The organism is Micrococcus sp. 093350064-1, assembly GCF_053627955.1.
Genome location: NZ_JBSEYU010000001.1, coordinates 1 through 229333 on the forward strand (window position 1 = coordinate 1; position 229333 = coordinate 229333).

Below are 229333 nucleotides of genomic sequence, written 5' to 3' on the forward strand. Positions count from 1 at the left end.
GATCAACTCCCATTGGGTGTCAGAGAGCATCTGGAACCGGGACATGTCCCCAGGGTCTCAGCTGACTCGTGCATCTATTCTCAGACACGCCCTAGCCCCGGTGGGGGACTGACCGCACCACCCCTGCCCTGGGTTGCCCATTTCCGGCCCCCGTGGACCCTTCACTGGCTCAACTGGCCGTCAGCCGCACCTAAAGCCCCCGGCCGCGCCCCACCGGTGAGCGCAGGGTCCGCCAATACCTCCGGGTGACAGCGGCACGCAGCCCCGGTACGCCACCGGCCTCACCCAGCAACTGATCAGCCATGCCCGGCCCCGTCGCGCCCGCCTGCGACACGGGGCCGGATGACGGAAAGAAGAACCGATGACCTCCTCACTGACCACCCGCCGCACCTTCCTGGGCGCCTCCGTCGGGGCCCTGGCGCTGGCCGGGCTGGCCGCCTGCGCCGATCCCGTCATCAGCCCCCAACCGTCAGGGCGCATCCTGCCCACCGACCCGCTGGTCGCCGAGTACGAGAAACGACGCGCCGCCTCGGGCACCACCGTCACCCACCGGCTCTCCGCCGCACCCCTCGAGACCTCCCTCCAGGGTCGGGGCCTGACCACCTGGGGATACAACGACGGCCTCAACGGGCCGCTGCTGCGCGCCCAGACCGGGGACCTGCTCAAGGTCAGCGTCGCCAACGACCTGCCCGAGGACACGAGCGTGCACTGGCACGGGCTGGCCCTGCGCAACGACGCCGACGGAGTCCAGGGGGTGACCCAGGACCCCATCGCCGCCGGAGGACGCTATACGTACGGCTTCCGGCTGTCCCATCCGGGCACGTACTGGTACCACTCCCACTTCGACACCCAGCGCGAACGCGCCCTGTACGGGGCCCTGATCGTCGAGGACCCCAACGAGCCCCTCAGCTACGACCAGGAATGGGTCGTGATCCTGGACGACTGGCTCGACGGGATCACCGGAACACCGCAGGACGTCGTCGAGGAACTCTCCGCCGGGATGGACATGTCCGGCGACATGGAGGGCATGGCCGGCATGGCGGGCATGGACCACGGGTCCATGAGCCAGGACAGCTCCTCGGGCATGCCCATGAAGCACATGCTCATGGGCGCTGAGAGCGACTATCTGGGCGGGGACGCCGGCGACGTGAAGATCCCCGTGCACCTGTTCAACGGCCGCCCCCCATCCGACCCGGACACCTTCTCCAGCACCCCGGGCAACCGGATCCGCCTGCGCTTGATCAACGCGGCCGGAGACACCGCCTACCGGGTCGGGATCCCCGGCCAGGAACTGACCATCACCCACACCGACGGGTTCCCGGTCCAGCCCCGCCAGGCCGATGCCGTCGTCCTGGGGATGGGCGAACGCCTGGACGTGCTGATCACCCTCGGCGACCAGGCGGTGCCCGTACTGGCCCTGCCCGAGGGCAAGACCGGCCACGCCTACGGCATCATCGCAGCCGGTCCAAAGACTACGCTCTCCGGTCGGCTCCCACAGACCCTGGGCGGAACCGTGCTCGATGGCAGCCGACTGAAGGCACACGAATCCGTCCTGCTCCCACCCAAGGACCCGACCACGACCCACGGGGTACGCCTCACCGGATCGATGATGGAGTACGACTGGGGCATCAACGGGCGACGCTTCGACCCGGCCAACCCCTTCGAGGGCGCCTTCGAACTCCGGTTGGACGAACGCGTGCGGGTCACGATGACCAACGACACCGACATGTGGCACCCCATGCACCTGCACGGCCACACCTTCCAGCTGGCCGACCATGGCGCCCGCAAGGTCACGGTCATCATCAAACCCCGGCAAACCATCGTCTTCGACTTCGAGGCGGACAACCCGGGCCAGTGGCTAACCCACTGCCACAACGCCTACCACGCCGAGGCCGGGATGATGGGCGTCTTCTCCTACATCCACTGACCCTCCCGCCCGGCCCACACCCCTCCATCCACGGGGGCATCGCACGGTGGCCGCCCAGGAAAGAACATGCCTTTATCGCTCACCCCCACCCACCGTGCCCAGCCCGCCCGAGACCTCTGGCCCGGCACCCCCGTCCTGACCCGTAGGAGGAAAGGGTCTGCCGTGAGTTTGGTTGACATCTGATCTGTGGTCCCGGGAGGGACTGCTGGAAGGATGACCCCATGCCCGCTGCATACCCCCGAGAGTTCCGCCAGGACGTGGTCGCGATCGCCCGTAAGGGTCAGATGCCGATCGCGCAGGTCGCGAAGGACTTCGGCATCGCCGAGTCCTGCCTACGGCGCTGGCTGGCCCAGGATGATGTCGAGGCCGGGATCCGGCCCGGCATCACCAAGGCTGAGAACGAGGAGCTGAAGGCTCTCAAGCGCCGCAACCGCGAGTTGGAGATGGAGAACGAGGTCCTACGGCGTGCGGCCGCGTATCTGTCCCAGGCGAACCTGAAATTGGGTCAGTCCCCAAAATGACCTATCCCGTCGTGAAGGACCTGGCCCGCGACGGGATTGCCGTGAAACTCTCCTGCCGGGTCCTCGGGTTCTCCCGTCAGGCCTACTACCAGTGGCTGGCCGAACCTGTCAGCGAGCGGGAATGGTCCGACGCGCATGCCGCCAACGCCGTCCTCGATGCCCATGCCGATGACCCGGAGTTCGGATACCGGTTCCTGGCTGATGAGCTCCGCGGCCGTGGCCTGGCCGTGTCGGACCATCAGGTGTTGAAGGCCTGTCGGCTCGTGAAGGTCCGCTGCTGCCACTCGATCCGTCGCGGCTCGGGCAAGCGTCCTGGCCCTGCCGTTCATGATGATCTGGTTCGTCGTGAGTTCGCCGCTGAGAAGCCGAACCAGCTGTGGCTCACGGACATCTCAGAGCATTGGGCCGGGGATTCCAAGCTCTATCTCTGCGCGGTCAAGGACGTGTTCTCGAACCGGATCGTGGGCTACTCGATCAATCGGCGGATGAGCTCGCAGCTGGCCGTGGACGCCCTGCAGATGGCTCTGGGCCGGCGTGGAGGCAAGGCCGAGGTGCAGGGTTGCCGGGTGCATTCGGATCGAGGATCGCAATTTCGAGCCAGGCGGTTCGTGGAGACGCTCCGGGTCAACGGCCTGGTCGGGTCGATGGGCAGGGTCGGTGCTGCTGGGGACAACGCGGCAATGGAATCCTTCTTCGCGCTGTTGCAGAAGAACGTGCTGAACCGGCGTCGCTGGCAGTCCTTCGACCAGCTCCGGCTCGCGATCGTGAGCTGGATCGAGCGGACCTATCACCGCCGTCGTAGGCAGGCCCGTCTCGGGAAGCTCACCCCTGTCGAGTTCGAGATGGTTCAATCAGTCCAGGCGGCTGCCGCCGCCTGATAACTCGTGTCAAGCAAACTCATGGCAGACCCTTCTCACGCGCCTGAATCTCGCCGTCATGGATCGACAGCACCTCGGTCTGTGCGCCAGCCCGCTCCAGAAGCGCCGCGCAGGCTCTGACTGACCGACATCAGGAAGCACTTCACGGCTGAGGAGAAGCTCTGTCTCTGCGCGAACAAGGCCGTCGCAGGCCGCGGCGGTGCAGCCGTGGTGGCTGGGTGCCTGGTGCACGAGGACCGGGGCTCGCAGTTCCGATCTGGCCTATTTCAGGACGCGCGCACCCGTCATGGGCTGATCGGCTTCGTACTCGACGTCCTGACGCGCGGTTCTGCCGGCCGGTCGGCCTGATCCCGCGCTCCGGGTGATCACGGCGTCGGATCGAGCCTGACAGGTCAGCGTCGGCGCCGTGGTGGATGGCATGCACCACCCCCACGAGCGCCGTGTCGCGTTCAGCACTCTGGTGGGCCTACCTGCCCCCTCACTCCGCCAGGAATTCCAGCAGGATCCGGTTGAACTCCTCGGAGTGGCTGATGCTGAATCCGTGCGGGGCGTCCTTGACCAGTTCGACGCGGCTGCCGTCGATCGCCTTGTGCGTCCGCTTGCCGGAGCCCTTGAACGGCACGATCTGGTCGGCGTCGCCGTGCAGGACCAGGGCCGGCACGGTCACCGCCGGCAGGTCGCGGCGGAAGTCGGTGGCCCCGAACGCGTCCATGCAGGCCAGCGCCGCCGTCTGGTCGGACTGCAGCGCCATCCGGATGGCCTCCTGGCGCTGCTCCTCGGTGACCTTGAGGCTGCTGGTCAGACCGGCCAGCTTGGGGGTGGAGAAGAACGTCGTCGTGAAGTCGTCGAAGAACGACTCGCGGTCCTTCTCGAGGCCCGCGCGCATCTCGGCGGCCTGCTTCTCGGTCAGCGGGCCGTCGGGGTTGTCGTCGGTCTTCAGCAGGTACGGGGGCACCGCGCCGGCGAACACCACCGAGTGGATCCGGTCCGCGCCGAACCGGGACATGTAGCGCGCCACCTCGCCACCGCCCATCGAGAAGCCCACGAGCGTCACGTCACGCAGGTCGAGCTCGGTGAGCAGACCGTGCAGGTCGGCGGTCATCGTGTCGTAGTCGTACCCGCCGGTGGGCTTCTCCGAGACGCCGAAGCCCCGCCGGTCATAGGTGATCACGCGGTAGTGCGGGGACACGGCTGCGACCTGGTCCTTCCACGAGTCGAGGGTCAGCGGCCAGCCGTGGATGAGGACCACGGGACGCCCGTGGCCGGCCTCCTCCACGTTCAGTCCGATCGTGCCGTGGTCCGTGGGGATCTGCATGAGGGTCATGTGCGTCTGCCTTCCTGTGCTCTCGGGGGACGACGGCGGCGCTCGGCCGCCGCTTCCTCCTCACGCTAGGCACGCGCTCGGCACGTGTCAGGCTTCGGTCTCCGCCATCCTGCGCAGCGTCAGCGCGTTGAACGCGGCGTGGCCGTGGTTGTCGTTGTTGAAGTAGACGTAGGCGGGGCGCGCGCCCGCCGCGTCCCCGGCCGGGCCGCCGTCGTCCGCGCCCGTCAGCTCCCGCAGCCGCCCCACCCAGGGTGCGAGCTCGGCATCGGAGAACGATCCGCCGTAGCGCCAGTCCGGGTCCGCGTTGTGGAAGCGCACGTAGGCGAGACGCCCGGTCGCGCGCAGCACCGGCTCCCGCCCGGCGATCACCGAGACCACGAACCCCGCCCCGTGCCGGTCGAGGAGGTCGAACACGTCCTCATCCAGCCAGGACTCGTGCTGGACCTCCACCGCCACGCGCACCCGCTCGGGCAGCAGGCCGAGGAACCCGGCGAGCCGGCCGTCGTCGCGGTGCAGGTGGGCCGGCAGCTGCAGCAGCAGCGGCCCGGCGTGGTCGCCGAGCAGGTCCAGCGTGTGCACGATGCGCTCCACCCAGTCCTGCGGCTCGTTCAGCTTGCGGTAGTGGGTCAGGTAGCGGGAGGCCTTGACGGCCATCTCGAAGCCGGCGGGCAGGCGCTCGCGCCAGGCCTCGACGGTGCTGTCCGCCGGCCAGCGGTAGTGGGAGCCGTTGAGCTCGACCGTCCGGAAGCGCTCCGTGTAGTGGTCGAGCTGATCGGCGATCCGCAGCCCCTGCGGGTAGAAGGTCCCGCGCCAGTGCCTGTAGGTCCAGCCGGAGGTCCCGATCCGCACGTCCATCCCCCGACGATAGCCCCGGCCCGGGTCCCCGGGTCTTGCCTTGACTCGCCGCGGCAGGCGTAGCGTCCCGCTGATCATCGCGGTGGCTCAGAGGTACGACCGGAAGATGGGCATGGCTCCCTGATCGCCACGATGCTCCCGTCCTCGATCGCCTTCCTGCCCGCGTGGACCGGCATGGTCATCGGCTGGATGTGGCTGGACCTGCCGCTGGGCCCGAATGCCCCGGTCCAGTGAACGCCGTGACCGGCCCGGCACCCGCCCGCGACCCGGGCGCCCGCCCACTACTGTGACAGGAATGGACACGACGCGATTCGACGACGACCTGCGCGCGATGCTCGACGAGGTGGAGTCCGACCGCCGCGGCGAGCCCTCCGACTACCTCGAGGACGTCGCCGGCCAGCATGTGGACGGCCTCGCCGTGGCGGTGTGCACGGTGGACGGCCACCAGGCCGCCGCCGGGGAGACCGAGCACGCCTTCGCGCTGCAGTCGGTCTCCAAGGCCCTCACCTACGCGGTGGTGCTGCAGGAGATCGGCCTGGACCACGTGCTGGAGGACGTGGGCGTCGAGCCCTCCGGTGAGTCGTTCAACCACCTGTCCCTGCACGACGACGGCCGGCCGTGCAACCCGCTGATCAACGCCGGCGCCATCCTGGTCCACTCCCTCCTGCCCGCCGGGGACGAGGATGAGCGGACGGCCCTGCTGCTGCGCCGCTACAGCGCGCTGGCCGGCGTCGAGCTGGAGGTCTGCGAGGACGTCCTCGACGCCGAGCGCACCCGTGCCGACCGCAACCTGGGCCTGGCCCACCTGCTCGCCGACGCCGGCCGGCTGCCCATCTCGGCCCGCGAGGCCGTGGCCGGGTACCTCGCGCAGTGCTCGGTCCTGGTCACCGCACCCCAGCTGGCCGTCATGGGCGCCACCCTCGCCGCTGGCGGCACGAACCCCGTGACGGGGGAGCGGGTGCTGGACGAGTGGGTGGCGCAGCAGGCGATGTCCGTGATGCTCACCTGCGGCATGTACGACGCCAGCGGCCAGTGGGTGGCCGAGGTCGGCGTGCCCGCGAAGTCCGGCGTCTCGGGCGCGCTGCTCGGCGCCGTGCCCGGGGCCCTGGGCCTCGCCACGTGGTCGCCGCGCCTGGATGAGCAAGGTAACTCCCGGCGTGGCATCGGGTTGTTCGAGGGGCTCAGCGCGCGCTGGGACCTGCACGTGCTCCAGCACCGTGGCGCCCTGCGCGGCCTCAGCGGGCCCCGCTGACGCCTGGCCGCCGCCGCGCCGCCGTCGCGAGGGCCACGCCGACGACGCCGCGCCCCGTCCCTTGTCACCCTCTGACGCGCGCCGCGTAGCATCCGGCCCATGACCACTCCAGAGAAGAAGGACGACGCCCCCGCGATCCCCGTGCAGGACTCCCAGCTGGCCCACGACGACCCGCGCACCCGCCACCCGAAGCTCCGCATCGCCAAGCAGCGCCAGCCCGAGCCGGGCCTGGACGTGAAGACGGATCCCGTCCCGGACATCGGTCTGGACTCGTACCGGGGGATGGGTCGGCTGACCGGCCGCAAGGCCCTGATCACCGGCGGCGACTCCGGCATCGGTGCCGCGGTCGCCATCGCCTACGCCCGTGAGGGCGCGGACGTCGCCATCGCCTACCTGCCTCAGGAGCAGCCCGACGCCGACCGCGTCCTGGCGGCGATCGAGGCGGCCGGGCGCACCGCCGTCGCGTTGCCGGGCGACCTGATGGACGCCGACTACCGTGCCTCCCTCGTGGACGAGGCCGCGCAGCGCCTCGGCGGCCTGGACATCCTCGTGAACAACGCGGGCAAGCAGTTCATCTCCGATGACCTGGCCGATCTCACGGACGAGCAGGTCCACGAGACGTTCCAGATCAACATCATGTCCATGTTCACGCTCAGCCGCGCCGCGCTGAAGCACATGGGCCCGGGCAGCACGATCGTGAACACCACCTCGGTGCAGGCCTACAACCCCAACCCGAGGCTCCTCGACTACGCGGCCACCAAGGGCGCCATCAACAACTTCACCAAGGGCCTGGCCGAGCAGCTCGGCCCGAAGGGCATCCGTGTCAACGCGGTGGCGCCCGGGCCCATCTGGACGGTGCAGCACGTGTCCTACGGTGAGCCCGAGGAGAAGCTGCCCGAGTTCGGCCACAGCACCCCCATCGGCCGCGCCGGCCAGCCCGTGGAGATGGCGCCCGCCTACGTGTTCCTTGCCTCGGGCGAGTCCAGCTACGTCAACGGCGAGACCCTCAACGCCAACGGCGGCACGCCCACCCCGTGACCGCCCGCCTCCTCGCCGACGTCGACACCGGCATCGACGACGCCTGCGCCCTGCTCCACCTCGTGGGCGCCCACCGCCTGGGTGTCGGCCCCGAGCTCGCGGCCGTCACCACCACGGGCGGCAACGCGACCGCCCGGGACTGCGCCTTGAACACGGCCGCGGTGCTGGACCTGGCCGGTCGGGCCGACGTCGAGGTGGCCGTCGGCGCCGAGACCCCGCTGCGCCGGCCCGCGGCCACCACTCCGGAGACCCACGGCGACGGCGGTCTCGGCCATGCCCGGATCGATCGGCGCCCTGAGCGGCTCGCGCCCCGGCCCGCCGTGGAGGTGTGGCTGGACGAGCTGCGGGCCCACCCCGGGGAGACGACGATCCTCTGCACCGCGCCGCTGACGAACCTGGCCCTCGCTCTTCGCGCCGAGCCGCGCCTGCCGTTCCTCGCCCGCGGCGTCGTGATCATGGGCGGCTCCTTCTATCATCCGGGCAACACCACGCCCACCGCCGAGTGGAACACCTGGGTGGACCCGGACGCCGCGAAGGAGGTGTTCGCGGCCGTCGAGGGCCTGCCCGAGGATCGCCTGCCGGTGGTCTGCGCGCTCGAGACCACGGAGCGGATCGAGTACACGCCCGCCCTGCTGGACGGCCTCCTGGCCGACGCCGGGGCCCGCCCCGTCGGCTGGTCCGCGGACCGGCCGCGGGTCGCCGGGCCGGACGCTGCGACCGGCAGCCCCGTCCTGGACGTGCTCGCCGACGCGCTGCGCTTTTACTTCGAGTTCCACCACGACTACGACCAGGGCTACATCGCGCACCTGCACGACCTCTTCGCGGCCCAGGTGGCCGCGGGTCAGGCCCGCATCGCCACGCGGGCCACCGTCGTCGACGTCGAGGCGGACTCGGAGCTGCTGCGCGGCACGACCGTCCATGACACGCGGGACATCTGGGGCAGGCGCCCCAACGCCCGGCTCGTCACGGCCAACGACCCCGCGGAGGTGTTCGCGGCCTTCGCCCGCGCGGTGGGCGCCGTCGTCGCGGGGGAGCGGACGTCCGACGGCGGCGCCCCGGCCCGGTGACCGCCGTCGGGAATGCCGGCCGCCCGCGCGCGGTTGCACCCGACGCATCCGCCCGACCCCGACCTTGCAGGAGCTCCCTCATGACCAGTGTTCCCACCGTCCCCTTCCACGACGGCCAGCAGATCCCGCAGCTCGGGCTCGGCGTGTGGAAGGTCGAGGACGACGTCGCGGCCGACGTCGTCGAGCAGGCGATCCGCGCCGGCTACCGCCACATCGACACCGCCGCGATCTACGGGAACGAGGAGGGCGTGGGCCGCGGCATCGCCGCGTCCGGCGTCGCCCGCGAGGAGCTGTTCCTCACCACCAAGGTGTGGAACTCGGACCAGGGCTACGAGGAGGCGCTCGCCGCCCTCGACGTCTCGCTCGACAAGCTCGGCACCGACTACGTCGACCTCTACCTCATCCACTGGGCCAAGCCGGCGCAGGGGAAGTACCTGGACACCTGGAAGGCCCTGATCGAGGCGCAGAAGCGGGGCAAGGTGCGCTCGATCGGCGTCTCCAACTTCCCGGCCGCCCAGCTCGAGGAGATCATCGAGGCCACCGGCGTGGTGCCCGTGATCCACCAGGTCGAGACCCACCCGTACTGGCAGCAGCGCGAGCTGCGCGAGGTCGAGGGCCGCCACGGCATCGTCCACGAGTCCTGGTCCCCGCTCGGTCAGGGAGGCGACCTCCTCGCCGACCCCGTGGTCACGGAGATCGCCGAGGCCCGCGGCGCGACGCCGGCCCAGGTGGTCATCGCGTGGCATCTCGCGAAGGGCTTCGTGGTCATCCCCAAGTCCGTGACGCCCGAGCGCATCGTCTCGAACCTCGAGGCCGCGGGGGTGGAGCTGACCGCCGACGACGTCGCCCGGATCGACGCCCTCGACCGCGAGGACGGCCGCCTCGGCCCCGACCCGGCGGTCATCGACTTCTGATCCAGGCGCCACCGCGCGCACCCGGCCCGTCCCCCTGGGGGCGGGCCGGTGATAGTTTTGCTCGAGAATGCCCGGTGGCTGCCGCGCCGCCCGGGCGCATCTGTCCAGGCACTCCACGGAAGGCATGCACCATGTCCCACCAGGCTCCCCCCGCCGATGCGTCGAAGGCCCGCGCGCCGCGGACCGCCGTCCCGGTGACCCCGCAGACCCGCGCGAGCTCGCTGACCGATCTGCTCGGCGCCGTCGTGCGCCTGTTGCCCCTGCAGATGAAGGACGAGCTCGCGCTCGCCAAGGGACACGTGGCCGCGAAGGGCAAGAAGGCCGGCCTCGGCGCCGGCGTCGCGGTGGTGGGTCTGTTCTTCCTCGCGCTCATGGTGGTCGCCCTCGTGGTGACGCTGATCGGCGCCTTCGCCGACCCGACCTTCTGGTTCCCGGCGCTCATGGTGGCGCTCGCCTTCCTCGTGCTCGGCCTGATCTTCGCCGGCGTCGGCCTCGTGATGGTCAAGGGCGCCATGCCTCTCGTGCCGCAGGAGACCGTGCGCAACCTCGAGTACGACCTCGGCTACCTCAAGGAGGGCAACGCCTTCGACCCGGCCGAGTACGACCGCCTCAAGGCGGAGCGCGCCGAGGCCAAGCGCGTCGAGGCCGCCCGCGAGGCCGAGCGGAAGAAGGTGGAGAAGGAGGAGAACAAGAAGGCCCGCAAGAACGGCGAGGCCGCTCCCCACCCGGACCGCGACGACGCCACCGAGGCGGAGATCCGTCGCCGTGCCGATCTGCGCCGCCGCCACCTGGGAGACATCCGCTCCGGCCTGGACGAGAAGACCAGCGTGAAGGGCCAGCTCGCGGCCTTCGCCGCCCAGCGCAAGGGTCGCGGCGTCACCCCCGAGACCGCGCACGCCACCGAGCAGACCGCGCCGTTCACCGGTGCCGCCCGCGCGGGGGAGCGGACCGCCGAGGCCGAGGACTACGTGAAGGACAACTGGCAGCCGCTCGCGCTGCTCGGCGCCTCCTCCGCCGCGTTCGTGGCGCTCGCCGGCCGCCTGCGCCGCCGCTGATCCGAGGGCGCCCGCCCTCCCAGCCCCCGAGGCCCCGATCCCCACGGATCGGGGCCTCGTCGTCTGCGGGGAGGGGCGACGGCGTCGGTAGGCTGGGCGTGTGGGGCGCCCGGCGGGGGCGTCCGCCCGCGGACCCTGGAGGAGTGACCCATGCGTGTGATCGACGTCGGCCTGCGCGAGGGCCACGAGTACCGCGTCCGCGACACCTGGCTGACCGTGCCGAACCTCATCACCCTGGCCCGCTTCGCCCTGGTCCCGGTGTTCGTGTGGCTCACCGTCGACGGCCGACACCTGGACGCGTTCGTGATCCTCGCCGTGCTCTCCGGCACGGACTGGGTGGACGGCTACGTGGCGCGCCGGTTCGACATGATCTCCACGGTCGGGCGGTGGCTCGACCCGGTGGCGGACCGCCTCTCCCTGCTGGTGGTGGCCGTGACGTTCGCGGCCACCGGCATCGCCCCGCTCTGGCTCGCCCTGGCCATCGCGATCCCGGACGTCGTGCTCGCCGCCGTGTGCCTGTGGCTGTTCGGCGGCAGCCCGGACCTGCCGGTCACGGTCCTGGGCAAGGTGCGCACCGCGCTGCTGCTGGTGGGCACGCCCCTGCTGCTGCTCGCCCGTGTGCCGGGGGTCGACGGCGGCCCGTGGAGCGGCGTGACCCTGGCTCTGGTCGGGGCCGGTTGCCTGCTGCACATCCTCGCCGCGGGGGACTACCTCGTGCGCGCGGTGGGCAAGGCCCGCGGCCTGCGGGCGGACGGTCAGGACCCGCGCGAGGGCCCGTCCCGCCGGGGCTGACCCCGGCGCATGGTCGTGCCGGCGCCGACGGTTGCTACCGTGGGACGCGCGCCGTGCCCGCGGCCGATCCTCACGGCACGGGCCGGGCGCCGTCGTGCCATCGCCACCACAGAGAGGGACCGCCGTGTCCGACCGTCCCGGGATCGCCGCCGACCGCCCCCTGAAGGTGCTGATCGCTGCTGACACCTATCCGCCGCACGTCAACGGGGCCGCCACCTTCGGCCACCGCCTCGCCACGGCGCTGCACGCGCGCGGCCACGAGGTCCACGTCGTGATGCCGCGCGGCGAGGCCGGCCCGGACACCGTGGAGCACCGGCCGGAGGCCACCGTGCACCTGCTGCGCTCCCTGCCGGCGCCGACGCACGAGTACTACCGCGTGGTGCTCCCGCGGCACGCCAAGACCTCCTTCCGCCGCATCTACCGCGAGGTCCAGCCGGACGTCGTGCACGCCCAGTGCCACTACATGATCGGCGAGGCCGCCATCAACGAGGCCGAGCGGCGTCGCATACGGATCGTCTCCACGAACCACTTCATGCCGGAGAACCTCGAGCCGTTCCTGCCGTTCCCGCAGTGGTTCCTGGACATCGTCTCCCGGGTGTCCTGGAAGGACATGGGTCGGCTCATGGGCAAGGGCGCGGTGGTCACCACCCCCACGGCCCTCGCCGCGCAGGCCATGGCCGAGCACGCCGGCCTGGACAACGTCCTCCCGATCTCCAACGGCATCGACGCGAGCGCCTACGAGCTGCAGCCGGGGGAGAAGGTGGACCATCCCGGCCATCCCGTCGTGCTCTTCGTGGGGCGGCTGGCCGTGGAGAAGAACGTGGAGGTGCTGATCCGTGCGATCGCGCACCTGGCCCGCACCCGTCCCGACCTGGACGTGCACGCCGAGATCGTCGGCGACGGCGAGCAGCGCGACCGCATCCGTGCCACGGTGGACGAGGAGGGGGCGGCCGACCGCGTCCTGCTGCGCGGCCACGTCTCCGAGGAGGAGCTGCGGGCGGCCTACCTGCGCGCCGACGTGTTCTGCCAGCCGGGCACGGCGGAGCTGCAGTCCCTCGTGACCCTCGAGGCGCTCAGCGCGTCCACCCCGGTGGTCCTCGCGGACGCCCTCGCGTTGCCCCACCTCGTGGACGAGGGCGTCAACGGCCACCTCTTCCCGCCCGGGGACCACGTGGCCCTGGCCGAGCGGATCGCCCGGATCCTCGACCTCTCGGACGCGGAGCGCGCCGCCATGGGTGAGGCGTCTCACGCGAAGGCCCTGCACCATTCCGCCCAGAAGACGGTGGACATCTTCGAGCGCCTCTACCGCGGCGCGACGGCCGCCGAGGTCCGCGCGCTGCTCTGAGACCCGTCGGTAGGATGGGCGGGTCCCGCGCGATGCCGCGGGGGAGGGGCGTTAGCTCAGTCGGTCAGAGCAAGGGACTCATAATCCCTGGGTCGCGGGTTCAAGTCCCGCACGCCCTACAGAAAACGGCCCCCGGCCGCGCGGTATGGCGCGGGCCGGGGGCCGTCGTCGTGCCGGTGCTCAGTAGCGGGCGGCCACCGCGAGCATGTCGGACTTCATGATCGTCGTGGAGGTGAACACTAGGCCCGCGTCCTCGTTGAGGGCGTGGGCGAGCTGGCCGCCGCCCGTGTACATGGCCGTGTGGTAGATGCGGCCGGTGGACTGGTTCGCATAGAACACGAGGTCGCCGGGCTGGGCCTGGGAGATCGGCACGTAGGACTTCGCGGCGAGGTACTGGTCGCCGGCGCGGCGCGGGATGGAGATGCCGGCCCGGGCCATGGCCTGCTGGGTGAGGCCGGAGCAGTCGAAGCCGGAGGGGCCGTTGCCGCCCCACACGTAATAGGAGGACGGGTTCCGGACGGCGGAGCGCACGTAGTCGACGGCAGCCTGCTTGGACGCGGGCGCCGGCGCAGGGGCGACGGCGGGGGCGCTGGAGGTGGAGACCGAGGTGGTCTTCAGGACCATCCCCGGGTGGAGCATGGTCGAGGAGCTCATGCCGTTGATGGACTGCAGGATCGAGGCGGACACCCCCGTGCGGTAGGAGATGATCCACCAGCCGTCGCCGGCCAGCACGGTGTAGGTCGAGCCCGAGGTGGACGGCGCCGGGGCCGGGGTCGGGGTGGCAGTGCCGGAGGTCTTGAGGACCATGCCGGGATGCAGCACGGTCGCGGCGGTCATGCCGTTGAGCGACTGCAACCTGGACATGGAGACGCCGGTGCGCTGGGCGATGATCCACCAGCCGTCGCCGGAGCGGACGGTGTAGGTGGTCTCGGCGGCCTGGGCGGTCTCGGCGACGGACACGGTGCCGACGCCGGTCAGGGCGGCGGCGCCCAGGGCGAGCGCCACGGAGGCGGCGGCGGTGCGGGGGGCGCGACGCGCGGCGGCGTGCGGGGAGGTCACAGACATCAGATCTTCTTCCCGGACAGGACCTGCGGCCCGTGAGGGTGGTGCCTCGGGGCGGTGCCCGGAACGAGGCCGGACCGCGGGTGCGAGTTGACGAGCAGTGCGGATGACCGGGTACGCGCGGATGCGGAGGAAGCCCCGGTGTGGCGGACCGGTCGTAACCGATCCGTGATCAAGATACACGATCGTTATCGAAACGCAATCAGAAATTCGGATGTCGTCCAGGTGGCCGCTCGGTGCTCGACACCCCCCGCTCGACACCCTCCGCGCGCGGCTGTCCCCGCCCCGCTCCGGCGCGGCGCTAGCGTGGTCCGGGTGAGCCCCTCCCGCCCCCTGCGCCTGCTGATGGACGCCCGCTACACCCGCACCGACTTCCACGACGGCATCTCCCGCTACGGCGCGAGCCTCCTCGAGGCGGTCGCCCGCCGGGCCGCCGCACCGGGCCCGGCGGGGGCTGACGTCGAGGTCGCGATGCTGATCTCGGACGAACGACAGCTGGCCCTGCTCCCGGACGGCGTGCCGTGGCACCTCGTCTCCGGCCCCACCTCCCCACGCGAGCCGTTCGTGGCCCGTCAGGTCGCGCGTCTGCGACCGGACGTCGTCTTCTCGCCCATGCAGACCATGGGGTCGTGGGGGCGGGACTACGCCCTGATCCTCACGCTCCACGACCTCATCTACTACGAGCACCGCACCCCGCCGCGGAACCTGTCCGAGCCGATCCGCTGGCTCTGGCGGGCCTATCACCTGACCAAGATCCCGCAGCGGCTCCTGCTCGACCGCGCGGACGCGGTCGCCACGGTCTCCCGGACGACGGCGGAGCTCATCGCCCGGCACCGCCTCACCCGGCGTCCGGTCCACGTCGTCGCGAACGCGGCGCAGGCGGTCCCGGAGCCGCGGGACCCGGACGAGACCCCGGAGCGCACGCTGCTCTACATGGGCTCGTTCATGGACTACAAGGACGTCGAGTCCCTCGTGGCCGCCGCGCCGCTGCTGCCGGGCTACACGCTGCACCTGCTCTCCCGCATCAGCCCGGAGCGCCGCGGGCAGCTCGAGGACCGGTTGGCCGAGCGTCGCGCCGTCGCAGGGGCCGACGGCGCAGACGTGGTGTTCCACGACGGCACCGACGAGGCCGAGTACGTGCGCCTGCTCCGCCGGGCCACCGCGGCCGTCACCCTCTCCCGCGCCGAGGGCTTCGGCCTGCCCGTGGCCGAGGCGATGGCCCATGGCACGCCGGTGGTGTGCTCGGACCTGCCGATCTTCCGGGAGATCGCCGGCGCGGGCACCCCGTCCTTCCGGGGTGTCCCGCTCGAGGGGGACCGGGCGGCCGCGCTCGCCGCCCGCGTGCGGGAGCTCGAGGATCCCGCCGAGTTCGCCGTGGCCTCCCGGGCGAGCGTCGCCCAGGCGGCCCGGTTCAGCTGGGACGAGTCCGCCCGCCGGCTCCTGGACCTCACGGCCGCGCTGGGTGTGGCGCGGCGTGCGGCCAGAGCACGGACGGGCCGCTCCACCCGATGAGCACCAGCGGGTCGAGGTAGCGGTCGAAGGCCGCCTCCCCCACACGCCAGCCGTCGGGCTCCCGCACGCCCCAGTGCACGCACGCGCGCGTGCAGTGCGGTGGCGCCCCGGCCAGTCGCCCCACCGGGTCGCCCGCGGCGACGACGGCCCCCACGGCGACATCCGCCTCCACCGGCTCGAGCGAGCTGCGGGTCCCGTCCTCGTGCTCCAGGGTCAGCACGGGGCGGTCGACCACGACCCCGGCGAACACGACCCGGCCCGCCGCCGGCGCCTGGATCGGAGCCCCGGTCTGCACGGCGAGGTCCACGCCCCGGTGCCCCCGACTCCACGGTCGCTCGGGTGCGACGAACGCGCGGAGCACGTCATCCGGGGCGGCGCCGGCGACGGGCGGGTGCCACGCGACCGGCGCGGCCGTCGCGCCCGGACCTGCCGGGGACGCCGCGACGAGGAGCAGCGCGTCACGCGTGGACGGTGCGGGCGTGGCCCGGGACACGGGGCCGAGGTCGCCCATCCCCAGGGCGAGGACGAGCCAGGCGAGCAGGGCTGCCGCGACGCACCCCGCGATGCGCGGACGCGGGAGCGGACGGGGGAGGAGCGTGCGAGGGGTCATGGCGTCAGCCTGGCGTTCCGGGCGGCCGCGTGGCAGGCCCGCAGTCCCATCGTGGAGAGCGCCCGCCGCACCGGCCCCTGTGCAGGAGTCGGCGATGGGAGCGGGCGCCCACCTGGGGTAGGATTCACCTCAGCGGTGTCCTGTGGCCGGCCCTGTGCTGTGCCCCGGACGCCGACTCCGCGCATCGCGGTGGGTCGCTTCAGCGGCCCAGCCCCCACGCTCGGTCCCGTCCCCGCCGTCCTCCTGGAGAGGACGTCGGCGCGGGTGCTCGTGGGGCCCGGCAGCCCGCCGTCGTGGTGCCAGGGGCCGCCCGACCGGGCCGGCCGCCAACCGTCAAGAAATCGACCGGCAGACCGCCCGCGCGTGAAGCGCGGGGTGCCACGGCTGCCACAGAAGGGAACGTCATGCCCGTCGTGACCATGCGCCAGCTCCTCGACTCCGGTGTCCACTTCGGCCACCAGACCCGCCGCTGGAACCCCAAGATGAAGCGCTTCATCTTCACCGAGCGCAACGGCATCTACATCATCGACCTCCAGCAGTCGCTGTCCTACATCGACCGCGCCTACGAGTTCGTCAAGGAGACCGTCGCCCACGGCGGCACCATCCTGTTCGTCGGCACCAAGAAGCAGGCCCAGGAGGCCATCGCGGAGCAGGCCGGTCGCGTGGGCATGCCCTACGTGAACCACCGCTGGCTCGGCGGCATGCTGACCAACTTCTCCACCGTCTCCAAGCGCGTGCAGCGCATGAAGGAGCTCGAGGAGATCGACTTCGAGGACGTGGCCGGCTCGCAGTTCACCAAGAAGGAGCTGCTGCTGCTCAACCGTGAGCTCGAGAAGCTGCAGGCCAACCTCGGCGGCATCCGCAACATGGCCAAGACCCCCTCCGCCGTGTGGGTCGTGGACACCAAGAAGGAGCACCTGGCCGTCGACGAGGCCCAGAAGCTCGGCATCCCGGTCGTCGCCATCCTGGACACCAACTGCGATCCGGACGAGGTCGCCTACCCGATCCCGGGCAACGACGACGCCATCCGCTCCGTGAACCTGCTGACCCGCGTGGTCGCGGACGCCGTCGCCGAGGGCCTGATCGCCCGTCAGGGCGGCAAGTCCGGCCAGGCGGCCGCCGAGCCGATGGCCGAGTGGGAGCGCGAGCTGCTCGAGCAGCACAACGCCCAGCAGGCCGAGCAGGCTGAGCAGGCCGAGGCCCCCGCCGCCGAGGCGCCGGCCGAGCAGGCCGAGGCCCCCGCCGCCGAGGCGCCGGCCGAGCAGGCCGAGGCCCCCGCCGCCGAGGCCGCCCCGCAGGGCGAGTGATCCCGGCCGGCCCGTCGGCCCGGCCCCACCCGGCCGGGCCGACGGACCGGATCAGACCCCGAACATCCCGCACAACCCACACCACGGGAAGGACCGAACGAGCATGGCGAACTACACCGCTGCTGACATCAAGGCCCTGCGCGAGCGCACCGGCGCCGGCATGATGGACGTGAAGAAGGCTCTGGACGAGGCCGACGGCGACGCCGAGAAGGCCATCGAGATCATCCGCGTGAAGGGCCTCAAGGGCGCCACCAAGCGCGAGGGCCGCTCCGCCGCCGAGGGCCTCGTGGCCGCGACCGTCGAGAACGGCGTCGGCGTCATGATCGAGCTCAACTGCGAGACCGACTTCGTGGCCAAGGCCGACAAGTTCATCGCCCTGGGCGACGTGGTGCTGCGCGCCGCCGTCGCCTCCGGCGCCACCGACGTCGACGGCCTGCTGGCCTCCGACTACGAGGGCCGCACCCTGGGCGACTACGTGACCGAGGAGGGCGCCCTGCTGGGCGAGAAGGTGGCCGTGCGCCGCCTGGCCCGCGTGGAGGGCGCCTTCGTGGACGCCTACCTGCACAAGACCTCCAAGGACCTGCCGGCCCAGGTGGGCGTGCTCCTCGCCGTGGACGCCGACTCCGCCGACGCCAAGACCGCCGCGCACGACATCGCCGTGCACACCGCGGCCTATTCGCCCACGTACCTCACCCGTGAGGACGTGCCGGCCGAGACCGTCGAGAACGAGCGTCGCATCGCCGATGAGACCGCCCGTGCCGAGGGCAAGCCGGAGCAGGCCCTGCCGAAGATCGTGGAGGGCCGCCTGACCGGCTTCTTCAAGGAGATCGTGCTCGTGGACCAGCCGTTCGCGAAGGACCCGAAGCAGACCGTCGGCAAGGTCGCCTCCGACGCCGGCACCAACGTCACCGGGTTCGCCCGCTTCCGCGTCGGCAACTGACCGCCGCACCCGGACCGGCCGCTCCCGGTCCACGCCCCGCGGGGGCGTAGGATCGGGAGCGACCCGAGGTCCACTCCGGCGCCGGATGGCGCCGACGACCATCGCATGACGGGGTGGCCGCCCCGACCGGGCGGCCACCCCGTCCGCGTGTCCGCCCCCGGGACGGCCGTCCCCGGCCCGACCCCCCACCGACCAGGAGATGCTTCCCATGGAGACGAACCGCGCCCCCGAGGACCCGACCACCGCCCACGCCCCGCAGACCTCGGACGACACCGGCCGCCGTCGCGTGCTCCTCAAGCTCTCGGGCGAGGTGTTCGGCGGCGGCAAGATCGGCGTGGACCCGGAGACCGTCCGCGGCATCGCCGAGCAGATCGCCGCCGCGGCGGACCAGGTGGAGATCGCGATCGTCGTCGGCGGCGGCAACTTCTTCCGTGGCGCCGAGCTGTCCGAGAACGGGATGGACCGCCGTCGGGCCGACTACATGGGCATGCTCGGCACCGTGATGAACTGCCTGGCCCTGCAGGACTTCCTCATCCAGGCCGGGGTCACCACGCGCGTGCAGTCCGCCATCCACATGGAGCAGGTGGCGGAGTCCTACATCCCGCTGCGCGCCATCCGCCACATGCAGAAGGGCCGCGTCGTGATCTTCGGCGCAGGCACCGGCCTGCCCTACTTCTCCACGGACACCGTGGCGGCCCAGCGTGCCCTCGAGGTCGGGGCGGACGAGGTCCTGATGGCCAAGTCCGGCGTGGACGGCGTCTACACCGCGGACCCCAAGAAGGACCCCACCGCCGAGCGTCTCACGCACCTGACCTACGACGAGGCGCTGCTGCGGAACATCCGCGTGATGGACCTGACCGCCATGACCATGTGCAAGGACAACGACCTGGACATGCGCGTGTTCGGCATGGAGGGCCCGGGCAACGTGACCCGCGCCCTGCTCGGCGAGCCGATCGGCACCACCGTCACCGTCTGAGGCGCGCCGCGTAGGATGGCGGCAGACCTGTTCCACCACACCGAGGAGACACCGTGATCCAGGAGACCCTGCAGTCCGCCGAAGAGCAGATGGACCGCACCATCGAGGCCACGCGTGAGGACTTCGCCTCCGTGCGCACCGGCCGCGCCAACCCGGGCCTCTACTCCAAGGTGATGGTCGACTACTACGGCTCGTTCACCCCGCTGCAGCAGCTGGCGTCCTTCACCACCACGGACGCCCGCACGCTGCTCATCACCCCGTTCGACCAGTCGGCCCTGCGCAACATCGAGAAGGCGCTGTCCGAGTCCGAGGTCGGCGCGAACCCGTCCAACGACGGCAAGGTCATCCGCATCGTGATGCCGGAGCTGACCGAGGAGCGCCGCAAGGAGTACGTGAAGCTGGTCAAGTCCAAGGCGGAGGAGCACAAGATCTCCGTGCGCAATGCCCGCCGCAAGGCCAAGGAGGCCATGGACAAGGCCGTCAAGGACGGCGAGGTCGGCGAGGACGAGGGCGCCCGCGGCGAGAAGGAGCTGGACGCGCTCACCAAACGCCACGTCGAGCTCATCGACGAGATGGCCAAGAACAAGGAGCAGGAGCTGCTGGAGGTCTGAGCCTCCCGCCGTCCGCGCTCGCCCCATGACCTCCCCATGACCTCCGCCGTGTCCACCTCGCCCGCACCTCCGCGCGGCGGCCGCGACCTCAAGTCCGCCGTCCTCGTGGGGGTGGGGCTGCTGGCGACGGCCCTGGTCGGCCTCTTCTGGCTCGACTGGCTGCTGGTCCTCCTCGTGGTCGCCCTGCTGGTCGGCGCGGTGTCCGAGATCGCGACGGTGGTGCGCGGCATCGGCCTGGACGTGCCGCGGCCCCCGCTCTGGGTGGCCGCGGCGGTCCTGCCGCTCACCGCGTGGCGGTGGGGGGTGCCCGCGCTGTTCATCGCCCTGGTGGCATGCCTGGCGCTGGTAGCCGTGTGGACGGCGCTGACGCGCCGGCGCCCGGCGGGCCAGTTCATGCTCGCGGGCGTGTTCATCGTGCTGTGGGCGCCGTTCCTGCTCTCCTTCGCCGCGGCGCTCCTGGACGAGCCGCTGGGGCACCGCATGGTGGCGATCCTGCTGCTGATGGTGGTCTCCAACGACACGTTCGGCTACATCGTGGGCTACCGCCTCGGCCGCACCCCGATCGCCCCGCGCATCAGCCCCAAGAAGTCCTGGGAGGGCCTGGCCGGCTCCCTGGCGGGCTCGGTGCTGGTGGGCGTCGTCGCCGTCCCCCTGCTGGTCGGCCAGCCGTGGTGGATCGGCGCCGTCCTCGGCGTGACCACCGTCGCCGCCGCCACCGCGGGGGACTTCTCCGAGTCCATGGTCAAGCGTGAGCTCGGCATCAAGGACATGTCCTCCGCCCTGCCCGGCCACGGCGGCGTGATGGACCGCCTGGACTCCCTCGTGTTCGCCTCGCCGGTGGCCTACACCGTGCTGGCGCTGCCCCTGACCTGATCCACCCCTCGACCCGGCACGTCCGGGACCCGCACCGCAGGAGACGCCCATGACCCCCCGCACCACCCCGGACGCCGAGCCGGTCTTCGAGCTCGTCGAGCAGGACGAGATCGGCTACGAGACCACCCACGTGGACGCCTTCATGGCGCGTGCCCGTGAGGCACGCGACGGCGGTGCCCCGCTGACGGCGGAGGAGGTGCGCCAGGCCCGCTTCGCGACCGTCAACGGCGGCTACGCCACGGACGAGGTGGACGACGAGCTGGACCGCCTCGAAGAGGAGCTGGCCGCCGCCGAGCGTCAGGCCTTCGTCGCCGAGCGCGGGGACGAGGACTGGGCCGCGGACCTCGAGGAGCGCGTGGCCGAGCTCGTGGCCCGTGCCGACCGGGCCCCGGCGGAGCGCTTCCGCCGCCCCTCCCGCGCGGACGCCGTGAGCTACGACGTGGACCAGGTGGACGCGCTCGTGGACCGCCTGCGCGTCACCCTGGCCGGTGCGGAGGACTCGACGGATCCCGACGCCGAAGGCGGGCTGACCGCGGACGACGTGCGCCGCGCGGCGTTCGGCGAGGCCGAGGGTGCCGCCGGCTACGAGGAGGGCCAGGTCGACGCCTACCTCGACGCCGCCGTCGACGTGCTGCTGCGCCGCGCCTGACACCCGGCCCTCGCGCGGCGGCCCCGGGAGAGTGGCGCAGATCACACTGAAGTGATTACAATCACACCACCGAGACGCCGCGCGCTCCACCCCTGCTCGCGCATGCGTACAACTCCCTCGCCCCGCACCGTGGGCGTCGATCGGAAGGCAGTCCAGTGACCCTCGTGGACCACACCCGTCCCACCGGCGGACAGTCCGCCGGCTCTCCGCCCCCGGCGGGCCCGGCCGAGGCCGTGATGCTCCAGGTGCTCGACGCGGAGGGCCGCCGCCGTCCGCAGCCGGAGCTCGACCCGTGGATCGAGGACGTCGACGCCGACGCCCTCGCCGCGCTGTACCGCCAGATGGCCGTGGTCCGTCGCCTCGACGTCGAGGCCACGCACCTGCAGCGTCAGGGCGAGCTGGCCCTGTGGCCGCCGCTGCTGGGCCAGGAGGCCGCCCAGGTGGGCTCCGCCGTCGCGCTGCGCCCGGACGACTTCGTCTTCCCGTCCTACCGCGAGAACGGCGTGGCCCTGCTGCGCGGCGTCCCCGCGCTGGACCTGCTGCGGGTGTGGCGCGGCTCCACGTTCTCGAGCTGGGACCCGAACGAGACGCGGGTGGCCACCCAGCAGATCATCATCGGCGCGCAGGCCCTGCACGCCGTCGGCTATGCGATGGGCGTCCAGCGGGACCAGGCGGACCTCGCCACGATCGTCTACTTCGGCGACGGCGCCACGAGCCAGGGAGACGTCAACGAGGCCATGGTCTTCAGCGCCTCGTACCAGTCGCCCGTGGTGTTCTTCTGCCAGAACAACCACTGGGCCATCTCCGAGCCCGTGCGCCTGCAGACCCGCCGCAGCATCGCGGACCGCCCGTGGGGCTTCGGCATCCCGTCGATGCGCGTGGACGGCAACGACGTCCTGGCCGTGCTCGCCGCGACCCGCGCCGCCGTCGAGCGCGCGGCCGACGGGGGCGGTCCCACCTTCATCGAGGCCGTCACCTACCGCATGGGCCCGCACACCACCGCGGACGACCCCACCCGCTACCGGGACGACGCCGAGCTCGAGGCCTGGAAGGCCCGTGACCCGTTGACCCGCGTGGAGGCGCACCTGCGCACCCTCGATGTGGACGTGGACGCCGTGCTCGCACAGGCCCAGGCCGAGGCCGACGAGCTGGCGGCCGAGGTCCGCCGCGCCCTCGAGGCGCTCGAGGAGGACGGCGCGGACAGGCTCTTCGACGAGATCTACGCTGAGCCCCACCAGGAGCTCGAGCGGCAGCGCCGCGAGCACGCCCTCTACCTGCAGCAGTTCGACGACGAGGAGGCGGGCGCGTGAGCGAGCGCATGACCTTCGGCCGTGCGATCAACCGCGGCCTGCACCGTGCCCTGGCCGACGACCCCAAGGTCCTGCTCATGGGCGAGGACATCGGCGCCCTCGGCGGCGTGTTCCGCATCACCGACGGCCTGCAGGCCGAGTTCGGCGAGGACCGGGTGCTCGACACCCCGCTGGCCGAGTCCGGCATCGTGGGCACGGCCATCGGCCTGGCGATGCGCGGCTACCGGCCCGTCGTCGAGATCCAGTTCGACGGCTTCGTGTACCCGGCGTTCGACCAGATCGTGGCGAACCTGGCCAAGCTGCGTGCCCGCACCCGCGGCGCCGTGCCGATGCCGGTCACCATCCGCATCCCCTTCGGCGGCGGCATCGGCTCCCCGGAGCACCACTCCGAGTCGCCCGAGGCCTACTTCCTGCACACCGCGGGCCTGCGCGTGGTCTCCCCGTCCTCCCCACAGGAGGGGTACGACCTCATCCGCGCCGCGATCGCCTCGGAGGACCCGGTGGTCTACCTCGAGCCCAAGCGTCGCTACCACGACAAGGGCGACGTGGACCTGGACGTCGCGATCCCGCCGATGAGCCCGGCCCGCATCCTGCGCGAGGGCCGTGACGCCACGCTCGTGGCCTACGGCCCGCTCGTGAAGACCGCCCTGCAGGCCGCCGAGGTGGCGGCCGAGGAGGGCGTCGAGGTCGAGGTGGTCGACCTGCGCAGCCTGTCCCCGCTGGACACCGGCCTCGTCGAGTCCTCGGTGCGGCGCACCGGCCGGCTCGTCGTGGCGCACGAGGCCTCCCGCACCGGCGGCCTCGGCGCCGAGCTCGTGGCCACGGTGGCCGAGCGCGCGTTCCACTGGCTCGAGGCCCCGCCGGTGCGCGTCACCGGCATGGACGTGCCCTACCCGCCGTCCAAGCTCGAGCACCTGCACCTGCCGGACCTCGACCGCATCCTCGACGGCCTGGACCGTGCTCTGGGCCGACCGAATTCGCTGGACTCCGTGGACGCGTTCGCCGCCCCCGAGACCGCCGAGCAGTTCCTCGCGGCCCAGAACGCCGGGGAGGAGACCCGATGAGCCAGAAGACCTTCCGCCTGCCCGACCTCGGCGAGGGCCTGACCGAGTCCGAGATCGTGACGTGGCGCGTGGCCGAGGGCGACGCGGTGAGCGTGAACCAGGTGCTCGCCGACGTCGAGACGGCCAAGGCCGTGGTCGAGGTCTCGAGCCCGTTCGCGGGCGTCGTCGCGGCCCTGCACGGCGCCGAGGGTGAGACCCTCGAGGTCGGTGCGCCCCTGGTGACCTTCACCCTCGAGGGCGCCGAGTCCGACGTCGGCGGGCCCGCCGAGGGTGACGGCCGCGTGCCCACCCTCGTCGGCTACGGCGCCGCGCCGGACACCGGCAAGCCCGGCCGCCGTGCGCGGCGCGGCTCCGCGGCCCCGGCGACGTCGGCCGCCCCGGCGGGCGAGCCCGCCCGCGGACAGGCGCCGTCCACGTCGGAGGCGGCCCCCGCCGGCGCCGGGCGCCCGCAGCCCGAGGCCGCCGAGCCGGACCGCGCGGACGCGGCCCACGAGCCGGCCCCGGGCGAGCGACCCCGGTGCACTCCGCCCGTGCGCCTGTACGCGCGCCGCGCGGGCGTGGATCTGGAGCAGGTCACCGGCACGGGTGTGGGCGGGGTCATCACCCGCGCGGACGTCGAGGCGTTCCTGGCCGGGGGCGGGCAGCCCGCGGCCGCGGCGGCGCCGCCGCAGTCCGGCGCCGAGTCGGGCTCGACCGGGGGCGTCCGCACCCTGGGCGGCCGCCCGCGCACGGAGGCCGTGCCGGTCAAGGGCGTGCGCAAGGCGACCGCGGCGGCCATGGTGCAGTCCGCGTTCACCGCCCCGCACGTGACCGAGTTCCTGCAGGTGGACGTCACCGAGACCATGGAGCTGCTCGCCGAGCTCAAGGCCTCCCGCGAGTTCCGGGACGTCAAGCTCACGCCCATGACGCTCGCCGCCAAGGCGTGCCTCGTGGCGATGGAGCGCACCCCGGACGTCAACGCCCGGTGGGACGAGGCCGCCGGGACGATCGTCCAGCAGAACTTCGTGAACCTCGGTTTCGCCGCCGCCACCCCCCGCGGGCTGATGGTGCCGAACGTCAAGGACGCCCAGGCGATGAGCCTGAGGGAGCTGGCCGACGCCATCCGCGATCTCACGGGCCTCGCCCGCGAGGGGCGGCTGTCCCCGGCGGATCTGGCCGGCGGCACCTTCACGCTCACGAACGTCGGGGTGTTCGGCGTGGACGCGGGCACCCCGATCATCAACCCGGGTGAGGGGGCGATCATCGCGATCGGCCAGGTCCGGAGGATGCCGTGGGAGCACCGCGGCGAGATCGCCCTGCGGGACGTCATGACGCTGTCCCTCTCGTTCGACCACCGCTTCGTGGACGGCGAGCAGGGCTCGCGCTTCCTCGCGGACGTCGGCGCGATCCTGCGCCGCCCGGGTCTGACCCTGGCCATGGTCTGACGGCCCCGGACGCGCCGTGGCCCCGCCACCCGGGCACCGGGAGGCGGGGCCGTCGTCGTGGCAGGCCGGTGCGGCCGCCGGCACGGCGGGGGCCGCGGGGCGCGCTCAGTCGGCGGCGGGCAGCTCCATCACGAGCTCGGTGATGACCTCGGCACGGGCGTTGGAGAAGACCTTCTCCTCGCCGACGGTCTCGAAGCCGCGGCGGGAGAGCACCTTCACGGAGCCCACATTGTCCTCGGGGACGTGCGCCCGCAGCGGGCGGGCGGTGTGCTCCTCCAGGAACCGGTCCACGGCCGCGGTCGTCAGCCCCAGGCCCCAGTAGTCCTGCGCGGTCCAGAAGGACAGCTCGCCCACGCCGTCCTGCTGGATGCACACGAGCGCACCCACGGCGCGGCCCTCGTGCTCGATGGTCCGCACGACGGTGTCCTCGTCCCCGAGCAGGTGGGCCCAGTGGTAGTCGAAGACACCGCGGTCCCGGGGGTTGCGGGGGGCGAAGGCGGACATCAGGTTGGCCTGCTCGTCCTGCTGGTGGAGGAAGAACTCGTCCAGATCCTCGGGTCGGACGTCACGAAGAAGCACGGCGGTGGACCTCTCGGGGCGGGGTTCGACGGCGTCCGCCGTCGCGGGTACCGGCCACCGTACCACCGGGCACGACGTCGGCCCGCCGGGCCGGTGCCGTCCGCTCAGTCCTCGCCGGACAGCGGTCCGGGGGCCGTGGCCGCGGCCCAGGCCATGGCCACGAGGGTCGCACGGCGGGCCGCGCGGTCGGCCGCGGTGCGCCGCACCGAGCGGGGGGTGGAGTTGAGCAGGCCCAGCACGGCCTGGGCGCGGAACACGGCGGTGGCCTGGTCCTCGTGGGGGTGGACGACCTGCAGCTGGCGCGCCCACACGTCGATGTAGGCGCGCTGGGTGCGCGTGATGGCCGTGCGCGCGCCGTCGGGCAGGGCGGACATGTCGCGGTCCTGCACACGGATCACGTCGCGCTGGGCGAGGGCGAAGTCCGCCTGGAAGCCGATGAGGGCCCGCAGGGTCTCCGCCCCCGGCGCGTGCTGCGCCTCGGCGGCCAGCCCGCCGTCGAGCAGGTCCTGCGAGGCCGTGTCGAGGATCGCCGTGAGCACGGCGGCCTTGCCGGCGAAGTGGCGGTAGATGGCGGGGCCGCTGATCCCGACCGCGGCGCCGATGTCCTCGAGGCGGACCGCGTCGAAGCCCCGGGCCGCGAACAGTCGCGCCGCGGCCGCGAGCAGGTCCACCCGGCGTCGGGCCTTGGCGGCCTCCCGGGCGGTCGGCGGGGTCGCCGGGGCGGCGGGGGACGCGGGATCGGCGGCGGGCATGGGTTCCACTGTAGGACGAGACGAGGCGCGCCGGGCGCCCGGTCGACGTCAGTGACGATCGTCACTACACTGAGGCTCGGTTCAGTTAGTCGTCATTCACTGAAGGGGGTCTCATGACCGCCAGCACCCCGGCCCCGGCCGCGCAGTCCGCGCCCACCGTGGCCGAGCGCAACGCGGCCGGCCACGCTCGGCTCGAGCAGGAGCTCGCCGACCTCGTCGCCCGCACGTCGCTCGGCGGGCCCGAGCGCTCGCGCGAGCGCCACACCGGCCGCGGCAAGCTGCTGGTGCGGGACCGCATCGACGCGCTGCTCGACGAGGGCTCGCCCTTCCTCGAGGTCGGCGCGCTGGCCGCGCACGGCCTGTACGGCGGGGACAGCCCCGCCGCCGGCGTCGTGGCGGGCATCGGCCTGGTCCACGGCCGCCTCGTGATGGTGGTCGGCAACGACGCCACCGTGAAGGGCGGCACCTACTACCCCATGACGGTGAAGAAGCACCTGCGGGCCCAGGAGATCGCCCTGGAGAACCGCCTGCCGTGCATCTACCTCGTGGACTCCGGCGGCGCGTTCCTGCCCCGCCAGGACGAGGTCTTCCCGGACCGCGAGCACTTCGGCCGCATCTTCCGGAACCAGGCGCTGCTCTCCTCGCAGCGCATCCCGCAGCTGGCCGCGGTGTGCGGCTCCTCCACGGCGGGCGGCGCGTACGTGCCGGCCATGTCGGACGAGACCGTGATCGTGCGCGAGCAGGGCACCATCTTCCTCGGCGGCCCCCCGCTCGTGAAGGCCGCGATCGGGGAGGACGTCTCGCCCGAGGACCTCGGCGGCGGCCGGCTGCACGCCGAGCGCTCCGGCGTCGCGGACCACCTGGCGGACGACGACCTGCACGCCATGCAGATCCTCCGGGACATCGTGGCCACCCTGCCCCCGGCCGAGGCGCCGGCCTGGGAGGTCGCCCCCGCCGCGGAGCCCGCCAAGGACCCGGCCGAGCTGACCAGCGTCGTGCCCGTGGACGTGAACACCCCCTACGACGTGCGCGAGGTGATCGACCGCCTCGTGGACGGCGGCTCCGTCCACGAGTTCAAGCCCCTCTACGGCACCACCCTGGTCACCGCGTTCGCGCGGATCGACGGCCACCCCGTGGGCGTCCTCGCCAACAACGGCATCCTGTTCGGAGACTCCGCCCGCAAGGGCGCGCACTTCATCGAACTGTGCGACCAGCGCGGCATCCCGCTGCTGTTCCTGCAGAACATCTCCGGCTTCATGGTGGGTCGGGACGCGGAGGCCGGCGGCATCGCGCGCGACGGCGCCAAGATGGTCACCGCCGTCGCGACCGCCCGCGTGCCCAAGCTGACCGTGGTGATCGGCGGCTCGTTCGGCGCCGGCAACTACGCGATGTGCGGCCGCGCCTACTCACCCCGCTTCCTGTGGATGTGGCCGAACGCGCGCATCTCCGTGATGGGCGGCCCGCAGGCCTCCTCCGTGCTCACGCAGATCAAGCAGGACCAGCGGGCCGCCGCGGGGGAGGAGCCGATGTCCTCCGAGGAGGTCGAGGCCTTCCAGGCGCCGGTCCGTCGGCAGTACGAGGACCAGGGCAGCCCCCTGTACTCCACCGCCCGCCTCTGGGACGACGGGGTGATCACCCCCGGCCAGACCCGCCGGGTGCTCTCCCTGGCCCTCGACGTCATCTCCCGTTCCCCGCTGCCGGACTCCCGGTTCGGCCTGTTCCGCATGTGAGCCACCAGTGACCGAGAACCACGCCCAGGGGACGCCCCTGTTCGACACCGTGCTGGTGGCCAACCGCGGCGAGATCGCCGTGCGCGTCATCCGCACCCTGCGCCGCCTCGGCATCCGCTCGGTGGCCGTGCACTCCGACGCCGACGCCGACGCGCGGCACGTCCGCGAGGCGGACACGGCGGTCCGCCTCGGCCCGGCTCCGGCCCGCGAGTCGTACCTGGACATCGACGCCGTCGTCGACGCCGCGCGCCGCACCGGCGCCCAGGCCGTGCACCCCGGCTACGGCTTCCTGTCCGAGAACGCCGACTTCGCCCGCGCGCTGGAGGCGGCCGGCATCGTGTTCGTGGGCCCGCCCGTGGCCTCGCTCGACGCGATGGCGGACAAGATCCGCGCGAAGGAGACCGTGGCCGCGTACGACGTGCCGGTGGTCCCCGGCATCCAGGACCCCACGCTCACCGACGAGCAGATCACGGCCGAGGCCGAGCGCGTCGGCTTCCCGCTGCTGATCAAGCCCTCCGCGGGCGGCGGCGGCAAGGGCATGGTGGCCGTGCGCGCCGCCGAGGAGCTGCCCGGCGCCCTCGCCTCGGCCCGGCGCACGGCGCGCTCGGCGTTCGGCGACGACACGCTGCTGCTCGAGCGGCTCATCACCGCGCCCCGGCACGTCGAGGTGCAGGTGTTCGCGGACGCCCACGGCGCCACCGTGCACCTGGGTGAGCGCGAGTGCTCCCTGCAGCGCCGCCACCAGAAGGTGATCGAGGAGGCCCCCGCGCCCCTGCTGACCGGGCTGGCGCACGGGGCCGAGCTCCGCGAGCGCCTGGGCCGGGCCGCCGTGGACGCGGCCGTGTCCGTGGGCTACCGCGGTGCCGGCACCGTCGAGTTCCTCGTCTCGGACGAGAACCCGGACGAGTTCTTCTTCATGGAGATGAACACCCGCCTGCAGGTGGAGCACCCGGTCTCCGAGGAGGTCGTCCGGGTGCGCGGACAGCGCCTGGACTTCGTGGAGCTGCAGCTGCGCATCGCCGCGGGGGGGCCGCTCGGCTTCGCCCAGGAGGACGTGACCCTCGACGGCGCCGCCGTCGAGGCCCGCGTCTACGCGGAGGACCCCGCGAACGGCTTCCTGCCCTCCACCGGGCCGGTGCTGCGCTGGCGCGAGCCCGCCGGCGAGGGCGTCCGCGTCGACACCCTCCTGCTGCCCTCCCGGCCGGCCGAGGAGCGCGCGTTCGGCTCCGGACCGCAGACTGGCCCCGCCGCCGGCGCCGTGGACCCCGTGGACGTCGACGGCGCACAGCCCGAGATCACCGGCTTCTACGACCCGATGATCGCCAAGCTCATCGCCCGTGGCGCCGACCGCGCCGAGGCCCTGGACCGGCTCGACGCCGCGCTCGCGGACACCGTGCTGTTCGGCGTCCGCTCCAACCTGGGCTGGCTGCGCGAGCTCGCGGCCCGCGAGGACGTGCGGACCGGCCGGCTCACCACCGAGCTGATCGACGGCCTCGAGGCGTGGACCGCCCCCGCGCTGCCCGAGGACCTCGCCGCGCTCGCGGCCGAGGCCCTGGCCGACGTGTCCGAGGACGCGGCCGCCGCCGAGCACCGCGCGGCCGGCACCGCGTGGGCCCGGGCGGACGGCTGGCGCGGCGCGGGCGCCCCGCAGCCCGGGATGCGCGTCCGGGTCGGGGACGAGGACCGCATCCTCACCGCCCCCGCCGCCGACGCCGAGGTGGACGAGGACGCCGGAGGCCTGGCGGGCGTCAACCTCCTGGCCGGTGACCCGCGGGACCCGCGCTCAGCGTGGCTGCACCGCGACGGCGCCGCGTGGCAGGTCCGCCGCCTCACCCGGGCCGAGGTGGTCGAGGCCGCCCGCGCGGCCGCGGCCGCGCGTCGTGCCCCGGCCGGCGCAGCGTCCCCCGAGGCCCGCACGCCCATGCCGGGCACCGTCGTCGCCGTGTCCGTGGCCACCGGGGACACCGTGGCCGCGGGCCAGGAGCTGGCGGTGGTCGAGGCCATGAAGATGGAGCACCCCGTCACGGCCGCCGTCGCCGGCGTCGTGACCGTCCACGTCGCCGAGGGCGACGCCGTGGCCGCGCAGGCGTTGATCGCCGTCGTCGAGCCCACCGAGCACGCAGCACCCGCAGAGAACACCTGAGAACAGGAGAGGACCATGAGCACCAAGCACCGCACCCTGCCCGCCCTCGAGGAGGACTACCAGGTCCTCTCCGACACCGTCCGCGAGTTCGCCGACGAGGTCGTGGCCCCGGTCTCCGCCGAGCTGGACGCCCAGCACGAGTTCCCGTACGAGATCGTGGCCCAGATGGGCGAGATGGGCCTGTTCGGCCTCCCGTTCCCCGAGGAGTACGGCGGCATGGGCGGCGACTACTTCGCCCTGGCCCTGGCCCTCGAGCAGCTCGGCCGCGTCAACCAGTCCGTGGCCATCACCCTCGAGGCCGGCGTCTCCCTGGGCGCCATGCCGCTGCTGAAGTTCGGCACCGAGGAACAGAAGCAGCGCTGGCTGCCGGACCTCGTGGCCGGCACGCACCTGGCCGGCTTCGGCCTCACCGAGCCGGGCGCGGGCTCCGACGCCGGCGGCACCCAGACCACCGCCGCGCTCGAGGACGGCCAGTGGCGCATCAACGGCGCCAAGGAGTTCATCACCAACTCCGGCACGGACATCACCTCGCTCGTCACCGTCACCGCCGTGACCGGCACCGTGGAGGGCAGGACCGGCCACGACGGCCGCCCCGCCAAGGAGATCTCCACGATCCTCGTGCCCGCCGGCACCGAGGGCTTCTCCGTGGCCAAGGCCTACGACAAGGTCGGCTGGAACTCCTCGGACACCCACGCCCTGCACTTCTCGGACGTGCGCGTGCCGGAGGAGAACCTGCTGGGCGCCCGCGGCCGCGGCTTCGCCCACTTCCTCGAGATCCTCGACGAGGGCCGTATCGCCATCGCGGCCCTGGCCACCGGCGCGGCCCAGGGCTGCGTGGACGAGTCGGTCGCCTACGCCAAGCAGCGGACCTCGTTCGGCCAGAAGATCGGGCAGTTCCAGGCCGTGTCCTTCAAGATCGCCCGCATGCAGGCCCGCGCGCACGCCGCCCGCCTGGCCTACTACGAGGCCGCCCAGAAGATGCTGGCCGGCAAGCCGTTCAAGACCGAGGCCGCCATGGCCAAGCTGATCGCCGGCGAGGCCGCCATGGACAACGCCCGGGACGCCACCCAGGTGTTCGGCGGCTACGGCTTCATGAACGAGACCCTCGTTGCCCGTCACTACCGCGACTCCAAGATCCTCGAGGTCGGCGAGGGCACCACCGAGGTGCAGCTCATGCTGATCGCCCGCGAGCTGGGCCTCTGACGTGACGGAACGCGTCGAGATCGAGCAGCGGGGCCGCTACGCGGACGAGCTGGCGGTCGGTCAGGTCTACCTGCACCGGCCCGGCCGCACGCTCACCGAGGCGGACAACGTCCTGTTCACCACCCTCACCATGAACCCGCAGGCCCTGCACCTGGACCACGCGTACGCGGCGGACCAGCCGTTCGGCCGACCGCTGGTCAACTCGATGCTGACGCTGTCCACCCTGGTGGGCCTCGCCGTCGGGCAGACCACACAGGGCACGCTCGTGGCCCAGCTCGGCCTGGGGGAGATCGCGTTCCCGAAGCCGGTCTTCCACGGGGACACGCTCTACGGGCGCTCCGAGGTCACCGCGATCCGCGAGTCCTCCTCGCGGCCGGGGCAGCGGATCGTCACGTTCGCGATGACGGGGGAGAACCAGCACGGCGACGTCGTCGTCCGCGCCCAGCGCACCTGTCTGATGTGGACCGCGCAGGCGCACGCGGAGGCCAAGGCGAAGGCCGCCGACGCCGCAGGCACGGGGGAGCGGGCATGAGCGCGCTGACCCTCGGACCGGCCGTCATGTTCACCCCGGCGGACCGCCCCGAGCGGTACGCCACGGCGCTCGAGCGCGCGGACGCGGTGATCCTCGACCTCGAGGACGCCGTCACCCCGGACGCCCGGCCCACCGCGCGGGACGCCGTCGCGGCGGCCTGGGCGGGGCGGGCGACGGGCGGGGTCGACGGCGGCCCGCTGGACGAGGACCGCGTGGTGGTCCGCGTGAACCCCGCGGGCACCGCGGACCACGACGCCGACCTGGCCATGCTCGCCGGGACGGGCTGGCGCACGCTCATGCTCGCCAAGGCCGAGTCCGCCGCGCAGGTGGACGGGGTCGTCGCCGCCCTCGGACCGCAGACCCGCGTCGTCGCCCTATGCGAGACCGCGGCCGGGATCCTCGCCGCCGCCGACCTGGCCGCCCACCCGCACGTGGGTGCGCTGATGTGGGGCGCCGAGGACCTCGTGGCGTCGATGGGCGGCAGCTCCTCCCGCACCCCCGAGGGCGCCTACCGCTCCGTGGTCCAGCACGCCCGCGCGACGGTGCTGCTGGCGGCGGCCGCCCACGGCGCGGCCGCATGGGACGCCGTCCACCTGGACCTCGGCGACGAGGCCGGGCTGGCCGCCGAGGCCGAGGACGCCGTCGCCCTGGGCTGCACCGCGACCGTGTGCCTGCACCCGCGCCAGGTGCCCGTCGTGCGCTCCGCCTACACGCTCGCCCCGGAGGCCGTCGAGCGCGCCCGGCGCGTCCTCGCCGCGGCCGAGGGCCGACACGGGGCCTTCGAGCTGGACGGGGCGATGGTCGACGAGGTGGTCCTCGCCCAGGCCCGCGCGGTCCTGCGCCGCGCGGACGCGCCCCGGCCGGCGAGCGCCTGACCGGCTCCCCGGCGGCTCCGCGCCCCGGCGGCCCCGTGCCGTCGGGGCGCGTCCGCGTCCGCACGGCTGCGCCCCGGGGCTGTCACACGGGCGCACGGCCCCGGGGCGCGCTTGACGGCGCACCCCTCCGCCCGCCAGAGTGTGGTTGTCATCACAGTGATCTGTCTCACACTGATCCGTCCTACGCACCCCCGGAGGGCCCATGTCATCCAGCGAGCCCACGGCGCCGGTCCCCACGGCCGCGCAGTTCCGCGCCGCGCAGCAGTCCGAGGAGTTCATCGAGCTCCGGCGCACCCACCGATCCTTCGCCTTCCCCATGACCGTGGCGTTCTTCGTCTGGTACCTGGTGTTCGTGATCGTCGGCGCGTTCTTCCCCGAGTTCATGGCGATCCGCCTCGGCGGCAACATCACCCTCGGCCTGATCCTCGGCCTGCTCCAGTTCGTCACCACGTTCCTGATCACCTTCGCCTACGTCCGTTTCTCCAACCGGACCCTGGACCCCCGCGCCACCGCGCTGCGTGAGCGCCTCGAGCGCGAGGCCGCCGGCGCCCACGAGAACCCGGAGGCCACGCGATGAGCGCGCTCACCCCCCTGCTCCAGGCCGCCCCGCAGACGGTCGGCAACCCCGCCGTGAACATCGGCATCTTCGTCGCCTTCGTGGTGGTCACCCTCGTGATCGTGATCCGCGCGTCCAAGACGAACGCGTCCTCGGCCGACTACTACGCCGGCGGCCGCGGCTTCTCCGGCACCCAGAACGGCACGGCCATCGCGGGTGACTACCTCTCCGCGGCCTCGTTCCTGGGCATCGTGGGCGCGATCGCCCTCTACGGCTACGACGGCTTCCTCTACTCGATCGGCTTCCTCGTGGCGTGGCTCGTGGCCCTGCTGCTGGTGGCCGAGCTGCTGCGCAACACCGGCAAGTTCACCATGGCGGACGTGCTGTCCTTCCGCCTGCAGCAGCGTCCCGTGCGCATCGCCGCCGCCTTCGGCACCATGGCCGTCTGCCTCTTCTACCTCCTGGCCCAGATGGCCGGCGCCGGCGGCCTGGTGTCCCTGCTGCTGAACATCAACGACCGGGCCGGCCAGGCCCTCGTGATCGTGATCGTGGGCGTGCTGATGATCGTCTACGTGCTGATCGGCGGCATGAAGGGCACCACCTACGTGCAGATCATCAAGGCGATCCTGCTGATCGCCGGCGCGGGGATCATGACCGTGTGGTCACTGGCCCTGTTCGGCTTCGACTTCAACGCCATGCTGGGGGCCGCCGTCGAGATGAACCCGAAGGGCGAGGCGATCCTCGAGCCGGGCCTGCAGTACGGCGCCAGCGCGCTGACCCGCCTCGACTTCGTGTCCCTGGGCATCGCGCTCGTGCTCGGCACCGCCGGCCTGCCGCACGTGCTCATGCGGTTCTACACGGTGCCCACCGCCAAGGAGGCGCGCAAGTCCGTGGTGTGGGCCATCGTCCTCATCGGCGCGTTCTACCTGTTCACCCTCGTGCTGGGCTACGGCGCCGGCGCGCTGATCGGCCCCGAGCGCATCCTGGCCGCGCCCGGCGGGCAGAACTCCGCGGCCCCGCTCCTGGCGTTCGAGCTCGGCGGCTCCATCCTGCTGGGCCTGATCTCGGCGGTCGCGTTCGCCACCATCCTCGCGGTGGTCGCGGGCCTGGCCATCACGGCGGCGGCGTCCTTCGCCCACGACGTGTACGGCTCCGTGATCGCCAAGCACCCGCTCACCCCGCAGGAGGAGGTGCGGATCGGCAAGATCACCGTGGTGGTGATCGGCGTCCTGGCGATCGTCGGCGGCATCGCCGCCCAGGGCCAGAACGTGGCGTTCCTCGTGGCGCTCGCCTTCGCGGTGGCGGCCTCGGCGAACCTGCCGACCATCCTCTACTCCCTGTTCTGGCGGCGCTTCACCACCCGCGGCGCGGTGTGGTCGATGTACGGCGGACTGCTCTCCGCGATCATCCTGATCGTCCTGTCCCCGGTGATGTCCGGGACGCCGACCTCGATGATCCCGGGCGCGGACTTCGCGGTGTTCCCGCTGAAGAACCCGGGCATCGTCTCCATCCCGCTGGCCTTCTTCCTCGGCTGGCTCGGCTCGGTGACCTCGTCGCGCGCCGAGGACCCCGACAAGCAGGCCGAGATGGAGGTCCGCTCCCTCACCGGCATCGGCGCCGAGAAGCCGGTGCAGCACTGATCCGCGGCTGACCCGGTCCCACGGGGGCCGGCGGGGCGGGACGTCGGGGTGCGGCGTCCGTCCGGCCGGCCCCCCGTCCGTGTCCAGGCCCGACTGGCATCATGGCGGGGTGACGCACGGATCCCTCACCGACTACACGCTGCCCGCCCCCGCCCCGGCGGACGACGACGGCGCCCCGCGCGCCGTCGCCCTGATCGGCTCCACGGGCTCGATCGGCACCCAGGGCCTCGACGTGATCGCCCAGGACCCCACCCGGCTCCGGGCCGTCGCGCTCGCGGGCGGGGCGAACACGACCCTGCTGGCCGAGCAGGCCGTGCGCTTCGAGGTCGAGGCGGTGGGCTCCGCCGCGGCGGGGGAGGAGGAGCTGCGCGTCGCCCTCGCCGACGCCGCCGCCCGCCTCGGGCGCCCGTCCCCCCGACCCGTGCTGTTCACCGGCCCGTGCGCCGCCGAGCAGATCGCCGCGTGGCCCGGCGCCGACACCGTGCTCAACGGGATCACGGGCTCGATCGGCCTGCGGCCCACCCTCGCCGCCCTGCACGCCGGCCACCGCCTGGCCCTGGCCAACAAGGAGTCGCTCATCGTCGGCGGGGCCCTCGTGAAGGCGGCCGCGGCGCCGGGCCAGCTCGTGCCGGTGGACTCCGAGCACTCCGCGCTCGCGCAGGCGCTGCGCGGGGGCACGGCGGACGAGGTCCGCCGCCTCGTGCTCACGGCCTCGGGCGGGCCGTTCCGCGGCCTGGACCGCGCCGCCCTGCACGCCGTCACGCCCGCCCAGGCCCTCGCCCACCCCACGTGGGACATGGGCCGCGTCGTCACCACCAACTCCGCCTCCCTCGTGAACAAGGCCCTCGAGGTGATCGAGGCCCACCTGCTGTTCGACGTGCCCCTGGACCGGATCGACGTCGTGGTCCACCCGCAGTCCGTGGTCCACTCGATGGTCGAGTTCGTCGACGGGTCCACGCTCGCCCAGGCCTCCCCGCCGGACATGCGCCTGCCCATCGCCCTGGGGCTGTGCTGGCCGCGCCGTCTCTCGGGCGCGGCCCCGGCCTGCGACTGGACGCGGGCGGCCACCTGGACGTTCGAGCCCCTCGACGAGGAGGCCTTCCCCGCGGTACGGGCCGCGAAGGAGGCGGCGGCCGCCTCGCCCACCCACATGGCCGTGTTCAACGCCGCCAACGAGGAGTCCGTGGACGCCTTCCACGCCGGCGCCCTGCCCTTCGACGGGATCGTGGACACGGTCCGCGCCGTCGTCGCCGACTATGCCCCCGAGCACGTGCTCGCCGCGGCCGGCCACGACCCCGCGCCGACGGGGCTCACCGTGGATGCCGTGCTCGCCGCCGAGGCCTGGGCGCGCCGTGCGGCGCGGGCCCGCTGGTGACCGTCGTGGAGATCCTCTGGTACGTCGCGGGCGTCCTCGCGGTCGCGCTGGGCCTGGCGGTCTCGATCGCCCTGCACGAGATCGGCCACCTCGTCCCGGCCAAGCTCTTCGGCGTGCGCGTCACGCAGTACATGATCGGCTTCGGCCCGACGCTCGTCTCGTGGCGCCGCGGCGAGACGGAGTACGGGTTCAAGGCCGTGCCGCTGGGCGGCTACGTCGCGATGATCGGGATGCTGCCCCCGCCGCGGCCCGGGCAGACGCCCCGCGCGGCGTCCACGGGCTTCGTCCAGCAGCTGGGCCGCATGGCCGACGACGCGCGGGCCCAGGCCGCCGAGGAGGTCCGCCCCGGCGACGAGCACCGCCGCTTCCTCGCCCTGCCGGTGTGGAAGCGGGTGGTGATCATGCTCGGCGGGCCGTTCATGAACCTGCTCATCGCGCTGGGCGCCACCGCCCTGCTGGTCACCACGGTGGGCACCTCGCAGCCCAGCACCACCGTCGCCGAGGTCTACCGGTGCGTGGTCACGATGCAGGAGCAGCAGGCCCGCGCCGCCTCCGGCGGGACAGAGGACTGCCGCCCGGGCGATCCCGCCGCGCCCGCCCACGAGGCGGGACTGCGCCCCGGCGACACCGTGCTCGCCTTCGACGGGCGGCCGGTCTCCGACTGGGACGCCCTCTCCGCCGCGATCCGGGACCGCGCCGGACAGCCCACCCGGATCGAGTGGGAGCGCGACGGCGAGCGGATGAGCGCCACCCTGACCCCGCGCCTGACGGAACGGCCCGTGACGGACGCGCTGGGCCGGCCCGAGCGGGCCCCGGACGGGACCGTGGCGACCCACGAGGTCGGGTTCATCGGCATGGGCGCGCAGCTCGAGACGGTCCGCGGCACCCCGCTCGACGCCGGCCCGCTCGTGGCCCAGCAGGTGCGGGGCGTCGTCGACGTCGTCCTCGTGCTGCCGCAGCGGCTGTGGGACACCGCCGTCGCCGTGGTGACCCCGGCCGAGCGCGACCCGGACGGCCCGATGTCCGTGGTGGGAGTCGGCCGGATCGCCGGGGAGGCGGCGGCGCTCGAGGAGGCCACGCTGACGGACAAGGCCGCCCTGCTGCTGTCCCTGCTGGCGGGCGTGAACGTGGCGCTCATGGTGTTCAACCTCATCCCGCTGCTCCCGCTCGACGGCGGCCACGTGGCCGGCGCCCTGTGGGAGGCGGTGCGCCGCGGTTGGGCCCGGATCACGGGCCGCCCGGACCCGGGGCCGTTCGACCTGGCCCGCATGCTGCCGCTGACCTACGCGGTGGGCGCGGCGATGCTGCTCATGGGCGTCATCCTGATCGTGGCGGACATCGTGGAGCCGGTCCGGCTGTTCTGAGCCCGGCCCGTTCGCCGTGGGCGGTCGCCCCGCGCCCCGGGGCGCCCGCGCGCCTAGGATGGACCGGAGAACCCGGCGGCCCCGCGCCGTCGACCCCGAGAACCCATGAGGAGCGCCCCCGTGCCCGTCAGCCTTGGAATGCCGTCCGCCCCGCCGCCCGTGCTGGCCCCGCGCCGCACCACCCGGCAGATCCAGGTGGGCTCGGTGGGCGTCGGCTCGCAGCACCCCGTCTCGGTGCAGTCGATGACCACCACCAAGACGCACGACATCGGCGCGACCCTGCAGCAGATCGCCGAGCTCACGGCCGCCGGCTGCGACATCGTCCGCGTGGCCTGCCCCACGGACAAGGACGCCGAGGCCCTCAAGGTCATCGCCCAGCAGTCCACCATCCCCGTGATCGCGGACATCCACTTCCAGCCGAAGTACGTGTTCGCGGCGATCGAGGCCGGCTGCGGCGCCGTGCGCGTGAACCCGGGCAACATCAAGAAGTTCGACGACAAGGTCAAGGAGATCGCGCAGGCCGCCTCGGACCACGGCACCTCCCTCCGCATCGGCGTCAACGCCGGCTCCCTGGACCCGCGCCTGCTGCAGAAGTACGGCAAGGCCACCCCGGAGGCCCTCGTCGAGTCCGCCGTCTGGGAGGCCTCCCTCTTCGAGGAGCACGGCTTCAAGGACTTCAAGATCTCCGTCAAGCACAACGACCCGGTGATCATGGCCCGCGCCTACGAGCTGCTCGCCGAGCAGGGTGACTGGCCGCTGCACCTCGGGGTCACCGAGGCCGGCCCGGCCTTCCAGGGCACCATCAAGTCCGCCACCGCCTTCGGCTACCTGCTCGGCCAGGGCATCGGTGACACCATCCGCGTCTCCCTCTCCGCGCCGCCGGTCGAGGAGGTCAAGGTGGGCCTGCAGATCCTGCAGTCCCTGAACCTGCGTGAGCGCAAGCTCGAGATCGTCTCCTGCCCCTCGTGCGGCCGCGCCCAGGTGGACGTGTACACGCTGGCCGAGCAGGTCACCGAGGGCCTCCAGGACCTCGAGGTCCCGCTGCGGGTGGCCGTCATGGGCTGCGTCGTCAACGGGCCGGGCGAGGCCCGCGAGGCCGACCTCGGCGTCGCCTCCGGCAACGGCAAGGGCCAGATCTTCGTCAAGGGCGAGGTCATCCGCACCGTGCCCGAGGACCAGATCGTGGAGACCCTCATCGAGGAGGCCAACCGGATCGCCGGCGAGATGGACCTGGGGGAGGACGGCGGTGACCAGGCTGCCGCCGGTGCCCCGGTGGTCTCCGTCCACTGACCGGGAGGTCCGGGCCGCCACGGGTGACCGCGTCCGCCTGCTGACCGACGCGGACACCGCCGCGCTCGCGGCCCTGTCCGCCCGCGCCCCCGTGTCCAACGTGTTCGTGGACTCCCTGCTCGAGGCGGGCCGCCTGGCCGGCCCGCGCGGGGGAGCGGCGGGCACCCTGTTCCTCGGGATCGACGACGACGCCCCGGGCGCCGGCGCGCTGCGCGCGGCCGTCTGGATCGGCTCGAACGTGGTGCCGGTCGCCGCGTCCGAGGCCCCGGACGCCGGCTGGGCGCCGGGCGACGCGGAGGCGCTCGGCGCGGCGGCCGCCGCGCTGCGCCGCCGGTACGGGTCGATCTACGGCCCGGCCGGTCCCGTGCTGGCCGCCGGCGAGGCCCTCGCCGCCGCGGGCCACCGGTCCCGGTCCGTGCGCCCCGACCAGCCGCTGCTCGTGCTGGGCACGGCCGGGGGGATCGACCCGAACCCGCACGTGGTGCAGGCGCAGCCACACGACTTCGCGCGCGTCCTGCCGGCCAGCGCGGCGATGTTCGAGGAGGAGCTCGGCTTCTCCCCATTCGCCGGGGGCGCGGCCCAGTACCGGGACCGCGTCGAGCGGCTGATCCACACCGGACGCGTCTTCATCGACCCGGGACCGCGCGACGCGGGCGGCCCGCTGCGCTTCAAGGCGGACATCGGGCTGCTCTCCTCCCGGTGCGCCCAGATCCAGGGCGTGTGGATGGCCCCCGCCGCGCGCGGCCGAGGACTGGCGGCGTCGGCGATGGCCGCCGTCGTGGACTACGTGCGACTCCAGGCGCCCGTGGTCAGCCTCTATGTCAACGCGTACAACACCCCCGCGCTGCGCACGTACGAGCGCGTGGGGTTCGAGCGGCGCGGCACGTTCGCGACCGTCCTGTACTGACCCGGCGGGCCCTGCGCGGGCGATAGGATCGGCGGTCAGGACGCCGGGCACCCCGTGCCGGCGTCGTCCCGTCCCGCGCGCCGCCCCGACCGCGCGAGCCCGTCCGAGGAGGCCCCGTCATGCCCCTGCGCATGTCCACCCTGTTCCTGCGCACCCTGCGCGACGACCCGGCGGAGGCCGAGGTGGCGAGCCACAGGCTCCTCGTCCGTGCCGGCTACATCCGTCGCGCGGCCCCGGGCATCTACTCGTGGCTGCCGCTGGGCCTCAAGGTGCTGGCCAAGGTGGAGCGGATCGTGCGCGAGGAGATGGACGCGATCGGCGCCCAGGAGGTGCACTTCCCGGCGCTGCTGCCGCGGGAGCCCTACGAGGCCACGGGGCGCTGGGATGAGTACGGCGACGGGCTGTTCCGCCTGCAGGACCGCAGGGGCAACGACTACCTCCTGGCCCCCACACACGAGGAGATGTTCACGCTCCTGGTGAAGGACCTGTACTCCTCGTACAAGGACCTGCCCGCGTACCTGTACCAGATCCAGACCAAGTACCGGGACGAGGCCCGCCCGCGCGCCGGCCTGCTGCGCGGGCGCGAGTTCATCATGAAGGACTCCTACTCCTTCACGGTGGACGACGCCGGCCTGGACGCCGCGTACGAGGCCCACCGGGCCGCCTACCTGCGGATCTTCGACCGCCTCGGCCTCGAGGTCGTGCCGGTGCGGGCCACCTCCGGTGCGATGGGCGGCTCCCGCTCCGAGGAGTTCCTGCACCCCACCGAGGTGGGCGAGGACACCTTCGTCGAGTCCGACGGCGGCTACCGCGCCAACGTCGAGGCCGTCACCACGGTGGCCCCCGCCCCGCTGGACGAGGCAGCCATGGCGGTCCTGCCCGCCGCCGAGGTCAAGGACACCCCGGTCTCCACCACCATCGCCGCGCTCGTGGACGTCGCCAACCAGCTGGCCCCGCGCGACGGCGAGCCGTGGACCGCCGCGGACACGCTCAAGTGCGTCGTGGTCACCGCGGTGGTGGACGGCGGCGAGCGCCGCCCGTTCGTCGTGGGCGTGCCCGGCGACCGTGAGGTGGACCTCAAGCGTCTCGAGGCCTCCGTGGGCCCGGCGCTCGGCGTGGTCGGCGAGCCCACGCTCGAGGCCGCGACCGCCGCGGACCTGGCCGCGCACCCCGCCCTGGTCAAGGGCTACATCGGCCCCGCGGCGGCCGACGCGGTCGAGGGCACCCCGGTCCTCGGCGCGGAGGGCTCCGTCTCGGGCCTGCCCTTCTTCGTGGACCCGCGCATCGCCCCCGGCACCGCGTGGATCACCGGCGCGAACGCGGACCAGCGCCACGTGTTCGGCCTCGTGGCCGGCCGCGACTTCACGTGGGACGGCGTGCTCGAGGCCACCGCGGTGCGCGAGGGCGACCAGGCCCCGGACGGCTCCGGCCCGCTGCACACCCGCCGCGGCATGGAGATGGGCCACATCTTCCAGCTCGGCCGCAAGTACGCCGAGGCCCTCGACCTGAAGGTCCTCGACGTCCACGGCAAGCAGGTCGTGGTGACCATGGGCTCCTACGGCATCGGCATCACGCGCGCCGTCGCCGCGATCGCCGAGCGCTACCACGACGACAAGGGCCTGGCGTGGCCGCGCGCGGTGGCCCCGGCGGACGTGCACGTCGTCGTCGCCACGAAGGGCGAGGACGGCCTCGCCGCCGCCGAGACCCTCGCCGCGGGCCTCGAGGCCGAGGGCCTGACCGTGCTCGTGGACGACCGTCCGAAGGTCAGCCCCGGCGTGAAGTTCAAGGACGCCGAGCTCATCGGCGTGCCCACCACCGTGGTGATCGGCCGCGGCCTGGCGGACGGCGAGCTCGAGCTCAAGGACCGTGCCACCGGCGAGGCGCGCCCCGTGCCCGTGGACGGGGCCGTCGCGGCGGTGCTCGCGGAAGTGCGCGACGGGCGCTGAGTGGTTCGGCGCCGTCGAGCTGACCGCCGGGCTGCTCGTCCTCGTGCTCGCCGCGGGCTTCGCGGCGGGCTGGATCGACGCCGTCGTGGGCGGGGGCGGGCTCCTGCAGCTGCCGGCCCTGCTGCTCGTGCCCGGGCTGAGCCCGATCCAGGCCCTGGCCACCAACAAGCTCGGCTCGGTGTTCGGCACGGCGACGTCGGCGCTCACCTACCGGCGGCGCCTGCGGCAGGATCTGTCCACCGCACTGCCGATGGCCGCCGTCGCCTTCGCGGCGGCCCTGGGCGGGGCCGTGGTCGCCGCGCATCTGCCGGCCGGCGTGATCCGGCCCGTGATCCTGGCGGCGTTGATCGCCGTCGCCGTGTTCACGGCCGTGCGCCCGGGCCTCGGACAGGTCGCCGGCGTGGGGCCGCGGCGGAGCACCGCGCTGGCCCGGGCCGTGGCGCTCGGCGCGGCGGTGGGCTTCTACGACGGCGTCCTCGGCCCCGGCACGGGCACGTTCCTCATCCTGGGGCTGGTCCTGCTGCTCAAGTTCGACTTCCTGCACGCCTCGGCACAGGCGAAGGTGGTCAACCTCGCGACCAACCTCGGCGCGCTCGCGTACTTCGTGCCCTCGGGGCACGCGGTGCTGGGCCTGGGGCTGCTGCTCGGCGCGGCCAACCTCATGGGCGGCTACGTGGGGGCCCGCATGGCGATCGCCCGCGGCACCGGCTTCATCCGCGTGGTGTACCTCATGGTGGTGACCGCGCTCATCGTTAAGGTCGGCGCGGACACCCTCGCCCCGCTGCTGCGCTGAGCTCGCCCCGTCCAACCCGGTCGGGAGCACTCGGCCCCGCCGTGGGCCGCCGGTAGGCTCGGCCCCGGATCCCGACCCCGGCCCCCGCCCGCGTGGCGCGGCGGCCCCGACCCGACGAGTGAGGCACCCCATGGACAGCACCGACCGCCGCGACGACCTCGCCGAGCTGCGCACCCGCGTCGAGGAGGCCCTGGCGGCCGACGACGTGGTGGTGGAGCAGGTGCGCGCCACGGGCACCGCCGAGCACCGCACCGTCGAGGTGGTCCTCGACCGCGCCTCGGGCACCCAGGGCCTGAGCCTGGACGACGTCGCCCGCCTCTCCGGCCGGGTCTCCGCCGCCCTCGACGCCCTGGGCGACCACGTGCCCGGCGTCGGCGCGGGGGAGTACCTGCTGGAGGTCACCACCGCGGGCGTGGACCGCCCGCTCACCGAGCCCCGCCACTTCGCCCGCAACGTCGGCCGTCTCGTCGAGGTCTCGGTCGACGGCGCCGCGCCCGTGACCGCCCGCCTGAAGGACGTGACGGACGACGACGTCGAGCTGGCCGTGGTGCGCCCGCCCGCGAAGAAGGGCATGAAGGCCAAGGAGCTGCCCGCCGAGCGGGTCGCCCTCGACCGCCTCGGTCCGGCGATCGTGCAGGTAGAGTGGAGCCCCGCTCAGCAGGCCGGCGACGCCGACGCCGCCGCGGGCGAGGACACGGCCGAGCACACGGAGGCATGAGTTGGACATCGACATGAGCGCGCTGCGCATGCTGGAGGCGGAGCGGGAGATCCCGATGGACCGCCTCATCCCCACCATCGAGCAGGCCCTGCTCATGGCGTACCACCGCACCCCGGGGGCCCTGAAGCGCGCCCGCGTGGAGATCGACCGCGCGACCGGCCACGTCACCGTGTGGGCCACGGAGCTGGACGAGGACGACACGCCCATCGGCGAGTTCGACGACACCCCGAACGGCTTCGGCCGGGTGGCCGCCTCCACGGCGCGCCAGGTGATGATCCAGCGCATGCGCGAGGAGGACGACGACAAGGTCCTCGGCGAGTTCAAGGACAAGGAGGGCGAGCTCGTCTCCGGCGTCATCCAGCAGGGCCTGAACCGCCACATGGTCCAGGTGAACCTCGGCACCCTCGAGGCCGTCCTCCCGCCGCCCGAGCAGGTGCCCGGCGAGGACTACGCCCACGGCCGCCGGATCCGCGCCTACGTGGTCTCCGCGACGCGCGGCGCCAAGGGCCCGTCCGTCACGGTGTCCCGCTCGCACCCCGGCCTCGTGCGCAAGCTCTTCGAGCTCGAGGTCCCGGAGATCGCGGACGGCTCGGTCGAGATCACGGCGCTGGCCCGCGAGGCCGGCCACCGCACCAAGATGGCCGTGCGCGCCACCCGCCCCGGGGTGAACGCCAAGGGCGCCTCCATCGGGGAGATGGGCAGCCGCGTGCGCGCCGTCATGACGGAGCTCAACGACGAGAAGATCGACATCGTCGACCACGTGGACGACCCCGCCGCGATGATCGCCAACGCCCTCTCGCCCGCCACGACCGTCTCGGTGGAGATCCTCGACGCGGACCAGCACTCGGCCCGCGCCGTGGTGCCGGAGTACCAGCTGTCCCTGGCCATCGGCAAGGAGGGCCAGAACGCCCGCCTCGCGGCCAAGCTCACGGGCTGGCGGATCGACATCGTCGGCGACGGGGTCACCACCTCCGCCCCGGGCCGCTGACCGTCCCCGGGAACAGATCCGGGCCCGGACGCGCTAGGATGGATGAGGTCCTTTCTCGATCCGACGCCCGTGAGGGGTGAACGCATGACGTCTCGGACGGTCGTGCGCACCTGCATCGGATGCCGATCGAGGGCGGACCAGCAAGAGCTGGTGCGCGTCGCCCTGGACTCCTCGACGGAACCCCCATCCGTCGTCTGGGACCCGGAACGACGCCGTCCCGGCCGGGGTGCGTGGCTGCATCCCGGCGAGGACTGCCTCCTCCTCGCCCTGCGCCGCCGCGCGTTCGGGCGGGCCTTCCGGTCCGCCGTCGACGCCGACGCGCTGGGCCGCACCGCGGAGGCACCGGCTGACAGACCGACAGATGAAGGCGGGTCAGAGATCTGATGCGTACCCGATGAGCACTGAAGCATGAGTGCCCAGCGATGAACTTCACCCCCTGCTATCAGGCAGGCCGTGGTGCGCGTGCCCTGGTGGCGCGCGCGACGGCCTGGAGCAACGTCAACGGTCCCAGGACGCGCTGAGACGGACAGCCCGAGCGGCTCCGTTCCGGCCCGTGGGGCCAGAACAGGAGAACCGTGGCCAAGGTCCGCGTCCATGAGCTCGCCAAGGAGCTCGGCATCACCTCGAAGGAGGCCTTGAGCACGCTCAAGGACCTCGGCGAGTTCGTCAGCTCGGCTTCGTCCACCATCGAGCCCCCGGTGGTCAAGAAGCTGCGCAACGCCTACCCGGGTGCCGGCAAGTCCGCCGCCAAGCCCGGTTCCACGCCCGCCGCCCCGGGCCGTTCCGCCGCGCCGAAGCCGGCGGCCGCCCCGTCGCCGCGCGCCGCGGCCCCCACGTCGAATGCCGGCGCCCCGGCGCCCGGTCCCGCCGCGGGCCGCACCGCCGCGCCCAAGCCGGGCGCCGCCCCGACCCCCGGCCCCGCCGCACCGACGCCGGCCGCCCCGGCCGAGCCGAAGGCCCCGCAGCCGCCGGCCACGCCGGGGTCGGCCGTGCCGAAGCCGGGCGCCGCCGCGCCCAAGCCGGGTGCCTCCGCGCCCAAGCCGGGCGCCCCGCGTCCCGGCAACAACCCGTTCAGCCCCAAGGGCGGCTCCGCCGGGCCTCGCCCGGGCGCCCGCCCGGGCGGCCGTGGCGGTGCTCCGCGTCCGGGCAACAACCCGTTCGCCCCCTCGCAGGGCATGCGCTCCGGTCGTGAGGACCGCGCGCCTCGTCCGGGCGGCCCCCGTCCGCCGGCCGGTGCCGGCGGTCCCCGTCCGGGCGGTCCGCGCCCGGCCGCGGGCGCCGGCGGTCCCCGCCCCGGTGGGCCGCGTCCGAACCCGGGCATGATGCCCAAGCAGATCACCCCGGCCCCGCAGCCGGCCCGCGGCCGTGGCCGTCCGGGCGGCGGCCCCGGTGGCGGTCCGGGTCGTCCCGGCGGCCCGGGCGGCCGTGGCGGTCGCGGCAACGCCCAGGGCGCCTTCGGGCGCGGCGGCGGCCCGCGCAGGGGACGCAAGTCGAAGCGCGCGAAGCGCCAGGAGTTCGAGCAGCAGCACACGCGTGAGATCGGCGGCGTCAAGGTCCCCAAGGGTGACGGCACCACCGTTCTGCGCCTGCGCCGCGGCGCGTCCCTGGCCGACTTCGCCGAGAAGATCCGCGCCGACGTCGCCGACCTGGTGAAGGTGCTCTTCACCCTCGGCGAGATGGCCTCGGCCAACCAGTCCCTCGACGAGGAGACCTTCCAGCTGCTCGGCGACGAGCTGGGCTACAAGGTCCAGATCGTGTCCCCGGAGGACGAGGACAAGGAGCTGCTGGAGGCCTTCGACATCGACCTCGAGGCCGAGGCGGCCAACGAGGACGAGGCCGACCTCGAGCCGCGCCCCGCGGTCGTCACCGTCATGGGCCACGTGGACCACGGCAAGACGCGTCTGCTGGACGCCATCCGCTCCTCGAACGTCATCGAGGGCGAGGCCGGCGGCATCACGCAGCACATCGGCGCCTACCAGGTGCCCGTGGAGCACGAGGGCGAGCAGCGTCGCCTCACCTTCATCGACACCCCGGGTCACGAGGCGTTCACCGCCATGCGTGCCCGCGGTGCGAAGGTCACCGACATCGCCGTGCTGGTGGTGGCGGCCGACGACGGCGTCATGCCGCAGACCGTCGAGGCGCTCAACCACGCCCAGTCGGCCGGCGTGCCGATCGTGGTGGCGGTCAACAAGATCGACAAGGACACCGCCGCCCCGGACAAGATCCGCGGTCAGCTCACCGAGTACGGCCTCGTGCCCGAGGAGTACGGCGGCGACACGATGTTCGTGGACGTCTCCGCGCGCAACAACATCAACATCGACCAGCTGCTCGAGGCGATCCTGCTCACCGCGGACGCCGCCCTCGAGCTCACGGCGAACCCGCACAAGGCCGCCCGAGGCGTGGCCATCGAGGCCAACCTCGACAAGGGCCGCGGCGCCGTCGTCACCGTGCTGGTGCAGACCGGCACGCTGCGCGTGGGCGACACCATGGTGGTGGGCTCCGCCCACGGCCGTGTGCGCGCCATGTTCGACGAGAACGGCAACGCCGTGGAGGCGGCCGATCCGTCGCGTCCCGTCCAGGTGCTCGGCCTGTCCGCGGTGCCGCGTGCCGGCGACTCGTTCCTCGTCACCGACGACGAGCGCACCGCCCGCCAGATCGCGGAGAAGCGCGAGGCCGCGGACCGCAACGCCCAGCTGGCCAAGCGCCGCAAGCGCATCACCCTGGAGGACTTCGACCAGGCCGTGGCCGAGGGCAAGCTGGACACGCTCAACCTCATCATCAAGGGCGACGCGTCCGGTGCCGTCGAGGCGCTCGAGGACTCGCTGCTCAAGATCGAGGTCGGCGAGGACGAGGTGCAGCTGCGCGTCATCCACCGCGGCGTCGGCGCCATCACGCAGAATGACGTGAACCTGGCGACCGTGGACAACGCCATCATCATCGGGTTCAACGTGCGCCCCGCCGAGCGGGTCGCCGACCTGGCCGACCGTGAGGGCGTGGACATGCGCTTCTACAGCGTGATCTACGACGCGATCGACGACATCGAGAACGCGCTCAAGGGCATGCTGAAGCCGGAGTACGAGGAGGTCGAGCTCGGCTCGGCCGAGGTCCGCGAGGTGTTCCGCTCCTCCAAGTGGGGCAACATCGCCGGTTCGCTCGTGCGCTCGGGCCTCATCCGCCGCAACGCCCAGGCCCGCCTGGTGCGCGACGGCGTGGTGGTCTCCGATCACCTCAAGATCGAGTCGCTGCGCCGCTTCAAGGACGACGCCACGGAGGTCCGCGAGGGCTACGAGTGCGGCATCGGCCTGGGCAGCTTCAACGACATCAAGGAGGGCGACGTGATCGAGACCTTCGAGATGCAGGAGAAGCCGCGCGTCTGACGGCCGGGGCGGGGGCCCGCACGGGCCCCCGCCCTCCGCGTCCCACCCTCTGAACCATCACCACCGGAAGGAACCGCACCATGGCCGATCCGGCACGCGCCGGCCGTCTGGCCCAGCGCATCAAGGTCCTCGTGGCCGAGGCGCTGCGCCGCGGCGTCAAGGACGATCGCGTGGAGCCCGTCACCGTGACGGAGGTCCGCGTGACCAACGACCTGCAGCACGCCACCGTCTACTACACCGTCCTGGGCGACGAGGCCACGGTGGCCGCCGCCCACGAGGGCATCCAGGACAACCGCGGCATCCTGCGCCGCGAGGTGGGCCGCGGGCTCACCATCCGCCTGGTGCCCACCCTCGAGTTCGTGGCGGACACCGTCCCCGAGGCGGCCGCACACCTGGAGGACGTCCTCCGTGCGGCCAAGGAGCGGGACGCCGAGCTGGCGAAGGCGCGCGAGGGCGCGTCGTACGCCGGTGACGCGGACCCGTACCGCACCGCGGAGCCGGACGCCGACGCCGACGACGCCCCGCGCGCCTGAGGCCCGCGGCACGGTGAGCGCACGCAGCACCGGGGGACAGGCCCCCGACGCGCCGGGAACGGAGGCGTCGGGGGTCGTCCTCGTGGACAAGCCGCAGGGGTGGACCTCGCACGACGTCGTCGGGCGGGTCCGCCGGCTGGCGGGCACCCGCAAGGTGGGCCACGCCGGCACCCTGGACCCCATGGCCACGGGCCTGCTCGTGGTCGGCGTCAACAAGGCCACGCGCCTGCTGACCGCCATCACGGGCACGGACAAGACGTACACGGCCACGATCCGGCTCGGGCAGTCGACCGTCACGGACGACGCGGAGGGCGAGGTCGTGCAGACCCGGCTGGCCAACGCCGTCACGCCCGAGCGCGTGGCCGAGCAGGTCGCCGCCCTCACGGGCGAGATCCTGCAGGCGCCCTCGGCCGTCTCCGCCGTCAAGGTGGCGGGCCGGCGCGCCTACGATCGCGTCCGCGCGGGAGAGGACGTCACCCTCGACGCCCGCCCCGTCACCGTGCACGAGTTCACGGTGCACGAGCTGCGCCGGCTCGACGGCGGCCGGCTGGTCGACCTCGACGTCACCGTGCGCTGCTCCTCCGGGACCTACATCCGGGCGCTCGCCCGCGACCTGGGCGAGGCCCTCGAGACCGGCGGTCACCTGACGGCGCTGCGCCGCACCGCCGTCGGCCCGTTCGACGTGGCCGACGCGCTCTCGCTCGAGGCCCTCGCGGAGCGGTTCGCGATGACCGAGCTCTCCGAGGCCGCCGCCGGGCTCTTCCCGGTGCGCGAGCTGACGGAGCACGAGGCCCACGAGCTCGCCTTCGGGCGGGTCGTGGCGCCCACCGGCACGGGTGAGACGCTCGTCGCCGGGCGCGCGCCGGACGGCCGCGTCATCGCCCTCGTCTCCGACGTGCGCCGCCGCGGCGCCGACGTCGCCAAGCCCCAGCTCGTGTTCGCCCCGGCCGAGGGGCCGGGACAGGGAAGGACCGCATGATCCTCGACGCCTGGTTCTGGACGGGACTGGTGATCGGTGCCGTCTCGTTCGTCGTCTGCGTGGTGATGACGGCGATCCGCCGCCACCCCGCGGACGCCTCGATCCTCTCGGTGGCCGCCGTCGAGCTGTTCACGCTCGTCTATGCGGCGGCCGCCGCCGTCCGCCAGCTCGGCGGGGACACCCTGAACGGCCCCGGCTGGGAGTTCTGGGGCTACATCCTCACCGCCCTGATCGTGCCGGTGATCGCCGTGGGCTGGGCCGTCACGGACAAGACCCGGTGGTCCAACCTCGTGCTGGCCGTGGTCGGGCCCACGATCGCCGTGATGCTGCATCGCATGCAGGTCATCTGGTTCGGGCAGTGGTGAGGAGGATGGACATGGCACCCAGCGACGGCGCCCCCGCGCGCAACCAGGGTCTCGGCCGGATCATCGTCATGGTCTACGCGGTGTTCGCCCTCTCCGCGAGCGCGCGCAGCCTCTTCCAGATCCTCACGCAGTTCGACGCCGCCCCCGTGGCGTACACGCTCTCCGCGGTCGCGGCGGTCGTGTACATCGTGGCGACGTTCGCGCTCGCCCGCTCCGGCGCGCGCGCCTGGGCCGTGGCGCTGGGCGCCGTGCTCGTGGAGCTGGCCGGCGTGGTGGGCGTGGGCCTGTGGACCGTCCTGGATCCGGGGATGTTCGCCCACGACACCGTGTGGTCCCGGTTCGGCGCGGGCTACGGCTATGTGCCGCTCGTGCTGCCGGTGGTCGGCCTGATCTGGCTGCTGACGCACCGCCCCGCCCGCCCGGCCGAGGCGGGGGCGCTCTGATGCGGGTCTGGAACAGCCTGGACGAGGTCCCCACGGACCTGCCGCGCACCGTGGTCACCCTGGGCAACTTCGACGGCGTGCACCGCGGCCACCGGGAGGTGCTGCGCCGGGTCGTCGAGCTGGCGCGGGCCCGCGACGCCCTGGCCGTGGCCGTGACCTTCACCCCGCACCCGCGCGCCGTGCACCAGCCCGAGGTGCCCCACGTGGACATCATCAGCCCCGAGCAGCGGGTCGTCCTCCTGGAGGAGGCGGGTCTGGACGCGGTGCTCCTGCAGCGGTACACCCTCGAGTTCGCGGACCAGTCCCCGGAGGAGTTCGTCCGCGGCATGCTCGTGCACGGGCTGCATGCCGCCGTCGTGGTCGTGGGGCACGACGTGCGCTTCGGCCGGGGCAACACCGGCGACGTCGCGGAGATGGTGCGCCTGGGGGCCCGCTACGGCTTCGAGGTCGAGGCCGTCGAGGAGTTCCCCGCCGAGCACGGGGCCGAGCCGGAGCGCCGTTGCTCCTCGACGTGGGTGCGCGAGGCCCTGGCCGCGGGCGACGTCGCTCAGGCCGCGGCCGTGCTCGGCCGGCACCACGTGCTCGCCGGCGAGGTGGTGCACGGGTTCGCGCGCGGCCGCGAGCTCGGCTTCCCCACGGCGAACCTCGAGACGGATGTGCAGGGCATGATCCCGGCCGACGGCGTCTACGCCGGTTGGGTGCACGACGCGCACGGCGGCGTGTGGCCGGCCGCGATCTCCATCGGCTCGAACCCCACGTTCGAGGACGTCTCCCGCGTGGTGGAGGCGCACGTGATCGACCGCCATGACGAGCGGGTGGAGGACTTCGACCTGTACGGCCAGCACATCGAGGTCGAGTTCGTGGCCCGGCTGCGCGGGATGGTCGCCTACGAGGGCGTCGAGAAGCTCGTGGCGCAGATCACGCAGGACGTGGACGAGGCCCGGGCGATCCTGGCCACGACCCCCTCCGACCGGTGAGCGCCCCGGAGCCGGGCGCTCCCCCCGCTGTGCCGAACCTGCCGGGGCGCCCGGCCCGGGCCCGTCGGGCCGGGCCCAACCCCTTCGAGACCGGCGGGGAGCACTACGACGCCGTCCGCCCCTCCTACCCGGCCGCCGTGGTGGACCGCGTCCTGGCGGGCATCGCCGACGGCGCGGAGGTGGTGGAGCTCGGGGCCGGGACGGGACTGTTCACCCGGCTGCTCGCGGCCCGCCCGGCGGACCGGGTGCGGACGGTGACGGCCCTCGAGCCGTCGGCGTCGATGCGCGCCGTCCTGGAACGCGAGGTCGCGGCCGGCACGGGCGGGCGGGTGCGCGCCGTGCCGGGCACGGGCGAGGCCACGGGCCTGCCGGCGGCGAGCGCCGACGCCGTGGTGGCGGCCCAGGCATGGCACTGGATGGACCCGGCCGCGGCGAGCGCGGAGGCCGCACGGGTGCTGCGCCCGGGTGGGCGCCTGGCCGCGGTGTGGAACCAGCTCGACACGGCGGTGCCGTGGGTGCACCGTCTCACCCGGATCATGCACGCCGGGGACGTGCACGCCGCCCGGCCGGAGCAGCGCCGGTTCGCCGCCCCGTTCGGGGCGGAGGAGCACGCGCGCTGGGCGTGGACGCAGCCCATGACCGCGGCGGGGCTGCACGGACTCATGGCCTCGCGCTCGTACTGGCTGCGCGCGGACGAGCGGATCCGGTCCCGGATGACGGCCAACCTCGACTGGTACCTGCACGAGCACCTGGGCCATGCGGCGGACGCGGTCCTGCAGGTGCCCTACGTGACGGTGGCCTGGTGGGCGGCGCCGGTCAGGGGCGGGCGCCCACGGTGACCGGGACCGTCCGGGCGATCCCGGCCCGCCGCGCCTGCCAGAGCAGCAGCGCCGTGGCCACCGCGACCACCGCCACCGAGAGCAGCGTGGCCGCCGGGGAGCCGGCGGTCTCCGCGCCCACGTAGCTGTCCTCGACGGTGCCCACGAGCGTGCCGACGGCGATGATCACCACGTTGTTGACCACGTGGAGGGCGACGGCGGCCTCGAGCCCGCCCGTGCGCCACGTGAGCAGGACGGCGGCGACGGCGAACGCGGCGAGGTCCAGCAGGATCCACGGGTCGAGCGAGCCGTGGGCGAGCGAGAAGGTCGCCGCCGAGAGCACCGCGGTGACCGCGGCGGCCACGACCGGCCGGCGGATCCACGTGCCGACGGCCAGCAGCAGCCACCCGCGGAACAGGTACTCCTCGCCCGCGGCCTGGAACGGGGTGAGCACGAACGCCATGACGAGCAGCCAGACCCAGTCCTGCGCGCGCGGGGCCGTGGGGGCGCCGTCGAGGGCCCACGCGCCCAGCACGTAGGCGAGGAACAGCGGCGTCAGCACGACGACGCAGCGCGCCAGCCAGCGCCAGCGCACGCGGCCCTCGACCGAGTGGACGAAGCGGGCGGCGACGGGGTGGCCCAGCGCCACGGCCAGCAGCGCGACCCCGATCAGCGCGGCGAGCAGGAGGTTGTTCAGCAGCACCATGGGCGCGGAGTACAGGTCGAGGTCGGTCACGTCCGTCGGGTCGGCCGCGCCGAGCAGCGCGGGCCCGGACGTGGCGATCAGGGCGAGAGCGCCCAGCACGCCCCCGAGCACGAGGAGGCCCACCAGGCCGGCCAGCACGAGGCCGAAGGACGCGAGCGGGTTCCACCATCGGGCCCGCGGCGTGCGCAGCAGCGCGGGGTAGCCGTGGCCGATCAGCGGCAGATCCAGGGGCGGCGCGGGCGGCCGGAGGGGGAACGACGACGGGGCCGGGGAGTGGGGGACCGGTGGGGTGCTCACCGGGCCAGGGTAGGCGATGCGGTAGACTCGACCCTCGGCCTCCCTGCAGTCCGCGGTGGGGTGGGCCCCGCGTCGTCCGCCCCGGCGGGGCGCGGCCCGTGTTCGCGGTACCGAAGTGAAGGAGGCCCACCATGGCCCTGGATCCCGCTGTCAAGCAGCAGATCATCAAGGAGTACGCCACCCACGAGGGCGACACCGGTTCCCCCGAGGTGCAGATCGCGGTCCTGTCCCGCCGCATCAAGGACCTGACCGAGCACCTCAAGGAGCACAAGCACGACCACCACACCCGTCGCGGCCTGATGGCCCTGGTCGGTCGCCGTCGTCGCATGCTCGGCTACCTGCAGAAGGTCGACATCGAGCGCTACCGCGCGCTGATCGAGCGCCTCGGCCTGCGCAAGTGACCTGAGGAGGCGGCGCCGGAGCCCGCGGGAGACCCGCGAGCGCCGGCGCCGCCTTTCGTCTGCCCCCGGACGCACGTAGTGTGTCCCGGGGGAGAGATCGCCGCAGCCTGCGGCACTCCGGCGCGCCATGGCGCGCCTCCCCGCATCATCGACACACCCGACGGCTCCGCGCCCATCGCTCGCGGTCCTCGACAGTGGCTCCCGGACCCCGCCGCACGGCGGGATGCCGAGGGCCTCGATCGAAGACCAGGGGGACAGGGACGCCTGCGGCGCCGTCCACCTGAAAGGAGGCCCTCATGGAGGGTCCTGAGATCACCTTCGCCGAGGCCGTCATCGACAACGGCTCGTACGGCAAGCGCACCGTCCGCTTCGAGACCGGGCGCCTCGCCCAGCAGGCCGCCGGCGCCGCCATGGTCTACATCGACGAGGAGACGTCGATGCTGTCCGCCACCACCGTCGGCAAGTCGCCCCGCGAGGGCTTCGACTTCTTCCCGCTGACCGTGGACGTCGAGGAGCGCATGTACGCCGCGGGCCGCATCCCCGGCTCGTTCTTCCGCCGCGAGGGCCGCCCGTCCACGGACGCGATCCTCACCTGCCGCCTGATCGACCGCCCGCTGCGCCCGGCGTTCGTCAAGGGCATCCGCAACGAGGTCCAGGTCGTCGTGACCGTCACCTCGATCGCCCCGGACGAGATCTACGACACGGTGGCCATCAACGCCGCCTCCCTGTCCACGCAGCTGTCCGGCCTGCCGTTCTCCGGTCCCATCGGCGGCGTGCGCATGGCCCTCATGGACGACGGCTCCGGCACGCGCCAGTGGGTCGCGTTCCCGAAGCACTCCCAGCTCGAGGGCGCCGTGTTCAACATGGCCGTGGCCGGCCGTGTGGTGGGCGACGACGTCGCCATCATGATGGTCGAGGCCGAGGCGACCCCGGACTCCTGGACCCTGGTCAAGGAGCGCGGCGCGCAGGCGCCCACCGAGGAGATCGTGGCCGAGGGCCTCGAGGCCGCCAAGCCCTTCATCCGCGCCCTGTGCGAGGCCCAGGCCGACCTGGTCAAGCGCGCCGGCAAGGACCCGGTGGACGTCCCCGTGTTCCAGGACTACCAGGACGACGCCTACGCCGCCGTCGAGAAGCTCGCCACGGACCGCCTGACCGAGATCTTCTCCATCGGCGACAAGCAGGAGCGCGAGTCGGCCTCGGACGCCTACCTGCTCGAGGTGCTCGAGGAGCTCGCCGGCGAGGGCAAGGACTTCGCCGAGCGCAAGGGCGAGATCGCCAAGGCCTACGGCTCCCTCACCAAGCAGATCGTGCGCCGCCGCATCCTCACCGACCAGGTGCGCATCGACGGCCGCGGCCTGACGGACATCCGCAAGCTGACCGCGGAGGTGGAGGTCCTGCCCCGCGTGCACGGCTCCGCCATCTTCGAGCGCGGCGAGACCCAGATCATGGGCGTCACCACGCTGAACATGCTCAAGATGGAGCAGCAGATCGACTCGTTGGCGCCGGAGACGGCCAAGCGGTACATGCACCACTACAACTTCCCGCCGTACTCCACCGGCGAGACCGGCCGCGTGGGCTCCCCGAAGCGCCGCGAGATCGGCCACGGCGCCCTCGCCGAGCGCGCCCTCGTGCCCGTGCTGCCGGCCCGCGAGGAGTTCCCCTACGCGATCCGCCAGGTCTCCGAGGCCCTCGGCTCCAACGGCTCGACGTCGATGGGCTCCGTCTGCGCCTCCACCCTGTCCCTGCTGAACGCGGGCGTGCCGCTGCGTGCGCCCGTGGCCGGCATCGCCATGGGCCTGGTCTCCGCCGAGGTGGACGGCCAGACCCAGTACGCGGCCCTGACCGACATCCTCGGCGCCGAGGACGCGTTCGGCGACATGGACTTCAAGGTGGCCGGCACCGCCGAGTTCGTCACCGCGATCCAGCTGGACACCAAGCTGGACGGCATCCCGGCCTCCGTGCTGGCCGCCGCCCTGACGCAGGCCCGCGAGGCGCGCCTGCACATCCTGTCCGTGCTGAACGCCGCCATCGACGCCCCGGACGAGATGGCCCCCACCGCCCCGCGGATCATCTCCGTGCGCATCCCGGTGGACAAGATCGGCGCGGTCATCGGCCCCAAGGGCGCCATGATCAACCAGATCCAGGACGACACGGGCGCGGACATCACCATCGAGGACGACGGCACCGTGCTGATCGGCGCCACCGACGGCGCCTCGGCCGAGGCCGCGCGCTCCGCGGTGAACGCGATCGCCAACCCGCAGGTCCCCGAGATCGGCGAGCGGTACCTCGGCACCGTCGTGAAGCTGACCACGTTCGGCGCGTTCCTCTCGCTCACCCCGGGCAAGGACGGTCTGCTGCACGTCTCCGAGCTGCGCAAGCTCAACGAGGGCAAGCGCGTGGACGACGTCGAGGACGTGCTCGGCGTGGGCCAGAAGGTCCAGGTCGAGATCACCAAGATCGACGACCGCGGCAAGCTCTCCCTCTCCCCGGTGGTGGCGGAGTCCGACGCCGTGGCCGAGACCGCGGACGCGATCGAGTCCTCGCAGACCGAGGCCTGATCCGCCCCGGCCGGGCATGCCCGACCCGGTGACCACGACGGCGCCGCACCCTCCCCGCGAGTGGTGCGGCGCCGTCGTCGTGCATGGGCGAGAATGTCCGTCATGAGTGTTCACCGTGAGATCCCCCTGGACTTCGACGGCGTGCTGGCGGACGAGGGCAACGGTTCCATGGTGCGCCGCTCCGTGCTGCCCGGCGGCGTCCGCGTGCTCACCGAGGCCATGCCGGACCAGCGCTCGGTGACCATCGGCTACTGGGTGGCCGTGGGGTCCCGTGACGAGTCGCCCGAGGGCTACGGCGCCACGCACTTCCTCGAGCACCTGCTCTTCAAGGGCACGCCCACGCGCACCGCGATGGACATCGCGGCCGCCTTCGACCGCGTGGGCGGGGAGTCCAACGCCGGCACGGCCAAGGAGTCCACCGTCTACCACGCCCGCGTGCTGGACGAGGACCTGCCGATGGCCGTGGAGGTGCTCACGGACATGCTCACCTCCTCCCTGATCGACCCGGACGAGCTCGAGACCGAGCGCGGCGTGATCCTCGAGGAGCTCGCCATGGACGCGGACGACCCCGTGGACGTGGCCCACGAGAAGCTCGCCGAGGTCATGCTGGACGGCCACCCCCTCGGCCGGCCCATCGGCGGCACGCCCGAGACGATCCGGGCCGTCACCCGCGACCATGTGGTCGGGCACTACACGCACTGGTACCGCCCGGACGAGCTCGTCGTCACCGCCGCCGGCCACCTCGACCACGATGAGGTCTGCCGCCTCGTCCTCGCCGCCCTGCGCGCCTCGGGCTGGGAGCTCGCCCCGGGAGCCCTGCCCGCTCCGCGTCGTGCCGTGGACACCGCCGGGGCCGCGGCCTCGCGGGTGCGGACCGGCACGCACACCGTCACCAAGGCGGTCGAGCAGGCCAACGTCCTCGTCGGCGGCCGCTCGCTGTCCACCACGGACCCGGACCGCTTCGCCCTGGGCGTCATGCAGTCCGTCCTCGGCGGGGGCATGTCCTCGCGGCTGTTCCAGGAGATCCGCGAGCGCCGCGGCCTGGCCTACAACACCTATTCGTTCTCCGCCGGGTACTCCGACGCCGGCTACTGGGGCCTATACGCGGGCTGCCAGCCGGACCGGGTGGAGGAGGTGGCCGCGCTGATGGAGGCCGAGCTGGACCGGATGGCCGAGGCCGACGTCACCGAGGAGGAGCTCGCGCGCGCCCACGGGCAGATCTGCGGCGGCACCGTGCTGGGCATGGAGTCCACGGGCGCCCGCATGTCCCGGCTGGGGCGCGCCGAGCTGGTCACGGGGGAGTACGTGGACCTGGCGGCCTCCCTCGCCCGGGTCCGCGAGGTCGACGCCGGCCAGGTCCGGGCCGTGGCCGCGCGCCTGGCCGCGGGGGACCGGGCGCGCGTCGTCGTCGCCCCGGCCTGACCCCGGCCACGGCCGCCGGGGCGGGCCGCGTAGGCTGGAGGCCATGACCGAGACCCGCACCCCCTCCGCCGTGTCCGCTCCCGACGACGTCCCGCGCGTCGCGATCCTGGGCGCCCGTGGCCGCATGGGCCGCCACGCGGTGCCCGCGGTGCGAGCGGCCGAGGGCCTGGAGCTCGTGGCCGAGCTCGGCTCGCAGGACCGCCTGGACGCGGTGCTCGACGCCGGCGCCACCCACGTCCTGGACCTCACCGTCCCGGACGCCTCGCCCGAGAACGTGGCCTTCGCCGTGGAGCACGGGCTGCACACGGTCGTGGGCACGTCGGGCTGGGTGCCCGAGCGCCGCACGCGCCTGGAGGCGCAGCTGGCTGAGCACCCGGGGGTGGGCGTGCTGATCGCCCCGAACTTCTCGGTCGGCTCGGTGCTGGCCTCGGCGTTCGCCGCGCAGGCGGCGCGGTACTTCGAGTCCGTCGAGCTCGTCGAGCTGCACCACCCGGACAAGGTGGACGCCCCGTCGGGCACGGCCGTGCGGACCGCCGAGCTCATCGGCGCGGCCCGCGACGCGGCCGGCGTGCCCGTCTCCCCGGACGCCACCGAGCACGACCCGGACGGCGCGCGCGGCGCCGTCGTCCACGGCGTGCACGTGCACGCGGTGCGCCTGCGCGGCCTGGAGGCGCACCAGGAGGTGCTGCTGGGCGGGCCGGGTGAGCAGCTCGTGGTCCGGCACGACGCATTCGACCGCGGCGCCTACATGCCCGGCGTCGTCCTCGGTCTGCGGACCGTGGCCTCCCGCCCGGGTCTGACCTACGGACTGGACGGATACCTGGACCTTGGCTGAGCCCTCCCGCACCCCCGACGACGGCGCCGTGGGCCCGACCCCGCCCGCCGCCCGCCGCTCGACCGTGATGAGCAAGGTGTGGGTCGGCTTCGTCTGCCTGCTCGTGCTGCTGTTCGCCGGGTTCGCCCTCAACGCGTCCATCGCGCTGGTGCGCGCCCCGCAGCCACTGGCCAAGGCGATCGGCGTGGGCGTCATCCTCGTGGTACTGGTGACCGTGGCCGTCCTGGCCCGCGAGGTGTGGTTCGGCCGCCAGACCGAACGCCTGGCCGACCAGCTCGAGGTCGAGGGCGGACTGCCGGAGGACGACCTGCCGCGCTCGCCCGGCGGCCGGATCGACCGGGAGGCCGCCGACGCCCAGTTCGAGCTGTACCGCGTGGAGGCCGAGGCCGCACCACGCGACTGGCGCGCCCGCTACCGCCTCGCCCTGGCCTACGACGCCTCGGGCGACCGCCGCCGCGCCCGCGAGGCGGCCCGGGAGGCCGTGCGCCTGCACCGCGCCGGCTGACGCGGCCCACGCGTCGCTCAGCGCCCTCCGACGGCCCGTTCCCCACCCGCCCGGGAGAACCGGGCCATCACGGCCTCGAGCGGACCCCGTCGGCCACTGAGCTCGGCGGCCAGCCCGGCCGCGAGGCACAGCACGACGAGGACGGCGAGCAGCGCCCCGTCGGCCGGGTCGGTCCCGGTCGCGTCCACGAGCGCGAGCACCACGAGGTGCCCCACGTAGAGCGTGAGCGGGATGCGCCCCGCACCCACGAGCGGGCGCAGCGCGGCGTGCCCGACCAGCGGCCGGGCCAGCAGGCAGGCGCCCAGCACGGCGCACGCCCAGCCCGCCGCGAGCACGGCGGCCACCACGGACCCGGAGTGCGGGGTGGGCAGGGCGAGCCACAGCGGATCCGGGATCAGCAGCGCGAGCCGCGGCTCGCCCGTGCGCAGCGTGAGCGCCGTCTCGGCCGGGTCCGTGCCGATCGCCGCGGCGACCCGCCCGACCGTGCCCGGGGCCCGCAGCACCGCCGCGCCGACGACGACGGCCGCCGCCCACGCCGCGGCCCCGCCGCCGAGGATCCCGGCGGCCACGCGGGGCCGGTCCAGCGGCAGCCGCCCCAGGGCCAGCCCCAGCACGAGGAACGCGCCCCAGGACAGGACGGGGTAGTAGCCCGTGACCGTCAGATCGGCCAGCAGCAGCCCGGGACGCAGCAGGTCAGCGGGGCCGGGGGAGAGCCAGAGCCGCCCGCCCACGAAGAACTCCTGACGGCCCAGGGCGGCCTGCGCGGCCGCGACCACCGCGAACACCAGCACCGGCCCGAGCACGAGCCACGCCCCCGCGATCACCCCCAGGGTGCGGGCGCGCAGGCCCAGGAGGGGCAGCGCGAGCAGGAAGAGCAGGGCGTAGTGGCACAGGATCACCGCCACGGGGACCCCGAGCGTCCCGCACGCGAGCCCGAGCACGAACAGCAGACCCGCGCGGCGGGCGATCCGGCGGCGCAGCGCCGCGAGCCGGACCCCCGTGGCCGGCGTCGCGCCCCCCGTGGACAGGGCCAGCCCGACCCCGGCCAGCAGGACGAACAGCACCGAGGCGCGGCCGGCGAACCACAGGAACGCCGGGTGGGGCGCCCCGTCCGCCGTCACCGGGTCGAGGACGTGGACGGTGATCATGCCGAGCAGGGCGATCCCGCGGGCCGCGTCGACGCCGGGCAGCCGACGACGCGCGGGCCGGTCCGGGCGGACGGCGGCGGGGGGCGGGGCGGGACGCAGGGCGGGCTCCTCTCGAGTCGCCGCGCGTCGCGGAGGGGCCACGGACGGCGCGGGCCCCCAGTCTCGCAGGTAGGGTGGGGCCCATGAGTGCCGTCCGTTCCGCCGTCATCCCCTCCGAGCTGCTCTTCGGCACGGTCGTGCCCGCCATGGTCACCCCCATGACGGACGAGGGCGCCGTGGACCTCGAGGCGGCCGCCGCGCTGGCCGAGCACCTGGTGGACCGCGGGGCCGACGGCCTCGTGGTCACCGGCACCACCGGCGAGACCTCCACGCTCACGGACGACGAGAACGTGGCGATGTTCCGCACCGTCGTCGAGGCCGTGGGGGACCGCGCCAGGGTCGTGGCCGGCACCGGCACCAACGACACGGCGCACACCCTCGAGCTGTCCCGCCGCGCGGCCGAGACGGGCGTGGACGGGCTGCTGCTCGTCACCCCGTACTACAACAAGCCCAACCAGGCCGGCATCCGCGCGCACTTCGAGGCCGTGGCCGACGGCGTGGACCTACCGATCATGCTCTACGACATCCCGGGCCGCTCCGTGATGCCGATCGAGCCTGAGACGATCATCGCGCTCGCGCAGCACCCCAACATCCGTGCACTCAAGGACGCCAAGGGGGACCTGCAGTCCACCACCACCGTCCTGGCGCACACGGACCTCGACCTCTACTCCGGCGACGACGGCGCGACCCTGCCGCTCATGGCGCTCGGCGCCGTGGGGGTCGTCTCGGTGGCCGCGCACGCGGCCCCCGAGCTGTACCGCCGGCTCGTGGACGCCGTCCACGCCGGCGACCTGGCCGGTGCCCGTGATCACCACTTCGCGCTGGACCCCGTCCAGCGCGGCATCATGACCCATGTCCAGGGCGCGGTGGCCGCGAAGGCCGTCCTCGCCGCCCAGGGCGTCATCCCGTCCGCAGCCGTGCGGCTGCCCCTCGTCCAGGCCACGCCGGACGAGCTCTCCGTCATCCGAGCCGACCTCGCGGAGGCCGGCATCACCTTCTAGAAGGGACCCGTTCCATGACCGCAGGCACCCGCCTGTCCACCCCGCCCAAGCTCAAGCGGGGCACCTGCCGCATCGTCCAGCTGGGCGGCCTCGAGGAGGTCGGCCGCAACATGGTCACCTTCGAGATCGACGGCAAGATCCTCATCGTCGACTGCGGCGTCCTCTTCCCCGAGGAGCACCAGCCCGGCGTCGACCTGATCCTGCCGGACTTCGACTACATCCGGGACCGGGTGGACGACGTCGTCGGCATCGTCCTGACCCACGGCCACGAGGACCACATCGGCGCCGTCCCGTACCTGCTGCGCCTGCGCGACGACATCCCCGTGATCGGCTCCAAGCTGACCCTCGCCCTGATCGAGGCCAAGCTCGAGGAGCACCGGATCAAGCCGCGCACCCGCGTGGTCAAGGAAGACGACATCGTCGAGTTTGGCCCGTTCGAGTGCGAGTTCGTGGCCGTGAACCACTCGATCCCGGACGCGCTCGCCGTCGCCATCCACACGGACGCCGGCACCATCCTGCACACCGGCGACTTCAAGATGGACCAGCTGCCGCTCGACGGCCGCATCACGGACCTGCGCGCCTTCGCCCGTCTCGGCGAGGAGGGCGTGGACCTGTTCATGACCGACTCCACGAACGCCGAGGTCCCGGGGTTCACCACCACGGAGGCGGAGATCGGCCCCACCCTCGAGCGCTACTTCGCCACGGCGAAGCGCCGCATCGTGGTGGCCTCGTTCTCCTCCCACGTGCACCGCGTGCAGCAGGTCCTCGACGCCGCCCACAAGCACGGTCGCAAGGTGGCCTTCGGCGGGCGCTCCATGATCCGCAACATGACCATCGCGGCGAAGCTCGGCTACCTCAACGTGCCGAACGGGATCCTCGTGGACATCCGCAAGGTGGACAAGTACCGCGACGACGAGATCGTGCTGATGGTCACCGGCTCCCAGGGCGAGCCGATGGCGGCCCTGTCCCGCATGGCCAACGGGGACCACCAGGTGCAGCTGGAGGAGGGCGACCTCGTCGTGCTGGCCTCCTCGCTGATCCCGGGCAACGAGAACTCCGTGTTCCGCGTGATCAACGGGCTCATGAAGCTCGGCGCGACCGTGGTGCACAAGGGCATGGCCAAGGTGCACGTCTCCGGCCACGCCTCCGAGGGCGAGCTGCTGTACTGCTACAACATCGTCGAGCCCGAGTTCGTGATGCCGGTGCACGGCGAGACCCGCCACCTGATCGCCAACGGCCGGATCGCGGAGAAGACCGGCGTGCCGGCCGAGAACGTCATCCTGGCCGGCAACGGCACCGTGGTGGACATGACCGACGGCCTCGTGAAGGTCGTCGGCGAGGTGGAGTGCGGCTACGTGTACGTGGACGGCTCCTCCGTGGGCGAGATCTCCGACTCGGACCTCAAGGACCGCCGTGTCCTGGGCGAGGAGGGCTTCATCTCGATCATCACCGTGGTCAACCGGCAGACCGGCGTGATCGTGTCCGGCCCGGACGTCCACGCCCGCGGCGTCGCCGAGGACGAGAAGGTGTTCGAGGAGATCAAGCCGAAGATCGTCCGGGCGCTCGAGGAGGCCGTGCAGTCCAGCAAGGACCACACCGCCCACCAGCTCCAGCAGGTGGTCCGCCGGACCGTCGGCACGTGGGTCAACCGCAAGCTGCGCCGCCGCCCGATGATCATCCCGGTGGTCCTGGAGGCCTGACCCCTCCGGGTCGCCATGCCTGCCGTGTCCGCGGTTCGCGGTAGTTTGGTGGGCATGGCGACCCGTACTTCCCCCACGCGTTCGTCCTCCTCCTCCGCCACGTCCCGCTCCGGCTCCGCCGGACGCCGAGGCTCCGGACGGAAGGGGTCGACCGCGACCGTCCCCGAGGCCGACCGGCCCGCCGCGCCCCTGCGCGCCCTGCACACCCTGTGGATGGGGCTGGCCACGCCGGTCGGCGCCGGATTCCGCAAGCTCGGCCCGGACGTGCGCATCGACCGCGAGGAACGCCGTGACGGCACCGGCCTGCTCCTGCTGCTGCTCGCCGCGCTGATCGCGGCCGTGGAGTGGTGGGGCCTGCGCGGCACCGCCGTCGGCCGCGTGGTGCACGGGGTGGTGGGCGGCACCGTCGGGTGGTTCGCCCTCCTGGTGCCGATCGCCCTGCTCGTCGTGGCCGTGCGCTGCTTCCGCCACGCCACGGACCATCGCGCCAACGGGCGCATCATCATCGGCCTGCTCACGGCGACCGTCGCCGGCTCCGGCATCGCCCACCTCGTGGGCGGTGTGCCCTCGGCCGCCGAGGCCTTCGAGGACATGCTCGGTGCCGGGGGCATGGTCGGCTACCTGGCGACGGCGCCGCTGGCCGCCCTGCTGACACCCGTGCCCGTCTGGGTCCTCATGATCCTGCTGGCCTTCTTCTCCGTGCTCGTGCTCACCGCGACGCCCGTCGGTGCGATCCCGCAGCGGATCGCGGGAGGCTATGACTGGCTCACGGGCCAGGACCCCGAGGGCGCCTCCGAGCAGCGGGCCGCCCGCCGCGACGAGCGGCGCCGGGCCCGTGAGGTGCGCCGCGAGGCCGAGGACCTCGCCACCCCGCTCTCCGTGGACGCGGAGACCGGGCGCACCCACCCGGACCACGACCAGTCCTACCTGGACGAACCGGCCGCCGGCTCCCACGCCGCCGGGGCCTCCCGCCCCGGCCTGTTCGCGCGCCTGTTCGGCGGGCGCCGGGCACGCGAGGATCAGGCCGCCGACGCCGCCCCGGAGCACACCGCCGGCACCGCCTACGACTCCCCGGTGATCCACGAGGCCAAGGCCGGCTCCCACGCCGCCCCCGAGGCCGAGACCACCCAGGTCCTGCCCCGACCCGCCCCGCGGCGGGCCGCTCGCGGAGGGCAGGGCGTGTTCGACGCCCAGCAGGCCGCCGCAGACGCGCGTGACCCGCGGGGCGCGGACCAGGACGCCTCGGACGACTTCGACCCGTGGGTGGACGAGGACGACGCGCCCGAGGACGCGGACGCCGAGCCGCAGCCGCCCGCCGGAGTGCGCCGGCCCACGGCCGCGGACCGTGCCCTCGAGCAGGTCCGCGAACACGCCCGCACCCAGCGCGAGGCCGCCGCCCCGGCCGCCGCAGCCCTGGAGGAGGACGCGGGGGAGGACACCCCGTTCGCCCTGGACGACGCCCCAGGTCAGGGCTCCGGGACCGCCACGCCGTCGTCGTCCTCCGCCGTGCCCGCCAGCACCCCCGCGCCGGTGCCGCCGGTGACCGCCGAGCCGGCCCGCGGCACCCAGTCCCCGCTGGGCGGGGACGTGTCCTACACGCTGCCGCAGTCGGCCCTGCTCCCTGCCGGCCCCCAGCCGAAGGAGCGCTCCGAGGCCAACGACCGGGTCGTCGCCGCGCTGACCACCACGTTCACCGAGTTCAAGGTGGACGCCCAGGTCACCGGGTTCTCCCGCGGGCCGACGGTGACGCGCTACGAGGTCGAGGTCGCCCCCGGCACCAAGGTGGAGAAGGTGACGGCGCTGGAGAAGAACATCGCGTACGCGGTGGCCTCCTCGGACGTGCGGATCCTCAGCCCCATCCCGGGCAAGCGCGCGATCGGCATCGAGATCCCCAACACGGACAAGGAGGTCGTGGCCCTCGGCGACGTCCTGCGCTCGCAGGCCGCCCAGCGCACCGACCACCCGATGGTGATGGGCGTCGGCAAGGACGTGGAGGGCGGCTACGTGGTGGCCAACCTGGCGAAGATGCCCCACATGCTCGTGGCGGGCGCCACCGGCGCCGGCAAGTCCTCGTTCGTGAACTCGATGATCACCTCGATCCTCATGCGCTCCACCCCGGACGAGGTGCGCATGGTGATGGTTGACCCCAAGCGCGTCGAGCTCACCGCGTACGAGGGCGTGCCCCACCTGGTCACCCCGATCATCACGAGCCCGAAGAAGGCGGCCGAGGCGCTGCAGTGGGTCGTCAAGGAGATGGACACCCGCTACGACGACCTCGCGGCGTTCGGCTACAAGCACGTGGACGACTTCAACAAGGCCGTCCGGGCCGGCCAGGTGAAGCTGCCGCCGGACTCCAAGCGCGTGCTGCGCCCGTACCCGTACCTGTTGGTCATCGTGGATGAGCTCGCGGACCTGATGATGGTCGCCCCGCGTGACGTCGAGGACGCGATCGTGCGCATCACCCAGCTGGCCCGTGCGGCCGGCATCCACCTCGTGCTCGCCACGCAGCGGCCGTCCGTGGACGTGGTCACGGGCCTGATCAAGGCCAACGTGCCCTCACGCATGGCGTTCGCGACGTCGTCGGTCACGGACTCACGCGTGGTCCTGGACCAGCCCGGCGCGGAGAAGCTGCTCGGCCAGGGCGACGCCCTGTTCCTGCCGATGGGCAAGTCCAAGCCCATGCGCGTGCAGGGTGCGTGGGTCAACGAGTCCGAGATCCACGCCGTCGTGGAGCACGTGAAGTCGCAGATGCAGGTCCAGTACCGCGCGGACGTGATCCCCGAGAAGACCGAGAAGGTCATCGACGAGGACATCGGCGACGACCTGGATCTGCTCCTGCAGGCCGTCGAGCTCGTGGTCACCACGCAGTTCGGCTCCACGTCCATGCTGCAGCGCAAGCTGCGGGTGGGCTTCGCGAAGGCCGGCCGCCTCATGGACCTCATGGAGTCCCGCGGCGTCGTGGGCCCCTCCGAGGGCTCCAAGGCCCGCGACGTGCTGGTCAAGCCCGACGACCTCGCGGACGTGCTCGCCACCATCTCCGGAGACACCCCGCCCTCGGCCACCTCCGGCGGCGGCGACGCCTCGGCCGGATCCGGCGACGGCGGCGCCTCGGCGTCGGCCGCTCCGCGCGACCTGGTGCAGGAGGACCTGGACTCGCGCCCGGCCGCCGTGGACTGGAACGATGAGGACGATGACGAGGGATCGGAGGACGCGTGGCAGCTGACGGGCAGATGAGCGCGGCGGGCGGGGCGCAGCGCGTGTCCGCCTGGAACCTGCCGAACATCCTGACCTCGGTGCGCATCCTGATGGTGCCCTTCTTCGCCTGGGCGCTGTGGGTCGGCGGGCCGTGGGGCGGCGACTCGCTTGTCGCCCGGTGGCTCGCGCTGGCGCTGTTCGCAGCGGCCATGTACACCGACAAGCTCGACGGGGACATCGCCCGCGCCCGCGGGTTGATCACCGACTTCGGCAAGATCGCGGACCCCATCGCGGACAAGCTGCTCACGGGCACGGCCCTCGTGCTGTTCTCCCTGCTGGGGGAGCTGTGGTGGTGGGTGACCATCGTGATCCTGGTGCGCGAATGGGGCATCACCCTGATGCGCTTCGTGGTGATCCGCTACGGCGTGATGCCGGCCGGCCGCGGCGGCAAGCTCAAGACCGTGCTGCAGACCGTGGGCATCGGCCTGTTGCTCCTGCCCATGGTCCCGCTCGTGGGCGGCTGGTGGCCCTGGGCCGGCTGGGTGGTCATCGGGGCCGCCACCGTGCTGACGGTGCTGACCGGCCTGGAGTACGTCAAGGACGCGTGGGTCCTGCGCCGGGACGCCCTCGCCGCCCAGCGGGGGGTCTGAGGCGATGACCATGGCGGCCGCCCGGGACGTGGTGCACGCGCTCGCGCACGCGGGCCTCACGGTGGCGACGGGGGAGTCCCTCACCGCCGGCCTGCTGGCCGCGCGCCTGGCCGACGTCCCCGGGGCGTCGGCCGTGCTGCACGGCGGCGTGGTGGCCTACCAGAACCCCGTGAAGACCGGCCTGCTGGGTGTGCCCGAGGACCTGCTCACGCGGGTCGGGGCGGTGGACGCGGACGTGGCCCGACGGATGGCCCTCGGCGCCCGCGCGGCCCTGGGCGCCGACGTCGGCGTGGCCACCACGGGCGTCGCCGGGCCCGAGCCCCACCAGGGCCGGCCGGTGGGCACCGTGTGGCTCGGCCTGGCCGTGCCCGACGCGGACGCGAACGCGCTGGACGTGCTCGGCGGCGGGCGCGACGGCGCGGCCACCGCGATCCTCCTCCGGCTCGACGGCGACCGGGCCGCGATCCGGGAGGCCACCGTCGCCGCGGCGCTGCGGGCCCTGACGCGCCTGCTCGCCGGCCGCGGCCACTGAGGCGGCACGGGGGCGCCGACTGACCCGCCTTGGCGCCCCGTCCCTGGTGGCGGCCCGCCCCGCCGCGTAGGTTCGGCGCGATGGAGACCGCATCGCCTCCCACCCCGCCCGGGCGTGCACCGCAGGACGGCGCCGACGCCCCGGGTCCCCGCGTGATCGGACTCGTGGCCGACCCGGGCACCCCGTGGGCGCTCGTGCGCCGCATCGCCGGGGACGTCCAGGACCGGCTCGACGAACGCCTGCCGCAGCCCGGCGGTTGGCGGGTCGAGACGCGGCAGGAGTCGCTGCCGGTCGGTGCGACCGGGGGCATGGTCCTGGAGGAGCCGGTCCGCTCCCTCGCGGACGGGCAGGGATGGGACACGGTGGTCGCCGTCGTCGACCTGCCCCGGTTCGACGACCGGCGCGGCGTGGTGGCGGACGTCGTGCCGCAGCTGCGGGTCGGCGTCGTGTGCGTGCCGGCGCTGGGGGTCATCACCCCGGCCCGCCGGCTGCGGGAGACGGTGCTGCGGATCGTCGAGCACATCGACACCGCCCCCCACGTGGACCCGCCGGACGGGGAGCTGGACGTGCAGTCCTCCGACGAGTCAGGCGAGGTGGAGGAGGACGGCGGCCGGTCCCCGGCGGACGAGCTCCCCGAGCCCGACACGGACGCACTGCGGGGCATCGCCCCGCTGGTCGACGTCGACGCGGACGTGACCACGACCACCCGGATGGGCGGCGGGTCCCGGCGCACGTCCACGGTGTACGTGAAGGGCTGGACGGGCACGCTGCGTCTGCTGGCCGGGATGGTGATGGCCAACCGGCCGCTGCTCATGCCGCGGGACATGACGTTCACGATCGCGTCGGCCAGCGCGGCCGGTGCCTACGGCGTGTTCTTCGGCTCCATCTGGGTGCTCTCCAGCGTGATGTCCCCGGGGCGGCTCGCGGCGGTCAGCGTGCTGTCCGTGGTGCTGCTGGTGGCGTGGCTGGTCACCACGAACGGTCTGTGGACGCACGGTGTGGCCCACCGGCACAGCTCGCGGCTGGACAACCTCTCCACCGTGCTCACCGTGGGCCTGGCCTGCACCGTGGTCTACGTGCTGCTCTTCGTGACGCTGCTGCTGGTCGCGCTCATGATCATCCCCGTGGAGTACCTGGAGGAGGAGCTCGACCAGCCCAGCGGTGTGGTCGACTACGTCCGGCTCGTGTGGCTGGCGGCGTCCATGGGCACGATGGCCGGGGCCGTCGGCTCGAGCCTGGACGACTCCCACCGCATCCGGAACGCCACGTACTCCCTGCGGGAACGGCATCGGCGCGCGGAGCGGCACGCCGGGGCCGGGGAGGGCCCGACGGCGGGGGAGACCATGTCTCGGGAATGAACGCGACCCCGCCCGACGTTGAATGTAACGAGTCAAGAAGAGTGCCTCGCGGGATCAGGCCCGCGGCCCGGCGCCCTTCAGGAAAAGTCCAGGAGTAGGCGATAGACATGATGCGACATCCCGTCCATTCCCACGGAATCACGCGCTGGGTCGATGACCAGCCCCGTCCCCGCGCGGCCACCCCCGACATCAAGGAGCGCAGCATGCCCCTCCTCCGCCACGAGATCGGCGACGTCCTGCGCGACGTCCGGCAGCTCCAGGGCCGCACCCTGCGCGAGGTCTCGCACGATGCCCGTGTCTCGCTCGGCTACCTGTCGGAGGTGGAGCGCGGCCAGAAGGAGGCCTCCTCCGAACTGCTGGCCTCGATCTGCCAGGCGCTGGACATCCCGCTGTCCTACCTGCTGCGGGAGGTCTCGGACCGGCTGGTGGAGCAGGAGGGCATGGTCGTCCCGGACACCCTGCCGGACGACCTGACGGACCCGAGCCTGGGCTCGCTGGCCGGCCGCTGACTCCGCCACTCCCACGGCGCGGGCGCCCCGTCTCGGGGCGCCCGCGCCGTCTGCGTCCCCGTCCCTGACCCCGCGACCGACCACAGAGAGGACCGTCCGTGCGCGAGAGCGAGTTCCGCCGGCTGATGGACGAGGAGTTCGGCCCCGCCCGGGCCGGCCTCGTGGCCGACTCCCTGCACCTGCCCGGTCTGGACACCACCGCGACGGCGGCGCTCGCCGCCGGTGTGGACCCGCGGCGGGTGTGGCTGGCGGTCTGCGACCTGCATGAGATCCCGCAGGAGCGGCGTCTCGGTCGGGACGTGCCGCCGAAACGCTGACGCCGCGACGTCCCCGGCACCCGAGACCTCCCTCGGTTAGGGTGGTCGAGCGGTCGTGACGGGTGCCCCCGCCCCATTCCGGTCCGTTCCCCCGTACCCCGAGGCAGCAGACAGGAGCCGTGGTGACGTCAGCGCAGGACCCCCCGGAGCGTACGGCACGGATGGCCGCGGCCCTCGTCCCTGGGGACCTCGTCGTGGCGGTGGGCGCCGACCTGAGCGACCATGCACTCCATCTGGCCTGCGCCGCCGGGGCGCACGTCCTGGCCGTGACGCCGGATCCGCGACGGGCCGCCGACGTCGAGCAGTCTGCGCTCCGACGCGACCTCCACGACCGGGTCGAGGTGCACACCTGCGCGATCGGCGCGCTCCCGGATCAGCCGGCGCGCGACGTGCCGGGGCGTACCGTGGACGGTCTCGTCGGCCGACGTGTGGTGCGCATGCTCGCGATCGACGTCGACGGGCTCGGGCCCGAAGTGCTCGAGGGCGCGAGGGACACGCTGCGCCGCGGCAGGCCGCTCGTGTGGATCGACTGCCCCGACGAGCGGGCGTACCGGGCCGTCGCCGCCGTGCTCGGGCCGCTCGGCTATCGGGTGCAGGACGTGCAGGACTGCTCCCCGACGCTGCTGTTCGCCCCGGCCGCCCCGGGCGTCGGCCCGGTCGACGATCCGGGCGTCGACGCGGCACTGCGGCGGCTGTATGCCGAGCGCCGGACCGTCGAGGCCCTGCGTGGGCAGCTCCGGTGCGAGGGTGAGGGCGCCGACACCGCCGGCGTCGTCGGGGTCCACGGCACCGGGATCTCGGAGATCGAAGCCGGGGCACGGGATGACGTCGTGGTGATGCGCGCCGAGCTGGCCGCCGCCCGGCGTCGCGTCGAGGAACTCGAAGCGCGGGCCCGGCGGGACCGGGAGGACTTCCGGGTGCTGCGCGGCTTCGTCGAAGACGTCCAGCAGCGGCTCTGGGAGGAGAGGCAGGCCAGGGCCGCACGCGAGGCCGCCGGTGAGCGGCTGCGCGAGGTGGAAGAGGCGCTCGGCCGCGTGGCCGAGGAGAAGGAACGGGTGGCCGCCACGGCCCTGGAGGCCCGGTCGGCGCTGCGCCGGGTGCGCTCCTCCCGCACCTACCGCGTCGGCCGCGTCCTCGGCGAGGCCCGAACCCTGCAGGGGGCTCGGCGCGCCCTTCCGCGTCTGGTCTCGATCATCCGTGAGAACCGGAAGGACGACGCATGAGCCGCTCCGCCCCCGAGCCCGTCGTGCCCGAGGAGATGACGGCGCGCCGTCGCCCCGGCCCCTCCGTGCCGGTCCGGCGTCGAGCCGGGCGCGCGGGCCGTCTGGTGGTCGCGTGCATCCTGGACGAGTTCTCGCACACCGCCTTCGAGAGCGAGGCCGACCTCGTCCCACTGTCCATGGAGTTCTGGCGTGCGGAGCTCACGGCGGCCCGCCCGGACCTGCTGTTCGTGGAGTCCGCGTGGCGGGGTCACCGGCAGGCCTGGTGGAACACCGTGCACCGACTCGGACCGGAGCTGCGCGGGATCCTGGAATGGTGCCGCGATCGCGGCGTGCCCACGGCCTTCTGGAACAAGGAGGACCCGGTCCACTTCAACACGTTCCTGACGACGGCGGGCCAGTTCGACGCGGTGTTCACGACGGACCTGGACTGTGTGCCCCGCTACAAGCGGGAACTGGGCCACGACAACGTCCACTTCCTGCCCTTCGCGGCGCAGCCCGCCGAGTCCAATCCGGCCGAGGTCTTCGATCGGGTCGACGGCTGTGCCTTCGCCGGGGCCTACTATGCGCGCTATCCGGAGCGGCTGGCCGACCTGCGGGAGCTCTCCGCGGAGCTGTCGTCCGAGGGTCGCCGGTTCGACGTCTACGACCGCAACCTCGGCCGTCCCCCGTCGGGCTACACGTTCCCCGAGGAGTACGACCGGTTCATCGTGGGCGGCGCGCTCACCCCGGACCTGTTGGACGTGCCCTACAAGGGCTACACCGTCAACCTCAACCTCAACTCGGTGAAGCAGTCCCAGTCGATGTTCGCTCGGCGGGTGTTCGAGCTGCTGGCGTCGAACACGCTGGTCGTCAGCAACTTCTCGCGCGGACTCCGACTGATGTTCGGGGACCTCGTGATCTCCACGGACTCCGGTCCGGAGCTGCGCCGCCGTGTCGAGGCCCTGGAGGCCGAGCCGAACGGCGTCGAGCGGCTGCGTGCCATGGCCCTGCGCAAGGTCCTGCGCGAGCACACCTACGCCGAGCGGCTCGAGTTCGTGGCCTCCCGGTCCGGGGTCGCGATGCCGGCCGCGGCGGTCGAGCGCCCCCTGCTGGTCCTGCCCGCGTCGGCCGGACACGACCCGTCCGCGGTCCGCGCGCTCGTGACGGACTGGCGGGCGCAGTCGTGGACGGACTGGGTCCTGGCCGTGGTGGCCGCGGACGAGGCCGACCTGGGGGAGTCCGTCGCCGACCCGCGCGTCGTGACGGTGGACGGCCCGGACGCCCTCGACGCCCTCGCGCGGGCGAGGGGCTGCACCAGCGTGGGCACGCTCGACCCAGGCGACTGGTACGGACCGCACTACCTGGAGGACCTGGTCCTCGCCCTCCGGTGGGCCGATGTCGAGGCGGCCGGGCACGACGAGCACATCGCCGTCGTCGACGGCGTCGTGCAGCGCCGACGGGCCGGCACTGCCTGGTCCCTGAGCGAGGATCTCCGGCCCGCGCGTTCGCTGGTGCGGCTCAGCGGCGACGTCACGGCGGCCCCCGGCGATGTCACCCGTCTGCTGGCCCAGGACGTCGTGCCGGGCCTGGCCGTCGGGCCCGTCGAGTACGTGGCAGGCGGGGCCGACGCACCGACGCTGTTGCGGGAGCAGGCGGCGACGCTCGAGCTCGACCCGGGGCTGTCGCTCGCGGCGATCCGCGCCCATGCGGACGCCCTCGAGATCGACGAGCCGGACGAGGAGCCGGACGTGCTGGACCTCGGCCGCATCCTCGAGGGCATGGCGACGTTCGACCAGCTGAGCGTCCTCTGGGAGGAGGGCGGCGCACGGGTGAGCTCGACCATGGAGACGGGCCGGCACCAGTACTGGATCAACCCCCTGATCCGACCCGTGGCCGAGGCGGTGCGCGGAACCGAGGAGCAGCTCCACCTCGACGTCGGGGTGGGGCTCGACGTGATGCTCGTGGCGTTCTGGCTGAACGACGCAGGGGAGCGCATCGGCCATGCGATGATCCCGGCGCGCCAGTACACCCGGGTGCGCGTCCCGGCCGAGGCCACGGGCCTACGGTGGGGGCTGCGCGTCAGCGGGACCGGCAGCGCCGTGATCCACCGGGTCGTGCGGGGTCCGTACGTCGCCCCGCCCGTGCCCATGCTGACCGGCAGCCCGGACCTGCTGGTCACGAACATCTACCCGTCGTACGGGAACCTGTACCGCAACGGCTTCGTGCACGCTCGGCGCCGCAGCTACCTCCAGCGGGGCCACCGGATCGAGGTCGTCGTGCTCGGGGCCGGGGACCAGCCACGGTTCCGGGAGTTCGAGGACGTGGACGTGGCGATGCTCCGCCCCGCCGACCTGGCGGCGACGCTGGCCTCGGGGGAGGTGCGCACGCTGATGGTGCACTGCCTCCTGCCCGAGACGTGGGAGGTGCTCAAGACCGCCCCCGCGCTGCCGCCCACCACGGTGTGGACGCACGGGTTCGAGATCCAGCCCTGGTGGCGCCGGCGCTTCAACTACACGACGGCGGCGGAGCTGGAGGCGGCCCAGGCGGCCTCCGAGGCGCGCTTGGCGATGTGGCGGGAGGTGTTCCAGACGACCGGCGACGACGTCCACTTCGTCTTCGTCTCCCGCTGGTTCGCGGAGACCGTCTTCGACGACGTCGGCGTCCGCCTGCCCGAACACCGGTACTCCGTCATCCACAACCCGGTCGACGGCACCGTCTTCCGCTACCGGGAGAAGACGGCCGAGGACCGTCTGCGCATCCTCTCGATCCGGCCGTACCATTCCCGGGTGTACGCGAACGACCTGGCCGTGGCGGCCGTCCTCGACCTCGCGGCCGAGCCGTGGTTCGACGAGCTCGAGTTCACCTTCCTCGGGGACGGGCCGCTCTTCGAGGAGACGATCGCACCGCTGCGCGATCTGCCCAACGTCACGGTGCGCCGCGGCTTCCTGACCCACGCGCAGATCGCGGCCGAGCACGCGCGCCACGGGGTCCTGCTGGTCCCGAGCCGCAGCGACACCCAGGGCGTCAGCCGCGACGAGGCGATGTCCTCGGGTCTGGTGCCCATCACGTCGGCGGTGGCCGCGATCCCCGAATTCGTCGACGAGGAGGTCGCCTTCCTGGCGCCGCCCGAAGACCACCGCGCGCTCGCGGACGCCGTCCGGACGCTGCGCGCAGAGCCCGCGCGGTATCTGCGGATGTCCGCGGCCGCGGCACGCCGGGTCCGCAGACAGTCCGGCGCGGACCACGTGCTGGACGCCGAACTCCGCCTGGCGTTCCGCACCGACGGGGACCACTCCGCTCCGTCGGTCCGTCCCCATCCCGAGAGAGAGGCCCACAGGCCATGACCGCACGCATCGCCGTCGTCGGGAGCGCCCTCACCCGCTCCGCCCTGGTCGCGGACCCCCGGCTCTCCGTGCCCGCCGGGCACTTCCTCGCCCGGGTCTCCATGGCTGGGCTGGGCACCCCGCCCGTCGAGGACGCCGACCTGACCGGGGTCGCCTCGGACTTCCGGCGCGAGCTGGTCCGTCGCGACGTCGACCGCATGCTCGTGGCGGACCTGGTCCGGCTCGATCCCGACGCGATCGTCGTCGACGTCGCCGACGAGCGATTCGCCCTGGACGTGCTCCCGTCCGGGGCCGTCGTGACCGTCTCGCCGGAGTACCTCGAGTCGGCGCCGCCGCAGGACGGCCGGCGCCGGGTGCCCAGCGGCGACGAGGAGCACCTCGCGCTGTGGGTGGCCGGGTGGCGGACCTTCCTCTCCACCCTGGACGCCGTGGGTCTGAGAGAGCGGCTGATCCTGCATCACGGCGGGATGGCGGTCCGCACCGCGGACGGGACCCCCGCCCGGCACGAAGCCGCGATCCTCGCCGCCGCGCGCTACGCGGACCGGCTCGCCGACCGGGCGGCCCAGGACCTCGACCCGGCCCGGGTGGTGCGCGTGGACGACGCGATCAGGCACGCCGCGCCGGCCGACGACGGCACCGCCGACCCGCTGGCCCTCGCCCCGGCGGCCGCCGCCGCGCTGGCCGCCGGGGTGGTCGCCGTGCTGGACGGGCGCGATCCATGGGAGGTCGACGGGCTCGTCGACGTCAGCCCGGACGCGGAGCCCGCCGAGTGCGCCGCGCCGCAGGCCCACGCAGAGCCCGCCGCGCCACAGGCCCCCGCCGAGTCCGCTGCGCCCGAGCCGTCCGCACCGCACCGGGACGTCGTGGAGAGCGACTATGCGAACTACGGGGTCGACCCGGTCCGCTGGGAGTCGGCCGAGGAGTTCGCGGCCTCCGGCTTCGGCCCGGGACTGCACATCCTGCCGCTGCCGGACGGCAACCACCTGGACCTCATCATCCGCGGTGACCTCGGGGGTGTGGGCGAGCGCGAGTCCGTCGTCGTCTTCCTCACGGGTGCGATGAGTCAGCGGAACAGCGTGGCCCCGCCGTTCTTCGCCGGGCGTCGGCTCACCTACGAGCTGGGGATCCCGTGGGTCGCCGTCAGCGACCCCTCGATGCAGCTCGCCGACGACCTCCTCCTCGGGTGGTACACGGGCTCGCCCGGCTCTCAGGCCCACGCCACGCTGCTCGCCGCTCTGCGGGCGCTGGCGGACGGGCTGGACCGTGACCTGCTCCTGGTGGGCGGGTCCGGGGGCGGCTTCGCGGCGCTGCGGCTGAACGAGGAGCTCGAGGGGCGCAGCAGCGTCTTCGCCTGGAACCCCCAGACGGATCTCCTCGATTACCATCCGCCCACGGTGCGGGACTACCTGCGGACCCTCTTCCCGGGCGAGGACCTCGACCCCGGCTCGGAGCGCGAGGCCGTGGAGGCGCGGCTGGCCGAGGAGGGGATCGGGCACCGGGTGGGCACGCTCGACGCGGGCCGTCGCGTGGTGGTGTTCCAGAACGCGGGCGATCACCACGTGGAGGGGCACCTGCTGCCCCTCGTCCACCGCACCCCGGGCATGACGGGCGGCCCTCGCCGGTTCGCCACGGACGCCGAGCACCAGGTGCGGATCGCCACTTGGGGGGCCGGGCACGCCGCGCTGCCCGCCCACGTGACGGCGCGGGCCGTGGACGCGATGCGTCGGGGCCACTCGGCCTCGACCGTGGCGACGGACATCGACGCGCTGCTGGCGCATGAACGGGGCGACGACTCGGACGGGCCGGACGTCCTGGTCACCGCCGAGCCCGGCGGGCTCTCACGGGTGGACTGGGCCGCCTTCCCGGGAGAGGCCGACGACGGGCACGCCTGCACCCTGTCCCGGATGCTCGGCGAGGACGTCGTGGACCAGGTGGAGCACATCGGTCCGCCCGTGGTGCTGCCCCGGCTGGACGAGGGGGAGCACTGGCGGCTGGAGGCGTTCGACGCACGCGGCCGGCGGGTCCACGAGATCCACGTCGACGGTCGGGGGGACCCGGTGCCGTCCGGCGGTATGGGCGGCTCCGCCCGGCCCCGTCGCGCCCGGCAGTGACGCCGGCGCGTCCGGGTGCCGGCGGTCCGGCCGCGGCACGGTCTGCGGCCCCGGGACCGTCTGGGGCCCACGCCGGTCTTCGAACACGTGTTCGAAGAATGCGGTAGAGTCCTGCACAGCAGTGCGACGGGGTGATCTCGTGCACAGGCGGGGCGGGCCACGCTTATCGTGTCCGCCGCCCCCCGTAGATTCACGGACATGACCGAGGCGGGCGCTCCAGCGTCCGCGGCAGCACCACCAGAGCTAGGGGTGAAGGATGAGCAAGGTGACGGATCGCGAGAAGGCCCTCGAGGCCGCTCTCGCCCAGATCGACAAGCAGTTCGGCAAGGGTTCCGTCATGCGGCTGGGAGACCAGACCCAGGCACCCGTCGAGGTCATCCCCACGGGCTCGGTGGCCATGGACGTGGCACTGGGCATCGGCGGCCTGCCGCGCGGCCGCGTGGTGGAGATCTACGGCCCGGAGTCCTCGGGCAAGACCACCCTGGCCCTGCACGCGGTGGCCAACGCGCAGCGCAACGGCGGCATCGCGGCCTTCATCGACGCGGAGCACGCCCTGGACCCGGTCTACGCCCGCAAGCTCGGGGTGGATACGGACGCCCTGCTGGTCAGCCAGCCGGACACGGGCGAGCAGGCCCTGGAGATCATGGACATGCTCGTCTCCTCGGGCACCCTGGACATCGTCGTCATCGACTCCGTGGCCGCGTTGACCCCGCGCGCCGAGATCGAGGGCGAGATGGGCGACTCCCACGTCGGCCTGCAGGCCCGCCTCATGTCCCAGGCGCTGCGCAAGGTGACCGGCCGCCTCCACCAGACCAAGACCACGGCCATCTTCATCAACCAGCTGCGCGAGAAGATCGGCGTGTTCTTCGGCTCCCCGGAGACCACCACGGGCGGCAAGGCGCTCAAGTTCTATGCGTCCGTGCGCATCGACGTCCGCCGCATCGAGACCCTCAAGGAGGCCGGCAACCCCGTCGGCAACCGCACCCGCGTGAAGATCGTCAAGAACAAGATGGCCCCGCCCTTCAAGCAGGCCGAGTTCGACATCCTCTACGGGGTCGGCATCTCCCGCGAGGGTGGCCTGATCGACATGGGTGTCGAGGAGGGCATCGTCAAGAAGTCCGGCGCGTGGTTCACCTATGACGGGGACCAGCTCGGGCAGGGCAAGGAGAACGCCCGTCGGTTCCTCCGGGACAACCCGGACCTTGCCAACGAGATCGAGCAGCGCATCCTCACGAAGCTCGGCATCGGCGTGGCCCCGGAGGCCGAGGATGACGAGGCCCCGGCCCTGACCGCGGTTCCGGGGGACACTGCGGTCGGATGACCCGATCGCGCAGGAGCGTCGGAGGCGGGGCCGCCCACCGGTCGGAGACGACCGGCCGGAGCGGCTCCGCCTCCGGTGCGTCCGCGTTCGACGACGCCCGGGACTCGGACGTGGGCCGGATGTGGCTCGACCTGGCCGGCGCACCGGAGCCGACGTCGTCCGACGCGGACGCCACGGACGCCGAGCAGGACGCCGTGCCCGCGCACGACGCCGGAGCCCCCGCAGGGGACGTCCCGGACCACGCCCCCGGCGCGGCACCGGATCTCGGGGCCCTGCTGACCCGCGCGAGCGACCTGCCCAGCCCCGCGCCCGGCGCCGGGCCCCGATCGCTGCCCTGGTCCGAGCGCCAGGACACCCGGGCGGACACCGAGCGCCGGGGCCGACAGCGGTCCACCACGCCCCCGCGGCGTGGCCGTCCTCGCGACGAGGGTCGCCCGGCCGTGGATCCCCGCCCCGCCGTCGAGGCCGATCGCCCCCGACGTCGCCCCGGCCCGGCGCCCCTGCCCACCGCACCGCGTGAGCGCGAGGAGGCCGCACGCGAGGTCGTCCTGCGCCAGCTCGCCCTGGGCCCCCGCTCCCGCGGCCAGCTCGAACGCAAGCTCGCCGAGCGCCAGGCCGAGCCCGAGCTGATCGAGCGCGTCCTCGACCGCTTCGAGGAGGTGCGGCTCGTGGACGACGCCGCCTTCGCCGAGGTCTGGGTCCGCAGCCGTCACCAAAGCAAGGGCCTGGCGCGCCGCGCCATCGGGCACGAGCTCCAGCAGAAGGGCGTGGACCGGGAGATCGCCGCCGAGGCGCTCGAGGCCATCGACGGCGAGGACGAACGGACCGCCGCCCTGGACCTCGTGCGCCGACGGCTGCGGGGCCGCACCGTCCCCGGCGGTGCCTCGCCGGAGGCCCGGGCCGAGCGGGACAAGGTGACCCGCCGCCTCGTCGGCATGCTGGGACGCAAGGGCTACGGCGGCGGCCTCGCGTTCGCCGTCGTGAAGGAGGTCCTCGCCGAGCACGAGGAGTGAGCGGCCCCGGGCCGCGCCCGGAGTTCCTAGAATGGTGCGGTGACTCTGACGGACCCCACCCCCCGCACCACCCCGCTCGCGCAGGACGGCGCCACCGCGCGCCCGCACGAGGGTCTGACCTATGAGGTCCGCACCTTCGGCTGCCAGATGAACGTGCACGACTCCGAGCGCATCTCCGGCCTGCTCGAGTCCACCGGCTACGCCCCGGCCGCCGAGGACGCCCAGGCCGACCTCGTGGTCTTCAACACGTGCGCGGTCCGCGAGAACGCGGACAACCGCCTGTACGGCAACCTCGGCAACCTGCGCGCGGTGAAGGACGCGCACCCGGGCATGCAGATCGCCGTCGGCGGGTGCCTCGCCCAGAAGGACCAGGCCGCCATCCAGCGCAGGGCCCCGTGGGTGGACGTCGTCTTCGGCACCCACAACATCGGCTCCCTGCCCGTGCTGCTGGAGCGCTCCCGCCACAACGCCGAGGCCGAGATCGAGATCCTCGAGGCGCTCGAGGTGTTCCCCTCCACCCTGCCCACCAAGCGGGACTCCACCCACTCCGGCTGGGTGTCCATCTCCGTGGGCTGCAACAACACGTGCACGTTCTGCATCGTCCCGTCGCTGCGCGGCAAGGAGAGGGACCGCCGCCCCGGGGAGATCCTCGCCGAGGTGCAGGCACTCGTCGACGCCGGCGCCGTCGAGGTCACGCTGCTGGGCCAGAACGTGAACACCTACGGCGTCGAGTTCGGCGACCGCGGCGCGTTCGCCAAGCTGCTGCGCGCATGCGGGGAGATCGAGGGCCTCGAACGCGTCCGCTTCACCAGCCCCCACCCGGCCGCGTTCACGGACGACGTCATCGACGCGATGGCCGAGACCCCCAACGTCATGCCGCAGCTGCACATGCCCCTGCAGTCAGGCTCGGACAAGGTGCTCAAGGACATGCGCCGCTCCTACCGGTCCGCGAAGTTCCTGCGGATCCTGGAGAAGGTGCGCGAGCGCATCCCGCACGCCGCCATCACCACGGACATCATCGTCGGCTTCCCTGGGGAGACCGAGGAGGACTTCGCCGAGACGATGCGGGTGGTCGAGGCCTCCCGCTTCTCCTCCGCGTTCACCTTCCAGTACTCCATCCGCCCGGGGACCCCGGCCGGGGAGATGGACCACCAGGTGCCCAAGGCCGTCGTCCAGGAGCGCTTCGAGCGCCTCGTGGCACTGCAGGACCGCATCTCGGCCGAGGAGATGGCCACGCTCGTCGGCACCCGCCAGGAACTGCTCGTCACCGCCGCCTCCGGCTCCAAGGCCGCGGAGCGCGGCCGCCTGTCCGGGCGCGCACCCGACAACCGGCTCGTGCACTTCTCCGTGCCCGCCGGCGCCGAGACCCCCCGCCCCGGCGACTTCGTCACCGTGACGGTCACCGAGGCCCACCCCTTCTTCGCCGTCGCCGACCCGACCGCACAGGACTACGTCCTGCGCCGCTCCCGCGCCGGTGACGCGTGGGACCGCGCCCAGGCCGAGTCGTGCGGCGCGCCCGCCCCCGGCACGGCGGGCGGCTCCGGGGCCACGAGCCTCGGCATGCCGACCCTGCGCCCGCGGTCCTGATGTCCGCCGCCGCGGCCTGCCCGCCCGTCGTCGCCGTGGTCGGGGCGACGGCGACGGGCAAGTCCGCCCTCGCCGTCGCCCTGGCGCACGCGCTGGACGGCGAGGTGGTCAACGGGGACGCCCTGCAGTTCTACCGGGGGATGGACGTGGGCACGGCGAAGGTCACCCCGGCTGAACGCGAGGGCGTCCCGCACCATCTGCTGGACGTGCTCGACGTCGGCCAGGAGGCCTCGGTGGCGGCCTTCCAGTCCGCGGCCCGCGACCTGTTCGACCAGATCCGCGCGCGGGGTCGGACCCCGATCCTCGTGGGCGGCTCCGGGCTGTACGTGCGGGCGGCGCTGGACGTGCTCGACTTCCCGCCCACGGACCCGGCGCTGCGGACCGAGCTGGAGGCGCGCGCGCAGCGGGAGGGCCTGGCCGGGCTGAGGGCCGAGCTGGCCGCCCTGGACCCGGTCTCGGCGGAGCGGCTGCAGGACGCCCGCCGCATCGTGCGCGCGCTGGAGGTGTGCCGGCTGACGGGCCGTCCGTTCTCCGCGTTCATGCCGGAGCGCACGTACGCCCCGGAGGTCGCCCCCGTGGTGCAGCTCGGCCTGCGCCTGGACCGGTCCGAGCTGCACCAGCGGATCGCGGCCCGGGTGGAGCGCATGCTGGCCGAGGGTCTGCTGGACGAGGTCCGCCGCCTCGACGTCCCCGGGCCGGACGGGCTGCGGCAGGGACCGACCGCGTCCCGCGCGATCGGCTACGCCCAGATGCTCGCCGTCCTCGACGGCGAGCTCACCGAGGCGGAGGCGGCCGAGCAGACCGTCGTGGCCACGCGCCGGTTCGCCCGACGCCAGGAGACCTGGTTCCGGGCCGACCCACGCGTCGTCTGGCTCGACGCGCAGGGCGAGGACATCGTGGCGGAGGCGCTCGCCGTCGTCGCCGGGGACGCCACCTAGACTGGGCCCATGACCGAGCAGCCCGCGGCGCCCGCCGCCCAGGACCCCCTCCACGCGAGCGCGCCGCGCGTGCCGTTCACGAAGGGCCATGGCACGGGCAACGACTTCGTGCTGATCGCCGACCCGGACGGCAACACGCAGCTCGACGCCCAGCGCGTCGCACGGCTGGCTGACCGGCACCGGGGGATCGGCGCCGACGGCGTCATCCGCGCCGTGCGGTCCGCGCGTCTGCCGGAGGGTGAGGCGCTGCTCGCCGAGCACCCCGAGGCCGAGTGGTTCATGGACTACCGCAACGGCGACGGCTCGATCGCCGAGATGTGCGGCAACGGGGTGCGCGTCTTCGTGCACTTCCTGGTCGAGAAGGGCCTCGTGGACCTGGCCCCCGGCCGGGCGATCACCATCGGCACGCGCGCCGGTGTGAAGGCCGTGACCCGGCTCGAGCACGGCTACGCGATCGACATGGGCCCCTGGTCGTACCTCGACCCCGAGCTGGCGGAGGAGGCGGCGTCGGACTCGATGGTCCTCGCCCACGGCCTCACCGATCCGCGTCCGGCGCTGAGCATCTCGATGGGCAACCCCCACACCGTGGTCCCGCTGGCCTCCTTCGCCGACCTGCAGGGGCTGGACCTGGGCCGCGCCCCCGAGGTGGACCCCGCCCCGCCGCACGGGACGAACGTCGAGTTCGTGGCCGCGCACGAGCCGCTCGTGCGCGAGAGCGTCGGCCGCGTGCGGATGCGCGTGCACGAGCGCGGGGTGGGCGAGACCCAGTCCTGCGGGACGGGCGCGTGCGCGGCGGCTGTGGCGATGCGCGCATGGTCGGGCGACCAGGGCTCGGACTCGTGGCTCGTCGAGGTGCCCGGCGGCGTGCTGGCCGTGGATGTCGTGCCGGGCCCGGAGGGGGCCGAGCACGTGGTCCTCTCGGGGCCGGCCGAGCTCGTCTTCGACGGCGAACTCACCGCCTGACCGCTTTCGTTCGGGAAACGGCGGGCCACGAACCGCTGTCGTTCGGGAAACGGCGCCTCAGCGCGCCCGCGCCACCCGCAGGATCCGGAAGCCCTTGACGCTGTCCGCCCGCTCCGCGGTGAACCGGCTGGGCGCGCGCTCCTCGAGCATCCGGCCGATCCACGGCAGCAGCGAGTCCGCGCCGAGGTTCTTCTGCACCACCAGCCAGGCCTCGCCGCCGGGGGCCAGTCGTGGCAGCCACCGCTCCAGCAGGGCGTGCAGCGCCGGCTTGCCGATCCGGATGGGCGGGTTGGACCAGATGAGGTCGAACTCCGCGCCCTCGGGGACGTCCTCCGGCCGCAGTGCCACGACATTGCCGAGGCCCAGCGCCGCGGCGTTGTCGCGGGTCAGCTGCAGGGAGCGGTCGTTGACCTCGACGGCGGTCACCTCCGCCTCGGGCGACCGCAGCGCCAGCGTGAGGGCGACCGGCCCCCAGCCCGCGCCGACGTCGAGGAACCGGCCCCTCGCCGGCGGCGCGGGCACGGCCGAGAACAGGGCCGCGGTGCCCTTGTCCAGACCGTCCGGGGAGAAGATCCCGTTGGCCGTCTGGACCTCGACGTCGCGGCCGGCCAGGCGTGTCCGCACGGTGCGGCGCCGCTCGGGTGCGGAGGGGTCGGCGTCGAAGTAGTGGGATGCGGGGCTCACGGCGACCATGGTAGCCAGCGGGTCGCCGCGGCCCTCAGCCCGACGGCGGCCCGGCCAGGTCCGAGAGGATCGCGCGCACGGCGTCGCGCCCGGCGCGGTTGGCCCCGACCGTGGACTGGGAGAGGCCGTAGCCGAGGAGGAACAGGCGCGGCTCGTCCAGGGCGCGCGCGCCCGCCACGCGGATGCCGCCGGCGGGCGTGCGCAGCCGCAGGGGAGCGAGGTGCCGGATCGCCGGCCGGAAGCCGGTGGCCCAGAGGATCACGTCCGCCGGTTCGAACGAGCCGTCGGGCATCCGCACCCCGTCCGGCTCGACGGCCGTGAACATGGGGTGGCGCACCAGCACGCCTCGTGTCTCGGCCTCGCGCACCCAGGATGAGCGGTGCATCCCGGTCGCCCCGACCACGGAGCCCGGCGGCAGGCCCGCACGGGTCCGTTCGTCCACCCCGCGCACCGACTCGGCCAGGGCACCGGGCGCGGCCGAGTCCTGCCACCGCGGCTCGCGGCGGGTCACCCACAGGGTGTCCGCGACCGTGGAGATCTCGGCCAGCAGCTGCGTCGCCGAGACGCCCATGCCCACGATCACCACCCGCTGCCCGGCAAACTCGTCCTTGGACAGGTAGTCGTGGGTGTGCAGCTGCCGGCCGCGGAACGAGCGCATCCCGGGCACCGAGGGCCACCGCGGGGACGTCCAGGTGCCGGTCGCGTTGACCACGAAGTCCGCCCGCCACGTGCCCGGCCCCCCGTCCGTGCGGACGAGGAGCCCGCGCGCACGTCCCGGCGCGCCGATCCGCTCGACGCGCCTCACGCGCACGGGCCGCCGGATCGGCAGGGCGAACCGCGCCTCGTAGTCGGCGAAGTAGGCCGGCAGCAGGGCGTTGGCGCGCGCGGCCGGGTCGGCCGGCGGCACCGGGTCGCCGGGCAGTTCGTGGATGTGGTTGACGGTGGCCATCGTGAGCGAGTCCCAGCGGTGCTGCCACGCCCCGCCCGGGGCGGTCTCCGCGTCGAGCACCACGAACGTGCCGGGGGCGTCCTCGGGGACGCCGGCGGCGCCGTCGTCGTTCGGACCCAGCCCCACGAAGCCGCGGCGGCGCAGGTGGTAGGCGGCGGACAAGCCCGCCTGGCCCGCGCCGATCACGACGACGGTCGCCCGGCCCGTCCGGCCGGGCTGCGGCGGGGCAGGGGAGGGGGACACGGTCATGCCCGCAGGATACGTGCGCGTCGTCAGCGGACCGGGCGCCGGGGCCCCTGTCGCCCACACGCGCCGCCCGGTACACTCGACGCCCATGTGGATCTTCCTGCACTGACGCCCCCGCGTCACTGCCCGCCCCCGCCCCCTCGCGCGCCCGCCTCGGATGAGGCCGTCGAGCGCGCCCCGGCACCTGATGGAGATCCCACCATGGACGATGTGGTCCGCCCCTGCACGCCCGCCGACGAGACCTCGTGGCTGCGGTGCCGCGTGCTCACCTTCCTCCCGCGAACGGAGCCGCCGCGAGATCGTCGCAGCGCGGCGCCGACCCCTGCCCACACGGCCGTGCGCGTCACCCGCCACGTCCGCCCCCTGCGGACAGCCGCCTAACGCGTCCGCGCACCCCTCTACCCTGAGAGCATCGGGCCACCCGACCGCGGCGGCCCAGAGGAGACCATGACTGAGAAGAACCAGCACACCCCCGGCCCCCAGGGCGCCCACGGCTCCGAGGACGAGATCCAGGCCGTGATCGACCGCATCCTGGCCGCCGATGACGCTCGCCGCGCCTCCGGCCGCGAGGCGACCGGGCGCGGCTCCGCGGACAGTGTGGTCGCGGACCACGAGGACGCCCCCGACGCCGGCACCCCGGACCGCTCCGGCGCGCTCGCAGGCCGTGCACTCGCCCTGGACGAGGGCGAGGACGGGCACACGGACGCCGACGGCGACCAGGACGAGCTCGCCGCGCGCCACTCCCTCAAGCGCGTGCAGGGCCTGTCCACCGAGCTCGAGGACATGACCGAGGTCGAGTACCGCCAGCTGCGCCTGGAGCGCGTGGTGCTGGCGGGCGTCTGGACCGAGGGCTCCGCGGAGGATGCGGAGAACTCCCTGCGGGAGCTCGCCGCGCTCGCCGAGACCGCGGGCTCGGAGGTGCTCGACGGCGTCATCCAGCGCCGCGCCACCCCGGACCCGGCCACGTTCCTCGGCAAGGGCAAGGCGCAGGAGCTCGCCGAGATCGTGGCGCTCTCCGGTGCGGACACCGTGGTGGTGGACTCCGAGCTCGCCCCGTCTCAGCGTCGCGCGCTGGAGGACGTGGTGCGGGTGAAGGTGATCGACCGGACCGCGCTGATCCTGGACATCTTCGCCCAGCACGCGAGCTCGCGTGAGGGCCGCGCCCAGGTCGAGCTCGCGCAGCTCGAGTACCTGCTGCCGCGCCTGCGCGGCTGGGGCGAGTCCATGTCCCGGCAGGCCGGCGGCCGTGCCGCCGCCGGCGAGGGCATCGGCTCCCGTGGACCCGGTGAGACCAAGATCGAGCTGGACCGCCGCCGCATCCGCACCCGCATGGCGAAGCTGCGCCGGGACATCGCCGGGATGAAGCCGGCCCGGGAGGCCAAGCGTGCCAACCGTCGTCGCAACCGGGTGCCGTCCGTGGCGATCGCCGGGTACACCAACGCCGGGAAGTCGTCCCTGCTCAACCGCCTCACCCACGCCGGGGTGCTCGTGGAGAACGCCCTGTTCGCCACGCTGGACCCCACCGTGCGCAAGGCCATGACGCCGGACGGCATCGGTTACACCCTCTCGGACACGGTCGGCTTCGTGCGGAACCTGCCCACGCAGCTGGTCGAGGCGTTCCGCTCCACCCTCGAGGAGGTCGCGGACGCGGACGTCATCCTGCACGTCGTGGACGGCTCGCACCCGGATCCCGAGGGCCAGATCGCCGCGGTGCGCTCCGTGTTCGCGGAGGTGGACGCGCACCGGATCCCCGAGATCATCGTGCTGAACAAGGCGGACGCCGCGGACCCGGCCGTCATCGCCCGGATCCGGGCCAAGGAGCCCCACGCCGTGGTGGTCTCCGCGCGCACCGGCGAGGGCATCGACGAGCTCGAGCGCGCCATCGCGGCCACCATCCCGCGGCCTGACGTGCGGCTCGAACTGCTGATCCCGTTCACCCGGGGTGAGCTGGTCTCCCGCCTCCACTCGGCGGACGCGGAGATCCTGGCCGAGGGCTACGAGGAGGGCGGCACCCGCCTGTCCGTGCTGGTCCGTGAGGACATCGCGCCGGACTTCGCCGAGTTCGTCGTGGAGGCGGACGCGTCGTGAGCGACCGGGCGAAGGAAGCCGGGGCGGGCGGCGCGCAGCCACGCACGGAGCACGAGCGCGAGGCGCTGCGCCTCCTGGACGCCGCGGTGCAGGCCACCGGCGGCCAGCACCGCGCGGGTCAGCGGGAGATGGTGCTGCAGGTGGCGCGCGCCCTCGAGTCGCGCCGCCACCTGCTCGTGCAGGCCGGCACCGGCACCGGCAAGTCCCTGGCCTACCTGATCCCCGCGCTCCAGCACGCGATGACGCAGGAGGACCCCGTCGTCGTCGCCACGGCCACGCTCGCACTGCAGGCCCAGATCATGAAGCGGGACGCCCCTCGGCTGGTCGAGGCGCTCAAGGACGAGCTGCCTCGCGAGCCCGTCGTCGCCCTGGTCAAGGGCCGCTCCAACTACCTGTGCCGCCACAAGGTGGACGGCGGCTACCCCGGGGACGAGGGCGAGGAGGCCCTCTTCACGGTCGCCGACGACGGCGGGGTGATCGGCTCCGCCACGGACGGCGCCGCCGGGCCCTCCTCCCTGTTGGGCAAGGAGGTCATGTACCTGCGGGCGTGGGCGGACCAGACCGAGACCGGGGACCGCGACGACCTCGAGGTCCCCGTCACCGACCGCGCGTGGCGGCAGGTCTCCGTCTCCGCGGTCGACTGCCTCGGCGCGTCCCGCTGCCCCCAGGCCGAGGAGTGCTTCTCCGAGCGGGCCCGCGCGGACGCGGCGGACGCGGACGTCGTGGTCACCAACCACGCGATGCTCGCCATCAGCGCCTTCGAGGGGCTCGCGGTGCTGCCGGCGTACTCGGCCGTCGTCGTGGACGAGGCCCACGAGCTGCAGGACCGGGTGACCGGCGCGGTCACGGGGCAGCTGTCCGGGTCGATCGTGCACGGCGCGGCCACCTCGCTGCGCCGCCACACCACGGTGGCCGTGGAGGACCTGATCGAGGCCGGGGCGGCCCTGGACCGCGCGTTCACGGACACCCCGTCCGGCCTGATCGCCGCGGGCCCGGACGAGGTGCAGGAGCAGGCCCTCACCGGCGTCCTCACCGCCGCGCGTCAGTGCCTGTCCGACCTCGGCCAGGACAAGGACAAGGAGGCCGATGCCGACGGCGGACGGCAGATGGCGCGCTCGCGGATCCTCGAGGTCCTCGAGGTGGTGGAGCGCATGCTCGCGGCCCGGCCCGAGGCCGACTTCCCCGAGGTGCTGTGGGCCACCCGCCCCGGCCACTTCGAGCCCGGCGTGGGCTGGCAGCCGGGGGACGAGACCGACCCGCCCCAGCTCTACGTGGCCCCGCTCTCGGTGGCCGGCAAGCTGCGGGAGGGCCTGTTCGGCAAGGCGACGACGGTGCTCACCTCCGCCACGCTCACCGTGGGCTCGGGGGAGCGCCGGTTCGACTCGGTGGCCGGCGACGTGGGCCTGGCCGGCCCGGACGCCCCGAAGTTCGAGGCCCTCGACGTCGGCAGCCCCTTCGACTACCCGCGTCAGGGGGTGCTCTACGTGGCCCGGCACCTGCCCCGGCCCGGCCGGACGGCCTCGCCCGAGTCCCTGGATGAGCTCGAGGCGCTCCTGAGGGCGTCGCGGGGCGGGGCCCTCGGCCTGTTCTCCTCGCGCCGGGCGGCCGAGGACGCCGCCGCCGAGATGCGCCGTCGGCTCGGGCCGAAGACCACGATCCTGTGCCAGGGGGACGCGACCCTCTCCGCCCTCGTGCGCCAGTTCTCCGAGGAGCCGGACACGTCCCTGTTCGGGACCATGAGCCTGTGGCAGGGCGTGGACGTGCCGGGGAACTCGCTGCGGCTCGTGGTGATCGACCGCATCCCGTTCCCGCGGCCGGACGACCCGCTCTCCCAGGCCCGCACCCGGGACGTCGCCCGGCACGGCGGCAACGGGTTCATGCGGATCTCCGCCACGCATGCGGCCGTGCGCATGGCCCAGGGCGCCGGGCGCCTCGTGCGCTCCGTGACGGACCGCGGCGTGGTGGCCGTGCTGGACCCCCGCCTGGCCACCGAGCGGTACGGCGGCTACATCACGAGCGCCCTGCCGGACTTCTGGCGCACCACGGACCGCGACGTCGTCCGCGGGGTGCTGGCACGGCTCGCCTCGGGCGATTGACCTCGCTCGGCCTCGGGCCGTCGGCCCGGTCGGAGGGAGCGGGTCAGAGTGAGCGCAGGACCGTGACGACGCGCCCCATCACGGTGGCGTGATCGCCGAGGATGGGCTCGTAGGCCGTGTTCTGGGGGAGGAGCCAGGTGTGCCCGTCGCGGCGGCGGAAGGTCTTCACGGTGGCCTCGTCGTCGAGCAGGGCCGCGACGATGTCGCCGTTCTCCGCCGTCTCCTGCCGGCGCACCACCACCCAGTCGCCGTCGCAGATCGCGGCGTCCACCATCGAGTCGCCCGTGACGCGCAGCATGAACAGCTCGCCCTCGCCCGTAAGGCGTCGCGGGATCGCCATGACGTCCTCGACCTGCTGCTCAGCCAGGACCGGGCCGCCCGCCGCGATGCGGCCGACCCAGGGGACCGGCACGCTGTCCGCCTCGTCTGCGCCGGTGTGCCACGCGGGGATCGCGGTGACCCGCGACGACGGCGCAGCGGCGGGGGAGGCGGCGTCGCCCAGCGGGGTGCCGTCCACGTCGAGCAGCACCTCGAGGGCACGCGGGCGTCCGGGGTCGCGCCGGATGTAGCCGTGCCGCTCGAGACGGCCCAGCTGGTGCGTGACGGAGGAGAGCGAGGCCAGGCCCGCGGCATCGCCGATCTCGCGCATGGAGGGCGGGTAGCCGTGGTCGGCGATCGCGTCCCGGATGGTCTGCACGATCCGCCGCTGGCGGTCGGTGAGCGGCGCGCGCGCCGCCGGCTGATCGTCGGTGGTGCTCATGGCTGCCGTCCGTTCTCCCGGGGGTGATGGTGGCCGGCCTCATGTTCCGGCGTCCGGCTGCCGTCCGGACGCTTACCGTGTCCGCCCCCGCTGGTTGCCTGTGTCCTGGCGATCCCCGGGGGCGTTCCGGGGCGTCCGTGCATCGCCTCGAGCCTAGAGGAGAGCCGCCTCTCCTTCAAAGATATGTTCGATTTGTTCGTGGCGTGTCTCGAACACCTGTGCTAGAAAGGGATTCGAACGGATTCGAACAGATGTTCGATAGCCTGGAGGGCATCCGCCCCGGAGGAGGACACCATGACGCTCACCACCGCCCAGTTCGCCGGTTCGCCCGCGACGGCGCGGCCGCGTCCGGCCACCATCCGTCTGACCCGCCGCGGCCGCCTCGTCCTGCGAGGGATCCCCGTGATCGCCGCGGCCGTGGCCGCCACGCTGGCGGCCGCCTTCTTCCTGGGTGTGCTGCTGTCGCCCGCCGCGGTGTCCGCGGACACCGCGGGACCCGCCACCCAGTCCGTCACGGTCATGCCCGGGGACAGCCTGTGGACCATCGCCACCACGGTGGCGCCGGAGGCGGACGTCTACGAGGTGATCGCCACGATCGACGAGCTCAACGGGCTCGAGGGCCGGGCCCCCGCCCCGGGCGAGGAGCTGTTCGTCCCGGCCACGCGGTGACGCACGGCGGGCCTCGCCCTCCAGGGTTCCTAGACTGGCGGCCATGACCGACCTCAGCTCTCTGCCCCTGCGCGAGAACCTCCGCGGCCTGAGCCCCTACGGCGCCCCCCAGCTGGACGTGCCGTACATGCTCAACACCAACGAGAACACGCACCCGGTGCCGGAGGAGGTCGCCACCGCCATCGCCGAGCGGGTCGCGGCCGTCGCCGGGGGGCTGAACCGCTACCCGGACCGCGAGTTCACGGGCCTGCGACGCGCGCTCGCCGGCTACCTCGGCCACGGCCTCACGGCGGACCACGTGTGGGCCGGCAACGGCTCCAACGAGATCCTGCAGCAGATCCTCCAGGCCTTCGGCGGCCCCGGGCGGACACTGCTGAGCTTCCTGCCCTCGTACTCCATGTACCCGCTGCTGGCCGGCGGCACGGACACCGTGTTCGTGGACGGCGGCCGCGCCGCGGACCACACCCTCAGCGCCGAGCACGCGGCGGCCATGGTGCGGGAGCACCGTCCGCACGTCGTCTTCCTGGCCTCCCCCAACAACCCGACGGGCACGGCCCTGGACCTGGCGACCATCGAGGCCGTGTACGCCGCGCAGGCGCAGAACGAGGCCGCCGGCGGGCCCGGCGCGATGGTCGTCATGGACGAGGCCTACGCGGAGTTCGCCCTCGCCGGCACCCGCTCCGCCCTCACCCTCCTGCCCGGCCGCGAGCGGCTGATCGTCACGCGCACCATGTCCAAGGCGTTCGCCCTGGCCGGCGCGCGCCTGGGCTACCTGGCCGCGGACCCCGCCGTCACCGACGCCCTGCGCCTGGTGCGCCTGCCGTACCACCTCTCCGCGGTCACGCAGGCCACGGCGGAGGCCGCCCTCGACCACGTGGACGCGCTGCTGCGCACCGTGGAGGACATCAAGGCCCAGCGCGACCGCATCGTCTCCACCCTGCGCGGCCTGGGACTGAGGCCCTCGGTGTCCGACTCGAACTTCGTCTTCTTCGGTCACCTCGAGGACGCCTCCGACGTGTGGCGCCGCCTGCTCGACCGCGGCGTCCTCGTGCGGGACGTCGGCATCCCGCACCACCTGCGCGTCACCGCCGGCACCGAGCCGGAGACGACGGCGTTCCTCACCGCTCTCGAGGAGGTCCTCGGCGAGACCGGGCACCGGTCCTGAGGCGTCACCGGAGTCTGGGCGTCCGCCCGGCTCCCTAGGATGGGGACAGCGCGCGCGGCGCCCCGGCCCGCCGGCACCGGCCGCGCGCACCCGCATCCCCCCCGCACCCGTCCCGGACCGGTGCGGACCCAGCCCGAGGAGGACCCGTGGCAGCCGAGCTGATCTCCGGACGCCGTGCGCGCATGACGCGCACCACGAGCGAGTCGGACGTGTACGTCGAGATGGATCTGGACGGCACCGGCCGCGCTGAGATCTCCACCACCGTGCCGTTCTACGACCACATGCTCACCGCGCTGTCCCGGCACTCCCAGATCGACCTGACGGTCCGTGCCACCGGGGACACGCACATCGACGTGCATCACACGGTCGAGGACGTCGCCATCACCCTGGGCGAGGTGCTCAAGACCGCGCTCGGGGACAAGTCCGGCATCCGCCGCTTCGGCGAGGCGTCCGTGCCGCTGGACGAGGCGCTGGCGCGCGCCGTCGTCGACGTCTCCGGCCGGCCGTACCTCGTGCACGAGGGCGAGCCCGAGGGGCAGCAGTACCACCTCATCGGCGGGCACTTCACCGGTTCCATGACCCGCCATGTGTTCGAGTCGATCACGTACCACGCGGCGATCTGCCTCCACATGGACGTCGTGCGGGGCCGGGATCCGCACCACATCGTCGAGGCGCAGTTCAAGGCCTTCGCCCGCGCCCTGCGCGCCGCCGTCGAGGACGACCCCCGCATGACCGGCGTGCCCTCCACCAAGGGCGCCCTCTGATGGCCCGCCCCACCACCGTCCCCGGTGTGCGGCCGCGCGTCGCCGTCCTGGACTACGGCTCGGGCAACGTGCACTCGGCGCTGCGTGCCGTGGAGCGGGCCGGCGCGGAGGTCGAGCTCACGCGCGATCCGCAGGCCGTGCAGGAGGCCGACGGGCTGCTCGTGCCCGGCGTCGGGGCGTACGCGTCCGTGATGCGGGCCCTGACGGAGGTCGGCGGCACCCGCTGGATCGGCCGCCGCGTGGCCGGGGGCCGACCCGTCCTCGGCATCTGCGTGGGCCACCAGATCCTCTTCGACGCCGGCGTCGAGCACGGCGAGCGCACCGCAGGCATGGGCGAGTGGCCGGGTGTCGTCGCCGAGCTGCCCGCCGAGGTCCTGCCGCACATGGGCTGGAACACCGTCCGGCCGCCCGAGGGCAGCGCCCTCTTCGCGGGCATCGAGGACGAGCGGTTCTACTTCGTCCACTCCTACGGCGTGCTCGACTGGGAGTTCGACCAGACGATCTCCGCCATGCGTCCGCCCCAGGTCACCTGGGCGCACCACGGCGCGGACTTCATCGCCGCCGTGGAGAACGGCCCCCTGTCGGCCACGCAGTTCCACCCCGAGAAGTCCGGGGACGCCGGGCTGCAGCTGCTGCGCAACTGGCTGGAGACCCTCTGATGCCCTACTGGTCCGTCCTGTACCTCGCCCTCGGCGGGCTGCTGCTCGGCGCCGCCTGGTCCATGCGCACGCAGAAGGCGCCGCTGTGGGCCATCGTGATCGTCCTCGTGCTGGCCGGCATGGCCATCGCCGCCTCCTTCCTGACCGTCGGCGCCTGATCGCGCCGGCCGCCCCACCCGAGAGGAACCCCATGACCCCGAACGCCCCCGCACTCGAGCTGCTGCCCGCCGTCGACGTCCAGGACGGCCAGGCCGTCCGCCTCGTCCAGGGCGAGGCCGGCAGCGCCACCTCGTACGGCGACCCGGTGACCGCCGCCCTGGACTGGCAGCGCGCCGGCGCGGAGTGGATCCACCTCGTGGACCTGGACGCGGCCTTCGGTCGCGGTGACAACCGCGAGGTCATGCGCCGTGTGGTGGAGGAGATCGGCGTGAAGATCGAGCTGTCCGGTGGCATCCGCGACGACGCATCGCTCGAGAACGCCCTCGAGATGGGTGCGGCGCGGGTGAACCTGGGCACCGCCGCCCTCGAGGACCCGGACTGGACCGCGCGCGTCATCGAGCGCTTCGGCGACCGGGTGGCCGTGGGCCTCGACGTGCGCGGCACCACGCTCGCCGCCCGTGGCTGGACGAAGGAGGGCGGCGACCTCTGGGAGGTGCTGGACCGCCTCGAGGACGCCGGCTGCGCCCGCTACGTGGTCACCGACGTCACGAAGGACGGCACGCTCAAGGGGCCGAACACGGAGCTGCTCGCCCAGGTCTGCGCGAAGACCGCGAAGCCGGTCGTCGCCTCGGGCGGCATCTCCTCCCTCGAGGACGTTGCCGCGCTCGCGGCCATGACCGGCCAGGGCGTCGAGGGCGCGATCATGGGCAAGGCGCTGTACGCCGGCCGCTTCAGCCTGGAGCAGGCGCTGGCCGTCGCCGGCGGCGCCACGGTGGAGCAGGCGCGCTCCGAGCAGCCCGGCCCGGTCGCCCCGTGACGGGCTCGCACGACGACGGCGGCCTGGCCCGCGACGACGGGCTCGGTCCGATCGACGAGACGGTCGCGGTGCCGCATCCGGCGGCCCGGGAGCTGCCGGGGCACATCCGGGCCGCACTCGACCGCATGCGGGAGAAGACCGCGGGCGAGAACACCGCGGACACCGCGGGCGTCCCGTGGCAGGGCCGTGACCTCTCCGGCCCCGGCGTGGACGGCTCCGCGAACCCGTTGCACGTGTTCGACGAGGACGACGGCACCAGCCCGGCCGAGTGGACCGCCGTCATGTCGGCCCTGACGGACGGCTCCGCCGGTGAGCGGGAGGTGACGGAGGTGCTCGCGCGCATCCGCGTGTTCGCCGCCGTCGTGCCCACCCTTGCCGTGGACGAGGACGACGTCCACGACCACGCCGACCACACCGGTCACGAGCACGACGTCGCGGCGCACGGGGACAAGGCCGCGGACGTGGCCCTCGTGACCATGCGCGCGCCGGACGGCCGGCAGGCGCTGCCGGTGTTCACGAACGTGCCCGCGCTGACGGCATGGAACCCGGTCGCCCGACCCGTGGCCGTGTGGCTGCCGCGTGCCTGCCTGTCCGCCGTGGACGAGGGCTGTGAGCTCGTCGTCATCGACGCCGGCGCCGAGCACACGTACGTGGTGCGACGCCCGGCCGTGTGGTCGCTCGCCCAGCAGAGGGAGTGGACCCCCGCCTATCGGGACCAGGAGATCGCGGACGAGATCGCCGAGGTCGCCGACCTGGTCCCGAACCTGCTCAACCTGGGCCTCGCACCCGGGTCGGGGGTGGCCACGCACACGGGCTCCGGCGCGGTGATGAACGGAGGCGGGGCCGGGCCCGAGCTGCAGATCGTCGCGATGCCCACCCGGGACGCCGACGCGGCCGGGGTGCGCCTGATGACGGCCACGCTCAAGACCCTCCTGGCAGACCTGCCGCTGCTGGCCGAGCGGGCCGACTCCGTGGAGATCACGGTCCGCCGACCCTGATCGGTCGCCCGGCCTGTCCGGTACCGTTGAGGGGGAGGGGAGGGCCCGTGGTGGCCCCACCCCATCCTGGAGGCCGTGCGCCGCGCGCCGGCCCCATGCCTCCCATCCTCCGAGGAGTACCCATGAGAACCAGAACCTTGACCGGCGTCGCCACCGCGGCGCTGGGCGCGGTGGTGGTGGCCGGTGCCGGCCCCGCCCTCGCGCAGACCACGCTCACCCAGGGCTCGGCGATCACCGCGCCGGCCGGGGCGTGCAGTCTGACCATCGTCGACGACGCCACCGCCTACACCGCGGCCCACTGTGGTGCGGGCCAATGGCAGATCGGCTCGACCGTCCGCGACGTCGACGGCACCGCGATCGGCACCGTCTCGGCACTGCCCGGCGATTCGGGCGTGGACGCGGTCCGCGTGGCCCTGGCCGACGACGTCGACGTCGTGGGCGACTGGTCCACGCGGCCGGCCTCGTCCATCGGTGTGGGCGAGACCGTCTACACCCACGGCTCGTCCGTGCCGCTGGGCGCGCCGAACACCGTGTCCCACACGCAGACCTTCGAGGCCGCCACGGTCTGCGACGACGCGTACGCGGATCAGGTTGCCCTCGACACCGCCTCGACCTACGCCGGCGACTCGGGCGGGGCCGTCTATGACGCCCAGCAGCGGGTGGTCGGGGTCATCTCGGGCATCGCCCCGGTGACCTTCGACGCCGAGGGCAACGTGGTGGGCTGCGACGCCCAGGCGATGTCCTCGATCATGGTCCCGGTCGAGTCCCTCGACGCGCTGGACGCCTCCGCGGCGCCCGCCGCCGAGACCGCCGCGGCCGCGGAGACCGCTCCGGCCGCCGAGACCGCCCCGGCGATCGCCGACGTCGCGGGCCCCGTGGCCGACGAGGACCTGCCCACCGGCGGCGAGCCCGCCGTGGACGAGTCCGAGCTGACCGAGTTCACGCCGGCTGAGGAGGAGGCCATCGCGGCCGAGCTCAAGGCCCGCGCCGAGGCCGCCGCGGAGGAGGAGGCCGCCGAGGCGGCCCCCGCTGCTGAGGCCCCGGTCGCCGAGGCCGCTGCGCCGGGCGTGACCGACGTCGTGGCCGCGCCCGCCGAGGGTGTCGCCTACGGCACCCAGGTGGTCGCGCAGACGGATCAGGGCGGCTTCGCCTCCGTCACCGTCACGGCCTACGACGCCGACGGCACGGTCCTCGGCCAGGACGGCCTGGACCTCACCGGCGAGTACCGCGCCTGGCTGCCCGTGCCGGCCGAGGTGCCCGCGGGCGGCTCCGTGGTGGTCACCGTGGTCGACGCCGCCGGCGCCGCCACGGACGCCACCGTGACCCTGGGCGGTCAGCTGGTCGGCTGATCGATTCCGCCCCGAACGACACGACGAGGCCCGGTGATCCCGCACGGATCACCGGGCCTCGTCACGTCCCGGGGCGGCCCCGGCCAGGTGGGGACGCGGTCAGCACAGCCCCTCGAGCCGCCGCCCCAGGCGGGAGAAGATCCGGGTGAGGGACTCCGCCTCGCCCGGCGCCAGGTCGCCGAGGAAGAGCTCGTCCACCTGCCGGGCGTGCTCGATCGCGGCGCGCCGGAAGGCGGACCGGCCCTCGTCGGTGAGGACGGCCTCGAAGCCCCGCCGGTCACAGGCCACCGGGCGGCGGTCGATCAGGCCGCGGGCCACGAGCGTCTTCACCTGGTAGGTGATGCGCGACGGGGAGAAGACCATCCGGGACGCCAGCTCTCCCAGCCGGAGCCGGCCCTCGGGGGACTCGTAGAGGAGCAGCAGCAGGTTGTAGTCGGCCAGCGACATGCCGCAGTCCTGCTTCAGGCGGCGCTCCACCACCTCCGTGAGCATCTGGGTGGCCTCGAAGTAGGCGCGCCAGGCGCGCTTGGGCGGGTCCACCGGGCGGTGCGCCTCCGATGCGGAGCCGAACCAGCCGCCGTCGGGCTCCGCCGGCGCCGCGTCCTGCGCGGCGGGCTCAGGGGCCGGGGTTGAGGAGCTGCTCAAAGGGGGTCACCTCCAGGTCGATGTCCGCGGGCGCGGCGGCGCGTGCCCGCGGGGGGCGGCTCAGGGTGATCTCGGCCAGGTCGCGTCCGGCGGCCCGGATGCGGGACTGCAGCGGGTCGGTCCGCATCGAGGCCTGCACGCCGGCCGCCTCGCCCCAGTCGTCCGAGGCCGCGAAGACCGCGGTCGGCACGATGCGGGCCTTGAGGTAGGCGAACAGCGGCCGCATGGCGGTGTCGATCATGAGCGAGTGGCGGGCGGTGCCGCCGGTGGCGCCGAGGAGCACGGGCACCCCGACGACGGACGTGGGCTCCGCGAGGTCCCAGAAGGACTTGAACAGGCCCGAGTAGGAGGCCTTGTACGTGGGCGAGACCGCGATGACGGCGTCGGCCTGGGCGACCTCGTCCAGGGCGGCGCGCAGGGCCGGGGAGATGGCGAAGGTCACCAGGGCCTGCGCGATGTCCACGGCGAGCTCCCGCAGCGTGATCAGGTGGATCTGCGGGACCACGCCGTGCTCGGAGAGCGCCGCCGAGGCGGACTCCGCCATGCGTTCGGCGAGCATGCGGGTCTGGGACGGGTCCCCGGACCCGCCGGAGACCACGGCGAGGTGCCGGGCCTGCGGCGTGAACGGGGCGGAGGCATCGGGGGCGCCGGGGGTGGTCACTGCGCGGCACCGCCCTTCGCGGCATCGGCGGTGGCGCGCTGCTCGGCGGCCGCCGCGCGGTCGAGCTGGGCCTGCGATCCCTCCTTGCCGCCGGGCACGGGAGCCTCGCCGCGGCGGGCGCGTGCCACGAGGAACTCGTGGGTCGGGGCCGCCGGGACGTCGTCCGGCTTCAGAGCGTCGAACTCCTTGCGCAGCACGGGCAGGACCTCCTCGCCGAAGAGGTCGATCTGCCGCAGGACGGTGTCCGTGGGCAGGCCGGCGTGGTCGATGAGGAACATCTGACGCTGGTAGTCGCCCACCCAGTCGCGGAACGTGAGCGTGCGCTCGATGACCTGCTGCGGCGAGCCGACCGTCAGGGGCGTCATCCTCGAGAAGTCCTCGAGGGACGGGCCGTGGCCGTAGACCGGCGCGTTGTCGAAGTAGGGGCGGAACTCCGCCACGGCGTCCTGCGAGTTCTTCGCCATGTAGGCCTGGCCGCCCAGGGCCACGTACGCCTGATGGGCCTTGCCGTGGCCGTAGTACTCGTAGCGCTGGCGGTACAGGCGCACCATCTGGATGACGTGCTCCTTGTTCCAGAAGATGTTGTTGTGGAAGTAGCCGTCGCCGTAGTAGGCGGCCTGCTCGGCGATCTCGGGAGAGCGGATGGAGCCGTGCCACACGAAGGGGGCGACGCCGTCCAGGGGCTGCGGGGTGAGGGTGAAGTCCAGCAGCGGGGTGCGGTGGTTGCCGCTCCAGTCCACGGTCTCCTCATGCCACAGGCGGTAGAGGAGGTTGTAGTTCTCCACGGCGAGTTGGATGCCCTGGCGGATGTCCTTGCCGAACCACGGGTACACGGGGCCGGTGTTGCCGCGGCCCATCGTCAGGTCCACGCGACCGTCGGCGAGGTGCTGCAGGTACGCGTAGTCCTCGGCCAGACGCACCGGGTCCATGGTGGTGATCAGGGTCGTCGCCGTGGAGAGCTGGAGGGTCTCGGTCTGCGCGGCCAGGTAGGCCAGCAGCGTGGGCGGGTTGCCCGGGGCCACGAAGGGCGGGTTGTGGTGCTGGCCGGTCGCGAACACCTCGAAGCCCGCCTGCTCGGCGTGGCGGGCGATCTTGACGGTGTCCTTGATCCGCTGATGCTCGGTGGGGGCGGTCCCGTTCGTCGGATCGGCGGTGATGTCGCCGATCGTGAAGACGCCGAACTGCATGGTGTGCTCCTCAGTGTGCCCGGGGGCGGGTCTCACGGTGCCGGCCGCGCCGTCGCCGTGTTCTTCAAAAATGAACTATACCGCACAACGAGCCGCCCCGTCCTGAATATTCCGCAGGGCCCGACACGGCAGGCTGGTCCCATGAGCCCCGCCTTCGACGCCGGTCGCCTCGCCCACACTGACGTCCTCACCCTGCAGCAGGTGTCGAGCTTGCTGTCCAACGACATCCAGGTGACGGACCCGGACGGGCGCACCGTCGTCTCGGTGGTCACCACGGGCGGCGGACTGGGCCGAATGCTGATGGGGAACCGCAGCTTCGACGTGGTCGACGGTGACGACGGCCGCGTGCTCTTCCGCCTCGCCGACCCGGCCACGTTCGGCCGCGACCGCTTCGCGATCCTGGACGCCGACGGGCTGCCCTTCGCCAACCTCGTCCGCCAGATCGCGTTCCTGCGGACGTCCGTGAGCGTCGAGGTCGTGGACGGCACGTGCTTCGCGGTGACCGGCGACCTGTGGGACCACGACTACACCATGACCGTGGGGCAGCGGCCGATCGCCCGCGTGACCGCGCAATTCGGAGGTGTCATGAACGCCCTGGCCGGGCGCTCGCGGTACGAGATGCGCCTGGACCCCGGCATGCCGCCCGTGGTGCGCTGCGCCGTGCTCGGCACGGCCATCGCCCTCGACCTGATCCGGGCCAAGGACCGGCGCAGCAACGGTTGAGTCCGCCGAGCGCGCGGCCGTCTCGGCGGCGCCTCCGGGGCGTGCCTTGACGCCTCCCATAGGATTCGACGGTGGACTTCGGAGCGTACGGACGGCTGTTGCAGGACCCTCGGATCCGCCATCTGCTGGCGGTGGGGTTCATCGCCCGCTTCCCGCACACCGCGGCCGGGGTGATCCTCACCCTCCACGTGGCGCTCACGCTGGGCCTGGGCTACGGCCAGGCCGGCCTGGCCGGGGCGGCGATGACGCTGGGCATCGCGGTGGGCTCGCCGTGGCGGGGCCGCGTGGTGGACGCGAAGGGGCTGCGCCGTGCACTGCTGCCCTCCGTGATCGCGGAGGCCGTGATCTGGCCGATCGTCCCGTGGCTGCCGTTCTGGCCGATGCTCCTGGCCGTGTTCCTGGGCGGCGTGTTCTCACTGCCGATCTTCTCCGTCGTCCGGCAGGGACTCGGCGTGCTCACCCACGGCAAGGACCGGCAGACGGCGTTTGCCCTGGACTCCATCGTCACGGAGACGATCTTCATGATGGGCCCGGCGCTGGGCGCCGTCGTCGCGGCCACGTGGTCGAGTGCCCTCGGCCTGACCATCGTCGGCCTCTCCAGCGCGCTGGGCGGCATCCTGCTGATGTGGTTCAACCCGCCGACACGGTCGAGTCAGCTGGCCGTCGTCGGACCGGCGACCGAGGATCCCTACACCGAGGAGCAGGACCGTCAGGAGGCGATCGCCCAGGCGGTGACCGCCGCGCCCATGCACGTGGAGATGGCCGCCCCCAGCCTGGCCACCGGCGCGCTGCCGGCCATCACGGAGGCCATCCCCCTCGTCACCGGGTCGCTGCCCGTCATCGCCGCGGACGGCTCCGGGCCGACGACGGCGCCGCGCCGGGCCCGGGCCGAGCGGCTGCGGCAGTGGCGGCGGAGCCACTTCTCCTGGGTTGGGTCGGAGGTGCTCGGCGTGCTCGTGGTGTCGATGGCGGCCGGGATCGTCATGGTCGGCACCGAGGTCTCGATGGTGGCCGAGCTGGAGTCGCAGGGCGCCGCGGCGTCGGTGGGTCTGGTGTACGCGTTCTGGTGCGGCGCCTCCGCCGTGGGCGGGCTGTTCTACGGGGCCTGGGGCCGCCAGGTGCACCCGTACCTGCTGATGGCGCTGTTCGCCGTGGCGACGGTGCCGCTCGCGCTCGTGGACGGGGTGTGGGCGCTCGCGCTGGCCTCGATCCCCTCGGGCCTGCTGACGGCGCCGACCCTGGCCTCGGCCTCGTCCCGGCTCTCGCACCTCGTGGTGGAGGAGCGGCGTGGCGAGGCGATGGGCTTCTACGGCTCGGCCATGACCGCCGGCGCCGCCATGGGCGCCCCGCTGGCCGGCGTGTTCATCGACGGCATGGCCCCGTCCGCGGGCTACGTGTTCGCGGCGGCCGCGGGCTTCGTGCTCGTGCTGCTGGCCGCCCTGGCGACGGTGGCGCGCGGGCGGCGCTCCGCCTGAGCTGGGCCTGCTCCGCGCATCAGGCCAGGAGCTCGTGGATGCGGCGGACCAGCACGGCGGTGAGGTCCGCGTCGAAGTCCGCGGTGGAGGAGTCCATGAACAGGTGCCGCTCCGTGTCGTACTCGAAGAGGTCGGCGGGGCGGTCCGGGTGCTCGGCGGTGGCCGCGTAGGAGCGGGCGGTCTCGAGGTCGCCCTCGAGGGCCCAGGGGTCGCGGGTGCCGAGGTGGATCTGCAGGGCGGTGTGGGGCTGCCAGAGCGGGGCGTAGGCGTCGAGGGCCTCGGCGCCGGCCATGGCGATGCACGCGCGGAAGCCGGGGACCACCTGGGCGGCACGCCAGGCGGGCATCACACCCATGCTGATGCCCGCGACGACGGAGGCCTCCTGGTGCTGGGCACACGCCCGCATGCCGCGCCGGCCGATCTCCTCGAAGCCGATCTGTTGGGCGTGGGCGACACCCTCGTCCACGGTGGCGAAGGTGCGGCCGTCGTAGAGGTCAGGGGTGTGGACCGTGTGACCGCCGGCGGCGATCTGGTCGGCGAGCGCGCGCACGCCGTCCGTGAGACCGAGGGCGTGGTGGAAGAGGATGATCTGCGCCATGGGTCAGAGCGTAGACCGCGGTGAGCGGCTGCCCCATCGTGGGGGTGTGTGAGCGGGGGCGAAGACGTGAGGTGGCTCGCGTCTGTCGCCACGGGTGAGTTGGCGCTCATTGCGTGGAGGGCAAGCGCAGTGCTTCCCCGACTGGTGCCCTGGGTTCTCGTCTCGGCGGCCCCAGGACAGCACCGTCTCAGTCTTCACGTCGCGCGGTCGGAGACTGCGCGAGCGAGCGGCGAGGAATCTTCTGCATGAGTGCCGAGGCACTCGTGCGATCGGTCACGGGGCTGCTCGAGGCAGGAGCGGCCAGCGGCCTCCTGGCCTCATCCGTCCTGCGACCTTCGGGACGTCTTCGCCGGACGATGCCGCGGCCGCTTCGGACGTACGGCGACGAAGGGGCGCCCTGTCCGACTGCTCCTGGCGACCTCGACCACGGCATCCACGTTCGACGGAGGACGGGAGAACGTCTCGCCGGGTGGACGTCGGAGCTGAGTCCACCGTTCCGCTGCGGTCACACGGGAATCGCCGTCAGTGCGGTCACGCCGGGGCGGGAGACGCGAGCTGGCAGGGCATGCCGGGTTCGGGGACGGCGGGACTGATGTGCACGGCCCGCCCCGGCAGGGGCTCGACCTCGGTCAGCCGGGGCCAGATGAGCCGGTGCTCGGCGTTCGTCCCGGCCGGCACGAAGAAGCGGTGGGGCAGGTGCAGCAGCAGCCGGCCCGTCGCCAGCTCTCGGCCGCCGAACACCGCCAACCGCAGCCCGGCGGCCGCCGGACGGCCGAGCCAGTCGTGCACGTCCTCCTCGACCGTGCGGTAGGTGTCCCCGACGCGCAGGCCGGACCACGCGTTCCAGCCCGTGATCACCGCCGTGCCGCCCGCGGCCGCGAGCTCGCGCAGGCGGGCCAGGACGGCCTCACCGGCCCCCTCGGCGTCCGGGGTCAGCACCGGCGTCCCGGACCGCGCGGCCGTCGCGGCCTCCCCGGTGCCGTCCAGCACGGCCACCGGCCGGCCGCTGCGCAGCGCCACCTCGACGACGGCGGCCAGCGTCTCCGCGCGACCGCCCGCGGCCTCGACGATCCATGCCGTGCGTCCCTCCGCGCCGGTCGGCCACCGCCAGGGACGGTGCCGGCCGTGGGCCGCGTCGTCGAGCAGGGCCAGGGCCGTGGCCTCGGCCCGGCGAGCGCGGTCCGGCACCCAGCGCTCCGGCAGGGCGGGGGTGACCACGGGCGGGGGTGTGGGCCAGTCACCCGCCGCGTAGTTCTCCACCAGGACCGAGACGACGGCCTCCCAGGGGGCGACGGCCGGGGCGGCCGCGGCCTCGCCCAGCCGCCGCCACACGGGCGTGCCGCCGTCGACCGTCCACTGGGATGCGCGGAACGAGACCGTCGGGCGCCCCGCCGTCGAGAGGATCGCGGAGCCGGGGCGACGCGGGTCGAGCCGGGCCGCGGCGGCCGTGCCCACGAGGTCCCACGACTCCTGCTCCGTCGCGGTGCGCAGGGCGATCGTGCTGCCCAGGTTCGAGCGCAGGTCCGAGCCCACCGCACCCGTGGCCCGCTGCGTGGCCAGGATGAGGTGGAAGCCGAGGGAACGGCCCGTGGCGGCCAGACGCTGCAGGACGGCGGCTGCGTCCGGGTGGTCGTCCACGAGCACGCGCAGTTCGTCGATCGCCACGACGAGCCGAGGCAGCGCCGCGTCCGGATGGCGGCGGCGGAAGCCGGGATAGTCGCTGACCCCGGCCTCCGCGAAGAGGGCCTCGCGGCGATGCAGCTCCGCCCGGATGGCGCTCAGCGCCCGCAACGAGGCCGTTCCCACGTGGTTGGTCTCCAGGCTCATCGTGTGGGGGAGCGCGCCCAGCGGACCGAACGACGCACCGCCCTTGAAGTCCAGCAGCAGGAACGCGACCTCGGCCGGCGGGTGGTGCGCCGCGGCCCCCAGCAGGAGGGACAGCAGGAGATCCGACTTCCCGGATCCCGTGGTGCCCGCGATGAGCAGGTGCGGCCCGTCGGCGGCCAGGTCCATCTCGACGACGCCCGTCTCGTCGCCGCTACGGGCGAGGGTCACGGTGAGCCCGTCGACGGCATCGCGGGCGCCCACCTGCCCCGGTGGTGTGAGCGTGCCGTCGCCGTCGTCGGCGGGCAGCAGGCCGAGGTCCACGACGTCGTCGGCCAGCTCGGTCAGCCAGGCGACCAGGGTGCCGTCGGCGAGGCCGTCGGCGGTCACGTCCTCGAAGCGCTGTTGTTCGGCCGGGACCACGACGGTGCGCCCGCGCAGGTCGACGACGGCGTCCCCCGGCGCAGGCGACGGCCCGGTGAAGTCGTACCGCGTCCAGGGCAGATCCGCCCGGGCCGTGGGCGTCGTCCCCGCGTCGCCGCCGATGGCGGCCCGCCACGCTCGCCACGCCGGATCCAGTGCCGCGTCCTCAGGAGCCGACACCAGCAGCCGCGGGCCGGACCCGCCCGACCACCAGGTGCGGCGGACTCCACCGGCCTCCACCACGAACGCGCCGTCGGCGGCCACCGCGTGCCGCAGGAGCTGGAACACCGCCCACCGGCAGGCCCCGGCCACATCGCGCGGCGGCCCGAGCACGACGACGCGCGACTCCGGCGGTGACGTCGTCATCACGGTGCGCCGCGACGTGACGGCCTCCACCCATGCCTCGTCCGGGTCGTCCCGCGACAGGGACAGCGCCCCGACGCCGGAACCCCACGAGACCGCCACGGCCTCGTCGGCCCCCGACGTCAGCCCGAAGCGGTCCGTCGCGCCGGAGCGGACGGCGCGGGCCACCGCACCGGGGCTCAGTGCCGCCTGAGCCCGCCGGCGCACGAGCGCGTCCGCGCGGGCGGCGAGCAGCCGCGCATGCCGCAGCCGGGTACGGCGCTGCATCGCCAGCATGACCAGCGCCACCGTCACGGACAGCACACCGAACAGCAGGAACACCGGGTTGCCCATCATCAGGACCAGGGCGACCCCGAGCACCAGCGGGCCCAGGGCCGCCACCAGCGGGATCACGACGGACTGCCGGGCCGGTGGGGATCCGAGGTCGACGGCGGGCGGCTCCGGCGTGACCGGCCGCGGCAGGGCGGCCCCGGGCCCGCGGACCAGGCCCAGGGCGGTCCGGCCCACAGGGAGCGGGCTGCGGCCGTCCCACAGGCGTCCGGTGTCCCGAGGACCGTCGTGGACGTGCAGCCCGGTGGGCGCGAGCCGCAGACGCATCGGCCGCGACGGGGCAGAGGGGTCGTCCAGCAGCAGCCGCGCCCCACCGCGTCCCGTGCTCAACCCGCCCTCCCCCAGAGGGACGAGGCGGCCGGCGTCGGGTCCGTGCTCGGTGACCACCGCGAGCTCCGGCCCCCGGGCCGGTGCACTCCCGACCCGTTCCGCGTACGTCACGCTGCGCGGCCCGGCAGCGCACCGGTGCAGCGACCGGGCGGGAAAACGTTCCCGCACCGCCCGGTCCTGCTCGTCCGCGTCGGCGGGGAAGTGCTCCACCCGCCATGTCTCGGGAGCGGCCCCGCCCAGGATCCGCACGCTCCAGGCCATCCCCGCCCCTCCCTCCTGAGACCGGCGACCGGCCCGTCCGGCCGCCTGGGGACGACCCTGCCACGGCCTGATGGCGGTTCGGGCGGCCTGTGGACAACTCCCCGTCGAACGGGACCGCCGCCACGTTGTCCACAGTCATGGTGTCCTGGACCACACGCATCGACGGAACGGGGTATCTTCCTGATCGAGACATGTGCGGCGCTGGGGATGGCGCCGAATCGGGCACAGGAGGGACACATGGATGCGGTGCGCATTCTCGAGGACGAGATCCGGGAGATCGTCCGGCGGCAGGGCATCGACCCGCAGCGTGAGCACGCCCGGGTCCTGACGCTCATCCAGGACGCGGCCGCGGACTACGAGTCCCGCGCGATGGTCAGCTCGCTGCCGGACCTGGAGGATCCCGTGGCGGCGCGGCAGGACCTGTTCGACCGCATCGCGGGCCTCGGGCCGCTCCAGCGGCTCATGGACGATCCCTCCGTGGAGGAGATCTGGCTGAACGCGCCGGACGCCGTCTACTGCGCGCGGTCCGGCCGCTCCGAGCTGACGGGCATCGTCCTGACCGAGGAGGAGGTGCAGGACCTCGTCGAAGTCATGTTGAAGTCCTCGGGCCGGCGGCTGGACCTGTCGATGCCGTTCGTCGACGCGGCCCTGCCAGACGGTTCGCGCCTGCACGTGGCCATCCCCGACATCACGCGGCGGCACTGGGCCGTGAACATCCGGAAGTTCATCGCCCGGGCGCGCCGGCTGGACGACCTCGTCCGGGGCGGTTCCCTCACTCCGACGGCGGCCCGCTTCCTGGACGCGGCCGTGGACGCGGGCATGAACATCCTCGTCAGCGGGGCCACCCAGGCGGGCAAGACCACCCTGCTCAACTGCCTGGCTTCGGCCATCGGCCCGCGGGAGCGGGTGATCACCGTGGAGGAGATCTTCGAGCTGCAGATCCCGGTGCGCGACGTCGTCGGGCTGCAGTGCCGCCAGCCGAACCTGGAGGGCCACGGCGAGATCCCGCTGCGCCGCCTCGTCAAGGAGGCGCTGCGGATGCGCCCGGACCGCCTGATCGTCGGCGAGGTGCGCGAGGCCGAGGCGCTGGACATGCTCGTCGCTCTGAACTCCGGCCTGGCCGGCATGTGCACGATCCACGCGAACTCGGCCGCGGACGCGCTCACGAAGCTCTGCACGCTGCCGCTGCTGGCCGGGGAGAACATCTCCCGGGACTTCGTCGTCCCGACGGTCGCCACGTGCATCGACGTCGTCGTGCACTGCGAGCGCGACCGTCAGGGCCGCCGGCGGGTGCGGGAGATCCTCACCGTCGGCTCACGGGTGGAGGGCGGGGTCATCGAGACGTCGGCGCTCTTCCAGCGTGACGCCGAGGGCGACCTGCGCCTCAACGAGGGTGCGAACCTGGAGTTCGAGGCGCTCGCCCGTCGCGGCGTGGACGTCCACGAGCTGGTGGGGCTGCGCTGATGGCCGCGCTGCTGGGGCTCGCGCTCGGCTGCGGCCTGTTCCTGCTGTGGTGGTCCCTCTGGTCCCCTCCCACGGAGAAACCCGGGGCCGCCCGCCCCGACTCGCGCCTGCGTGTGCTGATCGCCCAGTCCGGCATCCAGCGTCTCAGCCCGGCCGGCGTCGTGTCCGCCATGGCCGTCGGCGGTCTCGTGGTCGGGCTGCTCGTCCTGTCGCTGACCAGTACGTGGACCATCGCCGCGTGCTTCGCCGTCTTCGGCGCGGCCGTGCCCTGGCTGCTGCTGTCCTGGCAGGCCCGCCGGCGGTCCACGGCACTGCGCGAGCTGTGGCCGGACGCGATCGACCACGCCCGGTCGGCCATCCGCGCGGGCCTGACTCTCCCGGAGGCGCTCATCCAGCTCGGGGAGACCGGGCCGGAGGGGCTGCGCGAGCCGTTCCAGCAGTTCGCCCGGGACTACCGGGCCGGAGCCCGCTTCGTGGACGCACTGGACCGGCTCAAGGCCCGGATGGCCGACCCCGTCGCGGACCGCCTGGTGGTCTCGCTGCGCCTGACCCGCGAGGTCGGCGGCGCCGACATCGGCCGTCTGCTGCAGACCCTCTCCGAGTTCCTCCGGCAGGACGCCCGCATCCGCGCCGAGCTCGAGGCCCGGCAGTCGTGGACCGTGAACGCGGCCCGGTTGGCGGTGTGCGCCCCGTGGCTCGTGCTCCTGCTGCTGGGGACCCAGCCCGCCGCGGTCGCGGCCTATCGGTCCGCCGCCGGCGGGGCCGTGCTCCTCGCCGGCATGGTGGCCTCCGTCGTCTGCTACCGCGTCATGCTCCGCATCGGCGCGCTGCCCCGGGAGAAGCGGGTGTTCGCATGACGTCCGCGCTGATCTGGGCTGCGCTCCTGGGCCTCACCCTCGGGGCGGGACTGCTCCTCATCCTGGTCACCCAGCCGGTGGGCTGGCGCCCCAGCCTCGAGCAACGGGTCGAACCGCAGCTGCGCCACCACATCCCGGCCTCCCGCCTCCTCGAGGAGGAACGTGCGGGCGCCTCGCCCTGGGGAACGTGGGGACGCATCCTCGATCCCGTGGTGCAGGCCGGAGTCGGCTGGGTCCAGCGCATCTCCCCGGGCGGGGCGGCGCTCGACCGCAAACTGGCCGCCGCGGGGCTCGCGGTCACGTCGACGGACTTCCGTGCCCAGCAGGTCCTGAGCGCGGCCGCGGGGGCCGCCGTGGCGGCCGTCCTCGCGCTCAGCCTCACCGTCACGGGCCGCGTGCCGGTGATCACGGGGGTCGCCCTCGTGATCGCCGGCGGCATGGCCGGGTTCCTGCTCCGGGAGCAGCTGCTCTCCCTGCGGGTGCGACGGCGGCGCGAGGCCATCCTCTCCGAGTTCCCGTCCGTGGCCGAGCTGTTCGCGCTCTCGGTGGGCGCGGGGGAGAGCGCCGCCGGAGCGCTCGAACGCATCGCGGGGACGGCGCGCGGGGAGCTGGCCGGCGAGTTCCGCACCACGCTCGCCGACATGCGTGCCGGGGCGTCGCTGTCCGCGGCGCTCAAGGCCATGGGACGGCGCGTGCAGCTGGCCCCCGTCGAACGGTTCATCGGGGGCGTGCTCATCGCGCTCGACCGCGGCACGCCCCTCGCCGACGTCCTGCGCGCGCAGGCCCAGGACGTGCGTGAGATGGGTCGCCGCGAGCTCATGGAGGCCGCCGGCCGGAAGGAGATCCAGATGATGGTCCCCCTCGTGTTCGGCATCCTCCCGCTCACGGTGATCTTCGCCGTCTTCCCCGGCATCTCCCTGATGCGCCTGGGGTTCTGAAGACCCACAACTGAATAGTCCATCCATCCACCCACGATCACCATCCACTCCGGCCGCACGGGCGGCCGGCCACCCGAGGAGGGGACCATGCTCCACCACCACGCCATCACCGTCCTGGCCGCCCTGCGCGCCCTCATCCACGACGACGTCCGCGACGAGCGCGGCGACGTCCCCGGCTGGGTGATGATCACCCTCATGTCCGCCGTGCTCGTGGCCGGCCTGCTGGCCCTCGCCCTGCCGGCGCTCCAGGGACTGTTCAACCAGGCCATCTCCCAGGTGTCCCAGGGCGGCTGAGCATGCCCCGGGGTGCTGTCCACGCCGTGCCGGTGCCCCGTGGCGTCCACATGGGCGTCCGCTGGCGGGACGACCGGGGCGCCGCGGTGGCCGAGTCCACCATGGTGATGACCCTGGTCGTCCTGCTCTTCGCGGCGCTGCTCCAGGCCGGCGTCGTGATCCACACGCGCAACGTGATGATCGACGCCGCCTCCGCCGGCGCCCGGTACGGGGCGCTCGCGGACCGGAGTCCCGAGGACGGCGTCCAGCGGGCTCGAGAGCTGCTCTCCTCCGGCGTGCCCGGCCAGTCCGGGGCCGACGTCGCCGCGGAGCTCACCAGCCAGGACGGGGTCCCGGTCCTGCGCGTCACGGTCTCGAGCTCGCTGCCCGGCCTGGGGTTCCTGCCGGGCCCGATCCCCGTGGAGGTGAGCGGTCATGCGTTCCGTCAATGACGTCCGCGACGAGCGGGGAGCGGCCACGGTCGAATTCCTGGGCCTCACCCTCGTCCTGCTGATCCCCGTGGTGTACCTGATGATCTACGTCTCCCAGGTCCAGGCCGCGGCGTTCGCCTCGGTCGCTGCCGCTGACCAGGCCGTCAAGGCCGTGGTCGCCGAGGCCGATCACCCCAGCGCAGGCGCCGCCCACGCCACCGTCGAGCTCACGCTCGCCGACTACGGCGTGGGCGCCGGCCAGTACGACCTGACCGTCGGCTGCGACCAGGGCGGCTGTGGCACGCTCGAACCGGGGGAGGTCGTCGCCGTGCGGGTGGACGTGGCGGTGACCGTCCCCCTCACGCCGGCAGCGTGGTCGCTGACCCCCGTGACGGTGGGTTCCGACGCCCGGCAGACGGTGCCGAGGTTCTGATGCGCCGCCGCCTCACCGCTCGCCTGGGTCACGACGACGGGCAGACCACCGTCCTCACCGTCGGCCTGTGCGCCGTGCTCGTGGCCCTCATGCTGGTCATGCTCGCGGTCACCACCGTGCAGTTGCAGCACCGCCGCCTTCAGTCGCTCGCGGACTCGGCGGCCATCGCCGGGGCAGAGGAGCTCGGCTTCCGGCTGGGGGAGGACCCGGGCGTCGTGCTCTCCGACGACGACGTCGCCGCCTCCGCCAGCGCACACCTCGCGGCCGTCGGTGCTCAGGAGGCCGTGCCCGGGCTCGGCGGGATGACCGCCCGCGTGGCCGAGGACGGCAGCACCGTCGTCGTCACCCTCGACGCCCGGGCCGATCTGTTCGCCATGACCGGCCCGTTCGCGGGGACACTGCCCCTGTCGGTCCCCCTCGAGGCGACGGGCAGCAGTCGCACTAGCCTGGCCCGGTGAACCGCTTCCTCCACGGCATCGGTGGCCGACCCGCCCACTTCGAGCCTCTCGCCGCCGCACTCGGCGCCGCGGCCGACCTCGCCGCCTCGCCCGCCCTGCCCGGCCACCCGGGCACGGACGCCGGCCAGGACCGCCCCCGGACCGCACGGCCGGCGATCGATGCGGACCCCGTCCTCGACGCTGCCCGCACCTGGGCGGCGCAGGCCGGCCCCGTGCCGGGGCTGCTGATCGGCCACAGCACGGGCGGGGTCATCGCGCTGCGCGCCGTCGCCGACGGGCTGGTGCGACCCCGCGCCCTCGTGGTCATCGACTCGAACGTCCCGGTGACGGACACCGCCCTGGCCGCCCGGGCGGACAAGGCCCGCCTCGCCGCCCGCTCGGACTGGCGGAGCGTGCTCCGCGCCTCGCTCGCGCGGGACCTCCTCGTCCCGGAGCCGTGGCACGAGCGGATGCTGGCCGACCTGGACGCCACGCCGGACCATCCGATGCGCGAGCTCTGGGCCGCCGTCCTCGCCGCGGACACCCGTGCCCTCTGGGCCGGCATCACCGTCCCGACGCTGTACGTGCGCAGCACCCGGGACGTCCACCAACGGGACCTGGACGCGGTCACTCAGCACGCCACCGTCGTCGACGTCGGCCCGGGCCACTGGCCGCACGTCACGGAGCCCGAGGCCGTCGCGGCGGCGATCCGCCGCTGGCACACGACCGGCGTCCACCCCACGCGGTAGGCTGGCCGAATCATGGCTGACACTGACTTCTCCGCGGAGATCGACTCCCTGCGCCACACCCTGGCCTCCATCGAGCAGGTCTCGGACCTCGACCGCATCAAGGCGGACATCGCCGAACTGGAGCAGCAGGCCTCCGCACCGGACCTCTGGGACGACCCGGAGGAGGCCCAGAAGGTCACCTCCAAGCTCTCCCACCGTCAGACGGACCTCAAGCGCATCACCTCCCTGGAGAGCCGCATCGAGGACCTGGAGACCATGGTCGAGCTCGCCGCGGAGGAGGACGAGCCCTCCCTCCTCGACGACGCGAACCAGGAGCTGACCTCCATCCGCAAGGCCCTGGAGGAACTCGAGGTCGTCACGCTGCTCAGCGGCGAGTACGACCAGCGCGACGCCGTCGTGACCATCCGCGCGGGCGCCGGCGGCGTGGACGCGGCCGACTTCGCCGAGACCCTCATGCGCATGTACCTGCGCTGGGCCGAGCAGCGCGGCTGGTCCACCAAGGTCATGGACACCTCCTACGCGGAGGAGGCCGGCCTGAAGTCCGTCACCTTCGAGGTCAACGCGCCCTTCGCGTTCGGCACCCTCTCCGTGGAGGCCGGCACGCACCGCCTCGTGCGCATCAGCCCCTTCGACAACCAGGGCCGCCGCCAGACGTCCTTCGCGGCGGTCGAGGTGGTGCCGCTGATCGAGTCGGACGACTCCATCGAGATCCCCGAGTCCGAGATCAAGGTGGACGTGTTCCGCTCCTCGGGCCCCGGCGGCCAGTCCGTGAACACCACGGACTCCGCCGTCCGCATGACGCACCTGCCCACCGGCATCGTCGTGTCCATGCAGAACGAGAAGTCGCAGATCCAGAACCGTGCCGCCGCCCTGCGCGTGCTCCAGTCCCGCCTGCTGCTGCTGCGCAAGGCCGAGGAGGACGCGAAGAAGAAGGAGATGGCCGGCGACGTCAAGGCGTCCTGGGGCGACCAGATGCGCTCCTACGTGCTGAACCCGTACCAGATGGTCAAGGACCTGCGCACGGGCCACGAGGAGGGCAACCCCTCCTCCGTGTTCGACGGCCACATCGACGATTTCGTGGATGCCGGGATCCGCTGGCGCGCCGAGCAGGTCAAGGCCGCCCAGGAGGACTGAGTCCCGCGGCGCGGCCCCGCCGCCCGGGCCACCACGACGCCGGCCCGCACCTCCGCAGCGAGGCGCGGGCCGGCGTCGTCGTTCCAGCCCCCGCAGGGGCCTCGGGCCTGGTCCGGGAGACCGGCCCGGTGGGACGCTCGAAGCACCGGGCAGGCGCCCCCGCGCGCCGGTCCGGCACCAGACTCCATTCCCACCCAGGAGGTCGAACAGCATGACCATGCGCGCCGCCCGTTGGCACGGCAAGAAGGACATCCGCATCGAGGAGATCGACTCGCCCACGGCCGGTCCGGGGCAGGTCCTCGTGGACGTCGCGTGGTGCGGCATCTGCGGCACGGACCTGCACGAGTACCTCGAGGGCCCGATCTTCATCCCGCCGGCCGGGCACCCGCACCCGATCTCCGGCGACGCCGCCCCCGTCACGCTCGGCCACGAGATGTCCGGCACCGTCGCCGCCCTGGGCGAGGGCGTCACGGACCTCGAGGTCGGCCAGAAGGTCGTCGTGGAGCCGTACATCGTGCGCGAGGAGGACCGGGACCGACCGGACTACAACCTCGCGCCGGACATGAACTTCATCGGTCTGGGCGGCGACGGCGGCGGACTGGCCGAGCAGATCGCGGTGCAGCGCCGCTGGGTCCACCCGGTGGCCGACTCCGTGCCCCTCGACCAGGCCGCGCTCATCGAGCCGCTCTCCGTGGCCCACCACGCGTGGGTGCGGGCCGGCTCTCCGACGTCGGGCGTGGCGCTGATCGGCGGCGCCGGCCCCATCGGCGCGCTCACCGCGGCCGTGCTCAAGGGCAAGGGCCTGACGGTGTACGTCTCCGAGCTCTCGGAGCTGCGCCGCCGGAAGGTGCTCGAGGCCGGCGTGGTGGACGAGGCCTTCGACCCGCGCGAGGTGGACGTGCCCGCCAAGATCCGCGAACTGCACGACGGCCAGGGCGCGGACGTGGGCTTCGAGTGCACCTCGGTGGACGTGGTGCTGGACATGCTGCTGGACGCGGTCCGTCCCGGCGGGGTGATCGTCAACGAGTCCATCTGGGGCCACGAGCCCGCCGTGGCCCTGCACAAGCTGGTGATGAAGGAGATCGACCTGCGCGGCACCATCGCGTACGCGAACGACCACGCGGACACCATCCGCATGGTCGAGGACGGCGCCGTGGACCTCGCGCCGTTCATCACCGGCAAGATCGGCCTCGACGACCTGGTCGACCAGGGCTTCGAGACCCTCATCCACCACAACGAGACGGCCGTGAAGATCCTCGTCTCGCCGACCGGCCAGGGTCTCTGAGGCTCCGGCCCGACCCCCGGACGTCCCGACGACGGCCCGCGCCCGCAGCCGGCGGGTGCGGGCCGTCGGGTCCCTGCACCGCGGCGCGCCGTCATGAATGCGTCGTCGCCTGGCGCGCCTGTGACCGGGGTCATAGACTGCATTTGAGTGAATCGTGATGAACCGAGTTGAACGTCCCAGGAGGACCGCATGACCGCCGAGCTGCCCCAGCCTCAGCCCACCGATGCCGTGATCGTGGGCGGTGCCCGCACGCCCTTCACCCGGCTGCTCTCGCAGCAGGCCGACCTGCGCGCCGTGGACCTGGGCGCCCACGCGATCACGCACGCGCTCGAGCGCGCCGGCGTGGCCCCCGAGGACGTGGACATGGTCTACATGGGCCAGGTCGTGCAGGCCGGCGCGGGCCAGAACCCGGCCCGCCAGTCCGCGCTCGCCGCGGGCATCCCGTGGAACGTCCCGGCCATGACGATCAACAAGGTGTGCCTGTCCGGCCTCACCGCCGTGATCGACGCCGCCCGTCTCATCCGCCTCGGCGAGGCGGACGTGGTGGTGGCCGGCGGTCAGGAGTCCATGACCAACGCCCCGCACCTGCTGCCCGGCGCGCGCAAGGGCTTCAAGTACGGCCCGGCCACCATGCTCGACGCCGTCGCGTGGGACGGCCTCACCGACTCCCTGAGCCACGAGGCCATGGGCGAGCTGACCGAGTCCGGCAACGGCGAGCGGAACATCGCCCGCGCCGAGCAGGACGAGGTCGCCGCGGCCTCGCACCAGCGGGCCGCCCGGGCCCAGTCCGAGGGCGTCTTCGAGGGCGAGATCGCCCCGGTGGAGATCCCGCAGCGCAAGGGCGACCCGCTGGTCGTCTCCCAGGACGAAGGGGTCCGCCCGGACACGACCGCCGAGTCGCTGGGCGCCCTGCGCCCGGCGTTCGCGAAGGACGGCACCATCACGGCCGGCAACTCCTCGCCCCTGTCCGACGGCGCCGCCGCCCTCGTGGTGACCTCGCGGGCCTTCGCCGAGGAGAAGGGCCTGACGATCCTCGCCACGGTGGGCGCACCCGGCCAGACCGCCGGCCCGGACAGCTCGCAGCTGCACTCGCAGCCCTCGGACGCGATCAACGCCGCCGTGCGGAAGCAGGGCTGGGACGTGGCCGACCTCGACTTCATCGAGATCAACGAGGCGTTCGGCGCGGTGGCCGTGCAGTCCCTGCGCGACCTCGACTACCCGCACGAGAAGACCAACATCCACGGCGGCGCCATCGCCCTGGGCCACCCGATCGGCGCCTCCGGCGCCCGGCTGGCCCTGCACGCCGCCCTCGAGCTCGACCGGCGCGACGGCGGCCGCGCGGCCGTCTCGCTCTGCGGCGGCGGCGGCCAGGGCGAGGCCCTGATCCTCTTCCGCTGACGGACCGCCCCTGACAGAAAGGACCCCGGACATGGCTCTCGACAAGACCGTGGCCACGCCCGCCGAGGCGGTGGCGGACGTGCCGGACGGCGCCTCCCTGGCCGTCGGCGGCTTCGGGCTCTCCGGCAACCCCGTGCAGCTCATCGAGGCCCTGCTCGAGCAGGGCGCCACGGACCTGTCCGTCGTCTCCAACAACTGCGGCGTGGACGGCTGGGGCCTGGGCATCCTGCTCGGCGCGCGCCGGCTGCGGAAGATGACCTCCTCCTATGTGGGGGAGAACAAGGAGTTCGCCCGCCAGTACCTCGAGGGCGAGCTCGAGGTGGAGCTCGTCCCGCAGGGCACCCTCGCGGAGAAGCTCCGCGCCGGCGGCGCCGGCATCCCGGCGTTCTACACCCGCTCCGGCGTCGGCACCCAGGTGGCCGAAGGAGGCCTGCCCATGCGCTACGACGCGGACGGCACCGTGGTGAAGTCCTCGCAGGCCAAGCCCACGGACACGTTCGTGCTCGGCGAGGGCTACCTCAGCCAGACCCCGGACGAGCCCGAGACCTATGTGCTCGAACGCTCCATCGTCACCGACTTCTCCCTCGTGCACGCCTGGAAGGGCGACCGCCACGGCAACCTCGTGTTCCGCAAGGCCACCCGCCAGTTCGGCCCGCCCGCGGCCATGGCCGGCCGGGTGTGCATCGCCCAGGTGGAGGAGCTCGTCGAGCCCGGCGAGATCGACCCGGACGACGTGCACCTGCCCGGCATCTTCGTGCACCGGATCGTGGAGGTCGGCACGGACATCGAGAAGCGGATCGAGAAGCGCACCGTGCGCGCATCGGGGGAGGAGCAGGCATGAGCGAGCAGACCACTGAGCGTCCCCAGGGCCTGAGTCGTGACCAGATGGCGGCCCGCGCCGCGCAGGAGCTGCCGGACGGCGCCTACGTCAACCTCGGCATCGGCATGCCCACGCTGATCCCCAACCACATCCCCGCCGGGCGGTCCGTGGTGCTGCAGTCCGAGAACGGCATCCTCGGCACGGGCCCGTACCCCACGGAGGACGCCGCGGACCCCGACCTGATCAACGCGGGCAAGGAGACCGTCACCGTGAACCCGGGGGCGTCCTTCTTCGACTCCGCGCTGAGCTTCGGCATGATCCGCGGCGGCAAGATCGACGTCGCCGTCCTGGGCGGCATGGAGGTCTCCGCCGCGGGCGACCTGGCCAACTGGATGGTGCCCGGCAAGATGGTCAAGGGCATGGGCGGTGCGATGGACCTCGTCCACGGCGCCGGCCGCGTGATCGTCATGATGGACCACGTGTCCAAGGACGGCACCCCCAAGATCGTCGACCAGTGCACCCTGCCGCTGACCGGCCGCGCCGTCGTCGACCGCATCATCACGGACCTGGCCGTGATCGACGTCGTCGGCACCCCGGAACAGCCCCGCCTGGCGCTCGTGGAGACCGCGCCCGGCATCACCGAGGAGCAGGTCCGCGCGCTCACCGGCGCGCCGCTGGACTGAGCCGACGACGCCGCCCCGCGGCCCCGGCGCACCGCCTCGGCGGGCATCGGGCCGGCACGGGATAGACTGGACGGCCGCGCCCTGATCGGGGCGCGGCCGTCGCCGTGGACGCTGGAAGGACGTGAGGCCATGGGCAAGAACAGCAAGGGCAAGGCCGCCAAGCAGCCGGCCCCCGGCGAGCGCCAGGTGATCGCCAACAACAAGAAGGCGCGCCACGACTACACCATCCTCGACACGTACGAGGCCGGCATGGTGCTCACCGGCACCGAGGTGAAGTCGCTGCGCGAGGGCAAGGCCTCGCTCGTGGACGGCTTCGCGGTCTTCTACCGGGACGAGCTGTGGCTCGAGCAGGTCTACATCCCGGAGTACCTCAACGGCTCGTGGACCAACCACGCCGCCCGCCGCCGCCGCAAGCTGCTGCTGCACCGCGCCGAGCTGACGAAGATCTCCCGCCAGATCCAGGATCCGGGCCTGACCATCGTGCCGCTGTCCCTGTACTTCCTGAACGGGCGCGTGAAGGTGGAGATCGGCGTCGCGCGCGGCAACCGCGAATACGACAAGCGGCACAAGCTGCGCGAGCAGCAGGACAACCGCGAGGCCCAGCGGGCCATGCGGATGCGCAACCGGCGCGCCGGCGTGGCCTGAGCGCGGTGGACCCCTTGGGAATGCCTCGGGGGCGTGCTACGTTGTATCTCTCGCAGGGCCGGTTTCAGGACCGGCGGGCCTCGCGCCCTCCGCCTGCAGTGGTGATTGACAACCTCATAGAGGAGTCGCCCCCATGGGGCCGATCGGTTTCGACGGTGTGTGTCGCGTCGGGAGAAGCGGGCCGAGGATGCAGAGTCATCTCGTCAAACGCTCTCTGCAAACCAATAAGTGCCGAATCCAAGCGCACTGACTTCGCTCTCGCTGCCTGATCAGTGATCGAGTCCGTCACCCCGAGGTCGCTGTCGCCTCGGATCGTGGCGTCAGCTAGATAGCCACTGGGCGTCACCCTCGCCGGGGGTCGTGACGCCGACATCAATCCGGCTGGGTCCGGGTTGGCCGCCCGTCTGCGGGACGGCCAGGACCGAGCAACACCCACAGCAGACTGCGCCCGGAGAAGACCTGGCAACACCTCATCGGACGCGGGTTCAATTCCCGCCGGCTCCACTCACCACCACGGGAAGGCCCCGGAATCACCCCGATTCCGGGGCCTTCGTCGTGTCCATGCCGGTGTGCGGCGGCCCGCCCCTCAGCCGGCCAGGACGGCGTGCAGGCCCAGGCCGGCGCCCCAGCCGACGACGACGGCCACCAGCCCCAGCCCCAGATGCGCGGTCCACAGGCGGGCGGCTGTGCCCCATCGACGGGCGAGCGCGGCGTCAGCCGCCTCAGCGGCCACGGTGGACCACGTCCCCAGGGCGAGGCAGAACCCGGACACCACGGCGGACACCGCCGCGACGAGCACGAGCCCCTGCCCGTCGCCCCCGCCCCCGGAGGTGTGCACCAGCTCCGGCACGGCCAGGCCGACGGTGACGCCGAGGAGCAGGGCCGCCGTCGTGTTGGCGGTGAGCAGACCCCGGGGCCCGATCCGGTCGGTCAGGCGCCGGCGCACCAGGGCGCCGAGCGCCCCGCCCGCCGCGAGGCAGGCCAGGAGGGCCACCTGGAGGAGAGCGAAGACCTCGTATCCCGCGCCGCTCATGCGTCCTCCGCCGAACGATCCGTCCCGACCGCGCGCGACCCCGGGGCGCCACCGGCGCGCAGGCCGAGCACGGCCGCCGCCGTCGAGAGTGCAGCCATCAGCGCGAGCACCAGCAGCACCGCTACCGCCGCGGCGAGGACGCCACCCGCCCCGGACGCCGCGGCGCCCAGCCGCACCGGCCACAGCACCAGGGCGACGGCGCTGGAGATGGTGGTGAACGCACCGAGGAAGCCGGTTCCCAGCCCCGCCACCAGGCGTGGACGCCAGTCCGGCCCGCGGCGTCGCGAGGCCGCCCACAGCAGGCCGAGCAGGAACGAGCCGAGCACGTTCACCACGAACAGCGGCAGGGCCTGGACCAGCACGTCGACCGCCCCGAACGCGGCGCCGAACGTGCCGCGGAAGTTGGGCGCCCCGGCCAGCGCGGTCACCGCGTTCATCACCCCCGCACCGCACAGCACGCCCGCGGCACCGCCGAGGGCCACCGCACCCGCAGTGCCGGGCCGGCGATCTGTCCCGCGCCCGCCCCTCCGGTCGGCCGTCGTCTCCCCCCGCACTGCTATCAGGCGCCGCCCTCGGTCTCGTCACCCGCGCGGAGGCGGGCGAGGACGTCGTCGTGGAGCAGGCCGTTCGTGGCCAGCGCGTGCCCGCCGAACGGGCCGTCCTCGCCGTCCAGCGAGGTGAAGCGGCCGCCGGCCTCGCGCACGATCGGCACCAGAGCGGCCATGTCATGCAGCTCGAGCTCGGGCTCGGCCGCGATGTCCACGGCGCCCTCGGCGACGAGCATGTAGGACCAGAAGTCGCCGAAGCCGCGCACGCGCCACACGTCCGAGGTGAGCTGCAGGAACGCGCGGATCGAGCCGCGTTCGCGCCAGCCCTCGATCGAGGAGAAGGACAGCGACGCGTCCTCGACCCGGTCCACGCCGGACACGGTGATCCGCTGAGCACGCGTGAGCGAGGTGCCCGCGAAGGCGCCCTGGCCGGCCGCGGCCCACCAGCGACGGTGCAGGGCGGGGGCGGAGACGACGCCGACGACGGGCTCGCCGTCGATCAGCAGCGCGATGAGGGTGGCCCACACGGGCACGCCGCGCACGAAGTTCTTGGTGCCGTCGATGGGGTCGACCACCCACTGCCGGCCGGAGCGGCTCAGAGATCCGCCGAACTCCTCACCCACGATGCCGTCGCGCGCCCGGGCACGGGACAGGGTCGAGCGGATGGACTCCTCGGCGGCGCGGTCCGCATCCGTGACAGGGGTGAGATCCGGCTTGGTGCTGACCTCGAGGTCCTGGGCCTTGAACCGGGACATCGTGATCGAGTCCACGTTGTCCGCCAGCATGTGGGCCAGCCGCAGGTCCTCCGTGAGGTCGCGGCCGCGGGTCGCAGGGTTCTCAGGTCGCTCCATGCCGCCCACGCTATACCGCGCGGGCCGCCTCAGTCCTCGGACGACGCCGCGTCCTCCGCCCCCGAGGGGGCCAGCCGGTTGCCGAGCAGACGCCGCAGCGAGGCCAGGCGTGCCGCTCCCGAGGGGCCGGCGTGGCCCGCGGCCACCCATGCGTCCAGGCCGCAGCCGGGGGAGTCGGCGGTGTGGGTGCAGCCGCGCGGGCAGTCCGCCAGCCCGCCGGCGAGGTCGTCGAACGCCTCCACCACGCGGTCCGGCTCGACCCAGCCCAGCCCGAAGGACCGGATGCCGGGGGTGTCCACCACCCAGGTGTCCGGCAGGGGGGCGCCGTCGTCGCCCGTCAGCGGCAGTGCGAGCGCGGACGAGGAGGTGTGCCGGCCCCGGCCGGTGACGGCGTTGACGTGGCCGGTGGCCCGTTCCGCGCCGGTGAGCGCGTTCAGCAGCGTGGACTTGCCGACGCCGGAGGGCCCCACGAACGCGCTCGTGTGCCCGATCAGCCGCTCGGCCACCCGGGCCACGAGCGAGGCGTCCAGGGCGGTGTCCCCGGTCTCGGCCTCGAAGGTCGCCGCACCGGAGGTCATCACCTCCAGGTCCAGGGCCTCGTAGTGCGCCACCAGCGCGGCCGGATCACGCAGGTCGGTCTTCGTGATGAGCAGCACCGGGTGGATGCCGGCGTCGTAGCAGGCGACCAGGGCGCGGTCGATGAAGCCGGTCCGGGGCTCCGGATTGGCCGCGGCCACCATGATCACCAGCAGGTCGGCGTTGGCCACCACCACCCGCTCGACCTCGTCCGAGTCGTCCGCCGACCGGCGCAGGACCGTGCTGCGCTCCTCGACACGGACGATGCGTGCGAGCGTGCCCTCGTCCCCGGAGAGGTCCCCGACGACGGCCACCCGGTCGCCCGTGGCGATCGGCGTGCGGCGCAGCTCGCGGGCGCGCATCGCCGTGATCCGCTCGTCCAGGCGATCCGGCAGCACCACGGCGTACCGGCCGCGGTCCACCGTGGTGACCATGCCGACCTGCGCATCCTCGTGCTTGGGCCGCTCCTTGGTGCGCGGGCGGGTGCCGCGTTTGGACGGGCGCACCCGGACATCGGACTCGTCCCACGCGGAGGGATCGAGGCGCCGGGCCATCAGCGGGCCTCCTCGGCCGCATCGCCGGGTGCCACGAGCGCGGTCCACAGTGCGGGGAAGTCCGGCATCGTCTTCGCGGTGGTCGCCACGTCCACGATGCCGGTCCCCGGCACGCGCAGGCCGACGACGGCGGCGAAGGTCGCCATCCGGTGGTCGTGGTAGGTCTCGAGGGCGGCGGGCGACAGCGGCCCCGACGCGTCCGTCCCCGGGAAGCCGAGCGACGTCTCGTCCTCGTCCACGGTGATCCCCAGGCGGGCGGCCTCGGCGGTGAGCGCGGCGAGCCGGTCCGTCTCATGGCCCCGCAGATGGCCGATCCCCGTCAGGCGGGTGGGCCCGGAGGCCAGCAGGGCGAGCGCGGCCGCGGTGGGGGCGAGCTCGGCCGTGTCCGCGATCTCACCGGCGCCGGTGATGCGGGGCGCGCCGTCGTCGTGGACCGCCCCCGTCACCGTGAGCCGGCCGCGGGAGCGGTCCGTGCGGTCGACCGTGAGGGCCACGCTCGCCCCGAACTGCGGCAGGATCCGCCGCCAGCGGTCGCCGATCTGCGTCGTGCGGGTGGGCCAGTCCGGCACCGTCACGGAGCCGCCCGTGGCCACGGCGGCGGCCAGGAAGGGGCCTGCGTTGGACAGGTCCGGCTCGACGGTCGCCTCGTGTGCCGGGATGCGCCCCGGGGCCACGGTCCACGCCCCGGGACCCGTCTCGGCGACGTCCACCCCGAGCGCGCGCAGCACCCCGACGGTCATCGCGACGTGCTCCGGACTCGGCACGGTCTGCCCGGTGTGCCGCAGCCGGAGGCCGCGCGGCATCCCCGCGGCCGCCAGCAGCGCGGCGGACAGGAACTGGGAGGAGCCGGAGGCGTCGACCGCGACCTCCGGCACGTCGCCGTCGGGGGCCACCGTGGCCGCGTCCGCGCGGGTCGTCATCGTGAAGGGCAGGCGACCGGGCTCGCCCTCCTCGTTGACGGCCACCCCGAGCTGGCGCAGCGCGTCCAGGACCGGGGCCATCGGGCGCAGGCGCGCGCCGGCGTCGCCGTCGAAGCGGACCCGGCCGGGCCGCAGCGCGGCGACGAACGGGACGAAGCGCATGACCGTCCCCGCCAGTCCGCAGTCCACGGCGACATCCCCGGCCAGCGGCTCGCCGACCGGCATCGGATGCACCCGCAGTCCGCCGTCGGACAGGGGCTCGAACCGGGCCCCGAGCGCTGTGAGCGCCGTGCGCATCAATGCCGTGTCCCGCGACTCGAGGACGCCGTGCAGGACGCACGGACCGTCGGCGAGCGCGGCGAGCACGAGATGCCGGTTCGTCAGCGACTTCGATCCCGGCAGCCGCACCTCTCCGCGCACCGGGCCGCGCGCCACGGGCGCGGGCCAGGTCTCGGCGGCGTCGGGACGGGGGGCGGGGGAGTGCGCGGCGGCACGCGTGGGGCGGGTCACCGGACCAGCCTATCCGGCGGCTGTCGGCCGGGGTCGGCCTGTCGCGGGGGAATACCTGGAACGCTCCTGGCGCTCCACTGGACGACCCCGTACCCGTGTCGGCGCACCGGTCCCGCTCGCCGCGGACCGCAGCCGGAGAGGAGCCCCGCATGAGCGCCGCCCTGCTGACGCATCCCTCCCGGACCGTAGACTGGCCCGCGATGAGCACTGACAACAGCCGGCCGGAATTCGCCCGGCCCGAGGACGCCCCCGAGCACGACCGCGCCGACATCGACGTCGCCGCCGAGTCCGAACAGCAGCGCCGTGCCCGGTTCGAGCGTGACGCCCTCGAGTTCGTGGACCAGTTGTACTCCGCTGCGCTGCGCATGACGCGCAACCCGCAGGACGCCGAGGACCTGGTCCAGGAGGCGTACACGAAGGCCTACTCCTCGTTCCACCAGTACCGGCCCGGCACCAACCTCAAGGCCTGGCTCTACCGGATCCTCACGAACACGTACATCAACCTCTACCGCAAGCGGCAGCGCCAGCCCCTCGAGGCGGACAACCCTGAGGTGGAGGACTGGCAGATGGCCCGGGCCGCCGAGCACACCTCCGGTGGCCTGCGCTCGGCCGAGACGGAGGCCCTCGACCGGCTGCCCGACTCCCAGGTGAAGGACGCCCTGCAGGCGATCCCGGAGGAGTTCCGGCTCGCCGTCTACTTCGCGGACGTGGAGGGCTTCGCCTACAAGGAGATCGCCGAGATCCTCGACGTGCCGATCGGCACCGTCATGTCGCGGCTGCACCGCGGCCGCAAGCAGCTGCGCGAGCGCCTCGCGGACTACGCGGCCGCGCGCGGCATCAAGGCCCAGCCGAAGAAGAAGACCGGGCGCGGCGGCACGAAGCAGACCGAGACGAGCACGAAGGAGGCCACGCGATGACCGCGGACCAGCACGGCCATGAGTGCCGCGACGCCCAGGACGCCTCCCTGGAGCGGCTGTACCAGTACCTGGACGGCGCCCTGACGCCCGAGGACATCGAGCAGGTGCGCGCCCACGTGGCGGAGTGTCCGGACTGCCGGCACCAGAAGGAGCTCGAAGAGCTCATCCGCTCGGCGGTGCGTCGGTGCTGCCAGGAGAAGGCGCCCGCGCAGCTGCGGGCCACCATCATGACCCGCATCACCCAGATCTCGACGACGACCGTCACCTGGGGCTGACACCGCGACATGCGGACCCGTGGGCACCCGATCGGGCGCCCCGACGATGACGAAGGGCCGTCCCCTGAGGGGACGGCCCTTCGTGGTCTGCGGTCGCCGGGTGGCACCCGGCCGGTCCGCGACGCCGATCAGCGGATCAGGCGTTGGGACGCTTGCCGTGGTTGGCGCCGTTCCTGCGGCGGTCGCGACGCTTGCGTGCACGCTTGCTCATGACGTCTCCCTTCAACGAGTCGGTCGGTGGTCCATTCTGTCACATCAGGCCGTGGGCTCAGGCAGACCGAGCCACTGGTACCAGCCCCGGTGCAGCACGAGCCACGCGATGAGCCCGTGGCCCGCCTGGCCCGGCCGGCCCTGGCCGGAGGCGAGGTCCGCGCGCCACTGCTCGTGTCCCACCAGCGGGGTGAACGTGTCCACGTACACGTGGTTGCGCCGGTCGGCCACATCCAGGTAGGCGGCGTTGAGCTCGGCGAGCCGGGCGTTGCGCTGCTCGTCCAGGGTGGGCGTGGGGCCCACCACGAGCACCGGGATGTTCCGCTGCGAGGCGGTGTCCAGGACGTTGGCCAGGTTCAGCCGCGAGCGGGCGGTCGAGGTGGCCTCCAGGTCCAGGTCCGCGTCGGACAGGGCCACGACGAGGCGGTTCTCCGTCTCCTCGGAGAAGCGCCGCGAGGCCTCGCCCCACCAGCGCTCGTTGAGGTCCTCGGTGGTCTCGTGCGGCACGGCCAACACGTAGTTCTCCAGCTCCACGTCGGGGGCCTGGGTGCGGGCGAGCACGCGGCCCCACCAGCCGATGGCGCGAGCGTCGCCCGCACCGGCCAGCAGATGGTCGCCGACGGCGGCGATCCGGATCCGGCGGTTGTGCACAGTGTGTCCTTTCGTCGGCCGATCCGGCGCCGCCGCCGCACCGGAGGGTGCGGCGGCGGCGCAGGGTCGGTCCGGGTCAGCGGCCGAAGGCGGCGTCCAGCAGCGTGCTGAGCTCCTGGTCGTGGCGGCCCTTGGTGCCCGCGGAGGTCGCGGCCGAGGCCGGGCGGGACACGAGGGTCACGGGGACGTCGAGCTGCGGCACGAGGTTCAGCGCCATGAACGGCCACGGGCCCTGGTTCGCGGGCTCGTCCTGCACCCACGCGACGTCGGCGTCCGGGTAGGCGCGGAGCGCCGTGCGGATCTCGTCGAGCGGCAGCGGGTAGAGCTGCTCCACCCGCACGATCGCGGTGGACGTGTCACCGGACTTCTCGCGGCGGGCGAGCAGGTCGTAGTACAGCCGGCCGGAGACCAGCACCACGCGCGTGACGTCCTTGGCGTCCACCCCGGCGTCCGGGATGACCGGCTGGAAGCGGCCCTCGGTGAAGTCCTCCACCGAGTTCGCGGCGGCCTTGAGGCGCAGCAGCTGCTTCGGGGTGAACACGATGAGGGGCCGGCGCGGGCGGGCGTAGGCCTGCTCGCGCAGCACGTGGAAGTGGTTGGCGCCCGTGGAGGGGTTGACCACGCGCATGTTGTCCTCGGCACACATCTGCAGGAACCGCTCGATGCGGGCGGAGGAGTGGTCCGGTCCCTGCCCCTCGTAGCCGTGGGGGAGGAGCAGGACCACGGACGAGGTCTGCGACCACTTCTGATCGGCCGAGGAGATGAACTCGTCGATGATCGTCTGCGCGCCGTTCACGAAGTCGCCGAACTGGGCCTCCCACAGCACGAGGGCGTCGGAGCGCTCCACGGAGTAGCCGTACTCGAAGCCGAGGGCGGCGTACTCGGACAGCAGCGAGTTGTAGACCCAGAACTTCGCCTGGTCCTCGGAGAGGTGCTTCAGCGGCGCCCACGTCTCGTCGGTGATCCGGTCGTGGAACACCGAGTGGCGCTGCGTGAAGGTGCCGCGCTGGGAGTCCTGGCCCGATAGGCGGACCGGCACGCCCTCCATGAGCAGTGAGCCGAAGGCCGCCAGCTCGGCGAAGCCCCAGTCGATGCCGCCGTCGACGGCCATCTTGGCGCGGCGCTCGAGCAGGGCCGCGAGCTTCGGGTGGACCGTGAAGCCCTCGGGCACGTCGATGTGCGCCTGCCCGATGGCCCGCAGCGTCTCGGCCGAGATGGCCGTGGACGCCGGCGCCTCCGGGGCCGCGTCCCGGTCCTCAGCCGGGCGGAGGCCCTCCCCGCCGGAGGCGGGCGCGTCCTCGTGGGTCTCCGCGAAGACCCGCTCCAGCTGCTGCTGGTAGTCCTTCAGGGCGCTGTCCGCCTCCTCCTGCGTGATGTCGCCGCGGCCCACGAGGGACTCGACGTACAGCTTGCGGGTGGAGCGCTTCTGCTCGATGAGGTTGTACATGCGCGGCTGCGTCATCGACGGGTCGTCGCCCTCGTTGTGGCCGCGGCGGCGGTAGCAGACGAGGTCGATGACGACGTCCTTGTTGAACCGCTGGCGGTACTCGAAGGCGAGCTGGGCCACGTGCACCACGGACTCCGGCTCGTCGCCGTTGACGTGGAAGATCGGGGCCTGGATGGTCTTGGCCACGTCGGTGGAGTACACCGCGGAGCGCGCCTGGGTCGGCGGCGTGGTGAAGCCCACCTGGTTGTTCACGATCACGTGGATCGTGCCGCCGGTGCGGTAGCCGGGCAGCTGCGAGAGCTGCAGGACCTCGGTCACGACGCCCTGGCCCGCGAAGGCCGCGTCGCCGTGCACGAGGATCGGCAGCACGGAGAAGGAGTCCGGGCGCTGGCCACCCAGATCGAGGCGGTCCTGCTTGGCGCGCACGACGCCCTCGAGGACCGGGTCCACAGCCTCCAGATGCGAGGGGTTCGCGGCGAGATACACGCGGGTGCTGTTGCCGGCGTCGGACACGAAGGTGCCCTCGGTGCCCATGTGGTACTTCACGTCGCCCGAGCCCGAGGCGCCGCCCGGGGTGGCCCCCTCGAACTCGCGGAAGACCTGGCTGTAGGTCTTGCCGGCGATGTTGGTGAGCACGTTCAGGCGACCGCGGTGCGCCATGCCGATGGCGACCTCGTCCAGTCCGGCGTCGGCGGCGTCGCCGAGGATGCCGTCCAGCAGCGGGATGAGGGACTCGCCGCCCTCCAGGGAGAAGCGCTTCTGGCCGATGTACTTGGTCTGCAGGAACGTCTCGAACGCCTCCGCGGCGTTGAGGCGGCCCAGGATGCGCAGCTGCTCCTCGCGGGTGGGCTTGGCGTACGGCTGCTCGAGCTTCTCCTGCAACCAGGCGCGCTCGGCCGGGTCCTGGATGTGCATGTACTCGACGCCGATGGCGCGGCAGTACGCGTCACGCAGCACGCCGAGGATCTTGCGCAGGGTCAGGCTGCTCGCCCCGCCGAAGCCGCCGGTGGGCCACTCGCGGTCCAGGTCCCACAGGGTGAGCCCGTGCTCGCGGATGTCGAGGTCCGGGTGGTAGGCCATCGAGTACTCGAGCGGGTCCACGTTGGCCAGCAGGTGGCCGCGGTCCCGGTATGCGTGGATGAGCTGCTGGATGCGGGCGACCTTGCCGACCTGCTCCTCCGGGTTCACCTGCACGTCCTGGGCCCAGCGGACGGGCTCGTAGGGGATGCGCAGGGAGTGGAAGACCTCGTCGTAGAAGCCGTCCTCGCCCAGCAGGAGGCCGTGCACGATCTTCAGGAACTCGCCCGAGCCGGCGCCCTGGATCACGCGGTGGTCGTACGTGGAGGTGAGGGTGATCGTCTTGGAGATCGCCAGGTCGTGCAGCGTGGACTCGGCGGCGCCCTGGAAGGCGGCCGGATAGGTCAGCGCGCCGACGCCGATGATGGCGGCCTGGCCCTGGGACAGGCGGGGCACCGAGTGCACGGTGCCGATGCCGCCCGGGTTGGTCAGGGAGACCGTGGTGCCGGCGTAGTCGTCCATCGTCAGCTTGTTCTTGCGGGCGCGCTGGACGAGGTCGTCGTACGCCTTCCAGAAGCCGCGGAAGTCGAGGGTCTCGGCGGCCTTCACGTTCGGGACCACGAGCGCGCGGGTGCCGTCCGGGCGGGGCAGGTCGATGGCCAGGCCGAAGTTCACGTGGGCCGGCTCCACCATGGTGGGCTTGCCGTCGCGCTCCTCGTAGGTCACGTTCATCGAGGGCATGGCCGCGAGCGCGCGGACCACGGCGTAGCCGATGAGGTGGGTGAAGGAGACCTTGCCGCCGCGGGTGCGGGCCAGGTGGCTGTTGATGACCACGCGGTTGTCGATCAGCACCTTGGCCGGCAGGTCGCGCACGGTGGTGGCGGTGGGCATGGATAGGGAGGCGTCCATGTTCGTGGCCACGGCCTTGGCCATGCCCTTGAGGACGGTGGCCTTCTCCTGCTTCTCGTCCGCGGTGGTGGTGGCGGTGTCGGCGGGCTCGGAGGGCACGGCCTGGGCCGCCGGGGTCTTCTTGGGCTTGGGGCCGGTGCTGACCGAGGTCTCCTTGGGCTGCGCACCCCGGGCCGGGGCGGTCGCCGCCTTCGGCTCGGTCACCTTGGCGGTGGCCTTCGGCTCGGCCTTGGCGGCGGTCTTCGGCTCGGTCTTGGCGGCGGCCTTCGGCTCGGCCTCGGCGGCGGGGGCGCTGGCCTCGAGACGGGCGAAGATCTGTGCCCACTGCCGGTCCACGGAACCGGAGTCCTCGCGGTACTTCCGGTAGATCTCGGCCACCAGCCGTTCGTTCCCCGGGAACTCCTGTGCGAGCCGGTCCGACGTGAGTTCTGGCACTGTGTAACGCCTCTTCCTGAGCCTTGGGATGCGATGTGCTGCGCCGGGCCACCCGCGCGGCGCGCGTGGGGCCGGGAACGCCTCGAGACATCATAGTTCTTCGACGCCCCCGGTCGGAATGCCGCGGCCTCGGCTCGACTCCGCTCCCGGCGGACGCGCGGGGGCCTCACGGCGTCCGCCTCGTCTGGGAGACTGACGCCATGCGCTTCCTCACCGACCCGGCCGTCGACCTGACGTACAACGACGTCTTCCTCGTGCCCTCACACTCGGACGTCGCCAGTCGCATGGACGTGGACATCGCCCCGGATGACGGCACGGGCGCCACCATCCCCCTGGTCTCCGCCAACATGACCGCCGTCACCGGGCGCCGGATGGTCGAGACCATGGCCCGGCGCGGCGGTCTCGGGATCCTGCCGCAGGACATCCCGGCGGACGTGATCCGGGACGTCGTGCGTCGGGTGAAGGCGGCCCACCCCGTGGCGGACACCGCCCTGACCGTCGGCCCGCAGGACACGGTGCTGGACCTGCTCCACCTCGTGGACCGCCGCAACCACGGGGCCGTCTGCGTGGTGGACGCGCACGGCGGGCTGCTCGGCGTGGTCCGCCCCCAGGACTGCGAGGACGTGGACCGCTTCACCTCGGCCGCCTCCGTCATGCACCCTCCGGTGGTGACCCTCACGCTCGCCGAGCTCGGCGGCACGGACGGCGCCCCGGACAAGGACGCGCTGCGGGCGGCCTTCGAGCGCCTGCACGCCGCGCACCAGGAGATGGCCCCCGTCGTGGACCCGGCGGTGGGCACCGCCGCCCCCGTGCTGCGCGGGGTCGTCACCGCGGCGGGCCTGCTGCGCTCGTCCTTGTTCACGCCCGGTCTCGACGACGACGGACGGCTCCGCGTCGGCGCCGCCGTCGGCATCAACGGGGCGGTGGGGGAGAAGGCCGCCGTCCTGGTCGAGGCCGGCGTCGACGTGCTCGTCGTGGACACCGCGCACGGTCATCAGCGGACCATGCTGGACGCGCTCGCCGCCGTGCGGGCCCTCGACCCCGGCGTGCCCGTGGTGGCCGGCAACGTCGTCTCCGGCGACGGCGTCCGGGACCTGGTCGCGGCCGGCGCGGACATCGTCAAGGTGGGCGTGGGACCGGGCGCGATGTGCACCACGCGCATGCAGACCGCGGTGGGCCGGCCCCAGTTCTCGGCGGTCCTGGAGTGCGCCGCCGCGGCCCGCGAGCTCGGGGCACGCGTGTGGGCGGACGGCGGGGTGAAGCACCCGCGGGACGTGGCGCTCGCGCTGGCCGCCGGAGCCAGCTCGGTGATGATCGGCTCGTGGTTCGCGGGGACGCTCGAGTCTCCGGGCGACCTCGTGCACGGTCCGGACGGTCGGCGGTACAAGGAGAGCTTCGGCATGGCCTCGGCCCGCGCGGTCCAGCACCGCACCCGCCACGAGGACGCCTTCACCAAGGCCCGCAAGGCGATGTTCGAGGAGGGCATCTCCTCCTCGCGCATGTACGTGGACCCGCGCCGCCCCTCGGTGGAGGACCTGCTGGACACCATCACGTCCGGTGTGCGCTCGTCGCTGACCTACGCCGGCGCCCACGACCTGGCGGAGTTCCGTGAGCGCGCCGTCGTCGGCCTGCAGTCCGCGGCGGGCTACGAGGAGGGCCGGCCGGTCGCCTCGTCGTGGTGAGGCGGCCGCATGCCCCTGCTCGTTCCGCCGGGGCCTGACGCCCCTATACTGGGCGGACTATGGATCACCCTGACACCTGTGTGCCAGACCGCTCGTCCGCCCACGCGGACGCGGCCGGATCGGAGCCTTCCAGTCCCGGTGCCCCGCACCGCCGCCCGGCCCGCCGTCGAGGGGGTGAGGTCGGGTGGAGTGGCTCCTGCTGATCCTCGGCCTGGCCCTGATCGTGGGCACCGGGTTCTTCGTGGCCGTCGAGTTCGCCATGATCGCGATCGACGTGCCCACCGTGCAGCGCATGGTGGACGCGGGTGACCGCGGCGCCGAGCCCCTGCTGCGCTGTCTCAAGTCACTCTCGACCCAGCTCTCCGCGTGCCAGCTGGGCATCACTCTGACCACACTGCTCACCGGCTACGTGATGGACCCGGCGATCAGCCGGCTCATCGACCCGCTGCTGCTCCAGGTGGGGCTGCCGGCCGGCGTGGTGGGCACCGTCTCGCTCGTCGTCGCGATGGTCGTGGCGACCCTGCTCTCGATGCTCCTCGGCGAGCTGATCCCCAAGAACATGTCCATCGCCGAGCCCATGGCGATCGGCCGCGCACTCGCCCGGCCCCAGCTCGTGTTCAGCACCGTGTTCAAGCCGGCGATCCTGGTCCTGAACGGGTTCTCCAACGGCGTGCTGGCCCGCGTGGGCATCGAGGCCAAGGAGGAGATCTCCGGCGCCCGCAGCCCCGAGGAGCTCTCCTCGCTGGTCCGCCGCTCGGCCCAGCTGGGCACGCTCGACGCGCAGACCGCCACGTTCCTGGACCGGACGCTGCGCTTCGCGGACCGCACCGCCGCGGACGTGATGACCCCGCGCATCCGCGTGGAGACGGTGAGGGAGGACCAGGCTCTGCCCGAGGTCCTGGACCTGGCCCGCAGCACCGGCTACTCGCGGTTCCCCGTGATCGGCGACTCCTCGGACGACATCCGCGGCGTGGTGCACGTGAAGAAGGTCGTGGCCGTGCCGCGGGAGCGCCGCGCCGACCTCGAGGCCGGTGCACTGATGACGGAGGTCATCCGCGTGCCGGAGACCGTGCACCTGGACCAGCTGCTGGCCGAGCTGCGCGACGCGAACCTGCAGATGGCCGTCGTCGTGGACGAGTACGGGGGCACCGCAGGGGTGGTCACGCTCGAGGACGTGGTGGAGGAGATCGTCGGCGAGGTCGCGGACGAGCACGACCGCGTCACCCCGGGGGTCCTGCAGACGGCCTCCGGCCGCTGGTACTTCCCGGCGGAGCTGCGGCCCGACGAGGTGCGGACCCAGATCCCGGCCCTCGTGGTGCCGGAGGACGGTGCCTACGAGACCGTCGGCGGGTACATCCTGGCCCGACTGGGGCGCCTGGCGGAGGTCGGGGACGTGGTGGACGTGGACGGCGGTGTCCTGACGGTCGAGCGGATGGACGGCCGCCGCATCGAGCGCGTGCGCTTCGACCCGGCCGCTGAGGACGAGGAGACGCGCGCATGAACGGGGACGTCGTCGGACTGCTGTGGCTGGTGGTCCTGTTGGCCGCCAACGCCTTCTTCGTGGCGGGCGAGTTCGCCGTCATGGGCGCCCGCCGGGCGCAGATCGAGCCGCGGGCCGAGGCCGGCTCCCGCCAGGCCCAGGTGGCGCTCTACGCGATGGAGCACGTCTCCCAGATGCTGGCCGTCTGCCAGCTCGGCATCACGGTGTGCTCCCTGCTCATCCTCAACGTGTCCGAGCCGGCGCTGCACCACCTGCTCGTCGTCCCGATGGCCGCCCTCGGGGTCCCGTCCGCGGCGGCGGACGTGACCGCCTTCGTGCTCGCGCTGCTGGTGGTCACCTTCCTGCACGTGACCCTGGGCGAGATGGTGCCCAAGAACGCCGCCGTCTCGTTCGCGGACCGCGCCGTGATGCTGCTGGCCCAGCCGCTCGTGTGGCTCTCGAAGCTGCTGCATCCCGTCGTGGCCGCGCTGAACTGGACGGCCAACCTCGTGCTGCACGCCCTGCGCATCGAGCCGAAGGACGAGGTGGCCTCCTCCTACACGCTCGAGGAGGTGCAGTCGATCGTGGCCGAGTCCACCCGCTCGGGCACCCTGGAGGACGAGTCCGGCGTGCTGCACTCGGCCCTCGAGTTCTCGGACCACCGGGCCGGGGACGTGATGGTGCCGCTCGAGCGGGTCGTCACCGTCCCCGAGGGGATCACGCCGCACGACTTCGAGTGGACCGTGGGCCGCGTGGGCTTCTCCCGGTTCGTGGTCGAGGACCCCGACGGCGGCTACACCGGCTACCTGCACCTGAAGGACGTCCTCACCGTGGGCCCGTCGGGACACGACGAGCCGATCCCGCTCACGCGCGTGCGCTCGCTGGCCAACGTGCGGCTCGAGGACGAGGTCGAGGACGCACTCGCGCTCATGCAGCGCACGGGCTCCCACCTCGCCCGGGTCATCACGCCCGAGGGCGAGACCGCGGGCATCCTCTTCCTCGAGGACGTGCTCGAGGAGCTCGTCGGGGAGATCAACGACGTGACGCAGTCGCCACGTCGGTTCCGGCCCGCGTGAGCGTCGCGCGGGCGGCGCGGTGCTACTGTTGAGAACCGATTTCACACATCCTCCCGACACGAACGAGGTCGCCCCATGCTCCGCCGCCGTCGTCTGCCCGCCCTGACCGGGGCCCTCACCGCGCTCACCCTGAGCCTCGCCGCGTGCGGCGGGACCAGCGGCGACTCCGCGGGCGAGCAGGCCGCGGGCGCCTCTGCTGCCGCCGGGTCCGGCTCGGCCGCGGGCGCGCCCGTGGCCGTCGCCACGACGACGCAGCTCGGCTCCGTGCTCGACCGCGTGGTCGCGTGCGCCGACGCCCGCAGCGTCACGGTGATGGGCCCGGGGGATGATCCGCACGACTTCTCCGCCTCGTCCGCGCAGGTGAAGGACATGGTCTCCTCCGGCCTCGTGTTCTCCAACGGCCTCGGCCTCGAGGGCGGCATGGAGTCCGCCCTCGCCAACGCCGAGGCGGACGGCGCGACCGTCGTCGAGGTGGCGCCCCAGCTGGATCCGCTGCCCTTCGGCGGCCATGACCACGCCGAGGAGGGGGCGGGCCACGAGGGCCATGACCACGGGTCCGAGGACCCGCACGTCTGGATGGACGTCGCCCGCATGGCGAGGGCCGCCGAGCTGATGGGCGACACGCTCGCCCAGGAGCGGGGTGACGAGAGGTTCGCCGAGTGCGGCGCGACCGTGCGCGGGGAGCTCGAGCAGACGGACACGCAGGTCCGGGAGATCCTCGCCGGGGTCCCGGAGGACCGCCGCACGCTGGTCACGGACCACGACGCCTACGGCTACTTCAGCGAGGCCTACGACTTCACCGTGTCCGGCGTCGTCGTCCCGGGCGGCTCCACCGACGGCGAGCCCTCCTCCCAGGAGATCGCCGAGCTCGCCCGGTCCATCCGCGACGGCGGCGCAGACGCCGTGATCACGTCCGTGGGCGCGCGCAACAGCCTCGTGGACACCGTGGCCGAGGAGGCCGGCGACCTGCCGGTCATCGAGGTCTACGAGGGCGGCGTCGGCCCGAAGGACACCCCGGAGGCGGACTACGCCGAGGCCATGCTCCTCAACGCCCGCACCCTCGCCGACGCGCTGGAGGGCTGAGGATGGACTGGCTGCTCGAGTCCTTCCAGATGGGATTCCAGCAGCGCGCCCTCGTCGGCGGACTCATCGCCGTGGTGATGTGCTCGGTCGTGGGCACGTGGCTGGTGCTGCGCGGGATGAGCTTCTTCGGGGACGCGTTCGTGCACGGTGTCCTGCCGGGCATCGCCCTGGCGGTCGTCACCGGTGGCAGCCCCCACCTCGGTGCGGCGGTGGCCGCCGTCGTCATGATGGCGGGCATCTCGCTGGTGCACCGGGCCACCACCCTCAAGGAGGACACCGCCATCGGCCTGCTCTTCGTGGGGATGATGGCCCTGGGCGTGGTGATCATCTCCAAGTCGGACTCCTACACGGGATCGCTCACGTCGATCCTGTTCGGCGATGTGCTGGGGGTCAGCGTGGACGGCATCGTGACCCAGGCGGTCATCGCCGTCGTGGTGATCGCCCTGGCCCTGCTGCTCTACCGGCCCCTGCTGGCACTGAGCTTCTCCGAGGTCAAGGCGCGCTCGCTGGGCATGCGACCGGGGCTGACGCACACGCTGCTGCTGGTGATGATCGGCGCGGCCGTGATCGGTTCGTTCCAGGCGGTGGGCACGGTGCTCGTGTTCGGCCTCCTCGTGGGACCGCCCGCGACGGCGGCGCTGCTGACGCGCAGCGTCCCCCAGATGATGCTCGTCTCCGTCGTGATCGGCGCGGCGTGCGTCGTCACCGGGCTCACCCTCAGCTACCGGCTGGGCACGGCGGGTTCGGCCACCATGGCGCTCATGCCGATCCTGCTGTTCTTCGTCGTGCTCGCCGTCCGCGCCGCCGTGCTGGCGCTCCTGGGCCGGCACGTGCGCTCGCGCGCGCAGCGTGAGCAGGAGACGCCGGTCGTGGCCCTGCCCGGAGCGGAGGTCGCCCGATGAACGCGTCCTTCCCCGCGGGCGCCGCGGCGGCCACGCCTCCCCTCGCGGTCGCCCGGGCGCTCGAACTGCGCCACGGCTCGCACGTGGCCGTCCGGCCCTCCGACTTCACCCTGCCGGCCCGGCGGCTGATCGCGGTGATCGGGCCCAACGGCTCCGGCAAGTCCACGCTGCTGACCGCCCTGGCGGGCCTGAGCGACCCGGCCTCCGGTGCGCTGGAGGTGCTCGGCGAGAACCCGCGGCGGCGCTCGCAGCGCACCTCCTTCGTGATGCAGTCCATCGGCGTGCCCCAGGGAGTGCCGGTGACGGTGCGCGACGTCGTCGGGATGGGCCGGTACCCCACGCTCGGGTGGTTCCGCCCGTTCCGGAAGCAGGACCGGGACATCGTGCGGGCCGCCATGGAGCGCATGCAGGTCGCGGACCTGGCGCGGCGGCACCTCGACCAGCTCTCCGGCGGCCAGCGCCAGCGCGCCTACGTGGCCCAGGGCCTCGCCCAGGACCACGACGTGCTGCTGCTCGACGAGCCGATGACGGGCCTCGACATCGTCTCCGCCCGCACGATCGACGACCTCCTCCACGAGGAGCCGACGCGCGGGGTGTCCGTGGTCTACACGACCCACGATCTCGACGAGGCTGCGGAGGCGGACCATGTGGTCCTGATGGGCGGGCGTGTCGTGGCCTCCGGCCCGCCGCGGAACGTGCTCACGGTCGAGAACCTGGACATCGCCTACGGCCGGGGCGCCCTGCACGGGCCCTCCAAGGCAGTCGAGGACCCGGCGGACTTCCTGGACGACCCCGCGGGCGGCATCCGCCACTGACCGGGGCCCGGCCCCGGGGTCAGGCCGCGCGGGTGCGCCCCTCGGCCCGGCAGCGGGCACAGACGCCGGTGATCTCCACCGTGTGGTCCGCGTCCGTGAAGCCGTGCTCCGCGGCGACGGCGGTGGCCCACGCCTCGACGTGGGGGGCGGTGACCTCGACGGTGGTCCAGCAGATCCGGCACACCAGGTGGTGATGGTGGCCCTCGTCCTCGCACCGGCGGTACACGGTCTCGCCGTCGTCGCGGCGGAGCATGTCCACGAGGCCGTCGTCGAGCTGCTGCTGCAGGGTCCGGTACACGGTGGCCAGCGAGACGCGTTCGCCCTGGTCCTGGAGGCGGGCATGGAGCTCCTGCGCGCTCACGAAGTCCGGGATGCGGTCCAGGGCTCGGTCGACGGCGGCCTTCTGCCGGGTCGCCCGGGGACGGGCGGCCCGGGGGCTGGGCTGGGGGGCGCTCACGGTGCTCACGACTCCTTCTGCGGCGGCTGCCGCCTCCTCCGCGCGGTCCGGAACAGGTCCGCGCGGGCCATCCTCCAGGTTATCAGCGGCGCCGAATGGGGCGTGGAGTAGGGTGTCCGGGTGCACAGCGAGAGCCCGGACCCATCCCCTGTCCCGGACCGCGACGGCGCCGCCCCCGATCGACCCGACCCGCTGATCGTCGTCGACGAGGGGCAGGGCCGCGTGGTCCCGGCGCCCACGGCGGCCCCGTCCTCGTCCCATGACGCCGGCGGCGACCCGGACGCGGACATCGACGGCGTCGACCCTGAGGCCGCCGAGCCGCCCACCCTGGTGACGGTGGACGTGCTGGCCGGCTGGCTCGGCCTGGCCCCCGTCGAGGACCTGCCGCCGGTGCCCGGGGGCCCGGCCTACGCCCAGCCGGGCCGATGCCGCCCGAACCGGGTGATCCTGCTCGACGTCCGGTTCCGGGCCACGGGGGGCGGGCCGGACCACGCCGCCTATCTCCAGGGCCATCTGCCCGGCGCCGTCTACGTCTCCCTGCCCAGCCAGCTCGCCGGCCACGCCGGTCCGGCGGCGGGGCGCCACCCCCTGCCGGACGCGCGCCAGTTCGCGGAGACCGTGCGGATGTGGGGGATCGACGAGGGGGACACCATCGTGGTCTACGACGACGACCACGGCCTGTCCGCCGCGCGCGCCTGGTGGCTGCTGCGCCACGCGGGGCTGCGGGACTCCGTGCTCCTGGACGGCGGCCTCGAGGCGTGGCGCGCCGCGGGCCTGCCCCTGCAGCCCGGTGAGGTCATCCCGGTGCCCGGCACCGCCCGGCCGTCGTGGGGCCGCATGCCCGTCGTGGACACGGCCGGCGCCGAGGCGATGGCCTCCGGCGGTCTGCTCCTCGACGCGCGGGCGGCCGAACGCTACCGCGGGGAGGTCGAGCCCTTCGACCCCGTGGCCGGGCACATCCCCGGGGCGCGGAACGTGCCCACGGCGGAGAGCATCGCCGAGGACGGCCGCCTGCGGCCCGCCGCAGAGCTGGCGGAGCGGTTCGACGCCGTCGGCGTGGACGACGCCACTCCCGTGGCCGTGTACTGCGGCTCGGGCATCACCGCGGCGCACGCCGTGCTCACCCTGGCCGTCGCGGGGCGACCCGGAGTGGCGCTCTACCCGGGTTCGTGGTCAGCATGGGTCCAGGACCCGTCCAACGCCGTCGCGGTCGGCCCCGAGCCCTACGGCGCGTCCGGCCGGGACTGACGAGCCCCGGGGCCCCGCCCCGCCGACCCCCAGGAGGACCCCCCATGGCCACCGTCTTCAGCAGGATCATCGCCGGCGAGCTGCCCGCCCGCTTCGTGTGGCAGGACCCGACGTGCGTCGCGTTCCTGTCCGCCGCGCCGCTCCAGCCGGGGCACACGCTCGTGGTGCCCCGTGAGGAGGTGGACGAATGGGTGGAGGTCGACCCGGCGCTGGTCACGCACCTGACGACGGTCGCCCAGCAGATCGGCAAGGCGCAGGTGGCGGCGTTCTCCGCCCGCCGGGCCGGGCTCATGATCGCCGGCTATGAGATCCCGCACCTGCACGTGCATGTGTGGCCCTCCACCTCGCTCGCCGACTTCGACCTGGCTCGCGTGGACAACGCCCCCGATCCGGCGGACCTGGACGACGCCGCCGCCCGCCTCCGCGCGGCCCTGCGGGACCTGGGCCACGGCGAGGTCGTCCCGCAGGACTGACGGCCCGCGCCGCCCGGGCCCGACTCAGGCGCGCGTGGCCCGGGCGAGCGCCTGACGCACCCGCTTCTCGGAGACCGAGACCGCCGTGCCCAGCTCCTGGGCGAAGAACGAGACGCGCAGCTCCTCGATGAGCCAGCGCACCCGCTCCAGCTCCGCGGGCACGGGCGTGCCCGCGAACCGGGCGCGGTGGGCCGCGACGGCGGCGTCGAACTCGTCCTCGAGCCCCTGCACCACCGCCATGTGCTGCCCGTCGCGCTGCAGGTGGCCGCCGGCGTCCAACCGGTCCAGGCGCGTCAGCATGCCCTGCAGGTAGCGCGGCAGGTGCTGCAGCCGCTCCCAGCCCGTGGTGGCCACGAAGCCGGGGAACACGAGCTGCTCGAGGTGTGCCTTCACGTCCGACAGCGCCGGCGCGAGGGCGAGCGAGACCGAGCCCTTGAGCCGGCGTCGCACCTGCGCGGCCCGGGAGAGCACCTGCTCCACCAGGGACGTGACGGCGAAGACCGTGTCGATCAGGTCGGCCCGCACCCGGTCGAACAGGGCGCGGAACGCGGCCTCGTCGAACGGCAGCTCGTCCCCGACGAGACGGTCCACGGCGGCCTGGGTGCAGTCCGCGACGAGGGAGTCCACCGAGCCGTGCGGGTTCTGGGTGAAGGTGAGCTTCTCCCTGTTGTCCAGGTGGTCCAGCACGTAGCGCTGTGGGCTGGGCAGGGTGGCCAGCAGCAGCCGGATCACCCCGGCCCGGTGCCAGGCCGCCTGGTCCTCCGCGGACCGGGCCACGGTCAGGCCGGCCGCGGGGCCGCCGTCGGGCGTGGTCTCGGGCACCAGGCTCGGGTAGCCCGTGATGGCGGGGCCGCGCGCCCCGGCCGCGGTGGAGACGGTCTTCGGCACCGTGCCGATGCTCCACGAGGTCAGCCCGTGCCGCTCCTCGAAGGCCGGCGTCGCGCCGGACCGCCCGGGGCCCTCCGGGCGACGGCGTCCCTCGGCCCCGGCCCGCGCGTCGGCCTGGGCACGGCCGCCGCGGCCCTTGCCGCGCGGCCCCGGCCGGGCCGAGGCGGGGTCGTCGGTGCCGGCGAGCCGGGCGGCGATCGCGGAGCGGTTGGCCTGCGCGAGCCGGGCCTGCAGCGCGGGCAGGTCCTGGCCGGCGCCCATCACGGCGCCGCGGGCGTCCACGACGCGGTAGTCCATCCGCAGGTGCAGGGGCACCGCGTCCGGGGCCCACAGTCCGGGCTCCACCACCACGCCGCGCACCCGGCGCACGGCCGCGGACAGCGCGTCCGGCAGCTCGTCCCGCAGCGGGTCGGCGTGGGCCTCGAGGTCCGCGACGAGCTGCTGGGCCACGTCCGGGGCGGGCACGAGGTTCTTGCGCACGGCCTTGGGCAACGCCTTGATGAGGGCGGTGACGAGCTCGACCCGCAGGCCGGGGACCAGCCACGCGAAGGGGCCGGGGGAGACCTGGTTGAGCAGCAGGATCGGCACGGCCACGGTCACGCCGTCGGTGCCGGCCGCGCCGGTCGGGTCGTACGTGTACTCGAGGTCGAGCTCCACGTCGCCGCCGGGCATCGGATACGCGAACGTGGTGGGGAACGCGTCGGTGTCCAGGTCCTCGGCGTCGGCGGTGAGCAGGGCGGCGACGTCGAGGTCCAGCAGGTCCGGCTGATCCTGGCGCGCCTTCTTCCACCACGCGTCGAAGTGCCGCTCGGAGACGACGTTTCCCGGGATCCGCGCGTCGTAGAAGGCGAACAGGTCCTCGTCCCCGATCCGCAGGTCGCGGCGGCGCAGGCGCGTCTCGAGGGCGTCGACCTCCTCGAGCGCAGCCCGGTTGCGGGCGAAGAACCGGTGACGCGTGCGCCAGTCGCCCTCCACGAGGGCGTGCCGGATGAACAGCTCGCGGGAGAGCTCCGGGTCGATCCGGCCGTACCGGACCGAGCGGTCCGGGATCAGAGTGACGCCGAACAGCGTCACCTTCTCGCGCGCGACGACGGAACCCGCCCGCCGCGACCAGTGCGGCTCGTTGTAGGTCCGCTTGACGAGGTGGCCGGCGACCTCCTCGGCCCACTCCGGCTCGATCCGGGCCACCGTGCGCGCCCACAGCCGGGAGGTCTCCACGAGCTCGGCGGCCATGACGAACGGGTGGCGCTTCTTGAACAGGGCGGAGCCGGGGAACACGGCGAAGCGGGTGCCGCGGGCGCCCACGTACTCGCGACGGCGCTCGTCGTAGGCGCCGATCTGCGAGAGCAGGCCGGTGAGCAGGGACTTGTGCACGGCCTCGTGCCGGCCGACCGGGTCCACGGGTCCGGCCTCGACGGTGAGGCCCACGTCCTTGGCGAGCTGGCGCAGCTGGCGCACCAGGTCCTGCCACTCCTGCACGCGCAGCCAGTTGATGTGCTCACGGCGGCACAGCTTGCGGAACTGGGAGCCGGAGAGCTCCTTCTGCCGCTCGTGCAGGTAGGCCCAGAGGTTCAGGATCGCGGAGAAGTCCGAGTTCTCGTCCGCGAACCGGCGGTGCAGCTCGTCCGCGGCCTCGCGCTGCTCCGTGGGGCGCTCGCGGGGGTCCTGGATGGTCAGGGCCGCGGCGATCACCATGACCTCCCGGACGCAGCCGCGCTCACCGGCCTCCAGGATCATGCGGCCCAGCCGCGGGTCCACCGGCAGACGGGCCAGGCGGCGTCCGACCCGGGTGATGGTGCCCGCGCGGGCGCCGCCGGCCTCGAGCGCGCCGAGCTCGGTGAGCGTGGTGGCGCCGTCGGTGACCTGGCGGCCGTCCGGCGGCTGGACGAAGGGGAACTCCTTCACGTCGCCCGGGGTGCGGGCCACGCCGAGGGAGAGCATCTGCAGGATCACCGAGGCCAGGGAGGTGCGCAGGATCTCCGGGTCCGTGAACTCGGGGCGGGAGAGGTAGTCCTCCTCCGAGTACAGGCGGATCGCGATGCCGTCCGAGGTGCGGCCGGACCGGCCCGAGCGCTGGTTCGCGCTGGCCTGGGAGACGCGCTCGATCGGCAGGCGCTGCACCTTGGTGCGGTTCGAGTACCGCGAGATGCGCGCGGTGCCCGTGTCGATCACGTACTTGATGCCCGGCACGGTCAGGGACGTCTCGGCGACGTTCGTGGCCAGCACGATCCGCCGGCGCACCCCGGCCCCGGCGCGGCCGAACACGCGGTGCTGCTCCGCCATGGACAGGCGGCCGAACAGCGGCAGGATCTCCGTGCCGGCCAGGCGCGTGGTGCCGGCGACGACGCCGGTCAGGTGGTCCGCGGCCTCGCGGATCTCCCGCTCGCCCGGCAGGAACACGAGGATGTCGCCCGGCGGCTCGGCGGCCAGCTCGAGGACGGCGTCGCCGATCGCGTCGAGGGGGTCGCGGGTCTCGGCGGCATCGTCCGCGTCGTCCTCGGGGTCGTCCGGGGAGGGCTCGTCGGTCAGCGGCCGGTACCGGATCTCGACGGGGTAGGTCCGCCCCGAGACCTCGATGATCGGCGCCGGGACCACGCGGCCGCCGTCGTCGGCCTCCACCGCGTCCGCATGGTCCTCACCCTCGGCCAGCGGCCGGCCGAAGTGCCGGGCGAAGCGCTCCGGGTCGATGGTGGCCGAGGTGATGATCACCTTCAGGTCCGGCCGCTGGGGCAGCAGGTTGCGCAGGTAGCCCAGGAGGAAGTCGATGTTGAGGCTGCGCTCGTGGGCCTCGTCCACGATGATCACGGAGTAGCGGCGCAGCTGCGGGTCATGGGGGATCTCGGCCAGCAGGATGCCGTCCGTCATGACCTTGACCCGGGTCGCCTTCGAGGTCTGCGCCGTGAAGCGGACCTGGTAGCCGACCGTCTGCCCGATCTCCTCGCCCAGCTCCTGCGCGATGCGCTCGGCCACGGAGCGGGCGGCGATGCGCCGGGGCTGGGTGTGGCCGATCGAGCCCGCCTCCCCGAGCCCGAGGGCCAGGCACATCTTCGGCAGCTGCGTGGTCTTGCCCGAGCCGGTCTCGCCCGCGACGATCACCACCTGGTGGTCGCGGATCGCGGCCATGATCTCCTCGCGACGCTCCGCCACCGGCAGGTGTTCGGGGAACGTGATCGCGGCGGCGTCGTGGGGCGTCGCGGACGGCTGCGCGGCGGGCGTGGAGGGCGGGGGAGTCTGCGTCATGACGGCCTCCATCCTAGGCGCGCGGGGCCCGGGCCGACCCGGACGGGGCGAATCCGGGACGGATCTGGGACTGGGGCTGTGAGTCCGGATGTGATTCTCTGGAGCCCATGGACACGAACACCGTCTTCCTGTTAGCGGCGATCGGCCTCTACTTCCTCGCGATGATCGCGATCGGCCTGTACGCCTCCCGCAAGAACACCGACCTCGACGACTACATGCTCGCCGGACGCGACATGAAGCCGTCCGTCGCGGCGCTCTCCGCGGGTGCGTCCGACATGTCCGGCTGGCTCCTGATGGGCCTGCCCGGCGCGATCTACGCCGCGGGCCTGGTCGAGGGCTGGATGGCGGTCGGCCTGACCGTGGGCGCGTGGGTGAACTGGCGCGTGGTCGCCCCCCGCCTGCGCTCCTATACCGAGGTGGCCGGGAACTCGATCACGATCCCATCCTTCCTCGAGAACCGGTTCAAGGACCGCACGCACATCCTGCGGATCGTGGCCGGCCTGATCATCCTCGTGTTCTTCACCTTCTACGTCTCCTCGGGCATGGTGGCCGGCGGCAAGTTCGTCGAGTCGACCTTCGGCCCCGACTCCTTCTACGCCCAGGGCATCAGCATCAACTACCTCACCGGCATGCTCGTGGTCGCGGGCATCACGGTGCTCTACACCCTGTTCGGCGGCTTCCTCGGCGCCTCGCTGACGGATGTGGCCCAGGGCGTCCTCATGTTCCTCTCGCTGCTGGCCGTGCCCATCGTCGTGATCCTGACCATGGGCGGCTGGGACGCCGTCGTCGAGGGCATCCGCGCCGCCGACGCCGCCGGCGGCGGGGTGAACCACTTCTCGATGTTCGAGAACGCGACGCTGATCGGCGTCCTGTCCTCCCTCGCCTGGGGCCTGGGCTACTTCGGCCAGCCGCACATCATCGTCCGCTTCATGGCCCTGCGCACCCCGCACGACGCGGCCGTCGCCCGGCGCGTCGGCATCGGCTGGATGGCGCTGTCCGTGTTCGGCGCCGTGATGGTCGCCCTCGTCGGCATCGCCTACTTCCAGGCCAACCCCGGCACCACGCTCGAGGACCCGGAGACCGTGTTCCTGGTGCTGGCCTCGATCATGTTCCACCCGTTCGTGGCCGGCCTGGTGCTGGCCGCCGTCCTCGCCGCGATCATGTCCACGCTCTCCTCGCAGCTGATCGTGTGCTCCTCCGCCCTGGTGGAGGACCTCTACATGCTGCGCGGGCGCACCGGTTCCCCGACGTTCACCCTGTGGCTCGGCCGCATCGGCGTGCTGGTGGTGGCGCTCGTGGCGGGGCTGCTCGCCCTCAACCCGGACTCCTCCGTGCTCGAGCTCGTCTCCTTCGCGTGGGCCGGCTTCGGCGCCGCCTTCGGCCCTGTGATCCTGCTCGCCCTGTACTGGCCGCGGTTCACCTCGTGGGGGGCGATGGCCGCCATGGTCACCGGCGCCGCCGTCGCCTGGGTGTGGTCCGAGGCCAGTGCCGAGACGTGGGAGTGGTTCGGCCTGTACGAGCTGCTGCCGGGCTTCGTCGCCGCCTTCGTGGTGGGTGTGGTGGTGTCCCTCGTGACCCAGCGCTCGCGCCGGGTGCAGCGGCGGATCGACGCCGAGTTCACCGGCGCGATCGACATCGTGGCCGGCCGCGAGCCGGACCCGGACGTGGCCCCGGCCGCCATGACGCGCGACGCCGCCGGGGGCTCGACCGCAGCCGCCGCGGATCCGCGCGCGCAGGCGTGAGGCTCTTCCTCGCGATCCGTCCGCCGAGGGCCGCGCTCGACCACCTCGAGCCGGCCCTCGACGGCGTCCGGGACCGGGCCGGACGCGCGCTGTGCTGGACCGAGCCGGAGCAGCGGCACCTGACGCTGGCGTTCCACCCGGAGGTGCCCGCCGGCGCCGTGGACGACGTCGTCGCCGTCGCCGGCCGCATCGCGGCGGGACATGGCCCGCTGGACCTGCACCTGGCCGGAGCGGGGGAGTTCTCGCACCGCACGCTCTGGGTGGGGGTGGGTGGGCAGGTCCGGGAGCTCGGCGCGCTCCTGGCGGAGCCCTGGCTCGCCGACGACGACGGCCGGGACCGCCGGCGCGCCCACCTCACCGTGGCGCCGGTCTCGGGGGCCGCGCTCCGACCTCGGGGTCGGAGGCGGGGCGAGCCCCGTCCGCCGGCGCCGGCCACCGTCCTGCTGGCCGAGGCCGTGCGCGCGCTCGCCGTGTACCGCGGGCCGGAGTGGACCGCCGACGAGGTCGAGGTCGTGGCGTCCCGGCTCGGCGAGGGCCGGTCCGGCGGGCCGCTGCACGAGGTGCTGGCGACCGTCCCGCTGCGCGGCTGAGGGGCCGACGGGCCGGCCGGAGCGGGAGACCCGCCGGGCCGACCCGGCCCCGGGTCAGCCCTCCAGCGGGCCCTGCACCGCGTACAGGCGCTTGTTGGCGAACTCGTCCACGGCCATGGGGCCGAGCTCGCGGCCGAAGCCCGAGCGCTTCACGCCGCCGAAGGGCAGGTTCGCGCCGGCGGCGGAGGCGAGGTTCACGTTCGCCATGCCCACCTCGAGCTGGTCGGCCACGCGCTTGGCCTCGTCCAGGTCCGTGGAGAAGACGGCGCCGCCGAGACCGTACTGGGAGTCGTTGGCCAGGGCCACGGCCTCCTCGGCCGAGGACACCTTGTACACCACGGCGGCCATGCCGAACAGCTCCTGCGTGTAGGCGGGGTTCTCCTGGTCCACGTCCGTGATCACGGCCGGGGAGACGTAGAAGCCCTCGCCCTCGGGGCCGGAGACGCGCTCGCCGCCCACGTGGACGGTGGCGCCGGCCTCCTTGGCCGCGGCGATCTGCTCGGCGAGCCCGTCGGCCGCGGACTCGGAGGACAGCGGGCCGTAGACGTCGGCGTCACGCGAGGTCGGGTCACCGGGCTTCATCGCCGAGGAGCGCTGGACCAGCTCGTCCACGAAGTCGTCGTAGAGGTCCTCCATGACGATCATGCGCTTGTTCGAGTTGCAGGCCTGGCCCCAGTTGCCCATCCGGGTGGCCAGTGCGTCGCGGGCGGCGGCGCGGGCGTCCGGCGCGGAGAGCACGATGTACGGATCGGAGCCGCCGAGCTCGAGGACGACCTTCTTGAGGTGCCGGCCGGCCTGCTCGGCGACGGCGGCGCCGGCCCGCTCCGAACCGGTGAGGGACACGCCCTGCACGCGCGGATCGGCGATGATCGTGGAGATCTGGTCGTGGGTGGCGAACACGTTCTGGTACACGCCCTCCGGCAGTCCGGCCTCGGTGAAGAGCTCTTCCAGCAGCTGCGCCACCTGGGGGTTGATCTCGGCGTGCTTGAGCAGGATGGTGTTGCCGAGCATGAGGTTCGGCGCCACGAAACGGGCCACCTGGTACACCGGGAAGTTCCACGGCATGATCCCCAGCAGCGGGCCGATCGGCAGCCGCTGGACGAACGCCTCCTGCCCGGAGAACTGCTTGATCGGCTGGTCCGCGAGCAGCTCCTCGGCCTCGTCCGCGTAGTACCCGAAGATCTGGGCGCTGTAGCGCACCTCGCCGACCGCCGCGCCGAGGGACTTGCCCATCTCCGTGGTGATCACCGCGGCAATGTCCTTGGACCGCTCGGCCAGCAGCTCGGAGATCCGCTTCACGACGGCGGCGCGCTCGGCCACCGACTTCCGGGACCACTGCTCGTAGGCGGCCTGCGAGGCGTCGAGGGCGTCGGCGATCTGCTGATCCGTGGCGTTGTCGAAGGACTTCAGCAGCTCCCCGGTGGCCGGGTTGATTGTGCGGTAGCCCTGAGAGGCGGAGGTGGTGGTCATCAGTCGTCACCCTTTCGTGTGGACGTCCTGCGTTGAGTTCCCCATCCTGCCGGAGGCCCCCGCTCACTCCCAGATCCCGGACGCCCCTCTTCGCCACGAGCCGAGAAGGTGGGTGTCCACGATCCCGGCGGCCTCCAGCAGGGCGAAGCAAGTGGTCGGCCCCACGAATCGGCAGCCATGCGCCTTCAGCGCCCTCGCGAGCGCGCGCGACTCGTCCGAGGTCGAGGGGACCTGCGCCACCGTCTCCGGCCGTGGGGTCGCGGCAGGCTGGTGAGCCCAGACCAGCCCCGGCAGGCCGGTGGCGGGACGGTCGCTGTCGCCGTGCCAGGCGGGGCCCGCGCCGGGGGAGCCCGGGTGCAGCGGGGCGAACCGCTCGCCGCGCATCCCGACGACGGCTTGTGCGTTCGCGACCGCGGCCTCGATCTTGCGCCGGTTCCGGATGATGCCGGGGTCCGCCAGCAGTGCCTCGACCTCCGCGTCCCCGAACGCCGCGACGGCGTCCGGGTCGAAGCCCGCGAACACCTCCCGGAACCGCGGCCGCTTGGCCAGGACGGTCCGCCAGCTCAGGCCCGACTGGAACGCCTCGAGCACGAGGCGCTCGAACAGGCCCCGCTCGTCCGTGACGGGCAGGCCCCACTCCGTGTCGTAGTACTCCCGCAGCAGCGGATCCCGTGCCGCCCACGGCGGGCGGGCCCGCCCGTCCTCACCCACGACGACGCCACTCGGCGGCGCCTGTCGCCCGTCGGCCGGTGGATCCTCGGCGAGGGTGGAGACGGGGGCGGGGAGGCCGTCGTCGGCGTGGTGCGCGCTCATGCACCCGAGCCTAAGAGCGGCCCCGGACATCCGGAGCCGGAACGCGACGCCCGGGGACGCAACGCCGTCTGCGGACACCTGTGCAGGAGGCGCGGCCGGACCTCGTCACTCGAGCCGCCCGGCCCGCAGCGGCACGTGCGGCGAGGGGGGGAGATGCTGGGGGCGACCGCGGTCGGGGCCACGCCAGCCGGGAGCGCGCCCAGGGCAGGCCGACCGGCGAGGGCAGGCTCGCGCCGCGCGCGGGGGAGGTGCTCAAGGCCGGCACCCTGGCCCCCGCGCCGCGGCACGGGCCGCTCAGTCCCTCGCGAGCACCGCGTCCCCCTCGGGCCGGCGCAGACTCGGCTCGGGCAGGTACACGGACCCGCCGGCGGCCCGGAACTCCGCGGACTTGGCGGCCATGCCGGCCTCGGCGATCCGCGCCTGCTCGGACGCGCCGCCGAATTCGCTGCGGATGTCCTGGCTGATGCGCATGGAGCAGAACTTCGGCCCGCACATCGAGCAGAAGTGGGCGGTCTTGGCGGGCTCGGCCGGCAGCGTCTCGTCGTGGTACTCCTCGGCGAGCTGCGGGTCCAGGCCGAGGCCGAACTGGTCGCGCCAGCGGAACTCGAAGCGCGCCTTGGACAGGGCGTCGTCGCGGTCGCGGGCGCCGGGGTGGCCCTTGGCGACGTCGGCGGCGTGCGCGGCGATCTTGTAGGTGATCACACCCGTCTTCACGTCGTCCCGGTTCGGCAGGCCCAGGTGCTCCTTGGGCGTGACGTAGCAGAGCATCGCGGTGCCGTAGCGGGCGATCTCGGTGGCGCCGATGGCCGAGGTGATGTGGTCGTACGCCGGGGCGATGTCCGTGACGAGGGGGCCGAGCGTGTAGAACGGGGCGCCCTTGCACAGCTCCTGCTGGCGCTCCACGTTCTCCCGCACCAGGTGCAACGGGATATGGCCGGGGCCCTCCACCATGACCTGGACGTCGTACGCCCACGCCCGCTCCGTCAGCTCGGCCAGCGTGTCGAGCTCGGCGAACTGGGCGGCGTCGTTGGCGTCGGCCACGGAGCCCGGCCGCAGGCCGTCGCCCAGGGAGAACGCGACGTCGTAGCGCGCGAAGATCTCGCAGAGCTCGTCGTAGTTCTCGTAGAGGAAGTTCTCCTTGTGGTGGCCCAGGCACCAGCCGGCCATGATCGAGCCGCCGCGGGAGACGATGCCGGTCACGCGGTCCGCGGACAGCGGCACGTGGCGCAGCAGCACGCCGGCGTGCACGGTCATGTAGTCCACGCCCTGCTCGCACTGCTCGATCACGGTGTCGCGGAAGATCTCCCAGGTCAGGGCCTGGTGGTCGCCGCCGACCTTCTCGAGGGCCTGGTAGATCGGCACGGTGCCGATCGGCACGGGGGAGTTGCGCAGGATCCACTCGCGGGTGGTGTGGATGTCGTCGCCCGTGGACAGGTCCATCACGGTGTCCGCGCCCCAGCGGGTGGCCCACTGCAGCTTCGAGACCTCCTCGGCGATCGACGACGTCACCGCCGAGTTGCCGATGTTCGCGTTGACCTTCACGGCGAACGCCTTGCCGATGATCATCGGCTCCGACTCGGGGTGGTTCACGTTCGCCGGGATGATGGCGCGGCCGGCCGCGACCTCGGAGCGCACCAGCTCCACGTCCACGCCCTCGCGCAGGGCGACGTAGCGCATCTCCGGGGTGATCTCGCCGCGCCGGGCGTAGTGCATCTGGGTGACGCGCGCGCCCTCCTTGGCGCGCAGCGGGGCGCGGCGCTCGCCGGCCCACTCCTGCGAGGCGGCGCCGCGGCGCACGGCCGAGCGGCCGTCGTCGAGCAGGTCGCGCTCGCGGCCCTCGTACTCCTCGACGTCGCCGCGGGCGCGGATCCACTCGGCGCGCTGGGCGGGCAGGCCGCGCTCGGGCACGGAGCCCGGGCCCATGGTGCGGTAGACGGTCAGGGGCGCGTTGGGCGTGCCGTCGGGGGAGTCGTCCTGGTGGACCTCGGTGACGGGCACGCGGATGCCGTGCTCGGCATCCTCGAGCCAGCCCAGACGGTGCGTGGGGTAGTTCTCCTCGGCGACGACCTCGGCCGTCGACTCGGCTGCGGGCAGGGGGGTGTGCTCGGAAACGGACATGGCCGCGGCTCCTTCTTCCTTCGCCGGAATGACCCGGACAGGTTCAGACGGTCTCCGGGCGGCGTCAGCCCGGTCTCAGCCCCGTGCCGTGGGGCTCCCGTGGGATGCGAGCGACCCTAGCACGTCCCCTGCGGGGCCTCACCGCCGTCGGCAGCGGCCATGCGGCGGGCCGCTCAGGCGCGCGCCGCGCGGGCCGCCCGCCGGCGCACCGTGGTGCGCTCGACGATCCACGTCACGATGAGCATCACGATGATGACGATGCCGGCGTACCCGAGGACGGGGTAGACGGTGCCCACGAGGTCGGAGAAGCCGACGCTCGAGAGCAGGGTGGCGGCCAGGGCAGTGACGACGGCGATGGCCCAGCCCGGCACGCGGCGCATCGAGGACAGCAGGGCGATCCGCTCCACACCGCCGTACAGGCACGAGACCGCCGTCGTGAACTGCGCCAGCAGCAGGACGACCGTGTACAGCAGGGCGGCCCAGCCGCCGATCATCGCGGCCAGCTCGACCATGGGCAGCTCGGCACGGCCGATGAGCTGGGCGTGGACGGTCAGCGCGGCCATCACCGCGCCGGCCATCACCACGAGGCCCAGTGCCCCGAGCCCGGCCCCGGCGACGAGGGAGCGGCCCGACGAGGAGCTCTCCTCGCCGATCGGGGCGAGCACCGCGTAGGCCAGCTGGATGTTGAAGGCCACGTACAGCACGCCCGAGAGCCACCACTGGTTGATCAGCGGGGACGAGGTCACGAGCGCGGCGACGTCGTCCACCGCGGCCCCCGGGTTCGCCAACCCCCACACCGCGACGCCGACGGCGACCACGATGATCAGGGGGACCACCACGGCCTGGACGCGCACGAGGCCCGTGATGCCGGCCAGCACCGAGACCACGCAGACGGCGGCCATCACCAGCGAGCCCACGAGCGAGGGCAGCCCGAACGCGGTGTGCACCGCCGCCCCGGCCCCGGCCAGCATGATCACCAGCGTCCCCAGCAGGGACGTGGTGATGCACAGGTCCGCGAACCAGGTGGGCACGCGCGACGTCGTGGGGTTCACGATCCGGTGGATGTCCGTGGTCCGCAGCTTCTGCGCCAGCCGCAGCACGATCACCGCGAGCAGGAAGAACAGCGCGCCGGCGATCACGAGCGCCCCCGTGCCGCCCCAGAGGCCGAAGCTCACGAAGTACTGCAGGATCTCGTTGCCCGAGGCGTACCCGGCGCCGATGGTGGTGCCGATGAACGTGGCGGCGATCCCGAGCGGGGAGGTCGGCCGCAGCGGCGCCGACTCCTCGGCTCGGCCGGGGTGCGCGGGGGAGCTCTCTGTGACGTGGGACATGCGACTACATTCTCATGGGCGGGATCGGCCCGGCCCGGGCGGCCGATCCGCCCCGACCCGAAGGAGCCCCCGCATGACCCCCGCCGTCCCCCGTGTGCTCAGCATCGCCGGCTCCGACTCCGGCGGCGGCGCCGGTGTCCAGGCCGACCTGAAGACCATCGCCGCGTGGGGCGGCTACGGGATGACCGCGATCACCGCGATCACCGCCCAGAACACGCAGGGCGTGCAGGCCGTCCACCCGCTGCCGGTGGACGTGGTGCGCGCCCAGCTCGACTCGGTCGCCGCCGACATCGCCGTGGACGCCGTGAAGATCGGCATGCTCGGCACGGTGGAGCTCATGCGGGCCGTCGCCGGCTGGCTCGAGGAGACCCGGCCCGCCGTCGTCGTGCTGGACCCGGTCATGGTGGCCTCGAGCGGGGACGCCCTCACCGCGGTCGGCGACGACGACGGGCGCGCCGCGTGGGCCCGGCTGCTGCGGGTGGCGCACCTGGTGACACCCAACCTGCCCGAGCTGGCCCGGCTGACCGGGCGGGACGCGACGGACTGGGACGCCGCCCTCGACGCGGCGCGGGGCCTGGCCGCCGAGCACGGGGTGACGGTGCTGCTCAAGGGCGGGCACCTGGACGAGACCGAGGCGCCCGAGGCCGCAGCGGCGGAGGTGCCGGACGCCGTCGTGCGCGTGGGCGGGGCCGTGCACGAGGTGCGCGGCCCGCGCGTGACGACCCGCGCCTCGCACGGCACCGGCTGCACCCTCTCCTCGGCCCTGGCCACGCTGGCCGGGGCGGGCCTGAGCTGGGACGACGCACTCGAGCGGGCCAAGCCGTGGCTGGCCGACGCGATGCGGGCGGGGGAGGCGCTCGCGGTCGGGGACGCCTCGCGGCCGACGTGGCACGGGCCCGTCGACCACGGTCATGCGCAGCGGGGCTGAGGGCGGGACCTCCGGGCTTCGACACGTTCGAGGCGGGAAATCCGGCGAATACGCACCTCGGGACGTCCCATGAGGTCGATTTCCCGCCTCGAATGCCGGTGACCCGGACCTCCCGCTCCGCTCGAGCGTCCGGGTCCGCAGAACCCAGAAGAGCCGGACCACCGTGTCGCCACGGGGGTCCGGCTCTGTTCGCTCGTGCCCCCGGCAGGATTCGAACCTGCGGCCTTCTGCTCCGGAGGCAGACGCTCTATCCCCTGAGCTACGGAGGCGGGGGTCGCGACGCGTCGAGCGCGTTGCGGACTCGTCGACTCTACACCATCAGGACGGCCCGTCCGTGACCTCCCCGCGGGGCGCGTCAGCCGGGCAGGCCCGCGCGCAGGGTCCGGGCCGCGGCCTCGGGGTCCTCGGCCTGCGTCACGGCGCGGACCACCACGATCCGTTCCGCCCCGGCCGCGCGGACCTCGGGCAGCCGGTCCGCGTCGACGCCGCCGATGGCGAACCACGGCCGCGCCCCCGCCGGGTCCTCCGCGTCCAGGCGTGCGGCGAGGGTCGGCAGTTCCAGTCCGACGGCGGCCCGGCCCGGCTTCGTGGGCGTCGCCCACACCGGCCCCGTGCAGAAGTAGTCCAGGCCGTCCTCCGCGCGGGCGCCGCGCACCTGCGCCTCGGTGTGGCACGAGCGGCCGAGCACCACGTCCGGGCCCAGCAGGGCGCGGCACTGCGCGGTGGTCAGGTCGGTCTGGCCCGTGTGGAACACGTCCACCCCGGCCAGGGCGGCGACGTCGGCGCGGTCGTTGGCGGCCGAGAGCGCCCCGTGCTCCCGGGCCAGCGGGACGAGCGTGGCGAACGCGGCCAGCTCGACCGCCACGTCCACGGCCTTGTCCCGCACCTGGATCACGTCCACCCCGCCGCGGAACGCCGCCGCGCAGAAGTCGGCGAACGCGGCCGTGTCGAGCGTGCCGTCCGGGCGCAGGAACCGCTGCAGGTCGGTGCAGACGTACAGCCGGGAGGCGGCGAGGCGGGCGCGGCGGCGCGCGCCGGGGCCGGTGCCGCCGTCGTCGCGGCCGGCCGCGGTCATCAGGAGCGGATCGGGGGAGTGCATGCGCCCACTGTGGCAGACTGGCCGCTGTTCCATGGGAGCCCGGGCCGCACACGCCGGGCTGAGAGGGCCGCAGGGGCGCACCGCGCCGGCGCGGCCGACCATCACCACTCGATGCGGGTCATGCCGCCGTGAGGAGGACCGGTCCGTGCACGTGGCCGTCGTCGGGGCCGGGATCATCGGCCTCACCGCCGCCGTGCGTCTGCGTGCCGCAGGCCACGCCGTCACCCTGATCGCCCCCGAGCTGGACGCCGCCGGGCGCCCGCACGCCGTGGCCGGGGCCACCCACGCCGCGGCGGGGATGCTCGCGCCGCTCGCCGAGACCCAGTTCAGCCAGGACGACCTCGCCCCGCTGCTGCAGGCCGGCTGGGAGGCCTACCCGGCCCTCGTGGACCTGCTCGCCGCCTTCACCGATGTGGAGACGGGCTTCCTCGCACAGGGCGCCTGGATCGTGGCCGCGGACCCCTCGGACGCCCGCGCCTGGGACCACGTGCTCGAGCACGCCTCGATCCTCGGTCGCCGGGTCGAGCCCGTCTCCGTCCGCGCGCTGCGCCGCGCCGAGCCCGCCCTGGCCCCGGGCCTGGCCGCCGGCTTCGACGCCCCGGACGACCATCAGGTGGACCCGCGACGGCTCGCCGCCGCCTGCGTCGCCGCCCTGCGCGCCGAGACCGGACCCGACGGCGGCCCGCTCCCGGTCGGCGCCGGACCCGCCGCCCGGTTCGTGGCCGGACGCGTCACCGCCGCCGGCCCGGAGGGCGAGGGGGTGCGCCTCACGCTGGCCGACGGGGGCGTCCTCACCGCCGACGGCGCGGTCCTCGCCGCGGGCCTGGGCCACCGCGGGATCGGCGGCGCGGCCACCGCCGTCGAGGTCCCGCTGCGCCCCGTCCACGGCGACGTGCTGCGTCTGCGGGTGCGCCCCGAGCAGCTGCTGCCGGGGGAGTCGCACCTGATCACCCGCACCGTCCGCGGCCTCGTCCACGGGCGCCAGGTCTACCTCGTGCCCCGCGCGGACGGCACCCTCGTGGTCGGCGCCTCGGCCCGCGAGGACGGCCTGGCCGGCACCTCCGCCGGGGCCGTGCTGGACCTGCTCGCCGACGCCGCCGCGATCCTGCCCGCCGTCCGCGAGTGCGAGCTGGTCGAGATCACCACCGCCGCCCGCCCCGGCACCCCCGACGACGCCCCGCGCGTGCTCGCCGTGCCCGAGGCTCCGGGCGCCGTCGTCGCCACCGGCTTCCACCGTCACGGGATCCTGCTCGCCCCCTGGGCGGCCGGGCGGATCCTCGAGCTGCTGCACGCCCGCCTGAAGGAGATCGCATGAGCACCCTCACCCTGACCCTCAACGGAGAGCCCGCCGAGCTGGCCGCGGCCACCGTCCGCGACGTCGTCGCGCACGTCACCGGGCGCGCGGTCGGCGACGACGGCGCCGCCGCGGACGGGCGGCGGCTCGGCGTGGCCGTGGCGGTCGGCGGCGAGGTCGTGCCCCGGTCGGCCTGGGCCACCCGGGCGCTGGCCGCCGGGGACGAGGTCGACGTCGTCACCGCGGTGCAGGGGGGCTGAGCGATGGCCGAGCACCGCACCCCGCCCGCCGCCCCCGCGATCCCGCCGCTGCGGATCGGCGGCTACGACCTGGCCTCCCGGCTCATCATGGGCACGGGCGGCATCACCGACCTGACCGCCCTCGAGGGCGCCCTCGTCGCCTCCGGCACCACGCTCACCACCGTGGCGCTGCGCCGCTGGTCCGCGGACACCCGTGACGGCCTGGTCGCGCTGCTGGACCGCCTCGGCATCGACGTGCTGCCCAACACCGCCGGCTGCTACACCGCCCGGGACGCCGTGCTCACCGCCCGGCTCGGCCGGGAGGCGCTCGAGACCGACCTCGTGAAGGTCGAGGTCATCGCCGATGAGCGCACCCTGCTGCCCGACGTCGTCGAGACCCTCGAGGCCACCGAGCGGCTCGCCGCCGACGGCTTCACCGTCCTGGCCTACACCTCGGACGACCCCGCCATGGCGCTGCGCCTCGAGCAGGCCGGCGCCGCCGCCGTCATGCCGCTGGGCTCGCCGATCGGCTCGGGGCTGGGCATCCTCAACCGCGCACACCTGGAGCTGATCGTCTCCCGCGCCTCCGTGCCGATCGTGCTCGACGCCGGCGTGGGCACCGCCTCGGACGTCGCCCTGGCGATGGAGGCCGGCTGCGACGCCGTGCTCGCCGCCTCGGCGATCACGCGCGCCGCCGAGCCCGCCCGCATGGCCCACGCGTGCCGGCTCGCGCTCGAGGCGGGCTTCCACGCCCGCCGTGCCGGGCGCATCCCGCGCCGCGAGCACGCCCTGGCCTCCTCGCCGATGGCCGGGCGGGTCACGGCCGAGGAGGACGAGCGGTGACCGCCGCCCTGGACCCCGCCGCCCGCGAGCCCCGCGACCTCACCGCGCTGTCCGACACCCAGCTGGAGCGCTTCGCCCGCCACCTGAGCCTGGACGGCTTCGGCCCCGAGGCCCAGCTGGCGCTGCTGCGCTCCCGCGTCCTCGTGGTCGGCGCCGGCGGCCTCGGGGCGCCCGTGCTGACCTACCTCGCCGCCGCGGGCGTGGGGGAGGTCCACGTGATCGACGACGACATGGTGGACCGCTCCAACCTGCACCGCCAGGTGATCCACGCCGAGGCGGACCTCGGCCGCCCCAAGACCGCCTCCGCCGCCGCGACGATGCGCGGCCTGCACCCCGAGGTGCGCGTGGTCGAGCACCGCGAACGCCTGACCGCGGCCAACGCGCTCGAACGGGTCGGCGCCGTGGACCTCGTGCTCGACGGCACGGACAACTACGCGACCCGCTACCTCGTGGCCGACGCGTGCGAGATCGCGGGCGTGCCCGTGGTGTGGGGCGCGATCCTGCGGTTCGCGGGGCAGGTGAGCGTGTTCGCCCCGGGCGGGCCGCTGTACCGGGACGTGTTCCCGGAGCGGCCCGAACCCGGCGAGGTGCCCTCGTGCGCGCAGGCCGGAGTGCTCGGGGTGCTGCCCGGGATCATCGGCTCCCTCATGGCGGCCGAGGCGATCAAGCTGCTCTCCGGGGTGGGTGAGCCCCTGGTCGGGCGGCTGCTCTCCGTGGACGCCCTGACGATGCGCTTCCGTGAGCTGCGGCTCGTGCCCGACCCCGAGCGGACCCCCGTGACGGACCTGTCCGCCCACGCGGACCAGGCCCCCCGCCCGGACGACGCCGGCGCCCCCGGCTCGGCGGAGGCGTGCGGCGCCGCGGGCGGGGAGATCGCCCCCGCCGCGCTGGCCGCCCTGCTCGCCGACCCCGCCCGGGCCGCGTCCCTCACCCTGCTCGACGTCCGCGAGGACTGGGAGCGCCGCCTGCGCCGGGTCGAGGCCCCCGCGACGGTGGCCGATCGGCACGTCCCGCTCGAGGCCGTCCTCGCGGAGCCGGCGGCCCTCGCGCCCGGGCAGGACCGCGTCCTGGTGGTCTACTGCGCCGCCGGAGCCCGGTCGGCCCGGGCGCGGGACGCCGTCGTCGGGGCCGACCCGAGCGCCGGCGGGCGCGTCCTGTCCCTCGCCGGCGGCCTCGCCGCCTGGCCCGCCTGACCCCCACCCCGACGAACCCTGCGAGATGGCCCCCACCGCGGGCCGGAGGGGGCCATCTCGCAGGGTTCGTTCGCACGCGCACGGGCGCGGCGGCCCTTCCGTAGACTTGCGCGGGTGAAGCCCGAAGACCTCTCCGCCCTGCTGTCCGCTGTCCTCACCGACGCCGTCGATGCCGGTGACCTCCCCGCCGCGCTGCGGGAGGAGATCACCCCCGCGCGCGTGAAGGTGGAGCGACCCCGCAGCCGCGAGCACGGCGACTGGGCCACCAACGTCGCCCTCCAGCTGGGCAAGAAGGCCGGGATGGCCCCGCGCGACCTCGCCGGGCTCGTAGCCGAGCGCCTGACCGACAAGCCGGGCATCGCCGCCGTCGACGTCGCCGGCCCCGGCTTTCTCAACGTCACCCTGGACGCGGCCTCGGCCGGCGCCCTGGCCCGCGAGATCGTCGAGGCCGGCCCGGAGTACGGCCGCAACGACGCCCTGGCCGGGCACACCGTGAACATGGAGTTCGTCTCCGCCAACCCCACCGGCCCGCTGCACATCGGACACACCCGCTGGGCCGCGCTGGGCGACGCGATCGCCCGCCTCCTGCGCGCCTCCGGCGCGGACGTCACCGCCGAGTACTACGTCAACGACGCCGGCAACCAGATGAACGTGTTCGCCGACTCGGTCCTCGCCCGCCTGCACGGCCGCGACGTCCCCGCGGGCGGCTACCCGGGCGCGTACGTGCAGGAGCTGGCCGACGCCGTCGCCCTCGAGCACCCGGACGTGCGCGAGCTGACGGACGAGGCCGCCCGCCCGGTGGTCCGCGAGGCCGCGTACCGGCTCCAGATGCAGGACATCAAGGACACGCTCGCCGCCTTCGACGTGCACTTCGACGTGTTCACCTCGGAGCAGACGCTCCACGACTCCGGCGCGATCGACCAGGCCGTGCAGCGGCTGCGCGAGCAGGGCCACATCGAGGACCGCGAGGGCGCCGTGTGGCTCAAGACCACCGACTTCGGCGACGACAAGGACCGCGTGCTCATCCGCGCCAACGGGGAGCCCACCTACTTCGCCGCCGACGCCGCCTACTACCTCCACAAGCGCGACCGCGGCTTCGAGGAGAAGGTGTACCTGCTCGGCGCCGACCACCACGGCTACGTGAACCGCCTCAAGGCGATCGCCGCCGCCGCCGGCGACGACCCGGCGACGAACATCGAGATCCTCATCGGCCAGCTCATCTCGGTCAACGGCGCGAAGCTCTCCAAGCGCGCCGGCAACATCATCGAGCTCAAGGACCTCGTGGAGTGGCTCGGCCGCGACGCCCTGCGCTACGACCTGGCCCGCTACCCCGCGGACTCGCCCCTGACGATCGACCCCGAGCTGCTGCGCTCCGCCACGAACGACAACCCCGTCTACTACGTGCAGTACGCCCACGCCCGCGCCTCGGGCGCGGCGCGCACCGCGCAGGCCCACGGCGTGGACCGCTCCGAGTTCGACGCCGCCCTGCTCACCCACGCCACCGAGTCGGAGCTGCTGGCCCAGCTGGCGGAGTTCCCGGCCGTCGTCGGCGCGGCGGCGCGCCTGCGCGAGCCCCACCGCGTGGCCCGCCACCTCGAGGTGATCGCCGGGGCCTACCACTCGTGGTACGCCGCCTGCCGCATCGTGCCCATGCCCACCGACGACGGGACGCCGCGTCCCGTGGAGACCCTCAACCGCACCCGCCTGTGGCTCAACGACGCCACCGCCCAGGTGCTGGCCAACGGTCTCGGCCTGCTCGGCGTGACCGCCCCGGAGAAGATGTGAGCGCCCGGATGACGACGCCGCAGCCCGCCCCCGCCTCCCCGCTCGCCCCCGCCTGGCTCCCCGCGCCGGGGGACCCGGACGCGCTCGTGCCCGGCCTGTGGGCCGCCGGCGTGGACCGCGCCGCCGACGGCGAGCTCACCGTCCAGGGCCTGCGCGCGAGCGCGCTCGCCGCGGAGTTCGGCACGCCGCTGCTCGTGGTGGACGAGGACGACTTCCGCGCCCGCGCCCGCGCGTTCCGCGAGGGCTTCGACGCCGCGTTCGCCGACCTGTGCGGGGGAGCGGACGTCTACTACGCCGGCAAGTCCATGCTCACCCTCTCCACCGCCCGCTGGGCGGCCGAGGAGGGCCTGCGCGTGGACACCGCCTCCGGCGGCGAGCTGGCGATCGCGCTGGCCGCCGGCGTCGACCCGGCCCACATCGGCCTGCACGGCAACAACAAGTCGGACGCCGAGCTGCGCACCGCCCTCGAGGCGGGCGTGGGCCGGATCATCGTGGACTCGCTCGACGAGCTCACCCACCTGGCCGCGCTCGCGGCCGAGGTCGGCCGCCGCGCCCCCGTGATGCTCCGGCTGACCCCGGGCGTGCACGCGCACACCCACGACTTCATCGCCACCGCGCACGAGGACCAGAAGTTCGGCCTCTCCCTGGCCCCGGCCTCCACCGACCGGGACGGCAACGTGGCCGGCCGCTCGCCGGCCGCCGTCGCCGTGGCCGCGGCCCTGGCGGCCGAGTCGATCGACCTGCTGGGCGTGCACTGCCACATCGGGTCCCAGATCTTCGAGGCCGAGGGCTTCGGGCTGGCGGCCGGACGCGTGCTCGAGTTCCTCGCCGAGGTCAAGGCCGAGCACGGGGTGGAGCTGGCCGAGCTTGACCTCGGTGGCGGCCACGGCATCGCCTACACGGCCGTGGACGAGCCGCGCCCGGCCGCGGAGATCGCCGACGCCCTCGCCGACGACGTCCAGAAGACCGTCGAGCGCCTCGGCCTGAGGTGCCCGCGGGTCTCGCTCGAGCCGGGGCGGGCCATCTCAGGCCCCGCGGGCCTGACCCTCTACACGGTCGGGGTGACCAAGACCGTGGACGCGGACGCCCCCGACGGCGCAACCGCGGCCCGCCGCTACGTCGCCGTGGACGGCGGCATGTCCGACAACCCGCGTCCCGTGCTCTACGACGCCGACTACACCGCCGTCTCCGCGCGCCGCACCTCGGAGGCCGAGCCGGTGCTCTCCCGTGTGGTGGGCAAGCACTGTGAGTCCGGCGACATCCTGGTCCGCGACGTGTACCTGCGGGCCGACCTGGGCCGCGGCGACCTGCTGGCGGTGCCGGCCACGGGCGCGTACACGCACGTGATGTCCTCGAACTACAACGCGCTGGCCCGCCCGGCCGTCGTCGCGGTCTCCGGCGGGCAGGCGCGGGTGATCATCCGCCGCGAGACGCAGGAGGACCTGTTCGCCCGCGAGGCCGATCCGCGCCTCGCCCGCTGAGGACGCAGAAGCCCGGCCCGGCCGCCGGCCTCGCGGCCGGGCGTGGGCGTCCCGCTCTGCGGACACCGAGTGTCGCGCGGCGGGACGCGTCCGCCCGCCGCGCTAGATTCGAGGCCAGCCGAGCCGCGCGGTCGCGCGGCGTCGCCCCCACCCTGGACCACGGAGGACCATGGCCGAGCACACCGACGCCCCCACCGCACTCAAGGTCGCCCTGCTGGGCGGCGGGACCGTGGGGTCCCAGACCGCACGGATCCTCACCGAGGACGCCGACATCCTGCGGGACCGCGTGGGCGCCGACCTCGAGCTCACGGGCATCGCGGTGCGCCACACGGGCGCGACGCGCGACTGGCAGGCGGACCCGGCGCTCTACACGACCGACGCCGAGGCACTCGTGGACGGCGCCGACGTCGTCATCGAGCTGATGGGCGGCATCGAGCCGGCCCGCACCCTGATCCTGCGCGCCCTGGCCGCCGGCACGTCCGTGGTGACCGGCAACAAGGCGCTGCTCGCCCAGCACGGCGAGGAGCTCTATGCCGCGGCCGCCGCCACCGGCGCACAGCTCAGCTTCGAGGCCGCCGTCGCCGGCGCCATCCCGATCCTGCGCCCGCTGCGCGACTCCCTGGGCGGCGACCGCGTCACCCGTGTGATGGGCATCGCCAACGGCACCACCAACTTCATCCTGGACCGCATGGACACCGAGGGGGCGGACTTCGACGACGCCCTGGCCGAGGCCCAGCGGCTCGGCTACGCCGAGGCCGACCCGACCGCCGACGTCGAGGGCCACGACGCCGCCGCGAAGGCCGCGATCCTGGCGACCATCGCGTTCGGGGCGCCGTACACACTGGACCAGGTGGCCGTCGCGGGCATCACCGCGATCACGGCCGAGGACAACGCCGCCGCCGCGGAGGCGGGCTACGTCATCAAGCTGCTGGCGATCGCCGAGCGCGGCCGCGCCGCCGACGGCGCCGAGGGCGCGGTCCTGCGCGTGCACCCCACCCTGCTGCCGCGGGAGCACCCGCTGGCCTCCGTGCGCGGGGCGTTCAACGCCGTCTTCGTGGAGGCCGACAACGCCGGCGAGCTCATGTTCTACGGTCCCGGCGCCGGCGGCGCCCCCACCGCCTCCGCGGTGATGGGCGACGTCGTCTCGATCGCCCAGCGCATCGTGCGCGGCGGCCCGGCGCGCCTGCGCACCCCCGTCACCGCCCTGCCCGCCCTGGACCCGGCCGAGGCCCACACCTCCTTCATGGTCGTGCTGCGCGCGGCGGACCAGCCCGGTGTGCTGCGCCGCGTCGCCGGGGTGTTCGAGGAGCACGGCGTCTCCATCGAGACGTTGCGTCAGGTCCCATCTGAGCGCGAGGACGCCCCCGGCGCGTCCCTGCGGCTGATCACCCACCGTGCGCGGCAGCGCGACCTCGACGCCACCGTCGGGGCGCTCGCCGCCCTGGACGTCGTCCACGAGGTGGCGTCCGTCCTCCGAGTCGAAGGGAACTGACCCATGGCCCACCAGTGGCGCGGCGTCGTCCGCGAGTACGCCGACCGCCTGCCCGTCACCGAGGACACGCGCGTGATCACCCTCGGCGAGGGCGGCACCCCGCTCATCCACGCCCCCCACCTCTCCGAGCTGGTGCAGGGCACCGTGCACGTGAAGTTCGAGGGCATGAACCCGACCGGCTCCTTCAAGGACCGCGGCATGACCATGGCGATCACCGCCGCCGTCGCTGACGGCGCGAAGGCCGTCGTCTGCGCGTCCACCGGCAACACGTCCGCCTCGGCGGCGGCCTACGCCGCGCAGGCCGGGATCACGTGCGCCGTGCTCGTGCCCGAGGGGAAGATCTCGATGGGCAAGATGTCCCAGGCCGTGGCCCACGGCGCGGAGATCCTCCAGGTGCAGGGCAACTTCGACGACTGCCTCGAGGTGGCCCGCAAGCTGGCCGAGAACTACCCCGTGTTCCTCGTGAACTCCGTCAACCCGGCCCGCATCGAGGGGCAGAAGACCGGCGCGTTCGAGGTCGTGGACACCCTCGGCGACGCCCCGGACTACCACCTGCTGCCCGTGGGCAACGCGGGCAACATCACCGCGTACTGGAAGGGCTACCGCGAGTACGCCGCCCCCTACGTGAACCCGCACGAGGGCGCCTCGGACGCCGAGCTGCCCGCGGTGGCCACGAAGACCCCCGTGATGTGGGGCTTCCAGGCCGCGGGCGCCGCCCCGATCGTCCAGGGCCACCCCGTGACCGACCCGGACACGATCGCCACCGCCATCCGGATCGGCAACCCGGCCTCGTGGGAGCAGGCCGAGGCCGCCCGCGACGAGTCCGGCGGGATGATCGACTCCGTCACGGACGAGGAGATCCTCGAGGCCCATCGCTGGCTCTCCGCGAAGGAGGGCGTGTTCGTCGAGCCCGCCTCCGCCGCCGGCGTCGCCGGGCTGCTCAAGCACCACGCCGCCGGGAACGTGCCGGCCGGCAAGAGCTGGGTCATCACCGTCACCGGCCACGGCCTCAAGGACCCGCAGTGGGCCCTGCGCGGCGCCGACGGCGCCGACGTGACCCCGCGCTCGGTGCCGTTCGACGTGGTCACCGTCGCCCAGGCCCTCGGCCTGAGCTGAGCCATGGCCGCACCGCAGCCGCTGGCGCCCGGGACCGCCGCGTCCGTCTCCGTCCCCGCCACCTCCGCCAACCTCGGCCCCGGCTTCGACTCGATGGGCCTGGCCCTGGAGCTGCGCGACGAGGTGACGCTCACGGTCGTGGCGGGCCCCGACGTCGCGGAGGTCGAGGGGGAGGGCGCGGCCACCCTGCCGCGGGACGGCGCGCACCTGATCCTGCGCCTGGCGCACGAGCACCTGCGGGACCGCGGGTTCACCGCGCCGGGGCTGCACCTGCGCGCCGTGAACCGGATCCCGCACGCCCGCGGACTCGGCTCGTCCGCGGCCGCCGTCGTCGCGGCCTACGCCGCGGCCGAGGCCCTGCTGCCGGCCGCGCTGCGCCGGGCGCCCGCGGACCTGCTCGAGGCGGCCACCCGCTTCGAGGGGCACCCGGACAACGTCGCCCCCGCGCTCGTGGGCGGGGCCACCGTCTCCTGGACCCGTGACGACGTCCCCGGCCCGGCCACGGCGCGGCTGCGGCTGCACGAGCGCGTGGTGCCGGTGGTCGCGATCCCGGACACCGAGCTGTCCACCCACGTCGCCCGGGGCGTGCTGCCCGCCGAGGTGCCCCACGCCGTGGCGGCGGCCCAGGCCGGCCGTGCCGCGCTGCTCGTCCACGCGCTGGCGGAGGACCCCGCGCTGCTGCCGGCCGCCACGCGCGACTGGCTGCACCAGGAGCCGCGCGCCGTGACCATGCCGGCCAGCGCCGCACTGGTCGCGGGGCTGCGCGAGCGCGGCCACGCCGCCGTCGTCTCCGGCGCGGGTCCCACGGTGCTCGCGCTGTGCGACGGCGTCCAGGCGGCCGAGCACGCCACGGAGGCGGCGCGTGCTCTGACGGCGGACGGGGCGGCCGCCTGGCGCGTGCTGGTGCCGTGCGTGGCCGTGGACGGTGTTAGGGTGGAATCACTCCACCACGGCTGACCCCACCGCCTCGCGCGGCCCGGGTCTCCGGTGCCCGGGCCTGTGACGGCCGGACGCACCGTGCGCCGTCGGCCGGAACCCCGCCGCGATCCATCCCGTGCTGCGCACGGCCGGCGTGCGGGATCCGCTCCGGCTCGGTCGAGTCCGGACGCCTCCGCCCCGTCACGCAGCGACTGCGCACGATCAGGGGAGGCGCCACTGCTGAGTTCACACCATGAAACCCGGTTTTCTGGGGCGCCGCTGCGCGGCCCGACCGGATGCACACCGCAGCCCGACGCGCCACGCGCCGCCGGGCCGCATTCGAGGGAGAAGGAACCTTCGTGACCGAATCCACGGAACAGACCACGCCGACGAACGGCGGTGGCCTGGCCTCGCTCAAGCTCGCCCAGCTCCAGGCCCTGGCCTCCCAGCTCGGCATCGCCGGCGGCTCGCGCATGCGCAAGGCCGACCTGGTGACCGCGATCTCCGACCACCAGCGCGGCGGCTCCGTGGCGGACCGCGACGCCGCCGAGCGCGCGGCCCAGGCCCCCGCGGCCCCCGCCGCCGAGACCGCCCCGGCGGCCGCGTCCTCAGAGGACGCCGCCCCGGCCGCCGAGCGCCCGGCCCGCCGCCGCTCGCGCCGCGCCGACGCCGACACCTCCGCTCCGGCCGCCGCCCAGGACGGGCAGCCCCAGGCCGAGGCCCGCGAGGCCCAGACCGAGCAGGCCCCCCGGGAGACCGCCTCGGACCAGGATCGGTCCGGGGGGTCCGAGACCCGCGACGAGGGCGAGGACCGCCCGCAGTCCGAGCGCCGTTCCCGCGGCCGCCGCCGCGCCGGCGACGACGACGCCCAGCAGGGTCAGGACCGTCGCTCCGACGGCGCCCAGGGCGAGGACGGCGCCGACGCGGACCGCCGCGGCGACCGGGAGGACCGTGACGACAACGGGCGCGAGAACGGCCGCGGCCGCAACGGCCGCAACGGGCGGGACCGCGACAACGGCCGCGACCGCGAGAACGGCCGCGAGAACAACCGGGACCGTGAGAACGGCCGCGACGGCTCGCGCGAGCAGCGCGGCGACAAGTCCGAGGACGGTGGCCGGGGCGACGGCGGACGCGGGGACCGCAGCCGCCGCGACGACCGCGACGACGAGGGCGGCCGCAACCGTCGCAACCGCCGCAACCGCAACGAGCGCGGCCGCAACCGCCGTGGCCGCGGCGGCCCCGAGGTCGACGAGACCGAGCTGACCGAGGACGACGTCCTGCAGCCCGTGGCCGGCATCCTCGACGTGCTGGACAACTACGCGTTCGTCCGCACCTCCGGCTACCTGCCGGGCCCGAACGACGTCTACGTCTCCCTGGCCATGGTGAAGAAGTACGGTCTGCGCAAGGGCGACGCCGTCGTCGGCGCGATCCGCGCCCCGCGCGACGGTGAGAAGCAGCAGCACCACGGCGGCGGCTCCAACCGTCAGAAGTTCAACGCCCTGGTGAAGATCTCCTCGGTCAACGGTCAGCCCGCCGTCGAGCACCCGCAGCGCGTGGAGTTCGGCAAGCTCGTGCCGCTGTACCCGCAGGAGCGCCTGCGCCTGGAGACCGATCCCAAGCTGATCGGCCCCCGCGTGATCGATCTGGTCAGCCCCATCGGCAAGGGCCAGCGCGGCCTCATCGTCTCCCCGCCCAAGGCCGGCAAGACGATGATCCTGCAGTCGATCGCCAACGCGATCAAGACGAACAATCCCGAGGTCCACCTCATGATGGTGCTCGTCGACGAGCGCCCCGAGGAGGTCACCGACATGCAGCGGTCGGTGGACGGCGAGGTCATCGCCTCCACGTTCGACCGCCCGGCGGACGACCACACCACCCTCGCCGAGCTGGCCATCGAGCGCGCCAAGCGCCTCGTGGAGATGGGCCGCGACGTCGTCGTGCTGCTCGACTCCATGACCCGCCTGGGCCGCGCCTACAACCTGGCCGCCCCGGCCTCGGGCCGCATCCTCTCCGGCGGTGTGGACTCCTCGGCGCTGTACCCGCCGAAGAAGTTCTTCGGCGCCGCCCGCAACATCGAGAACGGCGGCTCGCTGACCATCCTGGCCACCGCGCTGGTCGAGACCGGCTCGCGCATGGACGAGGTGATCTTCGAGGAGTTCAAGGGCACCGGCAACATGGAGCTGCGCCTGTCCCGTCACCTCGCGGAGCGCCGCATCTTTCCGGCGGTGGACGTCAACGCGTCCGGCACCCGCCGCGAGGAGGCCCTGCTCTCGCAGGAGGAGGTCAAGATCATGTGGAAGCTGCGCCGGGTGCTCTCTGGCCTCGAGCAGCAGCAGGCCCTCGACCTGCTCACCAACAAGATCAAGGACACCGCGTCCAACGCCGAGTTCCTCATGCTGGTCTCCAAGACCACGCTGGGGTCCAAGGGCGACGACTGACCGCCCCGTCGCACGGCCCCGTCCCGCCCGGGGGAGCTCGTCTCCGCCGGACGGGGCGGGGCCGTCCGCGTCGGACAGCCCGGCCCGCTGAGGCCGGAGGAGGAGAGGCACGCACGTGTTCGATTCGGAGCAGCGGCGCGAGGCCGTGGATCGGCTCCTGGCGGAGCATCGCGAGCTGACGGCGCGCCTGTCCGACCCGGCGGTGCACCAGGACCCGGCGCTCGCCCGGAGGCTGAACCGGCGGTTCGCCGAGCTCGGCGCCGTGGTGACGGCGCACCGCGCCTGGTCGGCGGCCGCGGAGGAGCTGGCCGACGCGCGGGAGCTGGCCGCGGCCGGCGACGACGACGCGGCGGCCTTCGCGGCCGAGGTGCCCGGTCTGGAGGCGGCCGAGGCCGAGGCCGCCGAACGGCTGCGCCGGCTGCTGATCCCGCGCGACCCCGACGACGCGCGCGACGTGATCCTCGAGATCAAGGGCGGCGAGGGCGGCGAGGAGGCGGCCCTGTTCGCCGGCGACCTGCTGCGCATGTACCTGCGCTACGCCGAGTCCCGGGGCTGGAAGACGGAGGTCCTCTCCGCCACGCACTCCGACCTGGGCGGCTACAAGGACGTCCACGTGGCGGTGCGGGGGAGCGCGGCCGACCCGGCCGACGGCGTCTACGCCCGGCTCAAGTTCGAGGGCGGCGTGCACCGAGTGCAGCGCGTGCCCGTCACCGAGTCCCAGGGCCGCATCCACACCTCCGCCGCCGGCGTGCTCGTGCTGCCCGAGGTGGACGCCCCGGACGAGGTCCACCTCGATCCGAACGACCTCAAGGTGGACGTCTTCCGCTCCTCCGGGCCGGGCGGCCAGTCCGTCAACACGACCGACTCCGCGGTGCGCCTGACGCACCTGCCCACGGGGATCGTCGTCTCCATGCAGAACGAGAAGTCCCAGATCCAGAACCGCGAGGCCGCGCTGCGCGTGCTGCGGTCGCGGCTGCTCGAGCGGCAGCGGGCGGAGCAGGACGCCGAGGACTCCGCGGCGCGCGCCGCGCAGGTGCGCACCATGGACCGCTCGGAACGCATCCGCACCTACAACTTCCCGGAGAACCGGATCGCGGACCACCGCACCGGCTACAAGGCGCACAACCTCGACGCGGTCCTCGACGGCGACCTCGAGGCCGTGATCGCCTCCTGCCTCGCCCTCGACGAGCAGCGGCGGCTCGCCGCGCTGGGCGGGGACGCGTGAGCGCACCGGCCTGGTCCGCGCTGCTGCGCGACGCCGCCGCCCGCCTGACCGCGGCGGGCATCGACTCGCCGCGCGTGGACGCCGAGCTGCTGCTGGCCCACGTGCTCGGACTCGACCGCGGCGCGCTGCTGGCCCGGGTGTTCGCCGGGGCCGTGGCCGAGCCCGCGCAGGCGGCGGCGTTCGAGGCGCTCGTCGGGCGCCGCGCCGCCCGCGAGCCCGTCCAGCACCTGACCGGCGTCGCGCACTTCCACGGGCTCGACCTGGCGGTCGGCCCGGGCGTCTTCATCCCGCGGCCGGAGACCGAGCTGCTCGTGGAGACCGTCGTGGCCGACCTGGCCGCGCGGCCCGCGGCGGGCGTCGTGGTGGACCTGTGCACCGGCTCCGGCGCGATCGCCGCGGCCGTCGCGGGGTGGGGCGAGGCGCGGGGCCGCCCGCTCGCCGTCACCGCCGTCGAGCTCGACCCGACGGCGGCCGACTGGGCCCGGCGGAACCTCGCCCCGCGCGGGGTCGACCTGCGACAAGGTGATGCCCTTGTCGCATGCCCCGACCTCGAGGGCCGCGTGGACGTCGTCGTGAGCAACCCGCCCTATGTGCCCGGGGCCGAGGTGCCCGTCCAACCGGAGGCCCGACTGGACCCGGCGCGGGCGCTCTACGGCGGGGACGCGCCCGGGCTGCGGATCCCGCGCGCCATCGCGCACCGGGCGGCGGACCTGCTCGTCCCGGGCGGCCTGTTCGCCATGGAGCACCACGAGACGCAGGGCCCGGCCCTCCTGGCCGCCCTCGGCGCGGACCGGCGGTTCACGGGCGTCCGAGTCCACCAGGACCTCACCGGACGAGACCGGTTCCTCACGGCGCGCCGGTCCTGCGACGCCGTGGCGGGCGCGGAGGTGGAAGAATGACCGACGTGAGTGACTTCATCGACGTCTCGGATCCGGCCGCCCTCGAGGATGCCGTGGCCCGCGCCCGCGAGGTCCTCGCGGACCGCGGCTGCGTGGTCCTGCCCACGGACACCGTCTACGGCATCGGAGCGGACGCGTTCTCCCCGCTGGCCGTGGCCGTGCTGCTGGCCGCCAAGGGCCGTGGCCGCACCATGCCGCCGCCCGTGCTCATCGCGGACCGCCGCGTCATGGCCGGCCTCGCGTACGACGTGCCGGAGGAGGCCGAGGCCCTCGCCGGGCGCTTCTGGCCCGGCGCCCTCACGCTCATCCTCAAGTCCCAGCCCACGCTGACCTGGGACCTCGGCGAGACCCGCGGCACCGTCGCCCTGCGCGTGCCCGACGACGCGGTGGCCCGCGAACTGCTCTACGCCGTCGGCCCCATGGCCGTCTCCAGCGCGAACCGCACCGGCATGGACGCCGCCACCACCGCCGACGCCGCCCGCTCGATGCTGGGGGAGTCCGTGGCCCTCTACCTCGACGCCGGCCCCCGCGAGAGCCGGGATCCCTCGACGATCGTGGACTGCACCGTCACCCCGTTCCGCGTGGCCCGGCAGGGCTCCGTGCCCCTGGAGGAGCTGCGCGCGGTGGTGCCGGACCTGCTCGCCGAGGGCGAGGAGCCGCCGGTCGCCGCCGAGCGGATCGCGGCCGCCGACGACGCCGCCGCGGCGCGCCCCGCCGACCGGGAGGCCTGACCGGCCCCCATGCGCGCGTATCTCGTCCTGGTCATGGTCACGGCCGTCGCCTGCGGGGCCCTGACGCCCCTCATGCGCCGGCTGGGGCTGGGCGCGCGCGTGTTCACCCCGCTGCGCCAGCGGGATGTGCACCGGCACCCCGTGCCGAAGCTGGGCGGCGTGGCCATGGCCGCGGCCGTGCTGGTGGGATTCGCCGTCGGGGGAGTCGTGCCGTTCCTCCAGGGGATCTACGCGGACGACGCCGCGATGCGCGGGCTCCTGGTCGCCGTCGCCGTCGTGCTCGTCGTGGGCATCGCCGACGACATGTGGGACCTGCGCTGGTGGGTGAAGATGGCCGGCCAGGTGCTGGCCGGACTCGCGGTGGCCCTGGGCGGGATCCGCATCGAGGCGATGCCGGTGGGCTGGATCCCGGTGGGGAACGAGACCACGCAGGTCATCCTCACGGTGTTCGCCGTGGTGCTGACGATGAACGCGATCAACTTCGTGGACGGTCTGGACGGCCTGGCGGCGGGCGTCGCGCTGATCGGCGGCTCGGCCTTCTTCGTCTACTCGTATCTGCTGACGCGGACCATCAACCAGTTCGACTACGCCAACCTCGCCACCCTGCTCATGGCCCTGCTCGTCGGCGCGTGCGTGGGCTTCCTGCCGTGGAACCTGTCCCCGGCCCGCATCTTCATGGGCGAGGTGGGGGCCATGCTCATCGGCCTGCTGATGGCCGCGGCCGCGGTCGCCGTGACCGCCGACGTCAACGCCCTGGACGGGATGCGCTTCCGCAACGTCCCCGCCTACACGCCGATCCTGCTGCCCGTCGCCGTCCTCGCCCTGCCGCTCGCGGACCTCGCCCTGGCCGTGCTGCGGCGCACGGCCAAGGGCACCAGCCCCTTCTCGGCGGACCGCGGGCACCTGCACCACAAGCTCGTGGACGGCGGCTACACCCAGGCGCAGGCCGTCGCGCTGCTCTGGCTCTGGGCGTTCCTCGTGGCATGGGGCGCGGTGTCCCTGAACTTCGTGGACCACATGATCGTCCTACCCGTGCTCGCCGTGGCCCTGGCCGGAGCCGGCTACCTCACCCTGCATCCGATCGTGGAGCGCCGTCGCGCGGACCGGCACGACGCCGCGGCCCACCCGGACGAGCGGGGGGACGCGTGACCGGGGCGGGCGGCCGCCGACGCCGGCGCCGCTGGGAGAACCGCCGCGGCTGGTGGGGGATCCTCGGGTGGTCCCTGACCGCGGCGGGGGCTGCCCTGGCGATCACGTGCGCCGCGTGGCTGCTCTCCGTCGGCGGGGAGGCGGCCGGGAGCGCCCTGCTGGGCGGCGGCGCGGTGCTCGCGCTCTCGGCGCTCACCGGGGCGACGACGGCACTCGTGTGGGACCGGGCGCGCGAGGCGGCGCTGCCGGTCAGCGTGGGGCTGTTCGTGCTCAAGATCGCGGTGTTCGCGGTGCTGCTGGGGGTCCTGCCCCGCCCCGGCTGGGTCCGGGCGGACGCGGCGGCGATCGCCGCCCTCGTGACGATCCTCGTCTGGCAGGCCGCGGAGGTCCTCGTCTTCGCGCGGACCCGCCGCGGGATCTACACCGACTGACCCGCCCGAGGGGCGAAGACACCGAGCCGGGGGCCATGTCGTGGGCCCCTTCTGCGGTACGGAGCACGGGTCACCGTTTGGTATCGTTGGCGGCGAACACTTCGACGGCGCCCACCTGCCGCCATCCGTGTCTCGCATCGCACCGGTACCCCCGCAATGTCGCGGCGCCCGCCTGTGGTCCGGGGACGAGGCTGCGGTCCCGTCGACTGCATCACTTCGGAGAGGAACCGCGTGCTGACCCTCGTGCTGGCCAACGCATCATTCGTGCCCCCCACCATCTCTGATGGTCACCTCCCGGAGATCTTCCCCTGGGGTGCGGAGTACGGCACCGGCTTCGGCAAGCAGATGCTGCTCGTCCTGCTCTCCGTAGTGCTCATCACCGCCTTCTTCGCGTGGGCCATGCGCCGTCCCCGGCTCGTGCCCGGCAAGGCCCAGTGGCTCGCCGAGTCCGGCTACTCCTTCGTCCGGAACGACATCGCGAAGGACATCCTGGGCGAGAAGAACTTCAAGCAGTGGGTCCCGCTGCTCTTCTCCATCTTCTTCTTCGTGCTGCTGAACAACCTGTTCGGCGCCATCCCGGTGCTGCAGCTGCCGACCTTCTCCCACGCGGGCGCCGCCTACGGCCTGGCCCTCATCGTCTACGCGATCTGGATCGGCGTCGGCATCAAGCGCCACGGCGTGCGCTACCTGAAGCTGGCCGTCGTGCCCTCGGGTGTGCCCGGCTGGATCCTGCCGCTGCTCGTGCCGCTGGAGATCATCTCCAACTTCATCGTGCGCCCGCTGACCCACTCCCTGCGTCTGATGGCCACCATGCTCTCCGGCCACATGATCGTGATGCTCGCCGGCGCCGGCGCCGCCTACCTGATCACGCAGACCGGCAGCCTGGCCCTGCAGGGCACCGGCATCCTGGTCATCCTCGGCTCGGTGGCCCTGTACTTCCTCGAGCTGCTGATCATGTACCTGCAGGCCTTCGTCTTCACGCTGCTGACCGCGATCTACATCCAGGGCGCGATCGACGCGAACGACCACTGATCTTCCGGGGCCGCCTCGGGCACGACCCAGGCGGCTGCGGTACGGCGGGAGAGCCCGCCACCAGTCTTCCCGGCCCTCCGCAGGAGGACCACCCGGGAGGCCGACCCTCCACAACCCGGCCGGACACCTCGGCCTCGTGAAAGGAACACCATGGAACTGCACGGTTCGCTCAACATGATCGGCTACGGCCTCGCCGCCATCGGCTCCGCCATCGGCGTGGGCCTGATCTTCGCCGCCTACATCAACGGCGTCGCCCGTCAGCCGGAGGCCCAGCGCATCCTGCAGCCGATCGCCCTCCTGGGCTTCGCGCTCGCCGAGGCCCTCGCCATCCTGGGCCTCGTCTTCGCCTTCGTCATCGGCGCCTGACGCGCCGCGTCCACGGAGCGCCCGCACGGTGAGACCGTCGGTGCTCCCTCTCCACAGGACTCTTGACCGAAGGATGGTTGAAACATGATCAGCAACGGACTGATCCTCGCGGCGGCTGAGGGGGCCAACCCCCTGATCCCCAACCCGTGGGAGATCCTCGTCGTCGTGGTGGGCTTCGCCCTGCTCATGTTCATCGTCATCAAGTTCATCGTCCCGACCCTCGAGAAGTCCTACCAGGACCGTGTCGAGGCGATCGAGGGCGGTCTGGCCAAGGCTGAGAAGGCCCAGGCCGAGGCGAACGCGATGATGGCGGACTACGAGTCGCAGCTGGCGGACGCCCGCACCGAGGCGAACCGCATCCGCGAGGATGCCCGCACCGAGGCCGCCGAGATCGTGGCCGAGGCGCGCGAGCGCGCGACCGCCGAGGCGACGCGCATCTCCGAGCAGGCGCAGGCGCAGATCGCCGCCGAGCGTCAGCAGGCCGCCGCGCAGCTCAAGGGCGAGGTCGGCTCGCTGGCCACGACCCTGGCCGGCAAGATCGTGGGCGAGTCCCTCGAGGACGACGCCCGCTCGCAGCGCGTGGTCGACCGCTTCCTGGCTGACCTGGACCGTCACCAGAGCGCAGGTGTCGCCGAATGATGACGGGCGCATCGAGGGACTCCCTGGCCGCCTCCCTGGAGGCCGTCGGTCCGGTGCTGGACGAGGGCGGCGTGGCCCTGGCACGCGAGCTGTTCGGCGCGCTGGACGTGGTGGACGAGCACGGCGCCCTGCGCCGCGCCCTGACCGACCCCGCCTGGACCACCGAGCGCCGTCACGGCCTCGTCGACTCGCTGTTCGGCGCCCGGGTGACCCCCGGTGCACTGCAGGTCCTCAAGGACCTGGCCGGCCGCCGCTGGTCGGCGGAGCGCGATCTCGGGGACGCCCTCGAGACGGTGGCCGCGCACGCGGCCGCCGCGGAGGCCGCACGCGGCGGACACGCGGGCCTGGCCGCCCTCTCGGGCGAGCTGCTGGCCTTCAACCGCACGGTGGAGGACTCGCACGAGGTGCAGCGGGCGCTCACCGATCAGCACGCACCCCTCGAGGCACGGGCCGCTCTGGCCGGTCGTCTCCTGGGCGAGTCGGCCAGCCCGGCCGGCCGACTGCTGGTCGAGCGCGCCGTCTCGGCCCCGCGCGGCCTGAAGCCGTCCGCCGCTATCCGCAAGGCCGCGGACGTCGTCGCCGAGCGGCAGCGCCAGTGGATCGCCGAGGTGACCGTGGCCCGGCCGCTCGAGGCCGAGCAGCAGGAGCGGCTGGCCCTGGGCCTGCGCCGCGCCTTCGGCCGCGATCTCGTCATGGACGTGACGGTGGACCCCCACGTGGTGGGCGGCATCCGCGTCCAGGTCGGCGACGACGTCGTCGACGGGTCCATGGCCTCGCGCCTCCACGACCTCCAGCGGCGGATGGCCGGCTGACGCCGGCTCCCGCCCGCATCCGGAACACCCACGAACGTAAGCATCATCGTCACGTCGATGATCACCAAGCACAGAGAGCAGGGACTGCAGATGGCCGAATTGACCATCAACGCTGACGATGTCCGCAATGCCTTGAATGATTTCGCGGCATCGTACGAACCGTCGGGCACCGATCGCACCGAGGTCGGCCGTGTCATCTCCGCGGCGGACGGCATCGCTCGTGTGGAGGGTCTGCCCTCCGTCATGGCGAACGAGCTGCTGCGCTTCGAGAACGGCATCCAGGGCCTGGCCCAGAACCTCGACACCCGCGAGATCGGTGTCGTCGTCCTCGGCGAGTTCCAGGAGATCCGCGAGGGCATGGAGGTGCAGCGCACCGGCGAGATCCTCTCCGTTCCGGTGGGCGACGCCTTCCTGGGCCGCGTGGTGGACCCACTGGGCCAGCCCATCGACGACCTGGGCCCGATCGAGGCCGAGGGCCGCCGTGCCCTCGAGCTGCAGGCGCCGACCGTGACCGAGCGCAAGTCGGTCCACGAGCCGCTGCAGACCGGCATGAAGGCCATCGACGCCATGATCCCGATCGGCCGTGGCCAGCGTCAGCTGATCATCGGTGACCGCCAGACCGGCAAGACCGCGATCGCCGTCGACACGATCCTCAACCAGAAGGCCAACTGGGAGTCGGGCGACGTCGAGAAGCAGGTCCGCTGCGTCTACGTGGCCGTGGGCCAGAAGGCCTCCACCATCGCCGGCGTCCGCGCCACGCTGGAGGAGCACGGCGCCCTGGAGTACACCACCATCGTGGCCTCCCCGGCGTCCGACCCGGCCGGCTTCAAGTACCTCGCCCCCTACGCCGGCTCGGCCATCGGCCAGCACTGGATGTACGGCGGCAAGCACGTGCTGATCATCTTCGATGACCTGTCGAAGCAGGCCGAGGCCTACCGCGCCGTCTCCCTGCTGCTGCGCCGCCCGCCGGGCCGCGAGGCCTACCCGGGCGACGTCTTCTACCTGCACTCCCGGCTCCTCGAGCGCTGCGCCAAGCTCTCGGACGAGATGGGCGCAGGCTCGATGACCGGCCTGCCGATCATCGAGACCAAGGCGAACGACGTGTCGGCCTACATCCCGACCAACGTCATCTCCATCACCGACGGCCAGATCTTCCTGCAGTCGGACCTGTTCAACGCCAACCAGCGTCCTGCCGTGGACGTGGGCATCTCGGTGTCCCGCGTGGGCGGCGCCGCCCAGGTCAAGGCCATGAAGAAGGTCTCCGGCACGCTGAAGCTGGACCTGGCGCAGTACCGCGACCAGCAGGCGTTCTCCATGTTCGCCTCCGACCTGGACCCGGCCACCCGCCGCCAGCTCGCCCGCGGTGAGCGCCTCATGGAGCTGCTCAAGCAGCCGCAGTACTCGCCCTACCCGGTCGAGGAGCAGGTCGTGTCCATCTGGGCCGGCTCCAAGGGCCACCTCGACGAGGTGCCGGTGCAGGACGTGCTGCGCTTCGAGCGCGAGTTCATCGACCACCTGCGTCGCCACACCTCCGTCCTGACCGACATCGCCTCCACCGGCAAGCTCGAGGACGGCACCGTGTCCGCGCTCGAGTCGGCCGTCGCCGAGTTCTCCAAGGGCTTCCAGTCCTCCGAGGACGGCGGCGTGCAGGCCGGCCACGAGGAGCACCGCGCGATCGAGCAGGACCAGGTCGCGCAGGAGCAGATCACCAAGCAGAAGCGCTGACCGCCGGTCGGTGAGGGAGCGGTCCGGCGTCGGACCCCACGGGGACGACGCCGGGCCGCCCTCCCGCCAGGGAAAGGACCACCATGGGAGCCCAGATCCGGGTCTACCGTCAGAAGATCGCGTCGACGTCGTCGATGAAGAAGATCTTCAAGGCGATGGAGCTGATCGCCACGTCTCGCATCACCAAGGCACGTGAGCGCGTCAGCGCGTCGCTGCCCTACGCGAACGCGATCACCCGCGCCGTCTCGGCCGTGTCGAGCCAGCACGACATCGATCATGTCCTCACCACGGAGCCCGAGAACCCGACCCGGGCGGCCGTGCTCATCATGTCCTCGGACCGCGGCCTCGCCGGCGCGTACTCCGCGAACGTGCTGCGCAAGGCCGAGCAGCTCCTCACCCGCCTCGGCGAGGAGGGCAAGGACGTGGACGTGTACGTCGTCGGCCGCAAGGCGCAGACGTACTTCGACTTCCGCGGCCGCGGCTACAAGAAGCTGTGGACCGGTCAGACGGACGCCCCCGTCGCCGAGCGCGCCGCCGAGATCGGCGAGGTGCTCGTGGATGCGTTCCTCACGGACACGGCGGACGGCGGCGTGGACGAGATCCACGTCGTGTTCACCGAGTTCGTCTCGCTCGTGAAGCAGAACCCCCACGTGGTGCGCCTGCTGCCCCTCGAGGTCGTCGAGGAGGAGGCCGCCACCGCCGAGGACGTGCTGCCGCTCTACGAGTACGAGCCGGACGCGGAGGAGGTCCTCGACGCGCTGCTGCCCAAGTACATCGAGTCGCGCATCTTCAACGCGATGCTGCAGTCGGCGGCCTCGGAGCTCGCCAACCGTCAGCGCGCCATGAAGTCGGCGGGCGACAACGCCACGAGCCTCATCAAGGACTACACCCTCCTGATGAACAACGCCCGTCAGGCCGAGATCACCCAGGAGCTCACCGAGCTCATCGCGGGCGCGGACGCGCTCAACAACTCCTGAGCCCGTTCGGGACTCACCAGACTCGCCATCCACACACGATAGAAGTGAGAGAGATGACTGCCACCATCACTGACCAGGGCACCGGGACCCCCACCGGCGGTGCCACCGGACGCGTGTCCCGCGTCATCGGCCCCGTGATCGACGCCGAGTTCCCGGCCAACGCGATGCCGGAGATCTACAACGCGCTGACCACCGAGATCGACTTCAACGGCCAGCGCCGCACGGTCACCTTCGAGGTCGCCCAGCACCTCGGCGACAACATGGTCCGCGCCATCTCCCTGCAGTCCACCGACGGCCTGGTGCGCGGCACCGACGTCGTGGACACCGGTGCCCCCATCTCGGTGCCGGTCGGCGACGCCGTGAAGGGCCACATCTTCAACGTGCTCGGCGAGACCCTGGACATGCCGACCTCGCAGCTGCAGGCCGAGGACCGCTGGCCGATCCACCGCCCGGCCCCGAACTTCGCGTCCCTCGAGGGCTCCACCGAGATGCTGGAGACCGGCATCAAGGTCATCGACCTGCTGACCCCCTACATCAAGGGCGGCAAGATCGGCCTGTTCGGCGGCGCCGGCGTGGGCAAGACCGTGCTCATCCAGGAGATGATCACCCGTGTGGCCCGCAACTTCGGCGGCACCTCCGTGTTCGCCGGCGTCGGCGAGCGCACCCGTGAGGGCAACGACCTCTGGGTCGAGATGGACGAGGCGGACGTCCTGAAGGACACCGCCCTCGTGTTCGGCCAGATGGACGAGCCGCCGGGCACGCGTCTGCGTGTGGCCCTGTCCGCGCTGACCATGGCGGAGTACTTCCGCGATGTGCAGAACCAGGACGTGCTGCTGTTCATCGACAACATCTTCCGCTTCTCGCAGGCCGGTTCCGAGGTCTCCACGCTGCTGGGCCGCATGCCCTCCGCCGTGGGCTACCAGCCGAACCTGGCGGACGAGATGGGTGTGCTCCAGGAGCGCATCACCTCGACCCGCGGCCACTCCATCACCTCGATGCAGGCCGTGTACGTCCCCGCGGACGACTACACCGACCCGGCCCCGGCCAACGTGTTCGCGCACCTGGACGCGACCACCAACCTGACCCGTGACCTCGCGTCCCGTGGCCTGTACCCGGCCGTGGACCCGCTGGCCTCGACCTCGCGCATCCTCGACCCGCAGTACGTGGGCCAGGACCACTACGACGTGGCCATCCGCGTGAAGCAGATCCTGCAGAAGAACAAGGAGCTGCAGGACATCATCGCGATCCTCGGTGTGGACGAGCTCTCCGAGGAGGACAAGATCACCGTGGGCCGCGCCCGCAAGATCGAGCAGTTCCTCTCGCAGAACACCTACACCGCCAAGCAGTTCACCGGCGTCGAGGGCTCCACCGTGCCGGTCAAGGACACCGTCGAGGGCTTCAAGGCCATCGCCGACGGCGACCTGGACCACGTCGCGGAGCAGGCCTTCTACAACGTGGGCGGCCTGGACGACGTCGAGCGCGAGTGGGCCAAGATCCAGGCCGAGGGCTGATCGATCATGGCTGAGCTCAACGTCGAGATCGTCTCCGAGGAGCGGTCCATCTGGTCGGGCGCCGCGTCGGCCGTGTCGGCGCGCACCGTCAACGGTGAGATCGGCATCCTCCCGGGCCACACCCCGATGCTCGCCGTCCTCGGCGACGGCGAGGTCGTGGTGCGGACCACGGACGGCGGCACCGTCACCGCGCAGGCCCGCGGCGGCTTCTTCTCCGTGGACCACGACCGTGTCGTGATCGCCGCGACGTCCGCCCGGCTGGGCGACGCCGCGGCGGCCTGACGCGGCGCGGCAGGACCTGACGGTGGAGGGCCCGGTGCTCATCGCCTCGGCGACCGTGGTGGCAGTCATCGTGCTGTCGGCACTCGCCCTGGTGATGCGGCGCCGGGCCCTCGCCCGTGTCACGGCCGCCTTCCCTGCGGTCCTGGAGCGGGAGGGCCCGGGGCGTGAGCGTGTGATCGGCGTGTACGACGAGTCCCGCCTGCGCCTCACCGGGGGCTGGCGCCTCTCGCGGGAGCGCTGGAGCGCGGACCGGAGCCGCCTGCAGATCGACCGCCTCCCGGCGGACGAGGCCGGCCGGGCCGTCCTGGAGCTGAGCGCCGGCACACGTCCGGTGCGCGTCGTCGTCGACCCCGACGACGCCGGCGCCCTGCGCGCCTGGAGCGAGGCGGGGCCGTCCGCGGCGTCGTCCTTCTGGCGCCGCTGAGCCCGCCCGGCGCCTCAGAACAGGCGGGACTCGGCGTCGTCCACGCCGCGCATCGCGTCGTAGTCGAGGGTGACGCAGCGGATGCCGCGGTCCTCGGCGAGGGTGCGGGCCTGGGGCTTGATCTGCTGGGCCGCGAACACGCCGCGCACGGGCGCCAGGAGCGGGTCCCGGTTCATCAGCTCGAGGTAGCGGGTGAGCTGCTCGACCCCGTCGATGTCCCCGCGGCGCTTGAGCTCGACCGCCACGGTGCCGCCGTCGGCGTCGCGGGCCAGGATGTCCACGGGGCCGATCGCCGTCATGTACTCGCGGCGCACGAGGGTGTGGCCGTCGCCGAGCAGGCTGATCTGCTCGGCCAGCAGACGCTGCAGATCCGCCTCCACGCCGTCCTTGACGAGGCCGGGGTCCACGCCGAGCTCGTGGGAGTCGTCCGCCAGGACCTCCTCGATGAGCACGATGAGCCGGTCGTCGGACTTCTTGGCCTGCACGCGCCAGACCTGCGTCACCCCCTGGTCGGCCTGGTCGGGGAAGGGCTCCTCCACGTGCAGGGTCGCGGGCGGCGACATCCAGTTGAGGGGCTTGTAGGAGCCGCCGTCGGAGTGCACCAGCACCGAGCCGTCCGCCTTCACCATGAGCAGGCGGGTGGCGGTGGGCAGGTGGGCGTTCAGGCGGCCCTCATAGGTCACGGAGCAGCGGGCAATGACGAGTCGCACCGGTCCATCCTAGGCGGACCGCGCCCACCGGCTCTTGTGCCAGCATGGAGGCATGCCCCGTTCGAACCGCCCCCGCCGCTCGTCCGCGCCTCGGCGGAGCGAGCGCGGGGCCTCCGGCGCCTCCCGGCGGTCCCGGCCGTCGCCGGGGCGCGCCGACCCGCTCGAGGAGCTCCTCGGCCTGGACGCGGGCTACTCGCGCCAGTCCGGGTCCGACGGCGGATGGCACGTCCGGCAGATCCCCGCGTGGCGCGCGGTGAAGGACTACACGTGCCCCGGCTGCGGTCAGGTGATCCGGCAGGGCCAGGCGCACCTCGTGGCCTGGCGCGCCGACTGGATCATGGGGGATGAGGACGCGGGGGCGGACCGGCGGCACTGGCACCCGGTGTGCTGGCGCACCCGACCGGGCCGCTGACCGCGCGGTCCGGGCCGCGCCGCCGTCGTGGGCCTACCGGGCGTCCTGGCGGGGGATGAAGACCTCGCGGACCAGCAGCAGCAGCGCGGCGGCGAGCGGGATCGCCATGAGGGCGCCGAGGACGCCCAGCAGCGCGCCACCGGCGATCACCGCGATCACGGCCACGGCCGCCGGCACGGACACCGCGCGCGCCATGACACGCGGCGAGATGACGTAGGCCTCGATCTGCAGGTAGACGAAGTAGATGGCCGCGAACACGGCGGCGGTCTGCCACGAGGTCAGCAGGCTCACGAGGGTCAGCAGCGTACCGCCGATCGCGGCGCCCACCAGCGGGATGAACGCCATGAAGGCGGCGATCGCGGCGAGCAGGACGGCGAAGGGGGCGCCGGCGATGGCCAGCGCCGTGAACGCCACCGCGCCGTTGAGGGCGGCCACGAAGGACTGGCCCATCACGTAGTGGCCGACCGAGGAGGTGATCTGCTCGGACAGCGCCTCGATCCGGGGCCGGCGCGAACGCGGTGCGAGCCGGTAGGCCCAGTACTTCATGTGCGGCAGGGAGGAGAGGAAGTACAGCGTCAGCACGACCACCACGAGCACCGAGAAGACGGCGTTCAGCACGGTCTGGCCGAAGCCGAGGAGCCCGCCGAACAGGTCGGTGACGGCGACGCCGTCGGCGGCGAGGCGCTCGGTCTGGGCGCGAACGGCCTCCTGGAGGTGGAACTCCTCGTCGAGTTGCACGAACCACTCGGCGGTCATCACCCCGTCGATGATGGCCGGCAGGTCCTGGACCAGCTGCGTGGACTGCTCGATCACCGTGGGGACCAGGAGGGCGACGAACGCCCCGGCCACGGCGGCCAGGCCGAGCGCGGCCGTGAGCACGCCGACCCAGCGGGGCGCGCCCCAGGACTCGACCCGGCGCACCAGCGGATCCAGGCCCAGGGCGATGAACAGGGCCGCGGCGATCCACACGATGAGGTGTCCGTTCGTGCGCAGCACCGAGACGACGCCGATGGCCAGGGCCACGCCCACCGCGAGCAGGAAGCCGGTCAGCACGGGGGACTCGAGAGCCACGGCCGCGACCGCCGGATCCTCGGCGCCGTCGACGGGGACCGACTCGGGGTCCACCCGGTCCTCCTCGAGGAAGGGTCGGCGCCGCCGCAGGACGGAGCCCAGGCGGGGCAGTCGACGACGCCCGGCGGGCGTCGGCCCGTGCGACGGCGGCGCGGCGGCCACCCCGACCGGCTCCACGGGGATGCCGGCCACGGGCGGCTGCTCGGTGCCCTCGGGCTCGGCCGGGGCGCGGACGTCGGCGACGCCGGCGGCGTCCGGGCCGGATGCGGTCTCCTTCTCCTCCACGCGCTCAGCGTACGTCAGGGCCCCGGCCTGACCGCGCCGCGCCGGGGAGGCTACCGTGGGGCGCAGTGACAACGCCTCTCGCCCCGGCGACGGGGCGGACCCGGACCGGAAGGATCGTGACCGACGTGACCGCCCAGCCCCCCTCCGACGCCCCGTCCCACCTGCGCGGCGCCGTCGACCTGTCCTCGCTCGGCACCCCGGCCCCGGCCGGGCGGACCGCCCCGGGGGCCGACGCCGGCGCCGGCGGCGGCTCGTGGGTGATCGCGGACGCCGACCAGGGTCTGCTGCAGCAGCTGGTCCAGCTCTCCGCCCAGGTGCCGGTGCTGCTGCACCTGCACGTGCCCGGGGACGCGGCGAGCGAGGCGCTCTACCGGCAGTTCGCGGACGCGGTCGACGCCCAGGCGGGACGGCTCGTGCTCGCGCGTCTGGACGTGGCGAAGGAGCCCACCGTGCTGCAGGCGCTGGGCCTGGGGGCCGGCCCCGCGGTCATGGCCGTGGTGGCGGGGCAGCCGGTGCCGCTGGTCAATCAGGAGGTGCCGGAGGAGACGCTGCGCCAGCTCATGGGGGAGATCCTCGAGGTGGCCCGTCAGAACGGCGTCGCCGGCACCGTGCCCCCCGTCGCTCCGGCGCGCCAGGACGCCGGCGCCGCGGCCGCGGAGGCCCCGCCCGTGCCGCCGCTGCACCGGGCCGCCCATGAGGCCCTCGCCGCCGACGACCTGCCCGGGGCCGTCTCGGCGTGGGAGGCGGCGCTGGCCGACAGCCCCGCGGACGCCGTGGCCCAGCAGGGCCTGTCCGCGGCCCGCCTCATGCTGCGCACCCGCGACGCCGACGCCGCGGCGGTGCGCGCGGCCGCCGCGGACGGCCCGGACGACGTCGCCGCCCAGCTCGCCGTCGCCGACCTGGACGTGCTCGGTGGCCACGTGGAGGACGCCTTCGCCCGGCTCGTGCGGTTCATCGCCCTCCACCCCGGCGACGACCGGGAGACGGCGCGCGCCCACCTCGTGGACCTCTACACCGTGGTGGGCACGGACGATCCCCGTGTGCAGGCCTCGCGGCGTCGGCTGGCCGCAGCGCTGTTCTGAGGGACCCACAGTTCATCCCTGAGGAGGACGCCGTGTCCGCTTGACGGTGGGTAACGTCCCAGGCATGACTCCGCATGCGCCCGAGCCTGCCCCCGCCCACCTGGCGGCCGCCGCCCGTCGTCGCGCGGTGGACGCCCCCGATCCGGACCTCGCCTTCGTCACGCGCGGGCTGACCCAGCGGTTCGGGGACAAGCTGGCGCTCGACGCGCTGGACCTGGACGTCCCGGCCGGATCGTTCTTCGGGGTGGTCGGGCCCAACGGGGCGGGCAAGACCACCGCCCTGTCCATGGCCACCGGGCTGCTGCGCCCGGACCACGGCCGCGCCTGGATCCACGGCGTCGACGTGTGGGAGCAGCCCCTCGAGGCCAAGCGACGGGTCGGCGTGCTCGCCGACGGCGTGCGCACCTTCGACCGCCTCACGGGCGCGCAGCTCGTGACCTACGCCGGGCTGCTGCACGGGCTCGACGCGGACACCGTGGCCGAGCGGACCACGGACCTGCTGCGGGTGATGGACCTGGAGGACGCCGGCCGCAAGCTCGTGGCCGACTACTCCGCCGGCATGACCAAGAAGGTGTCCCTGGCGGCCGCCATGGTCCACGCCCCGGACCTGCTCGTCCTGGACGAGCCGTTCGAGGCCGTGGACCCGGTCTCCGCCGCGAACATCCGGGACATCCTGCACTCGTACGTGGAGCGGGGCGGCACCGTGATCGTCTCGAGCCACGTGATGGACCTCGTCCAGCGCATGTGCACCCACGTCGCCGTGATCGCGGCCGGGACGCTGCGGGCCGCCGACACGCTCGAGGAGGTCCGGGACGGGCGCGACCTCGAGGACCGCTTCGTGGACCTCGTCGGCGGCCGCCACGGCTCGGAGGGGCTGGCATGGCTCTGACGCTCGTCCGACTGCGCTGGACGCTGACCCTGAACCAGTGGCGCCGGTCCCCGTTCACCCTGGTGATGAGCGTGCTCGGCGCGCTGTACGTGCTCGGCATGGCCGCCGTGGCGGTGACGCTGCTCGTCACGGGCCTGCCCGCCCTGCCGGACGAGGCCCGCGGCGCCACGACCGTGCTGGCCGCCGCCGTCGTGGTGCTCGCCTGGCTCGTCATCCCGCCGTTCGTCACGGGCGTCGACGCCACGCTCGACCCGCACAGCTTCGTGCTCTTCCCCGTCCCGGCCCGCACCCTCATCGCCGGGCTGGTCCTGAGCGCCTTCACGACGCCGGTCGGGCTCGCCACGCTGGCCGTGCTGGTGGGCCTGGGGGCCAGCTGGTGGGACCGGCCGGCCGCGCTGGCGGTGGGCCTGGTCGGGGGCGCGCTCACCGCGGTGACCGCCGTGGCGATCGGCTCCGGTCTCGCCGGCCTCCTGGCCGCCTACGCGAGCCGGCGTCGGGTGCGGGACGTCGTCTCCGTCCTGCTGTTCATCCCGCTCATGCTCGGCGGCCTCGCCCTCTCGCGGGCCATCGCGTCGTTCGAGGACTTCCTGGCGATCGCGCCCCAGATCGCCCGCGGCGCGGCGTGGACCCCGTTCGGGGCGGGCCCCGCCGCGGCGTGGGCGGTCGCCGAGGGCCGCGGCGCCGCCGTCGCGCTCCACCTCGCGGTGGCGGCCGCCTGGTGCCTGGCCGCCCTGGCCCTGTGGCACCTGGCCGTGCGCCGCACCGTGGAGCCGGTGGCCGTGGGCGGCGGTCGGTCCCGCCGCGTCGCCGCGGGAGCGGACCCGACGCCGCTGCGCTGGCTGGGCCGACCGGCCACGGGCCCGCGCACCGCGATCGCGGCCCGCGCCCAGCGCTACTGGCTGGCTGACCCGCGGTACGCGGCCGGGCTCATCATCATCCCGCTCATGGCCGTCCTGCTGTGGTTCACCGGGGGCATGGCCGGGGAGGGGGGTCCCGGACTGGGCCTGCTGCTGGTCCTCGGGCCGATCACCGCCTGGTCCCTGGCCTACTCGATCTCCGCGGACATCGCCTACGACCACACGGCGTTCCACCTGCACGTCGTCTCGGGCGTGCGGGGCGTGGACGACCGCTGGGGCCGGGTCCTGGGCCTGGCGGGCTGGGGCGTGCCGATGATCCTGCTCGTGACGACGGCGACGGTGGCGGCGGCGGGGGACTGGTCCCTGCTGGCGCCGATGCTGGGCCTGGCCCTCGGCCTGTTCGGGACGACCGCCGGGCTGTCCGCGTTCGTCTCCGCCCGCTTCGTCTACCCGGTCCCGAAGCCGGGGGACAGCCCGTTCGCGACGCCGCAGGGCGCGGCCATGCGCACGATGCTCGTCCAGGGCGCCGCGATGCTGGTCAGCCTGGCGCTCGCGGTGCCGTTCCTGGTGCCCTTCGTCGTCCGGCTCGCCACCGGGGCCGCCGTGTGGGGCTGGGTGACGGTGGCGCTCGGGCTCGCGTGGGGCGCCGTCGCGCTGTGGCTGGGCGTGCGCCTGGGGGCGCGCTGGTACGACCGCGCGCAGGCCGAGACCTACCAGGCCGTGGCCGCCTTCTGAGGGGCGCGGCTAGACTGGCCCGCATGAGTGTGACCGGCGAACCCGACCTGAACGACCCCTTCGCGCCCGCCGGCGGCGGCACGTCCGTCCTCGAGCGTGAGGAGCTGCGCCAGGAGATCGAGCCGGGCGACCACGAGCGCTTCGCCCACTACGTCCGCAAGGAGAAGATCACGGAGTCCGCCGTCACCGGTGCCCCCGTGATCGCCCTGTGCGGCAAGGTGTGGGTGCCGGGCCGGGACCCGAACAAGTTCCCCGTGTGCCCCACGTGCAAGGAGATCTACGAGGGCCTGCGCGAGCCGCAGGACGGCGGCGACGGCGACGGCGGCGGCAAGCGCGGTGGCTGGTTCGGAGGCCGCGGCCGTGGCTGACGGCCGCTCCCTGACGAGCGGCACCCCGGACGGCAGCGTCCAGCACGACCTGTTCCACATCGGCGAGGACCTTCCCCCCGCCATGCCCGAGCGCGCGGCGTGGGGGACGGCCCCCAAGCTGCGCCAGTGGCAGCAGGAGGCGCTGGAGCGCTACCTCCAGACCGCCCCGCAGGACTTCCTGACGGTCGCGACCCCCGGCGCGGGCAAGACGACGTTCGCGTTGCGCGTGGCCAAGATCCTGATGGACTCCGGCGTCGTGCAGCGGCTGACCGTCGTCGCGCCCACGGACCACCTCAAGCGCCAGTGGGCGGACAACGCCGCGCGCGTCGGCATCGCGATCGACCCGAACTTCAAGAACGCCGACGGGCGGCACGGCGCCGAGTACCGCGGGGTGGCGCTGACGTACGCCCAGGTGGCGAACAAGCCCGTCCTGCACCGCAACCGCACCGAGGCCGCCAAGACGCTGGTGATCCTGGACGAGATCCACCACGGCGGCGACGCCCTGAGCTGGGGCGAGGGCATCCGTGAGGCGTTCGAGCCGGCCACGCGGCGTCTGTCCCTGACCGGCACCCCGTTCCGCTCGGACACCGCCTCCATCCCCTTCGTCCGCTACGAACTCGGTGCGGACGGCATCGAGCGGTCGAAGGCGGACTACACGTACGGCTACGGCCCGGCGCTGCGGGACCACGTGGTGCGCCCGGTGATCTTCATGGCCTACTCCGGGCAGATGCGCTGGAAGACCTCCACCGGCGAGGTCATGGAGGCTCAGCTCGGCGAGGCCGCCACGAAGGACATCACCGCCTCCGCCTGGCGCACCGCGCTGGACCCGGCGGGCGAGTGGATCCCGTCCGTGCTGCGCGCGGCCGACCGGCGGCTCAGCGAGGTGCGCCGCAACGTGCCCGACGCCGGCGGTCTCGTGATCGCCACGGACCACCAGGACGCGCGCGCGTACGCCGCGCAGCTCGAGGCGCTGACCGGCCAGCGGCCGGCCGTGATCCTCTCGGACGACAAGGGCGCCTCGGATCGCATCGAGGAGTTCGCCGCGTCGGACGAGCGGTGGATGGTGGCGGTGCGCATGGTGTCCGAGGGCGTGGACGTGCCCCGCCTGTGCGTGGGCGTGTACGCCACGTCCACGTCCACGCCCCTGTTCTTCGCCCAGGCCGTGGGCCGCTTCGTGCGCTCCCGCCGGCGTGGGGAGACCGCCTCGGTGTTCCTGCCGTCCGTGCCCGCGCTCATGCTGCTGGCCAACGAGATGGAGCTCGAGCGGGACCACGCGCTGGACCGCAAGGAGGGCGCCGTCGAGGTCGAGGACCTCGAGGACGCCCCCGAGGAGGACCTCATCGCGGAGGCCAACCGGGCCGAGAGCGGCTCGGACGCGCTGACGCGGGAGAAGTTCGAGGCCCTCGAGTCCCGGGCGAGCTTCGACAAGGTGCTCTTCGACGGCGGCGAGTTCGGCCTCGGCGGCGCCGTCGGCTCGGAGGAGGAGCAGGACTTCCTCGGCATCCCGGGCCTGCTGGACGCCGAGCAGGTCTCCGCCCTGCTGCGGCAGCGGCAGGCCGAGCAGATCCAGCGCCGGCCGCGTGCGCAGGCGGCCGAGCCCGCCGACGTCGTGGACCACCGGCGGATGAAGGAGCTGCGCTCCGAGCTGTCCAAGACGGTGTCCGCCTGGGCGGCCCGTTCCGGCCAGCCGCACGGGGTGATCCACAACCGCCTGCGGGAGATCTCCGGCGGCCCCGCCGTGGCCCAGGCCTCCCGCGAGCAGCTGGAGAAGCGGCTGAGCACCCTGCGCGGGTGGTTCGTCGGCCGGACCTGAGGTCCGTCGGGAGCGCGGCGGGCGCCCGCGGGCCGTGCCGACCTGAGCGCCGGGTTCAGCCGTCCCGGGACTGGAAGCGCACGAAGGCGCGCAGCTCGTCGCCCTCCACGTCACGGGACTCACGGAATCCATGGGCCTCGTAGAAGGCGCGCTGGCGCTCCTCGGTGTCCGTGAGCAGCACGTGCTGACGCACATGGCCGAACCGGGCGAAGATGCGGCGCAGCAGCTCGGAGGCGATGCCGCGGCGCTGGTGCCCCGGATCCACGAGGATGTCCTGCAGGTAGGCGATGGTGTGGCCGTCGGAGACCACGCGGGCCAGACCGACCAGACGGCCGCCGTCGGCGGCGGGGATCACCCCGGAGAGGTAGCGGATGCCGTCCCGGTCTGCGGCGATGGGGGAGTCGGTCATGGCTGCTCTCCTCGTCTGCGTCGGGCACCGGCTCCGGCACGCCCGCCGGGGCCGCGTGCCTCCATCATGCCGCATCGAGTGACATTCGTCACTGTCTCGGCGTGCGGCGCCTCAGAGGCGACGCCGGTGCCGCTCGGGGCCGAACCCGCTCACGAGGTCGCCAGGATGGCCCCGGCGGCCTCCATCTCGTGGAGCGCGGCCTGGGCGGCCGCCTCGTCGACGCCGGCCACCAGGTCGGTCAGCACGGTGACCTCGTAGCCGGCGTCGAGGGCGTCGAGCACGGTGGCGCGCACGCAGTGGTCCGTGGCGATGCCCACCACGGTGATCGCGTCCACGCCCTGCTCACGGAGCCACTCGTCGAGGCCGGGGGCGCCGGACTCGACGGCGGCCGCGGCCACGGCGGTGGCCCCGTACGGGCCGACGGTCCCGGAGGGGCGCTCGCCCGCGGCCCCGGTCGGGACGGCGTCGGGCTCGCCGAGGGCGCCGTCGAAGCCGGAGTAGGCGTCCGTGTGCAGGCCCTTGAGGCACTCGGCGTCGAGGTGCTCGGCGTCCAGGTCGGGATGCAGCTCGGCGCCGGCGGTGCCGGCCACGCAGTGCACCGGCCAGGTGGTGCGGAAATCCGGCTCGGCGCCGGTGGCCGCGGCGAAGTGCGTGCCCGGGTCGACGTGCCAGTCGCGCGTGGCTGCCACGGACGCGTAGGCGTCCGCGTGCTCGGCCAGGTGCTCGCTGACCCCGGCCGCGACGGCGGCGCCGCCGGTCACGCCGAGGGCGCCGCCCTCGCAGAAGTCGTTCTGCACGTCCACGATCACCAGGGCGCGGTTCAGGTTCTCCATGGGTCAGTCCTCCAGGAAGATGGTCGGGATGGCGGGGTCGCCCGGCTGCAGGCGGCCCACCGAGGCGGGCAGCTCGCGCAGGGAGGCGGCGTGCCGCTCGGCGGCGCGGGTGACGGCCTCGGGGCCGGTCCAGCCCTCGGCCAGCTCGCCGGCGTGCACGAAACGGTGCAGCAGGGGACGGTCGTCGGCGTCGGGCGCGGCGCCGCGGTTGACGCCGATCACCTCGGCGGTGGCCCGGCCCCGCGGGTCGCGGCGGCGCGCGGCCTCCTTGCGGCCGCCCCGGCTGGCCTTGCCGGAACTGGCCTTGGCCACGTCCACCCACGTGCCGTCGTCGTCCTGGCGGGCCACGAGCTTGTAGACCATGGAGGCGGTGGGCGCGCCGGACCCGGTGACCAGGCGCGTGCCCACGCCGTACGAGCTGACGGGGGCGGAGCGCAGGGCGGCGATCGCGTACTCGTCCAGGTCCGAGGTGACCATGATCCCGGTCTCGGTGTTGCCCAGCTCGTCGAGCAGCTCGCGCACGCGGTGAGCCTGGATCACGAGGTCGCCGGAGTCGACCCGGACGTTCCGCAGGGCCGGGCCGGCAACCTCGACCGCGGTGCGCACGCCCTGCTCCACGTCATACGTGTCCACGAGGAGGGTGGTGTCCGCCCCGAGCGCGGCGACCTGGGCCTCGAAGGCGGCGCGCTCCGAGTCGTGCAGCAGGGTGAAGGAGTGGGCGGCGGTGCCGACGGTCGGGATGCCGTACCGGCGGCCCGCCTCGAGGTTCGAGGTGGCGGTGAAGCCCGCGATGGCCGCGGCGCGGGCGGCGGCCACGGCAGACTCCTCGTGCGTGCGGCGCGAGCCCATCTCGGCGCACGGGCGGCCGTCCGCGACGGCCGTCATGCGGGAGGCTGCGGAGGCCACGGCGGAGTCGTAGTTGTAGATGGAGAGCAGGTAGGTCTCCAGGATGCACGCCTCGGCGAACGTCGACTCCACCTGCAGGAGGGGGGAGTGCGGGAAGTAGGCCTCGCCCTCGGCGTAGCCCACGATGTCACCCGTGAACTCGTAGTCGGCGAGCCAGGCCAGCGTGGCGTCGTCGAGGGCGGTGGTGTCCGCGAGGAAGTCGAGCTCGGGCGTGTCGAACCGGAAGCGGGACAGGCCCTCCAGCGCGCGGCCCACGCCGGCCACCACGCCGTAGCGGCGGCCGCTGGGCAGGCGTCGGGTGAACAGCTCGAAGCGGGAGCGGCGGTGCGCGGTGCCGGCCTTCAGCGCGGCCTGGAGCATGGTCAGCTCGTAGTGGTCGGTCATCAGCGCCGTGGGGATCTGCCAGTCGTCGGCGGTCCGCGGGGCGCTGGGCACGGGGTTCTGGCTCACGCCCCCACCCTAGTGGACCGTGGCGGGGCCGGTCCTGGCCCGCCCGCCTCGTACACTGGGGCGCATGTCCGTGCTGACCCGCCACGATCCGTCCGCGCCGCGCGCCGTGCGTCCGGCGCCGGGTGAGTCCGTCCCCGCCGGCGCCACCGACACCGCCCTGCTGGAGCGGCCTCACGAGGACACAGCCCGGGACCGGCCGTGGAACGTGGTGGTGTGGAACGACCCGGTGAACCTGATGAGCTACGTGGCCTACGTGTTCCGCACCCACTTCGGCTACTCCGCGGCCAAGGCGCAGCGGCTCATGCTCGAGGTCCACGAGCGGGGCCGGTCCGTGGTGGCGACGGGCACCAAGGAGAAGGCCGAGCTGCACGTGGGCGCGATGCACGGCTACGGGCTGTGGGCCACGCTGGAGCAGGCGGAGGACTGAGGAGGGGCATGGCAGAACGGTTCCGCTGGACGCGGCGGGGGTACACGGCGCAGCTGGAGCTGCCGGAGGTGCGCCTGCTGCGCGGGCTGGTCAGGGACGTCGTCGCCCTGCTCGAGGGCCGACGCGCGGACGTGCGCCCCGCCGAGGCGGACCCCGCCGAGGCCCCGGCCGCCGAGGACGGCGTCGACACGCCCGAAGATCCCCCGGCGGCGCCGCCGTCCGTGTCCGCCGCGCAGGACGCGGGCCCCGTGGCCGGGCTGGACGCGTCCGACGCCGCGTTCTGGGGGCTGGTCTCAGGGCTGCACCTGAGCCAGGACCCGGAGCCGCAGCGTTCGGCCCCCACCGACCCGGCCGTCGCACGCCTCCTGCCGGATGCGATGCCCCAGGCCGGCGCCGCCGAACAGGGCGCCCACCGGGCCCTGACCGAGGACGCCCTGTCCGAGGGGAAGCTCGCGGACGCGCGCCTGGCACTCGAGCTGCTGCGCTCGACGCGCGTGGAAGTGCCGCACGACCAGGCGCCGGCCTTCGGCCGCGCGCTCAACGACGTGCGCCTCGTCCTCGCCGCCCGCCTGGGCGTCGAGACCGAGGAGGACGCCGCCCGCGTGCACGCCGTGGACGACTGGCGCAGCGCGGAGGACGTCGAGTCCACCATGGCCCTGCTCTACAACTTCACCTCGTGGCTGCTGGAGACGCTCATGACGGAGATGCTCAGCGAGCTGCCCGAGGGCTCGGACGAGTCCGCGCCGGGCGCCGGGGACGCGGAGGGCGAGCAGTGAGCGGCCAGCGCGCCGCCGTGGACGCTGCCGCGCCGATCGGCGTGTTCGACTCGGGCGTGGGCGGGCTGACCGTGGCCCGGGCGATCATGGACCAGCTGCCCCACGAGTCCATCCTCTACGTGGGCGACACGGAGCACTCGCCGTACGGCCCGCGGCCCATCGCCGAGGTACGGGCCCTCGCCCTGGCGATCATGGACGAGCTCGTCGCGCGCGGCGTCAAGGCGCTCGTGATCGCGTGCAACTCCGCGTCGGCCGCCGTGCTGCGCGACGCCCGCGAGCGCTACACGGGAGGCCACGGCATCCCCGTGATCGAGGTGATCCAGCCCGCCGTGCGCCGCGCCGTGGCCGCCACCCGCACGGGCCGGATCGGCGTGATCGGCACCGAGGCGACCGTCGGGTCCCGCGCCTACGAGGACTCGTTCTCGGCCGCCCCGCACCTCGAGATCACCTCGGTCGCGTGCCCGCGGTTCGTGGAGTTCGTGGAGGCCGGCATCACCACCGGCCCCGAACTGCTGGAGACCGCCCGGGAGTACACGGCGCCGCTGCGTGCGGCGGGCGTGGACACCCTCGTGCTGGGATGCACCCACTACCCGCTGCTGACCGGCGCCCTCTCGCTCGTGATGGGGGAGGACGTCACGCTCGTCTCCTCCGCGGAGGAGACCGCCAAGGACCTCTACCGGGAACTGGTCCGCCTCGGCCTCGAGCACCCCCACTCGGCCGCGGGCTCCGGCCAGGCCACCCGCCACCGCTTCGCCGCCACCGGCGACCCCGACCACTTCCAGGCCCTCGCACGCCGCTTCCTCGGACCCGAGGTCGAGTCCGTGCGCCGCCTGGAGACGATCGGCGCGCCCCGCCCCGCGGCCGCGCCGGTCCCGACGCGCTCGGCGGCCTCCGTCCGGCCGGGCCCCGAGCAGGAGGGTGTGACGTGAAGCTGACCATCATCGGGGCCTCCGGGTCCTTCCCCGGCCCGGGCTCGCCCGCCTCGTGCTACCTCCTCACCGCCGAGGGCGTGGCCGAGGACGGCGTCACCCCGCGCACATGGCGGATCCTGCTGGACCTCGGCAACGGCGCCCTCGGCGTGCTGCAGCGCTACGTCGAGCTCGAGGACCTGGACGGCATCCTGCTCTCCCACCTGCACCCGGACCACTTCATGGACCTGTGCGGGATGCACGTGGCCATCCGCTGGAACCCGGCCGGCTGGGACCGCGGCCGGCTGCCTGTCTACGGACCCGCCGGCACCGCCGACCGCATCGCCGAGGCGTACGGGATGGACCCCCAGCCGGGGATGCACCAGGACTTCGAGTTCCGGTGCTGGACTGCCGGCCGCACCGAGCGGCTCGGTCCGTTCCGGTTCACCCCGGTCCCCGTGTGCCACCCCATCGACGAGGCCTACGCGATCCGGGTCGAGGTGGACCGCGTCGACGACGACGGCGACGTCACCACCCGCGTGCTCACCTACTCCGGGGACACCGACGCATGTGAGGGGCTCGTCGAGGCCGCGCGGGACGCGGACATGTTCCTGTGCGAGGCCGCCTTCCACGAGGGCCGGGACGACGGCATCGACGGCGTCCACCTGACCGGCCGACGGGCCGGCGAGACGGCGGCGCAGGCCGGGGCGCGGAAGCTGCTGCTCACGCACCTGCCCGTGTGGAACGATCCGCAGCGCGCCGTCCAGGAGGCCCGCGCGGTGTACGACGGCCCGCTGGCCGTCGCCGTCTCGGGGCTGAGCTACGGCGTCTGAGGGCGTGCCTAGACTGGAGGCCATGAGCTCTCCCGCCCCCACCGCCCCCCGCCCGGACGGCCGCGCCGTCGACGAGCTGCGCCCCATCACCATCACCCGGGGCTGGTCCCGGCAGGCGGAGGGCTCGGCCCTGATCGAGTTCGGGAACACCCGCGTGCTGTGCACCGCGTCCTTCACCGAGGGCGTGCCGCGCTGGCTCAAGGGCGAGGGGACCGGCTGGGTCACCGCCGAGTACGCGATGCTCCCGCGGGCCACCAACGAGCGCAGCCAGCGCGAGTCCGTCAAGGGGCGGATCGGCGGGCGCACCCACGAGATCTCCCGCCTGATCGGCCGGTCCCTGCGCGCCGTCATCGACCTGTCCGCCCTGGGGGAGAACACCATCGTCCTGGACTGCGACGTCCTCGACGCCGACGGCGGCACCCGCACCGCCGCCATCACGGGCGCCTACGTCGCCCTCGCCGAGGCGGTGGCCTGGGCACGGCGCGAGGGGATCCTCGCCAAGGGCGCCGCCGTCCTCAAGGACTCCGTCGCCGCGGTGTCCGTGGGCATCGTGGACGGGGTGCCCGTCCTCGACCTGCCGTACGTGGAGGACGTGAAGGCGGAGACGGACATGAACGTGGTCGTCACCGGCGCCGGCGAGTTCGTGGAGGTGCAGGGCACCGCCGAGGGCGCGCCGTTCACCCGCGCCGAGCTGGACACCCTGCTGGACCTGGCCCTGATCGGCACGGGTGAGCTGGCCCGCGTCCAGGCCGAGACCCTGGCCGCCGCCACGGAGGACCGGGCGTGAGCGCGCCCGCCGCCTCGCCGTCGGGCCCGCCGGAGGGCGCCCGCATCGTGCTCGCCACGCACAACGCGGGCAAGGTGCGCGAGCTGCGGCAGCTGCTCGCCGGCGCCGTGCCCGGCCTCGACGTGGAGACCGCGGTGGTGGACGCGGGCGCCGTGGGCGCCCCGGACGTCGTCGAGGACGGCGTCACGTTCGCCCAGAACGCGCTGAAGAAGGCCCGCGCCGTGGCCGCGCACACCGGGCTGATCGCCGTCGCGGACGACTCCGGTCTGGCCGTGGACGTGCTGCACGGCGCCCCCGGGATCTTCTCGGCCCGCTGGGCCGGGCGCCACGGGGACGACCGTGCCAACCTCGAGCTGCTGCTGGCCCAGCTGGCCGACGTGCCGGACGAGCATCGGGGTGCCCAGTTCGTGTGCGCCGCCGCGCTCGCGGTCCCCAGCGGCCCGGACGCCGCGGGCGCCCGGGCCATCCACGTCGAGCACGTCGAGCACGGCCGCCTGCCCGGCACGCTGCTGCGCGAGCCCGTGGGGGACGGCGGCTTCGGCTACGACCCGATCCTGCGCCCCGAGGGCCGGGACGTGTCCACCGCGCAGCTGAGCCCCGAGGACAAGAACGCGATCAGCCACCGGGGGCACGCCTTCCGCGCCCTGCTGCCCTACCTGGTGGACGCGCTCGACGCGCGCCCGTGAGCGGCGGGCGCGCCCCCGTGCCGGGGCTGGACTTCACCGCGATCGACTTCGAGACCGCCAACGGCTTCCGCGGCTCCCCGTGCGCCGTGGGCGCCGTCCGGGTGCGGGACGGGGTCATGGTGGACCGCGCCGAGTGGCTGATCCGTCCGCCCGTGGGCTTCGACCGGTTCGATCCCCGCAACGTGCGCATCCACGGCATCACCGAGGACCGCGTCCTGGACGCCCCCCGGTTCGCGCAGGTGTACGACGAGCTCGCGGACTTCGTGGGGACGGACGTGCTCGCGGCGCACAACGCGGGCTTCGACGTCGGCGTCATCGAGTCCGGCCTCGAGGTCTCCGGCCGGGACGTGCCGGGCCTGGAGTTCGTGTGCACCCTGGTGCTGGCGCGCCGCGTCTACGACCTGCCCTCGTACGCCCTGCCCTCCGCGGCGCGCGAGGCCGGCTTCACCCCGGGACGCCACCACGACGCACTGGCCGACGCCGAGGCCTGCGCCGCCATCCTCGTGGACATCGCCCGGCGTGTGCTGGGGGAGCAGCCGGCCGACGCGGACGTGCTGCCGGGGCTGACCGATGCGCCGGCCGGCCGCGGCGTCGACCGCCTGATGCGGGCCCAGGGGCTGAGCGTCAGCGTCCTCGCCCCCCGGGCGGCGGGATCGGGCGCCGAGTCGAAGGCCACCCGCCAGGCCCGGCGCACCGAGGGCGTCTTCGACGCGCGGGTCCCGCTGCGGGACGAACGCGCCATGCCGGACTTCATGCGCTGGCCGGACGAGGGCGTCAATCCGCTCCCGAACCCGGCCGCCGACCCGGGCCACCCCCTGTTCGGCCAGACGGTGGTGTTCACGGGCGGCATCGGCATGTCGCGTCAGAGTGCCAAGACGCGCGCGGCCGCGCAGGGTGCGCAGACTGCGAACCGGGTGGGCGCGGCCACCACCATGCTCGTCGTCGGGGACGGCTTCGAGGCCGCGGACCTGCACCGCCCGCGCGCCGAGGACGGGGCGCCGCAGGCCGTGACCACGGCGCTGGCGCACCGCAAGACGCGGGACGCCCTGCGCCGGCGGGACCGGGGGCAGGCCATCGCCCTGGTCTCCGAGGGGGAGTTCCTGCAGATGCTCGACGGGAACTGGCCGGACGCCGCGCGCTGAACCGCTCAGGTGGTCGCGGCGCTCCAGCGCCGGGCGGCCTCCAGGACGACCGCGCGCTCGGCGATCCACCCCGGGACGGAGGCCTCGGCCGCGGCGCGGTCCTCGGGGTCGTGCGCGCCGAACACGGCGGTGCCGTGCGCGGCGCCGAGCACCTGCCCGGCCAGCGAGGCCGTGGAGTCGGAGTCGCCGTCGTGGTTCACGCCGATCCGCAGCGCCAGGGCGAGCGCCGCCGCCGGATCGGCCGGGTGCGCCGCCTGCGCGGTGAGCGCGGCATACAGTGCGATGGCCAGGGCCTCCTCCGCGACCCAGCCCTCGCCGAGCGCGGTGGGGAGGGCGCCGGGGGCGCCGGGGTCGGCGTCGACGGTGCCGGCCAGGTCGATCGCCGCGGCGACGGCGGCGCGGGTCTCCTCGGCCTCCTCGCCCAGGCTGTCGAGCCACGCGCGGGCGTGCGCGACCGCGGCGGCCAGGTCCAGGCCGCGCAGCAGAGCCGCGATGACGAGGGCGTACGCGGCCGCCGCGACCCACGCGGTGGGGTGGCCGTGCGTGAGGACGGCCCCCTGGCGGGCGAGGGACACGACGTGCGGGTCCTCGAGCCCCGGCACCATCCCGTACGGGGCCGAGCGCATGACCGTCCCGCAGCCCTTCGAGCCCGGGTTGTGCGGGTCGCCCGGCAGGCCCATCCCCGGTTCGGCGAGCCCGCTCAGGCACGCGGTGCCCGGCGCGCGGCGCACCTTCAGCTCCGCGTGCGCGTCGATCCAGCGGGGCGGGGCCGGGGGAGCGCCCTCGGGCAGCGCGCCGTCCTGCGTGGCGAACCAGCGCAGGCACGCGAGCCACACGCACGCGGCGGGATCGGCCGGGACGCCGTCGTTCTGCCACTCGATCCACTCGAGCAGGCCGTCGAGCACGTACAGCGTCAGCTGCGTGTCGTCGGTGATCGGCAGGGCGTGGGCGCCCTCCTGGGCGAGCAGGTCCGCGGCGTCGGTGACGCCGGCGGGGCCGTGCACGGCCGCGATCCCCGACGCGGGGGTGAACTCGACGACGCCGCCCAGCGCGTCCCCGGCGGCGCCGGCCGCGAGGAGGGCCAGGACCCGGTCGGCGTGCTCGGGGCCGGGCAGGGGCGTGGACGAGGAGGCGGGGGGTTCGGGCGCGGTGGCGGACATGCCGCCATCGTACGAGCCGCGCCGCGCCGCGCTTATCCCGTCCGCACCCTCCCTAGAGTGGGCCGCATGATCCTGCTGCACACCTCGGACTGGCATCTGGGCCGGTCGTTCCACGGCACCGGGCTGCTCGAGGCCCAGGAGGAGGTCCTGGACGCCCTGGTCGCGACCGTGACGGAGCGCGGCGTGGACGCCGTCCTGCTGGCCGGGGACGTGTACGACCGCGCGCTGCCGCCGGCGGACGCCGTCCGGCTGCTGGACCGGACGCTCTCCCGGCTGCACGCGGCCGGCGCCCAGGTGGTGCTCACGAGCGGCAACCACGACTCGGCGGTGCGCCTCGGCTTCGGCGGCGGACTCCTGGCGGCCGCGGGCGTGCACGTGCGCGCGGACGCGGCGGAGCTGGACCGCCCCGTGCTGCTCACCGAGCCCGGGGTCGACGGCGGCGCGGGCCAGACCGTGGCCGTCTACGGCATCCCCTACCTCGAACCGCGCCACCAGGGACCGGCCTGGGGCGTGGAGCCCCACCACACGGCCGTGCTGACGGAGGCGGTCCGCCGTGTCCACGCCGATCTGGCCGCCCGCCGCGCCGAGGCGCCGGAGCCGGTGGCCGGCGTCGTGCTGGCCCACCTGTTCGCGGCCGGGGGCCACGGCTCCGAGTCCGAACGGGACATCGGCGAGGGCGAGCACGTCGAACCGGACGCCCCGCCCGAGATGCTGGTGGGCACGCTGGGGCAGGTGCCGGTCTCCGTGTTCGACGGGCTCGACTACGCGGCCCTGGGCCACCTGCACGGCCGGCAGCGGCTGGCCGAGCACGTGCGGTACTCCGGCTCTCCGCTGCCGTACTCCTTCGCCGAGGCGGGCCACCGCAAGGGCGGCTGGCTCGTCCACGTCACGGGCGGGGCCGTCACCGACGTCGAGGCCGTGGACTGGGACGCCGGACGGCGCCTGGCGGTGCTGTCCGGGCCGATCGAGGACCTGCTGGAGTCCCCGGAGTTCGCGTGGGCGGAGCAGTGCTGGGTGCAGGTCACCGTCACCGACGACGAACGCCCCGAGCGGGCCCTGGAGCGCCTGAAGACCCGGTTCCCCTCCGTGCTCGTCTTCCGCCACGAACCGGCCGGCGGGAGGCGAACCCGGGAGCGGACCTACGCCCAGGTCCTGCGGCAGGCACCCTCGGACCACGCGCTCGCGGTCGGTTTCGTGGACCACGTCCGGCAGCGGCCGGCCAGCGGGGCCGAGCAGGACCTGCTGCGGGACGCCCTCGAGGCCGCCCGCGCGGCGGAGGTGCGCGCATGAGGATCCATCGGATGCGCCTGGAGGGGCTCGGGCCCTACGCCCAGGCGCAGGACGTCGACTTCGACCGGCTCAACGCGGCCGGCCTGTTCCTGCTGGACGGGCCCACCGGCGCGGGCAAGTCCACGGTGCTGGCCGCGCTGTGCTTCGCCCTCTACGGGACCGTGCCGGGCGGACGGTCGGCCGAGTCGCTCGTGACCACGCTGCGCGAGCCGGGCGCGGTGATCCCCGAGGTGCAGGTCGAGTTCACCGTGCAGGGCCGGCGCTTCGAGGTGGTCCGCTCACCCAAGCACGAGCGGCCCCGCCGGCGACGCAGCGCGGCGGGAGGCGCCACCGTCACCACGCCGGCCACGGTCTCCCTGCGGGAACGCGTGGCCGGGGAATGGACGGCGCCGCTCACCCGGGCGGACGAGGTCGGCCAGCAGATCGCGGCCGTCCTGCACCTGGACGCCGAGCAGTTCATGCAGGTGGTCCTGCTGCCCCAGGGGCAGTTCGCCCAGTTCCTCACCGCGAAGTCGGATGAGCGCCGCGTCCTGCTGCGGCGGCTCTTCGGCACGCAGCGCTTCGACGGCGTCGAGGAGCACCTGCGCGGCGAGACGGCCCGGCTGGACACCGCGGTGGCCGTGGACGCGGACGTGGCCCGGACTGCGCGGGCGCAGCTGGCCGAGGCGCTCCACGAGGCGCTCGGCCCGGACTGGCATGCGCCGGAGCCGTCACCGGACACGGACGAGCGGCTGCTCGCCCTCGCCGCTGAGCGCGCGGGTCGCGCGCACGAGGACGCACGGGCCGGCCTCGCCACGGCCCGCGCCGCCGAGCAGCAGGCTCGGGTGACGGCGCGTGAGCTGGAGACCCGCGGGCGGGACCTGGCCGCGGCCGAGGCGTGGGGGCGCCGTCGACGCGACCACGACGCCGAGGCTGAGACCGCCGCCGCGCGGCGCCGCGCCGTCGACGCCCATGAGCGCGCCGGGCGGGTGCTCACCGCCGCGCAGCGGGCCACCGCGGCGGCGGACGCCGCCGGCACCGCGTCGGAGGCGGTGACGCAGGCCCTGGCGCACGTCGAGGACGAGCCGACCGCGGCGGCGTGGCTCGCCGCCGCCCGGGCGGACGGGGCCGCCGACACGCCCGCCTCCCGCCAGGCGCTGGGGGAGGCCGAGCGCGCCGCGGAGGCGGTGGCGCGCGCGGTTCGGGACCGTGACCGGATGCGCGAGCTGGAGCAGGAGGCGGCCGCCGCGGCGGAGCGGCGGGCCGAGATCGACCGCGACCGTGCCGCCCTGGTCGAGTCCCGCCCCGAGCGTGAGGCGGCCGTCGCGGCACTCCGCTCGGCCGTCGAACGCGGCACCGAGCGTCTCGGTGTCCGGGAGGCCGTGGACCGCGCCGTGTCCGAGGCCGCCGCGCGCCGCACGGCCGCCGAGGCCGCGGCCGCCCGCGCCGTCGAGGTCGAGACCGCGGCCCGGGCCCACCGAGAGGCACAGGAGCGGCGGAGTGAGGCCGCCGAACGACACGTCGGTCTGCTGCATGCCCGGTACGAGCAGGCCGCCTCCGAACTGGCGGAGCGGCTCGTGCCCGGCGAGCCGTGCGCCGTGTGCGGCTCGCCCGAGCACCCGGCCCCGGCCGCCACCGCGGACACCACGGTGACCGAGGCGGACGTGCGGGACGCCGAGCAGGCCCGCACCGCGGCCGACCGGGCCGTGACCGACGCCGAGACCACCCTGCGCGCCGCCGAGCAGACCCTCCGCACGGCGCGCGAGGCCGCCGCCGGGCTCGCACCCGAGGCCGCGCGAGAGGCGCTCGAGCGCGCCGAGGCCGAACGGGCCGCGCTGGACCAGGCGGCGAAGGACCTCGCCGCGGACCGCCGCCGGCTGACCGCCGCCGAGAAGGAGCACGCCGGGGCCGACGAGACCGCCGCCGCGCTCGCGGCCGAGGACGGCCGGCTCGCCGAGGCCGCCGCCCACCGCGCCGCCCGACTGAGCGAGCTGCGGGACGCCGTCGAGGCCGCCCGCGGCGACGCCGAGAGCCTCGACGCCCGCGGCGACCAGGTCACCGCCGCACGCCGGGTCCTGGCCGCCCTCGCTGCGGCGCAGGACGAGGACGCGCGCGCCCGGGCGGTCGCCGACGAGACCGGCCAGGCGCTCGCCGCCACGCTGGCCGAACAGCACTTCGACGACGTCGACGCGGCGCGCGCGGCCCGCCTCGAGGAGACGGACGCCGCCGCCCGCACGGCCGCCGTGCAGGAGTGGGATGCCGAACGGGCCCGCCTCGCCGAGCTCGAGGCGAGCGAGCCCGTCCGCCGGGGCCGCGCCCTCGCCGAGGCGGGCGTCGAGCCGCCGACCGAGGAGCAGACCCGCGCCGTCGCCGAGGCGCTCGCCGCGGCCGAGGCCGCGAGCTCGTCCCGGGCGACGGCGGTCGGGCGGCTCGATTCGCTCGTCGCCACGGTGCGCCGGCAGTCGGCCGCCCTGACCGAGGTCCTGGAGCGGTCCGCCGGGCTCATCGCCGAACACACGCGGGTGCGGGGGCTGCTCGACCTCGTCCGCGGCGGCGGGGAGAACCTGCTCAAGATGCCCCTGACGAGCTACGTCCTCGCCGGGCGGCTCGAGGAGGTCGCCGCCGCGGCCACCGAGCGTCTGCTCGCCATGACGGACCAGCGGTATTCGATCGAGTACTCCGACGCCGTGGGCGGGCGCGGGAACAAGGGCCTCGAACTCGTCATCCGGGACCACTACGTGGACGAGACGCGCCACCCGGCCACGCTCTCGGGCGGCGAGACCTTCATGGCCTCCCTCGCCCTCGCCCTGGGGCTCGCGGACACCGTGCAGGCCGAAGCCGGCGGCATCGAACTGGACACGCTCTTCGTGGACGAGGGCTTCGGCTCGCTCGACGCGGACACCCTCGACGACGTCCTGGACGTCGTGGACACCCTGCGGACCGGTGGCCGGACCGTGGGCCTCGTCTCCCACGTCGAACGGATGAGGCAGGAGATCGGCGTGCGCCTCGAGGTGCGCAAGGACCGGCGCGGCTCGAGCCTCGCGGTGCACGACGGCGCCTGAGCGACGGGGGTGCGCCCCGCCGCCCCGGCCCGCGCCACGCGTGAGGTCAGGCCCGGCGCCACCGCCGGCGGAGGCGCTGCCGGAGTCGGCCGAGGCGTCCGGTGTCGAGCTCGGACGGGGCCGCCCATCGCTCCTCAGCCCGGCGCGCCTGCTCGGCCGCGCGCTCGGCCGCGACGCGCTGCGCCTCCCACTCGGCCGCGACACGGCGCTCCTCCTGCAGGCGGCGCTCCCCGCGGACCTCGGTGAGCCGGTACAGCACGGGCACGAGCACGAGCGTGAGCAGGGTGGAGGACACCAGGCCGCCCACCACGGCCACCGCGAGGGGCTGGGAGATGAACCCCGCGTGCCCCGTGACGCCCAGGGCCATCGGGGTCATGGCCAGGACGGTGGCCAGGGCCGTCATCACCACCGGGCGCACGCGGTTGAGCGCGCCCACCTCGATCGCCTCGTCCAAGGTCATGCCGCGGTCGCGGCGGTACTGGTTGATCAGGTCGATCAGCACGATCGCGTTCGTCACCACGATGCCCACCAGCATGAGCAGCCCGATCATCGTGGACAGTCCCAGCGGCGTGCCGGTGGCCAGCAGCGCCAGGAACACGCCCGTGGCGGCGAAGGGGATCGACACGAGCAGCACGAGCGGCTGGCGCAGCGAGTTGAACGTCGCCACCATCACGACGTACACGGTCGCCACGGCGGCCAGCAGCGCCAGCCCGAGGTCCCGGAACGTCTGCGCCTGCTGCTCCGCCGCGCCGCCCACGGCCGCGGTGACGCCCTCGGGCAGGTCCAGCTCCGCCACGGCCTGCGTGACCCGGCGCGAGACGGCCCCGAGGTCCTCGTCGTCCGGGGTCACCGTGACGACGGCGGTCCGCTCGCCGTTCGAGGACGTCACCCGGGCAGGTACGGACATCCGCGAGACCTCGGCGAGGTCCCCCAGCGGCACGGGCCCCTCGGCCGTCTCCACGGGCACCTGGCGCAGGGCGTCGAGGGACTCGACCGGCTCCGGGTCACCCAGCTGCACCGCGAAGCTCTCGAACCCGAAGCGGACCTCGCCCACGGGCACGGCCTGCAGGGCGGCGGCGGCCTGGCCGGCCACCGCCTCCTCGGTCAGGCCGAGCCGGGCGGCGGCGACGGTGTCCACGTCCACCTGGAACGTCGGGCGCAGGTCCGAGGCCGGCGTCGTCACCTCGCGGGCACCCTCGACGGGCCGCAGCGCCTGGGCGACCTGATCGGCGGCCGCGGTGAGGGCCTGCGGGTCGGGGGCGGAGACGGACACCTCGATGTCCTGGCCGCCGCTCGGCCCCTGCTGCGTGGAGACGGACACGTCGCCCACGCCGTCGAGACCGGTGAGCTCGGCGCGCACCCCGTCCTGAAGGGCCACCTGGTCCGCATCCGGGTCGGTCACCACCGTGAACCGCGCCCGGTCCGCCGAGGAGCCGCCGAAGGCCCCCATCGGACCGGCGGCGGTGCCGGCCGTCCACTGGACGGTTTCGACGCCGTCGGTGTCCAGCAGCACGCGCTCGATGCGCTCGGCGGCGGCGGCCGTCGTCTCCAGCGACGCCCCCGGCTCCTGCTCCGCCGTGACGACGAACGAGTTCTGTCCCGAGTCGCCCAGGAGGTTCGTGGGGATCAGCGGGACCAGCGCGGCCGTGCCGGCCAGCAGCGCCAGGGCGGCGGCGAGGGTGACCACGGTGTGCCGCTGTGTCCAGCGCAGCACCGGGCGGTAGGCCCGGGTGAGCCATCCGCCGGCCGCCACGGGCCGGTCGCCGGGGACGGCGGGCGCGGCCGTGGTCTCGGCCCCGCGCCGCGGGGAGCGCAGGAACCACCAGCACAGCACCGGCACGATCGTCAGGGCGACGACGAGGGAGGCCAGCAGGGCGACCGTGGCGGTCACGGCGAAGGGCCGGAACAGCTCGCCGGCCAGGCCGCCCACGAAGGCGATGGGCAGGAACACGGCCACGGAGACGAGGGTGGAGGCGGTGATCGCGGTGGCGACCTCGCGCGTGCCGTCCAGGATCGCGGTGCGCCGGTCGGCGCCCAGGCCGAGGTGCCGGCGGATGTTCTCCACCACCACGATCGCGTCGTCCACGACTCGGCCGATCGAGATCGTCAGCGCCCCGAGCGTCAGCGTGTTGAGGGAGTAGCCGAAGGCCGCCACCCCGATGAGGGCGGCCAGCAGGGACAGCGGAATGGACACGGCGGTGACGAGGGTGGAGCGCACCGAGAGCAGGAACACGGCGATCACCAGCACGGCGAACGCCAGGCCCAGCAGGCCCTCCTGGAACAGCGTGTCGATGGACTGCTGGATGAACGGGGCCTGGTCGAACACCACGGTCAGGTCCGCGCCGCCGCCGACCAGGGACGCCAGCTCCGGCAGGGCGTCGCGCACGGCCTGAGAGACCGCCACGAGGTCGGCGTCCGGGGTCGCGGTCACGGAGACGGACAGCGTCGGCACCCCGTCGGTGCGGGTCAGCGAGGTGGGGGCCGCGGCCACGAGGGTGACGTCGGCGACCTCGTCCAGGGTGCGCGGTTCGCCGTCGCCGGAGGGAGCGACGACGATCCCGCGCAGGCCCTCGAGGTCCTCGACGGCGGCGCCCGCCTGGACGGGATAGGTGGTCGCGCCCTCGGTGACCTGGCCGACGGGGAAGAGGCCGGCGTTCTCCTCGAGCGCGTCGGTGATGTCGGAGGTGGTCAGCCCGGCGGCGGCGAGCGCGGCCGGGTCCGGGACCACGGAGACGTTCTCGTCCGTGCCGCCGAGGACGTCGGCGCCGCGGACGCCGTCGATCTTCTGCAGCCGCGGGGCCAGGACGTCCTCGGCGCGGCGGCGCAGGGTGTTGAGGTCCTCGTCCCCGGACAGGGCGAGGAAGACCACCGGGAAGTCGGAGACGGAGCCCGCGAAGGACGAGGTCTCCGCCTCCTCCGGCAGCTGCGGCCCCAGGTTGGCCACCACGCGGTCCACCTGGGACCGGGCCCGGTTCAGGTCTGTGCCGTAGGCGAACTCCAGCTGGACCGCGTTGAAGCCGGACTGCGACGTGGACCGCGAGGATTCGAGCCCCTCCACGGCCTGCAGGGCCGTCTCGAGGGGCTCGCCCACCTGAGCGTCCACGACCTCGGGGGACGCCCCCGGGTAGAGCGTCGAGACGGAGATGACGGGCAGCTCGAGCGGGGGGATCAGCTCCCGCTTGAGCTGCCCGGCGGAGAGGACGCCGAACACCGCGATGAACACGGTGACGAGCGCCACGAGCGCCCGCCGACCGAGTGAGAACCGTGCGAGCGCTCCCATCGGGGCGTCAGGCCAGCTTCAGTGCGGCGTCCGTGACGGTGCGGACCTCGTCCAGCAGCGCCGGGTCGTCGTTGAGCGTGTGGCCCAGGGACGGGATGAGCTCCTTGAGCGTGCCGTCCCAGCCGGCCATCTTCGCGGGGAAGCAGCGCTCGAGCAGCTTCACCATGATGGGGGCCGCGGTGGAGGCGCCCGGCGAGGCGCCGAGCAGGCCGCCGAGCGAGCCGTCCGCGTGCGTGACGACCTCGGTGCCGAACTGCAGGACGCCGCCGAAGCGGCCCTTGCGCTTCATCACCTGCACGCGCTGGCCCGCGGTGATCAGCTCCCACTCGCCGCCGTCGGCCTCCGGGTAGAACTCGTGCAGCGCGTCGATCTTCTTGTCCCGGGACTTCAGCACCTCGGTCACGAGGTACTTGGTCAGGTCCATGTTGTCCTTGGCCACGTCCAGCATCGTGCTGAGGTTGTGCGGGCGCACGGACAGCGGCAGGTCCAGGTAGGAGCCGGTCTTGAGGAAGTTCGTGGAGAACCCGGCGTAGGGGCCGAACAGCAGGGAGCGCTTGCCGTTGACGAAGCGGGTGTCCAGGTGGGGCACGGACATCGGCGGGGCGCCGACGGCGGCCTGGCCGTACACCTTGGCCATGTGCTGGTTGACCACGGACTCGTCCGTGCAGCGCAGGAACTGGCCGGAGACCGGGAAGCCGCCGAAGCCCTTGGCCTCGGGGATGCCGGACTTCTGCAGCAGGGGCAGGGCGCCGCCGCCGGCACCGACGAAGACGAAGCGGGCGCGGTCCACGAGCTCGGAGCCGGCGGCCTTGTTCTTGACCTTGACCTCCCAGCGGCCGTCCGTGCCGCGGGTGAGGCCGGTGACCTTGTGACCGAAGCGCACCTCGGCGCCGGCGCCGGCCATGGCCGTGATGAGCTGGCGGGTGAGGGAGCCGAAGTCGACGTCGGTGCCGCCGGTGTTGCGGGACGCCGCCAGGCGCTGGCCCGGCTCACGGCCCTCGATCAGCAGCGGGGCCCAGGCACGGATCTGCTCCGGGTCCTCGCTGTGCTCCATGCCGGCGAACAGCGGCTGGGCGGACATGGCCTCATAGCGGGTGCGGAGGTAGTCCGCGTGGTCGTCACCCCACACGAAGGACATGTGCGGCAGCGGGTTGATGAAGGACTTGGGGTCCTTGAGCGTGCCGTCCGCCACCAGGGAGGACCAGAACTGGCGGGTGGTCCAGAACTGCTCGTTGATGCCCAGCGCCTTGGTGACGTCCACCCGTCCGTTCTTGTCCATGGGCGAGTAGTTCAGCTCGCACAGGGCGGCGTGGCCGGTGCCCGCGTTGTTCCACGGGTCGGAGGACTCCAGGCCGGCCTGATCGAGGCTCTCGTACAGGGCGATGGACCAGGTGGGCTCGAGCTTCTGCAGCAGCACGCCCAGGGTGGCGCTCATGATGCCGCCGCCGATCAGGACGACGTCGTGGGTGGCGGTGGACGAGGTGGTGGGCACGGTCAACTCCTGAAGCAGAACGACGGCGGGTGGGCGCAGTGCGACCAGGCCGAGCAGTGGCGGTCGGGCCGGGCGCCGTGATCTCCCACTGTACTACCGGTGCGTTCAGCCTTCGGTCAGCCTGACGCGCGAGAAGGGCTCGTCCAGCTGCGGCGACGTCGGGTAGGAGGCCACGCGCGGGCCGGTGGCCAGGGCCGAGATCGGATAGACCAGCGGCAGCGCCGGCAGGTCGAGGGCCATGGCCCGGACGACGCGGCGGAACAGGGCGCGGCGCGCGTCGTCGTCGGTCTCGGCCGCGGCCGCGTCCACGTCCTCGACGACGCGCGGGTTGCGGTAGCCGGTCTCGGCGCGGCCCGAGCGCGCGAAGGGCTCGAGGAACGCGTGCGGGTCGCGGTAGTCGCCGGTGCGGCCCATCAGGTGCAGGGCTCGGGTGGGTCGGGAGACGACGGCGTGCAGGTAGTCCTGGTCCTCCGGCACGGGCACGGGCACGATGTGCATCCCCACCGCGCCGAGGTCGCGGGCGACCATCGCGTAGACCCGCTCCGGCTCGGGCAGGGAGGGGCGGGCCGTGCCGGCCGGGTAGAGGAACTCCAACGGCTCCCCGTCGTATCCCGCCAGGCCGAGGAACTCGCGGGCCCGGCCCGGGTTGACGTCGTAGCGCCGCGCCTCCTCGTCGCCGACGCCGAGGGAGGGGGGGACGAGGTCGTGGGCCAGGCGGGTGCCCTCGAGGAAGACGTCGCTGCCGGCGATGCGCGGGCGGTCCACCGCGTACGCGATCGCCTGGCGCAGGTACTGCGAGCGCACGCGCGGGTGGTCCAGGTTCATGCCCACGTAGAGCACGCCCAGGGGGTCCCGGGGCAGCACCTGGGTGCCGGCCTCGACGAGGGGGCGCAGCTGGCCGGGGGCGACGACGTCGATCACGTCCGCCGTGCCGCGCCGCAGCTCCCGCAGGCGCACGGAGGCGCGGCCCCACGCCTGCACGGCCACCGGGTACGCCGCCGGATCGGAGCCGCGGTGGCGGGCGCTGGGGACCAGGATCGTCGCGCCCGAGGCGCCCGGGTGGGCGCGCGTGAGCTCGGCGGTCTCCGCGGCGTCGGCCCAGCGGTAGGGGCCGGTGCCGGCGGGGGTGGTGACCTCGGAGCCGTCCACGTCGACCGTGCGGTCCCACGAGGCCGGCGAGGAGATCGCGAAGGCCGGCGAGGCCAGCGCGGCCGCGAGGTGACGGCGGGGGGAGTGCAGGCGCAGCCGCACCTCGAGCTCTCCGCGGGCCTCGACGCCGGCGAAGGCGGAGTCCGCGTCCCCGGCGTATCCGCCGAAGGCCGAGACGAACGAGGAGGGCGGGGCGACGGTCCCGTCCACGGGCGCGGGGGCGGAGGCCCACCGCTCGATGTTCGCGACCACGGCGGCGGCGTCGCACGGCTCGCCGTCGTCGAACACCACCCCGGAGACCAGGTGGAACGTGTGGAGGCGGCCGCCGTCGGACTCCTCATGCCGCTCGGCGAGGCGGGGCGTGGGGGCGCCGGTGTCCGCGTCCACGCCGAGCAGCGTCTCGAAGACCTGGCGGATCAGACGGAAGGACTCGACGTCCAGCGCGCGGGCCGGGTCCCGCGTCAGCGCCCGCGCCGGGGCGCCGACCACGAGCAGCCGGCCCGGGCCCGAGGAGGTCGGGGCGGCGGAGGACGGCGCCGCGGGCGACGTCGCGCAGCCGGCCACGCCCAGGCCGAGCAGGCCCAGGCCCCCGCCGAGGAAGGCGCGGCGAGTGGGCTGCATGGCGGCCTCCTGTGGCAGGTGACGTCGGGGTCGGGCGGGCCCGGGGAGTGCGGGCGGGGGGACTCGAACCCCCACGTCCAGGACACTGGAACCTAAATCCAGCGCGTCTACCAGTTCCGCCACGCCCGCGCACACCCCGCGCGGGCGGGGCGAGGCCCGATCCTACCGTGCGGCGCCCGGGCGCGTCGGGCGGGGATCAGGCCTCGTCGAGGCCGAGGGTGCGGCGCAGTCGCGCCACGTGGCCGGTCGCCTTCACGTTGTACTGCGCGTGGGTGACCTTCCCGTCCGGGCCGACGACGATCGTGGAGCGGATCAGACCCTCGAAGGTCCGCCCGTAGTTCTTCTTCTCACCCCAGGCGCCGTAGGCCTCGGCCACCGCGTGGTCCTCGTCCGAGAGCAGGGGGAACGTGAGGCCCTCCTGCTCGGCGAACCGGATGATCCTGCCGATCGGGTCGGGGGAGATCCCCAGGACGACGTAGCCGGCCGCGGTCAGGGAGGCCAGGCTGTCCCGGAAGTCGCAGGCCTGCGTGGTGCAGCCGGGCGTGGACGCGGCCGGGTAGAAGTAGACGATCGTGTGCTTGCCCGCGCTGTCGCGCAGCGAGACGGGCCGGCCCTCCTGGTCCTGGAGGGTGAACGTGGGCGCCGTGTCGCCGGGCTGGAGGCGGTGCTGGGTCGTGTCGGTCATGGGCCCCAGCCTACGGTGGGCCCGGGCGGGGAGCGGGGACGACGAAGGCCCCGTCTCCGTGGAGACGGGGCCTTCGCTCCGGTGGGTGCACCCCCCGGGACTCGAACCCGGAACCTGCTGATTAAGAGTCAGATGCTCTACCGGTTGAGCTAGAGGTGCAGGTGCCGCACCGCCTCTCGGATCTCTCCGGTGCGCCGTGCAACGAGGTGAAACCCTACCAGGGGTTTCAGACGCCGTGCAAATCGGGGGGCGTGACGTCCGTCGCGTCCGTCTCCGGGGTCGCGTAGAGGCGGTCCAGTTCGTCCATGAAGGCGGTCATGAAGGCGTGGAAGTCGGTGGCGTCCTCGGCCTGGTCGAGCTCCGCGGTGCCGTCCTCCGTGAGGTCGCCCACCGGCACCCGCGTGTGCTCCGGGACGTCGAACCACGTCCGGAAGCCCGTGACGGTCTCCACCTGATAGCCGCTGCCCGTGTCCGCCACGGTGGCCACGTTGGCCAGGCCCACCTCGACGACGTCGGCGCGGTCCGCGGAGGCCTCGGTCACCGGGCCGTGCGGGTCGTCCTCGGCCACGCCCGGCGCGCGGCGGTCGTGGTCGTCCGGGGTGGAGGTGGGGTCGAACGGGCACAGCAGCATCTCGAGCGGCTGGTGGCGGTAGCCGATCACGAGGGGGGAGGAGGAGCCCGAGGGCTGGCCGTAGACGACGTTGTAGTCGCCGTGGTTGAACACGCGCGCATCGAAGACGCGGCGCAGCCGTCTGTGCAGGGTGGGCGTGTCCATGGGCCCAACGTACGCGGACCCGTCCGCACGTGTCATGCCGCGGCACCCGTCACACGGGGACGTCGCGTCGGCCCGGTGGCGCCGTGCTCACTAGACTCCGCGGCATGGACTCCGCCGCGTCGACTCCCAGCACCCCGTCCGCCGCTCCCGACATCAAGCCGCGCTCGCGCGACGTCACCGACGGGATGGAGCGCACCGCCGCCCGCGGCATGCTCCGCGCGGTCGGCATGGGGGACGAGGACTTCGGCAAGCCGCAGATCGGCATCGCGTCGTCCTGGAACGAGATCACCCCCTGCAACCTCTCCCTGGACCGCCTCGCCCAGGCCTCGAAGGACGGCGTCCACGCCGCCGGTGGATATCCGCTGGAGTTCGGCACGGTCTCCGTCTCGGACGGCATCTCCATGGGCCACGAGGGCATGCACTTCTCCCTCGTCTCCCGCGAGGTGATCGCGGACTCGGTGGAGACCGTGATGATGGCCGAGCGCCTGGACGGCTCCGTCCTGCTCGCCGGCTGCGACAAGTCGCTGCCGGGCATGCTCATGGCCGCCGCCCGCCTGGACCTGGCGTCCGTGTTCGTCTACGCAGGCTCGATCATGCCGGGCGTGGCCCGCCTGACCGACGGCACCGAGAGGCAGGTGACCATCATCGACGCCTTCGAGGCGGTCGGCGCCTGCGCCCGCGGTCTCATGTCCGAGGAGGACCTGCTCCGCATCGAGAAGTCCATCGCCCCGGGTGAGGGCGCCTGCGGCGGCATGTACACCGCCAACACCATGGCCTCCATCGGTGAGGCCCTCGGCATGTCCCTGCCCGGTTCCGCCGCCGCCCCCTCCGCGGACCGCCGCCGCGACGCCTTCGCGCGCCGCTCCGGCGAGGCCGTGGTGAACATGCTCCGCCAGGGCATCACGGCCCGGGACATCATGACCAAGCCCGCGTTCGAGAACGCGATCGCCGTGACCATGGCGTTCGGCGGCTCCACCAACGCCGTGCTGCACCTGCTCGCCATCGCCCGGGAGGCGGGCGTGGACCTGCAGCTGTCCGACTTCAACCGCATCGCCGACCGCACCCCGCACATCGCCGACCTCAAGCCGTTCGGTCAGTACGTCATGACGGACGTGGACCGCATCGGCGGCGTCCCGGTGGTCATGAAGGCCCTGCTGGACGAGGGCCTGCTGCACGGGGACACCCTCACCGTCACCGGCAAGACCCTCGCCGAGAACCTGGCCGCGCTCGATCCGGACCCGGTGGACGGCAAGGTCATCCGGACCATGGACGACGCGCTGCACCCCAACGGCGGCATCGCGATCCTCCACGGCTCGCTGGCCCCGGAGGGCGCTGTCGTGAAGTCCGCCGGCTTCGATGCGGACGTCTTCGAGGGCACCGCGCGCGTCTTCGACCGGGAGCGCGCCGCCATGGACGCCCTCGAGGACGGGACCATCGCCGCCGGCGACGTGGTGGTCATCCGCTATGAGGGGCCGAAGGGCGGCCCGGGCATGCGCGAGATGCTCGCGATCACCGGCGCGATCAAGGGGGCGGGTCTGGGCAAGGACGTCCTGCTGATCACCGACGGGCGCTTCTCCGGCGGCACCACCGGCCTGTGCATCGGCCACATCGCCCCCGAGGCCGCCGAGGGAGGGCCGATCGGGCTGGTGCAGGACGGCGACCGCATCCGCGTGGACATCGCCGGACGCACCATGGACCTGCTCGTGGACGAGGCCGAGCTCGCCGCCCGCCGCGAGTCCTGGGAGCCGGTGGAGCCGAAGTTCACCACGGGCGTGCTGGGTAAGTACGCCAAGCTGGTGCACTCCGCCGCCGAGGGCGCCTACCTGGGCTGAGGCCCGGTCGGCCCGCACGCCGAGACGAGCAGAGGATGAGCATGCACGCGATCGACGCCCGGGCCGGGGGACCCGCGCCGCGTCCCGGGCGGGAGGCGCGCTGATGGAGGTCGTCATCCTGCCCGACGCCGCCGCCCTGGGCCGGCACGGCGCGGACGCGGTGGCCGCCCACGTGGCGGCCCGTCCCGAGGCCGTCCTGGGGCTGGCCACCGGCTCCTCGCCCCTGCCCGTCTACGACGAGCTCGCCCGCCGGGTCCGGGACGGGGAGCTGTCCCTGCGCTCCTGCCGCGCGTTCCTGCTGGACGAGTACGTCGGCCTGCCCGCGGGACACCCCGAGTCCTACCGCACCGTGATCGAGCGGGAGTTCGTCGTGCGCACGGACATCGCCCCGGAGGCCGTGCACGGTCCGGACGGCGGGGCGGCGGACGTCCCGGGCGCCTGCGCCGCCTACGAGGAGGCGCTGCGCGAGGCCGGCGGCGTGGACGTGCAGCTGCTCGGCGTGGGCACGGACGGGCACATCGCGTTCAACGAGCCCGGCTCCTCCCTCGCCTCCCGCACGCGCATCAAGGTGCTCGCCGAGCAGACCCGGCGGGACAACGCCCGCTTCTTCGACGGCGACCTCGACCAGGTCCCGACCCACTGCCTCACCCAGGGCGTGGGCACGATCCTCGACGCCCGACACCTGGTCCTGCTGGCCCGGGGCGAGGGCAAGGCCGAGGCGGTGCGGCAGCTCGTGGAGGGCCCCGTGAGCGCGCGCTGGCCGGTCACGGCCCTGCAGCTGCACCCGCATGTGACCGTCCTCGTGGACGAGGCCGCCGCCGGGCGACTCGAGCTCGCGGGGGAGTACCGCCACATGTGGGAGGCCAAGCCGTCCTGGCAGGGCCTCTGAGCGCCCCTCGTCCATCGACCCGCCCACCCCGGAAGGTGCATCCGTGCCCGCCTCGGTCCCTCACCGGCCGCGCGCCGAGCAGGCGCCGCAGGCCGCCGCGTCCCCGTCGGTGCTGCGCGCGGACCGCGTCCATGACGGCGAGCGCCTCGGCGGCCCCGGCTGGATCGCCCTGGCCGAGGGCCGGGTGGTGGCCGTCGGGACCGGGGACCCGCCGCGCACCCACGGCCCCGTCCACGACCTCGGCGACGCCCTCCTCGCTCCCGGCTGCGTGGACGTGCACTGCCACGGCGGCGGCGGACACGCCGTCGAGTCCGGCGCGGCCGCGGCACGCGCGGCGGCCGCGGCCCACGCCCGCGCGGGCACGACCACGGTCGTGGCCTCCCTCGTCACGGACGAGGTCGACGCGCTCGCGGCGCAGCTGACGGCCCTGACGCCCCTGTGCGCAGAGGGGGTGCTGGCCGGCGTGCACCTCGAGGGTCCCTGGCTCTCGCCCCGGCACCGCGGCGCGCACCGGGCCGCGTCGCTGCGGGCTCCGGAGCCCGAGGACGTCGCTCGCCTCGTCGAGGTCGGCGCGGGCCACCTGGCGATGGTCACGCTGGCCCCCGAGCTGCCCGGGGCCCTCGACGCGGTGGGCCGGCTGGCGGAGGCGGGCGTCGTCGTCGCGATCGGCCACACGGACGCCTCCTACGAGACCACGCGCGCGGCGATCGATGCGGGGGCGCGGATGGCCACGCACCTGCACAACGCGTGCCGGCCCACCCACCATCGCGAGCCCGGGCCGGCCGTCGCCCTGCTGGAGGACCCGCGCGTGGGGATCGAGACCATCGTGGACGGCGTCCACCTGCATCCGGCCACGGTGCGGCGGGTCGCCCGGGAAGCCGGGGAGCGGTGGATCCTCGTCTCGGACGCGATGGCCGCCGCCGGCTGCGGCGACGGCGAGTTCCCCCTCGGGCCGCTGCGGGTCCAGGTCCACGACGGCGTCGCGCGGGTGGTCGGCGCGGATGGCGCAGCCGGGGCCATCGCCGGGTCCACGGCCACGGTCGCCGGCTCGGTGCGCTCCGCCGTCGCCGCCGGGGTCGACCTCGACGCCGCGCTGCGGGCGGCCACGGCCGCGCCCGCGGACGCCCTGGGGCTCCCCGACGTCGGCCGGCTCCGAGTCGGGAGCCGAGCGGACGCCGTCGTCTTCGGCCCGGAGCTCGAGGTGCGCGGGGTGCTCCGTCACGGAACGTGGGTGAAGGCGGCCGCCCCCGCGGTGGCTGACTAGGGTGGGCTCAGGCCCGGGATCCGACCCCGACCGCCCGGTCGTCTCACGATGTGACGCTTTATCTCACATTGCGAGACAGGCGGGTGGTCGATGGCGGACGGGGCGCATGGCTGTCGATACTGAGACCACCCCCGAAGGACCCGGCGGCCCGTGTCCCCACCTCAGACTCCGCCACGCCGGCCCGATCCGTCATCGACGCGGCCACGGTTCCCGACGCCCGACGGATCCGAACGACGACCGTCCGACGCCCCCGCGACGGACACGCAGCGACGAACGCAGTGAGGTGACCCCATGAGCACGACCCCCCGCGACGCCCGCGCGGCGGTCCCGCAGGTCCCGACGCCGGCCTCCCGCCCGACGGAGACGGCCCGGGCCCAGGAGCGCCGTCCGGCCCCCCGTCCCGAGATCGTCGAGCCGCGGGTGCCCGGCGAGGGCTCCCGCGTCGAGCCGACCCGGATGACCGGCTCCGAGGGCATCATCCGCTCCCTGGAGGAGCTGGGGGTCACGGACGTGTTCGGGCTTCCCGGCGGCGCCATCCTGCCGACCTACGACCCGCTCATGGACTCCGATCGGATCCGCCACATCCTGGTGCGCCACGAGCAGGGTGCCGGTCACGCGGCGCAGGGCTACCACCTGGCCACCGGCAAGGTCGGCGTGGCCATCGCCACCTCCGGTCCCGGCGCCACCAACCTGGTGACCGCCATCGCGGACGCCCACATGGACTCCCAGGCGGTCGTGTTCATCACCGGCCAGGTCTCCTCCGCCGCGATCGGCACGGACGCCTTCCAGGAGGCGGACATCGTGGGCATCACGATGCCCATCACCAAGCACTCCCGGCTCGTGACCCGGCCCGAGGACGTCCCCCAGGCCCTCGCCGAGGCGTTCCACATCGCCGCCACGGGCCGGCCCGGGCCCGTGCTCGTGGACGTCACCAAGGACGCCCAGCAGGGCGAGTTCGAGTTCGCATGGCCGCCCCGGATCGACCTGCCCGGCTACCGCCCCGTCCTGCGCGGCCACCCCCGGCAGATCCGCGAGGCCGCCCGGCTGATCCGCGAGGCCCGGCGCCCCGTGCTGTACGTGGGCGGCGGCGTGGCCCGCGGCGAGGCCCACGAGGAGCTGCGCGCCCTCGCCGAGCTCACGGGCGCCCCGGTGGTCACCACCCTCACCGCCCGCGGCGTCTTCCCCGACTCGCACCCCCAGCACCTGGGCATGCCGGGCATGCACGGCGGCGTCCCCGCCGTGGCCGCGCTCCAGCAGGCCGACCTGCTGATCACGCTCGGCGCCCGCTTCGACGACCGCGTGACCGGTCACCTGCCCTCGTTCGCCCCCGGCGCCCGCGTGATCCACGCGGACATCGACCCGGCCGAGATCTCCAAGAACCGCACCGCGGACGTGCCGATCGTCGGCCACGTCAAGGAGATCATCCCGGACCTGGTGGCCGAGCTCGCGACGGACACCGAGGCGCTGCCCGACCTCGCCGACTGGTGGGCGGTGCTGCGGCGCCTGCAGGAGACCTACCCGATGGGCTGGACCGAGACCGAGGACGGCCTCCTCGCGCCCCAGGAGGTGATCTCGCGCCTGTCGGCCCTGTCCGGCCCCGAGGCCACCTACGTGGCCGGCGTCGGCCAGCACCAGATGTGGGCCAGCCAGTTCGTCGCCTACGAGCGCCCGCGCCAGTGGCTCAACTCGGCCGGCCTCGGGACGATGGGCTTCGCCGTCCCCGCCGCGATGGGGGCGCAGGTGGGCGAACCCGACCGCGTGGTCTGGGCCATCGACGGCGACGGCTGCTTCCAGATGACCAACCAGGAGCTCGCCACGTGCGTGATCAACCGCATCCCCATCAAGATCGCGGTGATCAACAACTCCTCGCTGGGCATGGTGCGCCAGTGGCAGACCCTCTTCTACGACGGGCGCTACTCGAACACGGACCTGAACACGGGCCACGACACCGCCCGGGTGCCGGACTTCGTCAAGCTCGCCGACGCCTACGGCGCCGCGGGCCTGCGCTGCGACCGCCGGGAGGACCTGGACGACACCATCCGCCAGGCCCTGGCCATCGACGACCGCCCCGTGATCGTGGACTTCGTGGTCTCCCGCGACGCCATGGTCTGGCCGATGGTCCCCGCGGGGGTCAGCAACGACGCGATCCAGGTGGCCCGGGGCATGACGCCCGACTGGGACCAGGAAGACTGAGGAGGGCAACCGATGGAACGCCACACCCTGTCCGTGCTCGTCGAGGACGTGCCCGGCACCCTGACCCGCGTGGCCGGCCTCTTCGCCCGGCGCGCGTTCAACATCCACTCGCTGGCCGTGGGCGTCACGGAGGTCGAGGGCCTGTCCCGGATCACCGTGGTCGTCGACGCCGACACGGACCTGCTCGAGCAGGTCACCAAGCAGCTGAACAAGCTGATCAACGTGATCAAGGTCGTCGAGCTCACGCCCGACTCCTCCGTTCAGCGCGACCACCTGCTCGTGAAGGTGCGCGCCGATGCCGCCACCCGCGGTCAGGTCGTCCAGGCGGCCGACCTGTTCCGCGCCCACGTCGTCGACGTGGCCCCGGAGTCTCTGACCCTCGAGGCCACCGGCACCCGTGACAAGCTCGAGGCCTTCCTCGAGATGATGGAGCCCTACGGTGTGCGCGAGCTCGTCCGCTCGGGCACCCTCGCCCTCGCCCGGGGGCCGCGGTCCATGACCGACCGCGCCGTGGCCCGCTGACCCGTCCCGATCCACCCATCCCGTGAGGAGAACAGCATGACCGTGAAGAAGTTCTACGACGACGACGCCGACCTGTCGATCATCCAGGGCCGCACCGTGGCCGTCATCGGCTACGGCTCCCAGGGCCACGCCCACGCCCTGTCGCTGCGCGACTCCGGCGTGGACGTGCGCATCGGCCTCGCCGAGGGCTCCAGGTCCCGCGCCAAGGCCGAGGCCGAGGGCCTGCGTGTCGTCGACGTCGCCACCGCCGCCGCCGAGGCCGACCTGATCATGATCCTCACCCCGGACCAGGTCCAGGCCGACGTGTACGACCAGCACATCGCCGGCAACCTGCAGGAGGGCGACGCCCTGTTCTTCGCGCACGGCTTCAACGTGCGCTTCGGCTACATCCAGGCCCCCGAGGGCGTCGACGTCGCCCTGGTCGCCCCCAAGGGCCCGGGCCACGTGGTGCGCCGCGAGTTCGAGGCCGGCCGCGGCGTGCCCGCGCTGATCGCCGTCGAGAAGGACGCCTCCGGCCAGGCCCACGCCCTCGCCCTGTCCTACGCCAAGGCCGTGGGCGGCACCCGCGCCGGCGTCATCGAGACGACGTTCACCGAGGAGACCGAGACCGACCTGTTCGGCGAGCAGGCCGTGCTCTGCGGCGGCGCCTCCCAGCTCGTGCAGTACGGCTTCGAGACCCTCACCGAGGCCGGCTACCAGCCCGAGATCGCCTACTTCGAGGTGCTGCACGAGCTGAAGCTCATCGTGGACCTCATGGTCGAGGGCGGCATCGCCAAGCAGCGCTGGTCCATCTCCGACACCGCGGAGTACGGCGACTACGTCTCCGGCCCCCGCGTCATCACCCCGGACGTGAAGGAGAACATGAAGGCGGTCCTCGCCGACATCCAGTCCGGTGCCTTCGCGCAGCGCTTCATGGACGACCAGAGGGCCGGTGCGCCCGAGTTCAAGGAGCTGCGCGCCCGGGGCGAGGCCCACCCGATCGAGAAGACCGGCCGCGAACTGCGCCAGATGTTCTCCTGGCTCAAGGACGCGGACGACGACTACACCGAGGGCACTGCGGCCCGCTGAGCCGCCTGAGCCCCCGACGCCGGCCCCGGGCATCGCGCTTCGGGGCCGGCGTCGCATTCCGGCCACGGTCCGGTCACGCGTCTAGGCTCGGACCGGAGCGCGGGCCGGCCCGCCTTCCATCCCACCGCACCACACCTCCAGGAGCACCCGTGAGCGCAGCCCAGCCCGTCGTCCTGATCGCCGAGGAACTCTCGCCCGCCACCGTCGAGGCCCTCGGCCCCGACTTCGAGATCCGCCGCACGGACGGCGCCGACCGCGCCCGCCTCCTCGAGGACCTGCGCGACGTCGACGCGGTGCTGATCCGCTCGGCCACCCAGATGGACGCCGAGGCGATCGCCGCCGCGCCGCAGCTGAAGGTCATCGCGCGCGCCGGCGTCGGACTGGACAACGTGGACGTGCCCGCCGCCACCGAGGCCGGCGTCATGGTCGTCAACGCGCCGACGTCGAACATCATCTCCGCCGCCGAGCTCACCTGCGGCCACATCCTGGCCGCCGCCCGCAACATCGCGGCCGCCCACGGCTCGCTGAAGGCGGGGGAGTGGAAGCGTTCGAAGTACACGGGCGTCGAGCTGTACGGCAAGCGGCTGGGCGTGATCGGCCTGGGCCGCATCGGCGCGCTCGTGGCCGAGCGCATGAAGGCGTTCGGCATGGAGATCCTCGCCTACGACCCCTACGTGACCACCGCCCGCGCGCAGCAGCTCGGCGCGAGCCTCGTCGAGCTGGACGAGCTGCTCGAGCGCGCCGACGTGGTCACGATCCACATGCCCAAGACCCCCGAGACGGTCGGCATGATCGGCGATGAGCAGTTCGCCCGCATGAAGGACACCGCGATCATCGTGAACGTGGCCCGCGGCGGCCTCGTGGACGAGGACGCCCTCGCCCGCGCGCTCGAGGCCGGGACCATCGGGGGTGCCGGCATCGACGTCTTCAGCTCCGAGCCGGCCACGGACCTGGCGTTCTTCGCCCACGACTCCGCCGTCGTCACCCCCCACCTGGGCGCCTCGACCGCCGAGGCCCAGGAGAAGGCGGGCGTCGCCGTCGCCGGCTCCGTGCGCCTGGCCCTCTCCGGCGAGCTCGTGCCGGACGCCGTGAACGTGGCCGGCGGCGCGATCCACGAGGACGTGCGCCCCGGCCTGCCGCTGGCCGAGAAGCTGGGCCGCGTGCTCACCGCGCTGGTGGGCGAGCAGTCCATCACGGCCGTCGAGGTGGAGATCGCCGGTGAGATCGCCGAGCACGACGTCTCCGCGATGCGCCTGGCCGCCCTGAAGGGCGTGTTCACGGACATCGTCTCGGACCAGGTCTCCTACGTGAACGCCCCCGTGCTGGCCGAGCAGCGCGGCGTCGAGTGCCGCCTCACCACCACCGCGGTGTCCGAGTCCTACCGCAACACCGTCACGGTGCGCGCCGCGACCGCGCAGGGCGCCCAGACCGCCGTCACCGGCACACTCACCGGCCCGCGCCAGGTGCAGAAGCTCGTGGGCGTGGACCGGCACGAGCTCGAGGTGCCGCTGGCCGACCACCTGCTCGTGTTCGCCTATCAGGACCGCCCGGGTGTGATCGGCGTCCTGGGCCAGGCCCTCGGGGTGCAGGGCGTGAACATCGCCGGCATGGACGTCTCGCGCGACGACGAGGGCGCCGCCCTGGCCGTGCTGACCCTGGACGGGGCGCTGTCCGGAGACACCGCGGCCACGCTGGCCGCGGCCATCGGCGCCGCCCGTGCGGCCGAGGTGGACCTCTCCGTCTGACCCGTCGACGCCCGGGCGGGCACCGCGGGGCCGGCGCGCGGCGGGCGGGCTGATCGGCGTCAGTGTCCTGCTCGCCGCCTGGTCGTTCGCCCTCCCCTTCGTGTTCGGGCTGGGCCCGCGGCAGGTGCCGTGGTGGCGCGAGGTCTTCGACGTGAACCACGAGGCCAACCTCACGGCGTGGTGGAGCTCGGGCCTGCTCCTGCTGGGGGCCGCGGGCTTCACCACGGTGGGTCTCGTGCGCCGCGCGCTGGGGGCGGATCGGCGGCGGAGCCTGCTCGCGTGGTTGACCCCCGCGGCCCTGCTGGCGGCCATGAGCTTGGACGAGTCGACGCAGATCCACGAGCAGGCCGGCCAGCTGTGGGAGGTCCTGCCGTTCGCGGGGGAGAACCCGCTGCCCGCGTTCCAGTGGCTCATCCTCGGCGCGCCGGCCGCGATCGTCGTCCTCGGGCTGCTCGCGCTGTGCACCGTCGCCCTGCCCCGCCGGACCCGAGCGCTGACGGTGGCGGGCGGCGCGGTGTTCTTCTTCGGCGCGATCGTCCTCGAGGCGGTGCCGCTCGTCTTCGGGATCGGGCGCAGCACCCTGGCCTACCACGTGGCGACCCACGCGGAGGAGCTGACCGAGATGATCGGGGCGTCCGTGCTCGTGGTGGCCCCGTGGGCCCACCTCCACCTGCGGCCTGCGCCGGGCCATCTGCAGGTGACCGCCGACGGCGTCCCGGACGCCGGCGCGGACGACGTCGTCCTCGGCGCGGGCCCCGGCCCCGCGGCTAGACTCGACGACTGTGACTGACGCCCGCGCCCCGTACTACCTGACCACGGCCATCTCCTACCCGAACGGCGAGCCGCACATCGGCCACGCCTACGAGTACATCGCCTCGGACGCGATGGCCCGCTTCCAGCGGCTCGACGGGCGGGATGTGCGCTTCCTGACCGGCACGGACGAGCACGGCCAGAAGATGGAGCAGACGGCGCAGCAGCAGGGCGTGAGCGCCCTCGAGCTGGCCACGCGCAACGCCGCCGTCTTCAAGGAGATGGACGACGACGTCCTGGACATCTCCTACGACCGCTTCATCCGCACCACGGACACGGACCACGCCGAGGCCGTCCGCGAGATCTGGCGGCGGATGGAGGCCAACGGGGACATCTACCTCGGCTCCTACGCCGGCTGGTACTCCGTGCGGGACGAACGCTACTTCGGCGAGGACGAGACCGAGGTGGGTCAGGACGGGGTGCGCCGCGCCGTCGAGACCGGCACCGAGGTGACGTGGACGGAGGAGGAGTCCTACTTCTTCCGCCTGTCCAAGTACCAGCAGCCGCTGCTGGACCACTACCGCGAGCACCCGGACTTCGCCGCCCCCCGGTACCGCTTCAACGAGGTCATCCGCTTCGTGGAGGCCGGGCTCGAGGACCTGTCCATCTCCCGGACCTCCTTCCAGTGGGGCATCGACCTGCCGGCGCCCGCAGACCCCGACGCCGCCGACGCCGACCGGCGCGCCGACCACGTCACCTACGTCTGGGTCGACGCGTTGACGAACTACCTCACCGGCGCGGGCTGGCCGGCGGAGGACCCGGAGGCGTTCGCGCGCTACTGGCCCGCGGACCTGCACGTGATCGGCAAGGACATCTCCCGGTTCCACTGCATCTTCTGGCCCGCGTTCCTCATGTCGGCCGGCCTCGAGCTGCCGCGCCGCGTCATGATCCACGGCTTCCTGAACAACAACGGGGCCAAGATGTCCAAGTCCCTGGGCAACGTGGTGCACCCGCGGGAATGGGTGGCCCGCTACGGCCTGGACGCCATCCGCTTCTTCCTGCTGCGCGAGTTCCCGTTCGGCGCGGACGGCTCCTACAGCCACGAGGCCGTGGTGAGCCGCAAGAACGCGGACCTGGCCAACAACCTCGGCAACCTCGCCCAGCGCTCGCTGTCCATGGTGGCCAAGAACTGCGGCGCCGCCGTGCCCGAGCCGGGCGAGTTCACCGAGGCGGACCGCGCCGTCCTGGCCCAGGTCGACGCCCTGCTGGAGCGCTCCCGGTCCGCGTACGCGGTGCAGGACTTCCACGACGCGCTCGAGGAGACCTGGCGCGTGCTCGGCGAGGTCAACGCCTACTTCGCGGACCAGGCCCCGTGGGTGCTGCGCAAGACGGACGAGCCGCGCATGCGCACGGTGCTGTACGTGACGCTGCAGGCCGTGCGCCGGGTGGCCCTGCTCGCGCAGCCGGTGATGCCCGACTCGGCCTCGCGGCTGCTGGACCTGCTCGGCGTCCCCGCCGAGGGCGACGCAGGCCGCACCGGCGCGTCCGGCACCGGCCCGCGGTCCTTCGCCGCGTTCCACGAGGACCTGGTCCCCGGCACGCCGCTGCCCGCCCCGCAGCCGGTCTTCCCGCGCCACGAGGAGCCCGCCGAGGACTGAGCCCGTCCGGAGGGTGAGACCGGGTGTCACACGATGTGGTCCTCACGCGTGCCCCGCGTAGCCTGAGGGCCATGACCGAGACCACACGCAGCTCCGCAGACCCCTTGGACATCGCCGTCATCGGCGGCGACGGCATCGGCCCCGAGGTCACCGACCAGGCCGCCGCCGTCCTGCAGGCGGCGTTGCGTGCCGAGGGGCGTCCGGAGGCCCGGCTCACCCCGTATCCGCTGGGTGCGGAGCACTGGCTCGAGACCGGCGAGGCGCTCACGGACGAGGTCCTTCAGTCCCTGCGCCGCCACGACGCGATCCTGTTCGGGGCCGTCGGCGCCGCGCCCGGGGACGAGCGCATCCCGTCCGGGCTGATCGAGCGCGGCATGCTGCTCACGCTGCGCTTCGCGCTGGACCACGGCGTGAACCTGCGCCCGGCCACCCTGCTGCCCGGCGCCGTCAGCCCCCTGGCCGCGCCCGGCGAGATCGACTTCACCGTGGTGCGCGAGGGCACGGAGGGGCCGTACGTGGGCAACGGCGGTGCGATCCGCGTGGACACCCCGCACGAGATCGCCACGGAGGTCTCCGTGAACACGGCGTTCGGCGTGCGCCGCGTCGTCGAGGACGCCTTCCGTCGCGCCGACGCGGGCGAGCGCAAGCGCCTCACGCTCGTGCACAAGCACAACGTCCTGGTCCACGCCGGCCACCTGTGGCGCCGCACCGTGGAGTCCGTGGCGGCCGACTTCCCCGCGGTCACCTGGGACTACATGCACGTCGACGCCGCCATGATCTTCCTGGCGACGGACCCGGCCCGCTTCGACGTGATCGTGACGGACAACCTGTTCGGGGACATCATCACGGACCTCGCCGCGGCCGTGACCGGCGGCATCGGGCTCGCCGCCTCCGGCAACATCAACGTCGAGGGCACGGCGCCGTCGATGTTCGAGCCGGTCCACGGCTCCGCTCCGGACATCGCGGGCCAGGGGATCGCCGACCCCGTGGCCGCCATCCTCTCCGCCGCCCTGCTGCTCGAGCACGTGGGCGAGACCGGCGCCGCGGCGCGCGTGCGCACCGCGGTGTGGGCGCACCTGAAGGACCGGGTGGAGGGCGCGCGGGGCACCACCGCCGAGGTGGGCGCCGACGTCGTCGCGCGGGTCTGACGCGCGGGCCCGGCGCGTCGACGCCGGGTCTAGGATGGGGCGACGGCCTGTGGCGTGTGCCACGCCCGGCGCCGTGGCCCCCGCGCGTCGTGCCCGGCACCGGAGCCGTCCCCATCTGCCACCGTCACGAGGAGTGATCCCACCGTGTCCGAGACCGTGTTCACGCGGCAACCGCATCTGTCCCCGATGTCCGATCAGCAGCGCGTCGAGATCCTCCAGGACCCCGGTTTCGGCAACGTCTTCACGGACCACATGGTCTCGATCGACTGGACCTGGGACGAGGACGGCGGCGCGTGGCATGACGCCCGCGTGGAGCCCTACGGACCGCTGTACCTGGACCCCGCGGCCGCGGTGCTGCACTACGGCCAGGAGATCTTCGAGGGGCTGAAGGCCTACCGGCACGAGGACGGGTCGGTGTGGACGTTCCGTCCCGAGGCCAACGCGGCCCGCCTGAACCGCTCCGCCCGCCGCCTGGCCCTGCCGGAGCTGCCCGAGGAGCTGTTCCTCGGCTCGCTGCGGGCCCAGCTCGAGGCGGACCGGGCCTGGGTGCCCACCGGCCCGGGCCAGTCCCTCTACCTGCGCCCCTTCATGTTCGCCTCCGAGGCGTTCCTCGGCGTCCGCCCGGCCCGGCAGGTGCGGTACATGGTGATCGCCTCCCCGGCCGGCAACTACTTCGGCGGCGAGCTCAAGCCGGTGACCATCTGGGTCTCGCGCGACTACGCCCGCGCCGGCAAGGGCGGCATGGGCGCGGCCAAGACCGGCGGCAACTACGCCGCCTCGCTGCTGCCCCAGCTGCAGGCCGCGGCCCAGGGCGCCGACCAGGTCGTGTTCCTCGACCAGTACAACGACGACGCGATCGAGGAGCTCGGCGGCATGAACGTGTTCTTCGTGCACGCCGACGGCCGACTCGTCACCCCGGCGCTCACCGGCACGATCCTCGAGGGCGTCACCCGCTCCTCGATCCTCCAGCTCGGCCGGGACATGGGCCTGACCGTCGAGGAGCGTCGCGTCACCCTCGCCGAGTGGGCCGAGGGCGTCCGCTCGGGCGAGATCACCGAGGTCTTCGCGTGCGGCACGGCCGCCGTCGTGACCCCGATCGGCCGTCTGCTCGACGGCGACGACGTGATCGAGTCCGCCGGCGGGGCCGACGTGGCCCTGAAGATCCGCACCGAGCTCGAGGGCATCCAGACCGGGCGCGTCGAGGACCGCCACGGCTGGCTGCACCGCCTCGTCTGACCCCACCCCACGAACGGAGACCCCCGTGAGCTCGCACCGCTCCTCCGCGGCCGCCGAGGGCGCCCCACTCCCGGCCACGACGCCGGAAGACCTCCCGCCCACCGAGGCCGCCGGCCGGCCCCGCTGGACGCCCGCGAAGATCGCCGTCTGGGTGGCCGTCGCCCTGCTCGGCGGCGTCGCCTGGACCATGCTCGCCCTGCACCGCGGCGAGACGATCAACGCGATCTGGTTCGTGTTCGCCGCCGTGGCGACGTTCGCGATCGGCTACCGCTTCTACTCGAAGTACGTCGAGCGCATGATCGTCCACCCGGACGACACCCGCGCCACCCCGGCCGAGTACCGGGCCGACGGCCGGGACTACGTGGCCACCGACCGCCGCGTGCTCTACGGCCACCACTTCGCGGCCATCGCCGGCGCCGGTCCGCTCGTGGGCCCCGTGCTCGCCGCGCAGATGGGCTACCTGCCCGGCACCATCTGGATCATCGTCGGCGTGATCCTGGCCGGCGCGGTCCAGGACTACCTCGTCCTGTTCTTCTCGATGCGCCGCGGCGGCCGCTCGCTCGGCCAGATGGCCCGGGACGAGCTGGGCCGCGTCGGGGGCACCGCCGCGATCGTCGCGACCCTGCTGATCATGGTGATCATCACGGCCATCCTGGCCCTCGTGGTGGTCAACGCCCTGGGCGAGTCCCCGTGGGGCGTGTTCTCCGTGGCCATGACCATCCCGATCGCGCTCTTCATGGGCGTGTACCTGCGCTGGATCCGCCCGGGCCGCATCACCGAGATCTCCGTGATCGGGTTCGTCCTGCTCCTGGCGGCCATCATCGGCGGCGGCTGGGTGGCCGGGACCGAGTGGGGCGCGGCCCTGTTCACCCTGGACCGCACCACCATCGCCTGGGCCGTGATCATCTACGGGTTCGTCGCGGCCGTGCTGCCCGTGTGGCTGCTGCTCGCTCCGCGCGACTACCTGTCCACCTTCATGAAGATCGGCGTGATCGCCGGTCTCGCGCTGGCCATCGTCGTCGTGCAGCCGCGCATCGGCACCCCCGCGTTCTCCGAGTTCGCCTCGGGCCAGACCGGCCCGGTGTGGCCCGGTTCGCTGTTCCCGTTCCTGTTCGTCACCATCGCGTGCGGTGCGCTCTCCGGCTTCCACGCGCTGATCGCCTCGGGCACGACGCCCAAGATGGTGGAGAAGGAGCGGCAGACCCGCTTCATCGGCTACGGCGGCATGCTCATGGAGGCCTTCGTGGCCATCATGGCGCTCGTGGCCGCCGTCTCGCTCGACCGCGGCATCTACTTCGCCATGAACTCCCCGGCCGCCCTCACCGGCGGCACCCCGGAGACCGCCGTCGACTTCGTCATGGGCCTCGGCCTGGCCGGCGTGAACCTCACCCCCGGGGACCTGACCCACCTGGCCGACCTCGTGGGCGAGGAGACCGTGGTCTCCCGCACCGGCGGCGCCCCCACCCTCGCGGTCGGCCTGGCGCACATCATGGGCCAGCTCGTGGGCGGCGACGCGCTCATGGGCTTCTGGTACCACTTCGCGATCATGTTCGAGGCGCTGTTCATCCTCACCGCCGTCGACGCCGGCACCCGCGTGGCCCGGTTCATGCTCCAGGACTCCCTGGGCAACGTGGTCCCGCGCTTCAAGGACACCTCGTGGCGCGTGGGCGCGTGGGTCTGCACGGCTATCATGGTGGCCGCGTGGGGCGCCGTGCTGATCATGGGCGTCACCGATCCGCTGGGCGGCATCAACACGCTGTTCCCGCTGTTCGGCATCGCCAACCAGCTGCTCGCGGCGATCGCGCTCGCCGTCGTCCTGACGATCGTCGCGCGCCGCCGGGACTTCCGGGGCCTGTGGATCGTGGCGCTGCCGCTGGCGTTCATCACGGTGGTCACCACCGTGGCGTCGTTCCAGAAGATCTTCTCCTCCATCCCGGCGGTGGGCTACTGGGCGCAGCATCGCGCGTTCCAGGACGCGCTGGCGGCGGGGAAGACGAGCTTCGGCGCCGCGAAGTCCGTGCCGGCCATGGAGGCCGTGGTCCGCAACACCTTCATCCAGGGCACGCTCTCCGTCGTCTTCCTGGTGTTGGCGCTGATCGTCATCACGACGTCGGTGCTCGCCACGGTGCGCGCGTTCCGGTCCACGGAGGTCGTCGACCACCAGGACCCGTACGTGCCCTCGCGGCGCTTCGCCCCGGCCGGCCTGTTCGCCACGGCCGAGGAGAAGGAGCTGCAGCGGCAGTGGGACGCCCTGCCGGCGGACCGGCAGCCGGTGCGGGGTCACTGACGTGGCCGATCCGCGCGCGACGCCGGCCGGGCCCTCCACCGCGGAGGGCCCGGCCGGCCCGTCTCGGCCCGGGGTGTGGGCCCGGGCGCGCTGGTGGGTCCGCCAGCTCTCCGGCGAGGGGAAGTACGACGCGTACGTGGCCCACCACCGGGCCCACCATCCGGAGCGCGCGCCGATGACCGAGCGGGAGTTCTGGCGGGCCGAGTACGCGCGCCAGGAGGCCAATCCGGGCAGCCGCTGCTGCTGAGCGGTCTCGACCCGCCCCGCACCGCGCCGCGCTGAGCCAGACGAATCCGCCCGCGAGCCAGACGAATCGGTCTCCTCAGGCCGTCCGCCGCGGCCGAATCGTCTGGCTCGCGGCGTCAGCGGGGTCGGCATCGGGTGGGTGTCCGGCGACGGCGACCGCCGCTCACCCACTACGCTGACCCCCATGCGCATCGCCCGTTTCGTGGACCAGGCCGAACCGACCTACGGCATCGTGGAGGGCCCGGCGGACGCCGACCTCTCCGAGCTGAGCATCACCGCCCTGCAGGGTGACCCGTTCTTCCACGGGATCCAGCCCACCGGCGCCACCCACCGTCTCGAGGACGTGCGTCTGGTCGCGCCGATCATCCCGCGCTCCAAGATCGTCGGCGTCGGCCGCAACTGGGCCGACCACGCGAAGGAGCTCGGCAACGAGGTGCCCACCTCGCCCCAGTTCTTCCTCAAGCCGAACACCGCCGTGGTGGGGCCGAACGAGCCGGTGACCCTGCCGAGCTGGTCGGAGGAGATCTCCTACGAGGCCGAGCTCGCCGTCGTCATCGGCACCATCTGCAAGGACGTGCCGGTGAGCCGCGTGGACGACGTCGTGTTCGGCTATACCGTGGGCAACGACCTCACCGCCCGCGACGCCCAGCGCACCGACCTGCAGTGGGCCCGCGCCAAGGGCTTCGACGGCGCCTGCCCGCTGGGCCCGTGGATCGAGACCGAGCTGGACGTGGAGCCGGCCGGCGGCCTGCGCATCACGTCTCGGCTCGACGGCGAGACCCGCCAGGACGGCACGACGGCGGACATGGTCTTCGGCGTCCGCGAGCTCGTGGCCGCGGCCTCGGAGATGTTCACCCTCCTGCCCGGCGACGTGATCCTGACCGGCACCCCGGGCGGGGTCGGGACGGTCCAGGAGGGCCAGCGCGTCGAGGCCGAGGTCGAGGGCATCGGCGTCCTCGCCACCGTCTTCCGCCGCTGACGCTGGCGCCCGACGACGGCGTCCGGGCCCCCGCGTAGACTCGGGGCATCATGACTGACGCCACCGCTCCCGTGTCCGAGAACGCCCCCGCCCCCTTCGCCGACGTCCCCCAGGTGGACGCCGAGACCCCCGTGCGCGTGCGCTTCGCCCCCTCGCCCACCGGCACCCCCCACGTGGGGCTGATCCGCACCGTCCTGTTCAACTGGGGCTGGGCGCGGCACACCGGCGGCACCCTCGTGTTCCGCATCGAGGACACGGACGCCAAGCGCGACTCGGAGGAGTCCTACCAGCAGCTGCTCGAGGCGATGCGCTGGCTCGGGATCGACTGGGACGAGGGCGTCGAGGTCGGCGGCCCGCACGAGCCGTACCGTCAGTCCCAGCGCGGGCAGATCTACGCGGACGTGATCGAGAAGCTCAAGGCCGGCGGATACATCTACCCGTCCTACTCGAGCCCCGAGGAGACCGAGGCCCGTCACCGGGCCGCCGGCCGCGACCCCAAGCTCGGCTACGACGGCCACGACCGCGACCTCACGGACGAGCAGATCGCCGCCTTCGAGGCCGAGGGCCGCGCGCCGGTCTGGCGGCTGCGCATGCCGGACGAGGACATCACCTTCACCGACCTGGTGCGCGGGGAGATCACCTTCAAGGCCGGCTCCGTGCCGGACTTCGTGGTGGTCCGCGCGGACGGCTCGCCGCTGTACACCCTCGTGAACCCGGTGGACGACGCGCTCATGGGCATCACCCACGTGCTGCGCGGCGAGGACCTGCTCTCCTCCACTCCGCGCCAGATCGCGCTCTACCGCGCCCTGCACGCGATCGGCGTCGCCCGGTACATGCCGGTGTTCGGCCACCTGCCCTACGTGATGGGCGAGGGCAACAAGAAGCTGTCCAAGCGCGATCCGCAGGCCAACCTGTTCCTGCACCGGGACAACGGCTTCATCCCGGAGGGCCTGCTGAACTACCTCGCCCTGCTGGGCTGGTCCCTCTCCGCGGACGAGGACATCTTCACCCCGCAGCAGTTCGTGGAGCACTTCGACGTGCACAAGGTGCTGGCCAACCCCGCCCGCTTCGACGAGAAGAAGGCGATCGCGATCAACGGCACGCACGTGCGCATGCTCGACGTGGCCGACTTCCGTGACCGTCTCGTGCCCTACCTGCACGCGGCCGGCCTCGTGGGCGAGCACCTGACGGAGCGGGAGATGGAGGTCCTCACCGCCGCGGCCCCGCTCGTGCAGGAGCGCGTGCAGCTGCTCGGCGAGGCCGTCGAGATGCTCGCCTTCCTCTTCACGGCGGACCGGGACGTCCGGACCGCCGAGGGCGCCCTCAAGGGCATGCCGGCGGACCTGGGCGCCGCCGTCGCCGCGGCCCGGGAGGCGCTGGCCGCCCTGCCCGAGGACGAGTTCACCACCGAGCGCATCGAGGCGGCGCTGCGGGCGGCCCTCATCGACGGCCTGGGCCTCAAGCCGCGCCAGGCGTTCGGCCCGGTGCGCGTCGCGGTGACCGGCCGTAAGGTGTCCCCGCCGCTCTTCGAGTCGCTCGAGATCCTGGGCCGGGACTCCGCGCTCGCGCGCCTGGACCGCTTCGCCGCGGAGCAGGGCCTGGACCAGGACCAGCCCACCGACGCATGAGCCGGGGCGCCAGCACGACGCCGGCCGGCGGGTCCGCGGGCGCGCCCGCGCCGCCGGCCTGGGACGCCGTCCTCTTCGACCTGGACGACACGCTGCTGGATCTGCGCTCCGCCCAGCACGCCGCGTTCGACGCGACGGTGCGCCGGCAGTGGGCCGGGGCCGCCGACGTCGACCCGGCGGTGCTGGCCGAGGCCACCGAGGCCTTCGCGTCCGACGTCGGCGGCCACTACGGGCGCTACGTGGCCGGGGAGCTGACGTTCGAGGAGCAGCGGCTGGCCCGCGTGGCCGACGCCCTGCGCACGCTCGGCGTGCCCGAGGACGCGGCGACCCCGCTCGACGGCCTGTGGACCACCGACTACGAAGAGGTCGTGCGCGGGCACTGGGCGCTGTTCCCCGCGACCGCCGACGTGCTCGCCGAGGTGCGGGGAACAGGCCGTGGCGTGGGGATCGTCACGAACAACGTGGAGGCCTACCAGCGCGGCAAGGCCGACGCCCTCGGTCTGGAGTGGGTCGAGGTGCTGATCGGCTCGGACACGGCCGGGGCCCCGAAGCCGGACCCGGCCCCCTTCCTGGCCGGCTGCTCCCGCCTGGGCACGGACCCGGGACGCACCCTCATGGTGGGGGACAGCCTGCACCACGACGTCGAGGGGGCCCGGTCGGCGGGGCTCGTCCCGGTGTGGATGAGCCCCGACGCCCCCGCCCACGGCGGGGCGGAGGAGCCGCTCTGGGACGAGGAGCACGCATGCTGGCGGATGCGGGCGATCGGCGGGCTGCGGACCTGGCTGGCGGCCTGACCCGCCGATTTTGCACGCGCCGCCCGGAGGGTGTAGAGTTCTTACTCGTTGCCGGAGAGATCCGGGAACACCGAGCTCATGAATATGATGCACATCGGTCAGGCATGCTTGACCGACAGTGGGGTATGGTGTAATTGGCAACACAACGGTTTCTGGTACCGTCATTCTAGGTTCGAGTCCTGGTACCCCAGCGAGTCTTCGGACTCAGTGAACGCGCACGGGCGGAGAAGCTCGGACGTGGCGCACGGCCCCATCGTATAGCGGCCTAGTACGCCGCCCTCTCACGGCGGTAACGCGGGTTCAAATCCCGCTGGGGTCACGCAGTCGCCGCCCGGTCCTCGGACCGGGACGGCACGGGCGGATGACGCATCCGCCGCCTGAACAGGAGATGCAGGCGCAGCAGAAGGTCTCCACGGCATCGCGTCCGCACACGCGGACAGCGCGCTCGGCCCCATCGTATAGCGGCCTAGTACGCCGCCCTCTCACGGCGGTAACGCGGGTTCAAATCCCGCTGGGGTCACCCGAGTGACAGGAAGCCCGGTCCGCACGGACCGGGCTTCCGTCGTCTCCATCCGCCGGGCCGGCGGGATGGGCGGCCGGCGCGCGCCGTGAGACGATGGCCCACGTGCCACACACGGATCAGAACGCCCCAGACCTCGGTGTCGACACGGCCGTCCGCCGCGTGCGCGAGCACCTCGCCGCGCTCGAACTGCCCTTCGAGACCGTCACCGCGGGGCAGGACCGCGCCGAGCGAGAGCGCACCCTGCACCAGATCGACGACTACGTGCTGCCCCGCCTCGACTCGCTCGACGCGCCGCTGCTGGCCGTCGTGGGCGGCTCCACCGGTGCGGGCAAGTCCACGCTGGTGAACGCGCTCGTCGGCCACGAGGTCTCCCGCTCCTCCGCCCTGCGGCCCACCACGCGCCAGCCGCTGCTGCTGCACAACCCCGCCGACGCCCACTGGTTCACGGGCCCGCGGGTGCTGCCCGACCTCGCCCGCGTCAGCGTGCACCGCGACGCGGCCGCCGGCCCCGTCGAACCCGACCAGTCCGCGATGGACACGGTCGCGCTCGTGGCCGAGCCCGCACTGCCCTCGGGCATCGCCCTCGTGGACGCCCCGGACATCGACTCCGTGGCGGACCAGAACCGCGCGCTGGCCCGGCAGCTCCTCGAGGCCGCCGACCTGTGGATCTTCACGACGACGGCGCACCGCTACGCCGACGCCGTGCCCTGGCAGCTGCTGGACGAGGCCGCCGCCCGCGACATCACCGTGGCCGTCGTGCTCGGCCGCGTGCCCGAGGGCGCGGCGGAGGACATCACCCCGGACCTGCGGCGCATGCTCACCGAGCGCGGCCTCGCCGACGCCCGGATCCACGTGATCCCCGAGACCCGCTTCGACGAGCGCGGCCTGCTCCCGCAGGAGCACGTCGCAGGCCTGCGCGCCTGGCTCGAGACCCTCGCCGCCGACGCCCAGGCGCGCGGCGCCGTCGCCCGCCGGACCGTGGACGGCGTGCTGGGCCAGCTGGCCGCCCGCGTCGCCGACCTGGCCCGCGCCGAGGAGGAGCAGCGGCATGCCGCGGACCTGCTCGCCCGGATCGTGGGGGACTCCACGGACCAGGCCGTCGGCCGGGTCCGCGAGGCCACCTCGGACGGCACGCTGCTGCGCGGCGAGGTGCTCTCCCGCTGGCAGGACTTCGTCGGCACGGGGGAGTTCTTCCGCGGCGTCGAGACCACGATCGGCCGGCTGCGGGACCGCCTCGGCGCCCTCGTGCGCGGGCGCCCGGCACCGCCCGAGGAGGTCGAGACCGCCCTGGAGACCGGCCTGCACGCCGTGATGGTCGAGGCGGCCGCCGCAGCCGCCGAGCAGATCGAGCGGCGCTGGGCGTCCGAGCCGGCGGGCCGGGCCCTCGTGGCCGGGCGCGACCTGGGTGCCCTGACGCCGGACGCGTCGGCGCGGGCGGCCGACGTCGTGCGGGACTGGCAGTCGGACGTGCTGGCGCTGATCCAGGAGGAGGGCGCGGGCAAGCGCACGCGCGCCCGCCTGGCGGCCACCGGCGTGAACGGCGCGGCCGTGGCCCTCATGATCATCTCGTTCGCCTCCACCGGCGGACTCGCGGGCATCGAGGTCGGCATCGCCGGCGGCGCCGCCGTCGTCGGGCAGAAGCTGCTCGAGTCGATCTTCGGCGAGGACGCCGTGCGCCGCATGGCCCGGCGGGCCGATGAGCTGCTCGAGCTCCGCGTGCGGGCCTTCCTCGAGACCGTGCTCGCGGACCGCTTCCTGCCGCTGCTCCACCTCGAGCGCGAGCCGCAGGCCACCGAGGAGCTGCGCGCCCTCGTGCCGGTGCTGCGCCGCGGGGTGGCCGCCGGCGTCGACGGCCCGACCGAACCCGAGCACGCCCCGTCCGCCGCCGAGGCGGGGGAGGAGTCCCGATGAGCCGCCGCGACACCCCCGCCCTGGCCCCCCGCCTGGACGCCCTCGGCGAGGCCGCCGAGCTGGCCGCGGGCCGCCTGCCCGAGGACGTCGTGGCCGGGGCCGACGCCGTCGTGCGCGCGGCCGGGGAGCGCCAGGCACTCTCCGCGGAGCACACCGTGGTCGGATTCTTCGGGGCGACGGGCTCCGGCAAGTCCTCCCTGTTCAACGCGCTCACCGGCCGCGACCTGGCCCGCGTGGCCGCCACCCGGCCCACCACGTCCGAGCCGCTCGCCGCGGTCTGGGGCGTGGGCCGGGGGCAGGGGCTGGACCCGGACGCGGAGCACGGCGACGGCACCGGCGAGGGCGGCGGCGCGGCCGCCCTGCTCGACTGGCTCGGCGTTCGCCGCCGCCACCTGCTGGACGAGGCGCCCGTGCTCGACGACGGCCGCCCCGGCTTCCTCGGCCTCGGCCGCCGTGACGGCGCCGACGCCACCGGCCTGATCCTGCTGGACCTGCCGGACATCGACTCGGTCGAGCGGGGCAACCGCGAGATCACCTCCCGGCTGGCCGGCCACGTGGACGTGCTGGTGTGGGTCGTGGACCCGGAGAAGTACGCGGACGCCGTGCTGCACCGCGAGTTCCTGGCGACCATGGGCTCGCACGCGGCCGTGACCCTCGTGCTGCTCAACCAGGTGGACCGGCTCTCGGTGCGGGACCGGGACGTCGTGCTGGCCTCGCTGCGCCGGATGCTCTCGGGCCACGGCCTCGGCGACGTCCGCGTGCTGCCCGTGTCCGCGCGCACGGGGGAGGGCCTCGAGGAGGTCGGCCGGCAGGTCGCGGCGATCGTCGCCCAGCGCGGCGCGGCCGCCGAGCGCCTGGGCGCGGACGTCGCGGCCCGCGCCGCGGACCTCGCCGCCGCCTCGGGCGAGGGCGAGCCGGCCGGCGTCGGGCCCGGGGACGAGCAGCGGCTCGGGCGCGAGCTGGCCGTGGCCGGCGGCGTGCCGGCCGTCGTCCGGGCGGTCGAGGGCTCGTACCGGCTGCGCTCGGCCAAGCGCACCAGCTGGCCCGTGCTGCGCTGGATGCACTCCTTCCGCGCGGACCCCCTGCGGCGCCTGCACCTGATGCCCGCGAGCACCGCCCCCCGCCGCGACCGGGACGAGGTCGCCCGCGACCCCGCGCTGCACCGCACCTCCCTGCCCGAGCGCTCGGGCACCCAGCGGGCCGTCGTCGACGGCGCGGTCCGCACGCTGGCCGCCGCGGCCGGCACGGGAGCCTCCGAGCCGTGGGCCGCCGCCATCCGCCGCGCGGGCCGGGAGCACGCCGAGGACCTCCCCGGCGCCGTGGACCAGGCGATCGCCGCCACCGACCTCGGGGCCGGCCGGGGCAGCTGGTGGCACCCCGTGCTCGACGTGCTGCAGTGGCTCGCCCTCCTCACCGCCGTCGTCGGCGCCGGCTGGCTGGGCGTCCTCGCCCTGGCCGGGTACCTGCAGTTCCCCCTGCCGCCCGCCCCCACGGTCGAGGGCTTCCCCCTCCCGACGCTGCTGCTCGTCGGCGGCCTCGCGCTCGGTGTGCTGCTGGCCCTGCTGGCGATCCCCCTGACCCGGTGGACCGCCGCGGCGCGGGGACGTCGCGCACGCCGCCGCCTCGAGGAGGCGACCACCGACGTCGGCCGGCGGCTCGTCGTCGACCCGGTGCGCGCCGAGGTGGAGCGCTTCCACGCCTTCCGCGACGCCCTCGCCCGGGCCTCCGGCGTCCCGGTCCGGCGGGGCCGCCGGTGACGGTGCGCGACCCCGCGGCTGCGGCGGGGGCGACCGTCGGCGACCTCACGGAGTCCGAGCTGCTGGAGGT

202 protein-coding genes, 7 tRNA genes, 1 other RNA gene and 1 pseudogene (1 of these 211 cut by a window edge) are annotated in these 229333 nt (G+C 73.7%); 166 read left to right on the forward strand and 45 right to left on the reverse strand.

The window, feature by feature from the left end:
- The first annotated feature begins 361 nt into the window (after positions 1–361).
- Positions 362–1927, forward strand: a complete 1566-nt coding sequence (locus ACUW6W_RS00005; RefSeq protein ID WP_060974119.1) for a multicopper oxidase family protein — start codon at positions 362–364, stop codon at positions 1925–1927.
- A 221-nt stretch (positions 1928–2148) separates the two neighbouring features.
- Positions 2149–3326 (forward strand): annotated as a pseudogene (locus tag ACUW6W_RS00010) (IS3 family transposase).
- A gap of 478 nt (positions 3327–3804) precedes the next feature.
- Here ACUW6W_RS00010 and ACUW6W_RS00015 read toward each other — a convergent pair.
- Both ACUW6W_RS00015 and ACUW6W_RS00020 read right to left on the reverse strand, forming a co-directional pair.
- A complete protein-coding gene (locus tag ACUW6W_RS00015; protein WP_036314027.1) occupies positions 3805–4650 on the reverse strand; it encodes an alpha/beta fold hydrolase in 846 nt (281 codons plus the stop codon).
- 87 nt (positions 4651–4737) lie between these two features.
- Entirely contained in the window at positions 4738–5499 is a 762-nt protein-coding gene (locus ACUW6W_RS00020) for a DUF72 domain-containing protein (protein ID WP_080695855.1), read from the reverse strand.
- 138 nt (positions 5500–5637) lie between these two features.
- Between ACUW6W_RS00020 and ACUW6W_RS00025 the strand changes: the two genes are divergently transcribed.
- The 9 genes from ACUW6W_RS00025 to ACUW6W_RS00065 all read left to right on the forward strand — a co-directional run bounded on the left by ACUW6W_RS00025 (position 5638) and on the right by ACUW6W_RS00065 (position 13087).
- Positions 5638–5739: an AbgT family transporter gene (locus ACUW6W_RS00025; protein ID WP_199489685.1), complete on the forward strand. Its 102-nt coding sequence runs from the start codon at positions 5638–5640 to the stop codon at positions 5737–5739.
- A gap of 61 nt (positions 5740–5800) precedes the next feature.
- The gene (gene glsA / locus ACUW6W_RS00030; protein ID WP_073116916.1) at positions 5801–6757 is read left to right on the forward strand and encodes a glutaminase A; all 957 of its coding nucleotides are present in this window, start codon (positions 5801–5803) and stop codon (positions 6755–6757) included.
- Positions 6758–6856: 99 nt separating this feature from the next.
- Complete coding sequence (locus ACUW6W_RS00035; RefSeq protein ID WP_454179593.1) at positions 6857–7795, forward strand: SDR family oxidoreductase; 939 nt, start codon at positions 6857–6859, stop codon at positions 7793–7795.
- Positions 7792–8862: a nucleoside hydrolase gene (locus ACUW6W_RS00040; RefSeq protein ID WP_144861749.1), complete on the forward strand. Its 1071-nt coding sequence runs from the start codon at positions 7792–7794 to the stop codon at positions 8860–8862. The genes ACUW6W_RS00035 and ACUW6W_RS00040 overlap by 4 nt, the downstream gene beginning before the upstream one ends.
- Positions 8863–8942: 80 nt before the next feature.
- The gene (locus ACUW6W_RS00045) at positions 8943–9776 is read left to right on the forward strand and encodes an aldo/keto reductase (protein ID WP_144861748.1); all 834 of its coding nucleotides are present in this window, start codon (positions 8943–8945) and stop codon (positions 9774–9776) included.
- Between the two features lie 131 nt (positions 9777–9907).
- Positions 9908–10831 carry a phage holin family protein gene (locus ACUW6W_RS00050; RefSeq protein WP_144861746.1) on the forward strand — a complete coding sequence of 308 codons (924 nt, stop codon included), beginning with the start codon at positions 9908–9910 and terminating at the stop codon, positions 10829–10831.
- Positions 10832–10981: 150 nt separating this feature from the next.
- Entirely contained in the window at positions 10982–11623 is a 642-nt protein-coding gene (locus ACUW6W_RS00055) for a CDP-alcohol phosphatidyltransferase family protein (protein WP_144861744.1), read from the forward strand.
- Positions 11624–11747: 124 nt separating this feature from the next.
- On the forward strand, positions 11748–12968 hold the full coding sequence (locus tag ACUW6W_RS00060) for a glycosyltransferase (protein WP_144861742.1): 1221 nt from the start codon (positions 11748–11750) through the stop codon (positions 12966–12968).
- Positions 12969–13013: 45 nt separating this feature from the next.
- Positions 13014–13087, forward strand: a tRNA-Ile gene (locus tag ACUW6W_RS00065).
- A gap of 61 nt (positions 13088–13148) precedes the next feature.
- Here ACUW6W_RS00065 and ACUW6W_RS00070 read toward each other — a convergent pair.
- Positions 13149–14033, reverse strand: coding sequence for an NlpC/P60 family protein (locus ACUW6W_RS00070; RefSeq protein ID WP_454179595.1), 885 nt, complete (start codon positions 14031–14033; stop codon positions 13149–13151).
- A 312-nt stretch (positions 14034–14345) separates the two neighbouring features.
- Here ACUW6W_RS00070 and ACUW6W_RS00075 point away from each other — a divergent pair, with 312 nt between their 5' ends.
- Entirely contained in the window at positions 14346–15542 is a 1197-nt protein-coding gene (locus ACUW6W_RS00075; protein ID WP_070708481.1) for a glycosyltransferase, read from the forward strand.
- On the opposite strand, the gene ACUW6W_RS00080 is transcribed toward ACUW6W_RS00075, so the two are convergent.
- Complete coding sequence (locus ACUW6W_RS00080; protein WP_041105090.1) at positions 15478–16152, reverse strand: M23 family metallopeptidase; 675 nt, start codon at positions 16150–16152, stop codon at positions 15478–15480. The genes ACUW6W_RS00075 and ACUW6W_RS00080 overlap by 65 nt on opposite strands.
- A 404-nt stretch (positions 16153–16556) precedes the next feature.
- Between ACUW6W_RS00080 and rpsB the strand changes: the two genes are divergently transcribed.
- The 9 genes from rpsB to ACUW6W_RS00125 all read left to right on the forward strand — a co-directional run bounded on the left by rpsB (position 16557) and on the right by ACUW6W_RS00125 (position 25306).
- Entirely contained in the window at positions 16557–17459 is a 903-nt protein-coding gene (gene rpsB, locus ACUW6W_RS00085; RefSeq protein ID WP_036382563.1) for a 30S ribosomal protein S2, read from the forward strand.
- A 103-nt stretch (positions 17460–17562) separates the two neighbouring features.
- Complete coding sequence (gene tsf / locus ACUW6W_RS00090; protein ID WP_010079157.1) at positions 17563–18399, forward strand: translation elongation factor Ts; 837 nt, start codon at positions 17563–17565, stop codon at positions 18397–18399.
- Between the two features lie 208 nt (positions 18400–18607).
- Positions 18608–19375, forward strand: a complete 768-nt coding sequence (pyrH, locus tag ACUW6W_RS00095; protein ID WP_002857706.1) for a UMP kinase — start codon at positions 18608–18610, stop codon at positions 19373–19375.
- Between the two features lie 53 nt (positions 19376–19428).
- A complete protein-coding gene (gene frr / locus ACUW6W_RS00100; protein WP_036314042.1) occupies positions 19429–19986 on the forward strand; it encodes a ribosome recycling factor in 558 nt (185 codons plus the stop codon).
- 36 nt (positions 19987–20022) lie between these two features.
- Positions 20023–20859 (forward strand): phosphatidate cytidylyltransferase, encoded by an 837-nt coding sequence (locus tag ACUW6W_RS00105; RefSeq protein ID WP_454179597.1) that lies wholly within the window; start codon positions 20023–20025, stop codon positions 20857–20859.
- A 49-nt stretch (positions 20860–20908) separates the two neighbouring features.
- Positions 20909–21508 (forward strand): DivIVA domain-containing protein, encoded by a 600-nt coding sequence (locus ACUW6W_RS00110; RefSeq protein WP_010079153.1) that lies wholly within the window; start codon positions 20909–20911, stop codon positions 21506–21508.
- 155 nt (positions 21509–21663) lie between these two features.
- Positions 21664–22818: a pyruvate dehydrogenase (acetyl-transferring) E1 component subunit alpha gene (pdhA, locus tag ACUW6W_RS00115; RefSeq protein WP_210079232.1), complete on the forward strand. Its 1155-nt coding sequence runs from the start codon at positions 21664–21666 to the stop codon at positions 22816–22818.
- 8 nt (positions 22819–22826) lie between these two features.
- A complete protein-coding gene (locus ACUW6W_RS00120; RefSeq protein WP_044659478.1) occupies positions 22827–23882 on the forward strand; it encodes an alpha-ketoacid dehydrogenase subunit beta in 1056 nt (351 codons plus the stop codon).
- On the forward strand, positions 23879–25306 hold the full coding sequence (locus ACUW6W_RS00125) for a dihydrolipoamide acetyltransferase family protein (protein WP_203552516.1): 1428 nt from the start codon (positions 23879–23881) through the stop codon (positions 25304–25306). Before ACUW6W_RS00120 ends, ACUW6W_RS00125 begins: the two co-directional genes overlap by 4 nt.
- Before the next feature lie 105 nt (positions 25307–25411).
- On the opposite strand, the gene ACUW6W_RS00130 is transcribed toward ACUW6W_RS00125, so the two are convergent.
- Both ACUW6W_RS00130 and ACUW6W_RS00135 read right to left on the reverse strand, forming a co-directional pair.
- Positions 25412–25885 (reverse strand): GNAT family N-acetyltransferase, encoded by a 474-nt coding sequence (locus tag ACUW6W_RS00130; protein WP_044660004.1) that lies wholly within the window; start codon positions 25883–25885, stop codon positions 25412–25414.
- 104 nt (positions 25886–25989) lie between these two features.
- The gene (locus ACUW6W_RS00135; protein ID WP_044660003.1) at positions 25990–26637 is read right to left on the reverse strand and encodes a TetR/AcrR family transcriptional regulator; all 648 of its coding nucleotides are present in this window, start codon (positions 26635–26637) and stop codon (positions 25990–25992) included.
- A 113-nt stretch (positions 26638–26750) separates the two neighbouring features.
- Here ACUW6W_RS00135 and ACUW6W_RS00140 point away from each other — a divergent pair, with 113 nt between their 5' ends.
- From ACUW6W_RS00140 to ACUW6W_RS00250, 23 genes are all read left to right on the forward strand, one after another.
- Positions 26751–28367 (forward strand): carboxyl transferase domain-containing protein, encoded by a 1617-nt coding sequence (locus ACUW6W_RS00140; RefSeq protein WP_041104212.1) that lies wholly within the window; start codon positions 26751–26753, stop codon positions 28365–28367.
- A 7-nt stretch (positions 28368–28374) separates the two neighbouring features.
- On the forward strand, positions 28375–30510 hold the full coding sequence (locus tag ACUW6W_RS00145) for an acetyl/propionyl/methylcrotonyl-CoA carboxylase subunit alpha (RefSeq protein WP_102708376.1): 2136 nt from the start codon (positions 28375–28377) through the stop codon (positions 30508–30510).
- 15 nt (positions 30511–30525) lie between these two features.
- Positions 30526–31713: an acyl-CoA dehydrogenase family protein gene (locus ACUW6W_RS00150; protein WP_041104216.1), complete on the forward strand. Its 1188-nt coding sequence runs from the start codon at positions 30526–30528 to the stop codon at positions 31711–31713.
- 1 nt (position 31714) lies between these two features.
- Positions 31715–32245: a MaoC family dehydratase gene (locus ACUW6W_RS00155; RefSeq protein ID WP_041104218.1), complete on the forward strand. Its 531-nt coding sequence runs from the start codon at positions 31715–31717 to the stop codon at positions 32243–32245.
- Complete coding sequence (locus ACUW6W_RS00160; protein ID WP_041104220.1) at positions 32242–33120, forward strand: HpcH/HpaI aldolase/citrate lyase family protein; 879 nt, start codon at positions 32242–32244, stop codon at positions 33118–33120. Before ACUW6W_RS00155 ends, ACUW6W_RS00160 begins: the two co-directional genes overlap by 4 nt.
- Before the next feature lie 202 nt (positions 33121–33322).
- Positions 33323–33697, forward strand: coding sequence for a DUF485 domain-containing protein (locus tag ACUW6W_RS00165; protein ID WP_041104222.1), 375 nt, complete (start codon positions 33323–33325; stop codon positions 33695–33697).
- The gene (locus tag ACUW6W_RS00170) at positions 33694–35316 is read left to right on the forward strand and encodes a solute symporter family protein (protein ID WP_041104224.1); all 1623 of its coding nucleotides are present in this window, start codon (positions 33694–33696) and stop codon (positions 35314–35316) included. The genes ACUW6W_RS00165 and ACUW6W_RS00170 overlap by 4 nt, the downstream gene beginning before the upstream one ends.
- A 139-nt stretch (positions 35317–35455) precedes the next feature.
- Positions 35456–36691, forward strand: coding sequence for a 1-deoxy-D-xylulose-5-phosphate reductoisomerase (gene dxr / locus ACUW6W_RS00175; protein ID WP_336647012.1), 1236 nt, complete (start codon positions 35456–35458; stop codon positions 36689–36691).
- Positions 36688–38055, forward strand: coding sequence for a M50 family metallopeptidase (locus ACUW6W_RS00180; protein WP_061866732.1), 1368 nt, complete (start codon positions 36688–36690; stop codon positions 38053–38055). Before dxr ends, ACUW6W_RS00180 begins: the two co-directional genes overlap by 4 nt.
- A gap of 105 nt (positions 38056–38160) precedes the next feature.
- A complete protein-coding gene (gene ispG / locus ACUW6W_RS00185; protein WP_061866731.1) occupies positions 38161–39345 on the forward strand; it encodes a flavodoxin-dependent (E)-4-hydroxy-3-methylbut-2-enyl-diphosphate synthase in 1185 nt (394 codons plus the stop codon).
- Positions 39320–40252, forward strand: coding sequence for a GNAT family N-acetyltransferase (locus ACUW6W_RS00190; RefSeq protein ID WP_061866742.1), 933 nt, complete (start codon positions 39320–39322; stop codon positions 40250–40252). Before ispG ends, ACUW6W_RS00190 begins: the two co-directional genes overlap by 26 nt.
- 119 nt (positions 40253–40371) lie before the next feature.
- The gene (locus tag ACUW6W_RS00195; RefSeq protein WP_049147992.1) at positions 40372–42198 is read left to right on the forward strand and encodes a proline--tRNA ligase; all 1827 of its coding nucleotides are present in this window, start codon (positions 40372–40374) and stop codon (positions 42196–42198) included.
- Between the two features lie 43 nt (positions 42199–42241).
- The gene (locus ACUW6W_RS00200) at positions 42242–42991 is read left to right on the forward strand and encodes a sulfite exporter TauE/SafE family protein (RefSeq protein WP_169577818.1); all 750 of its coding nucleotides are present in this window, start codon (positions 42242–42244) and stop codon (positions 42989–42991) included.
- Positions 42992–43121: 130 nt separating this feature from the next.
- On the forward strand, positions 43122–43709 hold the full coding sequence (locus tag ACUW6W_RS00205; RefSeq protein ID WP_036314068.1) for a ribosome maturation factor RimP: 588 nt from the start codon (positions 43122–43124) through the stop codon (positions 43707–43709).
- Between the two features lies 1 nt (position 43710).
- Positions 43711–44697, forward strand: coding sequence for a transcription termination factor NusA (gene nusA / locus ACUW6W_RS00210; RefSeq protein WP_036314069.1), 987 nt, complete (start codon positions 43711–43713; stop codon positions 44695–44697).
- Positions 44698–44781: 84 nt separating this feature from the next.
- Positions 44782–45081 carry a YlxR family protein gene (locus ACUW6W_RS00215; protein WP_223247521.1) on the forward strand — a complete coding sequence of 100 codons (300 nt, stop codon included), beginning with the start codon at positions 44782–44784 and terminating at the stop codon, positions 45079–45081.
- A gap of 191 nt (positions 45082–45272) precedes the next feature.
- Positions 45273–48074, forward strand: a complete 2802-nt coding sequence (infB, locus tag ACUW6W_RS00220; RefSeq protein ID WP_113913939.1) for a translation initiation factor IF-2 — start codon at positions 45273–45275, stop codon at positions 48072–48074.
- 80 nt (positions 48075–48154) lie between these two features.
- Positions 48155–48607: a 30S ribosome-binding factor RbfA gene (rbfA, locus tag ACUW6W_RS00225; RefSeq protein WP_036314977.1), complete on the forward strand. Its 453-nt coding sequence runs from the start codon at positions 48155–48157 to the stop codon at positions 48605–48607.
- Between the two features lie 13 nt (positions 48608–48620).
- Complete coding sequence (truB, locus tag ACUW6W_RS00230; protein WP_078026112.1) at positions 48621–49586, forward strand: tRNA pseudouridine(55) synthase TruB; 966 nt, start codon at positions 48621–48623, stop codon at positions 49584–49586.
- Positions 49583–49951, forward strand: coding sequence for a hypothetical protein (locus ACUW6W_RS00235; RefSeq protein WP_002855305.1), 369 nt, complete (start codon positions 49583–49585; stop codon positions 49949–49951). Before truB ends, ACUW6W_RS00235 begins: the two co-directional genes overlap by 4 nt.
- A gap of 11 nt (positions 49952–49962) precedes the next feature.
- A complete protein-coding gene (locus ACUW6W_RS00240) occupies positions 49963–50394 on the forward strand; it encodes a hypothetical protein (RefSeq protein ID WP_036314984.1) in 432 nt (143 codons plus the stop codon).
- Positions 50394–51371 (forward strand): bifunctional riboflavin kinase/FAD synthetase, encoded by a 978-nt coding sequence (locus tag ACUW6W_RS00245; RefSeq protein WP_036314988.1) that lies wholly within the window; start codon positions 50394–50396, stop codon positions 51369–51371. Before ACUW6W_RS00240 ends, ACUW6W_RS00245 begins: the two co-directional genes overlap by 1 nt.
- Entirely contained in the window at positions 51368–52210 is an 843-nt protein-coding gene (locus tag ACUW6W_RS00250; protein WP_060974128.1) for a class I SAM-dependent methyltransferase, read from the forward strand. Before ACUW6W_RS00245 ends, ACUW6W_RS00250 begins: the two co-directional genes overlap by 4 nt.
- Here ACUW6W_RS00250 and ACUW6W_RS00255 read toward each other — a convergent pair.
- Positions 52188–53192 carry a CPBP family intramembrane glutamic endopeptidase gene (locus ACUW6W_RS00255; protein ID WP_044658601.1) on the reverse strand — a complete coding sequence of 335 codons (1005 nt, stop codon included), beginning with the start codon at positions 53190–53192 and terminating at the stop codon, positions 52188–52190. The genes ACUW6W_RS00250 and ACUW6W_RS00255 overlap by 23 nt on opposite strands.
- Positions 53193–53323: 131 nt before the next feature.
- Between ACUW6W_RS00255 and rpsO the strand changes: the two genes are divergently transcribed.
- The 5 genes from rpsO (at position 53324) to ACUW6W_RS00280 (ending at position 58913) form a co-directional block, all read left to right on the forward strand.
- A complete protein-coding gene (gene rpsO / locus ACUW6W_RS00260; RefSeq protein ID WP_017488396.1) occupies positions 53324–53593 on the forward strand; it encodes a 30S ribosomal protein S15 in 270 nt (89 codons plus the stop codon).
- 296 nt (positions 53594–53889) lie between these two features.
- Positions 53890–56151 carry a polyribonucleotide nucleotidyltransferase gene (locus ACUW6W_RS00265; RefSeq protein WP_454179604.1) on the forward strand — a complete coding sequence of 754 codons (2262 nt, stop codon included), beginning with the start codon at positions 53890–53892 and terminating at the stop codon, positions 56149–56151.
- 93 nt (positions 56152–56244) lie between these two features.
- Positions 56245–57573 carry a M16 family metallopeptidase gene (locus tag ACUW6W_RS00270; protein WP_390895751.1) on the forward strand — a complete coding sequence of 443 codons (1329 nt, stop codon included), beginning with the start codon at positions 56245–56247 and terminating at the stop codon, positions 57571–57573.
- A 43-nt stretch (positions 57574–57616) separates the two neighbouring features.
- A complete protein-coding gene (gene dapB, locus ACUW6W_RS00275) occupies positions 57617–58408 on the forward strand; it encodes a 4-hydroxy-tetrahydrodipicolinate reductase (RefSeq protein ID WP_065573751.1) in 792 nt (263 codons plus the stop codon).
- Positions 58401–58913 carry a hypothetical protein gene (locus tag ACUW6W_RS00280; RefSeq protein ID WP_227448629.1) on the forward strand — a complete coding sequence of 171 codons (513 nt, stop codon included), beginning with the start codon at positions 58401–58403 and terminating at the stop codon, positions 58911–58913. Before dapB ends, ACUW6W_RS00280 begins: the two co-directional genes overlap by 8 nt.
- A 17-nt stretch (positions 58914–58930) precedes the next feature.
- Here ACUW6W_RS00280 and ACUW6W_RS00285 read toward each other — a convergent pair whose 3' ends face one another.
- Positions 58931–60202 carry a heparan-alpha-glucosaminide N-acetyltransferase domain-containing protein gene (locus tag ACUW6W_RS00285; RefSeq protein WP_227448628.1) on the reverse strand — a complete coding sequence of 424 codons (1272 nt, stop codon included), beginning with the start codon at positions 60200–60202 and terminating at the stop codon, positions 58931–58933.
- A gap of 41 nt (positions 60203–60243) precedes the next feature.
- Between ACUW6W_RS00285 and dapA the strand changes: the two genes are divergently transcribed.
- The 16 genes from dapA to dapF all read left to right on the forward strand — a co-directional run bounded on the left by dapA (position 60244) and on the right by dapF (position 81901).
- Positions 60244–61161, forward strand: coding sequence for a 4-hydroxy-tetrahydrodipicolinate synthase (dapA, locus tag ACUW6W_RS00290; protein ID WP_144824210.1), 918 nt, complete (start codon positions 60244–60246; stop codon positions 61159–61161).
- Between the two features lie 14 nt (positions 61162–61175).
- Positions 61176–62861 carry a ribonuclease J gene (locus ACUW6W_RS00295; RefSeq protein WP_049161741.1) on the forward strand — a complete coding sequence of 562 codons (1686 nt, stop codon included), beginning with the start codon at positions 61176–61178 and terminating at the stop codon, positions 62859–62861.
- A 54-nt stretch (positions 62862–62915) separates the two neighbouring features.
- Positions 62916–66095 carry a DNA translocase FtsK 4TM domain-containing protein gene (locus tag ACUW6W_RS00300; protein ID WP_454179605.1) on the forward strand — a complete coding sequence of 1060 codons (3180 nt, stop codon included), beginning with the start codon at positions 62916–62918 and terminating at the stop codon, positions 66093–66095.
- Entirely contained in the window at positions 66092–66706 is a 615-nt protein-coding gene (locus ACUW6W_RS00305; RefSeq protein WP_454179705.1) for a CDP-alcohol phosphatidyltransferase family protein, read from the forward strand. The genes ACUW6W_RS00300 and ACUW6W_RS00305 overlap by 4 nt, the downstream gene beginning before the upstream one ends.
- 10 nt (positions 66707–66716) lie before the next feature.
- Positions 66717–67238: a CinA family protein gene (locus tag ACUW6W_RS00310; RefSeq protein WP_454179607.1), complete on the forward strand. Its 522-nt coding sequence runs from the start codon at positions 66717–66719 to the stop codon at positions 67236–67238.
- A gap of 80 nt (positions 67239–67318) precedes the next feature.
- Positions 67319–68596 (forward strand): hypothetical protein, encoded by a 1278-nt coding sequence (locus ACUW6W_RS00315; protein WP_363738164.1) that lies wholly within the window; start codon positions 67319–67321, stop codon positions 68594–68596.
- Between the two features lie 107 nt (positions 68597–68703).
- A complete protein-coding gene (locus ACUW6W_RS00320) occupies positions 68704–69105 on the forward strand; it encodes a helix-turn-helix domain-containing protein (RefSeq protein WP_036334756.1) in 402 nt (133 codons plus the stop codon).
- Positions 69106–69203: 98 nt separating this feature from the next.
- Complete coding sequence (locus ACUW6W_RS00325) at positions 69204–69422, forward strand: DUF3046 domain-containing protein (RefSeq protein ID WP_002856506.1); 219 nt, start codon at positions 69204–69206, stop codon at positions 69420–69422.
- A gap of 122 nt (positions 69423–69544) precedes the next feature.
- Positions 69545–70645, forward strand: coding sequence for a hypothetical protein (locus ACUW6W_RS00330; protein ID WP_454179608.1), 1101 nt, complete (start codon positions 69545–69547; stop codon positions 70643–70645).
- On the forward strand, positions 70642–73968 hold the full coding sequence (locus tag ACUW6W_RS00335) for a glycosyltransferase family protein (RefSeq protein WP_363738160.1): 3327 nt from the start codon (positions 70642–70644) through the stop codon (positions 73966–73968). The genes ACUW6W_RS00330 and ACUW6W_RS00335 overlap by 4 nt, the downstream gene beginning before the upstream one ends.
- Positions 73965–76079 carry a DUF6270 domain-containing protein gene (locus ACUW6W_RS00340; protein WP_098471417.1) on the forward strand — a complete coding sequence of 705 codons (2115 nt, stop codon included), beginning with the start codon at positions 73965–73967 and terminating at the stop codon, positions 76077–76079. The genes ACUW6W_RS00335 and ACUW6W_RS00340 overlap by 4 nt, the downstream gene beginning before the upstream one ends.
- Before the next feature lie 256 nt (positions 76080–76335).
- Positions 76336–77400 (forward strand): recombinase RecA, encoded by a 1065-nt coding sequence (gene recA / locus ACUW6W_RS00345; protein ID WP_206480775.1) that lies wholly within the window; start codon positions 76336–76338, stop codon positions 77398–77400.
- Positions 77397–78413, forward strand: coding sequence for a regulatory protein RecX (locus ACUW6W_RS00350; protein ID WP_206480776.1), 1017 nt, complete (start codon positions 77397–77399; stop codon positions 78411–78413). The genes recA and ACUW6W_RS00350 overlap by 4 nt, the downstream gene beginning before the upstream one ends.
- 39 nt (positions 78414–78452) lie before the next feature.
- On the forward strand, positions 78453–80000 hold the full coding sequence (gene miaB, locus ACUW6W_RS00355; RefSeq protein ID WP_454179609.1) for a tRNA (N6-isopentenyl adenosine(37)-C2)-methylthiotransferase MiaB: 1548 nt from the start codon (positions 78453–78455) through the stop codon (positions 79998–80000).
- Complete coding sequence (miaA, locus tag ACUW6W_RS00360) at positions 80000–80938, forward strand: tRNA (adenosine(37)-N6)-dimethylallyltransferase MiaA (protein WP_323662587.1); 939 nt, start codon at positions 80000–80002, stop codon at positions 80936–80938. The genes miaB and miaA overlap by 1 nt, the downstream gene beginning before the upstream one ends.
- A 9-nt stretch (positions 80939–80947) precedes the next feature.
- Positions 80948–81901 carry a diaminopimelate epimerase gene (dapF, locus tag ACUW6W_RS00365; RefSeq protein WP_102708365.1) on the forward strand — a complete coding sequence of 318 codons (954 nt, stop codon included), beginning with the start codon at positions 80948–80950 and terminating at the stop codon, positions 81899–81901.
- A 57-nt stretch (positions 81902–81958) separates the two neighbouring features.
- Here the strand turns inward: dapF and ACUW6W_RS00370 are convergent, their stop codons facing one another.
- Together ACUW6W_RS00370 and ACUW6W_RS00375 are read right to left on the reverse strand one after the other, a co-directional pair.
- Positions 81959–82594, reverse strand: coding sequence for a class I SAM-dependent methyltransferase (locus ACUW6W_RS00370; RefSeq protein ID WP_134376959.1), 636 nt, complete (start codon positions 82592–82594; stop codon positions 81959–81961).
- Between the two features lie 25 nt (positions 82595–82619).
- Entirely contained in the window at positions 82620–83783 is a 1164-nt protein-coding gene (locus tag ACUW6W_RS00375; protein ID WP_454179610.1) for an NAD(P)-binding domain-containing protein, read from the reverse strand.
- 444 nt (positions 83784–84227) lie between these two features.
- Between ACUW6W_RS00375 and hflX the strand changes: the two genes are divergently transcribed.
- Both hflX and ACUW6W_RS00385 read left to right on the forward strand, forming a co-directional pair.
- Entirely contained in the window at positions 84228–85868 is a 1641-nt protein-coding gene (gene hflX / locus ACUW6W_RS00380; protein ID WP_144879083.1) for a GTPase HflX, read from the forward strand.
- Complete coding sequence (locus ACUW6W_RS00385) at positions 85865–87964, forward strand: ATP-dependent DNA helicase (RefSeq protein ID WP_020628153.1); 2100 nt, start codon at positions 85865–85867, stop codon at positions 87962–87964. Before hflX ends, ACUW6W_RS00385 begins: the two co-directional genes overlap by 4 nt.
- A 43-nt stretch (positions 87965–88007) precedes the next feature.
- Here the strand turns inward: ACUW6W_RS00385 and lexA are convergent, their stop codons facing one another.
- A complete protein-coding gene (gene lexA / locus ACUW6W_RS00390) occupies positions 88008–88724 on the reverse strand; it encodes a transcriptional repressor LexA (RefSeq protein WP_041104273.1) in 717 nt (238 codons plus the stop codon).
- 294 nt (positions 88725–89018) lie between these two features.
- Between lexA and ACUW6W_RS00395 the strand changes: the two genes are divergently transcribed.
- The 8 genes from ACUW6W_RS00395 to ACUW6W_RS00430 all read left to right on the forward strand — a co-directional run bounded on the left by ACUW6W_RS00395 (position 89019) and on the right by ACUW6W_RS00430 (position 95304).
- The gene (locus tag ACUW6W_RS00395) at positions 89019–89393 is read left to right on the forward strand and encodes a LysM peptidoglycan-binding domain-containing protein (protein WP_020628151.1); all 375 of its coding nucleotides are present in this window, start codon (positions 89019–89021) and stop codon (positions 89391–89393) included.
- A gap of 43 nt (positions 89394–89436) precedes the next feature.
- Entirely contained in the window at positions 89437–90558 is a 1122-nt protein-coding gene (locus ACUW6W_RS00400; RefSeq protein WP_454179611.1) for a histidinol-phosphate transaminase, read from the forward strand.
- 182 nt (positions 90559–90740) lie between these two features.
- The gene (gene hisB / locus ACUW6W_RS00405; RefSeq protein WP_152743305.1) at positions 90741–91322 is read left to right on the forward strand and encodes an imidazoleglycerol-phosphate dehydratase HisB; all 582 of its coding nucleotides are present in this window, start codon (positions 90741–90743) and stop codon (positions 91320–91322) included.
- Positions 91322–91981: an imidazole glycerol phosphate synthase subunit HisH gene (gene hisH, locus ACUW6W_RS00410; RefSeq protein WP_101965584.1), complete on the forward strand. Its 660-nt coding sequence runs from the start codon at positions 91322–91324 to the stop codon at positions 91979–91981. The genes hisB and hisH overlap by 1 nt, the downstream gene beginning before the upstream one ends.
- Positions 91981–92139 (forward strand): hypothetical protein, encoded by a 159-nt coding sequence (locus tag ACUW6W_RS00415; protein WP_004167696.1) that lies wholly within the window; start codon positions 91981–91983, stop codon positions 92137–92139. Before hisH ends, ACUW6W_RS00415 begins: the two co-directional genes overlap by 1 nt.
- Positions 92140–92171: 32 nt before the next feature.
- Positions 92172–92957: a bifunctional 1-(5-phosphoribosyl)-5-((5-phosphoribosylamino)methylideneamino)imidazole-4-carboxamide isomerase/phosphoribosylanthranilate isomerase PriA gene (priA, locus tag ACUW6W_RS00420; protein ID WP_063190306.1), complete on the forward strand. Its 786-nt coding sequence runs from the start codon at positions 92172–92174 to the stop codon at positions 92955–92957.
- Complete coding sequence (locus ACUW6W_RS00425; protein ID WP_020628148.1) at positions 92954–93955, forward strand: SseB family protein; 1002 nt, start codon at positions 92954–92956, stop codon at positions 93953–93955. The genes priA and ACUW6W_RS00425 overlap by 4 nt, the downstream gene beginning before the upstream one ends.
- A 122-nt stretch (positions 93956–94077) precedes the next feature.
- Entirely contained in the window at positions 94078–95304 is a 1227-nt protein-coding gene (locus ACUW6W_RS00430; RefSeq protein WP_223247523.1) for a trypsin-like serine protease, read from the forward strand.
- A gap of 99 nt (positions 95305–95403) precedes the next feature.
- Here ACUW6W_RS00430 and ACUW6W_RS00435 read toward each other — a convergent pair whose 3' ends face one another.
- The 3 genes from ACUW6W_RS00435 to ACUW6W_RS00445 are packed head-to-tail and all read right to left on the reverse strand — an operon-like array spanning position 95404 to position 97797.
- Positions 95404–95949 carry a MarR family winged helix-turn-helix transcriptional regulator gene (locus ACUW6W_RS00435; protein WP_020628146.1) on the reverse strand — a complete coding sequence of 182 codons (546 nt, stop codon included), beginning with the start codon at positions 95947–95949 and terminating at the stop codon, positions 95404–95406.
- Entirely contained in the window at positions 95921–96610 is a 690-nt protein-coding gene (locus tag ACUW6W_RS00440; protein WP_020628145.1) for an FMN reductase, read from the reverse strand. The genes ACUW6W_RS00435 and ACUW6W_RS00440 overlap by 29 nt, the downstream gene beginning before the upstream one ends.
- Positions 96607–97797: an LLM class flavin-dependent oxidoreductase gene (locus ACUW6W_RS00445; RefSeq protein ID WP_020628144.1), complete on the reverse strand. Its 1191-nt coding sequence runs from the start codon at positions 97795–97797 to the stop codon at positions 96607–96609. Before ACUW6W_RS00445 ends, ACUW6W_RS00440 begins: the two co-directional genes overlap by 4 nt.
- A gap of 141 nt (positions 97798–97938) precedes the next feature.
- Here ACUW6W_RS00445 and ACUW6W_RS00450 point away from each other — a divergent pair, with 141 nt between their 5' ends.
- Both ACUW6W_RS00450 and ACUW6W_RS00455 read left to right on the forward strand, forming a co-directional pair.
- A complete protein-coding gene (locus ACUW6W_RS00450) occupies positions 97939–98520 on the forward strand; it encodes an LURP-one-related/scramblase family protein (RefSeq protein ID WP_020628143.1) in 582 nt (193 codons plus the stop codon).
- A 71-nt stretch (positions 98521–98591) separates the two neighbouring features.
- A complete protein-coding gene (locus tag ACUW6W_RS00455) occupies positions 98592–99995 on the forward strand; it encodes an MFS transporter (protein WP_020628142.1) in 1404 nt (467 codons plus the stop codon).
- 19 nt (positions 99996–100014) lie between these two features.
- On the opposite strand, the gene ACUW6W_RS00460 is transcribed toward ACUW6W_RS00455, so the two are convergent.
- Positions 100015–100593: a dienelactone hydrolase family protein gene (locus tag ACUW6W_RS00460; protein ID WP_020628141.1), complete on the reverse strand. Its 579-nt coding sequence runs from the start codon at positions 100591–100593 to the stop codon at positions 100015–100017.
- 531 nt (positions 100594–101124) lie between these two features.
- On the reverse strand, positions 101125–104124 hold the full coding sequence (locus tag ACUW6W_RS00465; RefSeq protein WP_020628140.1) for an FtsK/SpoIIIE domain-containing protein: 3000 nt from the start codon (positions 104122–104124) through the stop codon (positions 101125–101127).
- Positions 104125–104361: 237 nt separating this feature from the next.
- On the opposite strand from ACUW6W_RS00465, the gene ACUW6W_RS00470 reads away from it, so the two are divergent.
- From ACUW6W_RS00470 to ssrA, 15 genes are all read left to right on the forward strand, one after another.
- Positions 104362–105588 carry a CpaF family protein gene (locus ACUW6W_RS00470; RefSeq protein ID WP_010079081.1) on the forward strand — a complete coding sequence of 409 codons (1227 nt, stop codon included), beginning with the start codon at positions 104362–104364 and terminating at the stop codon, positions 105586–105588.
- Entirely contained in the window at positions 105588–106445 is an 858-nt protein-coding gene (locus ACUW6W_RS00475; RefSeq protein WP_010079080.1) for a type II secretion system F family protein, read from the forward strand. Before ACUW6W_RS00470 ends, ACUW6W_RS00475 begins: the two co-directional genes overlap by 1 nt.
- Positions 106442–107383 carry a type II secretion system F family protein gene (locus tag ACUW6W_RS00480; protein WP_010079079.1) on the forward strand — a complete coding sequence of 314 codons (942 nt, stop codon included), beginning with the start codon at positions 106442–106444 and terminating at the stop codon, positions 107381–107383. Before ACUW6W_RS00475 ends, ACUW6W_RS00480 begins: the two co-directional genes overlap by 4 nt.
- Positions 107384–107470: 87 nt before the next feature.
- Entirely contained in the window at positions 107471–107677 is a 207-nt protein-coding gene (locus ACUW6W_RS00485) for a hypothetical protein (protein ID WP_010079078.1), read from the forward strand.
- Between the two features lie 2 nt (positions 107678–107679).
- Positions 107680–108108 carry a TadE/TadG family type IV pilus assembly protein gene (locus tag ACUW6W_RS00490; protein ID WP_225348400.1) on the forward strand — a complete coding sequence of 143 codons (429 nt, stop codon included), beginning with the start codon at positions 107680–107682 and terminating at the stop codon, positions 108106–108108.
- A complete protein-coding gene (locus ACUW6W_RS00495) occupies positions 108092–108520 on the forward strand; it encodes a hypothetical protein (RefSeq protein WP_020628138.1) in 429 nt (142 codons plus the stop codon). Before ACUW6W_RS00490 ends, ACUW6W_RS00495 begins: the two co-directional genes overlap by 17 nt.
- Positions 108520–108978 (forward strand): Tad domain-containing protein, encoded by a 459-nt coding sequence (locus ACUW6W_RS00500; protein ID WP_020628137.1) that lies wholly within the window; start codon positions 108520–108522, stop codon positions 108976–108978. The genes ACUW6W_RS00495 and ACUW6W_RS00500 overlap by 1 nt, the downstream gene beginning before the upstream one ends.
- A complete protein-coding gene (locus ACUW6W_RS00505) occupies positions 108975–109706 on the forward strand; it encodes an alpha/beta fold hydrolase (RefSeq protein ID WP_036337732.1) in 732 nt (243 codons plus the stop codon). The genes ACUW6W_RS00500 and ACUW6W_RS00505 overlap by 4 nt, the downstream gene beginning before the upstream one ends.
- A gap of 12 nt (positions 109707–109718) precedes the next feature.
- On the forward strand, positions 109719–110840 hold the full coding sequence (gene prfB / locus ACUW6W_RS00510; RefSeq protein WP_012750800.1) for a peptide chain release factor 2: 1122 nt from the start codon (positions 109719–109721) through the stop codon (positions 110838–110840).
- Positions 110841–111057: 217 nt separating this feature from the next.
- A complete protein-coding gene (locus ACUW6W_RS00515) occupies positions 111058–112125 on the forward strand; it encodes a 2,3-butanediol dehydrogenase (protein ID WP_186303261.1) in 1068 nt (355 codons plus the stop codon).
- A 189-nt stretch (positions 112126–112314) separates the two neighbouring features.
- Positions 112315–113523, forward strand: a complete 1209-nt coding sequence (locus tag ACUW6W_RS00520) for an acetyl-CoA C-acetyltransferase (protein WP_044659240.1) — start codon at positions 112315–112317, stop codon at positions 113521–113523.
- Between the two features lie 31 nt (positions 113524–113554).
- The gene (locus tag ACUW6W_RS00525) at positions 113555–114364 is read left to right on the forward strand and encodes a CoA transferase subunit A (RefSeq protein ID WP_136939826.1); all 810 of its coding nucleotides are present in this window, start codon (positions 113555–113557) and stop codon (positions 114362–114364) included.
- Positions 114361–115026 (forward strand): CoA transferase subunit B, encoded by a 666-nt coding sequence (locus ACUW6W_RS00530; protein WP_454179617.1) that lies wholly within the window; start codon positions 114361–114363, stop codon positions 115024–115026. Before ACUW6W_RS00525 ends, ACUW6W_RS00530 begins: the two co-directional genes overlap by 4 nt.
- Before the next feature lie 129 nt (positions 115027–115155).
- A complete protein-coding gene (gene smpB / locus ACUW6W_RS00535) occupies positions 115156–115671 on the forward strand; it encodes an SsrA-binding protein SmpB (RefSeq protein ID WP_044659238.1) in 516 nt (171 codons plus the stop codon).
- 135 nt (positions 115672–115806) lie between these two features.
- Positions 115807–116178: a transfer-messenger RNA gene (gene ssrA / locus ACUW6W_RS00540) on the forward strand.
- Between the two features lie 79 nt (positions 116179–116257).
- Here the strand turns inward: ssrA and ACUW6W_RS00545 are convergent.
- The 5 genes from ACUW6W_RS00545 to aroA all read right to left on the reverse strand — a co-directional run bounded on the left by ACUW6W_RS00545 (position 116258) and on the right by aroA (position 120663).
- Complete coding sequence (locus tag ACUW6W_RS00545; protein WP_069941464.1) at positions 116258–116704, reverse strand: CrcB family protein; 447 nt, start codon at positions 116702–116704, stop codon at positions 116258–116260.
- Positions 116701–117186: a FluC/FEX family fluoride channel gene (locus tag ACUW6W_RS00550; RefSeq protein WP_041104301.1), complete on the reverse strand. Its 486-nt coding sequence runs from the start codon at positions 117184–117186 to the stop codon at positions 116701–116703. Before ACUW6W_RS00550 ends, ACUW6W_RS00545 begins: the two co-directional genes overlap by 4 nt.
- Positions 117187–117263: 77 nt before the next feature.
- A complete protein-coding gene (hisN, locus tag ACUW6W_RS00555; RefSeq protein ID WP_041104303.1) occupies positions 117264–118103 on the reverse strand; it encodes a histidinol-phosphatase in 840 nt (279 codons plus the stop codon).
- Between the two features lie 29 nt (positions 118104–118132).
- The gene (gene rsgA / locus ACUW6W_RS00560) at positions 118133–119233 is read right to left on the reverse strand and encodes a ribosome small subunit-dependent GTPase A (RefSeq protein WP_044659234.1); all 1101 of its coding nucleotides are present in this window, start codon (positions 119231–119233) and stop codon (positions 118133–118135) included.
- Positions 119233–120663, reverse strand: a complete 1431-nt coding sequence (gene aroA / locus ACUW6W_RS00565) for a 3-phosphoshikimate 1-carboxyvinyltransferase (protein ID WP_434783917.1) — start codon at positions 120661–120663, stop codon at positions 119233–119235. Before aroA ends, rsgA begins: the two co-directional genes overlap by 1 nt.
- A 200-nt stretch (positions 120664–120863) precedes the next feature.
- On the opposite strand from aroA, the gene ACUW6W_RS00570 reads away from it, so the two are divergent.
- Together ACUW6W_RS00570 and rsrA are read left to right on the forward strand one after the other, a co-directional pair.
- Positions 120864–121580, forward strand: coding sequence for a sigma-70 family RNA polymerase sigma factor (locus tag ACUW6W_RS00570; RefSeq protein WP_036314006.1), 717 nt, complete (start codon positions 120864–120866; stop codon positions 121578–121580).
- Positions 121577–121855 carry a mycothiol system anti-sigma-R factor gene (rsrA, locus tag ACUW6W_RS00575; RefSeq protein WP_036381745.1) on the forward strand — a complete coding sequence of 93 codons (279 nt, stop codon included), beginning with the start codon at positions 121577–121579 and terminating at the stop codon, positions 121853–121855. The genes ACUW6W_RS00570 and rsrA overlap by 4 nt, the downstream gene beginning before the upstream one ends.
- Positions 121856–121991: 136 nt before the next feature.
- Here rsrA and ACUW6W_RS00580 read toward each other — a convergent pair whose 3' ends face one another.
- The 3 genes from ACUW6W_RS00580 to ACUW6W_RS00590 all read right to left on the reverse strand — a co-directional run bounded on the left by ACUW6W_RS00580 (position 121992) and on the right by ACUW6W_RS00590 (position 126524).
- A complete protein-coding gene (locus ACUW6W_RS00580) occupies positions 121992–122066 on the reverse strand; it encodes a 50S ribosomal protein bL37 (protein ID WP_095346645.1) in 75 nt (24 codons plus the stop codon).
- Positions 122067–122110: 44 nt separating this feature from the next.
- Positions 122111–122716, reverse strand: a complete 606-nt coding sequence (locus ACUW6W_RS00585; RefSeq protein ID WP_087113610.1) for a GDSL-type esterase/lipase family protein — start codon at positions 122714–122716, stop codon at positions 122111–122113.
- Positions 122717–122792: 76 nt separating this feature from the next.
- Complete coding sequence (locus tag ACUW6W_RS00590) at positions 122793–126524, reverse strand: multifunctional oxoglutarate decarboxylase/oxoglutarate dehydrogenase thiamine pyrophosphate-binding subunit/dihydrolipoyllysine-residue succinyltransferase subunit (protein WP_454179619.1); 3732 nt, start codon at positions 126522–126524, stop codon at positions 122793–122795.
- A gap of 200 nt (positions 126525–126724) precedes the next feature.
- On the opposite strand from ACUW6W_RS00590, the gene guaB1 reads away from it, so the two are divergent.
- From guaB1 to ACUW6W_RS00620, 6 genes are all read left to right on the forward strand, one after another.
- Positions 126725–128206 (forward strand): GMP reductase, encoded by a 1482-nt coding sequence (guaB1, locus tag ACUW6W_RS00595; protein WP_049147194.1) that lies wholly within the window; start codon positions 126725–126727, stop codon positions 128204–128206.
- Between the two features lie 184 nt (positions 128207–128390).
- A complete protein-coding gene (locus ACUW6W_RS00600) occupies positions 128391–129707 on the forward strand; it encodes a hemolysin family protein (protein ID WP_060974335.1) in 1317 nt (438 codons plus the stop codon).
- Positions 129704–130762 (forward strand): hemolysin family protein, encoded by a 1059-nt coding sequence (locus ACUW6W_RS00605; RefSeq protein ID WP_041104317.1) that lies wholly within the window; start codon positions 129704–129706, stop codon positions 130760–130762. Before ACUW6W_RS00600 ends, ACUW6W_RS00605 begins: the two co-directional genes overlap by 4 nt.
- 75 nt (positions 130763–130837) lie before the next feature.
- Entirely contained in the window at positions 130838–131845 is a 1008-nt protein-coding gene (locus ACUW6W_RS00610) for a metal ABC transporter substrate-binding protein (RefSeq protein ID WP_041104319.1), read from the forward strand.
- A 2-nt stretch (positions 131846–131847) separates the two neighbouring features.
- A complete protein-coding gene (locus ACUW6W_RS00615) occupies positions 131848–132747 on the forward strand; it encodes a metal ABC transporter permease (protein WP_044659229.1) in 900 nt (299 codons plus the stop codon).
- Positions 132744–133562, forward strand: coding sequence for a metal ABC transporter ATP-binding protein (locus tag ACUW6W_RS00620; protein WP_044659228.1), 819 nt, complete (start codon positions 132744–132746; stop codon positions 133560–133562). Before ACUW6W_RS00615 ends, ACUW6W_RS00620 begins: the two co-directional genes overlap by 4 nt.
- 19 nt (positions 133563–133581) lie before the next feature.
- On the opposite strand, the gene ACUW6W_RS00625 is transcribed toward ACUW6W_RS00620, so the two are convergent.
- Positions 133582–134028, reverse strand: a complete 447-nt coding sequence (locus ACUW6W_RS00625) for a Fur family transcriptional regulator (protein WP_036337773.1) — start codon at positions 134026–134028, stop codon at positions 133582–133584.
- 111 nt (positions 134029–134139) lie between these two features.
- On the opposite strand from ACUW6W_RS00625, the gene ACUW6W_RS00630 reads away from it, so the two are divergent.
- Positions 134140–135267, forward strand: a complete 1128-nt coding sequence (locus ACUW6W_RS00630) for a sulfurtransferase (RefSeq protein ID WP_044659227.1) — start codon at positions 134140–134142, stop codon at positions 135265–135267.
- Positions 135268–135311: 44 nt separating this feature from the next.
- Positions 135312–135740 (forward strand): HIT family protein, encoded by a 429-nt coding sequence (locus ACUW6W_RS00635; protein ID WP_044659226.1) that lies wholly within the window; start codon positions 135312–135314, stop codon positions 135738–135740.
- Between the two features lie 24 nt (positions 135741–135764).
- Here the strand turns inward: ACUW6W_RS00635 and hrpA are convergent, their stop codons facing one another.
- Positions 135765–139868: an ATP-dependent RNA helicase HrpA gene (hrpA, locus tag ACUW6W_RS00640; protein WP_095695545.1), complete on the reverse strand. Its 4104-nt coding sequence runs from the start codon at positions 139866–139868 to the stop codon at positions 135765–135767.
- 107 nt (positions 139869–139975) lie between these two features.
- Between hrpA and putP the strand changes: the two genes are divergently transcribed.
- Both putP and ACUW6W_RS00650 read left to right on the forward strand, forming a co-directional pair.
- Entirely contained in the window at positions 139976–141610 is a 1635-nt protein-coding gene (gene putP, locus ACUW6W_RS00645; protein ID WP_063190324.1) for a sodium/proline symporter PutP, read from the forward strand.
- Positions 141607–142200: a 2'-5' RNA ligase family protein gene (locus tag ACUW6W_RS00650; protein WP_049147185.1), complete on the forward strand. Its 594-nt coding sequence runs from the start codon at positions 141607–141609 to the stop codon at positions 142198–142200. Before putP ends, ACUW6W_RS00650 begins: the two co-directional genes overlap by 4 nt.
- Positions 142201–142254: 54 nt before the next feature.
- Here ACUW6W_RS00650 and ACUW6W_RS00655 read toward each other — a convergent pair whose 3' ends face one another.
- From ACUW6W_RS00655 to ACUW6W_RS00670, 4 genes are all read right to left on the reverse strand, one after another.
- Complete coding sequence (locus ACUW6W_RS00655) at positions 142255–143670, reverse strand: NAD-dependent succinate-semialdehyde dehydrogenase (protein WP_063190325.1); 1416 nt, start codon at positions 143668–143670, stop codon at positions 142255–142257.
- Between the two features lie 63 nt (positions 143671–143733).
- Positions 143734–144483 carry a DNA-3-methyladenine glycosylase I gene (locus ACUW6W_RS00660; RefSeq protein WP_454179622.1) on the reverse strand — a complete coding sequence of 250 codons (750 nt, stop codon included), beginning with the start codon at positions 144481–144483 and terminating at the stop codon, positions 143734–143736.
- A 294-nt stretch (positions 144484–144777) separates the two neighbouring features.
- Positions 144778–146601 (reverse strand): phosphomethylpyrimidine synthase ThiC, encoded by a 1824-nt coding sequence (gene thiC / locus ACUW6W_RS00665; protein WP_063190327.1) that lies wholly within the window; start codon positions 146599–146601, stop codon positions 144778–144780.
- 173 nt (positions 146602–146774) lie between these two features.
- On the reverse strand, positions 146775–147932 hold the full coding sequence (locus ACUW6W_RS00670; protein WP_041105274.1) for a YkvI family membrane protein: 1158 nt from the start codon (positions 147930–147932) through the stop codon (positions 146775–146777).
- A gap of 73 nt (positions 147933–148005) precedes the next feature.
- On the opposite strand from ACUW6W_RS00670, the gene thiD reads away from it, so the two are divergent.
- A complete protein-coding gene (gene thiD / locus ACUW6W_RS00675) occupies positions 148006–148860 on the forward strand; it encodes a bifunctional hydroxymethylpyrimidine kinase/phosphomethylpyrimidine kinase (protein WP_041105272.1) in 855 nt (284 codons plus the stop codon).
- Positions 148861–149056: 196 nt separating this feature from the next.
- On the opposite strand, the gene ACUW6W_RS00680 is transcribed toward thiD, so the two are convergent.
- Together ACUW6W_RS00680 and thiE are read right to left on the reverse strand one after the other, a co-directional pair.
- A tRNA-Arg gene (locus tag ACUW6W_RS00680) sits at positions 149057–149129 on the reverse strand.
- Between the two features lie 86 nt (positions 149130–149215).
- Positions 149216–149959: a thiamine phosphate synthase gene (gene thiE / locus ACUW6W_RS00685; protein WP_036316591.1), complete on the reverse strand. Its 744-nt coding sequence runs from the start codon at positions 149957–149959 to the stop codon at positions 149216–149218.
- Positions 149960–150104: 145 nt separating this feature from the next.
- Between thiE and ACUW6W_RS00690 the strand changes: the two genes are divergently transcribed.
- The 24 genes from ACUW6W_RS00690 (at position 150105) to ACUW6W_RS00805 (ending at position 174961) form a co-directional block, all read left to right on the forward strand.
- A complete protein-coding gene (locus ACUW6W_RS00690) occupies positions 150105–151274 on the forward strand; it encodes an FAD-dependent oxidoreductase (protein ID WP_036316589.1) in 1170 nt (389 codons plus the stop codon).
- Entirely contained in the window at positions 151271–151513 is a 243-nt protein-coding gene (gene thiS / locus ACUW6W_RS00695; protein ID WP_134376936.1) for a sulfur carrier protein ThiS, read from the forward strand. Before ACUW6W_RS00690 ends, thiS begins: the two co-directional genes overlap by 4 nt.
- 3 nt (positions 151514–151516) lie before the next feature.
- Positions 151517–152335 carry a thiazole synthase gene (locus ACUW6W_RS00700; protein ID WP_036316581.1) on the forward strand — a complete coding sequence of 273 codons (819 nt, stop codon included), beginning with the start codon at positions 151517–151519 and terminating at the stop codon, positions 152333–152335.
- Entirely contained in the window at positions 152332–153528 is a 1197-nt protein-coding gene (moeB, locus tag ACUW6W_RS00705; RefSeq protein WP_041105268.1) for a molybdopterin-synthase adenylyltransferase MoeB, read from the forward strand. Before ACUW6W_RS00700 ends, moeB begins: the two co-directional genes overlap by 4 nt.
- A gap of 114 nt (positions 153529–153642) precedes the next feature.
- Positions 153643–155313, forward strand: a complete 1671-nt coding sequence (argS, locus tag ACUW6W_RS00710; protein ID WP_041103245.1) for an arginine--tRNA ligase — start codon at positions 153643–153645, stop codon at positions 155311–155313.
- A gap of 8 nt (positions 155314–155321) precedes the next feature.
- Positions 155322–156794, forward strand: coding sequence for a diaminopimelate decarboxylase (lysA, locus tag ACUW6W_RS00715; RefSeq protein ID WP_041103243.1), 1473 nt, complete (start codon positions 155322–155324; stop codon positions 156792–156794).
- A gap of 169 nt (positions 156795–156963) precedes the next feature.
- A complete protein-coding gene (locus tag ACUW6W_RS00720) occupies positions 156964–158286 on the forward strand; it encodes a homoserine dehydrogenase (RefSeq protein WP_454179625.1) in 1323 nt (440 codons plus the stop codon).
- Between the two features lie 3 nt (positions 158287–158289).
- A complete protein-coding gene (gene thrC / locus ACUW6W_RS00725) occupies positions 158290–159402 on the forward strand; it encodes a threonine synthase (protein WP_036313078.1) in 1113 nt (370 codons plus the stop codon).
- Positions 159403–159405: 3 nt separating this feature from the next.
- Positions 159406–160359 carry a homoserine kinase gene (thrB, locus tag ACUW6W_RS00730; protein WP_041103240.1) on the forward strand — a complete coding sequence of 318 codons (954 nt, stop codon included), beginning with the start codon at positions 159406–159408 and terminating at the stop codon, positions 160357–160359.
- A gap of 320 nt (positions 160360–160679) precedes the next feature.
- A complete protein-coding gene (gene rho, locus ACUW6W_RS00735) occupies positions 160680–162758 on the forward strand; it encodes a transcription termination factor Rho (protein WP_041103238.1) in 2079 nt (692 codons plus the stop codon).
- A 115-nt stretch (positions 162759–162873) separates the two neighbouring features.
- A complete protein-coding gene (prfA, locus tag ACUW6W_RS00740) occupies positions 162874–163983 on the forward strand; it encodes a peptide chain release factor 1 (protein WP_098093161.1) in 1110 nt (369 codons plus the stop codon).
- Complete coding sequence (gene prmC, locus ACUW6W_RS00745; RefSeq protein ID WP_454179628.1) at positions 163980–164882, forward strand: peptide chain release factor N(5)-glutamine methyltransferase; 903 nt, start codon at positions 163980–163982, stop codon at positions 164880–164882. The genes prfA and prmC overlap by 4 nt, the downstream gene beginning before the upstream one ends.
- Positions 164879–165613, forward strand: a complete 735-nt coding sequence (locus ACUW6W_RS00750) for an L-threonylcarbamoyladenylate synthase (protein ID WP_036313064.1) — start codon at positions 164879–164881, stop codon at positions 165611–165613. The genes prmC and ACUW6W_RS00750 overlap by 4 nt, the downstream gene beginning before the upstream one ends.
- A 9-nt stretch (positions 165614–165622) precedes the next feature.
- The gene (locus ACUW6W_RS00755; RefSeq protein ID WP_041103236.1) at positions 165623–166762 is read left to right on the forward strand and encodes an MraY family glycosyltransferase; all 1140 of its coding nucleotides are present in this window, start codon (positions 165623–165625) and stop codon (positions 166760–166762) included.
- Positions 166759–167193 (forward strand): hypothetical protein, encoded by a 435-nt coding sequence (locus ACUW6W_RS00760; protein ID WP_036382185.1) that lies wholly within the window; start codon positions 166759–166761, stop codon positions 167191–167193. The genes ACUW6W_RS00755 and ACUW6W_RS00760 overlap by 4 nt, the downstream gene beginning before the upstream one ends.
- A gap of 231 nt (positions 167194–167424) precedes the next feature.
- Complete coding sequence (gene atpB / locus ACUW6W_RS00765) at positions 167425–168225, forward strand: F0F1 ATP synthase subunit A (protein ID WP_036382182.1); 801 nt, start codon at positions 167425–167427, stop codon at positions 168223–168225.
- Positions 168226–168375: 150 nt separating this feature from the next.
- Positions 168376–168591, forward strand: a complete 216-nt coding sequence (locus ACUW6W_RS00770; protein WP_002857264.1) for an ATP synthase subunit C — start codon at positions 168376–168378, stop codon at positions 168589–168591.
- 84 nt (positions 168592–168675) lie between these two features.
- On the forward strand, positions 168676–169230 hold the full coding sequence (locus ACUW6W_RS00775) for a F0F1 ATP synthase subunit B (RefSeq protein WP_002857262.1): 555 nt from the start codon (positions 168676–168678) through the stop codon (positions 169228–169230).
- Complete coding sequence (locus tag ACUW6W_RS00780) at positions 169227–170042, forward strand: F0F1 ATP synthase subunit delta (RefSeq protein WP_454179630.1); 816 nt, start codon at positions 169227–169229, stop codon at positions 170040–170042. Before ACUW6W_RS00775 ends, ACUW6W_RS00780 begins: the two co-directional genes overlap by 4 nt.
- Positions 170043–170132: 90 nt before the next feature.
- Complete coding sequence (atpA, locus tag ACUW6W_RS00785) at positions 170133–171767, forward strand: F0F1 ATP synthase subunit alpha (protein WP_036334989.1); 1635 nt, start codon at positions 170133–170135, stop codon at positions 171765–171767.
- An 83-nt stretch (positions 171768–171850) separates the two neighbouring features.
- The gene (locus ACUW6W_RS00790; protein ID WP_041103232.1) at positions 171851–172744 is read left to right on the forward strand and encodes a F0F1 ATP synthase subunit gamma; all 894 of its coding nucleotides are present in this window, start codon (positions 171851–171853) and stop codon (positions 172742–172744) included.
- 53 nt (positions 172745–172797) lie between these two features.
- A complete protein-coding gene (atpD, locus tag ACUW6W_RS00795; protein ID WP_041103230.1) occupies positions 172798–174255 on the forward strand; it encodes a F0F1 ATP synthase subunit beta in 1458 nt (485 codons plus the stop codon).
- A gap of 6 nt (positions 174256–174261) precedes the next feature.
- Positions 174262–174537, forward strand: a complete 276-nt coding sequence (locus ACUW6W_RS00800) for a F0F1 ATP synthase subunit epsilon (protein ID WP_036313044.1) — start codon at positions 174262–174264, stop codon at positions 174535–174537.
- A 34-nt stretch (positions 174538–174571) separates the two neighbouring features.
- On the forward strand, positions 174572–174961 hold the full coding sequence (locus tag ACUW6W_RS00805; RefSeq protein WP_230259842.1) for a DUF2550 family protein: 390 nt from the start codon (positions 174572–174574) through the stop codon (positions 174959–174961).
- 14 nt (positions 174962–174975) lie between these two features.
- Here ACUW6W_RS00805 and nucS read toward each other — a convergent pair whose 3' ends face one another.
- Positions 174976–175671 (reverse strand): endonuclease NucS, encoded by a 696-nt coding sequence (gene nucS / locus ACUW6W_RS00810; RefSeq protein WP_041103228.1) that lies wholly within the window; start codon positions 175669–175671, stop codon positions 174976–174978.
- Between the two features lie 52 nt (positions 175672–175723).
- On the opposite strand from nucS, the gene ACUW6W_RS00815 reads away from it, so the two are divergent.
- Positions 175724–176083 carry a hypothetical protein gene (locus tag ACUW6W_RS00815; RefSeq protein WP_041103226.1) on the forward strand — a complete coding sequence of 120 codons (360 nt, stop codon included), beginning with the start codon at positions 175724–175726 and terminating at the stop codon, positions 176081–176083.
- A gap of 33 nt (positions 176084–176116) precedes the next feature.
- On the opposite strand, the gene ACUW6W_RS00820 is transcribed toward ACUW6W_RS00815, so the two are convergent.
- Complete coding sequence (locus ACUW6W_RS00820; protein WP_041103224.1) at positions 176117–177439, reverse strand: AI-2E family transporter; 1323 nt, start codon at positions 177437–177439, stop codon at positions 176117–176119.
- 125 nt (positions 177440–177564) lie between these two features.
- Between ACUW6W_RS00820 and ACUW6W_RS00825 the strand changes: the two genes are divergently transcribed.
- From ACUW6W_RS00825 to ACUW6W_RS00845, 5 genes are all read left to right on the forward strand, one after another.
- A complete protein-coding gene (locus tag ACUW6W_RS00825) occupies positions 177565–178521 on the forward strand; it encodes a co-chaperone YbbN (protein WP_230956233.1) in 957 nt (318 codons plus the stop codon).
- 64 nt (positions 178522–178585) lie between these two features.
- The gene (locus ACUW6W_RS00830; RefSeq protein WP_060973992.1) at positions 178586–179410 is read left to right on the forward strand and encodes an ABC transporter ATP-binding protein; all 825 of its coding nucleotides are present in this window, start codon (positions 178586–178588) and stop codon (positions 179408–179410) included.
- A complete protein-coding gene (locus ACUW6W_RS00835; RefSeq protein WP_060973991.1) occupies positions 179401–181002 on the forward strand; it encodes a hypothetical protein in 1602 nt (533 codons plus the stop codon). Before ACUW6W_RS00830 ends, ACUW6W_RS00835 begins: the two co-directional genes overlap by 10 nt.
- Before the next feature lie 23 nt (positions 181003–181025).
- Positions 181026–181370: a DUF3039 domain-containing protein gene (locus ACUW6W_RS00840; RefSeq protein WP_010079007.1), complete on the forward strand. Its 345-nt coding sequence runs from the start codon at positions 181026–181028 to the stop codon at positions 181368–181370.
- Positions 181363–183183 carry a DEAD/DEAH box helicase gene (locus ACUW6W_RS00845; RefSeq protein ID WP_081097748.1) on the forward strand — a complete coding sequence of 607 codons (1821 nt, stop codon included), beginning with the start codon at positions 181363–181365 and terminating at the stop codon, positions 183181–183183. Before ACUW6W_RS00840 ends, ACUW6W_RS00845 begins: the two co-directional genes overlap by 8 nt.
- 55 nt (positions 183184–183238) lie before the next feature.
- Here the strand turns inward: ACUW6W_RS00845 and ACUW6W_RS00850 are convergent, their stop codons facing one another.
- The 3 genes from ACUW6W_RS00850 to ACUW6W_RS00860 all read right to left on the reverse strand — a co-directional run bounded on the left by ACUW6W_RS00850 (position 183239) and on the right by ACUW6W_RS00860 (position 185781).
- Entirely contained in the window at positions 183239–183592 is a 354-nt protein-coding gene (locus ACUW6W_RS00850) for a GNAT family N-acetyltransferase (RefSeq protein ID WP_060973990.1), read from the reverse strand.
- Between the two features lie 149 nt (positions 183593–183741).
- A complete protein-coding gene (locus ACUW6W_RS00855; RefSeq protein WP_454179632.1) occupies positions 183742–184425 on the reverse strand; it encodes an isochorismatase family protein in 684 nt (227 codons plus the stop codon).
- Positions 184426–184428: 3 nt separating this feature from the next.
- Positions 184429–185781 (reverse strand): nicotinate phosphoribosyltransferase, encoded by a 1353-nt coding sequence (locus ACUW6W_RS00860; RefSeq protein WP_036313014.1) that lies wholly within the window; start codon positions 185779–185781, stop codon positions 184429–184431.
- Between the two features lie 64 nt (positions 185782–185845).
- On the opposite strand from ACUW6W_RS00860, the gene clpS reads away from it, so the two are divergent.
- From clpS to ACUW6W_RS00895, 7 genes are read left to right on the forward strand one after another with little or no spacing between them, the layout of a single operon-like run.
- Positions 185846–186208 (forward strand): ATP-dependent Clp protease adapter ClpS, encoded by a 363-nt coding sequence (clpS, locus tag ACUW6W_RS00865; protein WP_002857236.1) that lies wholly within the window; start codon positions 185846–185848, stop codon positions 186206–186208.
- An 8-nt stretch (positions 186209–186216) separates the two neighbouring features.
- Complete coding sequence (locus ACUW6W_RS00870) at positions 186217–186984, forward strand: DUF2017 family protein (RefSeq protein ID WP_036313009.1); 768 nt, start codon at positions 186217–186219, stop codon at positions 186982–186984.
- Entirely contained in the window at positions 186981–187913 is a 933-nt protein-coding gene (gene murI / locus ACUW6W_RS00875; protein ID WP_041103213.1) for a glutamate racemase, read from the forward strand. Before ACUW6W_RS00870 ends, murI begins: the two co-directional genes overlap by 4 nt.
- Positions 187910–188725: an MBL fold metallo-hydrolase gene (locus ACUW6W_RS00880; RefSeq protein WP_063190331.1), complete on the forward strand. Its 816-nt coding sequence runs from the start codon at positions 187910–187912 to the stop codon at positions 188723–188725. The genes murI and ACUW6W_RS00880 overlap by 4 nt, the downstream gene beginning before the upstream one ends.
- A 22-nt stretch (positions 188726–188747) precedes the next feature.
- Positions 188748–189512: a ribonuclease PH gene (gene rph, locus ACUW6W_RS00885; protein ID WP_036313000.1), complete on the forward strand. Its 765-nt coding sequence runs from the start codon at positions 188748–188750 to the stop codon at positions 189510–189512.
- Positions 189509–190198 (forward strand): non-canonical purine NTP pyrophosphatase, encoded by a 690-nt coding sequence (locus ACUW6W_RS00890; protein ID WP_063190332.1) that lies wholly within the window; start codon positions 189509–189511, stop codon positions 190196–190198. The genes rph and ACUW6W_RS00890 overlap by 4 nt, the downstream gene beginning before the upstream one ends.
- Positions 190195–191340, forward strand: a complete 1146-nt coding sequence (locus ACUW6W_RS00895) for an exonuclease domain-containing protein (protein ID WP_063190333.1) — start codon at positions 190195–190197, stop codon at positions 191338–191340. Before ACUW6W_RS00890 ends, ACUW6W_RS00895 begins: the two co-directional genes overlap by 4 nt.
- A 5-nt stretch (positions 191341–191345) precedes the next feature.
- On the opposite strand, the gene ACUW6W_RS00900 is transcribed toward ACUW6W_RS00895, so the two are convergent.
- Entirely contained in the window at positions 191346–192500 is a 1155-nt protein-coding gene (locus ACUW6W_RS00900) for an ADP-ribosylglycohydrolase family protein (protein ID WP_063190334.1), read from the reverse strand.
- Between the two features lie 66 nt (positions 192501–192566).
- Between ACUW6W_RS00900 and ACUW6W_RS00905 the strand changes: the two genes are divergently transcribed.
- Complete coding sequence (locus ACUW6W_RS00905) at positions 192567–193790, forward strand: exonuclease SbcCD subunit D (RefSeq protein ID WP_063190335.1); 1224 nt, start codon at positions 192567–192569, stop codon at positions 193788–193790.
- Complete coding sequence (locus ACUW6W_RS00910) at positions 193787–196831, forward strand: AAA family ATPase (RefSeq protein WP_101965555.1); 3045 nt, start codon at positions 193787–193789, stop codon at positions 196829–196831. Before ACUW6W_RS00905 ends, ACUW6W_RS00910 begins: the two co-directional genes overlap by 4 nt.
- Before the next feature lie 46 nt (positions 196832–196877).
- Here ACUW6W_RS00910 and ACUW6W_RS00915 read toward each other — a convergent pair whose 3' ends face one another.
- The 7 genes from ACUW6W_RS00915 to ACUW6W_RS00945 form a co-directional block, all read right to left on the reverse strand.
- On the reverse strand, positions 196878–200111 hold the full coding sequence (locus ACUW6W_RS00915; RefSeq protein WP_041103205.1) for an efflux RND transporter permease subunit: 3234 nt from the start codon (positions 200109–200111) through the stop codon (positions 196878–196880).
- 7 nt (positions 200112–200118) lie between these two features.
- Positions 200119–201609 carry a malate:quinone oxidoreductase gene (locus ACUW6W_RS00920; protein ID WP_205805183.1) on the reverse strand — a complete coding sequence of 497 codons (1491 nt, stop codon included), beginning with the start codon at positions 201607–201609 and terminating at the stop codon, positions 200119–200121.
- Between the two features lie 99 nt (positions 201610–201708).
- Positions 201709–203373, reverse strand: coding sequence for an ABC transporter substrate-binding protein (locus tag ACUW6W_RS00925; RefSeq protein ID WP_135040005.1), 1665 nt, complete (start codon positions 203371–203373; stop codon positions 201709–201711).
- Between the two features lie 48 nt (positions 203374–203421).
- A tRNA-Leu gene (locus tag ACUW6W_RS00930) sits at positions 203422–203502 on the reverse strand.
- A 67-nt stretch (positions 203503–203569) separates the two neighbouring features.
- Positions 203570–204058 carry a thioredoxin-dependent thiol peroxidase gene (gene bcp, locus ACUW6W_RS00935; protein ID WP_101967174.1) on the reverse strand — a complete coding sequence of 163 codons (489 nt, stop codon included), beginning with the start codon at positions 204056–204058 and terminating at the stop codon, positions 203570–203572.
- Between the two features lie 86 nt (positions 204059–204144).
- Positions 204145–204217: transfer RNA gene (locus tag ACUW6W_RS00940), tRNA-Lys, on the reverse strand.
- 67 nt (positions 204218–204284) lie between these two features.
- On the reverse strand, positions 204285–204833 hold the full coding sequence (locus ACUW6W_RS00945) for a hypothetical protein (RefSeq protein ID WP_036312973.1): 549 nt from the start codon (positions 204831–204833) through the stop codon (positions 204285–204287).
- A 104-nt stretch (positions 204834–204937) separates the two neighbouring features.
- On the opposite strand from ACUW6W_RS00945, the gene ilvD reads away from it, so the two are divergent.
- From ilvD to ACUW6W_RS01055, 22 genes are all read left to right on the forward strand, one after another.
- A complete protein-coding gene (gene ilvD, locus ACUW6W_RS00950; RefSeq protein WP_036382119.1) occupies positions 204938–206665 on the forward strand; it encodes a dihydroxy-acid dehydratase in 1728 nt (575 codons plus the stop codon).
- Positions 206666–206768: 103 nt separating this feature from the next.
- Positions 206769–207554 (forward strand): glucosamine-6-phosphate deaminase, encoded by a 786-nt coding sequence (gene nagB, locus ACUW6W_RS00955; RefSeq protein WP_036382115.1) that lies wholly within the window; start codon positions 206769–206771, stop codon positions 207552–207554.
- Between the two features lie 43 nt (positions 207555–207597).
- Positions 207598–208818 (forward strand): N-acetylglucosamine-6-phosphate deacetylase, encoded by a 1221-nt coding sequence (locus ACUW6W_RS00960; RefSeq protein ID WP_081097741.1) that lies wholly within the window; start codon positions 207598–207600, stop codon positions 208816–208818.
- A 291-nt stretch (positions 208819–209109) separates the two neighbouring features.
- Positions 209110–211011 carry an acetolactate synthase large subunit gene (locus ACUW6W_RS00965; RefSeq protein ID WP_250203127.1) on the forward strand — a complete coding sequence of 634 codons (1902 nt, stop codon included), beginning with the start codon at positions 209110–209112 and terminating at the stop codon, positions 211009–211011.
- Positions 211012–211023: 12 nt separating this feature from the next.
- A complete protein-coding gene (gene ilvN / locus ACUW6W_RS00970; protein WP_010078980.1) occupies positions 211024–211533 on the forward strand; it encodes an acetolactate synthase small subunit in 510 nt (169 codons plus the stop codon).
- Positions 211534–211569: 36 nt separating this feature from the next.
- Positions 211570–212601 (forward strand): ketol-acid reductoisomerase, encoded by a 1032-nt coding sequence (ilvC, locus tag ACUW6W_RS00975; RefSeq protein ID WP_144825309.1) that lies wholly within the window; start codon positions 211570–211572, stop codon positions 212599–212601.
- 149 nt (positions 212602–212750) lie between these two features.
- Positions 212751–214346, forward strand: coding sequence for a phosphoglycerate dehydrogenase (gene serA / locus ACUW6W_RS00980; protein ID WP_044659180.1), 1596 nt, complete (start codon positions 212751–212753; stop codon positions 214344–214346).
- Between the two features lie 100 nt (positions 214347–214446).
- Positions 214447–215136: a hypothetical protein gene (locus ACUW6W_RS00985; protein ID WP_230594450.1), complete on the forward strand. Its 690-nt coding sequence runs from the start codon at positions 214447–214449 to the stop codon at positions 215134–215136.
- Entirely contained in the window at positions 215129–216754 is a 1626-nt protein-coding gene (gene metG, locus ACUW6W_RS00990; RefSeq protein ID WP_036382100.1) for a methionine--tRNA ligase, read from the forward strand. The genes ACUW6W_RS00985 and metG overlap by 8 nt, the downstream gene beginning before the upstream one ends.
- A gap of 71 nt (positions 216755–216825) precedes the next feature.
- Entirely contained in the window at positions 216826–217902 is a 1077-nt protein-coding gene (locus tag ACUW6W_RS00995; protein ID WP_256748520.1) for a 3-isopropylmalate dehydrogenase, read from the forward strand.
- 144 nt (positions 217903–218046) lie between these two features.
- Entirely contained in the window at positions 218047–219138 is a 1092-nt protein-coding gene (locus tag ACUW6W_RS01000) for a branched-chain amino acid aminotransferase (protein WP_256748519.1), read from the forward strand.
- Positions 219139–219163: 25 nt separating this feature from the next.
- A complete protein-coding gene (locus ACUW6W_RS01005) occupies positions 219164–221425 on the forward strand; it encodes a carbon starvation CstA family protein (RefSeq protein WP_144786186.1) in 2262 nt (753 codons plus the stop codon).
- A 1-nt stretch (position 221426) separates the two neighbouring features.
- A complete protein-coding gene (locus ACUW6W_RS01010) occupies positions 221427–221672 on the forward strand; it encodes a YbdD/YjiX family protein (RefSeq protein WP_036334192.1) in 246 nt (81 codons plus the stop codon).
- A 183-nt stretch (positions 221673–221855) separates the two neighbouring features.
- Positions 221856–222650 (forward strand): fumarylacetoacetate hydrolase family protein, encoded by a 795-nt coding sequence (locus ACUW6W_RS01015; protein ID WP_069941575.1) that lies wholly within the window; start codon positions 221856–221858, stop codon positions 222648–222650.
- Between the two features lie 50 nt (positions 222651–222700).
- The gene (gene gltX, locus ACUW6W_RS01020) at positions 222701–224278 is read left to right on the forward strand and encodes a glutamate--tRNA ligase (protein WP_095347306.1); all 1578 of its coding nucleotides are present in this window, start codon (positions 222701–222703) and stop codon (positions 224276–224278) included.
- The gene (locus ACUW6W_RS01025; protein WP_454179637.1) at positions 224275–225072 is read left to right on the forward strand and encodes an HAD family hydrolase; all 798 of its coding nucleotides are present in this window, start codon (positions 224275–224277) and stop codon (positions 225070–225072) included. The genes gltX and ACUW6W_RS01025 overlap by 4 nt, the downstream gene beginning before the upstream one ends.
- 119 nt (positions 225073–225191) lie before the next feature.
- Positions 225192–225263, forward strand: a tRNA-Gln gene (locus ACUW6W_RS01030).
- A gap of 55 nt (positions 225264–225318) precedes the next feature.
- A tRNA-Glu gene (locus tag ACUW6W_RS01035) sits at positions 225319–225391 on the forward strand.
- A 128-nt stretch (positions 225392–225519) separates the two neighbouring features.
- Positions 225520–225592: transfer RNA gene (locus ACUW6W_RS01040), tRNA-Glu, on the forward strand.
- A gap of 105 nt (positions 225593–225697) precedes the next feature.
- Positions 225698–227506, forward strand: a complete 1809-nt coding sequence (locus ACUW6W_RS01045; protein WP_158183675.1) for a dynamin family protein — start codon at positions 225698–225700, stop codon at positions 227504–227506.
- The gene (locus ACUW6W_RS01050) at positions 227503–229263 is read left to right on the forward strand and encodes a GTPase (RefSeq protein WP_041103178.1); all 1761 of its coding nucleotides are present in this window, start codon (positions 227503–227505) and stop codon (positions 229261–229263) included. The genes ACUW6W_RS01045 and ACUW6W_RS01050 overlap by 4 nt, the downstream gene beginning before the upstream one ends.
- Positions 229260–229333 carry the 5' end (the start) of a thiamine-phosphate kinase gene (locus ACUW6W_RS01055; RefSeq protein WP_052520027.1) on the forward strand. The gene runs 1075 nt beyond the window's last position, so the window shows 74 of its 1149 coding nt (coding positions 1–74); the start codon lies at positions 229260–229262; the stop codon falls past the right edge of the window. The genes ACUW6W_RS01050 and ACUW6W_RS01055 overlap by 4 nt, the downstream gene beginning before the upstream one ends.

What these genes read in the sequence shown, in the direction of transcription:
- ACUW6W_RS00005 (WP_060974119.1), top strand. Translation starts at nt 362, where the DNA reads ATGACCTCCTCACTGACCACCCGCCGCACCTTCCTGGGCGCCTCCGTC.
- ACUW6W_RS00015 (WP_036314027.1), bottom strand. Translation starts at nt 4,650, where the DNA reads ATGACCCTCATGCAGATCCCCACGGACCACGGCACGATCGGACTGAAC.
- ACUW6W_RS00025 (WP_199489685.1), top strand. Translation starts at nt 5,638, where the DNA reads ATGCTCCCGTCCTCGATCGCCTTCCTGCCCGCGTGGACCGGCATGGTC.
- glsA (WP_073116916.1), top strand. Translation starts at nt 5,801, where the DNA reads ATGGACACGACGCGATTCGACGACGACCTGCGCGCGATGCTCGACGAG.
- ACUW6W_RS00035 (WP_454179593.1), top strand. Translation starts at nt 6,857, where the DNA reads ATGACCACTCCAGAGAAGAAGGACGACGCCCCCGCGATCCCCGTGCAG.
- ACUW6W_RS00045 (WP_144861748.1), top strand. Translation starts at nt 8,943, where the DNA reads ATGACCAGTGTTCCCACCGTCCCCTTCCACGACGGCCAGCAGATCCCG.
- ACUW6W_RS00050 (WP_144861746.1), top strand. Translation starts at nt 9,908, where the DNA reads ATGTCCCACCAGGCTCCCCCCGCCGATGCGTCGAAGGCCCGCGCGCCG.
- ACUW6W_RS00055 (WP_144861744.1), top strand. Translation starts at nt 10,982, where the DNA reads ATGCGTGTGATCGACGTCGGCCTGCGCGAGGGCCACGAGTACCGCGTC.
- ACUW6W_RS00070 (WP_454179595.1), bottom strand. Translation starts at nt 14,033, where the DNA reads ATGTCTGTGACCTCCCCGCACGCCGCCGCGCGTCGCGCCCCCCGCACC.
- ACUW6W_RS00080 (WP_041105090.1), bottom strand. Translation starts at nt 16,152, where the DNA reads ATGACCCCTCGCACGCTCCTCCCCCGTCCGCTCCCGCGTCCGCGCATC.
- rpsB (WP_036382563.1), top strand. Translation starts at nt 16,557, where the DNA reads ATGCCCGTCGTGACCATGCGCCAGCTCCTCGACTCCGGTGTCCACTTC.
- tsf (WP_010079157.1), top strand. Translation starts at nt 17,563, where the DNA reads ATGGCGAACTACACCGCTGCTGACATCAAGGCCCTGCGCGAGCGCACC.
- pyrH (WP_002857706.1), top strand. Translation starts at nt 18,608, where the DNA reads ATGGAGACGAACCGCGCCCCCGAGGACCCGACCACCGCCCACGCCCCG.
- ACUW6W_RS00105 (WP_454179597.1), top strand. Translation starts at nt 20,023, where the DNA reads ATGACCTCCGCCGTGTCCACCTCGCCCGCACCTCCGCGCGGCGGCCGC.
- ACUW6W_RS00110 (WP_010079153.1), top strand. Translation starts at nt 20,909, where the DNA reads ATGACCCCCCGCACCACCCCGGACGCCGAGCCGGTCTTCGAGCTCGTC.
- ACUW6W_RS00120 (WP_044659478.1), top strand. Translation starts at nt 22,827, where the DNA reads ATGACCTTCGGCCGTGCGATCAACCGCGGCCTGCACCGTGCCCTGGCC.
- ACUW6W_RS00125 (WP_203552516.1), top strand. Translation starts at nt 23,879, where the DNA reads ATGAGCCAGAAGACCTTCCGCCTGCCCGACCTCGGCGAGGGCCTGACC.
- ACUW6W_RS00135 (WP_044660003.1), bottom strand. Translation starts at nt 26,637, where the DNA reads ATGCCCGCCGCCGATCCCGCGTCCCCCGCCGCCCCGGCGACCCCGCCG.
- ACUW6W_RS00140 (WP_041104212.1), top strand. Translation starts at nt 26,751, where the DNA reads ATGACCGCCAGCACCCCGGCCCCGGCCGCGCAGTCCGCGCCCACCGTG.
- ACUW6W_RS00150 (WP_041104216.1), top strand. Translation starts at nt 30,526, where the DNA reads ATGAGCACCAAGCACCGCACCCTGCCCGCCCTCGAGGAGGACTACCAG.
- ACUW6W_RS00160 (WP_041104220.1), top strand. Translation starts at nt 32,242, where the DNA reads ATGAGCGCGCTGACCCTCGGACCGGCCGTCATGTTCACCCCGGCGGAC.
- ACUW6W_RS00165 (WP_041104222.1), top strand. Translation starts at nt 33,323, where the DNA reads ATGTCATCCAGCGAGCCCACGGCGCCGGTCCCCACGGCCGCGCAGTTC.
- ACUW6W_RS00170 (WP_041104224.1), top strand. Translation starts at nt 33,694, where the DNA reads ATGAGCGCGCTCACCCCCCTGCTCCAGGCCGCCCCGCAGACGGTCGGC.
- ispG (WP_061866731.1), top strand. Translation starts at nt 38,161, where the DNA reads ATGAGGAGCGCCCCCGTGCCCGTCAGCCTTGGAATGCCGTCCGCCCCG.
- ACUW6W_RS00195 (WP_049147992.1), top strand. Translation starts at nt 40,372, where the DNA reads ATGCCCCTGCGCATGTCCACCCTGTTCCTGCGCACCCTGCGCGACGAC.
- ACUW6W_RS00205 (WP_036314068.1), top strand. Translation starts at nt 43,122, where the DNA reads ATGGACAGCACCGACCGCCGCGACGACCTCGCCGAGCTGCGCACCCGC.
- ACUW6W_RS00215 (WP_223247521.1), top strand. Translation starts at nt 44,782, where the DNA reads ATGACGTCTCGGACGGTCGTGCGCACCTGCATCGGATGCCGATCGAGG.
- rbfA (WP_036314977.1), top strand. Translation starts at nt 48,155, where the DNA reads ATGGCCGATCCGGCACGCGCCGGCCGTCTGGCCCAGCGCATCAAGGTC.
- ACUW6W_RS00235 (WP_002855305.1), top strand. Translation starts at nt 49,583, where the DNA reads ATGATCCTCGACGCCTGGTTCTGGACGGGACTGGTGATCGGTGCCGTC.
- ACUW6W_RS00240 (WP_036314984.1), top strand. Translation starts at nt 49,963, where the DNA reads ATGGCACCCAGCGACGGCGCCCCCGCGCGCAACCAGGGTCTCGGCCGG.
- ACUW6W_RS00245 (WP_036314988.1), top strand. Translation starts at nt 50,394, where the DNA reads ATGCGGGTCTGGAACAGCCTGGACGAGGTCCCCACGGACCTGCCGCGC.
- rpsO (WP_017488396.1), top strand. Translation starts at nt 53,324, where the DNA reads ATGGCCCTGGATCCCGCTGTCAAGCAGCAGATCATCAAGGAGTACGCC.
- ACUW6W_RS00265 (WP_454179604.1), top strand. Translation starts at nt 53,890, where the DNA reads ATGGAGGGTCCTGAGATCACCTTCGCCGAGGCCGTCATCGACAACGGC.
- ACUW6W_RS00270 (WP_390895751.1), top strand. Translation starts at nt 56,245, where the DNA reads ATGTCCGTCATGAGTGTTCACCGTGAGATCCCCCTGGACTTCGACGGC.
- dapB (WP_065573751.1), top strand. Translation starts at nt 57,617, where the DNA reads ATGACCGAGACCCGCACCCCCTCCGCCGTGTCCGCTCCCGACGACGTC.
- dapA (WP_144824210.1), top strand. Translation starts at nt 60,244, where the DNA reads ATGAGTGCCGTCCGTTCCGCCGTCATCCCCTCCGAGCTGCTCTTCGGC.
- ACUW6W_RS00295 (WP_049161741.1), top strand. Translation starts at nt 61,176, where the DNA reads ATGACCGCAGGCACCCGCCTGTCCACCCCGCCCAAGCTCAAGCGGGGC.
- ACUW6W_RS00300 (WP_454179605.1), top strand. Translation starts at nt 62,916, where the DNA reads ATGGCGACCCGTACTTCCCCCACGCGTTCGTCCTCCTCCTCCGCCACG.
- ACUW6W_RS00305 (WP_454179705.1), top strand. Translation starts at nt 66,092, where the DNA reads ATGAGCGCGGCGGGCGGGGCGCAGCGCGTGTCCGCCTGGAACCTGCCG.
- ACUW6W_RS00310 (WP_454179607.1), top strand. Translation starts at nt 66,717, where the DNA reads ATGGCGGCCGCCCGGGACGTGGTGCACGCGCTCGCGCACGCGGGCCTC.
- ACUW6W_RS00315 (WP_363738164.1), top strand. Translation starts at nt 67,319, where the DNA reads ATGGAGACCGCATCGCCTCCCACCCCGCCCGGGCGTGCACCGCAGGAC.
- ACUW6W_RS00320 (WP_036334756.1), top strand. Translation starts at nt 68,704, where the DNA reads ATGATGCGACATCCCGTCCATTCCCACGGAATCACGCGCTGGGTCGAT.
- ACUW6W_RS00335 (WP_363738160.1), top strand. Translation starts at nt 70,642, where the DNA reads ATGAGCCGCTCCGCCCCCGAGCCCGTCGTGCCCGAGGAGATGACGGCG.
- ACUW6W_RS00340 (WP_098471417.1), top strand. Translation starts at nt 73,965, where the DNA reads ATGACCGCACGCATCGCCGTCGTCGGGAGCGCCCTCACCCGCTCCGCC.
- recA (WP_206480775.1), top strand. Translation starts at nt 76,336, where the DNA reads ATGAGCAAGGTGACGGATCGCGAGAAGGCCCTCGAGGCCGCTCTCGCC.
- ACUW6W_RS00350 (WP_206480776.1), top strand. Translation starts at nt 77,397, where the DNA reads ATGACCCGATCGCGCAGGAGCGTCGGAGGCGGGGCCGCCCACCGGTCG.
- miaA (WP_323662587.1), top strand. Translation starts at nt 80,000, where the DNA reads ATGTCCGCCGCCGCGGCCTGCCCGCCCGTCGTCGCCGTGGTCGGGGCG.
- dapF (WP_102708365.1), top strand. Translation starts at nt 80,948, where the DNA reads ATGACCGAGCAGCCCGCGGCGCCCGCCGCCCAGGACCCCCTCCACGCG.
- ACUW6W_RS00370 (WP_134376959.1), bottom strand. Translation starts at nt 82,594, where the DNA reads ATGGTCGCCGTGAGCCCCGCATCCCACTACTTCGACGCCGACCCCTCC.
- ACUW6W_RS00375 (WP_454179610.1), bottom strand. Translation starts at nt 83,783, where the DNA reads ATGACCGTGTCCCCCTCCCCTGCCCCGCCGCAGCCCGGCCGGACGGGC.
- hflX (WP_144879083.1), top strand. Translation starts at nt 84,228, where the DNA reads ATGACTGAGAAGAACCAGCACACCCCCGGCCCCCAGGGCGCCCACGGC.
- lexA (WP_041104273.1), bottom strand. Translation starts at nt 88,724, where the DNA reads ATGAGCACCACCGACGATCAGCCGGCGGCGCGCGCGCCGCTCACCGAC.
- ACUW6W_RS00395 (WP_020628151.1), top strand. Translation starts at nt 89,019, where the DNA reads ATGACGCTCACCACCGCCCAGTTCGCCGGTTCGCCCGCGACGGCGCGG.
- ACUW6W_RS00400 (WP_454179611.1), top strand. Translation starts at nt 89,437, where the DNA reads ATGACCGACCTCAGCTCTCTGCCCCTGCGCGAGAACCTCCGCGGCCTG.
- hisB (WP_152743305.1), top strand. Translation starts at nt 90,741, where the DNA reads ATGACGCGCACCACGAGCGAGTCGGACGTGTACGTCGAGATGGATCTG.
- hisH (WP_101965584.1), top strand. Translation starts at nt 91,322, where the DNA reads ATGGCCCGCCCCACCACCGTCCCCGGTGTGCGGCCGCGCGTCGCCGTC.
- ACUW6W_RS00415 (WP_004167696.1), top strand. Translation starts at nt 91,981, where the DNA reads ATGCCCTACTGGTCCGTCCTGTACCTCGCCCTCGGCGGGCTGCTGCTC.
- priA (WP_063190306.1), top strand. Translation starts at nt 92,172, where the DNA reads ATGACCCCGAACGCCCCCGCACTCGAGCTGCTGCCCGCCGTCGACGTC.
- ACUW6W_RS00430 (WP_223247523.1), top strand. Translation starts at nt 94,078, where the DNA reads ATGAGAACCAGAACCTTGACCGGCGTCGCCACCGCGGCGCTGGGCGCG.
- ACUW6W_RS00445 (WP_020628144.1), bottom strand. Translation starts at nt 97,797, where the DNA reads ATGCAGTTCGGCGTCTTCACGATCGGCGACATCACCGCCGATCCGACG.
- ACUW6W_RS00450 (WP_020628143.1), top strand. Translation starts at nt 97,939, where the DNA reads ATGAGCCCCGCCTTCGACGCCGGTCGCCTCGCCCACACTGACGTCCTC.
- ACUW6W_RS00460 (WP_020628141.1), bottom strand. Translation starts at nt 100,593, where the DNA reads ATGGCGCAGATCATCCTCTTCCACCACGCCCTCGGTCTCACGGACGGC.
- ACUW6W_RS00465 (WP_020628140.1), bottom strand. Translation starts at nt 104,124, where the DNA reads ATGGCCTGGAGCGTGCGGATCCTGGGCGGGGCCGCTCCCGAGACATGG.
- ACUW6W_RS00470 (WP_010079081.1), top strand. Translation starts at nt 104,362, where the DNA reads ATGGATGCGGTGCGCATTCTCGAGGACGAGATCCGGGAGATCGTCCGG.
- ACUW6W_RS00475 (WP_010079080.1), top strand. Translation starts at nt 105,588, where the DNA reads ATGGCCGCGCTGCTGGGGCTCGCGCTCGGCTGCGGCCTGTTCCTGCTG.
- ACUW6W_RS00480 (WP_010079079.1), top strand. Translation starts at nt 106,442, where the DNA reads ATGACGTCCGCGCTGATCTGGGCTGCGCTCCTGGGCCTCACCCTCGGG.
- ACUW6W_RS00485 (WP_010079078.1), top strand. Translation starts at nt 107,471, where the DNA reads ATGCTCCACCACCACGCCATCACCGTCCTGGCCGCCCTGCGCGCCCTC.
- ACUW6W_RS00490 (WP_225348400.1), top strand. Translation starts at nt 107,680, where the DNA reads ATGCCCCGGGGTGCTGTCCACGCCGTGCCGGTGCCCCGTGGCGTCCAC.
- ACUW6W_RS00495 (WP_020628138.1), top strand. Translation starts at nt 108,092, where the DNA reads ATGCGTTCCGTCAATGACGTCCGCGACGAGCGGGGAGCGGCCACGGTC.
- ACUW6W_RS00500 (WP_020628137.1), top strand. Translation starts at nt 108,520, where the DNA reads ATGCGCCGCCGCCTCACCGCTCGCCTGGGTCACGACGACGGGCAGACC.
- prfB (WP_012750800.1), top strand. Translation starts at nt 109,719, where the DNA reads ATGGCTGACACTGACTTCTCCGCGGAGATCGACTCCCTGCGCCACACC.
- ACUW6W_RS00515 (WP_186303261.1), top strand. Translation starts at nt 111,058, where the DNA reads ATGCGCGCCGCCCGTTGGCACGGCAAGAAGGACATCCGCATCGAGGAG.
- ACUW6W_RS00520 (WP_044659240.1), top strand. Translation starts at nt 112,315, where the DNA reads ATGACCGCCGAGCTGCCCCAGCCTCAGCCCACCGATGCCGTGATCGTG.
- ACUW6W_RS00525 (WP_136939826.1), top strand. Translation starts at nt 113,555, where the DNA reads ATGGCTCTCGACAAGACCGTGGCCACGCCCGCCGAGGCGGTGGCGGAC.
- ACUW6W_RS00530 (WP_454179617.1), top strand. Translation starts at nt 114,361, where the DNA reads ATGAGCGAGCAGACCACTGAGCGTCCCCAGGGCCTGAGTCGTGACCAG.
- smpB (WP_044659238.1), top strand. Translation starts at nt 115,156, where the DNA reads ATGGGCAAGAACAGCAAGGGCAAGGCCGCCAAGCAGCCGGCCCCCGGC.
- ACUW6W_RS00545 (WP_069941464.1), bottom strand. Translation starts at nt 116,704, where the DNA reads ATGAGCGGCGCGGGATACGAGGTCTTCGCTCTCCTCCAGGTGGCCCTC.
- hisN (WP_041104303.1), bottom strand. Translation starts at nt 118,103, where the DNA reads ATGGAGCGACCTGAGAACCCTGCGACCCGCGGCCGCGACCTCACGGAG.
- rsgA (WP_044659234.1), bottom strand. Translation starts at nt 119,233, where the DNA reads ATGGCCCGGCGCCTCGATCCCTCCGCGTGGGACGAGTCCGATGTCCGG.
- ACUW6W_RS00570 (WP_036314006.1), top strand. Translation starts at nt 120,864, where the DNA reads ATGAGCACTGACAACAGCCGGCCGGAATTCGCCCGGCCCGAGGACGCC.
- rsrA (WP_036381745.1), top strand. Translation starts at nt 121,577, where the DNA reads ATGACCGCGGACCAGCACGGCCATGAGTGCCGCGACGCCCAGGACGCC.
- guaB1 (WP_049147194.1), top strand. Translation starts at nt 126,725, where the DNA reads ATGCGCTTCCTCACCGACCCGGCCGTCGACCTGACGTACAACGACGTC.
- ACUW6W_RS00605 (WP_041104317.1), top strand. Translation starts at nt 129,704, where the DNA reads ATGAACGGGGACGTCGTCGGACTGCTGTGGCTGGTGGTCCTGTTGGCC.
- ACUW6W_RS00610 (WP_041104319.1), top strand. Translation starts at nt 130,838, where the DNA reads ATGCTCCGCCGCCGTCGTCTGCCCGCCCTGACCGGGGCCCTCACCGCG.
- ACUW6W_RS00615 (WP_044659229.1), top strand. Translation starts at nt 131,848, where the DNA reads ATGGACTGGCTGCTCGAGTCCTTCCAGATGGGATTCCAGCAGCGCGCC.
- ACUW6W_RS00620 (WP_044659228.1), top strand. Translation starts at nt 132,744, where the DNA reads ATGAACGCGTCCTTCCCCGCGGGCGCCGCGGCGGCCACGCCTCCCCTC.
- ACUW6W_RS00635 (WP_044659226.1), top strand. Translation starts at nt 135,312, where the DNA reads ATGGCCACCGTCTTCAGCAGGATCATCGCCGGCGAGCTGCCCGCCCGC.
- hrpA (WP_095695545.1), bottom strand. Translation starts at nt 139,868, where the DNA reads ATGACGCAGACTCCCCCGCCCTCCACGCCCGCCGCGCAGCCGTCCGCG.
- putP (WP_063190324.1), top strand. Translation starts at nt 139,976, where the DNA reads ATGGACACGAACACCGTCTTCCTGTTAGCGGCGATCGGCCTCTACTTC.
- ACUW6W_RS00655 (WP_063190325.1), bottom strand. Translation starts at nt 143,670, where the DNA reads ATGACCACCACCTCCGCCTCTCAGGGCTACCGCACAATCAACCCGGCC.
- ACUW6W_RS00660 (WP_454179622.1), bottom strand. Translation starts at nt 144,483, where the DNA reads ATGAGCGCGCACCACGCCGACGACGGCCTCCCCGCCCCCGTCTCCACC.
- thiC (WP_063190327.1), bottom strand. Translation starts at nt 146,601, where the DNA reads ATGTCCGTTTCCGAGCACACCCCCCTGCCCGCAGCCGAGTCGACGGCC.
- ACUW6W_RS00670 (WP_041105274.1), bottom strand. Translation starts at nt 147,932, where the DNA reads ATGTCCCACGTCACAGAGAGCTCCCCCGCGCACCCCGGCCGAGCCGAG.
- thiD (WP_041105272.1), top strand. Translation starts at nt 148,006, where the DNA reads ATGACCCCCGCCGTCCCCCGTGTGCTCAGCATCGCCGGCTCCGACTCC.
- thiE (WP_036316591.1), bottom strand. Translation starts at nt 149,959, where the DNA reads ATGCACTCCCCCGATCCGCTCCTGATGACCGCGGCCGGCCGCGACGAC.
- thiS (WP_134376936.1), top strand. Translation starts at nt 151,271, where the DNA reads ATGAGCACCCTCACCCTGACCCTCAACGGAGAGCCCGCCGAGCTGGCC.
- ACUW6W_RS00700 (WP_036316581.1), top strand. Translation starts at nt 151,517, where the DNA reads ATGGCCGAGCACCGCACCCCGCCCGCCGCCCCCGCGATCCCGCCGCTG.
- lysA (WP_041103243.1), top strand. Translation starts at nt 155,322, where the DNA reads ATGACGACGCCGCAGCCCGCCCCCGCCTCCCCGCTCGCCCCCGCCTGG.
- ACUW6W_RS00720 (WP_454179625.1), top strand. Translation starts at nt 156,964, where the DNA reads ATGGCCGAGCACACCGACGCCCCCACCGCACTCAAGGTCGCCCTGCTG.
- thrC (WP_036313078.1), top strand. Translation starts at nt 158,290, where the DNA reads ATGGCCCACCAGTGGCGCGGCGTCGTCCGCGAGTACGCCGACCGCCTG.
- thrB (WP_041103240.1), top strand. Translation starts at nt 159,406, where the DNA reads ATGGCCGCACCGCAGCCGCTGGCGCCCGGGACCGCCGCGTCCGTCTCC.
- ACUW6W_RS00750 (WP_036313064.1), top strand. Translation starts at nt 164,879, where the DNA reads ATGACCGACGTGAGTGACTTCATCGACGTCTCGGATCCGGCCGCCCTC.
- ACUW6W_RS00755 (WP_041103236.1), top strand. Translation starts at nt 165,623, where the DNA reads ATGCGCGCGTATCTCGTCCTGGTCATGGTCACGGCCGTCGCCTGCGGG.
- ACUW6W_RS00770 (WP_002857264.1), top strand. Translation starts at nt 168,376, where the DNA reads ATGGAACTGCACGGTTCGCTCAACATGATCGGCTACGGCCTCGCCGCC.
- ACUW6W_RS00775 (WP_002857262.1), top strand. Translation starts at nt 168,676, where the DNA reads ATGATCAGCAACGGACTGATCCTCGCGGCGGCTGAGGGGGCCAACCCC.
- ACUW6W_RS00780 (WP_454179630.1), top strand. Translation starts at nt 169,227, where the DNA reads ATGATGACGGGCGCATCGAGGGACTCCCTGGCCGCCTCCCTGGAGGCC.
- atpA (WP_036334989.1), top strand. Translation starts at nt 170,133, where the DNA reads ATGGCCGAATTGACCATCAACGCTGACGATGTCCGCAATGCCTTGAAT.
- ACUW6W_RS00790 (WP_041103232.1), top strand. Translation starts at nt 171,851, where the DNA reads ATGGGAGCCCAGATCCGGGTCTACCGTCAGAAGATCGCGTCGACGTCG.
- atpD (WP_041103230.1), top strand. Translation starts at nt 172,798, where the DNA reads ATGACTGCCACCATCACTGACCAGGGCACCGGGACCCCCACCGGCGGT.
- ACUW6W_RS00800 (WP_036313044.1), top strand. Translation starts at nt 174,262, where the DNA reads ATGGCTGAGCTCAACGTCGAGATCGTCTCCGAGGAGCGGTCCATCTGG.
- ACUW6W_RS00815 (WP_041103226.1), top strand. Translation starts at nt 175,724, where the DNA reads ATGCCCCGTTCGAACCGCCCCCGCCGCTCGTCCGCGCCTCGGCGGAGC.
- ACUW6W_RS00830 (WP_060973992.1), top strand. Translation starts at nt 178,586, where the DNA reads ATGACTCCGCATGCGCCCGAGCCTGCCCCCGCCCACCTGGCGGCCGCC.
- ACUW6W_RS00835 (WP_060973991.1), top strand. Translation starts at nt 179,401, where the DNA reads ATGGCTCTGACGCTCGTCCGACTGCGCTGGACGCTGACCCTGAACCAG.
- ACUW6W_RS00840 (WP_010079007.1), top strand. Translation starts at nt 181,026, where the DNA reads ATGAGTGTGACCGGCGAACCCGACCTGAACGACCCCTTCGCGCCCGCC.
- ACUW6W_RS00850 (WP_060973990.1), bottom strand. Translation starts at nt 183,592, where the DNA reads ATGACCGACTCCCCCATCGCCGCAGACCGGGACGGCATCCGCTACCTC.
- ACUW6W_RS00855 (WP_454179632.1), bottom strand. Translation starts at nt 184,425, where the DNA reads ATGGAGAACCTGAACCGCGCCCTGGTGATCGTGGACGTGCAGAACGAC.
- clpS (WP_002857236.1), top strand. Translation starts at nt 185,846, where the DNA reads ATGTCCGTGCTGACCCGCCACGATCCGTCCGCGCCGCGCGCCGTGCGT.
- ACUW6W_RS00870 (WP_036313009.1), top strand. Translation starts at nt 186,217, where the DNA reads ATGGCAGAACGGTTCCGCTGGACGCGGCGGGGGTACACGGCGCAGCTG.
- rph (WP_036313000.1), top strand. Translation starts at nt 188,748, where the DNA reads ATGAGCTCTCCCGCCCCCACCGCCCCCCGCCCGGACGGCCGCGCCGTC.
- ACUW6W_RS00900 (WP_063190334.1), bottom strand. Translation starts at nt 192,500, where the DNA reads ATGTCCGCCACCGCGCCCGAACCCCCCGCCTCCTCGTCCACGCCCCTG.
- ACUW6W_RS00905 (WP_063190335.1), top strand. Translation starts at nt 192,567, where the DNA reads ATGATCCTGCTGCACACCTCGGACTGGCATCTGGGCCGGTCGTTCCAC.
- ACUW6W_RS00910 (WP_101965555.1), top strand. Translation starts at nt 193,787, where the DNA reads ATGAGGATCCATCGGATGCGCCTGGAGGGGCTCGGGCCCTACGCCCAG.
- ACUW6W_RS00915 (WP_041103205.1), bottom strand. Translation starts at nt 200,111, where the DNA reads ATGGGAGCGCTCGCACGGTTCTCACTCGGTCGGCGGGCGCTCGTGGCG.
- ACUW6W_RS00925 (WP_135040005.1), bottom strand. Translation starts at nt 203,373, where the DNA reads ATGCAGCCCACTCGCCGCGCCTTCCTCGGCGGGGGCCTGGGCCTGCTC.
- bcp (WP_101967174.1), bottom strand. Translation starts at nt 204,058, where the DNA reads ATGACCGACACGACCCAGCACCGCCTCCAGCCCGGCGACACGGCGCCC.
- ACUW6W_RS00945 (WP_036312973.1), bottom strand. Translation starts at nt 204,833, where the DNA reads ATGGACACGCCCACCCTGCACAGACGGCTGCGCCGCGTCTTCGATGCG.
- ilvD (WP_036382119.1), top strand. Translation starts at nt 204,938, where the DNA reads ATGGACTCCGCCGCGTCGACTCCCAGCACCCCGTCCGCCGCTCCCGAC.
- nagB (WP_036382115.1), top strand. Translation starts at nt 206,769, where the DNA reads ATGGAGGTCGTCATCCTGCCCGACGCCGCCGCCCTGGGCCGGCACGGC.
- ACUW6W_RS00965 (WP_250203127.1), top strand. Translation starts at nt 209,110, where the DNA reads ATGAGCACGACCCCCCGCGACGCCCGCGCGGCGGTCCCGCAGGTCCCG.
- ilvN (WP_010078980.1), top strand. Translation starts at nt 211,024, where the DNA reads ATGGAACGCCACACCCTGTCCGTGCTCGTCGAGGACGTGCCCGGCACC.
- ilvC (WP_144825309.1), top strand. Translation starts at nt 211,570, where the DNA reads ATGACCGTGAAGAAGTTCTACGACGACGACGCCGACCTGTCGATCATC.
- ACUW6W_RS00995 (WP_256748520.1), top strand. Translation starts at nt 216,826, where the DNA reads ATGACCGAGACCACACGCAGCTCCGCAGACCCCTTGGACATCGCCGTC.
- ACUW6W_RS01015 (WP_069941575.1), top strand. Translation starts at nt 221,856, where the DNA reads ATGCGCATCGCCCGTTTCGTGGACCAGGCCGAACCGACCTACGGCATC.
- gltX (WP_095347306.1), top strand. Translation starts at nt 222,701, where the DNA reads ATGACTGACGCCACCGCTCCCGTGTCCGAGAACGCCCCCGCCCCCTTC.
- ACUW6W_RS01025 (WP_454179637.1), top strand. Translation starts at nt 224,275, where the DNA reads ATGAGCCGGGGCGCCAGCACGACGCCGGCCGGCGGGTCCGCGGGCGCG.
- ACUW6W_RS01050 (WP_041103178.1), top strand. Translation starts at nt 227,503, where the DNA reads ATGAGCCGCCGCGACACCCCCGCCCTGGCCCCCCGCCTGGACGCCCTC.